This window comes from Gardnerella sp. DNF00753 (genome assembly GCF_049244275.1).
In the GTDB taxonomy this organism is placed as follows: Bacteria; Actinomycetota; Actinomycetes; order Actinomycetales; family Bifidobacteriaceae; genus Bifidobacterium; species Bifidobacterium greenwoodii.
The window spans coordinates 922,395-1,153,080 of the sequence record NZ_CP058393.1; the positions used below are offsets into that span (position 1 = coordinate 922,395).

At 44.0% G+C, this 230,686-nt stretch carries 158 protein-coding genes, 8 tRNA genes, 1 other RNA gene, 3 pseudogenes and 2 riboswitches (2 of these 172 only partly in view); of the genes and pseudogenes, 36 read left to right on the plus strand and 134 right to left on the minus strand.

Translation table 11 applies throughout. The annotated features are described in order from the left end of the window. The 11 genes and pseudogenes from era to HXT33_RS03950 form a co-directional block, all read right to left on the minus strand. Positions 1 to 513, minus strand: partial view of a GTPase Era gene (era, locus tag HXT33_RS03900; protein WP_421787596.1) — the 5' portion only. It extends 483 nt beyond the left edge of the window; only the first 513 of its 996 coding nucleotides appear in the window; its start codon is at positions 511 to 513; its stop codon lies off the left edge, out of view. A 124-nt stretch (positions 514 to 637) separates the two neighbouring features. Continuing rightward, positions 638 to 2,197 carry a hemolysin family protein gene (locus HXT33_RS03905; RefSeq protein WP_421786598.1) on the minus strand — a complete coding sequence of 520 codons (1,560 nt, stop codon included), beginning with the start codon at positions 2,195 to 2,197 and terminating at the stop codon, positions 638 to 640. 67 nt (positions 2,198 to 2,264) lie between these two features. Then, entirely contained in the window at positions 2,265 to 2,819 is a 555-nt protein-coding gene (gene ybeY / locus HXT33_RS03910; RefSeq protein WP_004135153.1) for an rRNA maturation RNase YbeY, read from the minus strand. Positions 2,820 to 2,955: 136 nt separating this feature from the next. Beyond that, complete coding sequence (locus HXT33_RS03915; RefSeq protein WP_004135154.1) at positions 2,956 to 3,333, minus strand: histidine triad nucleotide-binding protein; 378 nt, start codon at positions 3,331 to 3,333, stop codon at positions 2,956 to 2,958. 113 nt (positions 3,334 to 3,446) lie between these two features. Beyond that, on the minus strand, positions 3,447 to 4,244 hold the full coding sequence (locus HXT33_RS03920; RefSeq protein ID WP_421786601.1) for a 16S rRNA (uracil(1498)-N(3))-methyltransferase: 798 nt from the start codon (positions 4,242 to 4,244) through the stop codon (positions 3,447 to 3,449). A 52-nt stretch (positions 4,245 to 4,296) separates the two neighbouring features. Further along, the gene (locus tag HXT33_RS03925; RefSeq protein WP_421786602.1) at positions 4,297 to 5,340 is read right to left on the minus strand and encodes a succinate dehydrogenase/fumarate reductase iron-sulfur subunit; all 1,044 of its coding nucleotides are present in this window, start codon (positions 5,338 to 5,340) and stop codon (positions 4,297 to 4,299) included. Between the two features lie 73 nt (positions 5,341 to 5,413). Next, complete coding sequence (locus HXT33_RS03930) at positions 5,414 to 6,220, minus strand: TIGR00730 family Rossman fold protein (RefSeq protein ID WP_415700310.1); 807 nt, start codon at positions 6,218 to 6,220, stop codon at positions 5,414 to 5,416. Between the two features lie 99 nt (positions 6,221 to 6,319). After that, positions 6,320 to 7,558: pseudogene (locus HXT33_RS03935) on the minus strand (Na+/H+ antiporter NhaA); the annotation flags it as partial. 132 nt (positions 7,559 to 7,690) lie between these two features. Beyond that, positions 7,691 to 7,764: transfer RNA gene (locus HXT33_RS03940), tRNA-Arg, on the minus strand. Positions 7,765 to 7,883: 119 nt separating this feature from the next. Beyond that, positions 7,884 to 8,558, minus strand: coding sequence for an ATP-dependent Clp protease proteolytic subunit (locus tag HXT33_RS03945; protein ID WP_004135168.1), 675 nt, complete (start codon positions 8,556 to 8,558; stop codon positions 7,884 to 7,886). A 3-nt stretch (positions 8,559 to 8,561) separates the two neighbouring features. Then, complete coding sequence (locus HXT33_RS03950) at positions 8,562 to 9,173, minus strand: ATP-dependent Clp protease proteolytic subunit (RefSeq protein ID WP_119521228.1); 612 nt, start codon at positions 9,171 to 9,173, stop codon at positions 8,562 to 8,564. A gap of 206 nt (positions 9,174 to 9,379) precedes the next feature. On the opposite strand from HXT33_RS03950, the gene HXT33_RS03955 reads away from it, so the two are divergent. Next, complete coding sequence (locus tag HXT33_RS03955) at positions 9,380 to 10,270, plus strand: hypothetical protein (RefSeq protein ID WP_415700307.1); 891 nt, start codon at positions 9,380 to 9,382, stop codon at positions 10,268 to 10,270. A gap of 54 nt (positions 10,271 to 10,324) precedes the next feature. Here the strand turns inward: HXT33_RS03955 and HXT33_RS03960 are convergent, their stop codons facing one another. The 7 genes from HXT33_RS03960 to HXT33_RS03990 all read right to left on the minus strand — a co-directional run bounded on the left by HXT33_RS03960 (position 10,325) and on the right by HXT33_RS03990 (position 20,505). After that, positions 10,325 to 11,746: a chloride channel protein gene (locus HXT33_RS03960; protein ID WP_415700305.1), complete on the minus strand. Its 1,422-nt coding sequence runs from the start codon at positions 11,744 to 11,746 to the stop codon at positions 10,325 to 10,327. Positions 11,747 to 11,857: 111 nt separating this feature from the next. After that, the gene (gene tig, locus HXT33_RS03965) at positions 11,858 to 13,207 is read right to left on the minus strand and encodes a trigger factor (RefSeq protein WP_419389063.1); all 1,350 of its coding nucleotides are present in this window, start codon (positions 13,205 to 13,207) and stop codon (positions 11,858 to 11,860) included. A 51-nt stretch (positions 13,208 to 13,258) separates the two neighbouring features. Then, the gene (locus HXT33_RS03970; protein ID WP_421786606.1) at positions 13,259 to 14,596 is read right to left on the minus strand and encodes an HRDC domain-containing protein; all 1,338 of its coding nucleotides are present in this window, start codon (positions 14,594 to 14,596) and stop codon (positions 13,259 to 13,261) included. Between the two features lie 192 nt (positions 14,597 to 14,788). Beyond that, the gene (locus HXT33_RS03975; RefSeq protein WP_419389065.1) at positions 14,789 to 15,160 is read right to left on the minus strand and encodes a hypothetical protein; all 372 of its coding nucleotides are present in this window, start codon (positions 15,158 to 15,160) and stop codon (positions 14,789 to 14,791) included. 111 nt (positions 15,161 to 15,271) lie between these two features. Beyond that, positions 15,272 to 16,153 (minus strand): pyruvate formate-lyase-activating protein, encoded by an 882-nt coding sequence (gene pflA, locus HXT33_RS03980; RefSeq protein WP_016637030.1) that lies wholly within the window; start codon positions 16,151 to 16,153, stop codon positions 15,272 to 15,274. Positions 16,154 to 16,314: 161 nt separating this feature from the next. Beyond that, entirely contained in the window at positions 16,315 to 18,690 is a 2,376-nt protein-coding gene (gene pflB / locus HXT33_RS03985; RefSeq protein ID WP_004137380.1) for a formate C-acetyltransferase, read from the minus strand. A gap of 117 nt (positions 18,691 to 18,807) precedes the next feature. Next, on the minus strand, positions 18,808 to 20,505 hold the full coding sequence (locus HXT33_RS03990; RefSeq protein WP_421786609.1) for an NAD+ synthase: 1,698 nt from the start codon (positions 20,503 to 20,505) through the stop codon (positions 18,808 to 18,810). Between the two features lie 259 nt (positions 20,506 to 20,764). Between HXT33_RS03990 and HXT33_RS03995 the strand changes: the two genes are divergently transcribed. The 4 genes from HXT33_RS03995 to thiC all read left to right on the plus strand — a co-directional run bounded on the left by HXT33_RS03995 (position 20,765) and on the right by thiC (position 26,117). Then, on the plus strand, positions 20,765 to 21,598 hold the full coding sequence (locus HXT33_RS03995) for a MetQ/NlpA family ABC transporter substrate-binding protein (protein ID WP_004137384.1): 834 nt from the start codon (positions 20,765 to 20,767) through the stop codon (positions 21,596 to 21,598). A gap of 155 nt (positions 21,599 to 21,753) precedes the next feature. Then, positions 21,754 to 22,554 (plus strand): methionine ABC transporter ATP-binding protein, encoded by an 801-nt coding sequence (locus HXT33_RS04000; protein WP_410296122.1) that lies wholly within the window; start codon positions 21,754 to 21,756, stop codon positions 22,552 to 22,554. A 1-nt stretch (position 22,555) separates the two neighbouring features. Beyond that, positions 22,556 to 23,236, plus strand: a complete 681-nt coding sequence (locus tag HXT33_RS04005; RefSeq protein ID WP_308583147.1) for a methionine ABC transporter permease — start codon at positions 22,556 to 22,558, stop codon at positions 23,234 to 23,236. A 119-nt stretch (positions 23,237 to 23,355) separates the two neighbouring features. Then, positions 23,356 to 23,459, plus strand: a riboswitch (TPP riboswitch). Continuing rightward, positions 23,457 to 26,117 carry a phosphomethylpyrimidine synthase ThiC gene (gene thiC / locus HXT33_RS04010; RefSeq protein WP_421786612.1) on the plus strand — a complete coding sequence of 887 codons (2,661 nt, stop codon included), beginning with the start codon at positions 23,457 to 23,459 and terminating at the stop codon, positions 26,115 to 26,117. (Overlaps the previous riboswitch by 3 nt.) Before the next feature lie 224 nt (positions 26,118 to 26,341). Here thiC and HXT33_RS04015 read toward each other — a convergent pair whose 3' ends face one another. From HXT33_RS04015 to hrcA, 7 genes are all read right to left on the minus strand, one after another. Further along, positions 26,342 to 26,878 (minus strand): peptidylprolyl isomerase, encoded by a 537-nt coding sequence (locus tag HXT33_RS04015; RefSeq protein WP_419389068.1) that lies wholly within the window; start codon positions 26,876 to 26,878, stop codon positions 26,342 to 26,344. A 175-nt stretch (positions 26,879 to 27,053) separates the two neighbouring features. After that, positions 27,054 to 32,960 carry a sugar-binding protein gene (locus tag HXT33_RS04020; protein ID WP_421786615.1) on the minus strand — a complete coding sequence of 1,969 codons (5,907 nt, stop codon included), beginning with the start codon at positions 32,958 to 32,960 and terminating at the stop codon, positions 27,054 to 27,056. 365 nt (positions 32,961 to 33,325) lie between these two features. Continuing rightward, a complete protein-coding gene (locus tag HXT33_RS04025) occupies positions 33,326 to 34,156 on the minus strand; it encodes an inositol monophosphatase family protein (RefSeq protein WP_004137393.1) in 831 nt (276 codons plus the stop codon). Between the two features lie 342 nt (positions 34,157 to 34,498). Continuing rightward, positions 34,499 to 35,173, minus strand: coding sequence for a phosphoserine phosphatase SerB (serB, locus tag HXT33_RS04030; RefSeq protein WP_196218529.1), 675 nt, complete (start codon positions 35,171 to 35,173; stop codon positions 34,499 to 34,501). A gap of 17 nt (positions 35,174 to 35,190) precedes the next feature. Beyond that, positions 35,191 to 36,177: a methionyl-tRNA formyltransferase gene (gene fmt / locus HXT33_RS04035; RefSeq protein WP_421786617.1), complete on the minus strand. Its 987-nt coding sequence runs from the start codon at positions 36,175 to 36,177 to the stop codon at positions 35,191 to 35,193. Positions 36,178 to 36,224: 47 nt separating this feature from the next. After that, positions 36,225 to 37,376, minus strand: a complete 1,152-nt coding sequence (gene dnaJ / locus HXT33_RS04040) for a molecular chaperone DnaJ (RefSeq protein WP_421786619.1) — start codon at positions 37,374 to 37,376, stop codon at positions 36,225 to 36,227. Positions 37,377 to 37,445: 69 nt separating this feature from the next. Next, a complete protein-coding gene (hrcA, locus tag HXT33_RS04045; RefSeq protein WP_004137402.1) occupies positions 37,446 to 38,462 on the minus strand; it encodes a heat-inducible transcriptional repressor HrcA in 1,017 nt (338 codons plus the stop codon). Positions 38,463 to 38,773: 311 nt separating this feature from the next. Between hrcA and tkt the strand changes: the two genes are divergently transcribed. After that, positions 38,774 to 40,873: a transketolase gene (tkt, locus tag HXT33_RS04050; protein WP_308581758.1), complete on the plus strand. Its 2,100-nt coding sequence runs from the start codon at positions 38,774 to 38,776 to the stop codon at positions 40,871 to 40,873. A 220-nt stretch (positions 40,874 to 41,093) separates the two neighbouring features. After that, positions 41,094 to 42,197 (plus strand): transaldolase, encoded by a 1,104-nt coding sequence (tal, locus tag HXT33_RS04055; protein ID WP_119521255.1) that lies wholly within the window; start codon positions 41,094 to 41,096, stop codon positions 42,195 to 42,197. A 524-nt stretch (positions 42,198 to 42,721) separates the two neighbouring features. Here tal and HXT33_RS04060 read toward each other — a convergent pair. The 18 genes from HXT33_RS04060 to HXT33_RS04145 form a co-directional block, all read right to left on the minus strand. Next, positions 42,722 to 44,650 carry a PASTA domain-containing protein gene (locus HXT33_RS04060; RefSeq protein WP_421786622.1) on the minus strand — a complete coding sequence of 643 codons (1,929 nt, stop codon included), beginning with the start codon at positions 44,648 to 44,650 and terminating at the stop codon, positions 42,722 to 42,724. Positions 44,651 to 44,801: 151 nt separating this feature from the next. After that, positions 44,802 to 45,641 carry an HAD hydrolase family protein gene (locus HXT33_RS04065; RefSeq protein WP_421786624.1) on the minus strand — a complete coding sequence of 280 codons (840 nt, stop codon included), beginning with the start codon at positions 45,639 to 45,641 and terminating at the stop codon, positions 44,802 to 44,804. A gap of 94 nt (positions 45,642 to 45,735) precedes the next feature. After that, the gene (gene secG, locus HXT33_RS04070) at positions 45,736 to 45,984 is read right to left on the minus strand and encodes a preprotein translocase subunit SecG (protein WP_004127207.1); all 249 of its coding nucleotides are present in this window, start codon (positions 45,982 to 45,984) and stop codon (positions 45,736 to 45,738) included. A gap of 52 nt (positions 45,985 to 46,036) precedes the next feature. Continuing rightward, complete coding sequence (tpiA, locus tag HXT33_RS04075; RefSeq protein WP_004137410.1) at positions 46,037 to 46,834, minus strand: triose-phosphate isomerase; 798 nt, start codon at positions 46,832 to 46,834, stop codon at positions 46,037 to 46,039. A gap of 226 nt (positions 46,835 to 47,060) precedes the next feature. Further along, the gene (locus tag HXT33_RS04080) at positions 47,061 to 48,266 is read right to left on the minus strand and encodes a phosphoglycerate kinase (protein ID WP_421786627.1); all 1,206 of its coding nucleotides are present in this window, start codon (positions 48,264 to 48,266) and stop codon (positions 47,061 to 47,063) included. A gap of 524 nt (positions 48,267 to 48,790) precedes the next feature. Next, on the minus strand, positions 48,791 to 49,738 hold the full coding sequence (gene whiA / locus HXT33_RS04085) for a DNA-binding protein WhiA (RefSeq protein WP_032841772.1): 948 nt from the start codon (positions 49,736 to 49,738) through the stop codon (positions 48,791 to 48,793). A 264-nt stretch (positions 49,739 to 50,002) separates the two neighbouring features. Continuing rightward, positions 50,003 to 50,875 (minus strand): RNase adapter RapZ, encoded by an 873-nt coding sequence (gene rapZ, locus HXT33_RS04090; RefSeq protein WP_050543669.1) that lies wholly within the window; start codon positions 50,873 to 50,875, stop codon positions 50,003 to 50,005. A 134-nt stretch (positions 50,876 to 51,009) separates the two neighbouring features. Next, the gene (locus tag HXT33_RS04095; protein ID WP_421786629.1) at positions 51,010 to 52,182 is read right to left on the minus strand and encodes a shikimate dehydrogenase family protein; all 1,173 of its coding nucleotides are present in this window, start codon (positions 52,180 to 52,182) and stop codon (positions 51,010 to 51,012) included. A 9-nt stretch (positions 52,183 to 52,191) separates the two neighbouring features. Continuing rightward, positions 52,192 to 54,552, minus strand: coding sequence for a primosomal protein N' (locus tag HXT33_RS04100; protein ID WP_421786631.1), 2,361 nt, complete (start codon positions 54,550 to 54,552; stop codon positions 52,192 to 52,194). 65 nt (positions 54,553 to 54,617) lie between these two features. Then, on the minus strand, positions 54,618 to 55,838 hold the full coding sequence (metK, locus tag HXT33_RS04105; protein ID WP_004135226.1) for a methionine adenosyltransferase: 1,221 nt from the start codon (positions 55,836 to 55,838) through the stop codon (positions 54,618 to 54,620). Positions 55,839 to 55,983: 145 nt separating this feature from the next. Continuing rightward, on the minus strand, positions 55,984 to 56,268 hold the full coding sequence (gene rpoZ / locus HXT33_RS04110; protein ID WP_004127189.1) for a DNA-directed RNA polymerase subunit omega: 285 nt from the start codon (positions 56,266 to 56,268) through the stop codon (positions 55,984 to 55,986). A gap of 127 nt (positions 56,269 to 56,395) precedes the next feature. After that, positions 56,396 to 57,013, minus strand: coding sequence for a guanylate kinase (gene gmk, locus HXT33_RS04115; protein ID WP_421786633.1), 618 nt, complete (start codon positions 57,011 to 57,013; stop codon positions 56,396 to 56,398). A 16-nt stretch (positions 57,014 to 57,029) separates the two neighbouring features. Then, a complete protein-coding gene (gene pyrF, locus HXT33_RS04120) occupies positions 57,030 to 57,941 on the minus strand; it encodes an orotidine-5'-phosphate decarboxylase (RefSeq protein ID WP_019261091.1) in 912 nt (303 codons plus the stop codon). Positions 57,942 to 57,944: 3 nt separating this feature from the next. After that, complete coding sequence (gene carB / locus HXT33_RS04125; protein ID WP_421786636.1) at positions 57,945 to 61,340, minus strand: carbamoyl-phosphate synthase large subunit; 3,396 nt, start codon at positions 61,338 to 61,340, stop codon at positions 57,945 to 57,947. 51 nt (positions 61,341 to 61,391) lie between these two features. Beyond that, on the minus strand, positions 61,392 to 62,603 hold the full coding sequence (gene carA, locus HXT33_RS04130; protein ID WP_102694672.1) for a glutamine-hydrolyzing carbamoyl-phosphate synthase small subunit: 1,212 nt from the start codon (positions 62,601 to 62,603) through the stop codon (positions 61,392 to 61,394). Positions 62,604 to 62,878: 275 nt separating this feature from the next. Then, positions 62,879 to 63,361: a transcription antitermination factor NusB gene (gene nusB / locus HXT33_RS04135; protein WP_004135239.1), complete on the minus strand. Its 483-nt coding sequence runs from the start codon at positions 63,359 to 63,361 to the stop codon at positions 62,879 to 62,881. Positions 63,362 to 63,527: 166 nt separating this feature from the next. After that, positions 63,528 to 64,091, minus strand: coding sequence for an elongation factor P (efp, locus tag HXT33_RS04140; protein WP_004111770.1), 564 nt, complete (start codon positions 64,089 to 64,091; stop codon positions 63,528 to 63,530). Between the two features lie 127 nt (positions 64,092 to 64,218). Continuing rightward, positions 64,219 to 65,169, minus strand: coding sequence for a hypothetical protein (locus tag HXT33_RS04145; RefSeq protein WP_004135241.1), 951 nt, complete (start codon positions 65,167 to 65,169; stop codon positions 64,219 to 64,221). A 197-nt stretch (positions 65,170 to 65,366) separates the two neighbouring features. Here HXT33_RS04145 and HXT33_RS04150 point away from each other — a divergent pair, with 197 nt between their 5' ends. Then, the gene (locus HXT33_RS04150; protein WP_421786639.1) at positions 65,367 to 67,913 is read left to right on the plus strand and encodes a BspA family leucine-rich repeat surface protein; all 2,547 of its coding nucleotides are present in this window, start codon (positions 65,367 to 65,369) and stop codon (positions 67,911 to 67,913) included. A gap of 89 nt (positions 67,914 to 68,002) precedes the next feature. Here HXT33_RS04150 and pyrE read toward each other — a convergent pair whose 3' ends face one another. The 20 genes from pyrE to leuS form a co-directional block, all read right to left on the minus strand. Beyond that, positions 68,003 to 68,695: an orotate phosphoribosyltransferase gene (gene pyrE, locus HXT33_RS04155; protein ID WP_421786641.1), complete on the minus strand. Its 693-nt coding sequence runs from the start codon at positions 68,693 to 68,695 to the stop codon at positions 68,003 to 68,005. Between the two features lie 72 nt (positions 68,696 to 68,767). Next, on the minus strand, positions 68,768 to 69,787 hold the full coding sequence (locus tag HXT33_RS04160; protein WP_375169421.1) for a dihydroorotate dehydrogenase: 1,020 nt from the start codon (positions 69,785 to 69,787) through the stop codon (positions 68,768 to 68,770). A gap of 4 nt (positions 69,788 to 69,791) precedes the next feature. Then, positions 69,792 to 70,688 carry a dihydroorotate dehydrogenase electron transfer subunit gene (locus tag HXT33_RS04165; protein ID WP_421786644.1) on the minus strand — a complete coding sequence of 299 codons (897 nt, stop codon included), beginning with the start codon at positions 70,686 to 70,688 and terminating at the stop codon, positions 69,792 to 69,794. A 115-nt stretch (positions 70,689 to 70,803) separates the two neighbouring features. Beyond that, positions 70,804 to 71,847 carry an orotidine-5'-phosphate decarboxylase gene (gene pyrF / locus HXT33_RS04170; protein WP_421786646.1) on the minus strand — a complete coding sequence of 348 codons (1,044 nt, stop codon included), beginning with the start codon at positions 71,845 to 71,847 and terminating at the stop codon, positions 70,804 to 70,806. A gap of 34 nt (positions 71,848 to 71,881) precedes the next feature. Next, positions 71,882 to 73,294, minus strand: coding sequence for a dihydroorotase (locus HXT33_RS04175; protein WP_421787598.1), 1,413 nt, complete (start codon positions 73,292 to 73,294; stop codon positions 71,882 to 71,884). A 46-nt stretch (positions 73,295 to 73,340) separates the two neighbouring features. Then, the gene (gene pyrB, locus HXT33_RS04180) at positions 73,341 to 74,609 is read right to left on the minus strand and encodes an aspartate carbamoyltransferase (RefSeq protein ID WP_421786648.1); all 1,269 of its coding nucleotides are present in this window, start codon (positions 74,607 to 74,609) and stop codon (positions 73,341 to 73,343) included. Positions 74,610 to 74,737: 128 nt separating this feature from the next. Further along, positions 74,738 to 77,938 carry a bifunctional [glutamine synthetase] adenylyltransferase/[glutamine synthetase]-adenylyl-L-tyrosine phosphorylase gene (locus HXT33_RS04185; protein ID WP_421786650.1) on the minus strand — a complete coding sequence of 1,067 codons (3,201 nt, stop codon included), beginning with the start codon at positions 77,936 to 77,938 and terminating at the stop codon, positions 74,738 to 74,740. 272 nt (positions 77,939 to 78,210) lie between these two features. Beyond that, complete coding sequence (locus HXT33_RS04190) at positions 78,211 to 85,515, minus strand: peptidase (RefSeq protein ID WP_421786652.1); 7,305 nt, start codon at positions 85,513 to 85,515, stop codon at positions 78,211 to 78,213. 619 nt (positions 85,516 to 86,134) lie between these two features. Beyond that, positions 86,135 to 86,989 (minus strand): methylenetetrahydrofolate reductase [NAD(P)H], encoded by an 855-nt coding sequence (gene metF / locus HXT33_RS04195; RefSeq protein ID WP_421786653.1) that lies wholly within the window; start codon positions 86,987 to 86,989, stop codon positions 86,135 to 86,137. A 3-nt stretch (positions 86,990 to 86,992) separates the two neighbouring features. Continuing rightward, positions 86,993 to 89,335, minus strand: a complete 2,343-nt coding sequence (gene metE, locus HXT33_RS04200) for a 5-methyltetrahydropteroyltriglutamate--homocysteine S-methyltransferase (protein WP_421786655.1) — start codon at positions 89,333 to 89,335, stop codon at positions 86,993 to 86,995. 578 nt (positions 89,336 to 89,913) lie between these two features. Beyond that, a complete protein-coding gene (locus HXT33_RS04205; protein WP_421786657.1) occupies positions 89,914 to 90,471 on the minus strand; it encodes a SixA phosphatase family protein in 558 nt (185 codons plus the stop codon). Positions 90,472 to 90,480: 9 nt separating this feature from the next. Then, positions 90,481 to 91,617 (minus strand): tRNA (adenine-N1)-methyltransferase, encoded by a 1,137-nt coding sequence (locus tag HXT33_RS04210; protein ID WP_421786659.1) that lies wholly within the window; start codon positions 91,615 to 91,617, stop codon positions 90,481 to 90,483. Between the two features lie 96 nt (positions 91,618 to 91,713). Further along, complete coding sequence (gene tsaD, locus HXT33_RS04215) at positions 91,714 to 92,757, minus strand: tRNA (adenosine(37)-N6)-threonylcarbamoyltransferase complex transferase subunit TsaD (protein ID WP_004106430.1); 1,044 nt, start codon at positions 92,755 to 92,757, stop codon at positions 91,714 to 91,716. Position 92,758: 1 nt separating this feature from the next. Further along, positions 92,759 to 93,307: a ribosomal protein S18-alanine N-acetyltransferase gene (gene rimI, locus HXT33_RS04220; protein ID WP_421786661.1), complete on the minus strand. Its 549-nt coding sequence runs from the start codon at positions 93,305 to 93,307 to the stop codon at positions 92,759 to 92,761. A gap of 25 nt (positions 93,308 to 93,332) precedes the next feature. Next, positions 93,333 to 94,160, minus strand: a complete 828-nt coding sequence (gene tsaB, locus HXT33_RS04225) for a tRNA (adenosine(37)-N6)-threonylcarbamoyltransferase complex dimerization subunit type 1 TsaB (RefSeq protein ID WP_421786663.1) — start codon at positions 94,158 to 94,160, stop codon at positions 93,333 to 93,335. Between the two features lie 113 nt (positions 94,161 to 94,273). Continuing rightward, positions 94,274 to 94,846: a tRNA (adenosine(37)-N6)-threonylcarbamoyltransferase complex ATPase subunit type 1 TsaE gene (tsaE, locus tag HXT33_RS04230; protein WP_004127080.1), complete on the minus strand. Its 573-nt coding sequence runs from the start codon at positions 94,844 to 94,846 to the stop codon at positions 94,274 to 94,276. 84 nt (positions 94,847 to 94,930) lie between these two features. Then, positions 94,931 to 95,929, minus strand: a complete 999-nt coding sequence (gene holA, locus HXT33_RS04235; protein ID WP_004137454.1) for a DNA polymerase III subunit delta — start codon at positions 95,927 to 95,929, stop codon at positions 94,931 to 94,933. A 68-nt stretch (positions 95,930 to 95,997) separates the two neighbouring features. Further along, positions 95,998 to 97,680 (minus strand): ComEC/Rec2 family competence protein, encoded by a 1,683-nt coding sequence (locus HXT33_RS04240; protein WP_308582549.1) that lies wholly within the window; start codon positions 97,678 to 97,680, stop codon positions 95,998 to 96,000. Between the two features lie 7 nt (positions 97,681 to 97,687). Then, positions 97,688 to 98,512 carry a ComEA family DNA-binding protein gene (locus tag HXT33_RS04245; protein ID WP_421786666.1) on the minus strand — a complete coding sequence of 275 codons (825 nt, stop codon included), beginning with the start codon at positions 98,510 to 98,512 and terminating at the stop codon, positions 97,688 to 97,690. A gap of 167 nt (positions 98,513 to 98,679) precedes the next feature. Further along, a complete protein-coding gene (gene leuS / locus HXT33_RS04250; RefSeq protein ID WP_421786668.1) occupies positions 98,680 to 101,664 on the minus strand; it encodes a leucine--tRNA ligase in 2,985 nt (994 codons plus the stop codon). Positions 101,665 to 101,904: 240 nt separating this feature from the next. On the opposite strand from leuS, the gene HXT33_RS04255 reads away from it, so the two are divergent. The 3 genes from HXT33_RS04255 to HXT33_RS04265 all read left to right on the plus strand — a co-directional run bounded on the left by HXT33_RS04255 (position 101,905) and on the right by HXT33_RS04265 (position 105,148). Next, a complete protein-coding gene (locus tag HXT33_RS04255) occupies positions 101,905 to 102,360 on the plus strand; it encodes a hypothetical protein (protein ID WP_421786670.1) in 456 nt (151 codons plus the stop codon). Between the two features lie 104 nt (positions 102,361 to 102,464). Further along, positions 102,465 to 103,271 (plus strand): fructosamine kinase family protein, encoded by an 807-nt coding sequence (locus tag HXT33_RS04260; RefSeq protein WP_421786672.1) that lies wholly within the window; start codon positions 102,465 to 102,467, stop codon positions 103,269 to 103,271. Between the two features lie 65 nt (positions 103,272 to 103,336). Then, on the plus strand, positions 103,337 to 105,148 hold the full coding sequence (locus tag HXT33_RS04265) for a hypothetical protein (RefSeq protein WP_421786674.1): 1,812 nt from the start codon (positions 103,337 to 103,339) through the stop codon (positions 105,146 to 105,148). Between the two features lie 7 nt (positions 105,149 to 105,155). Here the strand turns inward: HXT33_RS04265 and HXT33_RS04270 are convergent, their stop codons facing one another. Beyond that, positions 105,156 to 106,967: an AMP-dependent synthetase/ligase gene (locus HXT33_RS04270; RefSeq protein ID WP_421786676.1), complete on the minus strand. Its 1,812-nt coding sequence runs from the start codon at positions 106,965 to 106,967 to the stop codon at positions 105,156 to 105,158. Between the two features lie 133 nt (positions 106,968 to 107,100). Beyond that, entirely contained in the window at positions 107,101 to 107,715 is a 615-nt protein-coding gene (locus HXT33_RS04275; protein ID WP_421786678.1) for a M23 family metallopeptidase, read from the minus strand. A 205-nt stretch (positions 107,716 to 107,920) separates the two neighbouring features. Here HXT33_RS04275 and HXT33_RS04280 point away from each other — a divergent pair. Next, a tRNA-Asn gene (locus tag HXT33_RS04280) sits at positions 107,921 to 107,996 on the plus strand. Between the two features lie 209 nt (positions 107,997 to 108,205). Further along, positions 108,206 to 109,129, plus strand: a complete 924-nt coding sequence (locus HXT33_RS04285; protein ID WP_421786680.1) for an ATPase — start codon at positions 108,206 to 108,208, stop codon at positions 109,127 to 109,129. Between the two features lie 69 nt (positions 109,130 to 109,198). Here HXT33_RS04285 and HXT33_RS04290 read toward each other — a convergent pair whose 3' ends face one another. The 4 genes from HXT33_RS04290 to HXT33_RS04305 form a co-directional block, all read right to left on the minus strand. Next, on the minus strand, positions 109,199 to 110,692 hold the full coding sequence (locus tag HXT33_RS04290; protein ID WP_421786682.1) for an amino acid permease: 1,494 nt from the start codon (positions 110,690 to 110,692) through the stop codon (positions 109,199 to 109,201). A gap of 47 nt (positions 110,693 to 110,739) precedes the next feature. Then, positions 110,740 to 110,927: riboswitch (Lysine riboswitch) on the minus strand. A 104-nt stretch (positions 110,928 to 111,031) separates the two neighbouring features. Then, a tRNA-Ala gene (locus HXT33_RS04295) sits at positions 111,032 to 111,104 on the minus strand. 110 nt (positions 111,105 to 111,214) lie between these two features. Next, positions 111,215 to 112,333 carry a hypothetical protein gene (locus tag HXT33_RS04300; protein WP_421786684.1) on the minus strand — a complete coding sequence of 373 codons (1,119 nt, stop codon included), beginning with the start codon at positions 112,331 to 112,333 and terminating at the stop codon, positions 111,215 to 111,217. A 126-nt stretch (positions 112,334 to 112,459) separates the two neighbouring features. Beyond that, the gene (locus HXT33_RS04305; RefSeq protein ID WP_421787600.1) at positions 112,460 to 113,365 is read right to left on the minus strand and encodes a DMT family transporter; all 906 of its coding nucleotides are present in this window, start codon (positions 113,363 to 113,365) and stop codon (positions 112,460 to 112,462) included. Between the two features lie 431 nt (positions 113,366 to 113,796). Here HXT33_RS04305 and HXT33_RS04310 point away from each other — a divergent pair, with 431 nt between their 5' ends. Further along, entirely contained in the window at positions 113,797 to 114,201 is a 405-nt protein-coding gene (locus HXT33_RS04310) for a pyridoxamine 5'-phosphate oxidase family protein (RefSeq protein WP_116794133.1), read from the plus strand. A 131-nt stretch (positions 114,202 to 114,332) separates the two neighbouring features. Here the strand turns inward: HXT33_RS04310 and HXT33_RS04315 are convergent, their stop codons facing one another. The 9 genes from HXT33_RS04315 to HXT33_RS04355 form a co-directional block, all read right to left on the minus strand. Continuing rightward, positions 114,333 to 114,782 (minus strand): DUF3021 family protein, encoded by a 450-nt coding sequence (locus tag HXT33_RS04315; RefSeq protein WP_421786686.1) that lies wholly within the window; start codon positions 114,780 to 114,782, stop codon positions 114,333 to 114,335. 71 nt (positions 114,783 to 114,853) lie between these two features. Beyond that, positions 114,854 to 115,375, minus strand: coding sequence for a LytTR family DNA-binding domain-containing protein (locus HXT33_RS04320; RefSeq protein ID WP_421786688.1), 522 nt, complete (start codon positions 115,373 to 115,375; stop codon positions 114,854 to 114,856). Positions 115,376 to 115,525: 150 nt separating this feature from the next. After that, complete coding sequence (locus HXT33_RS04325; protein WP_116794136.1) at positions 115,526 to 116,344, minus strand: histidine phosphatase family protein; 819 nt, start codon at positions 116,342 to 116,344, stop codon at positions 115,526 to 115,528. Between the two features lie 34 nt (positions 116,345 to 116,378). Continuing rightward, positions 116,379 to 117,788, minus strand: coding sequence for a bifunctional UDP-N-acetylglucosamine diphosphorylase/glucosamine-1-phosphate N-acetyltransferase GlmU (glmU, locus tag HXT33_RS04330; RefSeq protein WP_421786690.1), 1,410 nt, complete (start codon positions 117,786 to 117,788; stop codon positions 116,379 to 116,381). Between the two features lie 112 nt (positions 117,789 to 117,900). Continuing rightward, positions 117,901 to 117,971, minus strand: a tRNA-Gln gene (locus HXT33_RS04335). Between the two features lie 83 nt (positions 117,972 to 118,054). Continuing rightward, positions 118,055 to 119,077 (minus strand): ribose-phosphate diphosphokinase, encoded by a 1,023-nt coding sequence (locus HXT33_RS04340; RefSeq protein ID WP_032841780.1) that lies wholly within the window; start codon positions 119,075 to 119,077, stop codon positions 118,055 to 118,057. Between the two features lie 96 nt (positions 119,078 to 119,173). After that, complete coding sequence (gene nadD, locus HXT33_RS04345; RefSeq protein ID WP_004137491.1) at positions 119,174 to 119,983, minus strand: nicotinate-nucleotide adenylyltransferase; 810 nt, start codon at positions 119,981 to 119,983, stop codon at positions 119,174 to 119,176. After that, positions 119,973 to 120,503 carry a phosphoribosylglycinamide synthetase gene (locus tag HXT33_RS04350; protein ID WP_119521656.1) on the minus strand — a complete coding sequence of 177 codons (531 nt, stop codon included), beginning with the start codon at positions 120,501 to 120,503 and terminating at the stop codon, positions 119,973 to 119,975. Before HXT33_RS04350 ends, nadD begins: the two co-directional genes overlap by 11 nt. Positions 120,504 to 120,541: 38 nt before the next feature. Further along, positions 120,542 to 121,876 carry a glutamate-5-semialdehyde dehydrogenase gene (locus HXT33_RS04355; protein ID WP_421786693.1) on the minus strand — a complete coding sequence of 445 codons (1,335 nt, stop codon included), beginning with the start codon at positions 121,874 to 121,876 and terminating at the stop codon, positions 120,542 to 120,544. 113 nt (positions 121,877 to 121,989) lie between these two features. Between HXT33_RS04355 and thrC the strand changes: the two genes are divergently transcribed. Then, the gene (gene thrC / locus HXT33_RS04360) at positions 121,990 to 123,519 is read left to right on the plus strand and encodes a threonine synthase (protein ID WP_004137501.1); all 1,530 of its coding nucleotides are present in this window, start codon (positions 121,990 to 121,992) and stop codon (positions 123,517 to 123,519) included. Between the two features lie 93 nt (positions 123,520 to 123,612). Here thrC and HXT33_RS04365 read toward each other — a convergent pair whose 3' ends face one another. The 6 genes from HXT33_RS04365 to HXT33_RS04390 form a co-directional block, all read right to left on the minus strand. Then, entirely contained in the window at positions 123,613 to 124,317 is a 705-nt protein-coding gene (locus HXT33_RS04365; RefSeq protein ID WP_004137502.1) for a regulatory protein RecX, read from the minus strand. Between the two features lie 29 nt (positions 124,318 to 124,346). After that, positions 124,347 to 125,489 carry a recombinase RecA gene (gene recA, locus HXT33_RS04370; RefSeq protein ID WP_004137504.1) on the minus strand — a complete coding sequence of 381 codons (1,143 nt, stop codon included), beginning with the start codon at positions 125,487 to 125,489 and terminating at the stop codon, positions 124,347 to 124,349. Positions 125,490 to 125,712: 223 nt separating this feature from the next. Next, the gene (locus tag HXT33_RS04375; protein ID WP_004137505.1) at positions 125,713 to 126,369 is read right to left on the minus strand and encodes a CinA family protein; all 657 of its coding nucleotides are present in this window, start codon (positions 126,367 to 126,369) and stop codon (positions 125,713 to 125,715) included. Further along, positions 126,366 to 127,049 (minus strand): CDP-diacylglycerol--glycerol-3-phosphate 3-phosphatidyltransferase, encoded by a 684-nt coding sequence (pgsA, locus tag HXT33_RS04380; RefSeq protein WP_004137507.1) that lies wholly within the window; start codon positions 127,047 to 127,049, stop codon positions 126,366 to 126,368. The genes HXT33_RS04375 and pgsA overlap by 4 nt, the downstream gene beginning before the upstream one ends. A 79-nt stretch (positions 127,050 to 127,128) precedes the next feature. Next, a complete protein-coding gene (locus tag HXT33_RS04385; RefSeq protein WP_421786696.1) occupies positions 127,129 to 129,891 on the minus strand; it encodes a DNA translocase FtsK 4TM domain-containing protein in 2,763 nt (920 codons plus the stop codon). 394 nt (positions 129,892 to 130,285) lie between these two features. Next, positions 130,286 to 130,361 (minus strand) — tRNA-His (locus HXT33_RS04390). A gap of 158 nt (positions 130,362 to 130,519) precedes the next feature. Between HXT33_RS04390 and purT the strand changes: the two genes are divergently transcribed. From purT to purD, 6 genes are all read left to right on the plus strand, one after another. Continuing rightward, positions 130,520 to 131,812, plus strand: a complete 1,293-nt coding sequence (gene purT / locus HXT33_RS04395) for a formate-dependent phosphoribosylglycinamide formyltransferase (RefSeq protein WP_421786698.1) — start codon at positions 130,520 to 130,522, stop codon at positions 131,810 to 131,812. A gap of 165 nt (positions 131,813 to 131,977) precedes the next feature. Further along, positions 131,978 to 132,760, plus strand: coding sequence for a phosphoribosylaminoimidazolesuccinocarboxamide synthase (purC, locus tag HXT33_RS04400; protein WP_116794145.1), 783 nt, complete (start codon positions 131,978 to 131,980; stop codon positions 132,758 to 132,760). Between the two features lie 179 nt (positions 132,761 to 132,939). Then, positions 132,940 to 136,695, plus strand: coding sequence for a phosphoribosylformylglycinamidine synthase (locus HXT33_RS04405; protein ID WP_421786701.1), 3,756 nt, complete (start codon positions 132,940 to 132,942; stop codon positions 136,693 to 136,695). 99 nt (positions 136,696 to 136,794) lie between these two features. Continuing rightward, complete coding sequence (gene purF, locus HXT33_RS04410) at positions 136,795 to 138,282, plus strand: amidophosphoribosyltransferase (RefSeq protein WP_421786703.1); 1,488 nt, start codon at positions 136,795 to 136,797, stop codon at positions 138,280 to 138,282. Between the two features lie 79 nt (positions 138,283 to 138,361). Continuing rightward, positions 138,362 to 139,396, plus strand: coding sequence for a phosphoribosylformylglycinamidine cyclo-ligase (gene purM / locus HXT33_RS04415; protein ID WP_421786705.1), 1,035 nt, complete (start codon positions 138,362 to 138,364; stop codon positions 139,394 to 139,396). 18 nt (positions 139,397 to 139,414) lie between these two features. Continuing rightward, positions 139,415 to 140,686, plus strand: coding sequence for a phosphoribosylamine--glycine ligase (purD, locus tag HXT33_RS04420; protein WP_421786707.1), 1,272 nt, complete (start codon positions 139,415 to 139,417; stop codon positions 140,684 to 140,686). Here purD and HXT33_RS04425 read toward each other — a convergent pair. After that, positions 140,683 to 142,812, minus strand: coding sequence for an LTA synthase family protein (locus tag HXT33_RS04425; RefSeq protein WP_421786709.1), 2,130 nt, complete (start codon positions 142,810 to 142,812; stop codon positions 140,683 to 140,685). The two genes, purD and HXT33_RS04425, sit on opposite strands and share 4 nt — an antisense overlap. A 317-nt stretch (positions 142,813 to 143,129) precedes the next feature. Between HXT33_RS04425 and HXT33_RS04430 the strand changes: the two genes are divergently transcribed. The 5 genes from HXT33_RS04430 to HXT33_RS04450 all read left to right on the plus strand — a co-directional run bounded on the left by HXT33_RS04430 (position 143,130) and on the right by HXT33_RS04450 (position 149,433). Next, positions 143,130 to 144,518 (plus strand): alpha/beta hydrolase-fold protein, encoded by a 1,389-nt coding sequence (locus HXT33_RS04430; protein ID WP_032841783.1) that lies wholly within the window; start codon positions 143,130 to 143,132, stop codon positions 144,516 to 144,518. A 1-nt stretch (position 144,519) separates the two neighbouring features. Further along, positions 144,520 to 147,267, plus strand: a complete 2,748-nt coding sequence (locus tag HXT33_RS04435; RefSeq protein ID WP_421786711.1) for a bifunctional lysylphosphatidylglycerol flippase/synthetase MprF — start codon at positions 144,520 to 144,522, stop codon at positions 147,265 to 147,267. 114 nt (positions 147,268 to 147,381) lie between these two features. Continuing rightward, positions 147,382 to 147,846, plus strand: coding sequence for a 5-(carboxyamino)imidazole ribonucleotide mutase (gene purE / locus HXT33_RS04440; protein ID WP_373276886.1), 465 nt, complete (start codon positions 147,382 to 147,384; stop codon positions 147,844 to 147,846). Further along, positions 147,830 to 149,032, plus strand: a complete 1,203-nt coding sequence (gene purK, locus HXT33_RS04445; protein WP_421786713.1) for a 5-(carboxyamino)imidazole ribonucleotide synthase — start codon at positions 147,830 to 147,832, stop codon at positions 149,030 to 149,032. Before purE ends, purK begins: the two co-directional genes overlap by 17 nt. Continuing rightward, positions 149,029 to 149,433 (plus strand): Fur family transcriptional regulator, encoded by a 405-nt coding sequence (locus HXT33_RS04450; protein WP_004126956.1) that lies wholly within the window; start codon positions 149,029 to 149,031, stop codon positions 149,431 to 149,433. The genes purK and HXT33_RS04450 overlap by 4 nt, the downstream gene beginning before the upstream one ends. Here HXT33_RS04450 and HXT33_RS04455 read toward each other — a convergent pair. The 5 genes from HXT33_RS04455 to HXT33_RS04475 all read right to left on the minus strand — a co-directional run bounded on the left by HXT33_RS04455 (position 149,379) and on the right by HXT33_RS04475 (position 158,084). Beyond that, positions 149,379 to 150,452 carry a class C sortase gene (locus HXT33_RS04455; RefSeq protein WP_421786715.1) on the minus strand — a complete coding sequence of 358 codons (1,074 nt, stop codon included), beginning with the start codon at positions 150,450 to 150,452 and terminating at the stop codon, positions 149,379 to 149,381. The genes HXT33_RS04450 and HXT33_RS04455 overlap by 55 nt on opposite strands. Positions 150,453 to 151,063: 611 nt before the next feature. Further along, positions 151,064 to 152,878, minus strand: coding sequence for a SpaH/EbpB family LPXTG-anchored major pilin (locus HXT33_RS04460; protein ID WP_421786717.1), 1,815 nt, complete (start codon positions 152,876 to 152,878; stop codon positions 151,064 to 151,066). 219 nt (positions 152,879 to 153,097) lie between these two features. Next, positions 153,098 to 155,752 carry a hypothetical protein gene (locus HXT33_RS04465; protein ID WP_421786719.1) on the minus strand — a complete coding sequence of 885 codons (2,655 nt, stop codon included), beginning with the start codon at positions 155,750 to 155,752 and terminating at the stop codon, positions 153,098 to 153,100. An 888-nt stretch (positions 155,753 to 156,640) separates the two neighbouring features. Next, positions 156,641 to 156,713, minus strand: a tRNA-Arg gene (locus HXT33_RS04470). A 177-nt stretch (positions 156,714 to 156,890) separates the two neighbouring features. Further along, entirely contained in the window at positions 156,891 to 158,084 is a 1,194-nt protein-coding gene (locus HXT33_RS04475) for an SLC13 family permease (protein WP_421786721.1), read from the minus strand. A gap of 293 nt (positions 158,085 to 158,377) precedes the next feature. Here HXT33_RS04475 and HXT33_RS04480 point away from each other — a divergent pair, with 293 nt between their 5' ends. Next, positions 158,378 to 160,129 (plus strand): acetolactate synthase large subunit, encoded by a 1,752-nt coding sequence (locus HXT33_RS04480; protein ID WP_421786723.1) that lies wholly within the window; start codon positions 158,378 to 158,380, stop codon positions 160,127 to 160,129. 207 nt (positions 160,130 to 160,336) lie between these two features. Here the strand turns inward: HXT33_RS04480 and HXT33_RS04485 are convergent, their stop codons facing one another. The 3 genes from HXT33_RS04485 to HXT33_RS04495 form a co-directional block, all read right to left on the minus strand. Beyond that, positions 160,337 to 161,302 carry a nucleoside hydrolase gene (locus HXT33_RS04485; protein WP_421786725.1) on the minus strand — a complete coding sequence of 322 codons (966 nt, stop codon included), beginning with the start codon at positions 161,300 to 161,302 and terminating at the stop codon, positions 160,337 to 160,339. 66 nt (positions 161,303 to 161,368) lie between these two features. Then, positions 161,369 to 163,444 (minus strand): DNA primase, encoded by a 2,076-nt coding sequence (gene dnaG, locus HXT33_RS04490; protein WP_421786727.1) that lies wholly within the window; start codon positions 163,442 to 163,444, stop codon positions 161,369 to 161,371. A gap of 408 nt (positions 163,445 to 163,852) precedes the next feature. After that, positions 163,853 to 165,712 (minus strand): PASTA domain-containing protein, encoded by a 1,860-nt coding sequence (locus HXT33_RS04495; protein ID WP_421786729.1) that lies wholly within the window; start codon positions 165,710 to 165,712, stop codon positions 163,853 to 163,855. A gap of 356 nt (positions 165,713 to 166,068) precedes the next feature. On the opposite strand from HXT33_RS04495, the gene HXT33_RS04500 reads away from it, so the two are divergent. Next, positions 166,069 to 167,394 (plus strand): hypothetical protein, encoded by a 1,326-nt coding sequence (locus HXT33_RS04500; protein WP_421776051.1) that lies wholly within the window; start codon positions 166,069 to 166,071, stop codon positions 167,392 to 167,394. Positions 167,395 to 167,562: 168 nt separating this feature from the next. On the opposite strand, the gene HXT33_RS04505 is transcribed toward HXT33_RS04500, so the two are convergent. The 9 genes from HXT33_RS04505 to HXT33_RS04545 form a co-directional block, all read right to left on the minus strand. Further along, complete coding sequence (locus HXT33_RS04505; RefSeq protein WP_421786731.1) at positions 167,563 to 169,305, minus strand: PASTA domain-containing protein; 1,743 nt, start codon at positions 169,303 to 169,305, stop codon at positions 167,563 to 167,565. A gap of 81 nt (positions 169,306 to 169,386) precedes the next feature. Further along, positions 169,387 to 170,670 (minus strand): deoxyguanosinetriphosphate triphosphohydrolase, encoded by a 1,284-nt coding sequence (locus HXT33_RS04510; RefSeq protein ID WP_421786733.1) that lies wholly within the window; start codon positions 170,668 to 170,670, stop codon positions 169,387 to 169,389. A 67-nt stretch (positions 170,671 to 170,737) separates the two neighbouring features. After that, positions 170,738 to 172,117, minus strand: coding sequence for an alanine racemase (gene alr / locus HXT33_RS04515; RefSeq protein ID WP_421786735.1), 1,380 nt, complete (start codon positions 172,115 to 172,117; stop codon positions 170,738 to 170,740). An 85-nt stretch (positions 172,118 to 172,202) separates the two neighbouring features. Then, positions 172,203 to 172,742, minus strand: coding sequence for a histone acetyltransferase (locus HXT33_RS04520; protein ID WP_004137551.1), 540 nt, complete (start codon positions 172,740 to 172,742; stop codon positions 172,203 to 172,205). 53 nt (positions 172,743 to 172,795) lie between these two features. Next, positions 172,796 to 173,290: an S-ribosylhomocysteine lyase gene (locus HXT33_RS04525; protein WP_004106032.1), complete on the minus strand. Its 495-nt coding sequence runs from the start codon at positions 173,288 to 173,290 to the stop codon at positions 172,796 to 172,798. Positions 173,291 to 173,406: 116 nt separating this feature from the next. Then, the gene (locus HXT33_RS04530) at positions 173,407 to 175,056 is read right to left on the minus strand and encodes an ABC transporter ATP-binding protein (protein ID WP_421786737.1); all 1,650 of its coding nucleotides are present in this window, start codon (positions 175,054 to 175,056) and stop codon (positions 173,407 to 173,409) included. Beyond that, on the minus strand, positions 175,053 to 175,907 hold the full coding sequence (locus HXT33_RS04535) for an ABC transporter permease (protein WP_308582757.1): 855 nt from the start codon (positions 175,905 to 175,907) through the stop codon (positions 175,053 to 175,055). The genes HXT33_RS04530 and HXT33_RS04535 overlap by 4 nt, the downstream gene beginning before the upstream one ends. A 13-nt stretch (positions 175,908 to 175,920) precedes the next feature. Beyond that, complete coding sequence (locus tag HXT33_RS04540; RefSeq protein WP_004137557.1) at positions 175,921 to 176,874, minus strand: ABC transporter permease; 954 nt, start codon at positions 176,872 to 176,874, stop codon at positions 175,921 to 175,923. 69 nt (positions 176,875 to 176,943) lie between these two features. Further along, on the minus strand, positions 176,944 to 178,653 hold the full coding sequence (locus tag HXT33_RS04545; RefSeq protein ID WP_421786740.1) for an ABC transporter substrate-binding protein: 1,710 nt from the start codon (positions 178,651 to 178,653) through the stop codon (positions 176,944 to 176,946). 429 nt (positions 178,654 to 179,082) lie between these two features. Here HXT33_RS04545 and pdxS point away from each other — a divergent pair, with 429 nt between their 5' ends. Beyond that, positions 179,083 to 179,916, plus strand: coding sequence for a pyridoxal 5'-phosphate synthase lyase subunit PdxS (gene pdxS, locus HXT33_RS04550; protein ID WP_050543671.1), 834 nt, complete (start codon positions 179,083 to 179,085; stop codon positions 179,914 to 179,916). A 2-nt stretch (positions 179,917 to 179,918) separates the two neighbouring features. Further along, positions 179,919 to 180,512: a pyridoxal 5'-phosphate synthase glutaminase subunit PdxT gene (pdxT, locus tag HXT33_RS04555; protein ID WP_421786742.1), complete on the plus strand. Its 594-nt coding sequence runs from the start codon at positions 179,919 to 179,921 to the stop codon at positions 180,510 to 180,512. Between the two features lie 113 nt (positions 180,513 to 180,625). Here the strand turns inward: pdxT and pgi are convergent, their stop codons facing one another. After that, positions 180,626 to 182,320, minus strand: coding sequence for a glucose-6-phosphate isomerase (gene pgi / locus HXT33_RS04560; RefSeq protein WP_004137567.1), 1,695 nt, complete (start codon positions 182,318 to 182,320; stop codon positions 180,626 to 180,628). 520 nt (positions 182,321 to 182,840) lie between these two features. Here pgi and HXT33_RS04565 point away from each other — a divergent pair. The 3 genes from HXT33_RS04565 to HXT33_RS04575 all read left to right on the plus strand — a co-directional run bounded on the left by HXT33_RS04565 (position 182,841) and on the right by HXT33_RS04575 (position 183,946). Next, positions 182,841 to 182,913, plus strand: a tRNA-Thr gene (locus tag HXT33_RS04565). Between the two features lie 81 nt (positions 182,914 to 182,994). Further along, positions 182,995 to 183,075 (plus strand) — tRNA-Leu (locus HXT33_RS04570). A gap of 103 nt (positions 183,076 to 183,178) precedes the next feature. Then, positions 183,179 to 183,946, plus strand: coding sequence for a type III pantothenate kinase (locus tag HXT33_RS04575; RefSeq protein ID WP_308583316.1), 768 nt, complete (start codon positions 183,179 to 183,181; stop codon positions 183,944 to 183,946). A 22-nt stretch (positions 183,947 to 183,968) separates the two neighbouring features. Here HXT33_RS04575 and HXT33_RS04580 read toward each other — a convergent pair whose 3' ends face one another. From HXT33_RS04580 to map, 13 genes are all read right to left on the minus strand, one after another. Further along, a complete protein-coding gene (locus tag HXT33_RS04580; RefSeq protein WP_419388868.1) occupies positions 183,969 to 185,399 on the minus strand; it encodes an extracellular solute-binding protein in 1,431 nt (476 codons plus the stop codon). A 36-nt stretch (positions 185,400 to 185,435) separates the two neighbouring features. Next, positions 185,436 to 187,343 (minus strand): glutamine--fructose-6-phosphate transaminase (isomerizing), encoded by a 1,908-nt coding sequence (gene glmS, locus HXT33_RS04585; protein WP_421786744.1) that lies wholly within the window; start codon positions 187,341 to 187,343, stop codon positions 185,436 to 185,438. A 9-nt stretch (positions 187,344 to 187,352) separates the two neighbouring features. Next, positions 187,353 to 188,249, minus strand: coding sequence for an amino acid ABC transporter permease (locus HXT33_RS04590; protein ID WP_410313615.1), 897 nt, complete (start codon positions 188,247 to 188,249; stop codon positions 187,353 to 187,355). A 49-nt stretch (positions 188,250 to 188,298) separates the two neighbouring features. Next, positions 188,299 to 189,276 carry an ABC transporter substrate-binding protein gene (locus HXT33_RS04595; protein WP_004129448.1) on the minus strand — a complete coding sequence of 326 codons (978 nt, stop codon included), beginning with the start codon at positions 189,274 to 189,276 and terminating at the stop codon, positions 188,299 to 188,301. A gap of 171 nt (positions 189,277 to 189,447) precedes the next feature. After that, positions 189,448 to 190,242, minus strand: a complete 795-nt coding sequence (locus HXT33_RS04600) for an amino acid ABC transporter ATP-binding protein (RefSeq protein ID WP_421786746.1) — start codon at positions 190,240 to 190,242, stop codon at positions 189,448 to 189,450. Between the two features lie 78 nt (positions 190,243 to 190,320). Then, positions 190,321 to 191,349 carry an amino acid ABC transporter permease gene (locus tag HXT33_RS04605; protein WP_421786748.1) on the minus strand — a complete coding sequence of 343 codons (1,029 nt, stop codon included), beginning with the start codon at positions 191,347 to 191,349 and terminating at the stop codon, positions 190,321 to 190,323. Between the two features lie 139 nt (positions 191,350 to 191,488). Then, positions 191,489 to 192,400, minus strand: a complete 912-nt coding sequence (locus HXT33_RS04610) for an ABC transporter substrate-binding protein (RefSeq protein WP_421786750.1) — start codon at positions 192,398 to 192,400, stop codon at positions 191,489 to 191,491. Positions 192,401 to 192,603: 203 nt separating this feature from the next. After that, a complete protein-coding gene (gene smpB / locus HXT33_RS04615) occupies positions 192,604 to 193,092 on the minus strand; it encodes an SsrA-binding protein SmpB (protein ID WP_421786752.1) in 489 nt (162 codons plus the stop codon). Positions 193,093 to 193,220: 128 nt separating this feature from the next. Next, complete coding sequence (locus HXT33_RS04620) at positions 193,221 to 194,621, minus strand: CHAP domain-containing protein (RefSeq protein WP_415700118.1); 1,401 nt, start codon at positions 194,619 to 194,621, stop codon at positions 193,221 to 193,223. Between the two features lie 110 nt (positions 194,622 to 194,731). Further along, a complete protein-coding gene (gene ftsX, locus HXT33_RS04625; RefSeq protein ID WP_004129488.1) occupies positions 194,732 to 195,655 on the minus strand; it encodes a permease-like cell division protein FtsX in 924 nt (307 codons plus the stop codon). After that, the gene (gene ftsE, locus HXT33_RS04630; RefSeq protein ID WP_421786754.1) at positions 195,655 to 197,019 is read right to left on the minus strand and encodes a cell division ATP-binding protein FtsE; all 1,365 of its coding nucleotides are present in this window, start codon (positions 197,017 to 197,019) and stop codon (positions 195,655 to 195,657) included. The genes ftsX and ftsE overlap by 1 nt, the downstream gene beginning before the upstream one ends. Positions 197,020 to 197,088: 69 nt before the next feature. Further along, entirely contained in the window at positions 197,089 to 198,231 is a 1,143-nt protein-coding gene (prfB, locus tag HXT33_RS04635; protein ID WP_004136941.1) for a peptide chain release factor 2, read from the minus strand. An 80-nt stretch (positions 198,232 to 198,311) separates the two neighbouring features. Further along, positions 198,312 to 199,085: a type I methionyl aminopeptidase gene (map, locus tag HXT33_RS04640; protein WP_004108441.1), complete on the minus strand. Its 774-nt coding sequence runs from the start codon at positions 199,083 to 199,085 to the stop codon at positions 198,312 to 198,314. A 102-nt stretch (positions 199,086 to 199,187) separates the two neighbouring features. Here map and HXT33_RS04645 point away from each other — a divergent pair, with 102 nt between their 5' ends. After that, the gene (locus HXT33_RS04645) at positions 199,188 to 201,317 is read left to right on the plus strand and encodes a M13 family metallopeptidase (protein WP_421786757.1); all 2,130 of its coding nucleotides are present in this window, start codon (positions 199,188 to 199,190) and stop codon (positions 201,315 to 201,317) included. 80 nt (positions 201,318 to 201,397) lie between these two features. Here the strand turns inward: HXT33_RS04645 and HXT33_RS04650 are convergent, their stop codons facing one another. Continuing rightward, on the minus strand, positions 201,398 to 202,477 hold the full coding sequence (locus tag HXT33_RS04650) for a CAP domain-containing protein (RefSeq protein ID WP_421786759.1): 1,080 nt from the start codon (positions 202,475 to 202,477) through the stop codon (positions 201,398 to 201,400). A 316-nt stretch (positions 202,478 to 202,793) separates the two neighbouring features. On the opposite strand from HXT33_RS04650, the gene HXT33_RS04655 reads away from it, so the two are divergent. Then, positions 202,794 to 203,279, plus strand: coding sequence for a single-stranded DNA-binding protein (locus HXT33_RS04655; RefSeq protein WP_004136938.1), 486 nt, complete (start codon positions 202,794 to 202,796; stop codon positions 203,277 to 203,279). 116 nt (positions 203,280 to 203,395) lie between these two features. Here the strand turns inward: HXT33_RS04655 and HXT33_RS04660 are convergent, their stop codons facing one another. The 10 genes from HXT33_RS04660 to HXT33_RS04705 all read right to left on the minus strand — a co-directional run bounded on the left by HXT33_RS04660 (position 203,396) and on the right by HXT33_RS04705 (position 223,141). After that, positions 203,396 to 205,228: a proline--tRNA ligase gene (locus HXT33_RS04660; RefSeq protein ID WP_421786761.1), complete on the minus strand. Its 1,833-nt coding sequence runs from the start codon at positions 205,226 to 205,228 to the stop codon at positions 203,396 to 203,398. A gap of 78 nt (positions 205,229 to 205,306) precedes the next feature. Further along, entirely contained in the window at positions 205,307 to 206,755 is a 1,449-nt protein-coding gene (locus tag HXT33_RS04665; RefSeq protein ID WP_421786763.1) for a PIF1 family DEAD/DEAH box helicase, read from the minus strand. A gap of 30 nt (positions 206,756 to 206,785) precedes the next feature. Further along, positions 206,786 to 207,493 (minus strand): oligoribonuclease, encoded by a 708-nt coding sequence (gene orn / locus HXT33_RS04670; RefSeq protein ID WP_004117685.1) that lies wholly within the window; start codon positions 207,491 to 207,493, stop codon positions 206,786 to 206,788. Between the two features lie 183 nt (positions 207,494 to 207,676). After that, entirely contained in the window at positions 207,677 to 209,221 is a 1,545-nt protein-coding gene (gene guaB, locus HXT33_RS04675; RefSeq protein ID WP_004136917.1) for an IMP dehydrogenase, read from the minus strand. 52 nt (positions 209,222 to 209,273) lie between these two features. After that, a complete protein-coding gene (locus HXT33_RS04680) occupies positions 209,274 to 210,377 on the minus strand; it encodes an MraY family glycosyltransferase (protein WP_421786766.1) in 1,104 nt (367 codons plus the stop codon). A gap of 134 nt (positions 210,378 to 210,511) precedes the next feature. Continuing rightward, the gene (locus tag HXT33_RS04685) at positions 210,512 to 211,192 is read right to left on the minus strand and encodes an L-threonylcarbamoyladenylate synthase (RefSeq protein ID WP_421786768.1); all 681 of its coding nucleotides are present in this window, start codon (positions 211,190 to 211,192) and stop codon (positions 210,512 to 210,514) included. After that, the gene (gene prmC / locus HXT33_RS04690) at positions 211,185 to 212,114 is read right to left on the minus strand and encodes a peptide chain release factor N(5)-glutamine methyltransferase (RefSeq protein WP_410314452.1); all 930 of its coding nucleotides are present in this window, start codon (positions 212,112 to 212,114) and stop codon (positions 211,185 to 211,187) included. Before prmC ends, HXT33_RS04685 begins: the two co-directional genes overlap by 8 nt. Positions 212,115 to 212,165: 51 nt before the next feature. Continuing rightward, positions 212,166 to 213,263 (minus strand): peptide chain release factor 1, encoded by a 1,098-nt coding sequence (gene prfA / locus HXT33_RS04695; protein ID WP_119487372.1) that lies wholly within the window; start codon positions 213,261 to 213,263, stop codon positions 212,166 to 212,168. A 93-nt stretch (positions 213,264 to 213,356) separates the two neighbouring features. Further along, a complete protein-coding gene (rpmE, locus tag HXT33_RS04700; protein WP_004113085.1) occupies positions 213,357 to 213,569 on the minus strand; it encodes a 50S ribosomal protein L31 in 213 nt (70 codons plus the stop codon). 98 nt (positions 213,570 to 213,667) lie between these two features. Next, positions 213,668 to 223,141 carry an InlB B-repeat-containing protein gene (locus tag HXT33_RS04705; RefSeq protein ID WP_421786770.1) on the minus strand — a complete coding sequence of 3,158 codons (9,474 nt, stop codon included), beginning with the start codon at positions 223,139 to 223,141 and terminating at the stop codon, positions 213,668 to 213,670. Between the two features lie 368 nt (positions 223,142 to 223,509). Between HXT33_RS04705 and ssrA the strand changes: the two genes are divergently transcribed. After that, positions 223,510 to 223,906: a transfer-messenger RNA gene (gene ssrA, locus HXT33_RS04710) on the plus strand. A gap of 115 nt (positions 223,907 to 224,021) precedes the next feature. On the opposite strand, the gene HXT33_RS04715 is transcribed toward ssrA, so the two are convergent. From HXT33_RS04715 to HXT33_RS04745, 7 genes and pseudogenes are all read right to left on the minus strand, one after another. Beyond that, a complete protein-coding gene (locus HXT33_RS04715; RefSeq protein WP_421776037.1) occupies positions 224,022 to 224,744 on the minus strand; it encodes an HNH endonuclease family protein in 723 nt (240 codons plus the stop codon). A gap of 1 nt (position 224,745) precedes the next feature. Next, on the minus strand, positions 224,746 to 227,334 hold the full coding sequence (locus tag HXT33_RS04720; RefSeq protein ID WP_421786772.1) for an ABC transporter: 2,589 nt from the start codon (positions 227,332 to 227,334) through the stop codon (positions 224,746 to 224,748). Between the two features lie 208 nt (positions 227,335 to 227,542). Continuing rightward, positions 227,543 to 228,247 (minus strand): ribonuclease HII, encoded by a 705-nt coding sequence (locus HXT33_RS04725; protein ID WP_421786774.1) that lies wholly within the window; start codon positions 228,245 to 228,247, stop codon positions 227,543 to 227,545. A gap of 82 nt (positions 228,248 to 228,329) precedes the next feature. After that, positions 228,330 to 229,148, minus strand: coding sequence for a signal peptidase I (lepB, locus tag HXT33_RS04730; protein ID WP_421786776.1), 819 nt, complete (start codon positions 229,146 to 229,148; stop codon positions 228,330 to 228,332). A 27-nt stretch (positions 229,149 to 229,175) separates the two neighbouring features. Further along, positions 229,176 to 229,544 carry a 50S ribosomal protein L19 gene (rplS, locus tag HXT33_RS04735; RefSeq protein ID WP_004127473.1) on the minus strand — a complete coding sequence of 123 codons (369 nt, stop codon included), beginning with the start codon at positions 229,542 to 229,544 and terminating at the stop codon, positions 229,176 to 229,178. Between the two features lie 287 nt (positions 229,545 to 229,831). After that, a pseudogene (locus HXT33_RS04740) lies at positions 229,832 to 230,458 on the minus strand (AAA-associated domain-containing protein); the annotation flags it as partial. A gap of 62 nt (positions 230,459 to 230,520) precedes the next feature. Next, positions 230,521 to 230,686: pseudogene (locus tag HXT33_RS04745) on the minus strand (ABC transporter ATP-binding protein); its annotated part runs 660 nt beyond the window's last position; the annotation flags it as partial.

Genomic DNA, 230,686 nt, shown 5'->3' on the forward strand with positions numbered 1-230,686 from the left:
AAACTGTTGAATTTGAAGCAAATGCTCAACTAATTCACTACGGCTAAGCGTATCAATTTTCGTAACAATACCAATAAGCGGAACCTTCCAAGTCCAGTTGCCTTGCTCATCTTTTTTAGCAAAATCGGAGCGAAGACGGCTTAGTATTCGCCTATCTCCAGGTCCTATCTCCTGGTCCGCTGGAAGCAAAAATGCAATCGCGTCAACATCTGAAAGCGACTCGTCAACAATATCGTTCAAACGCTGACCAAGAAGCGTACGCGGACGGTGAATGCCTGGAGTATCAACCAAAACCATTTGCGCATTATCAGTAGTAACAATCCCTCGAATAGCTTTACGCGTAGTTTCCGGACGAGACGACGCAATAGCAATTTGCGTACCAATAAGGGCGTTCATAAGCGTAGATTTGCCAACGTTCGGCCTACCAACTACAGCTACGAATCCGGAACGGTAGCCATGAAAATCCGGAGTCGGAATCGTGGCTCTGGTTGAGGAGTCGAGATTTGCAAACATCTCGTCGTCAAAGTCATAAGTGTCGTCGAAATCATCAGTGTCGTCGAAATCATCGATATCATCGAAGTCATCAGTATCGTCAAAGTTGTTAATATTATTCACGTTATTCTTACCGTCCAGTTCTTTATTTCAGCATATTCGTTTGCTTCATATTACTTGCTTGCTTAAGCGTGTTAGTTTGCTTACTTTCCAGCGTTTGTGTGGAAATTTTTTCCGAAAGTTTTTCCGAAATCTTTTCAGATATTTTTTCCGAAAGTTTTGCCGCGCTGCTATTTTCAGACTGCTCGTCTTTAGGCTCTTCTAAGCCTTTAACATCGCGCTCAACCAAAATAGTTGAGACTTTCTTTCGTCTACCAGCAGAATCCACAGCAGTTAATTTTAAGCCTCTTGTAACCGCACTAGAACCCACAATCGGCACGTTACCAAGCAGCTTTGTAAGCAAACCAAACACGGTGTCCACATCATCTTCGTCAATATGAACTTCAAAAATATCCTCCAAATCCGCAATCGGCGTTCTAGCAGGCATCTTCCACACGCCATCGCTTACTTCTTCCGGATCCGCATGCTGCGTGCGATCATGCTCATCTTCCAGCTCGCCCACAATCTGCTCAATAGCATCCTCAATAGTAACCAAGCCTGCAATACCGCCATATTCGTCAACAACTACAGCAACATGTTGACGGATTCGCTGCATTTCGTGGAATAAATCGTCAACCGGCTTGGACTCCGGCACAAGCATAGGGTCTCGGCTAATAGTGTCAACAGCTCTAGAAGAAGCTGCAGGATTAAACACGGTAGCTCTTACTGCATCCTTCAAATAAGCAACGCCAACTAAATCGTCAACCGAATCTCCAATAACAGGAACTCTAGAAAATCCGGATCTTGAGCATAATTTCAGGAAATTTTCCAGCGTTTCGTCGCTTTTTACGCAAATCATATCGGTTCGAGGAACCATGATTTCGCGAGTCAAAGTGTCTGAAAGCGTAAGCACATTGCGCATCATTTCAGAAACTTCAGGGTCAAAATCATTCGCTTCAACAAGGCGATCAATACTCGCCTTCGCTTGGTCGAGCTGAATATCTTCCAAAGCCTCATCGTCTGAAAGATCAACATTCTTTTTTCTAGAAGTTACGTCCACATCGCTAGCAATATGCACCAGAGGATTAATCGCCATAGCAATAGAAACAATGCGAGAAAGTCTCATCAACTTTGCCACAGGCTGAGCAGCTCCCACAGAACGCGGGCGAACAAGCATAGAAATAACAGCAACAATCACCGAAACCACAACGCCAACAACCAAAGTAAGCCACATTGGAGCGCCGAAAAACGCTGAAACCGCAGCAATAATAACGCCGTCAAACACATTGCACAGAACGCGCACAAAAGCGCATGCGCTAGAAGTTGCATAACGGTCTGAAATAAGCTTTTTTACACGATGAATTCTTGCAATTCTACGCATACGCACTATTGCGCTTGTGTCATCATCGTGAGTTTGCGCTTCAATCATAAGATTGTTTAAGCTAGCTCGCGTAACCCTAGGCACTGCCCCTTCTGCAGCTGCCATTGCAAGAGACAGCCACACAAGAAGAATTGCAAGCAAAAGCAAAACGGCTAATCCTAGCCACACGTGCAACGGAAGTTCCGGTAACGATATATTTGTAAAAAATGCTTTAATATCTTCCATAATTATGCTCTTACATTTTACGACTGCTTGTTTATGCTTGTTTGTGCTTACTTCTGCTTATTTATGCTTACTTGCTTTTGTTATTTTTGCTGCCTTTTGAATCATGCTCAGCATCGTAACGTTCAAGCTCGTTCACAGCTCCTTCCGGAAGAGTCGCGTCATACAATTCCCCAGAACGTGCAGCGAAGAAAGTAAGCAAAAGCTGACGCTGCAAACCAAACATTTGCTTTTCTTCTTCCGGATTTGTGTGATCGTAACCAAGCAAATGCAGTATGCCGTGAATGGTTAAAAGCATCATCTCTTCCATTGTGCTATGCCCCGCCGCGAGCGCCTGCTGCTGAGCCACCCAAGGGCAAATCACCAAGTCTCCAAGCATGCCTTCGGAAACTTTTTCATCGCTTCCAGGAGTAAGCTCGTCCATTGGAAAACTCATAACATCTGTTGGACCTTCAAGGTTCATCCAGCGCTCGTGAAGGCAGGCAATTGGCTCAGGATCAACGAAAGTAATTGATAAATCTGACTGCGTGCTGACTTTCATCTGCTGCAACACCCACATGCCAAGATCGGAGAAGATTTTAGCGTCGATTCGCCACACGGTTTCGTTCATGACTTCAATGCTCATGATTATTTGTTATTCCTCTCGAAGTTTATTTTTTCAGGTGTTACTAGTTTAGATTTTGCACTAGCGCGCAATTTCGTAGAAGCAAGCTACTTTGTAAAAGCACGCGACTTTGTAAGATTGCGCTATTTTGTAAGCTTTACAAGCTGCCTTCCACAAGCTTTTCGCCAGTAAGCACATGTGCATGAACATGGAATACTGTTTGACCAGCTGCAAGACCAGTGTTAAAAACAAGCCTGTAGTCTCCATTAAACGCGTCGTTAGCAATATTTTGCGCAACACCAGCAATATGAGCTAAAGTTTCGGGAGCTTTACTAGCAAGCTCAGCAACATTCTTATAGTGATTGCGCGGCACAATCAGCACATGCACTTTTGCCTGCGGATTAATATCCTTAAAAGCGACTACCGAATCATCTTCATAAACGCGCGTGCTTGGAATTTCGCCTGCAATAATCTTGCAAAAAATGCAGTCTGGATCAGTATGGCTCGCAGCACCGTTCATAGTTGCATCGCTCATGGTTTCTCCCCTATTTTTTATTACGAAATAAAATTCATGCCAAAAGCCAAAAGCAATCGGCATACCACATACTATTTTACACAAACTTGCGCATTTTATTTATGATTTTTTCACTATTCGTAGCGGCCTAAAGCGCGCGAAAAAAGCGAAAGTGCCACAGGGCCTGCAGTAGATGCGCGCAAAATATTGCTACCCAAAACGCAGCTTTTAGCTCCAGCGTCAACAAACATCGAAACCTCGTCGTCACTAATTCCGCCTTCTGGACCAACAAGCACGTAAACAGTGCGCTCCTTGCCATCATCCAGGCAGCGCTCAGTAAGAGTGTTTACAGCTTGCTCGATTTGACTCCAGCAGTCGGTTGCATCCTGATGCAATACCACTACTAGGTTTCCGTAAACGCACGCACGCCTACATATTGCAACAATTTGCTTACTAGACACGCATTCTTGAAGCTCCGGCATAAAAGCTCTTCGAGACTGTTCGGTAGCAGATTGCAACACCTGATTCCAACGCTTATCAGTGCGACCAGGCTTCCACTTTGCGATTGAGCGGTCAGCGCACCAAGGAATAACTTCATCTACGCCAATTTGCGTAGCCATGTCGATTGCTTGCTCATCGTGGCCAGTTTTTGCTAAAGCCTGCACAAGCGCAAGACGCGTAGTGCGACGCGCTTCTCGAGTGAACGCATCGACGCGAACTAAACCATTTTCCGCATCCGTAACAGTTGCGTGAATTCGCAAGCCTTTGCCGTCAGAAAGTTGCAAAGAGTCACCCTCTAACAAGCGCATAGCGGATATTGCGTGGCGTTTTACGCTGGAAGGAAGCGTAAGAGTCCATCCTTCCTCAATCCCATCTGCAAGCACAGGAGCATTATCGTGGTCAGTATCTAGCAAAAATAAAGCGTCAGTCATAATCTAAAGCCTAACGTGAGGAGCAAGACAAACTTCAAAAACAATAATCAAGCTACAAGTTTTTGCGCTCGTTCACGAGTGCGGTAAGCTGCCAAATCTCTTCTCCAATGTCAATTCCGCGCGGACACTGCCTTGAGCACGCTCTAACCGACTGGCACGCACTAATTCCATCACTTCCGTCAATCAAATCTAGTCGACGCTCTGTTACATTGTCCCTAGAATCGTAAATAAAACGAGCCGCGTTAATCAAAGCAGCAGGCCCAATAAAAGCCTCGCCGCCGGCGTAGATTGGGCATATTCCTTCGCACGCACCGCACATAATGCAGTTACTTAAAAGCTCAAATTTTTGTAGCTCTTCAGGATGCTGCAAAAACTCAATAAGCTTAAGTTTCCCTTCGGCATTTCGCACAGAAACGTCTGATGCTTGCAAATATGGCTCTAAACGTTTTATTTGCGAAATCATAGGCGAAAGGTCACAAATAAGATCGCGCTGAACTGCAAATCCTGCTAACGGCGCAAGCTCAATAATGCCAAAACTTCCATTATTTTGAGCTGCAGTCTCTTTAGATTCTTTTTGTAGAATTGGCGATTTTGCTGAACTTTCGCCACTACTTGCAGCTCCAGTTTTTCTAAATCCGCGAGATTGCACGTTATTGGTTATTTCTGGACGAGCATTCGCGCCTATTGTTGCACTGCAAAGTAAAGTCGGCATGCCGTTTACGTTTACAGCATCCGACCCACAAACTCCGTGGCCGCAAGAGTAGCGAAAAGCCAAAGTTGGATCGATTGTACGCTTAATAGTTAACAGACAGTCAAGAATAGTATCCGTTGAATGAGCGCGCAAAACGTAATCTTGAACCCAATGCTTGCCTTGAATTCGTTTTATTGTTGTTGATAAAGATTCATCAGCATTATCATTTTCTGCAGAATCTACTTTTGCAAAAGGATTGCTACGCTTTTTTCGAGCAAAAGGACTTTCGTGACGTTTTCGCACGAGTTTAGTAGCGTCTTGCGGATTTTGCGTTTCTTCGCACGGCACAAAACGGGATATACGCAAAGTAACAAGCGCAGTGTTATCACCAAGCTCATTACTCATTGCAACCTCCAGTACGTACTGTTCTAGTTTGCCACAATACTTGCACAGAATTGGAAGCAGTTTAGTAATGTATTTACTTAGATGATCCAGATGCAATGCGCACGGCTTCTAGCGGATCGTCCGTAACAGCAAACAAATGCGGGTCAAGAGACGAAATTAATCCACGAGAAGTAACAGTTGACTGCAGCCAGTTAATCAAGCCCTTCCAATACTCAGTTCCAAACAGCACAACCGGCACGCGCGCAACCTTATGCGTTTGCACAAGAGTTAGAGCTTCAAACATCTCGTCCATTGTGCCAAATCCGCCAGGACACACAATAATTCCGGAAGAATACTTCATAAACATTGTTTTTCTAACGAAGAAGTATCTAAACTGCATTCCGAGATTAATCCACTTATTCAAACCCTGCTCGTGCGGAAGCTCAATACCCAAACCAACCGAAGTGCCACCAGCTTCTGCAGCACCGCGATTAGCAGCCTCCATAATGCCAGGGCCGCCGCCTGTAATAACAGCAAAACCGCGTTTTACAAGCTCCTTGCCCATAGTTAGCGCAGCCACATATTCCGGCTCGCCCTCTTTTATGCGCGCAGAGCCAAAAACGCTAACAGCAGGCCCTAATCCGGCAAGAGCGTCAAAACCGTCAACAAATTCGGCCTGAATTCGAAGCGCGCGCCAAGGGTCCGCACTTCGCCAATCCCACTTGTTATCTCGGTCTGCACCAACGCCTGCTGCAATCTGCTGACTTCTATCTTTACGAAGAAGTGTTTCGGTTGTGCTTTCTTTAGGAATCATAGATCCGCGCATAAGCACAGAACCGCGATGATACGTATTAGACCAAGGTGGAACTTCTGAAGAATAATCTTCCTGACTATTATTCATAACTACTCCCAAAAATAATCCTAAAAAATAATCCTAAAAAATAATCACAAAAGCTAATACTAAAGCTAATACTAAAAGTTAATCTTCAATATCGTCCAATTCTTCTTCCATATGCTTTGATTGCATAGAAAGCAAGAATCCCGAAACACCAGCCGCAACAATAGAAGCAACAAGAACACCAAAACGTGCCTCTGCAGACAAATCTGCGTCCGAATATGCAAGAGAAGCAATAAGTAGCGAAACTGTGAAACCAATACCGCACGCACAAGCAGTCGGAAGCAAATCAACTACACGCAAAGAGTCCGGAACTTTTAAGCCAAGTAAGCGCTTTGAAATCCAAGCAGTTACCATAATTCCCAAAGGTTTTCCAACAACCAGAGCAATAGTAATAGCAATAAGAATTGGAGACAAGAACAGCTCCCAAGTTAGCGTTTCAAAATGCACGCCGGTTGCAAAAAGCGCAAAAATAGGTAACGCTACTAAAGCAGATACAGGCTGAATTTTTTCGCGATAACGCTCAGCTCGCAAAGTTTTTTCTCCGTGAACTAGATGCGCAGGAGTGAGCAATCCTACCATTACGCCAGCTAAAGTTGGGTGCACTCCAGCTTCATACATCATTACCCATGCCACAACACCAACTAGCGCTACAAGAGGCCACGGAACATGTTTAAGACGCACTAAAGTAGTCCAAATAAGACCACACACAACAACGCCAACAAACCAGTACCACGCGTTTAGCGAAGAGAAGAACACTGCAATAAGCGCAATTCCAAGCAAATCGTCAACAGTTGCGAGAGTCATCAAAAATGCGCGCAAAGCATGAGGCAAAGTTTTAGCAAATAAGGCTAATACTGCAAGAGAAAAAGCAATATCGGTTGCAGTTGGAATAGCCCAACCGGCACGAACCATGTCTAACGAAGGTAAAGCGCCGGATGTAAGACGCATAATCTCCTGACCGGCGTGAAGCTCCGAAAATACGGTTACTGTTGCCACAAAAAGCAAAGGCGGAGCAACCATGCCACCAACTGCGCAAATCATTGGCATTGCGGCAGCACGAGGATCAGAAAGAGAACCAGCAATAAGCTCGTGCTTTAAATCTAAGCCAACAGAAAGGAAGAAAATAGTAAGCACGCCGTCTTGAACCCAATGGCTAATCGACATGTGAATATTAGTAAACGGAATACCAATATGAGTATGCGAAACAGCTTCAAATACTGGCGCGGTTAAAGGAATGTTTGCAAGCAATAAGCCAGTAAGAGCAAAACCAAGCATAATTAAGCCAGAAATTCGCTCATTATTTGCTATATTGCGTACTATTATCCAGCTGCGTCGTATCATGTTGTAAATATTTCCTCCCAAAGTCGTGCAAAACACATTAATTTTGCAGCACTTTTTAGTATAGCGGAAAGGGATAAACCAAGTAGCTGAGATAAAAAAAAAACGCGAGGCAAATGCTTCGCGTTTTGTTCGTGCGCCAGACAGGATTCGAACCTGCAACCTTCTGATCCGTAGTCAGATGCTCTAATCCGTTGGGCTACTGGCGCATGTTTTCCGTCCACAAGAACAACGCTCTCGTTTTCGGCAACTTGACTAATATACAACCATCACAAACAAAACACAAACCCCGGCGTGTCGACCGGGGTTTGCTTATCTTCTACAAAAACTACTCGCGATGCTCAAGAACTTTATCTACAAGACCGTAAGATTTAGCTTCTGGAGCAGTTAAGATTGTATCCACCTCAATATCTTTGCGAATACGCTCAACATCTTGACCGGTATGCTTAGCAAGAGTATTTTCTAACCATTCTCGCAATCGAAGCATTTCCTTAGCCTGAATCTCAATTTCAGTAGCCTTACCAAAATCTTGACCCATTGCAGGCTGATGAATAAGCACGCGCGCATTCGGCAAAATCATGCGCTTGCCATGAGCTCCAGCAGCAAGCAAAATTGCAGCAGCAGATGCAGCCTGACCCAAGCATACGGTTTGAACATCCGGGCCAATATACTGCATTGTGTCGTAAATAGCAGTCATTGCAGTCATAGAGCCGCCAGGAGAATTGATATACATCATAATGTCGCGTTCGCTATTCATGCTTTCCAACACCAGAAGCTGAGCCATAATATCGTCAGCAGAAGTGTCGTCAACCTGAACGCCCATAAAAATAATGCGATCTTCAAAAAGCTTCGTGTACGGATCATGCGTTTTTAAGCCGTACGGGGTTTGCTCACCAAACTGTGGCAAAACGTAGCGGTTAGTAATTCGCTGTGCTGAAGAAACGCCGCCAAAACCAGCCAAACGCTCAGCACGCGCAACAAACTTTGCTTCTTCACTTGCCATAAGTTACTCCTCACCTCGCATTGAAGCAGGAGTTGTTACGATTTTATCTACAAAACCATACTCCAACGCCTGTTTAGCAGTGAACCAGTGATCATATTCGTTATCTCGGTAGATTTCTTCTACGGTATGACCAGTCTGCTTAGCTGTTAATTCAGAAAGTGTTTTCTTCATATCCATAATCAGCTCAGCATTAATACGCACATCCGTAGCAGTACCACCAACGCCGCCAGAAGGCTGATGCATAAGCACGCGCGCATGAGACGTAATATAACGCTTACCAGGCGTTCCAGAACTAAGCAGGAACTGACCCATTGAAGCTGCCATGCCGACTGCAATAGTTGCAACATCTGGTTCGATTAGCTGCATAGTGTCGTAAATTGCCATACCCGCAGTAATAGAACCACCAGGCGAATTAATATACAACCAAATATCCTTCTTAGGATCTTGCGCCGCAAGCATCAGCATCTGAGCGCAGATAATATTAGCATTCTCGTCTTTTACTTCAGATCCCAACCAAATAATGCGATCTTTTAGCAACCGATTAAAAATAGAATCGGTTTGCGAAGACGCTTCCGCCTGTTCCATAACAGGAGAAGCTGTAAAAAGCTCAGTCACCTTATCTCCTTACCATAAACTTAAGTATTCCTAGATTATCGTGTGCGCGTGACCGTATAGAAAACATAGTATGCAGCGAATCAGCGAAATATTCTAGACTGAATTTTTACGAATCAATTCAGATAATTATTCAACTATTATACAGATTGATATAAAATGTTTAGTATATTTTTTATTAATGCAAATTCGCTCAAAGAGGAGAAGTCATGGATTCTAACAACTTGCCAAGCAACAATTACCCTCCGAATGCAGAAGCAAATAATAACAATCAGAGCAACGATTACCAAAATAATTGGAATCCAACAGACACTTACCCAAATAATGCTAATCAAACGGGCAGCTATCAAAACAACGAATATCAGAACAACACTTATCAAAACGACGGCTACCAAAATGACGGCTACCAAAATGGGTATCAGAACAATTCATACGTGAACAACGATTACCAAAATAATTGGAATCAAGAAAACACTTACCAAAACAACGACTATCAAAATAACGAATACCAAAATAACGGCTATCAAAATGATTGGTATCAAAACGACTACCAAAACGGATACCAAAACGGGTACCAAAACGGGTATGCAAATAGTTATATAAATAACGATAAATTATTAAAAACGTATAAAGATTTCCAGCAGCGAGCAATAAGCTTCGTAAATACGACACTAGCAGATGAGCATAAGAAAAGAATTGCTGTCATTGTTGCTGTTGTACTAGCAGTAATAGTTTTCGGCAGCTTAATTACGGGCACTTTTGGCAAACATTACAATTGTTCTGCAGAAAAAAGCGTCAATATTGAAGAATACGCAAATTGCCATCCATCAGACTTTGAAGAAAGAGGCGATAATGACGTATCCGCAACGTTTGACGCTAAGGGAGATAACCTCAATATAACTGTTAAATTCACAGATCGCGTACCTGACGATGCAATTCCAAAGGCCACTGCTACTTTTTCCGACAGACTCTTCCTTTCAAATCTGTTCCCAGTACTTGAAGAAGCTAAAAATAAGGTCAGCTCTCCAATACACTTGTATTACACTATTTTAAATGACGACGGCAGTGTTATTTATAAAGATGACTTCATCGATAACTAAACAATATTACAATATGCGCTTTTGCTACTAATTGAATTAGCAAAGGCGCATATTTTATTTGCGTCTAAAAATTCTTGGCAGCAGCGTTACACTTCGTGCAGCAGCGCAGGAAACAATCATCGGAACGATCATAATAAGCGGAACATTCACTAGTTGCGCCACAAGTAAAAGCGCAAACCATAATGATTTTCGGCTTGCAGCCAATAGACTTGCTGCGCCAAAAATAGCAGACAATATCAATACATTGGGCTGGTTTATAAGAACGCTTCCAATAGGAAGTTTCATACTTACAGCGCACACAACAAGCCCAATGCAAGCACCCGATGAAATACTAGGCTGCAGCACGCCGCCGGAAGCACCGTAGCGCAAAACAAGCAAAGTAGCAAGCATTTTAATCATTGCAAGAATCAGCAAAACAATCGTAATATTCGCACTAGCTGCCACATGCGGAAAGCTTGATACAGAAAAAGCAAGTTGAGCAAGCGACCTACCATTGCCCATAATATGCGGAAAACGGCAAGCTATAACACCAATAAGTAAGCCGGCTATTGGCATAAAACACAGCATTTTTACGCCGCGCAAAGCATGAGTGCGACACCAAATAATACCCAAGCGAAAAACACAACCAAATAAGCCACACACTACGCCAACAGCAACAGCTAAAACAAAAATTTGCCAAGAAATCGTGCAAGAAAATTGCGAAATATTGTAGTATTTGGAATGATGCAGTAAAAATCCTGCAACAAACGTGGCAACATAATTCATAACAAGAGCAAAAGGCAAGCAATACATGCGCTCCGATTGCGCAATATTTTTAACTACATTAACCGCTACAGGACCATTTTCGCGATTTAACCACGCGTAAAAACCAAGACCTTGAGTTTTACTAAGCAAACCTAATGCAAGCACAGTGCCAGCTAAAGGCGCGTGATACACTGCCGCCAATCCAGCTCCAGCAGCAGAAGCAATAAGTACGCGCTGAGTTTTGTAAGACACATGAAAAATGCGGCTGTAACGCTGAGCAATCATTGCAGCCAATTCTCGCGGAGCTACTTCCCTGCCTATTGAAATTCCAGAACCAACAATTCCGATTTGCAGCAAAACATGTGCAATAGTAGAAAAAATTGGCATAATGCTTCCGAAAACAGCTTGCGGAATAGTGACGATTCGAGGAGGATTCTCTCTTTTGCGCAAAAAATACCAAGCTATGCCGGCAATAGTCATTGAAATGGTTGTAGATAGCACGTAGCGATACCAAGGAAGCGCTGAAAATACAGTGTTTTCAGCAGATTCAATTGAGCCAAAAGCAAGGTATTGTACTGCGTAAAGAATAAGCGTAAGAACTGTTGCACCTAAGCCGGCAAGAATGCCTAGAACAACAGAAGCTGCTGCAAATCGCGCTACTCGAATTGCGAGATTAAGTAAACTGCCAAATCTTGAGCAAGATTCAGACTTAGTTTCAGAACTACTATCCATAACTTCTCGCAATTCTTAATAAAGTTAAGACCCGGCAGAAAAATAATTCCGCCAGGTCTTAGTTAAAGCCTTTACAAAGTAACTTAGAATTTAGTTAATTCTACTCTACTTCTACTTAGAAAGCTCGTCAGCAACAGCAGCAGCCTTAGTTGCGGCTTCTACGCTTTCGCTTTCTTCATCTTCCTCAGACAAGAATGCGCTCAAATCAAGAGCCTCGCCTTCAGAAACAAACTTTACAGCACGCATACCAGCAAGTAAGCCCTTAGAACGAGCAACTTCCTGAATAGCGGAACCAAGCTGACCGTTGTTCACGATTGCATTGATGAACTGGTTTGGATCCATGCCGTACTGCTGAGCAACAGAAATCAAGAAGTTAGTGACATCTGCCTGAGAAACGGATACATCCATCTGCTCAGCCAAAGCATCGAGAACCATCTGGTCGCGAATTTCCTTTTCTGCAGCCTTCTGAGCCTCATCCTTCTGCTTCTTAGTAGCCTTTTCAGGATCTGGGGTCATGCCCTTCAAATGCTCAGCAACAGCCTTGTCCAAAACACCCTTTGGCACAGGAATTTCAACTTCTTCCTGAAGCTTAACGAGGAATGCGTCACGAGCGTTGGTGGCCTGACGACCTTCAGCAGCCTGTTCGCAAGACTTGCGAATTTCTGCCTTCAATTCCTTCAAAGTGTCAAACTCGGAAGCTTCCTGAGCGAAGTCATCATCAAGCTTTGGCAATTCCTGAGTCTTTACGGAATTAACCTTAACCTTAATCTGAGCCTTTTCGCCCTTATGCTTGCCGGACTCAAGCTTGCCTTCAAAAGTGGTTTCTTCACCGGCAGAAAGGCTATCCAAAGCCTCATCCAAGCCGTCAAGCAAAACGCCGGAACCGATTTCGTAGCTAACGCCTTCCTGAGCGTCAACAACTTCATCGTTAATGCGAGCTTCCAAATCAATATTGGTGTAATCACCCTTAGTAGCTGGACGATCAACGCCAACCAAAGTTGCGAAACGCTGACGAAGAGCTTCCAAACGAGCCTTAACATCCTTGTCGGAAACCTTTGGCTTCTCAACTTCAATCTCAACGCCCTTGAACTTGTTCAGCTTGAACTCTGGACGACGCTCAACGGTCGCAACAAACTTAAGAGTTGCATCAGCTTCAGTAGACGTTGGAACTTCCTGAACGTCAAACTCTGGCTGATCCATTGGGTGAATCTTCTTTTCTTCCAAAGCATTGGAATAAAGCTCTGGTACAGCGGAATTAACGGCTTCACCAGCAACGGCTGCAAAACCGACACGCTGATCTACAATCTTGCCTGGCACATGACCCTTACGGAAACCTGGCACGTTAATTTGCTTTGCAATCTCCTTACGAGCCTCATCCAAGAATGGCTTGAAGTCTTCGAGATCTGCGGTGATAGTGAGCTTAACCTTAGTTGGCTCAAGATTCCTGACGCTGATTTTCACGCTTGCGCTCCTGAAATTACGTTTTCTACCTTCTGCCGTATGGCACAACCGTTACATGATAGCGCGAGTTACGGACTCAGCAATAAGTGCAACTTGCCATGGCCTAGCGCCTTGTTCCAAAAAGAAGGAATAAACGTCAACATCCGTAATATTTTCGCACCAACATAAGTTACGAATAATTTGCGGTTTAATAATGACTTCTACTGGAGTATGCGTGTCTTGCGAAATACTTGTAAGAACTGCTCTAATTCGTTGCAAACGCTCATATCTAGCGGGATGATGCTCTTTCCAATAGCGCATTGAGCGAGGAGCAGATTGCGCGTCTTGAGACTGCTGCAAACTTTTAGAATCTTTAAAATCGTCAGAATCATTATGCGCAATTTCCGAAAAATCATCCATGGCTGTTTCGCCAGATTTTGCACGATTAAGCGCTTTTTCAATAATATTCTTCCAAAGAGATGGCTTAATTTTGCGCTGAATTGGCGCGTAACGTTCAAACATTTTGTCTTGTTCGCTGCCTGTGTGAATGCGCACACGCTCGTTTAGTGAACGAATAGAACGAAAATCGCGAGCATTACGCGGCTTACGCTTTCCGGCTTCAATAATTGCCGAGTCAGAAAGCAAAAGATTAGGCGCAATATCGTATTTTTGAGCTAAAGCATCACGCTCTTGCCACAAGTCTTTTGCAATTATTAAGCCAACACGATCGTGCATAAGAACATTTATATGCGAAATTTTAAGCCACGGACGAGGATGAGGCGCTTTCTTTTGCGCACCCTTTATAAGCAAGTGCTTAAATTCTTCTTTAGCCCAATCCAATTTTCCTTGCTTTTTAAGTTCGCCGCGCATCACTTCTTCTAGTTCGATTAACAACTCAACGTCTAAAGCCGCGTAATTTCGCCAATCTCTAGGAAGAGGGCGGTAAGACCAGTCCGCTGCAGAATGTTCTTTTGCAAGAGTCAAACCCAAATAATATTCGGTTACAGAACTTAAACCAAAACGCTTTCTGCCAAGTAATTTAGCCGCGATTTCCGTATCAAATAAGTCACGCGGACGCAAACCAATGTCGAAAAATCCTGGCAAATCTTGCATAGAGTCGTGAATAATCCAAGGCGAATCCCATATTGCCTCGTTAAACTCATGCCAATCAACACCGAGATTTTTAAGAGCCACAGGATCAAGCAAACCAATTCCTGCACCCTTGCGTTTAAATTGAATCAACCAATCTTCATGATTGTAGCGAAAACCGGAAGCTCGCTCAGCGTCCGCAGCCAAAGGGCCAGAGCCCGCTGCCAATAAACTGCAATATTCTTTATATGCTTCAAGCGTATCAATGACTTCTGGAACACCGTCTCTAGGCTCTTTTAAGAGCTTTGGTTCCTCGTTCAAGTACGCCTCCCGATTGTACGCTTTACACAAATTCTTACACTTTTTGCAAAATATTCTGTACTTTTTGCAAAATATCCGTAAAAAATATTTAAGCCGTGTTATAGATTATGCATCTTTTAACACGGCTTCAACTTTCGCACACAACTACGACTATTCAAAAATAAAAAATCAAATAAATAACCAATCAAATAATCAATCTGTTTTATTGTTTGCTATTTCGTCAGTTATGCGCTTAACAAGTTTAGTTTTAAGGAATCTAGTAAGAGTAAACGCAACCACCGAAACCAAAATCGTTGGGATAACGTAGAGGGTATGTAAACCTAAATCTCTTATTGGGAAAGTGGCAAGTTCTGTAGCAATGGTTATAGCAATAGATATTATTGGCACTTCAATAAGAAGTTTCTCATCGAAAGCTGCAACGATATTGGTCGGCAGCAAGATTATAGGCAAAACAATTAAAATAATAATTGCTGTGCCAAAGCCAAACTGATCGTTACACCGCACAAAAATAGCTAACGCTAATGTAAAAGCTAATGCAATCCAACAACCTATTCTGCGCTTCATTGCGTATCCTTTCTCTAAAAAAGGTTATTTGCATATATTATACAAAATCCTTTAAAAAAAAAAAAAACAATACAATACGCAAAAATTGCCTAAAACGCATCGAGGTTCAGTCTAGTACACAACAAAACCGTGGTCTTTGAACTGGTTTACAACGCGCTCTTTAAGTGCTCTAGAAGGCCCTTTTTGATTCTCAAGAGGGTACGGAATCCTAAGCTCATGCCACTTTGGTCGGCCTAGTTGATGGAAGCCAAGCACGTCAATATGCTCAACAGCATCCCCAAACGAATCGCAAATCTCAGCAACTTTTTCAACGTTTTCTTCGCTGTCGGTCAAACCTGGAACTAGCACAAAACGCACCCAAATCTTCTTACCAGCCTTCGCCAATCGCTGACCAAAGTCAATAGTTGGCTGAAGCAAGCCGCCAGTTACTTTTTTATACGTTTCTTCAGTTCCGGATTTAACGTCAAGAAGGCAAAGATCAATGTCGTCAATCATTTCATCCGTATAATTGCGATTCAAAAAGCCCGAAGTATCTAAGCAAGTATGCACGCCCATTTCTTTTGCAGCACGAAAAACTCTAGATACAAAAGCTGGTTGCATCATGGACTCGCCGCCAGAAAAAGTGATTCCGCCGCCTGTTGCCTTAAAAAGACTTTGATAACGGTCAACTTTTTTAATCATCGCATCTAAGTAGACTGGCTTTCCGTCGCGCATTTTCCAAGTATCAGGATTCTGGCAATACTGGCAGCGAAGCGGGCAACCACTCATAAACACTGTCATACGAGTTCCCGGGCCATCAACAGAAGTGTTAATATCCCACGAATGCACAAACCCAATATCGCCTGTTTTAAGAGCAACAAGGCGATCTTTACGATCTAGCCCAATTGGAGATTCAAAGCCGGAAAGTCCACCCATTAAAGTTTGACGAGCATACTCTTTTGACTCTTTGAGCATATGCTGAGTAGTAGTACGAAACGCTGTATTTTCAACCACTTTTCTGCCCTCCAAACTTATTTAACTGTGTGTAACTATTGCAATGTGTAACTATTGCAATGTGTAACTGTTGCAACAGTAAACTTGCGTCTAACCGTTATGCAAATAAGTAAACCGGGAGCGAAGCTAAGCTCGCTCCCGGCGCTCATAGATTAGATGAGTCAGTCAGAGACTGATCCTTGATGGAACGTACGAGAAATAACGTCGAGCTGCTGTTCCTTAGTGAGCTTCACGAAGTTCACCGCGTAGCCAGAAACTCGCACCGTCAAATGCGGGTACTTTTCTGGATGTTCAACTGCGTCCTCGAGCTGTTCCTTACGCAACACGTTAATGTTTGCGTGGTACAGTCCGTGACCGTTGCCAGCATCCAGAATGCCGACCAAGTTATCAATCCTCTCACTTTCATCTCGACCTAAACCATCAGGAGTAATGGTATTGGTCAGTGAGATGCCATCGAGGGCATCGTCATAATCAATCTTACCAACAGAAAACATAGATGGAAGCATTCCGTGAGAATCCATTCCATTTTCTGGGTTTGCGCCTGGTGCGTACGGCGTGCCTTTTTTGTGTCCAGACGGGAAAGAACCGGTGTTTTTGCCGTATTCAACGTTAGAGGTAATTGTCAAAATTGATTGTGTCGGCACGGCGTTTCTATACACAGGCAAACGCTTCACCTGGCCCATAACTGTGCTTACAACCCACTTTGCCAAGTCGTCGGCGCGATCATCGTCGTTACCGTAGATTGGGAATTCACCAACCGTCTTGTAGCCGACCACCAAATCGTCGTCTGCGCCTTCGATGTACTCGTACTCGTGGCCTTCAGTATTCTTAGCATCCTTGTTGTAGATTGGGTAAACCTTTGCATACTTCAAGGCAGCCAAAGAATCCGCTGCAATAGACAAGCCGGACATACCGCAACCAAGCGTACGGTAGACTTCCCTATCGTGCAAAGCCATTTCAATGGACTCGTAAGCGTACTTATCGTGCATGTAGTGGATTATGTTCAAAGCCTCAATATAAGTCTCGGAAAGCCATTCCAAAGCCTTCTCGTAGTTGGCCTTAACTTTCTCATAGTCGAGAGTACCGTCGGCTTCTGGGCGAATTGGTTCAATAACGCCCTTGTCAATAACCTGCATGCCGGTCATTTCGTCGCGACCACCGTTAATAGCGTAAAGCAAAGCCTTAGCGGAGTTCACGCGTGCAGCGAAGAACTGCATTTGCTTACCAACACGCATTGGTGAAACGCAGCAAGCAATAGCAGCATCGTCACCCCAGTGCTCACGAATGTCTTTATCTGACTCGTACTGAATTGCAGAAGTGTCAATAGAGATTCGTGCGCAGAAACGCTTGTAGGCTTCTGGAAGCTTTGGATCCCAGAAAATAGTGATGTTTGGCTCAGGACCCGGTCCCAAATGCTCAAGAGTCAAAGTGTTGAGCAGACGGAACGAAGTCTTGGTCACGAAAGTGCGACCATCCTCGCTAAAGCCTGCATCGGACCAAGTTGCCCAGTAAGGATCTCCCGAGAAGATTGCGTCGTAATCCTTAGTACGCAAGAAGCGCACAATACGAAGCTTCATAACAAGAGCATCAATAATTTCCTGAGCGTCGGTTTCGTTAATTAAACCAGCCTTCAAATCGCGCTCAAAGTAGCAATCAAAGAATGCAGAAACGCGGCCGAAGCTCATTGCAGCGCCATCCTGGCTCTTAACAGAAGCAAGGTAGCCCATGTAAGTCCACTGAACAGCTTCCTTAGCAGTCTGTGCTGGACGAGTCAAATCCAAACCGTACTCGTTACCCAAGTTAATAAGCTGCTTCAAAGCCTTAATCTGCTCATCATGCTCTTCGCGGAAGCGAATCCAATGCTCAATCTCGGTCTCGGTAAAATCGTTGCGGTATGGAATCGAATCCTTGTCACGCTTCTTGAACTCAATAAGCATGTTCACACCGTACAAAGCAACGCGACGATAATCGCCAATAATACGACCACGGCCGTAAGCATCTGGCAAACCGGTTAAAATCTTGTTGTGGCGAGCAATCTTAATATTCTTGGTGTAAACACCAAACACGCCATCGTTATGCGTCTTGCGGTAAACGGTAAAAATCTTCTTAATTTGAGGATCTACTTCCTTACCAGCTTCCTTAATAGCCTGCTCAACCATACGCCAACCGCCGTTTGGCATCATAGCGCGCTTGCAAGGCTCATCAGTTTGAAGACCTACGATTACGTTATCTACTTCTGGGCTTTCAATATAACCTGCTGGCATGGCGTCAATACCTGCAGGAATATGAGTTTCAACATCGTATACGCGACGCTCACGCTCAACAGCCAAGTAGTTGTCGTCAAGATACTTCCACATGTGCTTCGTTTTTTCTGTGGCATTAGCCAAGAAGCTTTCGTCGCCTTCATATGGCGTATAGTTCTTCAAAATGAAGTCACGAACGTCAATATCTTTCTGCCAGTTGCCACTTTCAAAACCGTCCCAAGCTTTGGTGCGAAGATCCTCTTCGTTGAGAACGGAAGCATCAACCGATGTCATTTTTAAGCTCCTTTTGTAATGCAGCGCACCTTCACGCTGTCTTAATAACAATATTAAGGCATACGTAGAAAAGTGCGCGAGGAGTTTTGCAAGAAATCTAGTGAGATATGTCACATTTTATTCTCGAAAAGCGGTTGTAACAGGCATTCTTCGATCCCTACCAAAAGCAATAGCGCTTACTTTTGGACCCAACGGATACTGCCTGCGCTTCCACTCGGCGCGATCTACCAAACGCATAACCGTATCTACCGTATGAGAGTCAAAACCGTCGGCAAGCAAATCAGCCCTTCCGTGAGCATGCTCAATATGAGCTTGTAAGACACGGTCAAGAAGCTCATATTCAGGCAAAGAATCGGAATCTTTTTGCCCCGGACGAAGCTCCGCGCTAGGCGGTTTAACAATAGAGTTTACTGGAATCAATATGCCGTCTTTAGGAGCTTGCGTCTTTTTAGCATCCTCAAAACCAACAATTTTTAACATTCCAACGCCTACTCCGGCTTTAGCTGCACGATTGCGCCAGCGAGAAAGCGCCCAAACACGCGTTTTTAGCAAATCTTTAATAGGAGCATACCCTCCTACCGCATCTCCATAAATTGTTGAATATCCGCAAGCAAGCTCTGATTTATTACCAGTTGCGAGCGCCAACACTCCTAGAGAATTTGAGTAAGCCATTACGATTACTCCACGAACGCGAGCCTGCAAGTTTTCTGCAGAAACACCTTGCAAATCAAGCTGAGACTGAAAAGCCTTAAAAATAGGCTCAATCGGCTGCACATCGTAGTGAGCACCAATGCGATTTGCTAAATCGCACGCATCATCCTTAGAGCCGTCAGAAGAATACATGCTCGGCATGGAAATTCCGTGAACATTTTCGCCGCCACACGCGTCCGCAGCCATAGTTGCAACTAAAGCTGAATCAATACCGCCAGAAAGACCTAAGCACACGCCTTTAAAACCGTTTTTACGCATGTAGTCGCGAAGACCCAGAACGCAAGCGCTGTAAACTTCTTCGTCCGAATCCAGTTTTGGAGCAATACTAGAAGTTTTTTGAGAAGAAAGCGAAGTGTCAAAATCAATAAAAGACAAGTCTTCAGCAAACATTGGCGAGCGCTCAAGCAAAGTTCCGTCAACATCAACAACAAAACTTCCGCCGTCAAAAACTAAATCGTCTTGGCCACCAACCTGATTCACGTACACAACTGGAGCATGAACTTCCTCAGCACGCTTTTTAGCCAAATTCAAGCGCACATGAGTTTTACCTTCCTCGTAAGGAGAGCCGTTCATTGTTATAAGAGCATCAATACCAAGTTCTGCTAAGCGCGCAACAGGTCCGCCATCTTGCCAAATGTCTTCACAAATAGCAAAGCCAAGACGCATATTATTAATCTGCAAAATTTCGCACTTATTTCCGGAAGAGAAAATACGAAACTCGTCAAAAACGCCGTAATTTGGCAAAAAATGCTTATCGTACTGAAGCACTGATTCGCCTTTGTGAAGAACAAGTAGACGGTTACGAGGCTTTCCTGCAGATTCGTCGAAACCAACAGTGCCAACTACTACGTAAAGCTCACCCAAGCCTTCTTCCGAAAGTTTTTTAGCAAGAGACTCTGCAGCTTTTTGCGCGACCGCACGGAAAGTTCCTCTTAAAGCAAGATCTTCAATCGGATATCCGGTTAATGTCATTTCTGGAAACACAACCATATTCGCACCATTATTTGCGGCGCAAGTTGCGTATTTCACCACTTTTTCAACATTGCTATCAATATTTCCAACGCAGGTATCTATCTGCGCTAATGCCAATCGCAAAAAACTCATATTTACTAGTTTAATAGCATGCGTTACGCAATTAAGCGACGTGTTGAAAAACTTATTTTTCCCCAGCCATGCCGTAAGCATGCGGATTAGTAACACGTCATAAATATTACTAATAAGCAAATTGTAGAATTCTTGATTTTTCTGGCCTATATTGAGAACTCGTTACTCGCGAAGGGGAGAAACGTAAAAACAAAATAAAAAAAAAAACAAACAACAAACACAACAAACAAACAGGTAAACAAACCAAGGAGAAGAAAATATGCGCAGGATTAAAGTTATTGCATCACTCACAGCACTCGCAGCGCTCGCAACTTTTGCTTTAAGCGGATGCGGAAGCACTAAAGGCGCAAACGGCGATGATAAGACAATTACCATAGCAGCAACGCCAACCCCACATGCGGAAATTCTTAACAATGTTGTGAAACCAGTTTTGAAAAAAGAAGGTTACAAGCTTGTTGTTAAGGAATTCACCGACTACGTTCAGCCAAATGCTGCAACCGAAGAAGGTGAAGTTGACGCAAACTACTACCAGCATCTTCCATACTTGGACAACTACAATAAGGAAAAGGGCTCGCACCTGATTTCAATTGCAGGAATACATTTTGAGCCATTTGGACTTTACCCGGGAAAGACAAAAACCATTAAGGATTTGGCTAACGGCGCTACTATTGCAGTTCCAAACGATCCTTCTAATGAAGCTCGCGCACTTCTTCTTCTTCAGGATGCCGGTTTGATTAAGTTGAAGAATCCAAAGGATGTAAAATCAACAGTTAACGACATTACGAGCAATCCTAAGAATTTGAAGTTCAAGGAGCTTGACCCGTCTGCAGTTCCAACAGCTATTAAGGATGTTGATCTTGCTGCAATGAACGGAAACTACGCTATTCAGGCTGGTTTTAACCCAACTAAGGATCCTCTTACTTCCGAAAAAGTTGGTGGCGTTGCCGCTAAAACTTACGAAAACATTATTGTTGTAAAGAAGGGTTCAGAAAAGCTGGCTAAGATTAAAGCCTTGATTAAAGCTTTGAAAACAAGTGCAGTTCGCGATTATATTAATAAGAACTATAAGGGCGCTGTGCTTCCAGTTTTCTAAAGAATAAAAAGTAGCCACATACTGCCACAAGGCGTGTGCTTTGCGGCAGTATTTTTAGTATTTTTTAGTTTGTAATATACGTAGTGTAGATATTTTAGTTAAGTATTGAACTTACCTAAAGTATCCTAAGAATAATAAGCTGTTAGGGAATAAGCATGATTCAGATTGAACATCTTCATAAAAGCTACGGAAAAGGTAGCGAAGCGCATGAAGCATTGCACGATATTAATCTCACCATTGAATCTGGCGAAGTATTCGGAATACTTGGCTCTTCTGGTGCCGGTAAATCTTCATTAGTGCGCTGCATGAATCTGCTTGAGAGGCCAACTTCCGGAAAAGTTATAATTGACGGCAACGATATTAGCGAAGTAAAAGATAAAGAGCTTGCTAAAGTTCGCGCGAATATTGGAATGATTTTCCAAAACTTTAGTCTTTTCCAGCAGCGCACAGTATTGCGAAACGTAACTTTTCCGCTTGAACTAAATCACACTCCAAAAAAAGAACGTGAAGAGCGCGCACACTATTTGCTTGACTTGGTTGGATTGCAGGATTTTGCTAACCGCTACCCTAGCCAGCTTTCCGGCGGACAACAGCAGCGCGTAGCAATCGCTCGAGCCTTGGCAAATAATCCTTCGATTATGCTTTGCGACGAAGCTACAAGCGCACTCGACTCCACTACAACAGCTCAAATACTTGACTTATTGCGCAGAATTAACCGCGAGCTTAACGTGACGCTCGTTATTATTACGCACTCGTTGGCAGTTGCTAGAAATATTTGCGACCGTGTGGCAATGATTGACGGCGGAAATATTGTGGAATTAGGAGATACTGCAGAGCTTTTCGCAAATCCACAAAGCGATATTTTGCGCACGCTTATTGCAGACGACAAAGTAGAAAATCATAGAAATAAGAAGAGTTTTACCGAAAACTACACACTTGCAGGCGAGGTGAAGTAAAATGCTAGAAACTGCTACACAATTTATTGATAACTATGGCGATTTACTAATTGAAGGCGTGCAAGATACTTTAGTAATGACTTCTGTGGCAACACTTTTAGCTTATGCAATTGGCCTTCCAATTGGTGTGCTGCTTATTATTTCGGGCAAAAAGGGCATTTGCCCAAACGCAACTTTAAGCGCTGTTATTGGCTGGATTGTTAATATTGTGCGCTCAGTGCCGTTTATTATTCTTCTTGTTGCTTTAATTCCGTTCACTCGCCTACTTGTTGGCACATCTCTTGGAGTTCCAGGAGCTATTGTGCCGCTTGTTATTACAGCAGCTCCGTTTGTGGCGCGAATTGTTGAACAGTCCTTGGCAGAAGTTGACGGAAGCTTAATTGAAGCTGCACAAAGCTTTGGAGCAAGCAAACTTCAAATTGTGTGCAAAGTGCTGCTTTGGGAAGCTTTGCCTTCGCTTATTCGCGGCGCTGCTCTTACATTCATAACGCTTTTTGGTTTTAGTGCAATGGCTGGAACAGTTGGAGCTGGCGGACTTGGAGATATTGCAATACGTTACGGCTACCAGCGCTACCAGTACGATGTTATGACGGTTGCCGTGGTGCTCTGCATTATTCTTGTGCAAATTGTGCAAAGCTTGGGAGATTTTATTTCACGCACTATAAATCACCACGAGCGCTAAAACTTACAAACTCTAACTTTGTAAAACTAAGGCATGTTGTGAAAACTTTACAAAAACAAAGTCTTCGCAACATGCCTTTAATAAAAAGTGCATGTAATCGTGTAAAATGGCTGATAATTCGACATTTGCAGGGGTGCTTTCTTTTAGAAGGCTGAGATAGGCAAAGCCTAACCCTTCGAACCTGTTTAGTTAATACAACGTAGGGAGCAACGATTTTAGTATGACCTCGAATTATCCATACGCATCAATGCGTGATCAGTTCAATCTCACCGCCTGCTTTATTGCAGACCCAAAAGCTTGTAATAATCGTCCGCTTACCGATATTGTTGATGATGCTTTGCGCGCAGGAGCAACGTTGATTCGTTTGCACGCAAATGATGAGAGCGCAAAAGAAATCACAACTATTGCTCGAGATATTGCACAAATTATTGAAGACAATAACAAGTGTGATTCAGTAACTTTTGTTATTGACGAGCGAGTTGATGTTGCTTGGCAGGCTAGAAATCAAAGCATTAAAGTTGACGGCGTTCACTTAGCTCAAAGCGACATGGAACCTAGAGAAGCGCGCGCTTTGCTTGGCGAGGATGCTGTTATTGGTTTAACAGTTGAAACAGAAAGCTTAGTTAAGGTTATTAACGAGCTTCCAGATGGTTGCATTGACTACATTTGCGTAACAGCAATGCGAAACCCAGAAGAAGGGCAAGAAAACACTACTGCCTCTTACGAATTGGAAGCGAATCACACAACGCTGGACGAAGCAAAAATTAATACGATTTGCTCCGCAAGCGATTTCCCAGTTTTAGTTGGCGGAAAAACTCAGCTTGAAGACGTATCTATGATTGCTCGCACAAAAGCTGCAGGCTTCTTCGTTACAGAACCGATTTATGCTTCGCAAACTCCAGAATCAACAATGCATGATTTTGTTGAAAGCTGGAAGTCAGTGCGCCAAGAAAGCAAGCACGGCTACGCTAAGCGCGTAGTTGTTGACGAAAAAGCTTCAAACTCAGAATCTAAAGAAACTGCAGAAAAGAAACCAACTTTTATTAACGCTAAAGAAGCAAAAGAAGCAGCAAAGTTAGCTAAGCAGCAGCGCGTAGATATTGCATCACGCGGATGCACTCAGCGAGACAAGGCTCATATTCGCAAAACTACTCCAGTTCATTTTGAATACGAGTACGGTTCTTACGATTTGGAAGTTCCATACACTGAGATTAAGCTTTCGGACACTCCTGGCGTTGGCCCTAACCCGCCTTTTAAGGACTACAATACTGAAGGTCCAAAGTGCGATCCTAAGGAAGGCTTGGCTCCGCTTCGACTTGACTGGATTCGCGACCGTGGTGACGTTGTGGAATATGAGGGTCGCAGGCGCAATCTTCAAGACGACGGAAAGCGCGCAATTAAACGCGGTAAGGCTTCTAAAGAATGGCGTGGTCGCACGCATAAGCCAATGAAGGGCGCGGATCATCCGATTACGCAAATGTGGTACGCTCGCCACGGAATCGTAACCCCAGAAATGCAGTATGTTGCTACTCGCGAAAATTGCGACGTAGAGCTTGTTCGCTCCGAACTTGCAGCCGGACGTGCTGTAATTCCTTGCAATATTAACCACCCTGAGGCAGAGCCTATGATTATTGGTTCTCGCTTCTTAACTAAGCTCAACGCAAACATGGGCAATTCTGCCGTAACTTCTTCTATTGACGAAGAAGTTGAAAAACTTACGTGGGCAACGAAGTGGGGTGCGGATACCGTTATGGATCTTTCCACCGGTAACGATATTCACACCACGCGCGAATGGATTTTGCGCAACTCCCCTGTGCCGATCGGCACTGTGCCAATGTACCAGGCTTTGGAAAAGGTTGAGGATGACGCTTCTAAGCTAAGCTGGGAACTTTTCCGCGACACTGTTATTGAGCAGTGCGAGCAGGGCGTTGACTACATGACTATTCACGCTGGCGTGCTTCTTCGCTACGTGCCGCTTACTGCAAACCGCGTAACCGGCATTGTTTCTCGAGGCGGCTCGATTATGGCTGAATGGTGCTTGCAGCATCATCAGGAAAGCTTCTTGTACACGCACTTTGAAGAATTGTGCGAGATTTTTGCAAAGTACGATGTTGCATTCTCTTTGGGTGACGGCTTGCGCCCAGGTAGCTTGGCTGATGCAAACGATGCTGCTCAGCTTTCTGAGCTTATGACGCTTGGCGAGCTTACTAAGATTGCTTGGCAGCATGATGTGCAAGTTATGATTGAAGGCCCTGGCCACGTGCCATTCGACACTGTGCGCATGAATATTGAAATGGAGAAGGCGATTTGCCAGAATGCTCCATTCTATACGCTTGGTCCTTTGACTACCGACACTGCCCCAGGCTACGATCACATTACTTCCGCAATTGGCGGCGTAGAAATTGCGCGCTACGGCACGGCAATGCTTTGCTACGTAACACCTAAGGAACATTTGGGATTGCCTAACAAGGACGACGTGAAGCAGGGCGTAATTGCGTACAAGATCGCTTGCCACGCGGCAGATCTTGCTAAGCATCATCCACATGCTATGGATCGCGACAACGCTATTAGTAAGGCTCGTTTTGAGTTCCGCTGGTTGGATCAGTTCAACTTAAGCTACGATCCAGATACTGCAATCGCCTTCCACGACGATACTCTTCCTGCAGAACCGGCAAAAATGGCGCATTTCTGCTCGATGTGCGGACCAAAGTTCTGCTCGATGGCTATTTCGCAAAACATTCGTAAGCGCTTTGGTGGAGCAGCTCAGCAGGAACAGCTTGTTGAAGAAGCTCGAAACCAGGCTATTGCTGACGGCATGAAAGAGATGAGCAAGAAGTTCCAGGAATCTGGCTCGTCGCTTTACCAAAGCGTTAAAGAATAAGCTATAGTAAGCGCGAACTTAAGCGCTGTAGGCAAGCTTATGTGAGCTTACAGCGCACGAATTACTTTTTAAAGTAATGAATAAAATACTTACAATGGATAATGCATAACAGAAGAAGGTTGAACAACCGAAGCGAGTTTTATAGCTAGGTTTTGCAAGGAATCTTGCAGGGCTTAACTATAAAGCTCGCTTTTTTATTGCTGATTTATTTACCAGCTTAAACTTCACAAAACTTCAATAGAAATAATGCCAACAGGCTCAAGAGGAGCATCAGAGCGATCGGTTGCAACCGACTCGAGCTTATCTACAACAGCCTTCGATTCATCGTCAGCGACTTCGCCGAAAATTGTATGATGACCGTCAAGCCATGGAGTTGGAACGGTTGTGATGAAGAACTGCGAGCCGTTAGTGCCATGCAAACGACCGTCACGACCGCGACGCTTTCCAGCATTTGCCATAGCGAGCAAATAAGGCTTGTTGAACTTCAAGGATGTGTCAATTTCATCGTCAAACTCGTAGCCAGGACCGCCAGTTCCGTTACCAAGTGGGCATCCACCCTGAATCATAAATTCCTTAATAATGCGGTGGAAAGTTAAACCATCGTAAAATGGCTCATGCGAAGGTTCTCCACTGAATGGGTCGATCCACTCGCGTTCACCGGTAGCTAAGCCAACGAAATTTTTGACGGTTTCAGGCGCTTTGGTATCAAACAGGTTGATTTTAATATCGCCTTCAGAAGTATGCATAATAACTGTAGTCATGTGGTAATTCTCCCATATTTTCGTGACTGTTTCAATTCGTGTTAAATAAAAATATTCGCATACGAAAATGCCCCACTTCGCGGAGTGAAGAAAGATGCGAAGTGGGGCAAGTATTTATTTATTGTCTGGCAAAGCAGCAGGCTTTGCAGGCTATTCAGGCTTTGCAGCCTCTCGCCTAGTTGTTGCTGTGGCGGGAGATTCCGCGGCGCTTACTCACGAAGAACGCAGCACCAGCCGCAGCAACAGTAGCAAGCAAGCCAATCACAGACACGTTGCTACCAGTCTTACTAAGCTGAGACACACCACTCTTCAACACCTGAGAGCGCACAGAAGCACGCACCTGAGCCGCATGAGCCTTAGCAGACGCCAAAGCCTTACGAGCAGCAGAAAGCTTCTGAGCTGCAGCATCCACCTGAGCCTGAGTTGCATTAGGATCAGCAGCAACCTTCTTAGCCTCAGCCAAAGCAGAGTCCAAAGCCGCCTGAGCCTTAGCAACTTGAGCATCAGCCTGCTTCACAGCCGGCGAATTTTCAACCGCAGCATTCACAGCAGCAGAATTTGCAGCATTAGCAGCATTGTTGTTGGCGTTAGCAGCGTTGGCGTTTGCGTTACCAGCATTGTTGTTACCAGCGTTGTTGTTGCCAGCTCCAGCATTGCCAGGCTGAGAGTCAGCTTCAGCACTATCAATCTGAATGTTCAACTCGCCCTTATCCACAGTAGTAGGCGCATTATCATTCACACCAAAGCCAGCGCCACCAGGAACAGGAGAAGGAAGCGGGCTTGGAGTTGGCTTCAAATCATTCTCAGCCTTCTTCAAATCCTCAGCAGCCTGATTCACCTGATCCTGAGTTGCATTTGGATCATTGTTCACTTCGTTAGCATGATCCAAAGCGTGATCGTAAGCCTGCTTCTTATCCGAAGGAGCATTATTATAATCATCCGACTTATGAACATCGCTACCATTGTCAATGCCCTGCTGCAAGTGAGACTTATCAACAGAAGGCGTTGGGGTTGGAGTTGGGGTTGGCTCGACTGGTTTCTTACCGTCAAGAGCAGCAGCGGCATCTTTAAGAGTCTGGAGAGCCTTATCAACAAGAGCTTGCTTCTCTTTTTGAGACTTGCCTGCGTATTGTTTACCTGTGCCTTCAAGATCACCTAATTGAGAAATAAGGTCTTGTGCATCTTTAAGTGCTTTATCAAATGCATCCGTCTTAGACTTATCAGCATACTTATACTTATCTGAGTTCGTAACGTTGCTATCCTTACCAATCTCATCTTGCAACGGCTTGGTATCAACACCATCAAGCTCTTCGCGCGCTTTCTGAAGATTTTTAAGCGCTTCATCCACTGCTTTTTGAGCTGCAGCTTCCTGCTCAGGAGTGCGCGGAGTAGTGCCCGGCTTCGCTTGATTTGCGTTATCGTCATTAGCCGTCTTCAGGGCAGTTTCTGCATCGGATAGTGCCTTGTCAAATGCCTCTTTCTTCTCCTTGGAAGCGGTCGTGTACAGAGAATCGCCAGGTGTACCCGGCTTAGTGGAATCGTTAGGATCAGCTTGCGTTGGCTTAAGCTTAGAATCCTTATCTACTTCAGCCTGAAGTGCATCAGTACTTACGCCCGCACCCTTAACTTTGTCATCAATCGCCTGCATTGCATTAAGAAGATCCTTGTACAGATCATTAACCTGATCAGCATTCTTGGCGTCGCCCTTAGCTTTGTCTAGCACGGCACCAGCTGCAGTAGAGGCATCATCAAATGCTTTCTTTTGCTCATTGCCTTCTTGCAGACCCTTATACTTGTCGCCCTTAGCAAACTTATCAGCGATCTCTTTCAGCTTCTCAAGACGAGCCATAGCATTATCGGTGTTTGCAGCGTTGGCAAGCGCATCGTCAATGTCGTCAGAAGTTGTTCCGTCAGCGTTCTTGTGATCAGAAGCATCAGTATCTTCAATAATCCTCTTGAAAGCTTCCTTCTGAGCATTGTTCAAATGCTCGGAGTTGTCAATAGCTTTAAGAGCAGCTTCAATCTTCTTGTGCTTCTTAGCCTGATTTACAATTGCTTCAGGATCGCCCTTATGAGTAGAATCATTAATCTGATCCTTATACTTCTGCTTTTCTGCAGGAGTCAAATCGGTAATACCGTCAATCTCCTTCTTGGCTTTATCCTTCTCAGATTGGAAAGTAGTAGCATCAGGATCGTTGGTATTCTGCTTCTTGTTTTCCTTCTGAGCATTGTTAACTGCATCATTGACCTTACCATCAGCGTCCTTGAACTTAGTTTCAACATTGGTAAGCTGAGTCAACATTTCAGAAGGCTTGGTAGCTTTCTTTACAGACTCCTTAGCGGTTGTTATAGCAGACTTTGCAGTCGCTATATCAGTAGTAGCTTTGGTCTTATCTTCAGCTTTGATTGTTGTGTTATCGTTAAGAACCTTTTCAGCAGCTTCAAGCTTATTCTCAAACTCAGCAATCTTGGCGTTAGCAGCCTGCCTTGCAGCTTGCTCGTTAATGCCGTTCTTGCGAGTTGCAGCATCGAGAGCAGCACGGATGGTGCTAGTTTGAGCATTGGAAATGTCCTTAATGGCATTTTCCAAATCGGTAAGCGTGCTATCCTTCTTAGCTGGATCAGAACCGATTAACTCCTTAAGAGCCTTATCGTCGTTACTATCAGACTTGCCGTGGCTTAAGAATGGAAGCGCGCCTTCCTTCAAAGCACCTCGAGCGTCGTTAATCGCCTTGGCCTTTTCGAGAATATTCTTAACTTCCTCAGGAGTTTGAGCATTATCAATTTCATCTGATAACTTCTTCTTATCGCCAGAATCTCCATCAGTAGTCAGATTGCTCAGAGAATTGAGAGCTTCCTTGGCTTTGGTTTTATCTTCAGCAAGCTTATTTTGCTGTTCTTTTTCGCGCTTCTCCTTCTCGCGCTTTTCCTTTTCTTCGTTCTCTTTCTTCTTGATGTCGCCAGGCTTTACATTATTATTACCAGCCTGCTCATTGGCCTTCTTGAGGATATCCTGGATTTTCTCTTTGGTATCAGCATTATCAATCTGATTCTTGAAATCTTCCTTCTGCTCCTCAGTAAGCTTTGGATTGCGGTCGATAAGCTCCTTCGCCTGCTTCTTGAGCTTCTTGAGGTCTTCAGCGGATGGAGCTGGCTTAGACTCGGCCTTCTTCTTGTAGAGCTTATCTTTAGATACCGTGAACAGAACAGTATCGCCATTCTTAAAGTCAGCACTCGCGCTGTCATCATTATTCATGCTCACAGTAGTAATGCCATACGTTGCAGAATCTGACTTAAGCTCCAAGCAGGAAGTACCTGCCTTTGGAGTCCAACCCTTACCTGTTAGAGTTGCAGTGTTTGGAGCAAAGAAGGTAAGCTTATCAATCTTATTAGCTTCAGTTGCTTTACTATCGTCGTAATTGGCTTTCAAGAATTGCTTAACTGCAGCTTGGAAATCATCGTCAGTCGGTGATGCCGTTGGATTATCAACCCCGTACGGATTTGTATTGTACTTATACTCCGCCTTTGTGGCATTAGTAAGCTTGGCAATAAGATCACGAAGCTGCTTCTCATTCATGCCATTGATGGTACCGTCATTCAAGTTTGAAGGGTTATCAATACCAGCTTTAGCAAAATCAGAGTCTTTAAGACCCTCACCTTTGCGCTTTGTCAAAAGATCCTTAGCTTGCTTCTTTAGATTGTCAAGCGTATTATCCTGCTGATGTGCACCGCTCTTTTTGACATATAATTCATCTGGCTTGATGGTAAACAGGTCCATGTCCATAGAAGAATTCCAATCGGGACCATTGTCAGCATCAGGATCCCAAGGGTGACCATGCACCTTAATGCCAAAGTCATTGCCTGCTATACTAAACGACATCATTGGTCCATAATTACTACCTGAAGCGTCATACGAACCCATATTGTGAGTACCAGTTTTTGGAATCCAAGTCGCTTTAACAGTAACACTATCAGTAATAGAAGATAGATCAGCTTCAGATACATTATCGTAATTGTCTGTTACAAATTGCTTTAACGCCTTTGTAGCGTCTTGGGCGGTTGGTTTTTCTCCGTCATATTCTATTTTTGTAACATTATATGTAAATGTATTTTTCTGATCTTCAGTATCAGTGTGCGTTTTACTTTCAGTAGTAGGCTTGGAAGCTGGACTTTGAGGACTATTCTTAAAGAAAATACCCATAGGATAAGTCTTAGAAGTATAACCCTGCTTACTGAACGTAACTTGACCAACTCCATTTTTATCAACACTGTATGTAACTGTAACACCATCTACTTTTTGTTTAGTAGCAGAGTCTTTCACATACTTGGCAAGTGTAGTTTTCAAACTATCAAGCTGAGTTTTAGCATTTCCTGCATTTATTTCTTCGCTCGTTGTTTTGAATGGGTCAAACTTCACAACAGTTTGAGTTGGTGGAACGTCAACAATAAATGTTTTTTCTTCAGCAACAGGCGTTGAAGGTTCTGGAGCAGGTGCAGTCTTTTCCTTTTCCTTCAAGAATTGCCAAGAAGCAATTTCTGTTGTAGAACCGTCTTCCCACTTGATTGTGGCATTGCCGGTCCTTTTATCAATTGTTAAGTAACCAGTAGAGTCCTTAGTCTTCGCATTCGTGTAGACATCCAAGCCACTATTGGCATCGTCGAATGCTTTCTTAATGGTAGTTACCTCAGTATCGGTAATATTCGTGAGGTTATCAACCGTAATCATATCCGGCACAGAATATGGCGCCCAATCGGCGATTTTTGGTCCTTGATACACCAAAGAAGAATAAGGAACTGTGATTGTAGATCCATCAGTATAAGTAATAGTAAGCTCCTGTTTAGCGTTATCAAACTTATACACGTCTGAATCGGTAGTAGAAACTTTTTTCAGGAAGTCTTTGTCTTTATTAGCTTTCTTAAAGCCATCAATAATCGCCTTCTGATCATCAGCGCTTAGCTTCTGCGGATCCACAACGCCCATAGGAGCTGGGTAGACGGGTGGGAACTTAACGTTGTCTTTTTTCTCTTCAACTACAAGCAACTTTCCAGGCATTTTAATTGTTGTCTTGTCATGGAAAGTAAGAGTTGCAGTACCATCTTTAGCAACTTCAATCTTTTCAAGAAGATCATTGAAATGCTTAACGTCTTTATTAGCTTTCTTAATAGCATTCTCAACTGAGGTCTTTTCAGTATCATTAAGATCATCAGCTTTAGCAACAGGCGTCAAAGCTGGATACTGAACCTTCAAACTGTCTGCAATCTTTGGAGCGCGATGAATCTGACCAGTAGCAATATGCCAATTACCAGCAAAACGGTAAACGCCAGCAGCAAAACGAAGAGGATGCTCGTCACGGTTCTTCCATGCATCATCCTTCAACTCTGCAACGTAATCCATCTCATAGAAGCGCTTACCTGCAGATTCCCAGTCGATAAACATTCCTTGCATGCCCTTTGTGGCATCGTAGAATTCTGACCAATTGCCTGCAGTAGTGCCGTTAGAATCGTAACCATTGTTTTTACCACCATCGACACCAAGTAGCATAGCCAAGCCGTTCATAGACTTAAGCTTGCTTGGATCTTCAACGTAGAATCTGGAAATACTCTTCCAGTCCTTTGCGTCTTTGTAGTGCTTAGTTACGTTATCACTATCTTTTCTAATACCTGGATTAGAAGAACCTGGAGCAGAAGTAGCTGCAGGAGTACCGTAATCAGTATAGTTCTCAAAACGGCTGTAGTTAATATTGTGTACGTTAGTTAAACCAGCTGGAACACCGTACCACCACATTGGGCGGAATGCCCATCTATCAAATTCTTGTTTATCGTTAAGATTTGCAGTGTATTTTACATGTACGAACTTACCGAGAGGATCTTGATTAGCAATCGTATCATTTGCAGCATCAGCTTCGTTGCGGTAATAATGAACTTCAATTTTAATACGCTGTTTACTGTAGTTTGCATCTGACTTAAAACCGTAGTAAATGTTTCCGTCAGGACTCACATAACCGTCAGCATACGCAGGCGCAGGAGAAACGAATACCCCCCCCCCCCGAGCACCATTGCACCAGCAAGCATTGCAGCGCACACACTCTTGGATAGTGGCGCATAAGACGTACTCTTAGCAGACTTAAGTAAATCAGCGAAACTATTTGCGTTAATATTATTCTTCTTCATCATTTCTTTTACTCCGTTTATTCGACCGAGAGATTTTGCGTATTAAATCAAACTCGGCAAATTAGCGTTTTCCCTATCAATTAGTAATATCATACTGCTAAATCACCGTGCCAACGTTTTAATATGCGTTAAGCGCAGCAAATTTTAGCAATCTGAAACCAACACAAGGGGTATTTTACTCAAAAATTCATACATTTCAAGCATTTTTATATGTGATTTTTGCTACTTTTAGAGCAAAACTAACATTGCGTTATTCGTGCGAAAATTAGTTTACGCTTACTTAAGATACGGCTTTAACTCGTTAATAAGCAAACCGTTAGAAGCAACTACGTCATTTTCGCGTCGCCAATGAACGGGGCTTCCATCCCACTGGCAAACCTGACCCTGCGCCTCTAGCACAACCACAGCTCCAGCAGAAACGGCTGGAATATCCCACTGGTGCAAATGAGGCTCAAAGTAAGCGTCGTAAGTGCCGTCTGCCACCTTGCACAAGTCAAGCGAAGCCGGCCCAATGCGCTTAATATCCGCAGGGCAGCCTTCTTCAACAGAAGCAACTACGTCAAGCGCGCGCTTAGACTCGCCCGGTATATAAGACATTCCGTAGCACACAACAGATCCTTGCAAAGTAGAAGTTGTGGAAGGAGTAATCTTCTCGCGCTTTTCTCCCTGCGGAGTTCTACGAATGCGAATAGCACCCTGGCCCTTTGCAGCCAAATAAGTTAATCCCAATGCAGGAGCGTGCACAACGCCAAGCACAGGGCGAGCGGAACCTTCATCGTTAAACTCAAAAAGCGAAACTGTAAGAGTCCACTCTGCCATGTCTCGGTTGAAATTAATAGCGCCGTCAACGTTTCCAACGCACCAAAAACGATCTCCCGGATTGCAATGCTCCGGCCTAGTGCGCCAAAAACCTTGGAAAGGATTCACGTACGTTAAACGGTTTTGAATAAAGCGCACGAGCTTATCGCCAAAACCAGACTCCGACTGCATAGGATCTCCCAATGCAATCGACGTCATATCTTGAGGACTTAATTGATCCTGATACGCGTGCTTACCAACGTCTTCCAAAATACGCGCAACTTCAAGCGCAACTTCTCTTAAATTCAACTTACACTCCCTACCTTCGTGCGCGAATTTCAACTTAAATTCCCGAATCTTCTGCGTTCACGCACACTTTTCTCTCAAAAACTAACTGTTATTTTACTCATCAATAGAAAGATTTACCAACACATTTATGCTCTGTGGATAAAAGCTACAGAACTTTCACAAAAATAATCATTAATCATTAATCATTAATCATTGCTTCATTATTTTACATTGATTATGTACATTCATCAACTTTTCGCTCTATAAATGCAAAAATTCCCCACGTTTGGAGCGATACACCAGCCCAAACCATCCAAACGCGAGACAGATTCCCCACGTTTGGAGCGCAACACTAAAAACGTATTAATTCACAGTCAAGAAACGCAATACAGCGCTTAAATCGCGAGTAAGAATACGATAAGGAGTAGCTGCTTGAACCGCTGGTTTTGCGCAAAAAGCCACGCCTAATCCAGCGAATTTAATCATTGAAATATCGTTCGCCCCATCCCCCACGGCAACAGTTTGCTCGCGCTCAACACCAAGATCACTCTCCCAAGCTCGAAGCGCTTCCACTTTTGCGTTAGCGTTAACAATATTTCCTAGCACGTTGCCAGTAAGCTTGCCGTCAATCGCCTCTAAATGGTGAGCCACACAAAAATCAATATTCAAACTCGGCAGCAATTCGTCCAAAATTTCGTGAAAACCGCCAGAAACTGCCCCAACTTTCCAACCGTGTGCATGAAGCTCGTCAATTAAAACATTCGCGCCTTTAGTTACGTGAATTTTGGGAATAATATGCTTTTTGCACTCGTCAACATTTAAATTCCGAAGCATCTTCACGCGCAAACGCAACGAGTCGTCAAAAGTGATTTCGCCACGCATTGCGCGCGCTGTAATCGCAGAAAGCTCATCGCCGCATCCAGCTTCCTCGCCAAGCAAATCAATAACTTCTTCCTCAATAAGCGTTGCGTCAACATCCATAACCAAAAGCCCCGGCTTGGCTAAAGTTGGCAACAGAGAAGAAAAGTTCATGCTCATAATTTTATGCACAATAATTATGCGCAGTAAGCTTCGGCAGAAAGCCTTGCTCCGCGCGCCCAATCTGCCGCTTTCATAGCTTTCTTACCTTGCGCTTTTACTTCCAAAAGCTCAAGCGCGCCGCTTAAAGTACCAACCCAAACTTGCTTTTTGCCGGCAAGCAATTTTCCAGGATCAAGCTTCATCAATTCTTCAGAATGCGGATCGTTAGCGTCTGCCGGCTTTGCGCGCAAAACATGCAAAGTAATCGGTTCCGCATTATTCTCGTCGTCCGCATGAAGCTCGCACCACGCGCCCGGATTTGGCGTGCATGCGCGAATTTGACGGTCAACCGCAAAATCCGGCGCATGAAAATCAATGTGAGCATCTTCAACCGTGATTTTTTGCGCAACTTCTTGAGGAGTCTGATCCTGCTCAACCGGCACGATTTCGCCAGTTTCCATGCCGCGAAGAGATGCTGCAAGAAGAGGAGCGCCGTCGATTGCAAGCCTAGAAAGAAGATCGCCGGAATTTTCGTGAGGCTCAATTTTCGTAGTAAACTGCGCCAAAATAGGGCCGCAATCCATGCCGCGCGTAATGCGAAAAACAGTAGCGCCCGTAATATCATCCCCAGCCCAAATTGCGCGCTGAACAGGAGCTGCGCCTCGCCATTGCGGGAGAAGCGAAAAGTGAAGATTATACCAGCCGAGCGGCAACGCGTCTAAAACGTTCTGTCGCAAAATCTTGCCGTATGCCACAACAGCCGCAGCTTTAGCCCCAGTTTCAGCAAGCTTATTAAGGAAGTTAGCTTCGTCTTTACTAGGATCAATTTCGATTACTGGCAAGCCTAGCTCAAGAGCAGCTTGTTTTACCGGGCTTGGAACGAGCTTTCGGCCGCGACCGGTTGGAGCGTCCGGGCGAGTAATAACAGCGCGAACGTCAAAATGCTCACTATCTTTGGCTAGCTCACGAAGAGACGGAACAGCAACTTCCGGAGTGCCTGCAAACAAAATTGGTAATGCCATATTTCCTCTACTATTTTAAATCAAAGCAGTAAATTAAAGACGTAAAATCAGCCTGCAAAAGCTTCCTTTAATTTACTAAAGAAGCCTTTCCGCTCACCCGACTGCTCATCAAGCGAATTTTGCTTAACATGCTTTACGTCACTGTCATGCAAATTAGCAAACTTACTAATAAGCGAACGCTCTTCTGCACTAAGTTTCGTTGGAATCTGAACCAAAACATGAACAATAATATTGCCGCGATCTTTAGAACGAAGCTTCGTAACTCCAAGATTTTCAAGAGTTACAGTGTCGTCGCTCTGACATCCAGCAGGAATTTCAAACTTTTGAAGGCCATCAAAAGTTTCGATTTCAACATCGTGACCAAGCACAGCCCAGCTCATAGGAACAGTAATCCAGCAATGCAAATCGTCGCCGTTTCGCGTAAACTGCTTGTCGGCGCGAATGTGAATATCAACATACAAGTCGCCAGCAGGGCCGCCGCACTCGCCAACACTACCCTGAGAAGCAAGACGCAAACGGCTTCCATCTCGAATACCTGCAGGAACGTTCACACCAACTTCGCGAAGCGCGCGCACTCGTCCGCGACCACGGCAATTTTGGCACGGATTTTTAATAATTGTGCCGTGACCTTCGCACTTGTCGCAAGGCATTGAAGAAACCATTTGGCCGAGCATTGTGCGCACAACCTTCTGGCAGAAGCCAGAACCGTGGCATTGATCACACTGTTCAGGAGCAGCATTGTCGGCAGAACCGGAACCGCTGCAATCCTGGCACACTCCAAAAGCAGTTATGCGAACACTCACATTTCCGCCAAAAATAGCCGTTTTCAAATCAATCTTAGCTTCAGCTAAAGAGTCCTCACCAGGCTGAACTCTAGAAATTGGGCCTTGAGAAGTTCCAAAAGAGCCACCGAAGAACTGGCTAAAAATATCACCCATGCCCATGTCTGCAAAACCAGCGCCTGAAGCTCCGGCACTTCCAGCAGAAGGATCGTTAGGATCGACTCCCATATCTACCATTCGACGCTTTTCTGGATTAGAAAGCACGTCGTAAGCTGCGTTTACTTCCTTAAACTTTTCTTCAAACTCAGCGCCTGCAATATCCGGATGATACTTGCGGCTCATCTTACGGTAGGCTTTGCGAATTTCGTCGTCGCTAGCGTTGTGGTCGACGCCTAAAATCTTGTAGTAATCAGTCAATTAATTCCCCTTTTACCTTTTCATAAATCATTTTTACATAAGGCACAGCCAGCTATAAGCCAGCTAATTTTAAGAATTTTCGGATATAAACGAATTAAGATAGCGCGCAACAGCCTTAACAGCTGTCATAGTTGCAGCATAATCCATGTGAGTAGGGCCGATTGAGCCAATAAACGCGGAATCAGAATCAGCATTGTAGCCGTAAGCGCTTGTTACAACAGAAGCATTAAGCAAGCCCGGAGTGTGCGTTTCTGAGCCGATTGCAACACTAACGCCGCTTTCGCAATCGCTTGCTTCCTCGCTTAGCGAAGTCATAAGTCGCATAATAACAGCCTGTTCTTCAAGAGCGTCAAAAAGGGAAGCAAAATCGCCAATACTTTGCCTATGCGCAAGTTGGGAAGCTCCAGCCATATACAAGTCGTGAGTGTGCTCACCGTCGTGCATGTCTTCTAAAGCATTAGCAAGTTGACTAATAATTTGCAACGCTGACGCTAAATCCTTACGATTTGCAAGCAAATAAACGCGCTTAGAAGCATCTAAAAGAGAGGCTCCAACGCAATTCTCATTAACCATATTAACTAAATGCAATAAGTCGTCTGGATTTATGTTAGAGGCTTGAATCATGTGCTGTGCTACGCCTCCAGCGTCTGTAATTACAACAACCAGAAGCATAGAAGATGATACTTGAACAATCTCAATTCTTTTTACTTTTGACTTAGACAATGCTGGAGATGCGACGAGCGCGACTTGACCGGTAATACTTGCAAGAAGACGTGCAGAACGTTGCAAAGTATCTTGCAAACTAACAGATCCGCTTAAAAAGTTACGTATAGCACGACGTTGAGGCTCAGAAAGCGGAATAACTGCAGCCAAGCCGTCAACAAAATAGCGATACCCCTTTTGGGTAGGAATGCGTCCGGCAGAAGTGTGCGGCTGAACAAGGTAGCCTTCTTCTTCCAAGGCAGACATATCGTTACGAATAGTCGCAGAACTTACCCCAAGCTGATGATGCTTTGCAAGAGCCGCAGAACCAACAGGCTCTTGAGAACGAATATAATCCTCCACAACTGCGCGCAAAATCATCATGCGTCGTGACTGCATTACCGCTCCTTATAAATAACAAATACGTCTAAATACTATATTTCTAATATTTCTAATATTCTTAGTATTCCTAATATTCTTATAATAGTCTATTTCTTAGCACTCAACAGAACATAAAAGCAAACTATTAGCAGAACTCAAAAGCAAACTCGCAACAGAACATAAAAGCAAACTTTTGACACACTTTGTAACATATTCGTCGCGCGCGAAAGATAGGATTGAAGGGCAATGAGAGGGTAAAAAGCCAGCGTAAGCTGTGCCTAAAAACCCGGATTATTGGAAGGAAAGTAGATCACATGACCGATTTCAACTGGTCTGCATTAGACGAGCGCGCCGTAAAGATGGCGAAGGTTCTCTCGGCTGATGCTGTTGAGCGAGCAGGACACGGACATCCTGGCTCCCCTGTTTCATTGGCACCAATTGCGTACACCCTGTACCAGCATTTCATTAAGCACGATCCTGCTGACCCAAAGTGGGCTGGCCGCGATCGTTTTATTCTTTCTGGCGGTCACGCTTCGCTTACGCAATACGTGCAGTTGTTCTTCTCTGGTTACGGCTTGACTCTTGACGATCTCAAGTATTTCCGTGGCGGCGCTGACACGCGTACTCCAGGCCACCCAGAGTATGGCTTAACCCCAGGCATCGAAATGACCACCGGCCCACTCGGCCAGGGTCTTGCCTCTGCTGTTGGCTTTGCTTACGGCCAGCGTTTTGAGCGCGGTCTTCTTGACCCAGAAGCTCCAGCCGGCACTTCCCCATTCGATCATAAGGTTTGGGTTATCTGCGGCGAAGGCGACGTTGAGGAAGGTGTTTCTTCTGAAGCTGCTTCCTTGGCTGGAAACCAGAAGCTCGGCAATTTGACCGTAATCTTCGATGCAAACCACATTCAGATTGAAGGCGATACTAAGCTCACCTTCTCTGAAGATATTCTTGCTCGTTACCGTGCATACGGTTGGTACACCGATGAAGTTAGCTTCGTTCAGCCAGACGGCTCCTACAAGGAAGACGTTCAGGCTTTGGCTGCAGCTATTGAAAAGGCTCAGGAAGTTACCGACAAGCCTCACTTCATTAAGGTTAATACTTTGATTGCTTGGCCAACCCCAGGCAAGACCGACAACGAAGCTTCCCACGGCTCCAAGCTTGGCGAAGAAGCTGTTAAGGGCTTGAAGGAACTTTGCGGTTTCGACCCAGAAGTTTCGTTCCCAATCGACGAAGAAGCTTTGGCTCACGCTCGCAAGGTTGCAGAGCGCGGCTTGGCTGCTCACAAGGCTTGGGATGAAGCTCTTGCAAAGTGGGCTGCTGCCAACCCAGATAAGGCTGCTCTTTACGAGCGTCTTAAGGCCGGCAAGCTTCCTGAAGGCTTCGACAAGGCTATTGACGACTTGGTTGCTGGCTTCGAAGTTGGCTCTAAGGTTGCTACTCGTAAGGCTTCCGGCGCAGTTCTTAACGCAATTGCTGCTGTTATGCCAGAACTTTGGGGCGGTTCCGCTGATTTGGGCGGCTCCAACAACACCAACATTAAGGGCGCTGACTCCTTCGGTCCATCCGAAGACGCAACCCGCACTTGGCCAAACGTTTCCGAGCACGGCCGCCAGCTTCACTTCGGTGTGCGCGAGTTCGCAATGGGTGCTATTACCAACGGTATTTTGCTTGGTTCTGACACTCGCCCATTCAACGGCACCTTCTTCCAGTTCTCTGACTACGAGCGCCCAGCAGTTCGCTTGGCTGCTTTGATGGAGATTCCAAACCTCTACGTTTGGACCCACGATTCCGTAGCTTTGGGCGAAGATGGTCCAACTCACCAGCCAATCGAACACTTGGCTGCATTCCGCGCTATTCCTCAGCTTGAGGTTGTGCGCCCTGCAGACGAGTACGAGACTGCTGAAGCTTACCGCTACTTCTTCGAGAAGAAGAACAGCTACCCAACTGCCATGATTTTGACTCGCCAGGGCGTTCCAACCCTCGCTGAGACTGCTGAAAAGGCTCGCGAAGGCGTGAAGCACGGCGCTTACGTTTTGGTTGATTGCGAAGGCACTCCAGACGTAATCATCATGGCAACCGGTTCCGAAGTTCAGTGGGCTGTTGCCGGCGCCAAGACCTTGGCTGCTGAAGGCATTAAGGCTCGCGTTCTTTCCATGCCATCTCTCGAGTGGTTCGAAGAGCAGGACGAAGAGTACAAGGAAGCAATCCTTCCAAAGTCCGTCAAGGCTCGCGTTTCCATCGAAGCTGGCTTGGCATTGCCTTGGTACAAGTATCTTGGCGATTGCGGCAAGGCTGTTTCTATCGAACAGTACGGCTTGCAGGGTGACGGCGGTCAGAACATGATCGACTTGGGCATTACTGCTGAGCACGTAGTAGAAGCTGCTAAGGCTTCTATCGAAGAAGCTCGCGCTTAAGATAACTTGGCAAAAAGCAAGTAAGCAAAATAAAGCTTGATGTATCAAAATAAAATTGATTCATCACAAAACTAGAAGTGCTAACGAAACACTTCACAAGAGACAGCGACGGCGTGTTGATGCCGAGCTACCGTTGGTTCGACATCAACCGCTGTTTCTTGTAAAAACGCCAAAATACCGACGTGCCCCAATTGGTGGAGCACAGTGTTAAGGAGATAACATGACTGAAGCAACGCAGCGCACTAGCGATTCCGGCGTTTCTATTTGGTTGGACGATTTGTCCCGCACCCGCATTGAGTCCGGCTCTTTGCAGGATTTGATTGCTAACAAGAATGTTGTTGGCGTTACCACCAACCCATCCATCTTCCAGAAGGCTTTGAGCCAGGTTGGCCCATACGATGCACAGCTTAAGGAACTCGGCAAGGTCGACGTTGAAACCGCTATCCGCGAGTTGACCACCACCGATGTTCGTAACGCAACCGATATCTTCCGCGAGATTGCTGAAAAGACCGATTTCGTTGACGGCCGCGTTTCCATCGAAGTTGATCCACGCTTGGCTCACGATACTGCTAACACCGAGAAGCAGGCTGAAGAGCTTTGGGCAAAGGTTGATCGTCCAAACGCTATGATCAAGATTCCTGCAACTTTGGAAGGTCTTCCAGCTATCACCGCTACCCTTGCTAAGGGTATTTCCGTGAACGTAACCTTGATTTTCTCCCTCGAGCGCTACGAGCAGGTTATCGACGCCTTCATCGAAGGTATCGCTCAGGCTGATGCTAACGGCCATGACTTGAAGCACATGGGTTCCGTAGCTTCCTTCTTCGTCTCCCGCGTTGATAGCGCTGTTGACAAGCTCCTCGAAGAGAACGGCTCCGAAGAAGCTAAGGCTCTTGAAGGCAAGGCTGCTGTTGCTAACGCTCGCTTGGCTTACGAACTCTTCGAGAAGAAGTTCGCAGCTGACCCACGTTGGGCTGCTCTTGAAGCTAAGGGCGCAAAGAAGCAGCGTCCACTTTGGGCTTCTACCGGCACCAAGAACGCAGCTTACTCCGACTGCAAGTACGTTGACGAGTTGGTTGCTGAGCATGTTGTGAACACCATGCCAGAAAAGACTTTGAACGCTCTTGCTGACCATGGCAACGGCGCTCCTTCCGTTAAGGGCACTTACGAAGAGAGCCACGCTGTTATGAACAAGCTTGCTGAGCTTGGCATTAACATCAAGGACGTTACCGACAAGCTTGAGGCCGACGGTGTTGCCGCCTTCATCAAGTCTTGGGATTCCGTGATCGCTGACGTGCAGTCCGGCATCGATCGCGTAAACGCCTGATTTTGCTAATCGTCTGATAGCTAAACTGCTAATCAGCGAAACCGCTAAATAACGAAACCGCACCTTGCGTATGTACTAATCTTACGCGGGTGCGGTTTTTGTTTTGCGTTTTTATCAATCGCAATAAAATAAGTTACCCAGTGTTACTAACTCAGCTAACAAACTGAGAAAGTAACGGTAATTGACACAACACCGTTACTAACTCAGCCAACAAACTGAGAAAGTAACGGTAATAAGCAAAACACCGTTACTAACTCAGTCAGCCAACTGAGAAAGTAACAGTAATCACCCAAACACCGTTACTAACTCAGTAAAGTATCTGAGAAAGTAACGGTAATTGGCACGACACCGTTACTAACTCAGTAAAGTATCTGAGAAAGTAACGGTAATTACTTGCCAGAAAGAGTTTGCCAGCGAGATTTGGTTAAAACATTACGATGGCGCACGCGAGTTTCGTAAGCGAGCGCTTAGAGCGCGAGCACCATCCCACGTTTGGAGGGCTACCCGAACAAACCGTAAATCTGTTACTTGAGCGAACTCCAATCAAACGGCTGCTCAACAAGATAGTACGCATTGCTGTCATCCGGAGCAGGCGCAAACGGCACAGGCTTATGCTTGCTAGTCGGCACAAACGGATTATCTGAGGTCGAATACTCGCCATCAAACGGCACAACAGTTTCTTTGTAAAGCTTAGGATCCCTACGCAAAATAAATGGACGATTAGGATCCGGCTGCGTTTTACCTTTGCCTTTAAAATATCCGCTACTTTCCAGCTCACTAAGTTTTGCATTCACCGGAATTGCAACAAAGAAATCGGTCATTCTATAGCTCATACCGGTCCACTTCTTATGATTGTGCAAATCCATAAATAGAGACAGAACATCGCCATCGTAATTCTTCAGATGACCAGCTTCACACACTTTTTGATCTAAAATAGGCAACAAATACAAATCATCACCGCAATAAGGTACACCAAGCGACTGATAAAATTCAATAGCGCCAGTATCTCCAGCTATAAGATGATTATGCATAAGATCCTTCATATGTGGATCAAGCTTTTCTCCACTCGTAACTGACACAGAAGAAATAACGTCTAGAATCATTTGCATTAAATTATCTGTTGACATTTCAAGCGTATTTGGAGTGTAGCTACGTAATGTTCGGTCAAATGACGAACTAAAATTATCACCCGGATACCCGTTTATAGTATAGATACGTGTTTCCTTCTGATATTCGTTAGGAGTATAAATAGTTGTTGCTCCCAAATTTATGCAGTCACCGGATTTAGTGCACCAAGTTCCAAGCAAAGGCTCCATAAATTCTATAAACTGTAGTTTTGTATTGCCCTTTTTATATTCTAAAGACTTACCTTTCATATCCGTTGCAATAGCAGTTCTTGCGCCAGACGCGTCAACGCCATAGAGAAGATCAATATGACCTCCAGTAAATTGCGATCCAAGCGAAGGATAAGTTCCCATAATTTTGCCTATCATTTTTTTAGACGCAAAATGAGGCTTTAAAGTAATATCGTTAAAACCAAGAGAGTTGAGCTTTTCCTTGGCTTTATCTTTATCCATGCCGAATATATTTACAGGAATACCCTTGTTTTTGCTTGCGACGGCAAGATTAATAACGCCCTTATTACCATTTATAACGGAATAGCCTGGCATAGGCTCGGAGCCAATCACTTCCCCAGTCGGCGTATTATCAACAACAACATTGTGGACTTTTACTTCCACGCCCATCTTTTTAAGAATCTTAGTAACTGAACCAACTTTTTTGCCAACTATGCCTTCAGATGGCACGCCCGGGCCTTTGGACTGAACAATCGTAACAGGATTAAATTTAAGCACTGAATTTCCAGGATTCGTACCGTCAAGTCTTAAGAAACTTCCGCGCTTGCGCTTGTTAAATTCGCCTTTAATTCTTACGCTTAAGCCCTGCTTTTCAAGCTTTTTAGTCATTTTTGTAATGCTTGTGCGCGCAAATTCGGAAGCATTAGGCAACTTAACTTTGTTAAGTTCGAAATAAAGAAATGTGCCAAGAGCAGCGGCAATAACGATTGAAGCAGCAACAACAACTGCGATTATTACCCTCATTTTATCTACTTTGTGTACTTCGCTATTTTCGCTATTTTCGCTATTTTCGCTATTTTCGCTATTTTCATTTTGGGAAGGATTTTGCTGAGGATTTTGCGAAGGATTGTACGGAAGCTGCGAGTCTGTAGGATAGCTGACAAACTGGGATTGCTGGTCTGCTGCAGGCTGATTGATTACCGAAGTCTGCTGTTCTTCCGGCTGATTGACAAACTGGGATTGCTGGTCTACTGCAGGCTGATTGTTAAACTGAGTCGTCTGCGAATCTGAAGGCCGACTATTTACCGGAGCACCGCAATTTTCGCAAAATGACCAGTTATCTTCAAGAGCGCTACCACACTGTATACAAAACGCCATAACACACCTTCTTTGCCGGCACCTTCTTTATTGGCGCCTCATATTGCTCTCTTTACAAAAACCAATATACTCCAACCGCCAAAAAATGCTGCGATCCACACGACAGCGTTATTAACGCAGAAAGCAAACTGCGCCAGTAACGAAAGGTGTGTTATTCGCAATCTATTAAGAGGTTTGAATTAAGCCAGTTAGCAACGCCGTCGTCGTTGTTGGAAGCGCAAACTTCGTCCGCAATCTCAAGCAAACGCTGGTTACTATTCGCAACCGCAACACCGTATCCTCCGGCGCGAAACATATCGATATCAATAATATCGTCGCCAAAAACAACTGTGCGGCTCGTCTTTACGCCCAAACGATCGCAAATAACGTTCAGCGCGTGTCCTTTGTTTGCAAGAGGATTCGTGAGCATCCACAACACATCTTCGCTAATATGCAATGAAAAATCGCTCGGAAGAATACGCTGAAGCTGCTCCTTCTCACTCTCTCGAGGAACAATAATAATCTTGTCTGCAATGCCACTTGGAACATTAGAAAAATCGGTAATAATAAAATCCTGCTCGTTCCAAAGCATACGAACATCAAAATTAGTGTAACGAACGTCGTTCATCACAATACCAAGACGGAGCGTAGGGATTTTATCAAGCAATCGCAAGCAAACATCACTAGCAAGCTTAGAATCAAAGCCAAAACGCGTAAGAGTATCAATACTTCGCTGCGAAGTAAGATCACTAATAGTACTATGCGCGCAATCAAAATCAATAAGAGCACCATTAAGATATGCGCAAACTTGAGCTTGCAAATCGTGGATAAAATCAAAAGCACTACCAACAGGGCGAGCCGTAATAATTGCAAGCGGAATCCCAGATTCATGCAAACGCTCAGCAGCGCTAACAGTTTCTTGGCTTAAATATCTGCCTTCAAAAGTTTGTGAATCATGAAGCATAGTGCCATCAAGATCGGCAATAATGAGCGATGGAGAAAAACGAAGCATACGTACCTCAATGTTTAATGCGCGCACAATCAACACAATGCGTTTTAATAAAATAAAAGCGCGCAATCTTTCGACTACGCGCTTAAAAGAATACTTAAATTAGTGAGAACTTAGTCATTAAGTTCAAAATAACAATTACCGCAACCCAAATCAGTGCAATAATCACTGTCCAACGGTTCAAATTCTTTTCTGCAACACCAGAGCTACCGGCGTTCTTCGTTAAACCGCCGCCGAACATGTCGGAAAGGCCGCCGCCCTTGCCCTTGTGCATCAAAATTAACAGTGTGAGCAAAATGCTAGTAAGCACAAGCAATACCTGCAAAACGATTTTCAGAGCGGACACAAGTAACCTCCTGTCTTAGAGTACCCGACTAATCTTAATAAGAACCGTTGACCTATAGACGCGATTGTGCTGCGGTGAGTCGCACAATATTCGACAACTCCTCTGCATCCAAAGAAGCTCCGCCAACCAAAAATCCGTCAACATCAGGCTCAGCAATAAGACTTGCAGCGTTGGAAGAAGTCACAGATCCGCCGTAAAGAATACGAACAGTATCCGCAACGTCACTTCCAAAAGTTGCGCGCAAATCTTCGCGAATAGCAGAAGCCGCTTCCTGCGCCGACTGAGCAGTAGCAACCATGCCCGTGCCGATTGCCCACACAGGTTCATAAGCAATAATCAAACGCTTAGCTTGTTTTGTGTCCAAATCGCGCGTTACGTCATGAACCTGACCAACAGCAAAATCAAGCTCAATACCCTGCTTGCGTTCCTCAAAACTTTCACCGACGCACAAAATTGGAGTCATTCCAGCCGCAAGAACCGCACGCACCTGGTCTACAATATTCGCATCGTCTTCCGGATGATATTTTCGGCGCTCAGAATGCCCAACAATAACCATTGAGCATCCAAGACTAGCAAGCATATCTGCAGAAACATCGCCTGTAAAAGCGCCTTGCGCAGTAACGGAAACTGCTTGCGCTCCGTACAATATTGGCAGACGATCAGACTCAACAAGAACCTGCACGCTTCGTATAGAAGTAAAAGAAGGCATAAGAGCCACTTCGCAATCGCGGTAGTCGTAGTGCGCGTCACGCAAAAGCCACGCAAATTTTTGTATAAAATGCGTTGCTTCGCGGTGATTGAAATTCATTTTCCAATTACCTGCGACTAGCGGCTTTCTTTTAACAACCATAATCACCCTTAAAAATTTAGGATTGAAGATTAATAGTATTACGCAAAATTTTACACGAAATATTACGTAGATTTTACGCAAGATTTTACGCAAGATTTTACGCGAATTAGTATTATGCCGACTCCGATTTACAAAAGATTCATAAAATCGAAAGCCGGCATAATTGAAAACATTTAGTTTACTTACGACTTGCGTAAAATTTATTTACGACTTGCGTAAAGCTTATTTACTCAAGCACGCTCAAGCCTGGAAGAGTCTTGCCTTCCAAGAACTCGAGGGAAGCGCCACCACCAGTGGAGATGTGCGAGAAGCCATCTTCCGCAAAGCCAAGATTACGCACTGCGGAAGCAGAATCGCCGCCGCCAACAATGGTGAAAGTACCGTTCTTAGTTGCGTCAACCAAGCCCTGAGCTACAGCACGAGTGCCAGCAGCAAACTCTGGAACTTCAAACACACCCATAGGACCGTTCCACACAACAGTCTTGGAATCGACAATCTTGTCGTGGAAAAGCTTCTGAGAGTCAGGACCAATATCCAAGCCCATCTTGTCTGCTGGAATAGCGTCAGCTGGAACAACTTCTGGAGCAACAGGAGTGTCCCCTGCTGGGAAGCCAGCGTTCACAACAATATCGGTTGGAAGAACAAGCTCAACGCCGTTCTTCTTAGCGGTTTCAATGTAGCCCTTAACTTTTTCGAGCTGATCTTCCTCAAGCAAGGAAGTACCAACTTCGTGACCCAAAGCCTTGAGGAAGGTGAACACCATACCGCCACCAATAACAAGACGATCAGCCTTAGAAAGCAAGTTTTCAATAACGCCAAGCTTGTCGGAAACCTTGGAGCCGCCGAGAACAACGGTCAAAGGACGTTCTGGATTTTCGGTTGCGCGAGAAAGTGCCTTAACTTCCTTTTCAACAAGCAAGCCGGCAGCTGCTGGAAGATCTGCAGCAACATCGTAGTTAGAGCCCTGAGCGCGGTGAACAACACCGAAGCCGTCGGAAACAAATACGTCACCAAGAGCCGCAATCTTCTTAGCATAAGCTGCACGCTCGGAAGCATCCTTGCTGGTCTCTTCTGCGTTAAAACGCACGTTTTCAAGCAAAACAACGTCACCGTTGTTCATTGCAGCAACCTTAGCTTGTGCATCCTCACCGTAGGTGTCTGCAGACAAAGCAACTTTCACACCGAGAAGCTCACCTAAACGAGCTGCAACTGGAGCCAAAGAAAGCTCTGGAACAACCTGACCCTTTGGACGACCAAGGTGAGCCATTAAAATCACCTTCGCACCCTGCTCGCGCAAAGCCTTAATTGTTGGCAAAGCAGCACGAATACGACCATCATCGGTAATCGTAGTACCCTTGAGAGGAACGTTAAAATCAGCGCGAACCAAAACGCGCTTGCCGCTCAAATCTCCCAAATCTTTAAGTGTCTTCATTGGTATCCTTTCCAAACCATATTGGCTTACCATATTTGACTTACATACTGGCTTACCGTGCCGGCTTACTTCGTTCAACAAGACGCAAAATCAGCCTAAAACATCAACACATTGCCGGGTGCAATTATACCGCACATCTGCAACAATCCCTATGAACAACGAAGCTTTGCATCAATGCTCTGCGGACGTTGCTTCAGTAGCTTTGCAGTAATGCTTTGCTAACGGTGAGTACTTATTGCTTAAAGAACACTAGCATTCATGCTGCTGCACAATCCACACCAGGCACTCCTACCACACCAAAAAATAACGGTGGGTGAATTTAAGCGTGAGAGGTGGGTGTTGCTTGGTCGAGCAATATAAAAGCGGAGCGATAGTAATAATCTTATTGATAAATACTATTTTTGCAGCAAAAGTAAGTAAAAAACTAAACTTAACTATGCAACCGCTAAGTCCAAATAAGGTATAAGAGCGGAGCGCTGCGAGACAAGTAACACCCACCTCTCACAGCCACATAAAAACCCGCACTAAAGCTGCTGCATACGAGACTTCTCAACCTTCGCCGAAAGCTGCAAAAGTCTACGAATTCGTCCTGCAATAGCATCCTTCGTAATTGGAGGATCCGCCAAATGTCCAAGCTCTTCCAAGCTTGCGTCGCTATGCTCCAAGCGAAGCTTTCCAGCCATCAACAGATTATCTGGAATATCGTCACCCAAAATGTCGAAGGCGTGACGAACTTTTTCGCAAGCTTCGGCAGCAGCTTTCGCACTGCGACGCATATTTGCGTCGTCAAAGTTTGCAAGACGATTAGCTTTTCCGCGTGCTTCACCATCTGAGCGCTTGCCTGTCCATTCGCGAGCAGAACGAGGAGCACCAATCAGATTCAGCATGCGTTCGATTGCGTCGGAATCGCGCAAAGTCACGCGCTCTGAACTGCGCACTTGGCGAGCTTTAGCTGTAATACCTAAACGAGCTGCCATAGTTTGCAAAGCGTTTGCAGCTTCGTGAGTTGGGCACACTACTTCCAAGTAGCTTGCTTTGCCAGGATCGGAAATTGCGCCGTGAGCTAGGAAGGCACCGCGCCATGCTGCTTTAATTTGGGCGATACTTCCGCCGATAATTTCTGGGGCTAGGCCTGCAACAATGCGCATGCGTCGGTCGAGTAAACCAGATTGTAATGCTAATGCTGCAGCACCGTGATCAACAACTACGTCGTAACGAAGAACAGTACCAGCTGGAGTCTGACGCGAAACCTGCGAAATGGTCGCCTCGCGCTGGAAGTGCGTCTTTAAGACCTCTACAAGCCACTGTGCGGAACGTTGAGAGTCAAACTGAGCGCGAACCACAGCTTGGTTATTTACTGGCCTTAAACCGCCAGCAAAGCGCATCATAGCTGCCGCTTGAGCCATAATGACCGTCGGGAGCTCATTGTTGTTGGAAACGAGTTCATTTTTGACGTCGTCAAGAAGAGCCAAGGGACAACCTCCTACTTTTGTTCTTCTTAAAATATGCGTGCTGTTGGATACTCGCATGATGCGTTTGAACACGACATGCCCGGCTTTCTGTGATACAGAATACGTTGGACATTTTAGCGTTATTTGCACACGTTTGCATATATTTTTAGCACAAAATTTTTGCGTTTGTTTTATTACTTACTTTATTACTTGCTTTATTACTTGCTTTATTACTTACTTTATTACTTGCTTTATTACTTGCTTTATTACTTACTTTATTACTTACTACCTGCGCTGCAATTCGCGTGCAGATACTGTAACCTGCAAACCGTGCAATCGCAAGCGTCTTGCAAGCTCAATACTTGTAGCAACTGAGCGATGCTGGCCGCCTGTGCAGCCTACTGCAATCGTAACGTAATGCTTATCTTCTTTAGCAAAACCGTCGATAGCAGTGAGCAGCGCCTTTTCGTAAGAGTCCAAAAAAGCGACCGCTGCAGGATTAGAAAGCACGTAATCACTTACAGCCTTGTCTTTTCCGGTTAAATCACGAAGAGCCGGAACCCAGAATGGGTTAGGCAAAAATCGCATATCAACCACAAAATCAGCGTCCATTGGCATACCGTACTTAAAGCCAAAGCTGAAAATATGCACGGCCACAGTGGAAGATCCTTTGCCAAGTAGTCCTTCGTAAAGCTTGGTTGAAAGTTGATGAATACTAAGAGTTGAAGTATCGATAATAATATCCGCGCAATCTTTCAAATGGCTGAGCAACTCTCGCTCTTCTAAAATGCCGTCAATAAGTCTTCCGCCGCGCTGCAAAGGATGAGGCCTTCTAACGGACTCGTAGCGTTTAATAAGCACGGAGTCTGAAGCGTCTAAGAACAAGATTCGCGTTTTTACGCCAAGCTCGTCAATATGCGCAAGAACCGCAAACAGGTCGTCGAAGTATCCTCTAGAGCGCACGTCAATAACAGCAGCAAGCTTATGCACTTTTGATCCGGATGACGTCATCATATCTACCAGCGGTATGAGCAGTTTTGGAGGGAGATTATCAATAACGTACCAACCCATGTCTTCCAACGCGTTAGCCGCGTGCGAGCGTCCGGCTCCGCTCATGCCGGTGATTAGCATAACTTCAAAACCGTCTGCTAATTGCATGTTGATTGCGCCGTGAGCATTTGCGTCTAATTCTTGATTCGCGCTATTTTGCGAGCTATTTTGCGCACAATCTTGCGAGATATTTTGCGCGCTATTTTGCATATCGCTTTTCGCATCAGCTTGATTTTCGGCGCTCATAATGCCTCCTGTAATGCTTTTCGCATGCAATCAATTAAATCTTTAGGATCTTTAGAATTATCGTAATCTTCGGTCTTGTCAGAATCATTATTAGAAATATTTTCCGCGATTACTTCAGATTTTACTTCAGCTTTTACTTCAGCTTCTTCTTTAGAATTTCTGTACTCAAACGTCATAAGCTTTACTTGCTCTAAAGCTTGATACAAAAGCATTTCTTCGCCGCCAATCCCCAATCCGTATTGCCTCCACGCGCTAAGAAGCATGCTTGGGTGAGGATCGTACACTACGTCAAGCAGTGTTCCTAGGCTTTTTACGCGCCTATTTTTGCAGTATGCTTTTAGTGCTATTGCCAAGCCGTCTGCAACGTGCGCAGGAACGGTGCTTATTACAATATCTGCTTCTGCAATTGCGCGAATTGCGTCTAAGGAACTTAAAGATTGCAAAATGAGAGATTCGTCACATTTTAATATTTCTTCGCTAATTTTTGGAAACTCAATCCCTATAACCGATTCGTAATTTGCGTCGGTTTCATTGCTTTTCTTTTCACTACTTTCATTTTCGCTACTTTCTAAGCACGGCTCTATGCTTCTGCTATTTGGAGAATCAGCGCAATACGCGCGCAGAAGATTATTAAAACGCTCTACACCTTTTACGCTACCGTCATTTTCAGTTCTAGCAATCACTTTAACCTGCTCAAGTTTTGAGGCTTGCGCGATTTCTATAAGTGCCGCCATTGCTGAAGATGCCGTGTTGCCGCTGCCAATAATAACAGCCTTTTTCACGCCGCTTATGCGCTCGTGCAAAGCCTGAATAAAAGCCATAATTATGCCGCTCACGTCCGTATTGCACAGTTCAATTTGTGAAGGCGAGGCGGCTGCTGGATTGCTTGTAAAAATCGCTGTGTTTGCAACGTTAAGAGTTCTTGACCAGTAGTCGCAAGGAGTGCCGAGTTTCATTACGGTTTTTTTAAGCGGCATTGTAAGGCTTAAGCCTTTCCAAGAATCGTCAAGATTAGATATAAAATCAGCTAGCTCAGCTTCGCTTACCTTTTCTTTGCTGTATTGCCAATTTGTAAGTCCTAAAGCTTTATAAGCAGCGTTGTGCAATACGGGAGATAGCGAGTGCGAAATAGGATCTCCTAAAACTGCACAACGATATATTTTTGACATAATCACTCCTCAGTACGCTAATAAATCTTTTGGATCAACGCAAAAACGCAACTCTCCTGCAGCACGCTTTGCCACGTGATGCGCTACTTCCTTGTGTAATCGGTTCACTAATTCTTGTCTTAAATAAAGCGGAACTCTTACTACAGCTTTTACACGGTCGTCAAAATCGTCAAAATGCTGGTATCTGTCTGTAACAGGCGGATGCATTGGAACAATGCCTAATAATGGAGAAATTGTTGAAAAATCATCATTTTGACTAATTTCGCACCCAAGATTTTCCTTCATTGCCCCAATATTTTCAAGCGCACGCATAACAGCATCGCGCTCTCCCCACACGCATGCTGCAGTTACAAATGGCGGCAAAACAGCCTGTTTGCGCTCCGAAAGCTCGTTTAACGAAAGTTGCGTTGTGTCCCACAAAGTAAGCGCTCTAGACAAAATTGTGTACGTTTCACCAATTAAAAGCACACTTCCGCCGCTAGTTCTAGGAGCGCACAAGCTTGCAGCTTTCATCCAAGCGGTAAGAGTGTCAATTCTGGAATCAAGCCCCGACGCATACAAGCTCACCCAAGTGTCGAGTATTGCCACAACGCCATACGAGCCGCTTTGCGCACCGTTTTGAGATTTAACGCGCGGCTCTGCGCCGGAAGTTGCCACAACAATTACAGGCTTTTTATCTATGCTATGAATAATTCCGTTCGGCTGATGCGGAGAAGAAAGCAAAATAGGCACGTTTCTAAACAATTTTGACACTTCTTGCGCAATACCTGCAGCACCGACGCGTATAGCACGCAGATTAGTGTTTCCGCAATTAGCACAAGACCAATTGACTGCGCTTGCTCCACACCATAAGCATCGAAGGGATTTAATCCCAGCACTAATATCCAAAGGTCCAGTGCAACGCCTGCAACGCGCTTGGTGAAGGCAAGAAGAGCACATTGCAGACTGAGTAACGCCATCTTGAGCAATAGAAAGCAGCACAGGATTTCCGTCTGCAAGAGCCTCGTTTATTGCTCTTACAGCGGTATGCGGTATTCTAGCGCCAATGCTTGGGTCAGCAAGTTTCGACAAAGTTTCTCGATTAAGCCAGCGAACCCACGGAACTATTTTTTCGCGCAATTCTTTGCGCACTGTTACAGGAACGCTACTTCCACTTATATCTTTTGCAACTTGCGTATTGGAAGAATACGAATCTACTTCGCTTTGACTTAACGCGCTTCTAGAATATGCCATTGCTACAAAAACGCCACCATGCTTTTTTGCGCGAAGTCTCATAACGCCACGAGCTTGAGCGTAAGGCATCATTCCGTCTGCATACTGGTATGCGGTATCTTCAACAATAGCGAATAAAGCATCCCCCTCAACCGGAGCATACATTGAAGCGCGCGTTCCAAGCACGCAAGGAACTATTCCGGAAGCTACTGCACGCCAAGCTCTATAACGGTCAGCCGGAGCATCCGCCGCGCAAAGACGCGCAACATCTCCATCGAAACCGCCTGCAGAAAAACCACGGTGATTTTCACTAACGCGCTTATACGGTTTTAATCCGTAAGCCATAAGCGCGCGCATAACGTCATTTACTTCCCTAAGCGTTGGCAAAACAGCAACAGCCTGCTTTCCTTGACTTACAGCCGTTACAATCATCCAAGCTAAATCTTGAGCCATTCTTAAAGAGCCTGCAGGTGCATCAACTACAAAAGATTTAGCATTATTATTTTCGATTTTTTCGCCGTCAAAATCCGCGTTACTAGCTTTTTTAACTAAAGCATCATGCAAAATATCCGCATTTTCGTAAGATTCAATCATTCTATCGAAAGTAGCGATAGAAGAATCAGTTTCATTAGCTTCATTAGATTTATAAGTTTTATTACTGCTTTCCAAAAGCTTTTTAAGATTTATGCACCAATCTTTTCTGCGATGCAAACGTATGCTATCAAAAACTTCCTCATGCTCAACTCTTGCAACTCTTTGAGGCACAGCAAGACGAAGAATATTAGCTATAGTTCCACCATAAGCTTTTGCAATAGCGTCAATATCTTCTCGCAAAGACTTAGAAATCAGCACATCTGAAGGAAACACACGCTCTAAAAATCGCAAAGCAGAAGAAGGAGTATCGCTATTAGAAGAACGAGACCAAATAACGCCTGTAAGCCTTTGCGCACCAAAACGTACGCGCACGAAAGCTCCCGGCTGAGCCGCATCATCTTGATCCTTGGATACTAAATAGTCAAAAGTACGACCTAAATGTGAAGCTTGAACATCTAACATTACGTGAGCAATAGCACAATCGTCTGCAGGAACGCGCGAAACAGCATTACGCTTGCGTTTAGTTTTACGCGCGAATCCGTCTAACGAAGGTTGCTCTGCCATTTTAGCTTCTACTTTTAGCTCGTACTTTTAGCTTTTAGATTCTAAATTAGATTCTACTTAAGATTCTACTTAAGATTTAATGCGGCTAGAAGCTGATCAGTTCTATTCGTTTCTTCCCAAGGGAACTTAACATCTGTGCGACCAAAGTGGCCATAAGCCGCGGTTTTAGCGTAAATTGGGCGAAGCAAATTAAGCTCGTCAATAATTGCAGCCGGGCGCAAATCGAATACTTCACGAACAGCGCGAGCAATATCAGCACGCGTAATACCGTCAGCTTCAGTACCAAAAGTCTCAACGTTTACGCTTACAGGATCCGCAATACCAATAGCGTAAGCAACCTGCACTTCTGCCCTATGAGCAAGACCAGCTGCAACAATATTCTTAGCAACCCAACGCGCTGCATAAGCTGCGGAACGATCAACTTTACTTGGATCTTTTCCAGAAAAAGCTCCGCCGCCATGATGCGCCGCACCACCGTAAGTGTCAACAATAATTTTTCGACCAGTCAAACCAGAATCTGCAGCAGGACCGCCCAAAACAAAAGAGCCAGTAGGATTCACAAGCATACGGTATGAATCGTGCGCAACTTTTTGAGCAAGAACTTCGTCCAACACAGGCTTAACAACATGCTCAACAAGCTGTAACTTAAGCCAATCGCTGGAAACTTCAGAATCGTGCTGCGTGGAAATTAAAACAGTATCCAAACGTTTAGGCGTACCTTTGGAATCGTACTCAATAGTAACCTGAGTTTTCCCATCTGGACGCAAATGCGCAACGATACCATCTTTTCGAACTTTAGAAAGCCTTTGTGCTAAACGGTGAGCAAGATAAATTGGAAGCGGCATTAAAGTGTCAGTTTCGTCACTTGCGTAGCCAAACATAACACCTTGATCTCCAGCACCTTGAGCAGCATAACGCTCCTCGCGAGAAGCAGCACTTTCGCTCTTTGCATCCAAACGAGTAACGCCTTGATTGATTTCATCACTCTGCTCGGTTAAAGAAACCATAACTCCGCAAGAATCAGCGTCAAGACCAATAGTGGAACTCGTATACCCAACATTACGAACCACAGAGCGCAAAATTCCTGGAATATCGCTATAAACTTCGCCTCTAACTTCACCAAACACAACAAATTGGCCTACAGAAGCGCAAACTTCTACGGCAACGTGAGCGTGAGGATCTTGACGAAGCATATCGTCCAAAATAGCGTCAGCAATCTGATCGCACAACTTATCCGGATGACCTTCAGTAACAGATTCTGCAGAAATTAACTTAATTTCTTCCACAATCCCCTCCAATACAAATACTCGTAAAGTGAAAAAACGCAGCCGCACATCCGAGTTTCAAGCACAGATGATACGACTGCGATTATGCGCATAAAAAGACGCTAAAGCAATAAGTCTAAGCTTTATCACTTAACTAATAAATAAATTAATTGCCTTCGCTTAAATCGTCTTCACCAAGCGTCTCTTCAAGCAAGCCTCTATTAATCTCACGGAAAGCAATAGACAAAGGTTTTTCTTGATTTTGATACTCAACTAATGGACCAACATTTTGAAGCAAACCTTCGTTAAGCTGCGTGAAATAAGAATTAATTTGACGTGCTCGTTTTGCAGCAAATAAGGCAAGCGCATACTTGGAATCCGCATGTTGCATAAGATCATCAATTGGTGGATTCGCAAGACCCGTAGGTGTTGGCTGAGTGCCTAATGCCATAATATTCTCCAAATTCTATGGTGCCACAATAGTTCCAAAACGCCTATTATAGGCTATAGATTGGATATTGCGCTAAGTTCTATTTATAACTTCTTTATGAACTATTTATAAGTTGTTTATAAACTATTTATAGCTCGTATTCGCGAGAAATAACGTTCCAAAGTTCGTCCGCCGCGCGCTCAGCATTGTCGTTCACAATAACAACATCAAACTCGCTGGCTGCAGCAATCTCCACCTTTGCGGTTTCCAAACGTTTTGCCTGCTGCTCAGGAGTTTCGGTGCCTCTGCCAATAAGACGACGCTTAAGCTCTTCAAAGCTTGGAGGCGCAATAAACACGTACACAACTTCCAAACCGAGCCTAGAAGCCTCTTGCTTTACTCGCCTAGCGCCTTGCAAATCAATTTCCAGCAAAGTTGGAATATCCTGCTCAAGATGCTCCAAAACAGGCTGCAGCAAAGTGCCGTAATGCGCCATTCCGTGAACAAGAGCAGTTTCTAAAAATTCGCCATTGCGTTTACGGCGCTCAAACTCTTCCTCATCCAAGAACCAGTATTGGATTCCGTTAAACTCACCAGGTCTAGGCGCGCGCGTAGTTGCAGAAACAGACAACCAAATATGAGGATGCTTCTCGCGAAGTATGCCTTCTACCGTACCTTTACCGGCTGCAGTAGGACCAGTTAATACGATTAGACGACGCTTAGTCTGTAAAGAGCTAGAAGCAGCCGAATCATCTTTGGTAGACATTTCCCTCACCTCTCAATTACGCACGTTCGTCTGAATCAATAAGAGCCTGACGAATATCCCACGCTATTCGCTCTGTTGCGGCAGACAGTTCGCCAATACTTGGACCATGAGACGCAATAGAGCGAGAAACAGTTACCAACACATTACCATGCGTACCGGCAAAAACACGCTTTAAGTCGTTAGCTTCAGCACCCTGCCAGCCGTAGCCTGGGGAAAGAATTGGTCCGGTAAAACTTGCAACGTCAATTCCGCCGCCGTTCATCCAGTCACCAATAGTAGCGCCAACAATTAAGCCAACAGAACCCATGCCCTTTGTATTGTTGTTAAAACTTTGAGCTGTTTGAGCAATTCCGTGAGCTACTGTAGTTCCGCGGTAAGTTCCACTTTGGCGGATTGCAGTTTGCAAGCTTGCGCCTTCGCGGTTAGAAGTTAGCGACGCAATAAAAACGCCGCGACCATTATTAAGCGCTTCGTTAATAAGCCCGCCCATAGATCCAGCGCCGTAATACGGAAGAAGCGTAATAGCGTCGGCGAGAAGAGGCGCGTCCGGCTTAAAATATGCGTCCGCAAGAGCAGAAATCGTAGTAGACAATCCGCCATGGCCGCTGTCAACAATCGTAATAACGTCCATTTGACGAGCCGCGTAAAGCACGCGTTCAAGCGCTGCGAAACCTTTAGAACCGTAGCGCTCAAACATGCTGGACTGGAATTTTACTGCCGCTGCCCTGCCGTTCATAGCTTGAAGCATGCGCATTGAAAACAGTTCAGCGCCGAGAGCATCCATGTTGTATCCCCAATTAAGCAACATTTTGCGATGAGGATCAATACCAACGCATAGAGGACCATACTTGGCCATAGCATTCTTCAAACGCAAGCCAAAATCGGATCGCTGCGCTTGTAATTCTTGATCACGTATGCTCTCGGTCATGTATTAAGCCCGACTTTCTTCGTTTTCTGCCTTTTCGATTGCAAACAGTTGCTTTGCATGCTCTTGTATGCTCATCACCTGATAATCGTTGTTCTTAACGGCCTCAATAGCCATCAATACTGGCGCAAATTCGGTAATAGTTGTGAATTGCGGAAGATCTGCTGCAACAGCTGCTGCGCGAATAGCGTAGCCGTCTGTGCGAGACCCTCTTGAATTCGGTGTATTAAGCACCATATCAATCTTACCATTCTCAATAAGCTCCACAACATTCTTGCCGATTCTTTCGTGAGCTTCCTGACCATTTGTTACATCTTTCGCCGTGTCGCCGCGACTAGAAAGCTTGTCTACAATCACAGAATCAATGCCGTAGCGTCGAAGAACAGAAGCTGTACCTTCAGTAGCCCAAATAGTAAAACCAAGTTCTACTAAGCGCACTGCAAGAAGCGGAAGCTGACGCTTATCTGCATCGCTTACAGACACAAACACGTTGCCGCTGGTTGGCAAACCGCCCTTGTATGCTGCAAGCTGACTCTTAGCAAAAGCGTGAGGGAAATCACGGTCGAAGCCCATAACTTCGCCAGTAGAACGCATCTCTGGGCCGAGCAAAATATCAACCGTGCGTCCAACAGGAGTGCGGAAACGCTTGAACGGCAGCACAGAAGCCTTAATAGCAACCTGCTGGCCTGGGTGAATGTCACCACCGTCGCCCTTTGGAAGAAGAAGTCCGCGCTTTCTCTGCTGGGCGATTGTTTCGCCAGCCATAATTCGAGCAGCAGCTTTAGCAAGAGCAACACCAGTAGCTTTAGAAGCAAACGGAACAGTACGAGAAGCTCGAGGATTTGCCTCGATTACGTACAAAGTGTTTGCCATAAAAGCATACTGAACGTTAATAAGGCCACGAACAGAGCAGCCACGAGCAATCGAAAGCGTACCCTCGCGAAGGCGACGAATCTGATCGTCCGAAAGAGTGCTTGGAGGAAGAGTGCAAGCAGCGTCACCGGAGTGAACGCCAGCCTCCTCAACATGCTCCATAATGCCGCCAATATAAAGCTCGTTGCCGTCGTAAAGCGCGTCAACATCGATTTCAATAGCGTCCTGAAGGAACTTATCAATCAAAAGCGGCGAAGGCAAGCGACCAGAAACAACAGTGTCTGCACGAGCCTCATCCAAAGCGCGCTCAACATATTTTGCAAGCTGAGCATCATCGTACACGATTTCCATTCCGCGTCCGCCAAGCACGTAGCTTGGGCGCACAAGAACCGGGTAGCCGATTGCGTGAGCTGCATCTTTTGCTTCCTCAAGGCTCAAAGCTGTGCCGTAGCGAGGAGCGTTCATGCCTTCTTGGCGAAGAACCTCGCCGAAAAGCTCACGGTTTTCCGCCAAATCAATAGCTTCAGGAGTTGTTCCCAAAATTGGAACTCCTGCAGCTTTAAGACGAGCAGCAAGCGAAAGTGGAGTTTGGCCACCAAGCTGCACAATCACGCCCTTAACAGGACCAAGCTTCTTTTCTGCCTCGTAAATTTCAAGCACGTCTTCGAAAGTAAGAGGCTCAAAGTAAAGGCGGTCAGACATGTCGTAATCTGTAGAAACTGTTTCAGGATTGCAATTAACCATAATGGTGTCGTAATCCTTGCCCAATTCCTGAACAGCGTGAACGCAAGTGTAATCAAACTCAATACCCTGGCCGATTCGGTTCGGACCAGAGCCAAGAATAATCACAGCTTCGCGATCGCGCTTCTTCAACTCGCTTTCATCAGCGTAGCAAGAATAGTAGTACGGAGTTGCTGCGTCGAACTCGGCTGCGCAAGTGTCAACAGTCTTGTAAACAGGACGCAAGCCGTAAGCCCAACGAAGCTCACGAACCATGTTTTCGCCTTCGTCGCCAAGATTACGCAAATGCGCAATTTGAACGTCTGAAAGGCCTGCAAGCTTAGCGCGCTTCAAAACTTTAGGAGTTAAAGTTTCAGCTTCACGAACCGCGAGCGCAGTTTCGTTAATTTGAGCCAGCTGCTCAACAAACCAAGGGTCGATTTTTGTTGCTGCAAAAATCTGCTCCGGCGTAGCACCACCCCAAAGCGCGCGCTGAATTTGCAAGTAGCGGTGCTCTGTTGGAGTGTGCATTTCTTCAAGAAGCTTGACTACTTCTTCCTTACTTGGACGCTCACCATCCCAGCTAAAGCACGCGTGACGCTTGTCGATTGAGCGCATTGCTTTTCCAAGGGATTCCTGGAAGTTTCCAGCCAAAGCCATTGCTTCACCAACAGACTTCATGGAAGTTGTAAGAGTGGTGTCTGCTCCTGGGAACTTTTCGAAAGCAAAGCGCGGAATCTTCGTTACAACATAGTCAATTGTTGGCTCGAAGCTTGCAGGAGTTGAACGCGTAATATCGTTTTGAATTTCGTCCAAAGTGTAGCCTAAAGCAAGTTTCGTTGCGATTTTTGCGATTGGGAAGCCGGTTGCTTTAGATGCGAGCGCGGAAGAACGAGACACACGCGGGTTCATTTCGATTACGATAATTCGGCCAGTTTGAGGGTTGATTGCGAACTGAATATTGCAACCACCGGTGTCAACGCCAACGCCTCGAATAATAGCGATACCAATATCGCGCATCTTCTGATACTCGCGGTCTGTAAGCGTAAAGCAAGGAGCTACTGTAATCGAGTCGCCAGTATGCACGCCTACAGGATCCACGTTTTCGATTGGGCAAACAACTACGACGTTATCTTTTGCGTCGCGCATAAGCTCAAGCTCAAACTCCTTCCAACCTTCAATGCCCTCTTCAATAAGCACTTCGTTGGTTGGAGAATAATGAATGCCTGCTCCCGCAATGCGGTGAAGTTCTTCTTCGTTATGAGCAATACCAGAGCCAAGGCCGCCCATAGTAAAGCTTGGGCGTACTACTACCGGGTATCCTAAAGTTTCAACAATTTTGTCTACTTCTTCGATTGAGTGAGCAATAAAAGATTTTGCAGACTCAGCACCGGCTTTTTCAACGACTTTTTTGAAAAGCTCACGATCTTCGCCGCGGTCGATTGCTTCCAAAGAAGCGCCAATAAGCTCAACATTGTATTTTTCGAGGATTCCCGCACGGCCCAAATCCATTGCCGCGTTAAGCGCAGTTTGGCCGCCGAGCGTTGGAAGAAGCGCATCCGGACGCTCCTTTGCAATAATTCTCTCCAAAATCGAAGTGTCAATTGGCTCAATATAAGTTGCGTCAGCAAGCTCCGGGTCGGTCATAATCGTAGCCGGGTTAGAGTTGACCAAAATTACGCGAATACCTTCTTCGCGGAGAACTCGGCAAGCCTGCGTTCCAGAATAATCAAATTCTGCAGCCTGACCAATAACAATCGGGCCGGAACCAATTACCATAACCGACTTAATATCAGTACGTTTTGGCATAGTAAATTTCTCTTTCCGTAAATTTTAAAATCTTACTTGCTTTTTCGAGTATTACTTGCTTTTTCGAGCGTTTTCGCGCATTAATTGCACAAAGCGGTCAAATAGGTAGGAAGCGTCGTGCGGGCCTGCTGCAGCTTCCGGATGATATTGCACCGAGAACGCTGGAATATCAAGGCATTGTAAGCCTTCTACAACGTTGTCGTTCAAGTCAATATGCGACACCATTACGCGACCAAAGTGGCCGTTTTCGTAAGGAGATTTAACAGGGCCGTCAAGAGGAGCGTCCACCGCGAAGCCGTGATTGTGAGCCGTAACTTCCACTTTTCCGGTTGTAACGTCTTTTACAGGCTGATTAATGCCACGGTGGCCAAACTTCAGCTTGTAAGTGCCAAAGCCAAGAGCGCGACCAAGCAGCTGGTTTCCAAAGCAGATTCCAAAGAACGGATAGCCTGCGTCCAAAACTTTGCGCAAAAGCTCAACTTCGCGATTTGCTTGGCCAGGGTCTCCAGGACCATTCGAGAAGAATACGCCGTCTGCGTTAAGCGCTTGCAGCGATTCAAAGCTGATTGAGGAGCTTACAACGTGCACGCGGCAGCCGCGCTCAGCCAAACGGTGAGGAGTCATAGATTTAATACCAAAGTCGACTGCTACAACCGTGTAAAGCGGATCTTTTCCTTCAAAATCTCCGCAAGGCTCAATCGTATACGTTTCTTTAGTACTGACTTCATCCGTTAAACGCAAGCCCTGCATTTGAGGAGTCTGCTTAATTTCGTCAACGAAGGAAGCGACGGTACGAAAAGCCCCGGTTGACGAATCAACCAGGGCCCTATTAGAAAAAATGCCGGCACGCATAACGCCTACCGAGCGTAAATGACGTACCAGCTTTCGAGTATCAATACCACTAATGCCAACGATACCTTGCTTTTGTAAATCGTCTTCCAAGGAACCTTCAGCGCGCCAATTGCTAACTACTGGGCTTGGCTCCTTAACCACGTAACCCGCAACCCAAATGCGATTAGATTCAGGATCTTCGTGATTCATTCCCGTATTACCTATGTGTGGGAATGTTTGAACTACGATTTGTTGATCATAACTTGGATCAGTTAACGTTTCTTGATAACCAGTCATGCCCGTGGAGAACACAATCTCGGCGCGCGTAGAACCTTGCGCACCAAAAGGCTTACCAACGTAAACCTGACCATCCTCCAACACCAATACTGCATCATCACTGCCGAATCCGGCGAAGGTGTCGTTGTAATCCACCTTAACCCCCTTATGGCTTTAGGATATTCGTGGCAAGTTTACTCAGGTTGGCGGACGGGCGACGCGCCGGCGCGGCGACCTGCTTGAGCGCTCCAAACGCGAGACAAGTTCCCCACGTTTGGAGCAAAACACAACCCAAAACCCTACAAACGCGAGAAACCTACCTCACATTTGGAGCAAAACACAACCCAAAACCCTCCAAACACGAGAAAAGTATCTCACATTTGGAGGGCTTGGTTTAACGTAATAGCTGCAGAGCACAACTGCAAAGCTTATTACTCAGCAGCAGTTTCTTCCGTAGACTCTTCCGTAGCAGCGTCTTCAGTAGAAGCTTCGCCATTAAACTTTGCCAAGCAAGCATCTTTATCTGCCATAATCGCGCTTAGAAGTCCGTGAATAAACGCAATAGCTTCCTCATCGCTATACATTTTTGCGAGCGCAATCGCCTCGTCAATCGCAACCTTGTCTGGAATTTCCTCGTTAAGAAGCATTTCCCACACCGCAATGCGCAAAATATTGCGGTCAATAACAGCCATTCTGCCAACTTTCCAGCCAGTCGAATAACGGTTAAGCGTCTTGTCGATTCTGTTGCGTCGCTCTCCTACGCCTCGAACAATCTCAATAGCGTACTCTGGAAGCGGAGTTTGAGCGCCAGGCTCTTTAACGCGCTCCTCTAGCAAAGAAAGAATAGGCTGATTCTTTTCATCCGCCTCATAAAGCGTATTCAAAGCCCTCTTACGAGCAGTGGAACGTGCCATAATAGCGCCCTTCTGTGTAACGTATAAAAATTACTTAATAAAGTTGTATTAAAAATTACGCGACCCAGTAACGAATAATCGCCACCGGGTCACACTATAAAAATTATTTAGAAATAAATAGCTAATTTAATTAGATAACTAATTTTTTAATTAGATAATTAATTCTTTAGTTTTCGCGACCAAGGTAAGAGCCGTCACGAGTGTCGACCTTCACCTTTTCGCCTTCACCCACGAAGAGTGGAACCTGGATTTCAGCACCGGTTTCCACGGTTGCAGGCTTAGTGCCAGCGTTAGAACGGTTGCCTTGCAAGCCTGGCTCAGTGTGCGTAATGGTCAAAATTACGGAAGCTGGAAGCTCAACGCTCAAAGGAGTGCCGTCATGGAAGCTTACGATGCAGTCGGTGCCTTCAAGCAAATACTTGCTCTGCTCACCAACCAAAACCTTAGGAATATAAACCTGGTCGTAAGTGGTCATGTCCATGAAAACGAAGTTGTCGCCATCTTCGTAGGAGTATTGCAAAGTACGATTATCAACGGTCTCGAACTCCATCTTCATGCCGGCATTAAAAGTCTTGTCGACAATCTTGCCCGAGAGCACGTTCTTAATGGTGGTACGCACAAAAGCAGGACCCTTGCCTGGCTTCACGTGCTGGAACTTAACGACGGTCCAAAGCTGACCGTCAAGGTTCAAAACCGATCCATTCTTAATATCATTGGTAGTCTGTGCCACGAGTTACCCGTTTCTTTCGCTAATAAAGCCGCAATTTTCGCGGCTTAAGAAATAAACCTTGCTTATTATGCCACAAAGCGTCAACTAATTAAAATAACAACTAAAATAACAACCGCATTTAACGCAATTATTTGTTACTCTGATCGTTTTGTTCCGAAGACTCTGAGTTTTGACTACGACCCATTGGAATATAGCCACCTTGATCATCCTTAGGATGTGGAGCATCAAAAGGATACCCATTGCCATCTCTACTTAAAAATCTATCGCTCACTTTTTTAATTCTATCTTCGTACTTGCTTATAACAGCTTTTATTTTTTGATAAGCTTGCTTTAACTCTTGATAATTATTGCTGCTTTTAGCAAGAGCATTGCCAGCATCATTAATAGCATTTTCTAGACTTTTAGAAGCAGCAGCTAAAATAGGCAAATTTTTCGCTTTTTCTACAAGTTCTCTAGCTTTTTTAACAAGATTTAATAATTGATCACCAAAAGCAGTTCTGCTAGTTTTTAGTAAATTCTTTGCATGCGTTTTAACAGAATTAGCATCTTTACGCAAAGCATCCAATGTGTCTGAAAGCTTATTTTCAACTGTTGTAGAATCGTAAGAATCCGCGCCAAGTGGGCATACTGGAATATCATCATTTAAGTCATCATTAGCGTAGCTTAGAGAAGACTCAAAATCATCTGCAGCGTCTTTAGTGGCATCAAAATCTTCATCAAAATCAGCAGCTTTTATATTAGAAGCATCTTTAACATCTTGACTTGATACAATTTTTTTAAGCTCTTCTTTAGCATCGATTACTTTTTTGCGCAATTGAATGCAAATTTTAGAAGGCTCACTTGCTTTTAGATTAGGCTTAGAGTTATTAGCAAATAATGCAAACCATAATCCAGCAACAACTCCGATTGATATAAGAGATACACAAACAATAACAGCAATAGCCTTTTTATCGCTTAACAAGGAGTTGTTTGAATCATCATTAGAAGATCCAAAAATATTTTCTTGCTCATACTGAGCAGGATTATTAAAAGAATCCAAATCGCTAGTATCTTGATATCGATTATCATTGCCTTCCATGTTATAGAGATTATTACAATCTTTTGATATTTTTCAATCACATATAAAAGCATCATTACAAAACATTAATTTATAATTATTTTTACAAAAAAAGAACATAAACTAACATAACTTCCTTTTTTGTTTACATGCGTCTATATAATGAACACGTTCGAACAAAAACGAACATACACATGATTTAACCCAGAAGGAAAACCATGAAGAAACATATATTCGCATCTTGCGCATGCGCAGCAATGATTTGCTCATTAATACCAGTTCATCAAGCCATTGCTAGCGAAGAATTAAACACAGGGTTAACGCAGCAAAAAGAATCTGTTGCGACTAATCCAGAAAACAAAGAAAACAAAGAAAACACACTAAACACTTGGCATGAAGCAAAATATCAGGGATTCTTTGACCCAACTCCTACTGGACTAAAGTGGAAGTTTAATGAATCCACTAACACTCTTGAAATATCAAAAATTAACGGAACAGATTTTGCATCCAACTCAATTGAAAAGATAATTTCATCTAATAAAAATAATCCAGATGTCGTAAATTTTGATACATCTAAAGTCAAAGTCATAAATATTGTTCAATCAGGCGATCAAACTGAAAATGCTGGAAAAATTCAACTCGGCAACGGTGCTAGCAATCTATTTTCAAACTTTGCAAATCTAGAGACAATAAACAATTTGGATTTATTCGACACTACTAATGTAGAAGATATGTCTGGAATGTTTTCTTCAACACCTAAGTTAAAAAACATTAATGGAACTAAAGACTGGGTTACAAGCCGAGTAACAGATATGAGCAGTCTATTTGAAGATAGTGGAATAAGTAGCATAAATCCAATATCTAATTGGGACGTTAGCAATGTTGAAAACATGCAACTAATGTTTAGAAACACAAAAAATTTGCACACAGTTCACGGATTAGACGAAAAGTGGAACACTAACAACGTTACCGACATGACTAGTATGTTCGAAGGTAGCGCAATCGAATCTGCAGACGGCATTAGAAACTTTAAAACGCGCAATGTTCATCATATGAACAACATGTTCTACCAAGCACATAACCTTTCAAACGTTAAGGGAATTACTTGGGACAACACCTACTGCGATGAAGCAACTGGAATGTTTGAAGAAAGTGGATTAACAACTACCGAAGGCCTAGAAGTGTTTACAAACAACAATCTTTCTTCAATGGGAAGAATGTTTATGAACGCCAACAAGCTAGAAGACATTAAAGCGCTTGAAAACTGGGATATTAGCAATACTAACGACATTGGCAGAATGTTTACTGGAACAACCGCGCTTAAAGAAGCTAATCTTGGAAAATGGAAAACTTCTTATGTTGGAAATATTGTTGGTCTTTTTGAAAACAGTGGCGTTAAAAAGATAACTGGCTTAGAAAATTGGGATACAAAAAACATTTGGAATATGGGAAAAGCATTTTCAAATACTCTTAATTTAATGCAAATACCGGGAATCGAAAAATGGAACACTTCTAGCGCAACAGATATGAACGATATGTTTGCAAACTCTTCTATAACTTCGCTAGATATTTCTAAGTGGGATTTAACGCAAGCTCTTAATATTCAAACTGGTTCATTAAACCAAGGTGTTAAAAACATGTTTGGCGGCAGCAAAATCGATGATATTACTATTCCATCTGGAGTTGACCTTAAGCAAACAAATCTTTCGGCACTTACTGACATTTGGAAAGAAGCAAGCGCACAAGGTGGAAATCTTCGTATTAAAAAAGGTGGATTCTCAAATAGTGCAGAAGAATTAATAAAAAATAACGCAAAATCAAGCGATAATAAGGCTCCTAGAAGATTCTTACGCGGATACTTTATGGCCGCAATAAAGCACGGTGATGCTAGTATTAGTTGCTTGGTTAATACAAATGGAAAGAATAATTTTGTTGATGCAATTGTTAATTGCCAAGATGCAGACAACAAAATAGTTGACTTCCATAATCTAGATACAAACGCAGCAAATACAACTTTAGCTGCAATGCTCGGATTAAAGGATGAAGTGATTACAGATTGGAATAATGGCAACTCTGTTTTTAACACAGATTTAAGCAATCTTGATTTCAGTAAAGATTTTAATTTGACTGTTAAAACAACTGTTAAAACTCAAAGTACTCAAACGGAAAATTCAAACGTTGTTGAGCCTAGTGCAGATGAATCTTTGGGCTCTGAGTTGGATTCTGACTCGAATTCTAATTCTGATTCTAATTCGGATTCTAATTCGGATTACAGTTTGCTCAAGTTATATAGACTATTAGCTGCGTTCAATCAAAATGATTATAATTATAGCCGTTATTATCAAGCTAGCGCTGCTGCAAAAGCATATTCTGCAGAACCATCTAAAATTGCGGAAGCTAAGACTGCAGAAACTAAGACTGCAGAATCAGCTCAATCGCAACAAGAAAATCAAGATACTTCTTACAAAGCAGAAATCACCAAAAAAACTGCAACAAATAAGAAGCATACCGAGCCAAGCAGCAACTCGAGCAGCAATAAGGCTGATTCCAAAGATTTGCAAAGCAATGATTCTAAAGAAAACAATTCTAAAGATGATGATTCAAGTAAAATCGTAAATAAAAAGAAGGGCGCACTAAAAAATAATAACTCTATCTCAAAATCAGCCTCTTCAAACAAGAATACGAATGTATTAGCTATTGCTATATTAGTTGTATTTGGTTCTACAATTGCTGGAATTGTGACCTTTGTTTTAAAGAAAAACTAAAACATTTGCAATAATCTTCCGCAAAATGTTGTTCTACACGACACGTTTTACAACATTTTGCGGAAAACTCTAAGATTTTTAGATATTTATTAAGCGCCATATTGAAGAAGATATTTAGCAGCGCGCGAAGCTAATTCCTCACTCATTACAGGATTTCCGTCGTCGCCTTTAATACGCTCAGCTGCGGCGAAAATTTCGCGCACGTTTGCAATCGGCAAAACTGGGAATCCAAATTCTTGCTCTACTGCTTTTACTGCTGAAAGCTCGCTGTCTTTTGTGCGCTCCATTCTGTCTACTGCCAAAATCAAACCAACAACTTCCACATTTGCTTCCGCTTTAAGCTTCGGCAAAGTTTCGCGAACTGCAGTTCCAGCAGTCATAACGTCGTCAACAAGTAGCACTTTCATGCCGTCTTTTAACGGTTTTCCAACCATAATTCCGCCGTCGCCGTGATCCTTGCGCTCTTTTCTGTCAAAAGTAAAGCCGACTGGCATATTGTGATTATTTGTTAAAGCCATAGCCGTAGAAACAGCCAGCGGAATGCCCTTATAAGCAGGGCCAAAAACGGTGTCAATATCTTGCGGAAGTTTGCCGTCTTCGATTGCTGCAACAACACGCTGAGCGTAGTATGCGCCCAAGCTAGCGATTTTCATGCCGTCGTCAAAAGCGCCCGCGTTAATAAAATAAGGCGATTTACGACCAGATTTTAGCGTAAAGTCACCGAATTTAAGCGCGCCTGAATCGAGCAAAAACTTTGTAAAACGCTCGTCTAATTCTGCCATAATTAGCTCTCTTTCTTAAAATATTTTTAAATACTTTCTAAATACTTTCTAAATACGCTTACTTTCTTAATTTCAGCGCCAAGTTTTGCCTTCAGCAAGCAAAGACGCAAGCTTTGGACGCGAATCAAGCAAATCGTCAAGCTCGCGAGCAATGCGAATCGGAGCAGTAGGGTCCACCAAAGCGGCAGCACCAACTTCTACAGCATTCGCTCCAGCATACAAGTATTCCAAAGCTTTTTCGCCAGAATCAATGCCACCAATGCCAATAATTGGAATATCTGGCATAGCTTGGCGAACTCGCCACACGAATCCAAGTCCAATTGGGAAAATAGCAGGACCGGAAACGCCGCCCGTGCGGTTTGCAATAATCGGCTCGCCGGTTCGAATATCAATTCGCAAACCAACAAGCGTATTGATCATGCTTAAAGCGTCCGCTCCAGCATCAACCGCAGCTTTACAAATCGACACAATATCCGTCACATTTGGCGTCATTTTTACAATCATCGGCTTATCTGTCATTGCGCGAAGACGCTTAATTAAGCGGTGCAATGCCACCGGATCCGTACCAACGCTCATTCCGCCGTGAGTCACGTTCGGGCAACTCACGTTAATTTCAAGCATGTCTGCCGCAGAATCAGCGAGCTTTTCAACAACTTGCGCATAATCGTCGTCACTGTGGCCAGCAACATTAGTAATAACAAGCGCTCCCATAGACTTTAATTTCGGCAGCTCGTCTACTAAATAATGGTCGACACCAGGATTTTGCAAGCCGACTGCGTTTACCATTCCAGAAGGAGATTCTGCAGTGCGCGGAGAAGGATTTCCTTCCCAAGGAACTGGAGAAACACCTTTAGTGCAGATTGCGCCGAGTTGACTCACGTCGTAAAAGCGCCTGCATGCTGCCAGCTGGAAGGTTCCGGAAGCTGTACCAACCATGTTCTTCCACTTAACGCCCGCAACTTGAGTTGGATGCTTCCACACATGGCTTGTGTCAAAGCCTAAAGTTTCAGCGGAATTTGTTGCAGAATTTGCGTTATTTTCAGAATTATTTTCGGCATTTACGCTATTTACAGAATTATTTACAGAACTCATGATTTTACTCCCAACCCAAACGATTCGCATCAAAAACAGGACCGTCGTTGCAAACTTTCAGCCTGCCTTCCAAAGTGTCAACCACGCAAGCAACGCAAGTTCCATAACCGCATCCCATACGCGCCTCAAGACTCAGCTGGCATTGCACATCGCGCTCATGAGCCCAGTGAGCCACAGCTTTCATCATTGGCAATGGTCCGCAAGACAAAATAACCGTTGGCAAATCGTCGTCGAAATCAAAATGCTTAACTTTTTCAAGCTCGTCAAGAAGCGTAATAACAGTTCCTTCAGAATTCGTAATACTGTGCACGTCTGAAATATATTCCTTCATTAAGTCGTCTGCAAAACGCTTACTACGGTAGCCAAGAACTGCCGTTACGCTAGAATCCTTGCGCTCACCCAAAGCCTGAGCTGCGAACATTAAAGGCGGCACACCCAATCCGCCACTAACTAGCACGTAATGCGCAGGAGAATCAATATTAAAGCCCAATCCCAAAGGACCTAATGCGTCAACTTTATCTCCAGAGCGAAGATGCGAAAAAACTTCCGTACCCTTACCAACAACCGCAAAAATAAGCGTAAAAGTATCTCCCTCAACGCTTGCAACTCCAAAAGGACGCGGAAGCATAGCAGTTGGGTCAGGGGAATACAAGTTCACAAACTGCGCAGGAGTAGCTTTCTTCGCAATCTCCGCATCTCGCAAAGTCAAACGGTACACGCCTTCGTCAAGCTGCTCGTTATTAAGCACTTCTACAGACCTGCGCCCCCAAAGACGCGAATATTTTGCGCTTTTACTTTCATCCTCACAAGTTGAGCCGGAAGAGTCAAAAGCGTCTTCACGTAACGTAACTATGGCGTTTCCATAGGCTTTTCGCGTTGGAATAAACATGCCATCACTCATGTGGTTTCCCCTACCCTTGTATGTGTTTTGTACCGTTGCGTTTTGGTTATTTTTCTATTTTTTATTTTTTAAGTTTTAATTATATTTTTAGTTATATTTATTTTAGTTATACATTCTAACGGTATACTGCATTGCGCAAGTCGTCTCGCATATTTTTAGCAGCAACAGCTGCAGATTCACACACAATATCAAGAATATTATCGAGAGACATATTTCCTTGATTTTTAGCGTAATCTTCAGACTTTTTCCACGCGCCAATAATACCGCGAGAAGAGTTTACAATAGCTCCATCACCATTTTGATCAAACATTCCAGCAACATCTTGAGCCGTGCCACCTTGAGCACCGTAGCCCGGAACTAGGAAGAAAGTGTGCGGCATAAGTTCGCGCAAACGCTTGCCCTCCTGCGGATGCGTAGCTCCCACAACAGCGCCAACCTTGGAATAACCGTGCTTGCCAATACTTGAAGCACCCCAGTTTTCAATCAAATCAGCCATATGCTCATACACTGGCTTTCCGTCTTGCAAAATAAGCTCCTGAAGCTCTTTGCTAGAAGGATTCGAAGTGCGAAGCAGCACAAAAATGCTTTTATTATGCTCTACTGCTTCATCAATAAAAGGCTTCACGCCATCCGAACCCATATAAGGGTTTACTGTAAGCGAATCTTCATGCCAAACGTCAAGATTTTTAGAGCTTTTTAAAAGATTTTTAATAGATTGAGGCAGTGCGTTACCAGTAGCATTTTCGTCTTCAAAATATGCAGAAAGGTTAGCAAAACCGCTTAAATGAGCCGCATATTGACCAGCTGTAGAGCCAATATCTCCGCGCTTAGCGTCTCCTATTACGATTAGTCCACGCGATTTTGCGTATTCGCAAGTCATTGCGTACGTATCCATTCCGGCAGAACCTAGTGCTTCGTACATTGCGATTTGCGGCTTTACAGCAGGCACAAAATCCGCAATCGCGTCAATAATCGCACGATTAAACTCAAAATAAGCCGTAGCTAAAAGCGTTGGCAGCGCTTCTTCGCCTTCTACTTCTTGTAAAACTTCGTCTGCAAGAGCGCTAATAACTTCCGCAGGCACAATACCCGGTTTAGGGTCCAAGCCCACGACGCTAGGATTTTGCTTGGCTGCAATCGCCTCAATAAGTTCGTCCATAATTTACTACCATTCCAAATTTATATTTAATCAATCACAGTCTTGAGAAAGCAATTTCCGAACCAATAATCGTCGCAACCGGCCTGCCTGTAAGCTGCCAGCCGTCAAAAGGAGTGTTTCGAGCTTTAGAATGGAAGGAATTTGCGTCAACCACCCACTTTTCTCGCATATTAATCAGCACTAAATCAACGTTTTCAGGATGCTCAGTAACATTTAAACGCAACGTACGCTTGCTTGCGCAGCGCGAAGAAACGTTAAGCAAAGCCGCAATATCCGTAGGTCTTCTGCTCATCAATTGCATTGGATTTATAGACATTAATTCGATTAAATGCTTGTCATCCGTGTATCCTGCATCAACCAAAACTTTGCGGCACACGCCGTACGCGCACTCAAGCCCAATAATTCCGTTAGGAGTTTTTGCAAAATCTCCCGACTTTTCTTCCGCAGTGTGAGGCGCGTGATCTGTTGCAATCATGTCAATTGTGCCATCTGCAATAGCGGCAAGCGTCGCCTGACGATCCGCTTTAGAACGAAGCGGCGGATTCATTTTTGCCATCGAACCGTACTTCAGCACATCCTCGTCACACAAAGCCAAGTAGTGAGGAGCCGTTTCGCAAGTAATTGGCAAGCCCGCTTTTTTCGCTTTACGAATCGCTTCAAAAGCTGCCGCCGTGCTCACATGCTGAAAATGCACGTGCACCCCAGTTTCTTTAGCAGCGTCAATATCTCTTTGTACGATTGCAAGCTCTGTTGAAGCTGGGATTCCGCCAACGCCAAGCATTTTTGCAACCGGCCCATCGTTTACTGCTCCCGTAGTATGATGCTCGCAATGCTCAACAAAAGGCAAACCAGTTTTCTTCGCCATAGCTAAAACATCTCGCAAAATCGGCTCAGGAACTGCAGCACCGTCGTCGCTTATGGCGGTAATTGGATGCTTTTTCATAGGAGAAGTTTTTTCGGCGTCCGCAATTCCTGCAACATACTTTTTCCAAAGCTCAATATTGCTTGGTTTTAAGCCCTCGCGCCCCAATGATGCACATACGCTTAAATCGTAGCGAACCGGCAATTTTACGCCGTAAATGCAGCCGTAACGCTGCAAATAGTCAACTACGTTTTCTACATCAAATGGAGCATCTTCCCAAGGTTCGCCGTCAAGAGCAGGAATCGTATTCGGCATAATCAAAACTTGCGTATAGCCGCCTGACGCCGCAGAATCTGCGCCGGTCATCATGGTTTCTTTTTCGGTTTGACCCGGATCCCTAAAATGCACGTGCGGATCAGCAAAACCAGGAGCAACAACCAAGTCGCTTGCATCAATATCGCCAGAAATGCGCGCATTGCCTTCTATAAGCGCATCCTGACGAACGCCATCAACAATAAGATCAATTCGCTCGCCAGTATCCCACACGGAGATATTGCGCAAAGTTAATGTGCCAGCTTCGTTCATATCACTCCCGTTTTGCGTAAGTTTTGCGTAAGTTTTGCTTAAAATTTTACTTACTTTCTGCCTCTTCATCACAATACATGCAACGATACTCGTGCCTTACGGAATCAGCCTTGTAGAACTTGCGTTTAAGAGTTAGTTCACTGTTTGTTATGCAGCGCGGATTCGGGCAAGTAAGATTTTCAGGCGCATCCACGTCTGTTACATGCACGCGAGGATCCGCCAAGGAAATTCCATGCGCGTCAACCGATTGCAGCTCGTCTTCTGGAACGTTCACAAAATCAGTTGGCTCGTAGCCGCAAAGCTCGTCGCCAAGAACAGAACTTTCCAAAGCCATGCGCATAAGCATACCGTTTTTAACCTGCTCAAAGTATGCTGCGCGCGGATCGTCGTCAACATCAACAGCAATCTCATTAATTCGCGGAAGCGGATGTAGCACAGGCATATGCGACTTAGCTTTCTGCAACTTTTCTTCCGTCAAAATATACGTGTCGCGAAGTCGCAAGTATTGCTCGCGATCCGTAAAACGCTCTTCTTGCACGCGAGTCATGTAAAGCACGTCCAAGCTGCCAATTACTTCCATCAAGTCGCGAGTTTCTTCGTAAGTGCAAGAAGGAGTGTCGTTAATGCGGTCGATTACGTACTGCGGAGTTTTAAGCTCATCCGGGCTAATTAGCACAAAATGAACGTTTCCGAAGCGGCATAAAGTTTCAATAAGCGAGTGAACTGTGCGACCATACGTTAAGTCGCCGCACAAGCCAACAGTCAAATTATTAAGGCGACCGAATCGCGCAAGAATAGTAGCCAAGTCTGCAAGAGTTTGCGTAGGATGCATATGACCGCCGTCGCCAGCGTTAATAATAGGCGTGCTCACAGCTTGCGTTGCAACAAAAGCAGCACCCTCCTTTGGGTGACGCATTGCAACAACATCAACATAATTCGACACGACTTTCAAAGTATCGTTTACAGTTTCACCCTTGCTTGCGCTAGAAAGTTGTGCGCCTGCAAAACCGATTACTTTTCCGCCCAAACGCAGCATTGCTGTTTCAAAACTTAAGCGAGTGCGCGTGCTCGGCTCATAAAAAAGAGTGGCCAACACTCTGCCATCGCAAGTGTGAACCACTTCTTTACGGTGCGAATCAATGTATCGCGCTTTGTCTAAAAGCATTCGTATTTGCGCAGTTGAAATATCATCTAATGTAACAACACTTTTGCCTGCTAGAGAATTTGCAATTGTGCTTAGAGAAAAAGTTTGATGCAAAGAATTAGAAGAACTAGATGAATTAGAAGAACTAGAAGCGTTCATTGCGTTCGTCATAAATATCGCTTACCTTTCGTCAGTTGGCAAGACGGCCGCAATCACACGCGACCTACACAATTTTACTGATTAGCGTTGACGAACCCCCCACCCGGAGTGGCGGCATACTAGCATTAACTACAGCAGAATTAGCGGCCGTAGAAAAGACGAGACATGATTTCTCGGCACTGACGCATAGTTGCTAGAAGATCGTTTTCAAAAACGCGGCCCTGGTTCGGCTCGTAGCCAAGATAAGTTGCGATTCCGCCGAGCGAATACGAGTCGGTTGGAATCACATCCGCGCGAGACATTGACCCGGACCACAAGAAGTTCGCGTTTCGCACAGCAGAACACATATGCCAGCAGCGCTCCAAAATTTGCGCATCGTCGTCCTCAATTAAATGCTCAGATTGCAAAGCTTTCAACGCTTGCATTGTGCCAACAACGCGCAAAGACTCGTAAGTGCCAGCGTATTGTAATTGCAAAAGCTGAACAGTCCACTCAACGTCGCTTAAACCGCCGCGACCAAGCTTCAAATGCCTGTCTCTACTAACTCCCCTAGGCAAACGCTCCGCTTCCATACGCGCTTTAAGCTTGCGAATTTCGGAAAGCTGAGATTCACTAAGAGGATTTGCAGCGTAACGCAAGTCGTTCACAACGCCATAAAGTAGAGCATTCGCCAAATCTTTAGAACCTGCAGCAAAACGAGCACGAAGCAAAGCCTGATGCTCCCAAGTACTCGCCCATTGACGATAATACTTTTCGCAAGACTCTAAGCTGCGCACAAGCGGGCCGTCTTTTCCTTCCGGACGCAAATCCAAATCAACCATAATTTTTGGCTCAAGAGTAAGAGGACCTTGCAAAATATTGCGCAAAATCTCCACAGTTGTTTGAGCAAAACGGTGAGCTGCGTCCAAATCGCAATCTTCACCAACCGGCTTATAAACTACCATAATGTCCGCGTCCGAGCAGAAGTTTACTTCCCTACCGCCGTAGCGGCCGAGCGCAATAATCGCAATTTCGGCTTGAGGGTTACTAAAATTCATTCGCAAAACAGCCTCGCGCATAGACCAGCACAAAGCCGCGTCTAAAACAGCGTCAAAAACGTCACTCATAGCGCGCATAGAAGTATCGTCGTCAATAAGACCGCACATCCAAGCTAAAGCAACGCGCTCAATTTCCTGCCGACGAAGCGCGCGCAAAGACTGCGCAAAATCCGCAATATTACTAGCATAACGAGCAACCATTGCGCTAGTTTGCATATCGAGACTTGCTCTATCTCGCGCAGATAGCGCCTCATCGTCACCAAGCCAAGTAATAGACTGCATCGACTGCATCATAGCGTCGCCCAAGTAGCGCGAATCCGCCAAAACGTGGCAAAGACGCTGAGCCGCGGAAGGAGAATCACGCAAAAAACCAAGATACGTATTCTTACCGCCAAAACGCTCCGCAAGACGCCGCCACGCAAGCAAACCCATATCCGGATTCTGGCCGTCACCAAGCCACTTCAACACCGCTGGAAGAAGAATCCTGTGAATTTTAGCAGCCCTAGAAAGCCCCTCCGTAAGCGCTTCAACATGCAACTGCGCGGCGGCAGCATCCGCAAAACCAATAGAAGCAAAACGCGCGCGAGCAGCCTCCGGCGAAAGCACAATAGGATCCGCATCCGTTTGAGCATTAATTGGAAGCATAGGACGGTAGTAAATATCCTTATGCAAATTGCGAATCTCACGGCGAGCTTTATCAAAACGCTCAACCAACTCTTCCGGGCGCAGCCGCACAGCACGCGCAAGACGACGAATCTGATCATTATTATTAAGCTGCTCAGTAGAAATTGTGCGCGCACGATCCAAACCGCCGTTACCCTGCGCACCCAAATCAGGGAACAAATGCGTGCGATGCATGTTCCACATTTGCTGACGATGCTCAAGAACACGCTCAAAACGGTAGTGTTCCGCCAAAAGCGCCGCCTGAGACCTAGAAACATAGCCGCCCTGAGCCAAAGCCTGCAAAGCAGAAATAGTATCCCTCACTCGAAGCGACTCATCCTCACTTCCGTGCACAAGCTGCAGCATTTGCACAGTAAACTCAACGTCGCGCAAACCGCCGCGGCCAAGCTTCATATCCAAATCGCGCTGCGAAGCCGGAATAAGCGACTCCACGCGCTGACGCATATGCTGGCAGTCCGCCACAAAATGCTCACGGCCAGAAGCCTTCCAAATAAGCGGCTCAACCATAGCACGGTAAGCTTTTCCAAGATCCGCATCCCCAGCCGCAGGACGAGACTTCAAAAGCGCCTGAAACTCCCAGCTACTCGCCCACTTATCATAATATTCGCGGTGAGATTCAAGGCTTCTAACAAGAGGCCCATCCTTTCCTTCCGGCCTAAGCGCAGTATCAATCTGCCAAAGAGGAGTCTCCAAAGAGCCAGCAACCGTTGACTGACACACTTTTTGCAAAACCATCGCAATAGACGCACCAACTCGCAAAGAAGCATCCTGATTCTGCTTATTTCCAGAATCCGCAGGCTCAACAACATAAATCAAATCAATATCGGAAACATAGTTAATTTCTTGCGCACCAAGCTTACCCATAGCAATAATCGCAAACCTGCACGCAGAAGAACCAGTAACCTGACCGCGAGCAACCGCTAAAGCAGCCTCCAAAACAGCATCCGCCGCATCAGAAAGCTTACGGCTAATATCCGGCTGCACTTCAACAGGGTCAGCGCTCGCTAAATCAGCCGCCATAATCGCAGCAACATGCTCACGATAACGCGCACGAAGAGCAGAAACAGCTTGAGCAAAGCCAAGAGAAGTTAAGTAAATCGTGTTAGAAGCGTTATTTTCCGAAGAAACCACCGTAGCCTTGTAAGCCTGAATTGCGCAAAGCAAATCAGCACAACGCTCATCACGCGTCATAGAAAAAAGATGATCCGGGTCACTTGCCGCAGCCATAATAAGATTCGGATGCGTGCGCATAAACATTCCCATAGCGCTAGAAGCACCAAGCACTTGCATAAGCGAAGCAAGCGGACAATTCATAGACGATATTGTAGACATTGAAGCAATATCAGCAATGGTTTGCGGCTGCGCCTGAATAATATTTTGAAGCGCAACTAAAGAAGAATCCGGGTCTGCGCAGCGGCTTACATAATCAAGAAATTGCTGCGGACTAACAGCATGATTCATGCAATTTTCGCAAATATTTACAATAGCTTCGCGCGCAAAATCCGGACGAGCAAAGCCGGCTTTAATAAGACTTCTGGAAGTGAGTGCGCAAGAGGTTGTGCTGCTTTCGTTGCAGTTGGTTTCAGCAGTTGCAATATCTGTTTTATTAGCGCTTTCCATACCGCAACTTTACACTGTGGTGATGTACAAGGCGAATTGTGTATGAGATGTGTGCAGCAGCGAGCACGTTAACCGCGCGAGTAACATACCTCACGTTTGGAGGGTTTAGAGTTGCGCGGCGCTCCAAACGCGAGAAACCTACCTCACATTTGGAGCGTTCGAAGATAAGTTTCGCTCCAAACGCGGGGAATATACCTCACGTTTGGAGCGATTAGTTTAGTGCAGTGCTCCAAACGCGAGAAACCTACCTCACATTTGGAGCGCGCTAGAGCTTACTCTTTAGAGTGCTTGCGACGGCGAGAAGCAACTCCCGCAGCACCAAGACCAGCGAAGATTACAGCAAATCCTGCAAACAAGCCAGTTGCAGCACCAGTCTTAGCAATCTTATGGCCAGATGCGCCACTCAAACTATTAAGCAACGCAGCCTTAGCCTCTGCAAGCTTCTTCAAAGCCGCATCAACCTGAGCCTGCGTAGCATTAGGATCGTTAAGCACGCTCTTAGCCTCAGCCAAAGCCTGCCTGTAAGCCACAGCCTGAGCAGTATTAGCATTAGCGTCCACAGCATTGTTAACTTCGATTTGCAAAGCAGACTTATCTACCAAAGCACCATAAGACTCATGGCCGTTTACAAAACCGTAGCCATTCCAATCTCCAGTACCATTGCCAGAGCCGCCGAAGTGACTCAAGAAGTCAAGAATACGCTTCTTAGCATCTTCAAGCTTCTTCAAAGCCGCATCAACCTGAGCCTGAGTTGCGTTAGGATCTGCAAGCACGCTACGAGCCTCAGCCAAAGCATTCTCATACGCTTCAATATCAGCCTTATTGCCAATAATGAAGTACGGCGACTTACGGAAGTTAGCATCATCATCAGCCTCATCCTGAAGCTTAGACTTATCCGTGCTATTTCCAGCCTTAAGCTTAGCCTTAGCATCCTGAAGACGCTTCAAAGCCGCATCAACCTCAGCCTGAGTTGCGTTAGGATCTGCAAGCACAGAATTAGCTTCGTCGAGCGCGTTCTTGTACTCGTCAAGAGCCTGCTTAGACTCGTCATCACCCTTAGCTTGAGCATTCTGATACTCAGGAGACTTAGTGAAGTCATCACCAGCCTCTTGGCGCAAATCATACTTGACCGTGCTGTAGTCGTCAGTAATCTTCTTCTTAGCGGCTTGCAAGGCATCTAGAGCATCGTAAAGCTCTTTCTGGGTTGGGACGTCAGTTGCGCCATCCTTTGGCTTGCCAGTAGTGCGGTCGAACTTCTCAAGAATCTTCTTAGCAGCAGCAAGCTTCTCGTTGTATTCCTTAAGAGCTTGCTTAGACGCGTCATCACCCTTAGCAGTCGCGTTCTTGAACGCAGGAGTGTTCTCGAACACGTCATCACGCTTGTCTTTATCTCCGTCCTTAGACTTATCAACTTCTTGCTGAAGCTCAGTAGAACTGGTCTTGTAGTCAGCAAGAATCTTATCCTTGATTTCCTTAAGCTTCTGAAGAGCCTCGTCAACTTCCTTCTGAGTTGGGATGTTCTTAGCATCAGACTTTGGTTTATTGTCATCACCAAACTTTTCAAGCAAAGTCCTAGCCTTCTTCAACGCTTCCTTATAAGCAGCGACGTCAGCATTTTCCTTGCCGTCTTTACCCTTCTTAGAATCAGCGTTCTTGAACTCGGGAGTATTCTCAAAGTCATCTTTACCAACGGTAGTTACACCGTCAGCAGTAGACTTCGCAGACTCATCCTTCAAATCCTTAGCATCGGTCGTAAAGGCATCATCGATAGCTTTCTTTGCCTTTTGCAAAGCATCAAGAGCTTCATCAACCTGTTTCTGCGTTGGACGATCTTCTGGCTTTGCATTCGGATCTGGGTTCTTCACCTGATCGATAATCTTCTTCGCTGCTTCAAACTTATCGTTATAATCTTGAAGCTTCTTGGTGGCAGAGGTATCAGCCGTTGCATCATTACCAGTTTCGGACTGCTTCTTATACAGAGCATTCTTGTATGGAATCGACTCCTCAAATGGAGGTATTACAGGCTTGTCGTCTTTATCCTTGTCGCCAACCTCCTTTTCAAGAGGCTTTGTGTCGGTCTTGTAGTCGCTGGTAACTTTGTCCATCGCCTTTTGCAAAGCCTCAAGCGCATCATCGACTTCCTTCTGAGTAAGCTTGCTAGCATTCTGCAACTTGGCAGTTATTTTATCAACAAGCTTGGTGAGACCTGGATTATCATTAGTACCCTCCAAATCCTTACCAGCTTGTTCATGCTTTGCGTTGGTATTGTCATCCTTTATTGCAGTAGCATTCTTATACTCAGGAGTCTTCTTGAAATCACCATTTGCATACTTCTTAGCTTCTTCAAGCTTCGAAGTATCCGTCTTGTAGTTGTCTTCAATCTGCTTCTTTGCCTTCTTCAAGGCATCAAGCGCTTCGTCAACCTGCTTCTGAGTTGGGCGTTCGCTGAGATTAGTAGCGTCTTTCTTAGAAAGTAAATCACGCGCAGCCTTCAAAGCCTTCTTATAGGCATCGACTTCGTCATTGTCTACCTTATTGCCGCTATCGTCATCCTTCTTCTTGGCGTCGGCATTCTTGAACTCTGGCGTAGCTTCAAAGTCTGCATCGGCTACTGTAGCACCGTCTGCAGTAGACTTCTTCGCTTCCTCGTCAAGCTTAGAAGTATCGGTCTTGTAGGCATCAAGAGCTTTACGCTTCTTATTTAGCTCTGTCAAAGCATCGTCAATCTGCTTCTGAGTTGGCTTAGCGTCGAGAGGCGTGTCCTTGTTATCGTGCTTTGAGAGCAACTCCTGAGCCTCGGACAACGCCTTGTCGTATGCCTTCTTAGCTTCCTTAGCAGCGTTATTCCTCTCGGCATCTTCAACCAACTTAGTTGGATCAGCTGTATCTGGCTTCATGAAGTGAGGATCAGATGCGTTACGGTATGCGTCGGAAGTAACAGTACCTTCGGTAGCTTTCTCAGTACCACTGGCCTCTTTACCGTGCTTGTTAGCGCTTTCTTGAAGCTTAGATACATCAGTCTTATAGGTTTCAAGAGCCTTGCGAGCATCGTCAAGCTTCTTAAGAGCCTCGTCCACTTTGGCCTGGGTAGCGGTTGGATCCGTCAAGAGCTTCTTAGCCTCAGTAAGCGCATCGTCGTAGTCTTTAGCCTTCTGCTTGACGGTCTCATATCCAGAAGTATCTTCCTGGCCGTTATCACCCAGCTTGTGCGGATCCTTGGTGTTCTTATACGCCGGATCTTTCTGAGTATCAGTATCCTTATTAATGGATTCCTGCAGCTTATCTGTCTTAGTCGCAAACTTGTTCAAATCTTCCACAGCTTTGTTAAGATCTGCAAGGAGCTTTGGCACATCCCTATTCAAAGGCTGACCCTTAGCATGTGACTGGATGTTCTTAAGATAGTCAGGACTACTAGTGTCTCCATCCTTTGCAGGAATATTATCTGTTGAGATTGCAGCACTACCAGGCTTGCCATCGACCGTATCTTGAGGCATCTCATCATTAAATGCCTTTTTCAGCTTCTCGAGCGCATCATCGTACGCTTGCTTTGCCTTAGCTTCGTCAGAACCTGCAGCACCAGCGGACGCGTTTAGATACGCTGGGCTTTTAGTTATAGCCAAGCTGTGAAGCAGCGCCGCCGAAATCTTGCTGGTATCGGTTGCGTACTTATCGATTGCCTTACGGGCTTCAACAAGCTTATCTTTAACCTTATTAGCCTGATCTTGCGTTACTGTGCTATTTGGCTTCCTAATCTCCGTAAGCAAGTCTTTTGCAGCGTGATAAGCGTCGTTGTAGGCTTTGAAGTCTTTTGCGGCTTGAGAATCTTTGCCCTTAGCTTGCGCTTCATCAAAGGCATTGAAGTACGCTGGCATCAAATAACCGCTGAAGTTGTCCGCAATAGCTTCCGCTAAATCAGTTGCCTTTGTCTGATACTTATCAGCATGAAGTGCTGCTTCAGCATCTTCAAGCGCTTTCTTAGCCTTTTTTACATCGTCATTTGTAGCGTTCTTGTCACCAAGCACTCTCTTAGCTTCTGCGAATGCGTTATCGTAGTCCTCGACAGCCTTTTTAGCATCAGGGTCGGTGTCTTTCTTTGCGGCGGCGTTCTTATAGAACACGCTCTGCTTCGACTTATCGTCTGGCTTCGGATTATCGAAGCTCTTTTGAACGGCAGCATCAAGAGGAGCCTTGTCGGTTGCGTTCTTGTCAAGCGCATCCTTAGCTTTCTTAAGATCCTCAATAGCTTTGTTCACATCCTTTTGGGAAGCGTTTGGATCAGCTGACAAACGAATTGCGTCCTCTAGCGCATTATCATATGCTTCACGCTCATTTTCAGTTGAATTTTTATATGTTGGGTCAGCTTTCTCCAATTTCTGATCAACAGTAAGAGTATTCAGAGTATCGTTCGTATACTCATACACATGACCATGCTCAGCAATAGCAGCGTTAAGCTTATCCTTGTTAGTGCTGTACTTATCAAGCTCTTTACGTGCAGCATCAAGCTTAGCCTTTGCGTCGTCAACAGCCTTTTGCGTAGCATTGGCATCCTTGTTTACTTTCTCAGCTTCTTCGAGAGCTTTGTCGTAAGCATCCTTAGCAGCAGTTGCCTTATTGTTCCTGTCAGTATCATCAGAACCATCAGCCTTCTTAAAGTCAGGCTCAGTAACATTCTTATACTTATCAGTAGTTACCGTACCAGGAGTTGCAGCAGTACTACCATCAGCAGCTTTACCATTAGCATTAATCGACTTCTTCAGCTCTTCCTTCTTAGTATCATCACCATCAAGAGCATCATGAGCCTTATTCAGCTTAATCGTTGCGTTATCAACCTCAGCCTTAAGGTCTTCACTTAAATCAGCATCAGCTGTAGTTCCAACTTTCTTAAGCGTTTCTTTGGCAGCAGCAAGTGCCTTGTCGTACGCATCTTTCTTATCAGCAGACGCGTTGTAGTACTTCGACTGTGTTGGAACGTCCTTGCCATCAACATTTTCGGTCTTGTGATCCTCAATCGAATCCTTCAAATTACTTGTCTTATGATTCGTCTGCGGCACAAAGATAACGTTAATTGCCTTTGCAGTATTTCCTGGGTTGCGGCCTTGTTCCAGATATACATCCTTATAGTATGTCATTGCATACGGCTGAACAAACAAGCGCGCCTTGTAAATCTTATCCTTCTTACCAGCTACTGTTACAGAGCCAGCTTCGGGATCCCACGAATACGATCCAGAAATCGACTGATTGTCACCGAGTTTTTCGTCGGAATGGCTCACCTTTTGGTTACCTATCCAGTATGCACCGCTCATATTGCCCAGCGAAAGCTCGCCAGTTGGCTCGTCATCTTTAAGGGCGTATTTCATGTGCGACTTGCGAGGCTTACCGTTTGTGTCTTCGTGATCAAGCGCCTCACCGCCAGTAAGATCTCGCAAGCCAGCCTGCTGATCTTTCGGCGTAGCTTTCAAAAGCTTAATAATATCGTCAGTTTTAAGCTCTTTAGCAGCCGTTGGGTCGTAGCGATAAATAATAGTGGTATGACTATCGTTGCTCCACGATAAACCTTCGTCAGAGTCGCGACCGTCAAGCTTATTTTTACCCTTGTCCCACGAGACGTTGTAGTCTTTACGAATATCCACCAAACGCGTGAGCTTGCCAGCCTTTACGTCAGAAGTAAACTCAGCATAGGCTTTATCGGTCTTAATCTTAACGGTAATCGTGTTTTCCGCCATACCGTTCGAGATTCCCTGATTTTTGTGTCCAGCAGTCACCGTATCGCCTTCAATGTACGAAAGCGTGATTTGATCCGTGCTGGTAAGACCAAGATCTTTGTTATCTTTGTTTGCGGCGAGAATCGACTGCTTAATGCGTTCAAGCTCGGCTTTTGAGTAGCCAAGTGGGTTGTAAACAACGGTTGCTTTATCGGCTGCAGGAACAGAAATATCCTTTTCTTCAAGCTTTTTCAAAACGAGGTCGCGCAAAGCAATCTTTGGCGCGTCCTTTGGATCCACGCCGTCGAAGTTGATTACAGCATTACCAGCACTGTCAAACGTGATTTTGTCTTCAGAAACGTGATTAAGACGTGCAAGCTTCTTTTTAATCTCGGTTTTTACATCTTCCGAAACGTTGGTTGGGTCTTCAACAATCGGCTTGTCAATGCGATCATCGTAGCGCGCAACCGTAAGCGGAATAGCCCCAGACTTAAAGCCCAAATCCGTAACCATATAAGTATTAAGAGTCTTCGCTCCAACTACGTAAGTCTTATCATCGCCAGCTTTTTTAGCATTAATGGCATCGAACGTAGTCTTGTCGTAAGCATCCTTTGATTTTACGTTGATCTTACCATCAGTGGTATCGGCAACTTGCACCGCTTTACCATTCTCCCTGGTAAACACGCCCTTCGATGTGCTTGCTGCAGTAAGCTGATCACTTACCGACTTTTTATCTTTTCGCTCGGTAGGAAGATTAGTAGCTGCTTGAAGAGCCGCATGAATAGCTTCATCTGTGAGAGGCTGATTGTACTTAAGTACCACAGAGCCAGAAGTTTTTGGCGGAACAAGCGTTGCCGCACGAAATGCATTTGTTTTATAAACAGTTGTAGTACCATCTTTAGTTACATACACAAAAATAGAACGGTTTGCAGCATACGCCTCAGCGCCGCCATTAAGGTTACCATCTCTAAAAAGATCGCTCATCGTAAGAGTAGCAGAGCCATCATCATTCGGCTTAAACGTATAGTTGCCAGAGAAGCTCTGGTGCATTTTAGCATCGCCAGAATAGTATTCAGCACCCCTCTTGCTCTTATCGTTATTCAAACCATTATTTTGAGCAGGGAAAATAGCGATATTAGTGATTGCTCCACCATCTTTTGGCTTTGCAAAATTGAAAGTAACTGTGTGTGTTTCACCATTTACGCTATACGTGTTATCTGAGCTTCCCCAGCCATACACGTTCGGCATAGTTTCAGCGTTACTCTCGTTAATTTCAATCTTGGTATTAGTGGTATCCGTTGTATCAGGCTTAATCTGTGAAGGCTTAGCATCATTATTTGAAGCGCGATCCTGATTTTCAGTCGCAGCCTCGTCGGTTGGCTGAGCATCAGGCAACGAGCGCTTACCACGACTCTTTACAACAGTCGATTTATCTTCAGTACCATCAGTATTTACAGTATTCTCGGATTTCTTCTCAGCCTGCTTATTGGTATTCTCAGCCTTATCCCCAGCCTCTTTATTAGCTTCAGTCTGATCCTTCTTATCAGACTTACCAGTTTCTGCATCCTTACCCTTTTCGTCTACAGAAGCCTTCTCTTCAGCCTCAACCTTAACCTCAGAATCATCCTTCTTATTAGCCCCAGCATTCTCGCCAGCAGTCACAGCAGGAGCTTTAGCAGGCTCAGCCGCAGAAGTAGCATCCGCAGCCATCGCCGGAGTTGCTCCAAAAGCGAACGCCGCACCAGCCAGCACGCCTGCGGCTCCAACCGTAAACGCCGCCACCTTACGAGCGTCAACAGCCTTTTCAATTGCGTTATTTACTGCAGCATCCAAAGTTACCTTGCGTGCGTGCTTTCTAGAATTTGACTTAGTCATTGTGTATCTCCTTGAATACCAAATTCTCTCTGAACAAGTCTTTGTGAATTTATTAGCGAAGAGCTTGATGCAGTAATCAAAACGCTGATTGAACTACGGTCAAATACATATGAAACTTCTGCTCAGCTCCCTGAAGCGCAATCTCTTTTGTTGAGATTTATATTCAATAATACCGAATATACATATTTTTTTCAACATATTTGTTATGATGTATAGCCTACTAGACCCCCCCCCCGTGAGGCTTTATTCCAACGTTTTTGGCAGATTTTTACGGTCAAAATTAATATAACAAATGTAAGCTAGATTACATTTCTAATGGCGATTCTAAACAAATGTTTAGTATAAAACGCGATTATTTTATACATTTATACATTTTTGCGCATTTGTATACATTGCACACTCTATGTTAATTTCAATACTCACTACCACTCAGTCATGCGGATATCAGTGAGGTAGAGATTTGAGATTTTTCGCACTGAGCGAGGGACGCTCGCGCGAGTAACGCGCTTGCTACGAAACTCGCGTTGGAAGTCCACTGGACTTCCAACTTAAGCGAGTTTCCGCTCCGAGTTGCCTTCGCACGCTACGCTTTAAGCGCTCAGGCAGGTCGTCGCGCCACCTACCCAATCTTCGTAAAAAGCGGCTTCACATTCGCCCAAATCCTGCGCGCAATACCAGGATGATTCATGGTATACAAGTGAATGCCATCCACTCCTTCAGCAATTAAATCGTTAATCTGCTGGGATGCAAAAATACTACCAGCATCGCGCAAGCACTCAGCGTTACTACCCCAGCGATCCATCATTGCGGAAACTTGCGAAGTAATGCGCGAAGAGCAAAGACTTGTCATGCGCTGCACTTGCGAAGCATTCGCCACAGGCATCACGCCAGCCTCAATCGGCACGTTAATGCCTGCCGCACGAGCTAAATCACGGAAGCGCAAAAAATCCTCGTTGTCGTAAAAAAGTTGCGAAATTAAGTGAGTTACACCCGCGTCAACTTTGCGCTTAAGATTCTCAATATCCGCCTGCAAACTTTCCGCTTCCGGATGCTTCTCCGGGTAGCAAGCGCCAAGAATAGGCAAATCCGGGCGCTTTGAACGAATGTAAGAAACCAAATCACTAGCGTGCTCAAAAACGCCGGCCGCTTCCTGGCCCGCAATCACGTCTCCGCGCAAAGCTAAAACGCCGGAAACACCAGCATTGCTAAACATTTCCAAAGCTTCATCAACAGCATCATAATCAAGGTAGCGAGCTGTTAAATGAGCAACCGCGTCAATACCGTATTCGGAGCGAATAGTATTCGCAATACGCGCAGTAGCAGTACGATCCTGCAGCTTTCCAGTGCCGTAAGTAACCGAAATAAAATCCGGGTCAAGACCCTTCAAACCATCCAAAGTATCGTAAATCGTACCAATAGGAGATGTGCGCTTAGGCGGAAAAACTTCCAGCGAAAACTTTGGTTTATAAGTCACAACTCACCCCCTGCTCGGCTGATCGATTAGCTTGTTATCTTGCAATTCTTCCCTAACCTCACTAGCTGCAGCAACAAGATTCTCCAAGCTTGGCCAAGTTTCAGCGTCGCCACGAGTTTTAAGACCGCAATCCGGGTTAATCCAAAGCTTCTCGGCAGGCATCTTGCGCAAAATCTCGTGAATACGCTCTACAAGCTCCGCCTCGCCAGGCACGCGCGGAGAATGAATGTCGTAAACGCCAGGGCCAGCCTCAGTCTCAAAATGCGCGTCGTGAATAGCGTCAAGCACAACCAAGTCGCCGCGAGAAGCCTCAAAAGAAATCACATCCGCATCCATAGCGTCAATGTCACGAATAATGTCATTAAACTCCGAATAGCACATATGCGTGTGAATTTGCGTAGTCGCAGCCACTGCAGAATGAACCAGTCGGAAAGCAGAAATCGCCCAATCCAAATACTTCTTATGCCAATCAGAACGACGAAGCGGCAACTTTTCTCGCAAAGCAGCCTCATCAATCTGAATCACGCGAATACCAGCGCGCTCCAAATCCAACACTTCATCGCGAATAGCAAGAGCCAACTGCTGAGTCTGCTGCTCGTGAGTAATATCCTCGCGAGGCCAAGACCAGTTAAGAATCGTCACAGGGCCAGTAAGCATGCCCTTAACAATATGCTTAGTGCAGCTTTGAGCGTAAGCGCTCCATTCAACAGTAATAGCAGACTCGCGAGAAACATCCGACCACACGATTGGAGGCTTCACGCAGCGCGTACCATAAGACTGCACCCAAGCGTTCTTCGTAAACTTAAAGCCGCGCAAATGCTGGCCGAAATATTCAACCATGTCGTTGCGCTCAAACTCGCCGTGAACAAGCACATCCAAGCCAATCTGCTCCTGATGCTCAATGCACTTGGCAATGCGATCGCGCATAAACTCGTCGTAAGCTTCGCGCGAAATCTCACCCTTACGAAGAGCGGCACGAGCGTTACGAATATCTTTAGTTTGCGGGAAGGATCCAATAGTAGTAGTTGGCAAATCCGGCAAGCCAAGAGCTTCCTTTTGCAAACGCTGGCGCTCAGCCCTTTCCGGCAGTCGCACAAAATCAGAATCTTTAAGATTCGAAAGACGATTAGCAACAGAAGCATCCGCCTTCACGCGCGAACCGTCAAACAAAGCCTGATTCTTAGCCAAAACACTACTCGATTTGCGACTTTCGTCACTTTCTGCAGCAAGATTTGCAATATCGCGAATCTCCTGCAACTTTTCAACAGCAAAAGCAAAATGCTGCAAAACATCCGCACCCAAAGCATCCTCACCAACAGTGCTAAAAGGCACGTGAAGAAGCGAGCAAGCAGAAGAAACAGCCACGCGATCCGTAACATTCTCACGCAAAGCATCAATAAGCCCAAGGCTCACAGCATAATCGTTACGCCAAATATTGCGGCCGTTTACAACGCCTGCAAAAAGCGTAGTCTTATCATTCACACCATAGCGCTCAATGGCAGCAAGATTTTCATCCTTGCCTTCCGCCAAATCAACGCCAACACCGTCAAAACCAAGATTATTCACAGTCTCGTAAGCGTCAGCAATATTGCCAAAATACGTGTTAAGAAGAATCTTAACTTCCGCACTCCTAGCCTCAAGCAAAGGCTTATACAAAGCTTCAAAAAGCTCCAAATCGCCATCTTCTTTATCAAGCGCCAAATAAGGCTCATCAAACTGCAGCCAAGTTGCGTGAAGCTCGCCAAAACGCTTAACAATACTCGCATAAGCGTTAGCCAGAGCCGAAATCACAGACTCAGTTACTTCCAACTCCTGAGCTTCAGGAGTACGAGCCAACTTCAAGAATGTGTACGGACCAATCAACACGGGCTTCGTTTCCAAACCCTGCGCGCGAGCCTCCAAAAACTCGTCAAAAGGCTTAGTTCCAGACAAATGCAAGCCTTCCGGATTCTCAACTTCCGGCACAATATAATGGTAGTTCGTAGTAAACCACTTCTTCATTGGCAACGCCGTCACATCGCCGCGCTCACCCTGGTAGCCGCGCGCAATAGCAAAAAGCGTATCCTCAGCATGCTCAAAATTCAATTTACGATAACGCTCCGGCACAGCGCCCAACAAAATAGCCGTATCAAGCATTTGATCATAGTAGCTAAAATCGTTACTTGGGATTAAATCAATTCCAGCTTCCGCCTGCAAACGCCAATGCTTAGCGCGCAAAGATTGAGCAACCTCACGCACTTCATCCAAAGAAGCATCCTGCTTCCAATAACGTTCAATAATCTTCTTCAATTCACGATCAGCGCCAATTCGCGGAAAACCAGACACCGAAGTAAAAACCGTAGACATACGTCCTCCAAAAAATTTCTTTTCGACTCACATTTACATTTGTTTCTTTCGACTCGCTTTAGCCTAGCAAAGAAATGAGCGATTGTGGTCATTAAAGAACTTGGGGTGTCGTTATAAGCTTAATTTATATGCTTAATTTCGTGCGATTTTTTGATTAGTTTTATTTTTTCTTTAGATATTATTTAGTATCGTCTATGAGTTTTGTAACTGATTTAGTTTTTTGGTTTTGACGAGGCTGGAAAATTTGTGTTTGCGTGCGTCCCGTCCTTCGGGCGCTCTGGCTGCTAAAAGCGCTTATTGTGTTCGCCTATATTTAAAGAATGTAGCTTCTCAGTCCTCTTTTAGCACTGAACACAATTTTTCCAGCCTCTCAACACATTAAACACCAACACAAAACTCATAGAATCGCTAAGTTTGTTACGAAAGTGCGTGGTTTACTAAGTGCAACTAAAGTCACGAAATTAAGCTACGGGTAGGTGCGCGGTAGGTAGGAGTGCCTGGTGTAGTGTGTGCAGCAGCGCGAATGCTAGTGTTCGCCGATCAACAGGAATCAGCGTCTGCAGAGCAGTGGCGCAAAGCTACTCGAAGGATTTGGGGGTTAGGATTGCGAGGGCCGTGGCTCCGCGCAAGCCGCAAGTTGCAAACGGTCGATCGGAAGCAAGCACCACAATCGACGCATTAGCAAGCCCCAAACGCATCGCCCCAAGCACATCCGGATCCGAATCCGGCGAAGAAAGCCACTGCGCAGCCATAGACATCGTTGGCTCATGCCCAACAATCATCGTTGTATGAACATCGCCTCGAACCGCCTGCAACTCATCCATAACCGACTGCATACCACCATCGTAAAGACTTTTGCGAGACTCAACCACAGGAGAGTCACCAAAACGCTTCAACATTCGCTTCAAAGTTTGCTCAGTGCGATTCGCACTAGAACACACAATATAATCCGGCACAAGCTTCAAAGACTCCAAGCCTTTTGCCATAATTTTCGCCTGCTTCAAGCCCTTATCTGTAAGACCACGACCCCAATCGTCACCCATTTGAGGCGCCTCAGCCTTCGCATGACGCATCAGCAACAAAACATACTTACTATGATGTGCTTTTTTCATAAGCTTTTTCATTGATGATGCCATAATGATCTCCTACTTAGCTTGACTATGCTCTATTTCTTGCGATTGCACAGTTACTTGAGATTGTAAAGCTTGCGAATCTTGCGGCAATTGCGAAAGCTGCACGTCTAAATCGCGCAAAACTTTACGCAATTTACGATCCGAAATATCGCGCAAAGACAAGTCTTCCAACTGCTCCGCGCGCTCTTCTGCTGTCATATCGTCAATATCGCTCACAGTATCTTTAGTACCATGCTCGCGCTTCTTCAAAGCACTAAAACCTTCAGCCATTGCGCGAGAAACAATCAAAAATCCAGTGTGACCAATCATCGCGTGATCCGGACGAACAGCCAAACCTTGCGCTTTCCAAGTGCGCTCCAAGGTTTCCTGAATTTCCGGCTCGGTCCACACGCCGCTTTCTCGCAAAGCTTCAGCCATTCGAGACATTTGCGTCGTAGTCGTAACGTACGCAATAAGCACGCCTCCCGGCACAATAACGCGATGCGCTTGTTCAAGGCGATTCCAAGGATCAAGCATGTCTAGCATAATGCGATCCACGCTGTGAGCGTCCAAAGTTTTTGCAACCGAATCAAAATCGCCAGTAAGTAAATTCCACCATTCTGGGCGCTTACCGTAGTACAAAGTTGCGTTGGACTCGGCAATGCGCGCAAAATCCGGTCGAAGCTCAATAGTAGTAAGCTTTCCGCACTCCCCAACTGCGTCCAAAAGGCTTAAGCTCATAGCTCCAGAACCAGCGCCCGACTCCAAAACGCGCATTCCGGAGCGAATATCTCCTAAAGCAATCACTTGCGCAATATCTTTAGGATACATAATTTGCGCGCCCCTAGGCATAGAAAGCACGTAGTCAACCATGCGCGGTCGCATAGCAACATAATCCCAGCCGCCAATAGCACGAGCAGCTTTCCAAGGTTTGTTGGACGATTTAGACGGATCAACAATAGTTTGCTGAGATTCGCGCTTCGCACTAACAGTAGTAATTACAACGCCTTCGCTTTGGCCAATCACGTCGTCGTGACAAATAAGACCGTGCTCAGTTTGCGTAACACCGCCTGAAACAAGCTGTGCAGTAATTCGCTTACCTTTACGATCGGTGAATTGAATCTTTTCACCTACTCGCAACACTCCACTACGCGAATTAACTGACTGCACAAAACACCTCACTTATTTTAGAGCGACTTTTTATAGCAACTTTTTATAGCAACTTTTTATAGCAACTTTTTAGCGCAACTTTTATTATTTCTACTATTATAAGCTCACCGTTGTAAGCGGCATAGCAGAATCGATTGCAAAGTCAGGCGCAGAAGGACGAACCCCTGCTTCCACCAAATTCACTCCAAGCATTGCAACCATCGCACCGTTATCCGTACAAAGCTTCAATTCCGGCAAACGCACTTCAATTCCATGCTCCTTGCCGCAAGCCAGCAAATGCTCGCGAAGCTGCGAGTTAGCGGAGAATCCGCCGCCAATCATAAGCGTTTTAGAACCGTACTGCTCGCAACCCATCATAGCTTTGCGTGAAAGCACTTCCGCCACAGAATTAGCCAAAGAAGCACACACGTCGTCAACTGGAATTTCAAGCCCTTGAGCTTCACGTGCCTCCACCCAGCGCGCAACAGCAGTTTTTACGCCCGAGAAGCTGAAATCGTAAGGATGCTCCTTGCCAGAACGACCTTGCGTTAAACCTTGCGGCACTTTCAAAGTATCCGGGTTGCCAAGCCTTCCATGCCTATCAATATGAGGGCCACCCGGGTATGGGAATCCAAGAAGGCGCGCAACTTTGTCGAAGCACTCGCCTGCAGCATCGTCCAAAGTTGTTCCAACAACATCAATGCTTCTAGCAATATCGTTCACGTGAAGTAGCGAAGTGTGACCGCCGGAAACAATTAAAGCAAGCACATCTTCCGGCACGTCACCAAATTGCAACTGCGTTACTGCAATATGCCCGATTACGTGGTTAATACCATAAATTGGCTTATTTGCAGCCCAAGCCAAGGCTTTAGCTCCAGAAACTCCCACAGCTAAGCAGCCAGCTAAACCAGGGCCTGCGCTTACTGCAATCGCGTCAACATCGCTTAAATCCATGTTTGCGTCTGCTAAAGCTTTAGAAACAACCGGAACAAAAGCTTCAGCGTGAGCGCGAGAAGCAATTTCTGGAATCACACCACCGTAGCGCGCATGCTCTTGCATTGAAGATGCCACCACATTTGACACCAGCGTGCGTCCGCGCACAATAGCTGCGGCTGTTTCGTCGCAAGTTGATTCAATTCCTAATACGATTGCTTCGCTCATTTTATTCCTCTGTTACATTATTTTTTGTAGAAAGTTTGTTATTTTCGCTTAAATCAGCGCACATTGTGTACGCATCCACGCCTTCCGGCTGATAGTATCTTTTTCGCAAACCCATTTTCGTAAAACCAAAGCGATTATACAGCGCGAGCGCAGGAACATTGTCAACTCTAACTTCCAGCAGCATTCGTTTAGAACCAATTTGTTTTGCTGTTTTAATCATGGTTAATAAAAGCTTAGAGGCTACGCCTTTTCGTTGATATTGCTTGGCAACGCCAATTGTCATTATTTGCGCATCATCGCCGTCAAACCAGTAGCCAGCATACCCGCATAACATATGCGTATTTTCGTCAATTTCTGCATAATACGCACGCATAGGAGCTTGCAATTCTTGCAAAATCATGCTCTCGTTCCACGAGCCTTTGCCGAACAAGTCGGCTTCAATTGGCGCTATTCTTTGCGCTAACTCATCGCACGTAAAATCGCATTTCGACACTATATTGCAACCTTCGGCTACTGCTGGAAATTTAGAATGCGTTATATCGACAATCATAATTACTCAAATCGTTAAAACGCTTCTATTTTTCTTTTGCCTTATTCGCTTCGCCAGATCCCAGCACATGCTTAAGCGGATTTGGCACAGACACGTCCGGACGGCGCAAATAAAGCGGTTCAACAGCTTTTACGTGCTCGTCTTTATTTACACATTCCAAAGAGCACTGCTCGAAAATTTGCAAGCCTTGCACACCCAAATCAAGAGCGCAAACTTCGGCAATAACGCCAACATGCACAATATTTCGCCAATCTTCAACGTATTTTTTAGCACCATGCCCGAGCACATCAACGCAATAATTTTCGTTAGTTTCGCTTGCTAAATACTCGTTTACACGAGACACAACATTTTGCGGATAGTCAATATCCATATTGATTAAAGCATTTCCTTCATCGTCATACAAAGACATGTAAACTTGACGACGACGAGCATCGTTTAGCGAAAGTACGAAGTGGCGAATATTAGAATTGCAAGAATCAGCAGAATCCGGAATATTTAGCAGCAAATCCTTGCAAATAACGCCATTTTTGCGAGCTTCTTCAAACGCTCCAGAGCGCATCATCAAACTTTGAGGAAGAAGACTATCACACCCCAAAATTTGAGCATTGTTGGCAAACGCGATTGCTTTCGCAGCAACTAATCCTGCGCGAAGACCAGTAAAAGGAGCAGGACCTACTCCAACAACCACACGATCAATATCCGAAGCCTTAAGCCCCGCATTTTCCACAACTTTCGCAATATTTACTTGCAAACGCTCCACGTGAGTGCGAGAGTCGGTTTCAACAATCGGCTCATTGCCCACAATTCCAACAGTAGAACCAAATGATGTGTCAATAATCAGCGTATTACTCATGTTTATTCCTCGAAGTCATGTACCTGACTAGCTTACTCGCTTACCACAACTTGCTTTATTTATTGCGATATTTGCTGTAATATTTTCTGCTATATTTTCCGTGTATTTCTTAATTACAATTTTGCAAGTCGATTAAGCCAATCCTTGCCAACAGCTTTCAAAGTTACGATTCGCTCACCATCGCTAGTAAAGTCGTCAACTTGCGAAGAATCAATAGGCCTTGCAATATGAACTTCTAAGCGCTCACTTGCCAGCACTCCAGCCATTTGCTCACCCCACTCCATAAGCACAACAGTGCCATCTCCCGGCTCTTCTAAAGCTTCATCAAGACCCAAAGATTCAAGCTCGTCAAGCAAACGCGAAACAGTATCTTGACCCGGAGCGAAATTCTCACCACCCAAACGGTAAGCGTCAACGTGAATTAGCGTCGCCGGCTTACCATCCGCAAAAGTGCCGTGCAATTCGCGCGCAATCGTAAAAGTTGGAGACACAATCGGCTCACTAATTGAAAGACCCGCGCCAAAACCTTGAGCAAACGTTGTTTTACCAGCCCCAAGAGGACCAGAAAGCAGCAAAACGTCTCCTTCTTTAACCAGTTTTGCCACAGATTTACCAAGTTCGCGCATATTAGTATCCGTAGGCACAGTACGAACTTTTTGCTGTTCTAACACCGTTTCTTCTTTCATACTTAACACAATCTTTCACACAATATTTTTAATTTACGATTTTTAATTTAAGATTTCTAATTTACGCTTTTTAATTTACGCTTTTTAATTTCCTTTAGACGAAATTATCATAATGCACTTTTCAAGCGCATAATTAGCATCGCTAGATCCGCCTTTGCACTGCTCATCCGCCCAGGCTAAAGCTTGTAAACTTTTAGAAACTCCAGCACTACTCCAGCCTGCAAGCTGACGCATTGCCATTTTAAGCGCCCACGGATTTGCTTTCGCTTCCGCACTAGAAATCGTGCCGTTACGAACTGCCATTGCAAGCGCAATTAAACGAACTTTTGAAGCCAAAGCGCCGATTAACGCTATAGGGTCAACTCCTTGCGCAACTGCAGTTCTTGCAGAAAGCACCGCAGAGCCTAAGTGACCTGTAACAGCCTTGTCTGCAACGAAAAAGCCGGTAACTTGCGGATCTGCAATAAGATAGCGGTCAACAATATTAAGGGTTATTGGATTATCGTCATAGTCGAAGCATAATTGCGAGCACAATGCTGCAAGCTCGCCTGTTTTTCCACCCAAAACCGCCACAAGTCGTTGCGCAGCTTGCGGTTCAACGCTTCGATTGTGACGATCAAATATGCTCATAACAAAGTTGAGTTTTGCATCGTCTTTTTTAAGATCCGGCACTGTGATTGTTTGAGCACCAGCTTTTGTAAGACGCGTAACAATAGATTTTCCTTTAAGACCACCTTCATGGCGAGCAATAACCCAGCTTAAAGAAGATTCGTCAAAATTATTTTCGTTATTTTGCGCTTGTTGGCAGAATTTTTCAATCGCTTCTACTAAAGACTCATCCGCACTTTGCAAATCGTTAATAATAACAATTGTGCCATCGCCAAAAAGCGAAGGACCAACAGCTTCGTCAAACGCGTACTTATCTGCGGATGAAGCGTCAAGCTCAATAATTTCAGCATCCGGAGCATTCTTCTGTATTTTTTCTCGCAAAGTTCTAGCATTAAGATTGTTTAAGTAATCATCCCCGCCAACTACAAGAGTCACCGGCATAATACGTTGTGCGCGATTATTACTTGCTGCCATAATGCTCCTTAAACAAACTAACTTTAACCATCATAATATTCCTCTCGAATATGCGCGCGTACTTAGCACTACTCGAAGATTTGCGCGGCTTCACTTATGGTTCGCTTTGCAGAAGATGCCCATAATTGTCCGATTATGCTTATGCGCTGAACGCAAGCCCGATTGTGAAAACTGCGAAAAACAAGCATAAAAACAGCAAATATCGCAACTTCTGCACATGCCATCATCCACGCTCCAGCAGCACCCTTCATCCAAGGAAACACGCCAAAAGATACTTCATCACACCAATACGCACACTTTTCCATAAAACTTGTTCCAATTGATGAAACTCTCGCAAAAACAAGCGATGTCCCAGCATTAAAACTCGCGCAAGCAAGCGAAATTAAGCCGAATACTGTTGCCCAATCCATAAAAGGCGCAATTATTAGATTCGCCGGCACAGACATAAAAGAAACTTCCGGCTGCATAAGAATTTGCACTGGCATCGTCCACAATTGTGCAGCCAAAGTTATTGCGAGCGCCGAAGCGATAAAATGCGGCACATATTGCGAAAATGTTTTAGACATTGGCACTCCCATAACAACAATTCCCAAAGTTGCTGCAGAAGAAAGCGCAAAAGCATAGTCCCAAGCGTACGAAGGGTTTACTAGTAACACTCCAATAACAGTCCAACTTAGCGCGCTTGCCGACTGGTATGGTCGCTTGCAGCACCACGCAACCGCGGATATTATTCCCATAATCAGCGCCCTAAGTACAGATGCTGAAGGGTAAACTATTGCGGCTAAAGAAATCTGCAACGCAATTTGTATTGAAGAAGTAGCCCAACGCGGAAGTAGTAAATATGAGCAGCATCTGTAAATAATCATGCTAAGTAGCAAAAAGTGGCCTCCTGAAACAGCCATAACGTGCATAATTCCAGCATGCTGAAAATGCTGACGTGTCATAGTTGAATAAGTTGCGTCTATTGGATTTAGCGAATTTGTTGCTTCCGTTGGCACATACTCTTGCCCCAACATTCCAATAGTTACTCCCGGAACCAACATTCTTCCTTGAGTATCAAGGTTATTCGTTACTTCATAAAATGATTTCCACAAGCTACTAGCAGAGTTTTGCCAAAAGTTTGAGCCTTGTATAATCTGCACGTTTTGTTGCGTTTTTTGCACATGCAATTCAGGCTTATTGTCAAAACGCGAAGATTTTAAGCTAACAGGCACTCTAATACGCATACCGTAACTAATATTCCTACAAACTGGATTGTACGCGTAGAGCCTAGCATTAACGTAACTTTGAGTGTTTGCAAATTTGTAGACGCGCACATTAGCTTGACAATCTCCATTAAAACTTTTCGACGCTCTAAAAGGAGTCAACACTCTAACTTCCGCCTCTGCAATACGAGTATTCAAAGTAGATTTATAGTTAGAATAATGAATTTTAGTAAGGTTTTCTGCACGTATTTCTTGCATAATAACGTCTTTTGAAAGCACACATTGACCAAAGTATGAAATCATGCATGCTGCTAAAGAAACGTACGCTACTGTTTGAATAGTTCTGCTCCAATCATTGCATTTACGACGCAGAAAAAATGCTACTAGAAAAGCGAAGGAAAATCCTATTATTGCAACTATTCCTGCGTGGATTACTCGCATTTGGCTCAACCATTTTCCTATTAGGCATCCAGCCCAGTAAGCTGTAGCAACAGGAATCATTCTAAAATCTCGACTTCCAGAAACGTTTTCTACTTTTTCTCGCATAATTCACCTATTTAACTTCAACATTTCCGCGGAATTTATTCAAAGTTTTAGGACCAATGCCCTTTATTTGCAGCAAATCTTCCAAACTTTTAAAACCGCCAACTCGTTTTCTATGAGCAATAATGCGCGCAGCTGTTTTTGGGCCGATTCCTTTTAAGCTTTGCAGTTGATCCACTGTTGCAGTGTTAATATTTATGCGAAAAGTATCACTCTTATTAGAAGCAGATTTGCTTTTTCTACTTTTTCTGCTTTTTCCGCTTTGACTGTTTCGACCGTTTTCAGAGCTTTCACCACTTTCGATACTTTCGTCACTTTCACCACTTTCGATACTTTCGCCACTTTCACTACTTTCGATACCGTAGTCAGATTCACCATTTTTGTTATTTTTCTTAGAATTACTATCTTCTAAATCGTCAAAAGAACGCTTTGAATAATCCGCATTGTCTTCTATTTTTTGCAATGATTCAGACTTACTATTTTGCACACGCTGATACGTTAACGACTGCGAAATAAGCATGGTAAGACTCGCACACAATGCAACGACCAGCACGAACATAATGGCCAAAGTATGAACAGGTTTCATATGAAAGCGCGGAGAAGATTTTATGTTTCTAATAGTTTCGTCAAAAGAATCAAAAGAGTCAAAATAATTTTCGCGCTTACTTTCGCGCATACTTTCGCGCATATTTTCGCTAAAGCCGTCGTCAAAACTTCGTTTAGAAAATTCTTCTAAAGAAGATGCAATACGCCGACTAGGCAAGTCGGCACCAGGCCTATTAATAGGCAAATTATTCGAATAATGCTGACCAGAATTTTGCCCAAAGTCTTCCATTAAATCCCCCAAATCTTAAAGTTCTTAACTTAACTATTGGGAAACTTATAACACTTCGCAACAAAAATCATCCCCTGTGGTTAAAACCTATAACACCGAAAAAAAAATGCCGTGAAGCACGATTTTTCGCGCTTCACAGCATTCATTAAGCCGACTTTAACCTTTACTCAGCTCTCGTCAGGCACAATAGACACAATCTTCGGAGCCTTAACAATCACCTTGCGCGGAGCCTTACCACCCAAGCGATCAGCTACAGCTTCCAAAGCGAGCTTTTCAAGCTCAGAAGCGTCAATATTTGGATCAACTTCAAGCTTTGCTCGAACCTTGCCCTTAATTTGCACAACGGCAGTAACAGTATCCTCACCAACGTAGCGAGAATCCGCAACAGGCCAATCTGCGTGAGCAATAGACTTATCATGCCCAAGCTTGCTCCACATTTCTTCGCAAATATGCGGCGCAATTGGAGCCAGCATAAGAATTAGTGGCTCAACAGCTGCTCGTGGCACGTGAGGAAGCGAAGTCAAGTGGTTGTTCAACACAATCAGCTTAGCGATTGCAGTATTTGGACGCATTGCTTCCATTTCCACAGTCACTTCTGCAATTGTATTGTTAAGAAGCTTCAGCGTTTTATCGTCCAAAGCGTCGTCTGTTACAACACAAGCACCGGTTTCTTCGTTTACTACGTTACGCCACAAGCGCTGAAGGAAGCGCATTCCACCAACAACGTTACGCGTGTTCCAAGGGCGAGACTCAGAAAGCGGACCCATGCTCATTTCGTACAGGCGGAACGTATCTGCACCGTAGTTTTCGTACATGTAGTCCGGGGTCACAATATTCTTCAAGCTCTTGCCCATTTTACCGAACTCACGGTTCACATTTTCGCCGTGCCATGTAAACGTTGGTTCACCAGCGCCGTTTGAAGCGCCTTCTTCAACCTCGTCGGCAGGAACGTACTGTCCGCGCTCATCCGTGTATGCGTAAGCTTGAATCATACCCTGGTTAAACAGGCGGTGGAATGGTTCAGCAGAATCCACATAACCCAAGTCGTAAAGCGCTTTATGCCAGAACCTGGAGTAAAGCAAGTGCAAAACTGCGTGCTCTACGCCACCAACGTAAAGGTCAACGCCGCCAGAAACATGCTCTTTGCCTGGACGGTTCGTGCCCATCCAGTAGTCGTATTCGTCGCTGTCAACCATGTGCTCAGCGTCGTTTGGATCCAAGTAGCGCATGTAGTACCAGCAGGAACCAGCCCAGTTTGGCATGGTGTTGGTGTCGCGATAGTAGGTTTTTACGCCGTCACCAAGGTCGAGCTGAACTTTTACCCAATCCTCGTTTCGGCTCAAAGGTGCTTCAGGCTCAGAATTTGCGTCGTCTGGAGCGTAAGTTTTTGGCTGATAGTCTGGAACATCCGGCAATGCAATCGGAAGCTCGCTATCTGGAACCAGGTGTGCAACACCGTCCTCGTCGTAAACGATTGGGAAAGGCTCGCCCCAGTAGCGCTGGCGAGAAAACAGCCAGTCGCGAAGTCGGTAAGAAACCCTACCTTTTCCTACGCCAGCAGCTTCAAGCCAAGTCGTCACCTTTTTAATAGCTTCGTCAACGCGCAAACCGTTAATAGACAATTCGTCACCGAGCTTGTGCGTATGCTCTACAGAAGAGTTGATAACAATTCCGTCGTGTGAAACGAATGGAGCTTTACCTTCGTAATCTGCCAATTTTTCGCCAGACTCAGGCAAAGGCTCAACAGTGTAGATTACTGGCAAACCAAAGGCTTTTGCAAAATCGTAGTCTCGCTGATCGCCGCCTGGAACTGCCATAATTGCGCCCGTGCCGTAATCCATAAGCACGTAGTCTGCAGCAAAGAGTGGAAGTTTTGCTCCAGTTACAGGATTGATTGCGTAAAGACCAGTAAACAAGCCAGTTTTTGCTCCCGCGTCTTCAGTGCGATCTTTTGCGGTCTTCGCACGAGCTTGAGCTTGATACTCTGCCAAGCCTTCTTTAAGACTTGCGTAGCCGCCCTTCCAGCTTTCTGGAACGTCCGCACTCCACGCTTCTGGAACATGCTCAAGAATTGGGTGGTCTACGGAAACAACAGCAAAAGTAGTACCAAAAAGCGTGTCTGGACGAGTCGTGTACACTTCCAAATCGCGCGTTTCGCCGTCCGCACACGGCACTTCAAAGTGCACGGATGCACCGTGAGATTCGCCAATCCAGTTTCGCTGCATAAGCTTAACTTTTTCTGGCCAATCAATAGTGTTCAAATCTTCAACCAAACGGTGTCCATAAGCGGTAATTCGCATGGACCATTGGCGAAGGTTGCGCTGGAATACTGGGAAGTTTCCACGCTCAGATTTTCCTTCTGCAGTAACTTCCTCGTTTGCAAGCACAGTTCCCAAACCTGGGCACCAATTTACAGGAGACTTAGAAATATATGCAATACGGAAGTCGTTTAAAACATCCGCCTGCTCTACCTTGTTAAGCTCTTCCCACTTTTTGCCTGCAAATCCTGGGATTTCGCGCTTGCCACTCTTAAACTCATCAACAAGCTCAGCAATTGGTCGAGCAGAACCTTTTCCGCCGTCTTTGCGCACAAAATCAGGGTTGTACCAAGCGTCATAAAGCTTGGAGAAAATCCACTGCGTCCAACGCACATAATTCGTATCAATAGTTGCAAAAGACCTACGATCATCGAAGCTCAAGCCCATGCGGTGCAGCTGCCTGCGCATATTAGCAATATTCGCTTCGGTAGTAATGCGCGGGTGCTGACCAGTTTGCACAGCGTACTGTTCAGCCGGCAAACCAAAAGCGTCATAACCCATTGCGTGAAGAACGTTTTCGCCCTTCATGCGGTGGTAGCGGCTTACAACATCCGTTGCCAAGTATCCAAGAGGATGCCCAACGTGCAAGCCTTTACCGGAAGGATACGGGAACATGTCCATTGCAAAGAAAGAAGGACGACCGTCAGCATTCCTGCCTTCGCCATCCTTCAAATTGCCCTTAACATTAGCAGCCCAGAACGTGCCCTGCTCGTCCCAGGTTTTTTGCCAGCGCTGCTCAATATCTTGTGCGAGCTGCGCGTTGTAACGAAAAGCTGGCTCAGCAATAGTAGCTTTATTGTCAGCTGTTGCATACTGTTGATCGTTGTCGTTCATACCCTAGGACTATAGCGTCTTATGCAGTCATTATGCAACACTTTTTACAAGTTTTATTGATATTTTATTGAGAAAATATGTAGTTTTAACGTAAGTTTTCCTAATACGCGCACAAAATTAAGATTTTATGCTTATTTTGCAAAATAAATCATTACAATAGTAAATAAACTTTTTAAGCGAATAAAGATTAGAAAATTAGGTAAAATTCAATAAAACTATAAATATTAAAGAGGTTGTGAATTGAAAGTACAAAAAAATACGTTACTACTTATTGCTTGCTTAGTTTGGGGCGCTGCTGGTTTTAATATTCTTAAGATTGGCTTGTTGGCTTACCAGAATTATTTGCAACCGCTGAATTACGCTTTGTCTCTAGTTGTTTTTGCAATATTCCAATTCCTGATTTTTGGAAAACTCGTTAAAAAACATACTCAAAGAATCCTCGCATACAAAGAAAAACAATTTTTCCTCAAATTCTTTGACGTTAAATCTTTTATAATCATGGCTTTTATGATGACTTTTGGAATTGTTTTGCGCGCAACTAACATAGCTCCCGAACAGTTTATTGCAGTGTTTTACACCGGTTTGGGTTCTGCACTATTTTTAGCAGGATTGCTTTTTGGATATCAGTTTGCAAAAACATTCTGCCCTGCGCTTAAACACAGCTTGTCTGATTGTGCTAATACTTCAGTAAAATAGTGAGATTGGGAATAATTTAGTTTATTCGTAAAATATTTATTAAGTGTGTAACGATAAGCCGTATATGCATAAGCTGTATATGCTAGTACGTTAAGAAGGCTGCTATGGACAATAATGTGTATAAAAAGAGCAGATTATACGCACCTGAGCGTTTTTTTGAATGCGAAGGCAAGGGTTTGCAATGGTTGCAAGAAGCCCACAAGTTTGGCGGCCCTAGAGTTGCAAAAGTGTTTGATTGGGGAAACGATTACCTTAATATTGAGCAAATTGACACTGCTTCCCCAACTCCTTTAGCTGCTTTTGAGTTCGGTGCAGCTCTTGCACACATGCACGACTATGGTGCGAAATATTTTGGTCAAGCTCCTGCAGATTATGATGGAACATGCTATTTTGGACCTTTAAGCGACCCTGTTAATATGCCAACTGGCGAGTGGAATAACGTTATTGACTATCTTGCGGATGGGCGTTTGCGTCCTATGGTTGAGCTTGGGATTGCTCGCGGAGAGCTTACTAAAAGCGATTTGGCTCTTACGAACGAAGTTATTGATGCGCTGCCTGATTTATTAGGAAAGACTGCGGAAGATAAGCCTGCGCGCGTTCACGGCGACTTGTGGAGCGGAAACGTTTTGTGGACTAAAAGCGAGGATGGAGAGCATACTGAGGCTGTGCTGATTGATCCTGCAGCCCACGGCGGGCACCGCGAAGAAGATTTAGCTATGCTTCACCTGTTTGGAATCAGCTATTTTAAGCAGATTTTGGACGGATACCAGTCTGTGCATCCACTTAAGGCAGGTTTTGAGCAGCGCATGATTATTTGGCAGCTCTACCCTATTGCAGGCCACTGCGTATTCTTTGGCGGCGGATACGTAAGCGAATATCGAGAAATGTGCAGAAGATTATTAAATAGCTGATTTTCAGCAGTAAACAAATAAAACATTTAAAGACTTAATCGTAAAAATTACGAAAGGCCATTAGTATGATCCGTTTGCGCGTAAGCACTTGGAAAAGAATTATAGTTGTGCTAACAGCACTAGTTTCAACACTATTTGTTGTTAGTGCATGCGGCACTACTTCTAAAACTTCTTCCAGTCCTAAAAACGTGCAGCAAACGCATAGCGGAAATGTTGTTATTTTTACACCTTCAGACGGTTTAGCTTTAACAAGACACAAGCCGTTGAGCACATGGGATAATCTTGTTCCAGAAATAGTTAAAGACTTAAAAAATAAGGGTTTTAACGATAATTCTATTACTACAAAAACTTCTTCTAGTCTTTCGCAGCAGAGTCAAGACGTGCAGGATTATGTTGTGAATTTGCTAACACCATTGCATTCGGAAAATCATAACAAAAATAAGCAAAATACTGGCAATTCAAACGAAAAAATTAAGAAGAAGCTGAGTAAAACCACTATTGTTATTGCTCCATGGACTAATAAGAACGGCAATAATAATTATGGGGATTACGCAACTTTACCTACACCAAACAAAACAGAAGACACAAAAAATAAGCAGGGTCTTTTAGCAGGCAAAAACGATTCTGAAGACACAGACAAAAATATTCTTCTTTCTCAAAAGCGTTTAGCCTCATCTCTTCGACTTGCTCAAAAATCTGGAATACACGTAGTTATGCTTTCACGTTCAATTCCAGGATTTAAGCCAGATGTTCTTTTCCACCTTTCTGACGCTAGTAGCATTGGCGAAACTCAAGCAGAAACATTAGTTCAAAAACTTGCTCTCGACCGTGCTACTCGCGAAAATCCGCGCTATATTGAAGTTCTTTTGCCATGCCACAATCAGAAAAATATAAATTTGCACGCAAAAACTAATAGTGGCGCAAACGGTCAAAACTCAAACGATTCAAACGGTTCAAACGATTCTGACTCAAATAATGCAGATTCTAACAGTGAAAACCAAAATTCTTCCTCAAATAATAATCAAGAATCTCAAAATAGTGGCGAAAATAGTTCAAAAGATAATGCAGATACCAGCTCCTCAACACAGTTAGAAGACGAGTTTGCAAAAGAAGCTTTTGCGGGAATGTGGAAAGTACTTAGACCATATTTCGCTTCTGGCACTCTGCTTAGCACTTCCGGAAAATTGCATGCAAATAGTAGCGAAAAAGACTGGATTAACGTTGCTTTTGACGCAGATAATTCGGATGCTGTAAAAACTGAGTTGAAGAATCGTATTACTAAAAACGATAATCTTCTAACTCCTTCACCAATGCATGTTGACGGCATTATTGCTCTTGACGATCAAGTTGCTTTGCAAGCTTCGCAAACTTTAAGCGATTTAGGTTACGAAGGAAGCGCTGCAGACATAAATCCTTCGTTTACTTTGCCGAATGTTATTGGAAACTTCATTGGTAAAAGAAATCTTATTAAGCGACCTGTTCCTTCTCCTAAAAACAGCTCCAATAAGAACGCAAAAGACGCGCAAATTAGCAAGGAACAGTCCGAAGATGCTAACGATGCTGCTAACGCAAAAAAATGGCCTGCAATAACCGGCTACGGAGCATACAAGAATATTATGCCAAATATTGTAAGCGGTAAGCAGTGGATGACAACTATTGAGCATCAGGCACAGATTAGTAAAGATATTACAGAAATGTGCGATTCGTTAAATAGCACCGGAAATCTTTCTACAAAGATTGCAACAAAACAATCGACAATTGAGCCTGGAATTACGGTTCCAACTGTTTATGAACAGCTGATAGCAGTTAGTGCAACGAATTTGAAGGCTCGCCTAATAGACCCGGGCTACATTTCCCTAGCTGATGCAGGATTGTAAAGTTCACTTAGTGCTTTCGAGGAGCGTAAATAACGCGCTCAATAAGCTCGTGGTAACGCTCAACAACTGCCTGACGTTTAGCTTTTAAGCTTGGCGTAAGCAGACCGTTATCTTGCGTAAAAGCGTCCGGCACTATTTCAAACTTGCGAATAGACTCCGCTCTAGAAACAAGCAAATTAGCTTTAGTGACGGCACGCTCAACTTCTGCACGCACAATTCCGTTTACTGACGCTTCTTTAAGCGAGCGCACTTTGCACGCTCCTCTGGAAGCAAGCCAAGAATTTACTTCCGCCAAATCAAGCGCAATAAGCGCCGCAACAAATGGCTTTCTGTCTCCAATAACAACCGCTTGAGAAACAATTGGAGAAGACATTAACGAAGCTTCTAACGCGTTTGGAGATAAATTCTTTCCGCCAGCCGTAATAATAAGATCTTTCTTTCTGCCGGTAATCCGCACAAAACCGTCATCATCTAAAGAACCAAAGTCACCCGTATGCAGCCAGCCGTTTACAATTTGTTGACGAGTAAGCTCCGGATTATTATGATACCCTTTGCATACTGCTGGGCTTTTAATACACAGCTCACCATCATCCGCAATTGCAACAGACACGCCTTTTACCGGCAAACCAACAGTTCCAATACGGTATCCGGTTGTAGGATTCACCATAGCCGGAGCACAAGTTTCAGTCATTCCGTAACCTTCAAGCAAAGGCAAACCGATGCCGTTAAAGAAGTGCGCAATCGACATATCGAGAGGAGCGCCTCCGGAAATAGCGTACGAAACAGAACCGCCAAAGACTTGCAAAAGTGGCTTATAAACTAATTTTTTGCATAATGCGTGGCTTAAAGCAAGCATAGGCGGAACCATCGCTTTAGACTGCTGAGAATAAGACCATTGACGCGCAACTTTTGCCGCATAAGCAAAAACAAAACCTTTAACTCCCCTGCCGGCTTTTTGCGAAGCAGCGTTATAGATTTTTTCAAAAATACGAGGAACGCCAAGAATAAAAGTCGGCTTAAACGTTTGAAAATCAGACAAAACTGTTTTCAAATTGCTCGTTAAACCAAGAGTAACGTTTCCAGCAAAGCAGAAGAATTGCATAAATCTTGCGAACACGTGAGCAAGAGGCAAAAACAGCATTAAGCGAGGATTACCTTTTAAGGCAATATCTGGCATAGAAACAACGCCTGACTTTGCAATAAAAGCAAAATTACTATGCGTAAGCTCAATTCCTTTAGGCTCGCCTGTTGAACCGGAAGTGTAGACAATTGTTGCTAAATCATTTCCGCAAACCGCGTGAACTCGCTCGTAAAACTCCGAATCAGTTACAGTTTTACCGTACTCAATAAAAGCATCAAGCGCTCCACGGTTTATAACATAAACGTCGTGAAGAGTAGAGCAATCATCCTTAACAGCTTCTATTTTTGGAAGCATATCGGCAGACTCAACGAATATTGAGCAAACTTTAGAATCCTCAACGATATGCTGTATTTGAATAGATGAGCTAGTTTCATAAATTGGCACGGTTAAAGCGCCAATAGACATAATAGCCATGTCAAGAACCGTCCACTGCCATGAGGTATGCGCAATAATCGAAATAGAATCCCCCGGCATAACTCCGCGCGCAATAAAACCTTTAGCAACAGCAACTACCATATCTCGAAATTCTTTAGCAGAATAAGACTTCCACGAACCTAAAGAATCAACATACTCAATCAATGAATCATTCGCGCAGCGAGAAACTCGATCTTCTAGCAGAGAAAAAATATTAACATCTGTATCAATAGCTTCATCAAGTGGACGAGAATATTCTTGCATATGCGCTCCTGTGTTGCATAATCGATATTAATCTTTACTATACGCTGTTCACACCCTCACACTATGGCAATATCTACAAGATTGACGCAGATTTTGTTCAGTTTTCTACAAATATGAATATTAATTATGCTATTTAGTTGACTGGCTTAAGAACGATTTTTTTGCGAGCAGTCATACTTGCAGGGTTTACGTAAGTGCGATTCTTTCGTTTTAGACCCCATTGCACGCAGCGATTTGCGCAATGATCCGAACCGCCTTCAACATGAGCAAATTTTTGCCCCTGCTTTACAAACACTCCAACAGTAAGATTTGTTACTGCAGGTTCAAAAGTAGAAGTAAGCTCACCATGCCTAATTGTTACAACAGACTTTCGCGCAACTTTACCAACAAAACTAATAACACCATCTGCAGGAGCATAAAGAGGAGTTCCTTTTGAGGCTGCTAAATCCACACCGCGATGGCCAGCCATCCAAGGCTTAGGCGGCGGATTAAAAGCTTTTACAATGCGAGGAGGCTTTACCGGCCACTTCATAGTAGATTTGCACGTTTCTTCACTATAAGAACTTTTAGCAAGAGCGCACGTTTTACAGCATGCGCCTAAAGATTTAGAAGCGTAGTATTTAGCAGGGTTATTTTGCTGCATTTCATATTGCGAAAACAGCGCATCTAATAAAATAACTGAGATTATAAAAATCCCAAAGCAGGCAGCTATTCGGCAATACAATTCATAATTTTTGCGAATACACATATATCCCCCATCAATATTTTTATGAAACGGCTTTTATAAAAGTTTTGCAGCTAATTTGCCAAAATCATAAGCTTTTAAAGCATTGTGGATAAAACATATGCTTATAATCACTATTTCGACACGCCAAAACACGCCATATTTGCATCTTCAAAAATTCCGTGTAATATAAATGTCTTGTGCGCGGCAGTAAGCCTGCACAAAATATTCCTGCGTAGCTCAGTTGGCAGAGCGTTCGACTGTTAATCGAATGGTCGCTGGTTCAAGCCCAGCCGCAGGAGCCATCAAGCCACTGGAAGTCCAGTGGCTTTTTTGTTTTTAAGAACACGAGAATACGCCGCGAATTGCTAATTAGGCTTAAGGCAACACCCTCAAATATCAACAAGATATACGTCTAACAAAGTGGCTAACTTAAAAGCTTTGTCGTAAAATAGATACAAATGTGTCATCAGAAGATACGCATTGGGCAATCATTAACAAACAGAGGAAAACAATGATTCAACACACCTCCGAAAGTGCCGATAAAGGCAAAAAGAAGAAGCTAATCATACTTATTGTAGGTATTGTTGTACTTGCATTAGCTCTTAGCGCACTTGGCGCATTTTGGTATGTAAAACAAACTGAGCGCACAAAGGCTGCACGTAAACAGTGCGAAGTTAAAGTTGCCCAAGTTATGAAAGCTAAGAAAACGTGGGACGCTTTAGTTAAAAACAGAATTCTTATTAAGCTTTCGGAAGATAAGTCTGAAAATGGCAAGAAGCTTGCGAAAATAATAAAAGAGACAACTCCTGAAGTTGTAAGCTGCACAGCAAACTCTCCAGAAGAGCTTGGCAGCCAAAGCGCTGAGGCTTTGGCAGCTTCTGAATGGTATGCGGTTAAAGCAAAAGAAATTAGATCTTTAGCTGTTGAATTACTAAATAGCGCTGACACAAAAGCTGAAGACAAAGATAAGAAAGAAGAAAAGAAGGAAGAAAAGAAGGAAATACAGCGAACAACCAGCAATGTGATTAGGCGTGCGAACGTTATTCCTCAAAAGACGAAGCCAGCGCCTCAGAATAACAACAAGAAGGACCCTAAAAAGCCAGAATGCAAGGGCAAAGACTGCAAGAAGCCAGCTGACCCAAACGCAAAACCTGCTGATCCAAACGCAAAACCTGCTGATCCAAACGCAAAGCCAGCTGATCCAAACGCAAAGCCAGCTGATCCAAACGCAAAGCCAGCTGATCCAAACGCAAAGCCAGCTGATCCAAACGCAAAACCAGCTGATCCAAACGCAAAACCAGCTGACCCAAACGCAAAACCAGCTGACCCAAACGCAAAACCAGCTGACCCAAACGCAAAACCAGCTGACCCAAACGCAAAACCAGCTGATCCAAACGCAAAACCAGCTGACCCACCAGCAACCCCACATCAATAAAATAAAATAAACATAAAATAAAGCTCCCAACGGATTCGTTGGGAGCTTTATTTGTGCCTTAAATAGTTTTTAAGCTCTTGCCTGATTAGCAGCTTTAATACCAGCTAAATCAACTTCTTCAAGCGGAATAACCTTAGTATGATTCTTAATCTTGTATCCAACGTACAAAATCAAGAACAGTGGCACAGACATGTACGTAATGCCAATTGCCTGCCAGTTAAGAGTTGCAAATGAGTGCAAATCCTGGCCAACAATAACCAAAACGCACAAAAGGAACGCCACAATCGGACCAAAAGGATACCACTTTGCTCGGTACACTAAATCGTCCAAAGAATGCCCCTGAGCCACATACGCTTTTCTAAAGCGGTAATGCGCTAAAGCAATACCCGCCCAAGCAATAAAGCCTGTTAAACCACTTGCAGCAACCAAGAACATGTATATTTGCGAGCCAAAAATACTCATGAAGAACGTGAACAAAGCCACCACAAATGTTGCAATTAAAGCTGGAACTGGAATACCGCGGAGGCTTACTTTTCCGAAAAGTTTTGGAGCATTACCATCTTTTGCAAGAGCATAAAGCATTCTAGTAGAAGCGTACATTCCGGAATTTGCTGCAGAAATAACAGAAGTCAAAATAACAGCATTCATAACTGCTGCAGCAGCTGCAAGACCTGCACGCTGGAACACGAGCGTGAATGGGCTTATAGCAATATCAGTTACTTCGGATCCAAGCAAATTCTTGTCGGTGTAAGGAATAATGCACGCAATAACGAAAATCGCAAGAATGTAGAAAAGAAGAATACGCCAGAATACTTGCTTAACAGCCTTCGGAATACTCTTTTCTGGCGTTGCAGACTCTCCAGCAGTAATACCAATAAGCTCAGTTCCTTGGAAGGAGAAGCCAGCAATAGCAAACGCGCACAGCACTGCAGGAACACCACCAGCAAACGGAGCATCCTTATGCGTAAAGTTTTGCAAGAATGGAGCTTTGCCGCCAATAATTCCAACAATTGTAAGCATGCCAACAACGAGGAACACAATAACCGCAACAACTTTCACAATAGAAAGCCAGTATTCTGTTTCTCCGAAGCACTTAACTGTAAGAACGTTAATCAGCAAAATAAGCATAAGAACCGAAAGTGAGAAAATCCATATTGGCACTTTCGGGAACCAGTATTGCAAAACTATTGCTGCAGTACTAACGTCTACAGCCACCGTAATAGCCCAGTTAAACCAATAGTTCCAGCCCATTGCAAAACCTAAAGCAGGATCAACAAAGCGTCCGGAGTACGAAGCAAACGAGCCACTAATAGGCATAAACGTTGCCATTTCTCCAAGAGAAGTCATAAGGAAGTAAACCATTATGCCTATTGCGCCGTAAGCAAACAAAGCGCCGCCAGGACCAGCCATGTGAATTGTTGCACCACTGGCAACAAATAAACCGGTACCAATGCTGCCGCCTAAAGCAATCATGGAAATATGACGTGTTTTCAAAGCACGATGAACATCGTGATTCTGCTGAGAAGTTTGTTCAGCAGTAGATGGTAATGAACTATTACTCATTTTTCCTCCTTTTATGTCGTCTCAGAGGCAAAACAAGCAACAGCGTGCGTGTCGATAGCGCTCCGCAGCGAATGCCGAAATCGCTGCGACAGTACTTGGTTTATTAAACCAAGTCCCAGCTCACTACCTTTGGAAATCAGCAGTAAACTTCGGCGCTCTCCCCTTTTGTAAGTAATCAACGCTTTTCCGAGCTCATACTTACTACTCTTGTTGAGCGCAACCTCTGGTCGATGGTGTTCATTATTAGTACGACTTAGCGACAAACACACAGAATTGCGGCGTGGCGAAAAGAGAATAAAAAAAAATCTCGGCAAATTATCAACCTGCCGAGATAAATCGTGGAGCTAGGGGGATTCGAACCCCCGACCCCCTCCATGCCATGGAGATGCGCTACCAGCTGCGCCATAGCCCCGTTTTTAGTTATGCTGTTCAAGCGAACCTTTGATAGAATACAACAAATTAGCGCTCTATCCAAATGCGGCGTGTCGAATCAGCTCAAATATTACTAAAAAATATTGCTACTTAATTACCGCTTGAACTACCGGAATTTTCTGCATTTCCAGAAGTAGACGCTCCGCCTGAAGCTCCCCCTGAAGAAGATCCTGAACCACCGTTAGAAGAGCTACCTGAAGCACCACCAGGAGCAGTTGACAACGAGGAGGACTCCCCGCTTGAATTACTTCCCGAAGTTGATTCTCCAGAATGCGATCCGCCACTTGTTGAAGAATTATCACCACCAGGCTCACCATCTGTAGAATTTCCTAAATTAGAATCTGAGTCATCGCGGGAATGTAAACCTTTGTTTTCATCCTCGTTTTCTGAATCCTGATTTTCTGAATCACTATCAGACGGCTTCTTATGCTCAACGCCATTATTGCTATTTTGTTGAGGATTGACCTGATTTTTAGGCTTCTGCTGAATCTGCTGAGGCTGAATATTGTCCGTTCCCTTGCCTTGCGTAAAAAGCAAAACAATTCCTGCAGTGGCAACAACAGCAACTAAAGCACTTATTACAGCTATAGCAATAGTTGCAGCATAACTATTCTTACGTCGATCGAAATTACTTTCGTTAGCATAGTTAGGATCGCGAATAGCTTTAGATAGCGGCACAGGCTGGCTCAAATCGCCTTCCGACAATTCCATATCTTCTTCGCGCTGCTCGCGTAAAGCAGAAAGCTCTAAAAGTCGCGTATTTTCTAATTCTGGATCTTTAGCTTCAGAGCTTATAGTCCGCCCAGAATTAACTTCACCATTTTGCCTAGAATACGCCATACGAGCATCATCTCCCGCGACTTTATATCCAGCATTTCTTACTTCAACATTGTAGACAGGATGCATGTTAAGAGTTTGAACATCATCTTTATATTGCTTCGAATCATTAGCATAACCAGCAGCGTCAGAAGTACCAGCAAAATCAGAATTATTAAGATTCTTAGGATTTGCTTCAGCTAACTTGCGAGAAGAAGCGTGAATAACATTCTGATACAGCTGAGAAGCCACAGCCGACACAATCGAACCAATAGCCACACCAATAACCGAACCGGCAATACCAATTTTAGAAGCGAGCAAAAACGAGGTCACTGCTGCCAGCGAACCCGCTAAAACCTGCGTAAATGATATGCCTTTGAAGAAATTCTTCACGTGTTTACCTTAACTACCTAACAATGTATTGCGAAACATAAATGCAATATGTATAAACTTATTACAAATTACCACTCACAACGATGGTATCACTCAAGGCATGAGTTGGATAGCTATTTTAGGAATCTACTTAGTTCTTTCTTTGCTTCCATAATGTTCGCCCAAGCTTGCAATAATAATGGCTGCAAATATTAAAGCAAATCCCACAAATGCCATATTTGACACATACTCATGGTAAAGCAGCGTAGAAAATAGTAGAGTAAACAAGCTTTCAGTGCACATAATAACCGATGCGTTTGCCGTAGAAAGATTAACCAAACTATAGTTCTGCATAATTTGCGCAACAACAGTCACCACAACAGTTAAGTAGAACATGTTTGCAAAAATAGAAAGATTATCCGCGCCGTTGAAATTAGGCAAAGGCTCATAAATTAACGCTCCAGCTAAGAACAGCACTCCTGAAACAACAAATTGTCCAAAAGTTAAAGTTACAGGATTATATTTTCTTGAATAATACGCAAGGAACGTAAGATTAAAAGCGAAAACTGCAGCGCATACAAGAGTCAGAATATCGCCATAAGAAAGCGTAAGAGCGAACATTCCTGGCTTTAAAGCCACAAAACCAACGCCAGCAACACAAACTACAGCAGCAATCAAGCCTAGTATTGTAGGCTTTTTCTTAACAATTAGCCAAGCTGAAAATGGTGTAATAACGCAGTAGGCTGCAGTAAGAAAAGCACTACGACCCGGATCAATTGTTTGCAATCCTTCAGTTTGCAAAACTAAAGTCGCATAGTATGTAACACCAGTTATTAGCGAAGGAATAATCAATTTTTTTGTAAAAGTTTTACGAAGAGTGCCGAAAAAAATTACAAACATAATCGCGCACGCACCAATCATGCGCACTCCCATAAGCCATTGAACCGGAAAAACTTCGAGAGCATACTTTGAAGAAACGTAGCTGCCACCCCAAATAGCAGCGCAAACTAACAACATTAGTTGAGAAATATGAACACTGTTCCCTTTAGGCATGCCAGATTTATCAACTATTGATTTAGCTGCTTCACCATCAGCTTTCATAATGCCTCCCCTTCAACTATAAAAGTTAATCCACTAATAAAAGTTACTTCATTAAAGTATCTTCCTTAAAATTTTCTTTTATTTAATGAATTTAGTTTATAAAATACACAGATTAGCCATAAAATCGGGAAAAGTACAACTTTTCGGCGTTCCTCAGGAAAATTTCCGATACGCGCTTCATAAAACCGATATACTTAACTATTTTGCTTTATATCTTTCACATAAGTAATTTTTATAAAATTCGGTGATTTATATCACAACTGCGTAATTTTTTGCAGCACACACTCGTATACTCTTCTAAAGAAGCGTAATGTAAAAGTAATGACTTGTTTAATTGCACACCACAGACGCGCGCAATTTTACTAATAACGAAAGGAAATATTATGGCAACTCTTAATGCAGATATGAAAGAATTTATTGCTAATAATTTGGCTTGGATTGCAACAGTAAGCAAAGATGGCGAACTTGATTTAGGACCAAAAATGTCTATGTTCGTTCTTGACGATAACCACCTTGCCTACCACGAGCGCACTGCCGGCCAGCATTTTAAGAACTTGCAAGACGGCAGCCAGCTAGTAGTTGCTTTTGCTAATTTGGCAGAAAAGAAGGGTTATCGCTTCCGTGGAACCGTAACTCTTCACACGGATGACGCAATCTACGATGAGCAGGTTCGCGTGGCCGAAGAAAAAGGCACAAAGAAGCCAGCTGCAGTTCCAGTTATGGAAATTACTGAGATTCAGGATTTGACTTCTGGAGCCACTGCCGGCAAAACAATTGCAAAAGATTAATTCGTAGCTTGAGCAAAACGCCGAATTAGTACGTTTCAAGCAAGCGGAATACAATATCGAGTGGCGTTCGTCCTCAAAGGCGAAGATGAACACCACTCAATTCTTTATTTAATTATTTAGTTGTTTCTAATTTACTTATTTTCTTTACGCAATGCTTGCAACCTAACGTTCATTTCTTCCGCTTTCTTCTTCTCGAAGTAATAAATTATTGCAGCAATCGCAATCGGGAAAATAACAGTGAACGCAATCCATCCGCAAATCACAGCTGGCTCATCTTTAAATGAAATCCAACCAACAATCACAGACACAATAAATTGAATAGCAATTGGTGGAACTAGCGCAAAAACAAATTTTGCAAGATTTGACATGCGTTCATTCGACCAAAAAATAGCGAACACTCCATAGCCTATGCCTATAACAAGCGTTGCTACAGCATAAGATGCGATTCTGTTTCCAACCGCGCTATGCGCTAACAGGCTAGATACAAAACTGATTGCAGTAAAAATAGTGCACCCTATGCCAATGCCTTTAACAATGTTTTTTACCATTGTTTTGCCTAAAGTTGTAACTTGCTTTTCCATAATAATCGTTTCCTTTTTAAGTATTAAAAAATTAGTATTAAAAAAATTAGTATTAAAAAATACGCTTAAAACTACATTCCCAAGCGCTTTTTGAACGCGCTCAAGCATCTGCGACTAATCCACTCAACGCTTCCGTCGTCCATTTTTACGCTCATACTTCCGCCGAATCCTGGATCTACTCGAACAATGCGATTCAAGTTCACGATTGCGGATTTAGATATGCGCACAAACGACGCGAATTGCGGATTGTCAAAATCCATTAGGCGCTTGTAAGACACGCACTCACCTTTATCGCTGTGAATGATTACGCGCGAATTTTCTACGCAAATCATAATCACATCTGGCTCGTGCATAACAATAATCGAATCGTTAATATAACCGTATATGAATGAATTATTGTTGCTATTTGTCGCATTCGCAGTATTATTTTCGGCAATCTCAGTATTATTTTCAGCATTGTTTGATTTTGCATCTTTAGAATCAATGCTTTGCAAGCTGGATATAATGCGTTTAAGATTACCGTCAATATTGTGAACCGACAACTGAGCGTGCTGCTCTTCTTCTGGCGGCACAATAGCAATTGTTACTTTCATCAAGCCTCCCTTCCGTAGTTCTACCGTTAGCGTTTGCTAACCTTTTGTTTTGTAATTTTGACTATACGGCACTGTAAATAGTCTGTCTTTACAAAATCGCTAAACGGTAGTTTTAGGAATATAAGCGGTAAAAAGGAGAGATTATGCCAATTAAGCTGCACCCCAAATGCGAATAAGACGCTGGCTTGTAGGATCAGCTGCAGGGCCTTGATCGTAAGCATCCAAACGCCAATGAATCGAACCATCCGCATTAAGACTTGGGATTAAACGCGCCCAACGACCGTTTCCCATGCCGCCAATCGTCTTATAAGAAGGATCCACCTTGTCTAATCCAAGAAGCTTATGAACAGTTTGAGAAAGGCAAGATCCGTGAGAAAACACTAGCAAATCGCGGTCGGAACCGGTTTTGCGCGTCCACTGTTCAACAGTTGCAGCCGCACGCTCGCCAACTTCTTGCTTAGTTTCTGCACCGTGTCGAAGCTCTCCGCCTTCGCCTTTTACCCAAGCGTTAAAATCTTCCGGCCATTTTTCGCTAATCTGCTTGCGGTTCAAACCTTCCCACTCGCCAAAGAAGCGCTCGCGCACGCCATTTTCAACATGCACATGAAGCCCAAGCTTATCCGCAAAAGCATGAGCTGTTTGCTGCGCGCGAATAAGCGGAGAAACAATCGCCACAAAACTCGCGTCCGCTTCTTCCGGCGTAATGCGCACATGCTCCTGGCTATTCGGATCCTTTGGATCTTCCAAATCAGAAGCGCCAAAAAGCACGCGCAAAGCCTTACCAGAGCGAGTCACCTGATCCATTCCAGACTCGTCCAAAGCAATATCAATCATGCCTTGAAGTCGAAATTGAGCATTATAAGGCGTCTGGCCATGGCGAATAAGCATAACAGAGCGCGCAATACCTTCATGAGCACTATTAACGGAATTATTTACGTTACTCGCAACGTTTTCAACAAAATCAACCATAATCTACCGCCTTCTAAAGCCTTTTATAAATAATTTAGCGCTCCCAGCTAGGCTTCCAGCCTTCAATTACGTGCTGAGTATTTTCCGAATACACCATAGAATCAGCCGGAACATCGTGACGCACAACAGAGCCAGCACCCGTAGTTACACCATCAGACACATTTACTGGAGCAACAAAAAGATTACCTGCACCAACGTGAACACCAGAACCAATACTCGTATGATTCTTATGCACGCCATCATAGTTTGCAGTAATCGTGCCACCACCAATATTCGTATGCTCACCCAAGTTAGCATCGCCAATATAGCTTAAATGAGGAACCTTAGTGCCGTTACCAATATGCGCCTTCTTCATTTCCACGAAAGCGCCTGCCTTACTTTCTTCACCAAGCACATTTCCTGCGCGCAAATACGTCCACGGACCAATGTTAGCAGCCCTGCAAATATGCGATTCTTGCACACGCGAACGCTCAACTACAGCATCCTCGTCAACTTGCGCATCAATAAGAGTTGTGTAAGGACCAACAACAGCGCCGCTTAAAACATTAGTATGACCTTGAAGGAAGCAGCCAGGAAGAACCGTCACATCTTGAGCAAGAGTAACATCATCTTCAATCCAAGTAGTATCCGGATCAAGAATAGTTACGCCTTCAAGCATCCAATGCTCACACACGCGCTTATTATAAGCTTTTGCGAGCGCAGACAACTGCACGCGAGTATTAACACCCTCTACGCTAAGTGGGTCAGGAGCAGACATAGCTCCCACATGACCAAACTTTCTAGCATGTTCCAAAGCATCCGTTAAATAAAACTCGCCTTGAGCATTTTGAGAATTTAAGTTTGCAATTGCGTCACATAATACAGTCGCATCAAACACGTATACGGAAGTGTTTACTTCTTTAATTTCAAGCTCTCCAGCATTAGCATCCTTATGCTCTACGATTCGCAAAACATCGCCGTTTGCTTCGCGAACAATACGGCCGTAGCCAGTAGCATCGTCTAATACTGCTGTAAGAACAGTTGCAACATTGCCATGATTATTGTGAAAATCTACTAAAGATTGAAGAGTTTTAGTGTCCAAAAGAGGCATATCGCTTGCTGCAATTAACACAGCACCTTTTAACGTTTCGCCAGTTTCTTTTTTAGCGATTTCGTTAAGATCTTTAATAGCGCACTGAACTGCGCGGCCAGTTCCAGGAGTTTCGTCCTGATTTACAATATGCACATTTTCGTTATAGCTAACAGCGGCAGCGGTTACGCGTTCAGCCTGAGCATGCACAACTACAGCCATCTTATTTGGATTTACGCCAGCAATTGCGCTCATAACACGATTTAGGAATGTTTTTCCAGCAAAGTTATGAAGTACTTTCGGAGTTGCTGAACGCATACGCGTACCTTCACCCGCCGCTAAAATAATTGCCGCGGCCACATCATGCTTTTCCACGCATGCTCCTTATTTTGTATTAAATAATATTCTTACTTATTTAATTCTATTACGTCTTAACGCCTATCCAAAACAAAAACGCTACTTGCAAAACAAGTAGCGCCTGTATAAGCTCCCTCACCTGGATTCGAACCAAGACAAAGGGTTCCAAAGACCCGTGTGCTGCCATTACACCATGAGGGAACGGCGGAAAAACCGCCAAGTCACTATTATGCCACACGAATTGACTTCGTCAAATTTGGCGTGGCGAAAAGTAAAATCAGCGTTTACGCAAATAAGAAGCCTTGACCGTGATGCTCCGGGTAAGTGTCGAAAAGCTTCGCAACCGAACCATCTTCAAATACTGCTTTAATTGCGCTTGCAAGAAGAGGAGCAATAGAAAGAACAGTCAAACCATCCCAACGCTTTTCTTCCGGAATAGGCACAGTATCCGTCAACACAACTTCGCGAGCGCCACAAGCCTTCAAACGTTCAACCGCAGGGCCAGAAAGCACGCCGTGAGTTGCAACAACTGTAACAGACTTAGCTCCAGCTTCCTTCAACACGTTGCAAGCTCCAGCAATAGTGCCAGCAGTATCAATCAAGTCGTCAACCATAACGCAATCGCGACCAGCAACGTCACCAACAACGCGGTTTGCAACAGCCTTATTCGGGCATGTAATATCGCGAGTCTTATGCACAAAAGCCAAAGGACCGCCGCCTAAACGCTGCGCCCACTGTTCAGCCACGCGAATACGGCCAGCATCCGGAGACACAACAGTTACGTTTGCAAGATCTTCACGGAAACGATCACGCACATAATCAACCAAAACAGGCATAGCAATCAAGTGGTCAACCGGACCGTCGAAGAATCCCTGAGACTGAGCCGCGTGCAAATCGACGCTCATAATGCGGTCAGCGCCAGCAGTTTTAAGCAAATCAAACATCAAGCGGCAAGAAATAGGCTCACGACCGCGATGCTTCTTATCCTGACGAGAATAGCCAAGAAGTGGGCAAACTGCAGTAATCGAACGAGCAGAAGCGCGCTTCAAAGCGTCAATCATAATCAACTGTTCCATAATGGACTTGTTGACAGGGTCGCTGTGACTCTGCAATACGAACACATCCGTACCGCGCACCGACTGCGTGTAACGAACATACATTTCGCCATTAGCAAAATCGTATGCCGTTGTTTCCAATACATCAATGCCAAGCTGGTCTGCTACATCACGAGCAAGTTTCGGATGGGCGCGACCAGTAACGAGAACAAGGTTTTTATCTGGCTTTCCTTCAAGGACGATGCTCACCATATCTCCAAACGTTAGTTCGCTTTAGTTCGCGAAATGAACATATTCAATACTAACTTTTTGCGCAGACTTGCGGCGACAAGCCGAAAAAGTAAATAGTCACGACCTATACAAGCCGTGCTTAACAATGTACTGCACAACTCCATCTGGAACTAAATACCATACTGGTTCACCATGCTCAGCGCGACGGCGAACATCCGTAGAAGAAATCGACAATGCTGGAATCTCCAAAATATCAACCGGCAAATGTTCAGAATCACAGTGAACAATATCGTCATAATTTGCAACATTTCCAGCACTGTTCACATTCAGCTGCCTAGTAATAAAAGGCAAATTAGACTCCAACTTTTCCGGCCTAGAATACCCCGGGCGGGTAACAGCCACAAATCGCGCCAAATTCCACATTTCGCGCGCATTCTTCCACTGCATAATTTCCGCCACAGCGTCCGCTCCAGTAATGAAGAAAAGCTCCGCATCCGGATGCTGCGCGTGAATATCTTGCAAAGTATCAATAGTGTAAGTAACTCCTGGACGGTCAATATCAACCCTAGAAACAGTAAACTTAGGATTAGAAGCCGTTGCAATAACCGTCATTAAATAACGGTCCTCAGCATTCGTAACTTTTTTATCAAGCTTAAAAACAGGCCTACCAGTTGGCACGAAAATAACCTCGTCCAAATCATAAACCCACGCAACTTCAGAAGCCGCAACCAAGTGGCCGTTATGAATAGGATCAAAAGTTCCACCCATAATGCCAATACGCTGACGCTCATGAACGTTACCGCGTGCAGAAGTGCGCTTTCGCATAGAAGTTGCTACCGCAGGAGGAGCCGCTTCTTTTCCGGTAAACGAACCTTGAAACAGGTCAGACATTCGCCGCTGAGCATCTGTGTTATTTTCAGGACTCATTCGCTTCAGATTCCTTATCTTCAGCCTCAGTTTCACTAACTACACCAGAAGCATCATTCGCACTATCTGGGTTAATATTCCCCATCTCCTCATCCCACTCGTCCTTAACAACACGCTGAATTTCAGCAAAAGTTGGAAGAGGGAAATCAGGCTGATACGTGCCGCGAATTTTTGCCACAGATTCAGTGATTTTAACAAGCATCGATGTCATTGAATCAACATCATTATTGCGCTCTAAAGAACTAAATTCACGAATATTCTTTTCCATTCGACCCATTTGCTCAAGAACGCTAGAAAACGCATCATCTTCAGGAAGCGTTACGTCATTTGCATCAGCATCCGGCCATCCCATAAGCACAGCATCCGCATATTCAAGCGAGGAACGCTGTTGCGCGGAGGCAATACCATCCTCAATTTGCACCAAAAACACATAGCGCACAATCGACAAACGCTCAGCCGCAATATTAAGCGCTTCAGCCGGAGTTATATTCACATCATTCTTAGGCATATCATTAGGCATACTCTTACCTTACCGCCACGTAACTATCAAAACCAGTACTACTCGCGTATCTGACCGCTGCCGTAGCCAATCCACTTGGTTGTTGTCATCTCACGCAATCCCATAGGACCTCTTGCATGCAATTTTTGCGTCGATATTCCAAGCTCAGCTCCAAAACCAAACTCTCCACCATCTGTAAAGCGCGTTGAAGCATTCACCATCACCACTGCAGAATCAACATTCGCAATAAAACTTTGAATCGTTTCGTAATCTTCAGAAATAATTGTTTCCGTATGCCCTGTAGAATACTTCGCTATATGATTTGCAGCATCAAAAGCATCGTCCACAATTTTTACGCCCATATTTAGCGACAAATACTCGCGTTTCCAATCCTCGCAAGTTGCATGCTCAAGCTGTAAACCTGCAATATTAGCAGATTGCAAAATTTCGTAAGATTTATCGTCAGCATGCAAAATAACATTATGCTCAGCTAAAGCAGCGCCAACTTGCGGTAAAAATTCCTGCGCAATATTGCGATTTACCAATAATTTTTCTGCCGCATTACACACGCCTACGCGCTGAGTTTTTGCGTTAATAACAATCGGTATAGCTTTTTTAATATCAGCGCTTTTATCTACATAAATATGCACGTTTCCAGCACCAGTTTCAATAACCGGCACTGTAGACTCTTTAACAACAGTAGCAATAAGATTCGCACTACCGCGCGGAACTAGAACATCAATATGACCGTGCGCGTGCATCATGGCCGTGGCCCCCGACCTACCTAAATCGTCAACAGACTGAATTAAATCTGCACTAAAACCGGCTTTTTTAAGCACACTTCCAATAATCTCAATGCTTTTTTGATTCGTATTTTGAGCCGCACTTCCGCCTCGCAAAATTGCAGCATTACCAGACTTTAAGCACAAAGCTGCAACGTCAATAGTGACGTTTGGGCGAGCCTCATAAATCATTCCCATAACGCCAATTGGCACGCGAACTTGCGAAAGTTTAATACCATTAGGAAGAGTGTATCCGCGAACAACTTCTCCTACAGGATCTTGCAATTGCGCAATTTTTCTTACGCTTTGAGCAGAATTTTTCACACGCTTTTCGTCAAATTTAAGCCTGTCGAGCTTTCCAGCATCCATTCCTTTAGCTTCGGCTTCTTTAAGATCTTTTTCATTAGCGGCGGCAATATCTAAAGCTGCTAAATCCAAAGCGTCCGCCATTTTTTCAAGAAGCTCATTTTTTGTTCTAGTATCCGTTTTGGAAAAATCTCGCCAGGCAAGCCTTGCTAAATCCGCACGCCCATTAACTAAATCGTCAACGCTCAACGTTCCCCCTTGTAGATTATTGGCTTTATTTTCCTGTTTAGAATCAAGAGTTGTCATAAATATGAGATTAGCACACGCCCGTTCGCCCAGCGCTTCGGGTAGCATATTTTTATAAGACGATGCATAATTTGCACAAATATTCCATATGATTATTCGGTTACGGAGACATTATGGCAGAAGATACAGCTATTTTTCATAGCACGCGCGCAACTACTCCAACTTGCACTGCTAAACAGGCAATTCGTCAAGGTATTGCCGAAGACGGCGGATTATTTGTAGCCGACACTCTTGGCAGCACACGTTACGATATTTCTAAATTGCAAGGAAAATCCTACCAGGAAATAGCTAAAGATATTTTGCAAATCTTGCTTCCTGATTATTCTCAAGAAGAGATTTCTGATTGCGTAAAGCTTGCATACGCAGACCAATGGTCTAATTGCGACATTACTCCAATTCGTCAGCTTGGAAATACTCGCGATTTTGTTATGGAACTTTTCCACGGTCCTACTTGCGCTTTTAAGGACGTGGCTTTACAAATGCTTCCACAGCTTATGAGCCGCAGCCAAAACAAAACCGAAAAATCTGAATCAAACAATAATCAGAATGTTATGATTTTGACTGCAACTTCTGGAGATACTGGAAAAGCAGCTTTGGCTGGTTTTGCCGATGTTCCAGGCACTTCTATGGTTACTTTTTACCCAGAAGGAAAAGTTAGCCGTGTTCAAGAATTACAAATGACAACTCAAGCTGGTAAAAACGTGCAAGTTTGCGCAGTCCGAGGCAATTTTGACGATGCTCAAACTGGCGTAAAACAGATTTTCACGAATAGTGAGCTTAATAAAAATATTGAAGAATCTTCGAACACTGAATTATCTTCTGCTAATTCAATAAATGTTGGACGACTCGTGCCGCAAGTTGTTTATTATTTTGCGGCTTATAAGCAGCTTGTTGAGCGTAAAGCAATAGCTCTTGGCGACGAAGTTGAGTTTTGCGTACCAACCGGCAATTTTGGCGATATTCTTGCTGGATATTACGCAAAAATGCTTGGTCTTCCTGTAAAACATCTTATTGTTGCAAGCAATAGCAATAATGTTTTATTCGATTTTTTGGTAAGCGGAACTTATAACCGTCAGCGCCCATTCCATCACACTGTTGCTCCTTCTATGGATATTTTGGTTTCTTCTAATTTGGAACGCATGCTTTACTACATGTGCAATAAAGACACGCGTTTAATACAAATGCTTATGAATGATTTAGCCCAGTGGGGCGCTTTTGAGATTCCAGAAAACGTGCTTGCAAAAATACGAGCTATTTTTGGCTGCGGCTGGGCAAATGAGGATCAGATTCGCGAAGCTATTTCTGACTGCTGGAACAAGTACAAGTATGTTATTGACCCGCATACTGCTTGCGGATACTTTGTTATGCAGCATATTCCGCATGATGAAAGCGTGCCGCGAGTGCTTTTAAGCACTGCAAGCCCTTATAAGTTCCCGCGCGTAGTGTCTGAAGCTTTAGGACTTAAGAATGTGAAAGATATGGATGATTTCCAATGCATGGATGCTCTTAGTGAAGCAACAGGAACGAAAGCTCCAAGCATGCTTAGAGAACTTGAAAATAAGACGCCACGTTTTACTGATGTTATTGATATTTCACAAATGCCTAGCTATGTTCAAACGCAGGCGAATAATTTCGCTAAATGAACGTGATTTAGGTAAGGGAAAAGTAAAACAGTAAATAGTAAAATAGTAAAAACAATAAAAAGAGGCTGGATTATTAGAAACCAGCCTCTTTTATTATTCATTATCACTTATAAACAAAGCGGCATATACTTCGTTAATAACGCTTAAATCATGCCCTTTTCTAGCAGCAGCTGCAAAAAATCTGCGTCTTCTAACTAAAGGCTCAAGATTTTTAGTACGTTGAGCAGTTTTTCTGCCAAGCTCCCAAGCTGCTTCAGTAAATACTCCAGAGTTTTGAGCTAACTCCACGCATTTCGAAATAGCGTCAGGATCAACATTCTTACGATGCAATTCCATGCGTGTAGCTCTAGCACCAAGAAGCCGTGCTACGCAAGAGCGAATTACCATTTGAGCGTATTGATTGTCGTCAAGAAGATGCAGTTCAATTAAACGGTTAATAACCGAGTCAACAACAACTTCACAGTAGCCTTTTTCTTTAAGACGCTGACGCATATCTATTACAGAGCGAGGAGCATAGTCTAAAAGTCTTAAAGCTGCTTCCCTACAATCATCTTCATCACCTTCACAAGTCTTGCTACTCGCGCAAAGCTCGTCACTTGCGAAATTCTTATCGTTTAAATCACACTTGTTAGCGCCTTTTACATACGGCATGTTGTTTGTATTAGTTTTTGCGCTTAAACGTGATGATTTACGCGATGTGCGCTTACGAGTATTAAGAGTGATGTCATTACTTTCATCACCTTCTCTAGTAAGCGTTACTGGATGATTGCGAAGAAAACTCGCTACACTAATCACCATATCAATTCGCTTTATACGCTAATCTTCTATTACTTTTCTGCTGAAGATTTTGCAGTAGAACTTTTAGCATCAGAAGATTCATCTGCACGATCCAATTCTGGATCCTCAGCAAATTGATCATCTGGATGCATTAAACCTAATGCTGCCTTAATCTTTTCGCTAATTTCTTCAGTAATAGCTGGATTATCTTTTAGGAATTTACGAACGTTTTCGCGACCCTGACCGAGTTGCTCACCTTCGTAAGTAAACCACGAACCGGATTTCTTAATAACATCAGCCTGCAAGCCCATGTCAATAACAGAACCTTCTGTGGAAATACCTTCACCGTACAAAACATCAAACTCAGCAGTTTTAAATGGCGGAGCCATCTTATTTTTAACAATCTTAACTTTAGTGCGATTGCCAATAGCTTCTTCGCCCTCTTTAATAGTGGAAACTCTACGAATATCCATACGCACAGACGCGTAGAATTTCAAAGCCTTACCACCAGTAGTTGTTTCAGGATTACCGAAGAATACGCCAATTTTTTCACGAAGCTGATTAATAAAAATAGCGGTAGTTCCAGCTTGAGAAAGAGCGCCAGTCATTTTACGAAGAGCCTGGCTCATTAAGCGAGCTTGCAAACCAACGTGACTATCTCCCATATCTCCATCAATTTCAGCCTTAGGAACTAAAGCTGCCACAGAATCAACAACAATAACATCTAAAGCTCCAGAACGAATAAGCATATCCGCAATTTCCAACGCCTGCTCACCGTTGTCTGGCTGAGAAACAATAAGTGCATCAGTGTCTACACCGAGTTTTCTAGCGTACACAGGATCCAAAGCGTGCTCTGCATCAATAAACGCTGCTACTCCACCGTTTTTTTGAGCATTAGCAACAATATGCAGTGCAAGAGTTGTTTTACCAGATGATTCTGGACCGTAAACTTCAACAATACGTCCACGAGGAACACCACCAATACCCAAAGCAGTATCCAAAGCAATTGAACCTGTAGGAATCACTTCTACATCTTGCATAGGCCTATCGCCCAAGCGCATTGCAGAACCTTTTCCGTATTGTCTTTCAACATTAGCTAATGCAGTTTCCAGCGCGGCTTGACGACGAGGATCTGCCTTATCTGCATCAATAAGACGATCAACAGTGCTTTTACCTTTTGCTGTTTGCGCCATGTTTGCTACTCCTTTCGCATGCCGTTATGTATCGAACGACATTAGTTCGACACGCAATGCTGCTGCAAGCGCTTTTGAGCAATGTGGATAAAAGCTAAAGCTAAATATTCAGCATGACGCTTGAGCGCGCTGCAATCATCTCAACAATCTCAAGTATACTACAAATACGAACATTTGTTCGATACTGCGTGTCTTGCTTGTAAATCAGCCAAAAGTTCAAATATTACTCGAATACAGACAGTAAATAATCTAAAATTTTAAGCAAATTATGTACCGTAGATTTACGCACTTGCTCACGACTACCTTCTAAATTAAGTTCAAAAACAAGAACAACATCTTTTTTAGAAATGTAATCCCACATATTGCTAACACAATCCAGGTCAAGAAGCTCACTAGATTTTTGCAAAATCAAATCGCGCAAATTAAAAGATTCAGGAAGCAAAACGCCAACATAAACCAATCCAGCAGGTTTACTTCCGTCCGGTCCAGGCCCTGCAACTCCGGTTGTTGAAAGACCAATTATTGGAAAGCTAGAATCTGACGAAGACTCTGCCGAAGACTCATCTTCATACTCCCAACCAGCACCACGGTATATGCGAGACGCCCCTACTGCCATCTGCATAGCAACATCCTTAAAAACCGCACCTTCTGTCTGTAAAAGATGAGCGTCGACACCTAAAATTTTAGCTTTAGCGTGAATATCGTAAGTAACAGCAGAGCCACAAAATACGCGAGAAGCTCCAGGAACGCAAACAAAAGCGTCTGCAAGTAAACCGCCTGTTAAAGATTCGGCAGCAGCAATATGAAAACCTAGCTGAACGCTATTAGATAATATGCGCGCAGCTAGGTTTTTGAGAGACACAGGAGAAGAATTATTCATTGCAACGGAGGCAATGGAGCTTCATTAACTTGCTTATCTGCTTGAGAATCATCAACAGAATCCTTCTCAAAGAAAGCACTGTACACGTACAGCACTGCAGAGTAGAAAGCAAAGCCCAAAGAAATACCGAGCAAAGCAAAAGCTACAGAATAGTAAAGCGTAAGCCACCATGGAGGCGTAACTTGAGTATTAAAAATAACAGCCATAGGAGCAATAATCATTGCAAGACCAATAACCTGAGTTAAAGTCTTGTACTTTCCTGCAGAAGAAGCGGCAATAACCCTACCATTTCGGCCAATAACGCAGAAACGAACAATTGTTATGCTGATTTCACGGATTAAGAACAGGATTGTAATCCACCAAATAACTTCTTCAAAAATAGAAGCAATCACAAGAGCTGCCAAAATTAACACTTTGTCTGCAATTGGATCAAGCAACTTACCTAATTTAGTAACTTGATTATATTTACGAGCTAACCAACCATCAAGCTTATCTGTAACCGCCGCAATAAGGAACACAGCAAACGCCGCCCAACGCATTGGTACGGAGTTATGACCCCACTCGCCTGCAAGCAAATATAAAACAATAAAAACAATTGCCAACGCAATACGCACATAAGTTACGATATTTGGAGCACAATTCCAGCCTTCAAAAAACGAAGACTTAGCATTCTTCTTCATACGCATACCTTTATCTTATCGCAAACTAAAAACTTCTAGCGCGCCACCCAACATAGTTGTGCAACACAATAACACTATTTTACAACGAGTCAGACTCGCCACGAATAAATGCCAAAACTTTTGGTAAATCTTCCGGCTGAACCAAAACTTCGCGAGCTTTAGAACCCTCAGAAGGTCCAACAACGCCGCGAGATTCCAGCAAATCCATAAGTCGACCTGCCTTTGCAAAACCAACGCGCAACTTACGCTGAAGCATTGAAGTAGAGCCGAACTGCGAGCTAACAACAAGCTCAGCAGCCTGAAGCAACTCGTCCATATCATCACCAATATCGCTAGTTTTAAGCTTGCTTTGAGCTTGAGCATCAGCTTTTTGAGCCATCTGCTCAATATCTTCACGATACTTTGGCTTACGCTGAGTGCGCACGTATTCCACAGCTTTACGAATCTCCGACTCACTCACCCACGAGCCCTGCACACGCTGAGGTTTTGCAGCACCCATTGGAAGGAACAAAGCGTCACCTTGACCAATCAAGGTTTCTGCACCAACAGTATCGAGAATAACTCTGGAATCTGTTGCAGATGAAGTAGCAAAAGCCAAGCGGGAAGGAATATTCGCCTTAATCAAGCCGGTTACAACGTCAACAGACGGACGCTGAGTAGCAAGAACCAAATGCACGCCTGCAGCTCGAGCAAGCTGAGTAATACGCTGAATAGAACTTTCCACATCGTTCTTAGCAACCATCATCAAATCAGCCATCTCGTCCACAACCACAAGCAAATATGGGTATGGGGCAACTTTTCGCTCAGAGCCAGCCGGAGCATGAACTTTGCCTTCACGAACAGCCTTGTTGAAATCTTTAACATGACGGAAACCAAAGAATTGCAAATCATCGTAGCGAGCATCCATCTCTTTAACAACCCACTCAAGAGCTTGAGCCGCCTTCTTAGGATCCGTAATAATCGGCGTAAGCAAATGCGGAATACCAGCGTACGCAGAAAGCTCCACGCGCTTAGGATCAACCATAATCATTCGAACCTGCTCAGGAGTTGCACGCATAATAATCGAAGTAAGCATTGAGTTAATAAAACTAGACTTACCAGAACCAGTAGCGCCAGCAACAAGCAAATGCGGCATTTTATCGAGAGCAGCCGTTACGAAATGACCCTCAACATCTTTTCCGACGCCTGTAAGCATAGGATTAGGATCGTTAAGAGCTTTTTGCGAGCGCAGAACATCTCCCAAATGCACAATCTCGCGGTCTACGTTTGGAATTTCAATACCAATAGCAGATTTTCCTGGAATTGGAGACAAAATACGCACATCCGTACTAGCTACAGCGTATGCAATATTTTTTTGCAAATTCGTAACTTTTTCAACCTTAACACCAGGTCCAAGCTCAACCTCGTACTGCGTAACAGATGGGCCTCTAAGAAAACCGATTACCCGAGCATCGACGTCAAACTGTTCAAAAGTGGAAGTTAGCGCACGAATAACGTTATCGTTTGCTTGAGTTCTAGCAGCATGAGGTTTTCCATGAGCAAGAATGTTCAAATCAGGAAGCATGTACGGTTGCAAAGCAGAATCTTCAGAAGAGTTTAGATTATTTTTAGCGCTTTCGTCAGCTAAATTATCCTCGTTTTCTTGATCTTTTCTATATTGATCCATTTGCTCCGCTGGAATACTAGACCATGGATCTTTAGCAGAATCAACAGAACCGCTCATAGGAGCTTTAGGCAAGGTTTCTGCAGAAGTTAGTATTGGCGAAGAAGAAGCACTTCTAGGATTATTGCTTGATTCATCATTATTTGATTGCGAAGAATCTGAAGAATCTTTAGTATTTACAGGAATATAATTCTCACTGTAGCCTTCAACATTGCTTACTGTTCTAACGCGTTGAGGTTTAACACGCTCAAGATTTTCACTTGTTTCTGCATTAACGGCTGCAGCATGTGAAAATGCGTCATCTCCAGCATATTCGTCAAGCAAAGTATTGTCTTTTTCTTTATTTTTGCGATTAAATAGCGATTTCCACAATTTCAGCAAGTAAGCTGCGCCTAAATTAGCGCTTTCTTTTTTAGAAGATTTTCCGTCGTGCGTTGGCACACCTTCGGCAAATTCCAAAGGCTCATCTTCATACGAATCCTTAGCTTTACCTGATTTAATTGATTCATTCGCATCGTCTGATTCGTCTGATTCATCTGACTCGTCTAAAGAATCCCCATCCTGCGCATTTTTCTTGTTTTTCTTTGAGAAGATTGACGCAACACAGTTTGCAATATCACTTACATGAAGACGAGCAATCATTAAAACTGCAAAAATAGAGATGATTACGAAAATTATGAGAGCAAATACGCGAGAAAAACCCCAAGACAGTGGAGAACCTAAAGCAAAACCTAGCAATCCTCCCGCTTTTCTAACTGATTCAAAATCGAACGCGTGACTTTTAGACGCAAGCGAAATATCGAGAATAGAGCATATTGAGCACAGAAGAATAATAAAACCAAAAACAACTCGATGATTCCCGGATTTTGCTCCACTATTTCGCATTAAGCGAAAAGCAATAATACTTAGCCACACAGGGAGCACGACGCTCATAACGCCAAGAGCACCCGAAGCTAAAATATGCAAGCCAACGCCAATAAAACCGCTTACATGAAACCATTCAGAAGCGCAGAATAATACGGCAAGAATTAGCATAACAAAGCATAAGCCGTCTCTGCGGTAAGCTTCATCGTATTCACCTACCCCAAAAAGTGAGCGAACTGCTTTGCCTAAAAGTCTTGGCACAAACAGAAGCATTGTCTGCCACCATGGTTCCTTAGGCGCTGCCTTACCAGCCATACAATACTCCTTCTGCACCATGTGCTATTAGTACGAAAGTCGTCATCAACAACAACATATATGTGTAACCATACCAGTTTACTCCATAGGCTGAGGTTATTGAAATGAAGCTGTTGCCGCTCACCCCACTTATTCGTTGCTAACGCAGTCTACGTACTGCACCAGTAACATATGAATGTTACTTTCTCAGTTCGTTGACTGAGTTAGTAACGGTGTTTCGCCAATTACCGTTATTTTCTCAGTCGGATGACTGAGTTAGTAACGGTGTTTAGGCAATTACCGTTATTTTCTCAGTTCGTTGACTGAGTTTTTAACAGTGTTTGGGAGTAATCGTGGTTATAGGCAAAAAGTGCGTCTAAAACAAAAAACGGCAGGTACATACCAGCCGTTTAAGTGGGGTGGCTAACGCGGCTTGAACGCGCGACCTTCTGAACCACAATCAGATGCTCTACCGACTGAGCTATAGCCACCATGCGCATGAAACGAATAAACGAATAAACGAATCGAATCACACAACAGAGGAATACTATACACGATTTTCTAGATTTCCGCCAGAGCAACACACTTCGGCGCGTCGCATATTAAAACTAATCCCCAGCTAGACAATAGCAAATGCAACAATAGACGTATGAGTTTTTCTGAGCAAAATCAGCGCATATTTGGCGTAACTGAAAACAGTAGCAATCTGACAGCACTTCTTCTAGGTTCAGGCGAACTTGGCAAGGAAATTGCGATTGAGCTTATGCGATTAGGCGTGCGCGTTTGCGCGGCAGACAGTTATAAGAACGCTCCTGCTATGCAAATAGCTCACGAATACAGAGTGCTAGATATGTCAAATCCGCAAGAATTGCAAGAACTTATTTCAAACGTAAAACCTGACATTATTATTCCGGAAGTTGAAGCAATCGCAACTAAAGTTTTAAAGAATGCAGCGAATAATAAAATCCAGGTTGTTCCTAGTGCAGATATTGCAGCAATTGCAATGGATCGCGAGCACTTGCGTAGGATTGCTCACGAAGATTTAGGTTTGCCTACCACCCCATACCGTTTTGCGTCATCGTACGAGGAATTAGACGACGGCGCAAAAATCGTTGGCTACCCTTGCGTTGTTAAGCCTGTTATGAGTTCTTCCGGACACGGCCAGTCTATAGTTAAAAGCCCGGAAGCGCTTAAAGCTGCGTGGGACGAGGCTCAGCATGGAAGACGTGCGGCAGCCGGCCACAAAAACGAGTGTTCTCGCGTTATTGTTGAGGCTTTAGCTCCGCTTGACTACGAGCTTACAGTTCTTACAATAAGCTCTTGCGCAGGAATTACTACTTGCGAACCAATTGCTCAGCGTCAGCAAGATGGCGATTATAGAGAATCTTGGCAGCCTGCGAATATTCCGGAAAACATACGAAATAATGCGAAAAATATTGCACAACGCGCCGTAGAAGGTTTAACAAATATTGCTCACGATTCTAACGAAACCGGTTGGGGCGTTTATGGAGTCGAGTTATTTGTATTAAAAGATGGCTCACTGTTATTTAATGAGCTTTCACCTCGTCCACACGATACTGGCATGGTAACTATGATTTCGCAGCATTACAGCGAGTTTGCTCTTCATGTGCTCGCTATTTTAGGCGTGCCTGTTACAGCAAACTACACTTCTCTTTCGTTAAAAGATAACGAGGTTGCTGCAAGTCATGCGATTGTTGTTGAGGGCGAAGGAGAAGTTGGATTTACTAATATTCCCAAGGCTTTAAGCTCGGACGAAAATTATAGAAGCGGCTTGCGTATTTTTGCTAAGCCTGCAGTTCACGGCCACAGACGTATGGCCGTGGCTCTTGCTACAGGATCTGGTCAAGAGGAAGCAAGAAAAAATGCGACACGCATTATAAAAGCATTGCATACGGATAGTTCAAATGCTGAAATACTTTGAAAATAAAGGTATTAAACAATAATTTATATTGCACTTCAGCAATATTTGCCGGAAATTTTGTAGGTAACAATTGTTACGCTAATCGTGCTGGCCAAGGTCAGGTAAACCTACAAATACTGTTGGTTTGCGCCTACAACTATGAATGCACGTAAGAGAGGGCATATCATGGAAAAACTTAACAAGTTGTATGAAGGCAAAGCCAAAAAACTGTACGCTACCGATGACACCAATGTGCTCTGGGTTGAATATATGAACCAGGCAACCGCTGGTAACGGTCTGAAGAAAGCTCAGATCGCCGGTAAAGGCAGTTTAAACAACCGGATTACTTCTTTACTATTCCATTTACTTGAGGCGCGCGGCGTAAAAAGCCACTTCCTCGGACGTATTTCCGATACTGAACAACTCGTAAAGCGTATGCGCATGTTCCCTCTGGAAATTATTATGCGCAATACTGCCGCTGGTTCTTTCGCAAAACGTTACAACGTTAAAGAAGGAACCCCATTAAAGAAGCCATTGTTGGAGTTCTGCGTAAAGTCCGACGAACTTGGCGATCCATTTATTAACCCCGAAGGTGTTGTGGCTTTAGGTTTAGCCACAGACGAAGAGATGGCGGAAATTACTCGCCAAGCTCACGCTGTAAACAATGCTTTGCTTGATATTTTCTCCAAGATTGATGTTCAGCTTGTTGACTTCAAGATTGAAGAAGGTGTGGACGCGCAAGGTAATATTCTTCTTGCGGACGAAATTACGCCTGATACTTGCAGACTTTGGGATAAGCGCAATGCTGGTACGGATGGAGTAAGTCATTTGGATAAAGACTTATTCCGACGCGATTTGGGAGACATAATCCCAGCTTATGAAGAGATTCACAGCAGGCTGGAAAACTTAGCAAAAAGCGAAGGTTTAGACTTTTGCGTGCGCAAACCAGATGATTGTGTGAACCGATAAGATTTTGTTGTGGCTCGTGCCTTTAGGGGTGCGGGCCACACACATTCTTACATAATTTAACCAATAATTTAACCAATAATTTAAGCCACAACTTAACACATAACTTAACCCACAATTTATAACTTAAAAGCCCATAACAAACACTGCTCATACCGCACTTTCAACAAGGTAGGTTTCTCGTGGTATTTCGCGTATATGTGGAAAAACGCAATGGTTTTGACGTTCAAGCTCAGCAACTTTTACATGAGCTTAAGGAAATTCTTGGCATAAGCGCGATTACTTCCGCACGAATTATCAACAGATACGATTTAGAAGGTATTGACGAAGATTTGTTCAATACTGCTGTTCGAACTGTATTAAGCGAGCCACCGGTTGATAAAACCTACGACTATTTGCCTATTGAAACAAGCGAGCACGTGTTTGCTGTTGAATTTTTGCCTGGTCAGTTCGACCAGCGCGCACAATCCGCAAGCGAGTGCATTCAGCTTATTAGTCAAGGCGAGCGCCCAACTGTGCGCACTGCTAAAGTAATTGCGTTAAAAGGCAATCTTGACGAAGAAGCCATGGATGCTATTAAGCATTACGTTATTAACCCTGTTGAGGCGCGTGAAGCATCACTTGACGAAGTAAAAAGTTTGCAGCGAGAAACAGTAGTTCCTGCAGACGTTGAAGTAATTGATACTTTTAACAGTTTAGATGAAGCTGGATTGCAAAAGTTTATTGACGATCGCGGTTTGGCCATGGATTTGGCTGACGCAAAGTTCTGCCAGCAATACTTTAGGGAAGAAAATCGCAATCCTACTATTACCGAGATGCGCGTTATTGATACGTACTGGTCCGACCACTGCCGTCATACTACTTTTGGCACTGAGCTTACAAATATTACGATTGACGATAGCACAGTTCAAGAAGCGTTTAATCGTTATCTTGATTTGCGAAAAGAGTTAAATCGCGAAAATAAGCCTGTTTGCTTAATGGATATGGCAACTATTGGCGCTAAATATTTGAAGCATACTGGCGAGCTTAAAAATTTGGATGAGTCGGAAGAAATTAACGCTTGCACTGTAAAAGTTAAGGTTGATGTAAACGGCCACGATGAGGATTGGCTGTTCCTGTTTAAGAACGAAACGCATAATCATCCTACTGAAATTGAGCCTTTTGGTGGCGCTGCAACTTGCATTGGTGGCTGCATTCGAGACCCTCTTTCTGGACGTTCCTACGTTTACCAAGCTATGCGCGTAACCGGCGCTGCAGATCCGCGTACTCCTATTAGTGAAACTTTAAACGGTAAGCTTCCACAGCGAAAGATTGTAACTTCTGCTGCAGCAGGCTACTCTTCTTATGGAAATCAGATTGGTTTAGCTACCGGCGAAGTGCACGAGTTATACCACCCGGGCTATGTTGCAAAACGTATGGAAGTTGGTGCGGTTGTTGCCGCTACCCCAGCCGACCATGTGCGCAGGGAAACTCCTGCTCCAGGAGACGTGATTATTCTTCTTGGCGGACGAACTGGACGCGACGGAATTGGCGGAGCTACCGGCGCTTCTAAAGCGCAGGATGTTGAAAGTATTGAAGAATGTGGAGCAGAAGTTCAAAAAGGTAACGCTCCTATTGAACGCAAATTGCAGCGACTTTTCCGCCGCAAGGATGCTTGCCAGCTTATTAAGCGTTGTAATGATTTTGGTGCGGGCGGCGTTTCTGTTGCAACTGGCGAAATTGCGGACGGTTTAACTATTAATCTCGACAAGGTTTCTAAAAAGTATGAGGGTCTTGACGGCACTGAGCTTGCTATTTCTGAATCCCAGGAGCGCATGGCTGTTGATGTTGCTGCCAATGATGCTGAAGCATTTTTGAAGTATGCTCGTGAAGAAAATTTGGAAGCAGAAATCATTGCGACTGTTACCAAAGAAGCCCGTATGCGCATGACTTGGCGCGGAAAAACCATTGTGGACTTAAGCCGCGCATTCTTGGCTTCTAACGGTGCTCCAAAACAGCAGGTTCTTCATATTGAAAGTGGAAAATCTTATACGAACCCATGGCAGGATCAGTCTAATTTGACTCTCACTGAACGTATGCGCTTACTTGTTTCAAACATTAATATTGCTTCAAACAAGGGTTTGGCAGAACGCTTCGATTCTACAATTGGTGCAGCAACTGTGCTTATGCCTTTTGGCGGTCGTCGTCAGCTTACTCCAGCTCAAGCTATGGTTGCTAAATTCCCAGTATTTGGCGAAACAAACACTGCTTCCGCAATGGCTTGGGGCTTTAATCCGTATTTGATGGAAAATAATCAGTTTACTGGAGCTTATGTTGCGGTTGTTGAATCATTGGCAAAGCTAGCAGCAAGCGGTTTCACGCGCGAACGTGCTTACTTGAGTTTGCAAGAGTATTTTGGCAAGCCTCACGATGTTCCAGAACGTTGGGGAAAGCCAGCTGCAGCAGTTCTTGGCGCTTTAAGCGCTCAGCTTGATTTTGGTGTTGGCGCTATTGGCGGCAAAGATTCTATGAGCGGCAGTTTTGAGAATTTGGATGTTCCACCAACTTTAATTTCCTTTGCTGTTTCTACTGGAGACGCGCGTTTAACTGTTTCGCCAGAATTTAAGGGCGTAAATCATAAGGTTTTGCGAATTGCTCCACAATATAAATCCGACGGAATTACTCCAGAAAAGGAAAGTTTCCTTAAAACTCTTGAATTAATCGAAAATATTACGAAGAACAAGCAAGCTCTTGCTGTTGCAACTCCTGGCTACGGTGCGAGCGCGGAAATCTTATTCAAGATGACGCTTGGAAATCATATTGGTCTTAAATTATTCAATAATTTAAGCAACGATGATTTATTTAAGCCAGCATACGGAAGCTTCTACGTTGAGCTTAAAGAAAACGCTGAGGTTCCATCTTCAGATAACACAAACTTGGTTGACGTTGAGATTATTGGCGAAACGACTGAGAATTACGCAATTATTTCCGCAAATGGCGAAGAAGTTGATTTAAGCGATTTGCAAAAGATTTGGGAAAGCGAACTTTCCTCAATCTTCCCATATAAAAAGCCTGGTGAGATTGTAGAAACTATTAGTAACGAAAATAATGCTTCTACTACAAACCACGCGCACACAGGAAAGCTAAAGCCGCTTTCTCACCCGCGCGTTATTATTCCAGTCTTCCCTGGAAATAATTGCGAGTACGATACTCAAGCTGCTTTCGAGCGTGCAGGTGCCGACGCTCATACGCTTATTATTAACAACTTGAGCGCTAAAGATATTGCAGAGTCTGCAAAGAAACTTGTTGAGGAGATTAATAAGAGCCAGATTGTTATGATTCCTGGCGGCTTCTCCGGCGGCGACGAGCCGGACGGTTCAGCAAAGTTTATTGCATCCTTCTTTAGAAATCCGGAAGTGACTGACGCTGTGCGCGATTTGCTTAAGAATCGAGACGGACTTATGCTGGGCATTTGCAACGGCTTCCAAGCACTTATTAAGCTTGGTTTAGCGCCTTTTGGCGATATTGTTCCTATCGATTCTAACTGCCCAACGCTTACTTATAACACGATTGGCAGGCATCAAAGCAGAATTGTGCGTACTAGAGTCGCTTCAAACATGTCTCCATGGCTTAAAAATACTGAAGTTGGCGATATTCACACTGTTGCTATTTCTCACGGCGAAGGTCGTTTTATTGCAACGCCAGAAGTTATGGAAAAGCTTATTAACAACGGCCAAGTAGCTACGCAATACGTTGATAGTAATGGCGTTCCAAGCATGAGTTTGAATGTGAATCCAAACGGATCGATTATGTCCGTTGAAGGAATTACCAGCCCAGATGGTCGAGTTTTTGGAAAGATGGGTCATTGCGAACGAGCAGGCGAAGGCTTGTACGTGAACATTCCTGATTTCCACGAACAGCCACTGTTTGATGCTGGCGTTCAGTACTTCACGGCGTGAGTACGAGCAGCATGAAACGTAACATTAGCTTATTAGAAGCATGTGCAACAATGAGTATAGTTTCGCGAATTAAAGTAAGCGATTACAAGGGGGTTAAAGATGTCTGCAGAGCTTGAGGACATTCACGAAGAGTGCGGAGTGTTTGGTGTTTGGGGTCACAAAGATGCTTCCAGGCTCACTTATTTTGGCTTGCACGCGCTTCAGCATCGCGGCCAAGAGGGAGCTGGAATAGTATCTAACGATAACGGCACTCTTCACGGACATCGCGGACTAGGCCTACTTACGCAAGTTTTTAGCAACGAGCAGGTTATGGAACGTTTAACAGGAAATCATGCTATTGGCCATGTGCGTTACGCTACTGCAGGATCTGGAAGTGTTGATAACATTCAACCTTTCTTATTCCGCTTCCACGATGGAGATGCAGCTTTAGCTCATAACGGAAATTTGACGAATTGCACAAGCTTACGCAATTCTTTAGAAGACAATGGCGCTATTATCCACTCAAATTCCGACACTGAAATACTAATGCACTTAATTAGACGCTCTAATAAACCAACTTTTATGGAACGTCTTAAAGAAGCGTTACTAACTGTTCACGGCGGATTTGCTTACCTGCTTCTTACAGAAGATTCTTTAATTGGCGCTACGGATCCAAACGGATTCCGCCCGCTTGCTCTTGGTCGCATGCAAAACGGCGCCTACGTTCTTTCTTCTGAAACTTGCGCTTTTGATATTGTTCGCGCAGAATTTATTCGAGATATTGAGCCTGGAGAAATAATCGTTATTAACGACGAAGGCTACACGATTGAGCGCTACACGGATCATGTGCAACAAGCAGTGTGCTCAATGGAGTTTATTTACTTTGCTCGCCCAGATTCTAATATTTACGGAATTAACGTGCATGCTGCAAGAAAGCGCATGGGATCTCGTTTAGCTCAAGAATCCCCTGTTGAAGCAGACATGGTTATTGGAGTTCCTAACTCTTCTCTTTCTGCAGCCGCAGGATACGCAGAAGCAAGTGGCCTTCCTAACGAAATGGGATTAATAAAAAACCAGTATGTGGCTCGCACTTTTATTCAGCCAACTCAAGAATTGCGTGAGCAGGGTGTGCGCATGAAACTTTCTGCTGTGCGCAGTGTTGTTGAAGGAAAACGCGTTATTGTTATTGACGATTCAATCGTGCGCGGCACAACTTCTAAGCGCATTGTGCAATTGCTTCGAGAAGCTGGCGCTAAAGAAGTGCATATGCGTATTTCTTCCCCACCTCTTAAATATCCTTGCTTCTACGGTATTGATATTCAAACTACGAAGGAACTTATTGCAGCAAAACATTCAGTTGAAGAAATTCGCGAGTATATTGATGCTGATTCTCTTGCGTTCCTGTCTTTGGACGGTTTAGTTGACTCAATTGGGTTAAATAAGCCTGCTCCTTATGGCGGATTGTGTGTTGCATACTTTAATGGCGACTACCCTACTGCACTGGATGATTACGGCGAAGAATTCTTGGCTTCACTTACTCCTGAAGAACGCGAGCATTTGCAGGAAGTAAGGAAGCACAGTAAATATTCACACGAAAACCTTATATAACTTAATATTTTACTGATTTACGGCAATTTATTAACAAAATTTAAGAAAATACTTATAACAACTTAGGAAAGGAATCAACATGCCACACGCATATGATGAAGCTGGCGTAAGCGTAGAAGCAGGATACGAAGTAGTACGTCGTATTAAATCGCATGTAAATCGCACGAAACGTCCAGGCGTTGTGGGTGGCATCGGCGGATTCGGTGGATTATTCGACTTGGCGTCCCTTGGCTACAAAGAGCCAGTGCTTATTTCTGGAACGGATGGCGTTGGAACCAAGCTTATGGTTGCCAAAATGATGAATAAGCACGATACAATCGGCATTGATTGCGTTGCTATGTGCGTAAACGATATTGCAGCGCAAGGAGCCGAACCACTGTTCTTCCTTGACTACATTGCTTGCGGAAAGAATAATCCTGCACTACTTGAGCAGGTTGTTGCAGGAGTTGCAGACGGTTGCGTTCAATCAGAAGCAGGCTTAATTGGCGGAGAAACTGCTGAAATGCCTGGAATGTATGCACAGGACGAGTACGATCTTGCAGGTTTTGCAGTTGGCGTTGCAGAACGCTCAAATATTGTTGACGGCTCCACTATTACTTCTGGCGACGTTCTCATTGGTTTGCCTTCTTCTGGAGTTCACTCGAACGGTTTCTCGCTTGTGCGTAAAGCTTTGTTTGAAGAAGCAGGCTACGACGTAAACACCAAACTTGAAGAGCTAGATGGAAAAACTATTGGCGAAGTTTTGCTCGAACCTACGCGAATTTATGTAAAAGCTTTGAAACCGCTTTTTGCAAAGCATCTTATTAAGGGAGTGGCTCACATTACAGGCGGCGGATTTATTGAGAATATTCCACGCATGTACTCGGATGATTTGGCCGCAAAAATCGATACGTCAAGCTGGAATGTTCCGCCTATTTTTGACGTTATTGAAAAAGCTGGAAACGTTAATCATGCAGAAATGTTCAACGTTTTTAACATGGGAATCGGCATGGTTTTGGCGGTTGATGAAAACAAGGCCGAAGAAGCACTGAGCACACTAAGCGAAAATAATGAAACAGCTTATGTTATTGGCAAAATGATTGAACGCGAAAACGCTGCAGTTGAGTTGCAATAAAACTATAAAGGACAAAAAATGAAAGTTTTAGTTGTTGGTTCCGGCGCTAGAGAACACGCTATTGCACACGCACTTCTTAAAGGCAAAAGCGTTGAAGAAGTAACTGTTGCGCCTGGAAACCCGGGTATTGCAGCAGATGGAATTAAAACCGTAAACATAAGCCAATCGGATCACGAAGCTCTTATTAACTTCGTTAAAGAGCACAACTACGACTTTGCGTTTATTGGCCCAGAAGTGCCGCTTATGAACGGAATCGTGGACGATTTTGAAGCCAATAACATTCCAGCTTTTGGGCCAAACAAGGCTGCGGCTCAAATTGAAGGCTCTAAGGACTTTGCAAAAAAGCTTATGCATCGCCACAACGTTCCAACAGCAGCCTACCAAACTTTTGACGATTTGGAACCAGCACGCGCATACGTGCTTGAGCATGGTACTCCAATTGTTATTAAAGCAGACGGTTTAGCCGCAGGAAAAGGCGTAACTGTTGCTATGGATGAGCAGACTGCTCTCGATGCTTTGGAAGATATTTTCGTTGATCACCGTTTTGGATCTGCCGGAGCAAAAGTTGTTATTGAAGAATTTTTGCAAGGTCAAGAGTTTTCGCTTATGAGTTTTGTAAGCGGCACTGATTTTTGGGTTATGCCAATTTCACAAGATCATAAGCGCGCTTACGACGGAGATAAAGGACCAAACACAGGCGGAATGGGAGCATACAGCCCAGTTCCGCAAATCAGTAACGAAACAGTTGAGCGCGCTATTAACGAAATTGTGCGACCAACTGTTGAAGGCTTAGCTAAAGAAGGAACGCCTTTTACAGGCATACTTTATGCAGGTTTGATTGATACAGCAACAGGTCCTAAAGTTATTGAGTTTAACGCTCGCTTTGGAGACCCAGAAACTGAGGTTGTGCTTCCTCGCCTTACTTCAGATTTTGGGGATGCAATATGGAATATTTTGCAGCATAAAACACCAACTTTTACGTGGCAAAATACCGGTGTTACGCTCGGCGTAATAATTGCAAGCGAAGGCTACCCTGGAACTTTAGTTACTGGAACTCCACTTCCCCAAATTCCTGTTGACGAAAATCAAGGTCAACACGTGTATTATGCAGGAGTAAAAAGCCAGGAAGAAACCGGAAATCTTGTAACCTCTTCCGGACGCGTAGCTCTTGTACAAGTGCACGGAGAAGACGTAGAAGATGCGCAAAAGAACGTCTACGCAATATTGGACAATCTTAATCTTCCACACATGTTCTTTAGGCACGACATAGCTTCAAAAGCGCTTCTTTAAGGCATCTTAAAGAAGTTAGTGTTGCGAGTGTAGTTCTTTCCGGCTGTAACATCGTACTGTATAAGCTTATAGTCGTCCAAAAGCTGCTTAGTTTGCTCATCCATTGCTGAGTAAACCATTGGCTTACCGTCGTGATCAAGGTAAATTGGTTGACCCTCAGGGATTCTATCCCAGCCTTGAATGGTGTTAACAACAGGCGGCTCCATTGCACTAATATGCTTATGAAGCTTTGTGAGGAAAGCAACATACGGCGAAACCTTGGCGTCCATATGACGCGCAACCTGGGAAATAAAGAAGTTTGGAGAAGAATAAGATTCTGTTTTTGCGTGAATCTTCTTAGAAGATTTAAGATTTTCTTTAGCAGCCTTATTTGACCAAATAAAGTAATCTGTTAAATGCAAAATAAGAGAATTATTTTTATCCGCACTAGCTGTAGAGTATGCTCCAGGAAGATGATCACCATAGAACAACACGGTTACAGGCTTATTGAGTTTGTTCAGATTATTAAGGAACTTAGAAGTTGCTTTATCCGTATAATTTGCGCCTTTAGCGTATGTTTGAATAATAGAAGCCTCTTCCTCACCCAAAGGCTTGCTTGAATCAGTAGAAGACACCTTAAAATCATTATTCTTATACCAATCGTTATAAGGCATATGATTCTGCATTGTAACAAGCTGAATAAAATCAGGAGAAGACTTGCGCGAAATAGATTTTAAAACGCTGGAATATGCGGAATCATCCGACACGTACGGCGCTAAATCAATACGCTTCTGATACTTAATAACATCCGGCTTGCGCAAAGAATAGAACTTAGTAAAACCGAACTTCTTATAATTCTTAGCGCGCAAATACATGGAAGGCTCAAACGGGTGGAAAGCCAAAGAGCTTTTACCATCGTTCCAATAACGGTTTATTGTTGGAGTCCACGACTTTTTAGGAACTAGCTGCTGATACGGGCTTGTAAGCGAAGGATCAAAATTAACCATGCTTAAACCGGTCATAGTCATGTATTCAAGATTTGCCGTTCCTCCACCGTAGCCGGAAGAAAGCATAAGACCGCTATCCGTATTCTTTTTCACACTGTCAATAAAAGGAATAATCGCCTTATTAAAAGAAATTCCAGGAACGCGTGAAGGATCTGCAAAAGATTCAGAAAGAATAACAATGAGAGTACTGTTATTTATTTTATTCTTACGAGAAGCGTTAAGTTTTTTAGCTACTTTCTCGTAGCGAGCTACCACTTGTTTCATGGTTTCTTCGCTATAGTTTGCAGGCTTCGACATAATTTTTGGATTAACCTGCCTAGTAAAAGCAACTATTGGTCCGTTAAGTTGCGCATCGTAAGCAGAATCCCACATTGCAGGATGGTCGCCCATAAATTGGTTAAAAGAATTAGCAACAGAACCAACAGTGCCAACAGAAGCAACATACCAGGAGAAAGATGCGAAAATCAGCACAAAAATTCCAGCTCTAAAGCCGTAGCGCAAACGCTTGTCTTCAAACCAAACTACTTTTCCACGATTCTTATCTAATAAATGAATCGTCATAAAAACTACAACGAAAATAATCACGCAAATTATTGCGTATAAAGTAACGCGACCAGCATTAGGCGGCAAAAATGTTGAAATATTACCAGTATCGCTTTGCAAAAAATTCAGGTCAGCAGGAAGAATTGCCTCATTTCGCACAAAAATCTTCATGTACTCAATAATCGAAATAATTATGCAAAGAGACATCAAAACCATTGAAGTAAGCCAAAAGCGGTTAGTAAGAATAATAATTAATCCATAAATAACCGCAAAAATAAGCAAATTAAGCACAAATATGAAGTTTAAATTTTCCCAAATGTTGCTGAACATTCGCGTAATATTTTCAATCAGACCATTCAAAACCTGGCTGCGAGAGCCTGTTTGCACGCCCATCTGAAAAATAACCATCATTCCAACGCTATTTAGAACGAAAAATACTATATAAAGCCAGCGCGGAATAGCTATTTGATGCTTATTTAATATCTTTAGCAAAGATGAAAAGAAATTTTTGGAATTACTCTGCTCTTTAGAGTCTTCCCCCTTATAGTCACCCTCTTCCTTCTCGCTTTTTGAAGACTCCAGCGCAATTTCATCCATAATAATTCCAATCGTTGCTAGCTAAACGAATCCTTATACATGCACAATAATTGATTATTGTAGTTATTGCTATCGTCATACTTGCATATTTATTAGTACAAGTAGCTCGACATGCTGATATTTTTCATACTTCCGGTGGATTACAATATATGTTTCGGCAACTACGATTAGAACAGTAAAAACTATAAAAACTAAAGCAAATATTAAGAAAAAATTAAGATACATAAACTATATTTCAGTTGGGTGAAATATTGCGAGTATCGTTCACTTTAAAAGTTGTTTGCACGTAGTTAAGCAAGAAAGTGTAGGATTCAAGCATGCTGCAATTGGCAAAAATAAGTCTTTTGCAAGGCTGGTTACCAACAAGCTTATTTAGTTTAACCGGCTTAACTTTATTCGTGCTGATTTTCACTAAATCAAAACGTTCAAAACACTTATTTAGCATAATAAACCTGCTTATACAGCTAGGTGTTGCAAGCATATTTTTCATAGTTGGCGGATTGATTGCTTGGCTAATTTCAGACGTATTCCTTGTGTTCGGAGTAAGCCTCGGTTGGCTTGTTATTATTTGCGTTGCAATAGGATTTGCTCTTGTTGGCTTTGCCGGCACAGCATTCGTGTTCACTAAAGGTTGGAAACGACTAATTGCTGTTATTGCTATTGTTTTAACTCTTATTAGCACAGCTTTAAGAGTTGATATGGTTTACGGCGAATACACAACACTTGGATCAATTTTTGGAATGGGTAATTTCCCAAAGCTTGAAGTTAATAAAGAAAAATCCGCTACTGCAAGCATTGAAGAATGGTACAGTTTAGCAAAACAAAATAAGCTTCCAAAAATGCCTAAAAAAGGTATTCTTCGCTCAGCACACATTCCTAACACATACTCAAAGTTCAAAGCTCGCACAGCAAACGTTTATTTGCCTCCTGCAGCGCTTGTAAAGCATCCACCAAAGCTTCCAGTTATGGTTATGCTAGCAGGACAGCCCGGTAGCCCAAATCACTTCTTTGCAGCCAGCGACATTGCTGAAACTTTAGACGATTACGCAAAATCTCATAAAGGCTTAGCCCCTATTGTTGTAGCCCCAGATCAAAACGGCGAAGCGACACATAACTCACTTTGTGCAGATACTGGAGTTTACGGCAAAGCAGAAACGTATTTAATTCGCGACGTGCCTAACTGGATTCGCAAAAATCTTCCAGTAAGCAAAGACCCAAGCATGTGGCTTATGGGAGGCTTTTCTCAAGGCGGAACTTGCGCTACTCAATTAGTTCCAGCGCATCCGAATATTTTTAGAAGCATGTATTCTGCCGGCGGCGAACTAGAACCAACGTATCAAAACCGTCAAGAAACAATTAAACGCTACTTTAACGGAAATACTTCAGCATACGAGCGTCACGTTCCTAGTAAAATAATGCGAAAAAACGCTCCGCTAAAACAAAACTATTATGCTATTGCAGGCTATTGGGATCCTAAATCTCAAGCAAATCAGGCAACTATTGCTTTAAGCGCACACAGCGCAGGTATTAACGTTTTAACAATGCTCGCTAAAAATTCTGGACACGATTGGCATACCGTAAAAGCAGGATTGAAAGTAGTTCTTGATCTTTTCTGCAAGCAAACAGGCATTTCAAAAACTGTTCCAAATCTAAATACGTATCCGAATGTAAAAATTCTTGTTCATAAAAAAGTGAATCGAGACTAATATGGCACTGTCTTTTTTCAATAAGCATAAGCTCAGAAGCCAGGAAGATGGTCAACAAAAAAGCTTAGACCGTAGCAGCAATCAAACATCTAGCCATATTAGAGTTTTTCTGCACGACTTTATTTCCTGGCTTCGCCAGCGCGTTTTTGCTCTTACAATCACATGCATTTTTATTGTTATAAATTTCGCACATTGGTTTACAAGAACATTAATGCACATATACACTTACGGCACAAACGCAACTCTTGCACAACTTTTTATGCGACACCATCCCTCAAAAGGATCTAGCTTCCTCTTCGGCCACGCAAACATGTCGGAGCTGCTGCTAAAAATCTGCCACTCGCTTGTTTTCGTAAACAGCATGCCTTCACTTTTAGTCAACTGTTTCCTCGTTATTATTCTCATAGGTGTTGCGGAAACTCGCATAAGCAGACTTCATATTGTTTCTATTGCTGTATCTAGTACGCTAATTGGAATAGTTGTTGGTCTGACAATCATTGGCAATCTTTCTATACTTATTAGCAACATGCATTGGATTACTAGAATCCCTATAAGATTGTCACCATTTACGCTGTTTATTGGCGCGTTTATGGCATCTTCTGCCAACGAATCGATTTTGTGGCATAGGCGAATGCTTGTAATCGGCTACGCTGTTACTTCTGCAATGATGCTTTATAGTGGAAATCCTGGAGACTATTGCACTATTATTGCTGCTCTTACAGGCCATATTATTGGCAATATTGTGTGCAAGCCAAAAGGAATAAAGCATAGCGCAAACTGGTGGAAAGGCACAGATTACGAGATTCGAAAGCTTTTTGCATACGCTCAAGGAATTATTGCTCTCGGACCATTATTAGCATTATCTTCGCGCTCACACGCCGGCATTCTTACCACTCTTGGACTTTTTATGGCTCCACAAATGGGTTCAAAACCGTGGGTTACTCGTTGCATTAGTAATTACAGTGCAAATAGTTGCTTACTTCATTCTGGATTGCATCACGCGGCTATTGGCGGAGTGTGGATTCGTATTCTTCTTCCGATTGTAACTATGCTGATTATTGCATGGGGAATGTTACGCGGGCGTAAGCTTGCAGCGTGGACTTCCATTATTATTAACGCAATTACTGTGCTTTATGCTGGAATGTACTTTACAATTTTGCCGCTTATTGCAACAAATCAGCATATTTCATTACACCAGCATAATGCAGTAGCTGTTGCGTTTATGCTTACTGCTCTTCCACCTCTGCTTATGACTATTCTTCTTGCTATTAATCTTAAGCATTTTTCGATTACTACAAGCCGTTTTCAAGTTCGCGTAGGATTAGTCGCAATTATTGTAACGCTGTGGATTACAGCTGTAGGCTACGTAACTTTTGGCCTTATGATAGCAGACAACTTTAAGCCTATTGCAAACATTCATCATCTTTTGCGAGATTTACCTGGACGATGGATGCCTATGGGCTTTGGAAATCGTTCTAACGCAATGCTTCGCACGGAAACACCGCTATCTTCAGCATTAGCGCAATCTGTTGGCGTAATATTTTGGGCTGTTCTTTTTATAGTTTGCTTTACATGGTTTAGGAGCAAAATTTCAACCAACGAAAAAGATAGAGAAAAAGCAAGCTCACTTGTGGAACTTGGCGGAAACACTATGAGCTTTATGACAACTTGGCCAAATAACCATTATTGGTTCTCCCCAAGCGGAAAATCCGCAATAGCCTACCGCTTAAACTACGATATTGCACTTACTCTTACAGGACCTTTTGGAGATTCTAAAGAATACAAGCAAGATCTTCGTGGATTTATTAACTTATGCGAAAAAAACTCGTGGTCTCCAGCATTTTACGCAGTTCATGAGAATGTGCGTCAAGAGTTAGAAAAGCTTGGTTTTACGTCTATTAAAGTTGGAACAGATATGCTTGTAGACCCAAGTAAGTGGCAGACTCGCGGCAAAAAATGGCAAGATATTCGTACCGCTATTAATAAAGCAAAACGAGATGGAATAAGCGATATTTTAACAACCTATAAACAAGCTTCTTTTGACGTTCAGCAGCAGATTGTTGAAATTTCGGAAGAGTGGGCTGAGCTTAAATCCCTTCCGGAAATGAAATTTACTTTGGGTGGCTTGGATGAGCTTCAAGACGAGCGCGTAAAAATACTGTACGCAATCGACGAAAATGAGCGCGTACTGGGCGTAACAAGCTGGATGCCTACTTATAGAAATCATAAAATTATTGGATGGACGCTTGATTTTATGCGGCATCGCACAGATAGCCCAAACGGAATTATGGAATTGCTGATTGCAAGAATGGCAGAACGCTTGCGCGATGAGGGATTAGAAAATCCTGAATCTGCTGTTGAATTTATGAGCTTATCTGCAGCACCTTTGGCAGGAATCGGCGAAAACGCAGACAGTAAAAACACAGACAGTAAAAATGCAGAAAGCGAAAACAACGACGCTGAAAACGCAACAATAGCAGATTCTCAACAATCTTCAAATGTTATTAACCATGCTCTGGCAATGATGTCCGATATTTTGGAACCTGCTTACGGATTCAAATCGCTTTACTTCTTCAAAAAGAAGTTCCAGCCGGAAGCTAGCTCAGTTTACGTATGCTATTTGGATTCTGCAAAACTTGCACAAATATCTTTGGCTGTAACACACGCTTACTTACCTGAAGCTAGTGCAAAACAAATCTTGGAAATGGCTAAATCATTACGGCCAAAAACAAGTGAACTTAACAAATAATTTGTTAAGTTTTGCATAAAACTTCGGCGAGTTCTCCCTAGTGTTGCGTAAAGTAGCAATTGCACGTCAGGGAGGTTCATCGTGTTAGAAATAAAGCCAACCGTTGCTGTCGTCATGGGATCCTCAAGCGATTGGGAAACTATGCGTAACGCTTGTGAAATCCTAGATAAATTCCAAGTTCCTTACATGAAAAGAGTTATTTCTGCACATCGTACGCCAGAACTTATGGCAGACTTTGCGCACAATGCTCGTAAAGAAGGATTCCATATTATTATTGCCGGAGCAGGTGGAGCAGCTCACTTGCCTGGAATGATTGCAGCACAAACCACGCTTCCTGTTATAGGCGTGCCAGTAAAATCTCACGCACTTTCGGGCTGGGATTCTTTGCTTTCAATTGTGCAAATGCCAGGAGGTATTCCTGTTGCAACAACTGCAGTTGGAAATTCTGGAGCAACAAACGCAGGCTTGCTTGCAGTAAGTATTCTAAGCACAACCGACGAGCGTCTTGCAGAAGAGCTCGCAACATATCGCGAAGAACTCAAAGCGAAAGTTGAGGAATCCAATGCCAACCTTATCTGAAGTAACTAACGGCGCTGTTGAACGCTTAATGCCAGGCTCTACTATTGGAATTATTGGCGGCGGCCAGTTAGGGCGCATGATGGCTATTGCAGCTCGCCACATGGGCTTTAGAATTGGCGTTCTTGACCCAACTCTTGACTGCCCAGTGTTCCAAGTAGCAGATTTACAGGTTGAAGCTAATTACGACGACCCAGAAGGCTTGCGCGAACTTGCCGAACGTTGCGACGTACTAACATACGAGTTTGAAAACGTAAATGCGGATGCACTCGATAAAGTTCGTCATCTTACTGCTATTCCTCAAGGCACAGACTTGTTGCGAGTTACGCAAGATAGAGTAAGCGAAAAAACGTTTATTAATAGCCACGGAATCAAAACAGCTAAATGGCGCGAAGTAAATAATCTTGACGATTTAGATACTGCTATTGACGAAATAGGCTTGCCAGCAATTTTGAAAACTCGTCGAGGCGGCTACGACGGTCACGGTCAGGATGTTTTGCGCACAGAAGAAGACGTTGCAAATATTCACCACCGCGCAGATCGCGGCGGCAAATTCCCACCTTCAATTCTCGAAGGTTTCGTTGACTTTGCTTTTGAAGCTTCTATTCTTGTTTCCGGAAACGGCAAAGACTTTGTAACGTATCCTCTTGTAAAAAACGTGCATCACAATAGTATTTTGCACATGACCTTGGCTCCGGCAGTAGTTGATCCACAAGTTGAGCATGCGGCGCACGAATTAGCTTTAAGATTAGCTCGCGGATTTGAGCTCGCAGGAACGTTGGGAATTGAGCTTTTTATTACTAAAGATAATCAAGTAGTAGTAAACGAGCTTGCTCCACGTCCACACAATTCCGGGCATTATACGATTGAAGCTTGCGATATGAATCAGTTCGAAGCTCATATTCGCGGAATTGTTGGATGGCCTTTGAAGAAGCCTCGCCTACTTTCCCCTGCTGTTATGGTAAATGTGCTCGGACAGCATGTGGCTCCTGTACGCTCACTTATTTTAGAGCATCCAGAATGGCACGTGCACGACTACGGCAAAGCGGAAGTTAGAAAGAACCGCAAAATGGGTCATATTACAGTACTAAGCGACGACCCAGTTGAAGCCGCGGCAGCATTAGATTCAACAGGCTGCTGGGATGACGAACTTGAATACTGTGATGAACAACGAAAGGATTCGAGATGACTAGCGAACCTGTACGTCGTCACACTCGACAAAAAGAAATCGTACTCTCCTATTTGCGCGAATCTCGCAATTTTGTTTCTGCACAAGATTTGCACAGACTTTTGGCAAAAGACGGCGAGATCATTGGCTTGGCCACAGTCTATCGTCAGCTTAACGCACTAACTCAAAGCGGCGAAGTAGACACTGTGCGCTTTAACGGTCAGCAATTATTCCGCATTTGCGACGAAAACACACACCATCACCATTTAGTGTGCGAACGCTGCGGAAAAACAGTTGATATTGAACCACCCGATGACGAAGGGTGGATTCATAAAATAGCTGAATCTCACGGATACACGGTTGTTGATCACACGCTAGAAGTTTTTGGCTTGTGCGAAAACTGCCGCAATGAAGATAAGTAGCGCGCTAACAAACGCTCCGAATTAGACGCATTAGACGCATTAGACGCATTAGACGCATTAGGCAAATGCCTTCCGCGAATATTCCTCTTATTTTTGCGCGCGGAAATTGTTGCAACAATCATAGTAGTTAAAATCACAGCACAACCAACAAGCGCAATAACAAACAGCGTCATCCAAAGCGGCCACTGCAAATGATCGTCAGGCGGCTTAACAGGATCCGGCAGCACACGGTAGCCAGTCACAAGCAGCCTCTGCGAGTTCACACCGTACGGCGTGCAAGTAAGCAGCGTAGCCAAATCGCGCCCCTTCTCGCGCTGAATAAGCCTAATATCATTCGGATCAACAACGCTAATGCGAAACACCCTATATCTTAAGGTTTTACCTTGCACATCAAAATAGAAGAAATCGCCTTTTTTAAGGTAGATTAAGTCGTCAAACATAGTTGCATGCGGCAAACCCGTATGCGCCGTAATAACAGCATGCCTGTTTTTGCCACCAACTGGCAAATCCGTGCCATACAAATGACCCGCGCCATACGCTAAAACATCCTGCGAACTGCCGTGATAAATAGGCAGCTTTACACCGATTTTAGGGATTTTTACGATTCCCATAATGCCCATCGGCTCATCTAACTGCTTTTCATAATCCTTATACTCAGGCGTTTTCTTAAAATCTTCCGTGCCATTATAAGGGTCCGCCGTAAAAATCGCGCTACGATGCGCGTTATACTCACGCGCCTTATCTAAGCTAACTGCACGCGCATCTTTAGGCTGCTCGCGGCTAAGCTTGTCGTAAGCGGCAGAAAGCTGCTTAGATGCGTTGTTATTCCACAGCGTAGACGCCACTGGATACGTGAAGCATAATATTGCGGCGACTGCCAGCGCGATTGGTTCTAAAATGCGGCGCAAATGCGACTTAGGCTTTTTTGGTGCTGGTTGTGGTGATTGTTGTGGTGATTGTTGTGACGTGGGGTGCTTGAAGAAAGCATATACTTTCGTAACAGCGCTGTTTAATTTCATGCTTCCTCGGTTCGTTGGATTATTTGTTTTAGATTGGTTGAGTTATGTGGTTATGAGCGATAGATATGAAATGTGGCTGTGAGGGGTGGGTGTTACTTGTCTCGCAGCGCTACGCTCTTATACCTTACTTAGACTTAGCGGTTGCATAGTTAAGTTTAGTTTTTTACTTACTTTCTTTCAAAAATAGTTATTTATCAAAAAGATATTACTATCGCTCCGCTTTTATATTGCTCGACCAAGCAACACCTACCCCTCACTCGTTAATTAACCCACCGTTATTTTTTGGTGTGGTAGGAGTGCCTGGTGTGGAGTGTGCAGCAGCATGAATGCTAGTGCTCTCTAGGCAATAAACACTCAACTTCTGCAGAGCAATACTATTAAAGTTCACTAAGCAACAAATAGTCACTGTTCGCAGAAGCAATACTGCAAAGCTACACTAACAACGTTAGCAGAGCAATACTGCAAAGCTGCGTTAGTGTCTCTAGTCGGCTACTCGCTCTGTACGAAAAATATTAAAATCTCTACCTCACAAATATGAGTCTAGGATTTAGTTAAGTAAACCCTAGACTCACACTTGCCATTAGACTACAAGACCAGCTTTAGAAAGCAGATCAAGCGTTCTGCTGCTGTTCTTCTTCCTTGCGATTGCGCATGTAGAGGAACACACTTGCTGCAATCAAGCCCATGCCAGCAACAGCGAAAATAATCACGCCAGCAGCACCAGTTGCAGGAAGGTTGAACCAGGAATCAATGTCAAGATCACTAATCTTGGTATTAGGGAAGTCAACTGTTGTTGTTTTTCCTTCTTCAACAGTTACACCCCTAATCTCATCAGCTAAAACATAGCCAGTAGGAGCAGTAACCTCAACGAGGTAAACCATTCTGCCAGCTATAACCTTTTGATCAGTTGCAAATTTACCTTGATCGTTTGTAGTTCCAGTGAAGTTCTTGGAAGCATTGCTATCAGAGCACTCATCAGGAACATCAGTATTACCAGCAGCACGATTAAGCAAAGCAGTCTTGCAGGCTTCTGCCTTTGTTTCGGAGTTGAAGATCTTGAATACAGCGCCAGGAAGCTTGGTGGTAGGAGTTTTCTTGTCATACTTGTTTACCTGAAGTAAGCCAAGCTTAACAACCGAAGTACCACCTTTATCCTCATCGCCAGAAATAACTGGATCCGGATCCTTAGCGGCGTTATCATCATGAGACTTAAAGAAGCCAGACTTGTTCTTAATCTCGTTCTTGTTATCAGTAGTACCCTTATAGCTATCACTTAACTTGAACGAAACTGTAACGTGAACCTTAGGTTCGTCCTTCTTGTCTTTTTGAGCCTTATTCAAAGCACCTGCAATCTTACCTAAGCCATCTTTAGTGAACTTGACTAAGATACGGGTGCGACCACCTTCGAGACCCTTGTCGTCTGTATCAGTTGCAATAGCCGATGTAGTTTCGTTCTTCTTAACTTCAACAGTGTAATCCTTCGTCTTTTCAAGAGGATCATTAACTCCATCAACTTTCACAGACTCAACAGCAGCGTCCGTAATATTTGCAAACGCCTCAGTTGGAGCATCATCGAATACCATGTAGTCCTGAATACTGCTTGCGTCCAATTTGCCAGTAGGATGATTCACTTCCGAACTAATCTCGTACTTAAAATCATCATTAACCGAAACGGCGTTGCTGCCTTTTTCGGTGCTGAAAACCTTTGTGATTGCGCTAGAAAGATCCTTGTTCTTAATCTTTACAACAGGCTTGTATTCGTAAGTAGTGCTATAGGAATTTCCATCAGCAGACTTTGTTGGCTTAAGCATTGGCAAAGTCATGTAGAACACAGTCATGTCGTTTGCACCGTAGTTGCCAGTAGTAGGCATGTTGGTTTCTTCAACCTTGTAGAAGCCGAGTTGAACGTTCTCAAACTTCGCTTCGCCGTTGGTAACCTCTGCAGTCTTTATATTAGCTTGAGTCATATCAAGCTCAATCTTTGCTTCCTTCTCTTTGCCGCGATTCAAAGCATCAATTGTGGTAGCAATCTTGGACCAAGTGTCTGCATTCTTGAAATCATCAGCCTTAAGCTCAGTATCGCCAATCTTCTTGATTGGTGTAAGAGTGAACTTTGCACCATTAAGAGGCGCATGACCTTTATCACACTTAGAACTTCCTTCAGAGTCTTTCACTTCCTTTGCATCGCAATTTACGATGGTGATGCTACCAGTTGTTGTCTTATTTTGCGCATCCCACGGGGCTAAACCCTGCTGCCCACCAGTATCACCACCAGGCTGACTAGAAGGATTATGAGGGTTTTGGCGAATTGGAGGAACAGCCGCCCACGCGACGTCGGCCATGGTGACGGCGCCAGCAACGCACAGCGTGCCAGCCATCGCGAGCGACGCAATCGCCGCCACGCACTTGTTTGTTAGTTTATTCATCTTTTCTCCTTTACTCGATGCTCTTAAGAGCAGTTTGAATAAGTTGTTTTGTTTTTGTGTTTTATGTTTTGTTACTGTGTGTTTTGTTACTGTGTGTTTGCGTACCGATTGAGCCTTGTTTGTGCTTGCTAAGCACTTGTTTGTGCACCCATTCGGCACTTGTTTGTGCGTTTATTTTATGTTTTGTTTTGTTCTTCGATTACGTAGGCAGCTTTCACATTAGCATCGCCGCCTTTCGTAAAATAGTTTTCTGTATGAGTCACTTTGACTTGCCACAAATCCTGCGGCAAGCACGCTCACCATTACGGCAGCTATAGCACCCAGCTGCAAGTTCCAATTCCACTCGCCTGTGTGCGGCAACAAGTCAGATGTTTCTCGCACGTGAATGTTAATAGTCAACTTTGCAAGATTTTTGTTGGCTGTTAGCTTCGCGGCCGCAAAGGCAGCGGATATTTTCTCTGGCGTTACGTCGTTTTTAACTACTTCTGCATTGAACTTATCAAGCGCTTCAGGCTTAAGCGCATACACAACGCACTTGTAATCGCCAACCTTAGTCGGCTTTATGCTCACTTCCTTATCAGTTCGCGCAGCCACTTTTTTATTTGGATCAGCCGACGCACAAGTCGTCTCTCCTTCTTTATTAGAGTTGCACGTATTTTGCTCCGTATCCTCAGGCACACTCAACCCAAGCCATGCAGGATTGCTGCTCCAAGTAGCTTCCGCAGATTGCGACGATTCAGAAGGCTTATTAATTTGCGAACCAGTGCCAGTATTAGCACCAGTCGAGCCAGTACCGCTAGTATCGCCACTTGAGCCACTTCCAGCAGAGCCACTTCCAGCAGAGCCAGTACCTCCAGCCGAAGAACCACCACCAGCAGCATTCTTCTTCTCGCCTTTGCACAGCACGCGCAGCGTAATCTTATTCTTGCTATCCGCCGCAGAAGTAGCATCAACAAACGGCTTAAGCTCCATACCGAGCATTGCAGAAATCTTGTTATTCTTGTCAGACAACGCCGTCGGCAACGAACCATCGCCATTTCTAAACGGATACACTTTCAGCGTAAGATCATTATCCCCAACCACAAGCTGCTGCTTTTTATTCGACTTCACCTCAATCTTAATGGTCTTAACGTCCCAGACTTTCCCTCTTTTATATGTACCCGATTCAAAAATGCCATACGGGTTATAAGGCGGAGCGTCAGTGGAATCAGGTTGCGGAGCATACGCACTGAATATCTTTTCCACTTTTACTTTCTCATTAAAAAGATCCTGTTTAAGTGTACTTTTATTATCGTTAATTTTGCTATCAAATACTTGAACAAATGTGGGAGTATCGACTTTAATCGTACTTGATGATACTTTAATATCCTTAAGCGCAAGAACTTTGCATATAAAAGTTCCAGCCTCTTTAGGCGTGCCTGCAATCCAGCTTTGCGAGCGCTCGATAATATCATCACTTTCATATAAGTTGCCACTAGACTCGCTAAGTGTATCGTTAGCTGGGCGAACTCCTGGAACATGCTTCCACTGCTTTTGTGTAGTTTGACCAGTTGAACTAGCACTAGCACTAAGAGTTAAGCCATTAATTGAATTAAGGTAGTAACCACTATCTTTAGTTTCATCTCCGTCTTTATGGCAAACCATGCGATGATAAATAAGATTTGGCCTCTTAGAAGATGTAGTGTCAATAAAAATCGGAGTTATTGGGCTAAATCTTCCGTCTTCACCCGAAGTAAAAGTAACACCTTTCTTTTCATCAACTTCAGCACGATCTGTATCTTGTTCCTGGTGATTATAAACCTTTAACGATAAAACATCATTCGTAGGATTTTTGTATCTAATCTGTATACTAAAGCGTGAATATTTATTATATGAAGGACTACAGCTATTAGTGCACCATTGCGAACGAGTAAGAGTAGAATTGTCTTTATATTTTACCTTTACAAACACATAATAACTGCCATTATTCAACCATTTATTAGCATGTATTTTAATTTCGCCAGAAGTAGGATCTACTTTAACAAAATCATTATTTTCTACATTTGACTCAAGTGCAGTACTTTCAGTTGAAAGTCTCTCTAAAGAAAAACTTTCAATAAGGCCTTTAACACTACTAGATGCGTCTGTTTTGTCGTCTATTGCCGGAATACCCTTATTATTAATTTTCTTAACACGACGAAACACTGGCGTTATAGTATGAGATTCACCTATGTTGTTTATTGTAATAGATTTTTTATTTGTAACCTTATTTTTCTTTTTAATAGTATAAAAATACTCTGCTACATAGCATTTTGCGAGTTCTGTTATGCCAGCATCGCTGCACTCTTTCGGAAGCGGAGTACTGTCCGCGGCGGCGCGAGTGTTGCCCAGCTCACGCTTTTGCCGACGCAATTTATTTGCAGCATCATCTTTTTTAGCGCCTTTATCAGTGTCTTTAGCGACATCTTTGTCAGCAACTTTTTTATCGCCTTCTACAGCATTGTTTTGCTTCTGCGTTGAATCAACGTTTTGGGCGTGGTCTGCATTAGGGGCATCTGGATTGGTAGAAGGTTGCGGATTTTTAGGGTCTACAGTCTTAGAATCGCCAGCATCGCCCTTTGCAGCAGTTTCACCGCTTGCAGCGGATCCGTTTTTTGCAGGCGCTCCAGCAGTTTCCGCAGTCTTATTCTCAGGCTTTTCGTCTTGAGTTTGCGCCTGTTTAGGCTCGCCCTGCTGGCTAGCGCCCATAGAGGCGGATGGCATAATCATAAAAGTGGCAAGAATCGTAGCAACGGCAACAAAAAGAGCAACAATCGCGCGGCGAGCGCACGCTGTTTTACTGCAAATTGAGCGCAAGAATCGAAGGAAACAGCTATTGCGATGTAAATCACTCATCGACGCATCTCCTCCCTGCATACCGAGCCTTAAATACTATACCCCCCCCCCCAGGAAATTTTTGGCTCATAATCCAAATTTTTCAACTCGCACCAATACTTTTAGCAATTTAAAGCAATTAGACTACTAATAATAATTGTGTTTGTAACATGTTTTTATATTGAAAAATTATTAAAAACACATAATAATAAAATTTGTAAAATTAACCAAATTTGTATATGCTTATATGTACGACAAGCTCACTTCACTATAGGAAGTGTTGATTGCTGTTAGCAGGGGTCACCAGTTTTGCGTGACCCCCTAGCATATTCACTTTTCCAAAACAATGCACAGCTAAATTATAGATTTTTATAACACCTTTTATCCGGATTGTAGGCCAATCGTCGGAATGAAAACTCGCCAATTCGCAAGGAAAACAATGAAACATCGCACTTACGCTTGCTTATTAAACCCTTTAATAATAGCCATAGCGAAACATAGTAGCAATGAATTCGATTTCTTGATTGTTAATACGACCAACTTGAACTTGAAAACCACGAGACAAAAGCTCAATATAGATTCAATTACACTCTCGGTTATAGCTTTCGATTATAGTCGATAAATTTATCGTTTCTTACACTTGTTTCTGTTATAAACGAAATAAATTAAAAATTCACCTTTGAGGTTAAGGCCGTGGTGTTCTAACGATGTTGTGAGCGTTAATGCATCAGTTAACTGACTGAGTTTTTAACAGTGTTAGGCTTATCAGCGTTATTTTCTCAGTTCGTTGACTGAGTTTTTAACAGTATTTGGGTGATTACCGTTATTTTCTCAGTTGGTTGACTGAATTAGTAACGGTGTTTGGATTGCACTATGCCACAGCCCAAACACCGTTTCAAGATTTAATCGTGCCCCCGACGCGACTCGAACGCGCAACCAACGGATTAGAAGGCCGTTGCTCTATCCTTTGAGCTACAGAGGCAAACAAATGGCTATTATACCAAAACGGCACTATCAACGCGCCTTAAAAACAGAAAATAACAGAAATAGCCTATAAAAGTCACCTAAAAAGTCGCCTATAAAAGTCACATATAAAAGTCACATATAAAACTTGCAAAAATCCTATTTACAAAACGTCACTGCAAAAATTAAGCAAACACTACTCAATAATCCATGCAAGTGACATTAACACAGCAAGGAAGAAAACGTTCACAATCGTGTACGTAAGCAAATAACGTCCCCTATGCTCAGGATACTGATGTGTAATTCCCTTGTAAGAAATAAGCGAAGCCATAGAAGCAATAAGCGTACCCATTCCACCAAGATTCGTACCAATAATCAGCATCTTCCACTGATCACAGAATCCAGAAAGCAAAATCGTCGTCGGCACGTTGCTAATAAACTGGCTTGAAGCAATAGAAACTTCCATAGGATGCGACCCAACCCACATTTGTGCAAAATCACTAAAGCCCGGAACTCTTCGCATATTGCCAATAAAAATAAAGAACATAATAAAGGTAAGCGGCAAAGCCCAATCAAGAACACGGAACACATGACGGTCGCAAAGAAGGAAAGCCACCACCATAATCACAACCATAATCCAATCCGGAATCCAACCACTAACACCACACAAGCAAACCACAAAAAGCAGGCTGTAAACAATAACGCGCCAACGAGTAAAGCTCATGCCGTAGCCCATAACGCGAATCTCATCCGGCTGCGGACGACCATGCGAAGGAGCAAGTACACTCTGCTCAATATCATCACCGTGCAAGCCAGCAAACTGATCAACCTTACGAGACTTAAAGAACACAAAAGCAAACGCAACCATAAGCACCGCAGCCGTAACCGTATACGGTGACATAATCTTCAAAAAGTCTTTAGTAGACATATGCGTTAACGCTTTTAAGTACAAGTTATGTGCATTGCCAATAGGGGTTAGCATACTGCCAACATTCGCGCCAATAGTCATAAGCGTGATTACAAGAATCGAACGTTTTTCAGCATTCGCCATAACAAGCACAGAAAGCGCAAAAGGCACAAAAGTTACGAGAGCAACATCGTTCGTAATAAACATTGCCGAGAAAAACGTCAGAGACATGAGCACTAACACAAGCCCACGCTCAGTTCTAACATGCCTTAGCAAACGCGCACCAATCGCACGAAATACACCAATGCGCTGGAATCCACACACAACCATCATTAAGCAAATAAGCTGCGAAATAGTATTTACGTGAATATAACCCCAGTATTGAGAATCAGGAGGCACGAAAAAACATGAAATAATTGCCAAAATTGCCGCAACAATAAGAATGGTTTCACACTTGACCAGATTCAACAGCCAGCGCTTCATCATTCCTCCGTAAGGCAGTAAACACAATGCTTCCATTATACTAGAAACCCAATCCCACAAACAGGTTAAATTCCCGACAAAATCGTTGCAATAGCAATAAATTAGCAACTACTAATAGCATGATTTAGCCTAAAATAGCTAACACAAAATTCCGCCCTTTTTTGTGACACGCGCATCAGCAAAGCATGTCGCAAAAGACAGGAATAAGTATATTATGTAGAAAAGAATTTGTTGACTACACAACTACACAACTACACAACTACACAACTACATAGCTACATAAGAAGCGGAATATGGCAGAAATAAAAGAAACTGAAAGTAAGAAGATTGAACAAAAGCTCGCACGCCAAAAGCATCTTCGTGAAAACCATAAGCGCAACACTGCAGATTTAATTGTTGAATGCTTAGTAAATGAAGGCGTTGAAGTAGTTTTCGGCATTCCAGGTGAGGAAAATATTCCGCTTCTTGAGGCGATTGAGCGAGACGGTCGCATTCGTTTTGTGCTTACTCGCCACGAGCAGGGCGCTGGTTTTATGGCAGCAACATACGCTCATATTACTGGAAAACCGGGCGTATGCTTGGCAACTTTAGGCCCTGGCGCACTAAATCTTACTCTTCCTGTAGCTCAAGCAAACGCAAGCACTACGCCGCTTGTTGCTATTTGCGCACAAGGTAATGTTTCTAGGCTTTATAAGGAATCTCATCAGATTATTGATTTGGTTGCACTCTTCCAGCCGATTACGCAATGGTCTTCTATGATGCTTGCTCCAGAATCTGCGCCGGAAATGGTTCGAAAAGCTTTCTCTATTGCCGGCCGAAACCGTCCGGGAGCCACGTGCCTTGTTATTCCGGAAGATATTAGCGAAATGCAAGCGCCTGAAGACGCGAAGCCTCTTCCACTTCCACATCCGCTGCATATTATGCCAGCTCCGGACACTATTGAAGAAGCTGCGAAAATTATTAGTAAAGCAAAACAGCCTATTATTTTGGCTGGAAACGGTGTTGCGCGCTCTCACGCTGAGGATCAGCTTCTTGCTTTTGCCGAGCAGCTTAACGTGCCAGTTGCAACTACTTTTGAAGGAAAAGGCGTTTTCCCGGATAATCATCCGAATGCGCTTGGCGTCGTTGGATTTATGCATCGCGACTACGAAAACTTCGCTTTTGACACGGCTGATTTGATTATTGCCGTAGGTTTTTCAATTCAGCAGTTTGATCCTAAAAAAATCAACCCGAATATTGATAAAACCATTATTCACATCAATACTTTTGTGGAAGATACCGACGCGCACTACCCTACTGCGCTGAACATTATGGCAAATATTGGCCAAACGCTTAAAACTCTTACAGAAGTATTAAAGACACGCAACGTAACTTTCGACGTAAGCCACCCTCGTATTAGACAACTACTTACGGAAGAATTACATTCTTGCGAAAACGACGAAAGCATGCCAATGAAACCGCAGCGAGTAGTTTACGATATTCGCCGCGCTGTTCCTGAAGGCACGAAGGTGCTTGTAGATACGGGCGCTTTGAAAATGTGGATGGCACGCTTGTACCCAACTATGCACCCGAATACTTGCATAATAGACAACAGCCTTTCTACTATGGCTTGGACGCTTCCGGGTGCTGTTGGAGCTTCGTTTATTCGCGATATTGGCGGCAAAATGAACGCAAAACCAGTTTTGGCCGTAATGGGCGACGGAAGCTTTATGATGAACGTGCAGGAAATTGAAACAGCTGTGCGCGTTGGAAGCCGCATGGTTGTTCTTGTTTGGGAAGATAACGCGTACGGCTTAATCAAGTGGAAGATGGAGCTTCACGCAGGCGAGCACGAATACGTTGATTTCCATAATCCGGACGTGCCAAAATTGGCTGAAAGCTTTGGTGCGCGTGGACATGCTGTTAAAAAGCCAGAGGATTTGTACAATATGCTTCGCGCGGCTTTGGAGCAAGAAAGCGGCGTTGACGTGATTTCTTGCCCAGTTGATTACAGCGAGAATATGAAGCTTATTGAAAAACTCGGCGATATTGACTTTAGTAACTGACGATACGCTCCAAACGTGCGCAACTTGTCTCGCGTTTGGAGCGCTTTATTTAGCTAATCCCTCCAAACGTGCGCAACTTATCTCGCATTTGGAGCGCTTTATTTAGCTAATCCCTCCAAACGCGGGAAATCTATCTCGCATTTGGAGCGTAGCGTCAGCTACTAAAGTATATTTATATAGAAAGCATGTTGGTAAAAACAAATTTTGCTAATCTACAACATGCAAAGTACGATAAATGTAATTTTTATATTTTTCTGGATTAAGCCTACTACATATTTCAACATTAGGAGTTTTACCAGAGAAGAAATTAGCATCAACAAGAACTGAGCCATAACTTGGTCCAGGGGTTGCATCAACTTGGCAATAATATTTTGTGCACTCGCTTATACATTCAGGATATAACGCAGCGGCAACTGCAGATGGATCAGCCATATCTAAATAAGCATCCCCAAAACGGCTAACATTCATTTCCATTAATTCCCTATTACAATCAATAGCGAACTTACCGAGTTCTCCACTTTTGCGAATATTAGCAATTTCTTGCGGATTCAGCATACATTCTCCCAAGCATGCATCCCATCCAACAAACATAATATTTTTAAGACCAGAATCAACTAATATCTTTGCAGCTTCTGCATCTTGCCAAATATTAAATTCTGCTACAGGAGAAACATTTCCACGGCCTAAACCAGCAGATCCCATAACGACTATGCGACCAACTTTTTCCATCGCTTCATAATCAACCTTAATAGCTAGAGCAATATTAGTTAATGGCCCTAATGCAATAATGTCTATTTCACCATCTTCACTGTTTCTCAAAGTTTCAATCATTTTCAAAACAGCATTACCATTACTTTCTTTCAAACGATGAGGCACTAGACCAATATCACCCATTCCATCTCTACCATGAGTTTCATGAGCATAAGCCAAATCGCGCAACAGCATGCTTCTGCTTCCTTTATATACAGGTGGCTCATATGAACCAGCATGCTCGATAGTAGTAAGCGTATTGATAGTCGCTTGTTCCATGCACACGTTTCCCGATACAGTGCAAAACATTAATATCTCATATCTAGGATCATTCAAAGCCATGGCAATTGCCATAGCATCATCCGAACCACAATCTGTATCTATTATTATTTTCTTTTTAGAATAAATTCCTTGATTTTCCATAAATTCTAAATATCCCATCAACTAATAGAAACTGTAGTTTCAGATGTGATTACAATATTTACACTCTCACAGAATTTGCGACTGCAAATTTTTGCGGGCAGATTCCATTGAGGTGATTTTCCCTAGAAGCTCAAGCTTTTCCTGACCATCCTTAAGTTTTGCCATACGCGCTCGAGCTGCACCAATTCTACGCATAAAACCAACGTCTAAAAGTCGAATAAGCAGCTCGTTCGCATACTTGCTTTCTGCAACAGTAGCTTTTCGCAAAAAATCCGAAGGAGATCCGTTTGAAGATTGCTGATTCTGCCGATTGCCGGCATCTTCTAACGAGTCTGAAGCTGCAGGAAGCGGCAATGGCATTACCGAAAGCTCCGTAATAACAGACTCCAGCAAAGGTCCAGCCGCTTTAGTCATCATATGCAACCACAATCCTTGCGTAACGTTGTCAGTCGGCAATCCTCCCGCAGCAACAAACGCCTGGAAAAGCGTTCTAAAAACTGGAGTAATAAAATTATTCAAAGTAAGCTGCGCAAATAATTGTTCATTAAACGCAAGCGGAACTTGCAGCAACAAAGCCATAAACTGCTGCTCGCACATGAATACAGCATCATCAACGCGATAATAACGCTGATTTTGCGCAGCACTTCGAACAATAGCCATCCTAGAAGCTTTAGAATCTGCATCACGCTCAGCAACAGCCTGCGGCAAGCCAGCAGGAGTAGCGTTATACCTAGATGCGTAAGCATCGTCGTCACGAACTTGCAAACGGCGGCGAGAAGCCTCAACTTCCCTACGCATAGCAGCTAAATCAACACCAATTGCGCGCACAGCTTTGCGAGAATACAAGTCAAGAAGCGAACGGTCGCGAATTTGCGCAATAAGAGGCGCAACAGCTTTCACCGCACCCATTTGGCCAGTCGTAAACGAAGTATCAAAACGATTGATAACAGTATTGATAACAAAGTCATAAAGCGGACTTGCGTGCGAAACCAGCGAGCGCACAGCATCGTCACCGCGCTGAATACGCAAATCACAAGGATCAAGATTATTGTCTGCTACAGCAACAAAAGTTTGCGTCAAAAATGCGGAATCTAAGCCAAAAGCGTGAAGCGCAGCCTTTTGACCTGCAGCATCACCGTCAAAAGTAAAAACAATTCGCGAGCTTACAGACTGACCATCCACCTTTAGAGGGCCAACAAGCTGAATTGCACCCAAAGAATCATCAGCAATAAGACGTCGCACAATCTTCGCATGTTCAACTCCGAAAGCAGTTCCGCAAGTAGCAACGGCAGTATCAACACCAGCTAAATGGCATGCCATAACGTCCGTGTAGCCTTCAACAATTACAACTTGACGCTTTTTAACAATATTTGCTTTCGCTAAGTCGATTCCGTACAAAACTTGCGTTTTTCGATACAGTGCAGTGTCGGGAGTGTTAATATATTTTGCGCTAATAGAATCGTCGTCGTAAAGCTTTCTTGCACCAAAGCCAAGAGTTCTACCAGTCGAGTCGCGAATAGGCCAAGTTAAGCGACCGCGGAAGTAGTCGTATATTCCTCGCTGACCGAGTCTAGCTAAGCCAGCGTCAAGCAGCTCTTGACGCGTAAAACCTTTATTAGCTAAGTATCTGACTAAATTATCCCAACCTTTAGGCGCGTAGCCACAAGAAAAACGCGCACTTTGCTGAGGAGTAAAGTTTCGCCCGGCAAGTAATTCACGCGCGGCAGCAGCTTCCTCAGTATTAAGATTTGAAGCGAAAAACTTTTGAGCTTCTTCATTTGCTTCTAAAAGCCTGGCTCGCTTAGAACCGTGCGATTGAGAGTCGCCTTTTTCTGCCTGCTGGTAGTGCATTTCAATGTGGTAATGATCTGCCAAAAACTCAACAGCTTCGCGAAAATCAATGTTTTCTTTCTGCTCAACATACTTAAAAACGTCGCCGCCTGCACCGCATCCGAAGCAGTGCCACACACCCAAACTTGGACGCACGCTAAAACTCGGTGTTTTTTCATCGTGGAATGGGCAAAGACCTACAAAAGTGCCAGTTCCCGAAGGCTTAAGCGTAACAGTTGCAGACACAATATCATACAAATCTGCCACAGCGCGCACGCGCTCAATATCTTCTTTTGCGATCATTCCAACCATGGTATCTAGCTTATCGCAAACCGGCGGCGAGTGGTATTGGTGGTATGTGAAAACATTTGCCGTATATTTTCCCCGGCATTTTTCCGCTCTGGCGTTATATGGAAACATTTGCCGTATTATCAAGGACGCGCGGTTCCGTTCGCACCTGCCCCGGACGATTCGAACGCATACTATCTTGTGGAAGAGCCTTTCTACTGGAGTGCAAATCCTAGCGAATCGTTGTAAAGCGCACTAAAAACGTATCACTTGCGTACAAGTTGCATATGTCACTTGCGTAAATCACTTACGTACAGAGCTTACGTACAATACTTGCGTACAATGCTTACGTATGTCTCTTACGTACAGAACTTACGTGCAACACTTGCGTTAACCAGCAAACTTTATACAGATTCGTTCTTTTACTTGCGCTTACAATTCCCTATCTTGAATGAAACTAATCCAATCAAATGGCTTCTCAACTAGGTAGTAAACGTTAGAATCATCCGGAGCTGGAGCAAAAGGCACAGGCTTATTAAATTCAGTTGGAACAAACGGATTATGCGTCATATCTCCATTTTTTGCATTAACTATTTGCTCTGATTTACTGTAATATTTAGGATCTCTGCGCAAAATAAACGGACGATCCATATCCGGTTTAGTCTTGCCTTTGCCTTTAAAGAATCCGCTTGCTTCTAGTTCGTCGAGCTTTGCATTAACCGGAACAAGAACGAAATATGCGCGCATCCTATACGTTATACCCTTGTTACCTCCAGGTATTTTCTCGTAACTAGGTCCGTAACTTGAATAAAGAGGATTCTTATCTAAATCTTCATACGAAACAAATTTTCCGTTAATGCAAGATCCTGCAGGCAAAGTGTATATTTCATTACCACAGTAAGGATCACCGCCATCACGGAATATATCAACCATTCCCGTGTCGCCAAATAGTAACGTATTTTGCATAGGAAGTGAATTATGTTTCTCATTGTCGTAAACTTTGATTGCACTTCCTATGAGGTTCTGAGTAAACTGCCACATTCCAAAACTGTGATAATACTGTGTTTTATCGTCGTTAGCTATATCCTCAATAGCATGAGGTCCACGAAGAAGAAGATCCGTGTTTTCTTCCGGACCTTCCATTGTATGATGCCCTATTTCAAACTCTAAGCAATCTCCAGATTTAGTGCACCATTTTCCAACAAACGGTGTAAGCGTCGACACTTCAACTGTAGTTAAATATTCACTATAGTACTTTTTTGAAGTAAACATTTTCTTCGTTTCAGAAGCATCAGCGCCATAGTAAAGCGTTATGTCGGTATCTCCCCTATGTGATTGCCCTAATCCAAGATTAGACCCAACAATTTTGCCTAAGTGTTTTCGGGATGAATATTTTGGTACAAGTCTAACTTTGAATCCTTCATCAGACATCATTTTGTACGCTTCGTCTTTATCTTTATCGAATAATTCAACAGGAACAGACCTGCCGCTATCAGGATATTTATCTTCTTCTCCAACGCCTATGAAGATTTCTTTATTTTCATCTAAAGGCTCGCCTGGCATTGGGTTAGTTGCAGCAATTTTTCCAGGATGAACTGATGCTACTGTGTAAACTTTTACTGGAACTCCCATTGATTTTAATAGAGGCGCTGCTTCTTCAACAGTTTTTCCAATCACTCCCTTTTCCGGAATTCCAGGACCTTTGGATTCAACGACCGTTACAACGTGATTTCCGTGAATAACTTGCCCAGGTTTTACGTTTTGATACCGAGCAAAATTACCTGGTTTACTTCCTCCGAAATCTTTTACTAAGTGAGTTTCAACACCTTTTTCTTGCAGTTCGCGTACAACATCTTGCGCAGATTGTGAAGTTTTTGCTTTAGGTACTACTATGCGTTCAGATGGTGCTGCTTTACGAAAATGCGGAGAAGTAAAGAAGAAGACTGCCGCCGCAATAATTGCAACCGCTGCTATAACACATGCGCTGATGATAATTAGTTTGCGATTTTTGAGAAAATTGGTTTTGATTGGGCTTGTTGCTTTTGCGGGATTTGGTTGAGAGTATTGCGGATTATATTGCGACTGCTGCTGGTATTGCGTCTGCGGATTATATTGCGGCTGATATTGGGTTTGCTGTTGATTATAGTACGGTTGTTGCGGCTGCTGCGGCTGAGACTGCTGCGGCTGAGACTGCTGGTAGTCCGGCTGAGCTTCATTTTCAACAACAGCTCCACAAAAACCGCAAAACTTGGTACTTTCGTCAATCTTATTTCCGCAATTTGTACAAAACATCGTAGCCTTCTCTCGTGCGCGCAACAATCTCATCTACAGAAAAATCTGCTTTCTATACTACAGCTACTTGCGCAATTTTTTAATGCGACAACAAACGCCGTGAATATTCACGGCAAATGTTTCCGCATAACGCCGAAACGGCAACAAACGCCGGGAAAACAACACGGCAAATGTGGTCAAAAAACAGCCAATACGGAAACAAACGCCAGAGAAATAACACGGCAAATGTTTCCACATAACACCAGAACGGAAACAAACGCCAGAGAAAAAACACGGCAAATGTGGTCAAAACAGCTTTTAACCACAATCGTAAATTTAAGTTGTTTAATAGATAAAACGCAAATAGTATCAGCAACATGTTAAACAATCTAATGCATTCAATTTTAGAAGAAGAAAATGCCGGCAGATGCTTAATGGCATCAAAAACCAGCTCTCGCAAGAGTTTGAGACGACACTTGCAATCCGGTCATCTTGTCGAGCCATACTATGGCTTGTATACTCGAGCTGAGCATTGGAATAAACTTTTATACAAAGACAAAATTCTTCACATTGCACTATCTCTACAAGAGAAAATAAAAATCTTATCATGGAAGTTTACCGGAGAAACCGGAGCTGTAATGCTGAATTTGGACACAGCTAGCACTCCGAATGATTATGGAAAACCGACTAAAATCTACGTTTCGTGTCCTTACGAAGAAAAATACGTAACCTCAAAAAACTCGCAAGAAGAATATACTAGAGCTAGTCGTCAGCTTCAACGCGTACATTTGCCAGATATTGTAGACGACGAATTGGGAATCCGCATCGAAACATTCAATTTTGCGCAGAAAAAATCCAATAATAAACAACAAAATATTCCCACAACAAATTTTGGGCATTTAGAGACTCCAAAAGATAAAGCCATGCAACATGTTGCAAGTATATACAACATACTATTCGTGTGCGCGTGGACTCTTCCTTTTAGACGCGCTCTTCCTATTTTTGATTCTGCGGCAAAAAACAATGTAGATCTTGAAAAAGTTTATAAAGTGTGCGCAGAATTTTACGAAGAATTCCGATATCAATATGATGCACCATCGTTCCAAGATGTGCCATATTTAAAAGATAAGCATTCGATAATTAGTTACGTAAACGAATGCGACATTTTAGCTAGACTTCTCATACTGTGCAGACTTGCAAATGGTAAAAGCGAAAATAGTGGAGAATCACTGGCTAGAGCAACAATGATTGAACTTGGATTTAAAAACCCAGAGTTACAGCGAGAATTTTTTAATGAAAACAATCCAAAATGGCCGTATAGAGTAGATTTCGCATGGGAAATTAATAAAAAACTAATTGTCGGCGAACTTGACGGTACAGATAAATATTTAGCTGATAGTTGGGCAGATATAGATAGTATTGAAAGTAACGAAATCGATATAAATGGCAAGAATGCAATAGGAAACGTAAATAAATTAGCAAACAATAATTCAGAGAATGACAATAGCTTAACTGACTCTTTTGGGATTAATATTCTACATTATTACGACAGAGATGCAGTGCGGCGTGAGCATAAAAGGGAGCGTTTCCTGCTAAATTGTGGGGTAAATAATATAGTTCGTTTTGATTTTACTGATGTAATAAACCCTGAAAAACTTGAAAACTTATTACTCAATGCAGGAGTACCTAAGATTGATTATTAGTTAGTTAAAATCAGTTAGCGTAACCTCTTTACTCACGGCAAATGTGGTCAAATAACGCCAGAGTGGAAACAAATGCCGGGAAAATATACGGCAAATGTGGTCAAATAACGCCAATACGGAAACAAACGCCGGGAAAATATACGGCAAATGTGGTTAGACGCGGCCAAATCACAGTGATTCGCCAGGAATTGCACTCCAGTCGAAAGGTTCTTCCACAAGATAGTACGCGTTCGAATCATCCGGGGCAGGCGAAAACGGAACTGCTCGTCCTTTTTCAGAAGGAATAAACGGATTAACCCAATTGCCTCCTCCAGCCGGCAAATTCTTGCGTGTTTCTTTGTATAGCTTAGGATTCCTGCGCAAAATAAACGGACGCTTTAAATCCGGCTTGTCTGTAGGCTTTCCAACAAAATAGCCACTGTTTATAAGCTTATCGAATTTCGCACCAACAGGCACAACCACCATAAAATCTTGCATTGTGTAGTAGAGACCAACATCTTTACCTGGATCATGAGTAATTTCATCAAGCTTTTCAGAGTCTCCAATAAAATCAACATATTTTCCATTTACGCATGCGGATCCATATGAAGCAAGAAGAATATCATCGCTTCCACATTGTACAATTCCTCCGCCAGCGTACAATTCAATTGCGCCTGTGTCTCCAGAAATAAGATGATTTCTCATGTATTTTGTATTAGGAACGTTTTTATCAAACACAGCCCTATCTGCAGGGTCCTGGCCTGCTGACGTCAATGTGAGTACGCCCCTAAGATTTATCTTGTCTCTTTTATCTTTATCAGGTATTCTGCCGTTTTTATCTGCAATATCTGCCGGTATAAGTTCCTTAATGTCCTTCTCTTCCGTATCTAATTCGGAAACTCCACCCATAAGACGAGGAAGAAGATTTATGCAATTGCCGCTCTTCGTGCACCACTTGCCTATAAAAGAGCCAGCGTGATTTACAAGATATATTGTTTGATCGCCGTAATCCATCTGCTCAGTCACCACATCCTTAGCTTTGGACGCGTCAACACCGTAGTAAAGCGTTACGGCTTTAGGACTGCCTCTAGTGCCCAAAGCTGGGTAGGCGCCAACGATTTTGCCAAAATACTTTGCAGACGAGAACTTCGGTCGAAGATCTACGGCGAAAGGTTTAGAAGATAGCATGTCCTTGGCTTTGTCTTTATCTAAGCCAAACACGTCAACCGGCACGCCATCGCACTTTTCGCCAACCGCAATATTTATTACGCCGTCTTTACCAACAGCGTTTCCAGGCATAGGGCTAGACGCAACAATCTTACCGTCTGTAGCATCGGTAGAAGGAACGTGATGCAGTTTTACTGGAACGCCCATTGACTTCACGATTTTTTTGGCATTGTCTAAACTTGCGCCAACAACGCCTTTCGCAGGAACGCCCGGGCCTTTAGATCTTAGAATTTTCACAACTGTTTTAGTTGACACTTTAGAACCCGGCTTAACGTTTGCGTATCGAAGGAAGTTGCCCTGCTTTTCGCCGCCAAATTCGTCTATAATTTTCGTGCGGAAACCCTTATTTTCCAAGGACTTTACGACTCCATCCGTATCGTCTCCAGCTTTTGCTTTAGGAATTTTAGCGTAGGCTTTTGCACTAGTTAAGTTTGCGATTGAATTAGGATTTTTTACGCAATATAAAACAGTGCCTGTAATTACAAGCGCGATTGCAAGAATAATGCTCGTAATCATAATTATGAGTTGCTTGCGATTATGAAGAGGGTCAAATTTGAAGGAATTATGAGATTGCGACGAGCTTGATAAGTTGGACGAGTTTAATGAGCTGTATGAATCGGCTACATCGCTTTCAACAACAGCTCCACAAAAACTGCAGAACTTATCGTCAGCGTCAATCTTATTTCCGCAATTTATGCAAAACATCGCAACCTTCTTCGCACAATTTAGTCTTTACAACAAATCTACACTCACAGCTCACCCAGAACAAAGCACTTAGCAAAAGCACTAGCACAAGGCCGCGTGAAGAGTTGCGGCGGAACCGTCTGTTAAGCTTGCCACCTGGTCGATTGCAACACGAAGACGCTCATCATCATTCGTGCACTCGTTCCAATCTCCCACAAACACGGCTTCCATAGCATCGTGCGAACGCGGCGACTTGCTCATAAAGACTTCCACCAAATCCGTCAAAATCTTCTGTTCGCGCTTATAAACTTCACGCTCGCGAGGAGCGATTATAAAGTGCACTGCCAAACTTTTAAGTATTACAATCTCGTAGGAAGTATCTTCCGGAATTACAAGGTTTGCGCGGTAACGAACAAGAGGACCGTTGCCATAACGCTCACGCGTAGCGTGCTCAACAGAACTTGCGAAACGGCCAATAAGAGCGCTAGTAATATTTTTCAACTGCGCTAACGCTCGGCGTGAACCGTCGAAAGAATCCGGGAACATTGCGCGCTTCCTTAAACGCTGCAAAGCCGCCAAAAGTTTATCTACATCCCAACGATTTCCATACCAGGCATGGGTTTCTTCAACAACTTTATCTACGACTTTTGTATCCGCAACTAAAGCAGGATTGAAAGCGCCGGTTACAATAGCATCCTCAATATCGTGCACGCTGTAAGCAATATCGTCCGAAAGATCCATTATTTGACATTCCATCGGCTTGGTTTCGTGCGGCGCTCCAATTTTCAGCCATTCAAACACATCACGATCATCCGGATACACGCAGAATTTAAGATCGCGCTCACCTTTGTCGTGCGACTTAGCTTCTTCTAATCCCCACGGATACTTCACTGCAGCATCTAATGCTGCGCGCGTAAGATTTACTCCTGCACTCCTGCCGTTTTGCCGCAAAACTTTCGGTTCTAAGCGTGTAAGTAAGCGAAGAGTTTGCGCGTTTCCTTCAAAACCACCAATATTTTTCGCCAACTCTGCGAGCGCACGCTCACCGTTGTGACCAAAAGGCGGGTGACCCAAGTCGTGAGACAAGCAAGCGCAATCAACAACATCCGGATCACAGCCAAGCATTGCTGCAATCTGTCTACCAATTTGCGCAACTTCAAGAGTATGCGTTAAGCGAGTTCTGGCAAAATCATCCGATCCTGCAACTAAAACCTGGCTTTTTGCACCCAATCTACGAAGAGCAGACGAGTGTATGATTCGCGCGCGATCTCTTTCAAAAGGCGTTCTAGCGCGAGTGTGATGAGGCTCACTCGCCCAGCGCTCAGTGTCATGCAAATCGTATTCACCAACGACCTCATTATCTGATGCAATTACTTCGTCGCACATCTAGCACCTCTTTTTATTTGCAATTAAGACTATTTTTATTAACCGTCTTAAAACAAGCAGTAACAAGTTATATAAGACTTTTTGCGTCCAGTTTTGAAATATCGCTAGAAGATAGCACTTCGTAAGCGTTGCGGTAAAGCCGCGGCACTCGAGCGCCGATTCCAGTCATAATTTCGTAGCTGATTGTTCCTGCAGCTTTTGCCCAATCGTCTGCAGTAGGCTCAGCAAATTCCAAGCCTCTTCCAGGACCAAAAAGCGTTACAGTATCGCCTTCTCGAACGCCTAACTCTGCAGCATCGCCTTTTAAATCAACTATGAACTGATCCATGCAAACTCGCCCAGAAACGTTCACAATTCGAACACCATTATTTGTTTCTACTCTAACCGGACCGCCTGGCTTATTAACATGACGCGCACCTTGCATATCGAATCCGGAAGCAGAACGCAAAATGCCGTCAGCGTATCCAAGAGGAACAATAGCAGTACTCGTATTATTTGGAGTTAAATACGTGCGTCCGTAGGAAATTCCATGTCCTTCTTCTACAGTTTTTACAGTGCCAAGCTGGGCTTGAAGAGTCATAGCAGGCTGCAATCCGTAAGTTTGAGAAGTTCCCATTGCAGGATCCGGCTCGTAGCCGTACAAACCGATTCCTGGGCGAACAAGCTCAAAACGAATTTCTGGGCGGTTAAGCGTTGCAGCAGTATTTGCTAAATGACGGATTTTAGGCGCTAAACCAGCTTCTTTCATGCGTTTCGTAAACTCGTGGAATTGTTGAATTTGGCGGTCTGTTGCGTCTACAAATTCTGGAACGTCTGGAGAATCTGCCACAGCTAAGTGACTCCATTGGCCAATAACTTCAATCGCGCCTTCGCTAGAGTATTGCTGCAATCTTTTAAGAGCGTCACTAAAACCGGCTGGAGTAAAACCATTTCTGCCAAAACCTGTATCGACTTTTACGTGCACGCGCGCAGGCTTTCCCAAAGCGCGCGCAGAGCGAGCCACAGCGTCGAGAGAATCAATAGATCCAACAGAAATATCAATATCTTCTGAAATTAAATCCGCAAACCTGGTAGTTGGAGCGCTTGTAAGCCAAGTAAGAATATGGCAGCGGCTTGAATCAATACCAGCTGCACGCAAACGTAACGCTTCGTATGGTTGAGCTGTGCCAAGCCAAGTAGCTCCACCAGCTAAAGAAGCAAGAGCACTAGGAATTAAGCCATGTCCGTAACCGTCTGCTTTTACTACCCCCATAACTTCCGGCGCATTTTGACCAGGCTGCAAATTTTGACCAACTCGCGCAACCAAAGTGCGCATATTGTCTCGAAGCGCCTTCAAATCGACGATTACCTGACCCGGGTATGTACTTAAAGCGCGAGCATAGTTTGCTTCTAACATTGCCGCATTACGTGCACTATTACTTGCCGCATTACTTAAATCTGTACTCATAACTCACCTAACTGATTTAGTATGCTTTTAATGCTACATGCTCTTTTGTATACTCTCCATAAGCTTTTAAGAACACACGCGCATTTCATATGACATGATTAAGTGTTTGCATCCATTGATATGCAATACGTACTGCACTGTGTACACGATCTGGAATAACGACCAATCCACAACGACTAAACCCTGCACGCGTAATTACTTTTTGCATAATTACGTTATCTGGATGCGTGTCAATGCGTACATTATTATAGTTTTGCTGCACCCAATGCAAGCACGCTGTTGCCATTTTTGGTTTTATTCCCGAAGATGCTAAGCGGTGAATTGTTACATAGGGGGAAATATCATCAAGCCACGCACCGTCAATACTGGCATACACTTCATCAACACCTTCGCATAATGCGAATTGCGCTAGAATACGCTCGTTACATGATTCTGGGTCCTCGTCAACAATCAAATAGAAACGTTTTAAACGAATATCCTCAATAACACTTGAAACAAGTGGAAAACTATTCCCCCACTGATGAGGATTGCCTGTAACACGCATAAATTTGCGAGCATTTTCATAAATATGCTCAATATTTCGCAAGTCACCAAGAGTTGCTTTTCTCAATGTTACATCTTCCATGTCAACCTCTAAAAGAAAGCAAATAAAACTACGCAAAATTAGCTAATTATTACTTACACAAGTTTGCGCTCAAAAGGATCCGAACTAATTCCCTTCGCTAGAATATCCTTACACCATTGACTAGCACCAAATAAACTGTGGTCTCTATAGTTACCGCAAGATTCAATAGTTGTTGCAGGAACATCATCCCAAGTCGCCTTAAACGCAATAAACTCAAGAGATTCCTTTAAAGCGCGCGCCACATCTTCTGTGCTGTGTTCGCCCCAAGTTAGCAGATGAAAACCAGTTCTGCAACCAAAAGGCGAGCAATCAATATAGCCATCAATACGCTCGCGAAGTAACACTGCAATCATATGCTCAATTGTGTGCAAAGCTGCAGTAGGAATTGCTTCCTCATTAGGCTGCGTTAAACGAATATCATAGTTGGAAATAACATCCCCATTAGGACCTTTTTGCGTATTGATATAGCGCACATAAGGTGCTTTTACTTTAGTATGATCTAGTTCAAAACTTTCTGGTCTAGGTCTAGACGCATCCTGCTTATTCATAAGTATTCCCTTCGCTTAACTACACAATAAACAACGTACTCTTTATGTACTAAGTACTTCTATAGTAGACGGTAGTTGTCTAATTAGTTGAAAGATTTATTAGTTGAAAGATTTATTTACATGATTGCCGCGTTTACAAGAGCACGAGTGTAGTCATTTTGCGGACTATTTAGAACATCGCTTACTCTTCCAGATTCCACAATTTCCCCATCGTTAAGAACAATTACGCGTGTTGCTAAATGCTGAATCATACCTAAATCGTGGCTTACGAAAACACACGACATTGTTGGGCGCTCTTTTCGAATTGCCGCAAAAGCGTCGAGAATGCGAGTTCTTTCAGCAACGTCAATTGCACTCATTGGCTCGTCTGCAACCAAAACTCGAGGATTATTAATCAGTGCGCGCGCAATAGCAACACACTGAGCCTGACCTCCAGAAAGCTCATGAGGATAACGTTCCAAAAAATCTTTAGGATTTAATCCTACTAATTTCAGCATTTCACAAACACGCTGCTCAATAGTTGCATCGTCTAATTTAAGCGATTTTCGCCAAATATTAAGCGGCTCGGAAACGCTTTTTAGAACAGTCCAGCGCGGGTCTAAAGCCGCAAATGGATGCTGAAAAACAAGAGAAGTTTCTTTACGAAGCGCACTAGAATAGGAAATTTTTTTGTAATTTGTAGAAGAATTCACTATTTGTGAATCATAAGTAACAATTCCATCTGAAATTTTTTGAAGACCTAACATTGCGCGAATAAGAGTTGTTTTACCAGAGCCAGAACCGCCAATAATAGCAAGCGATTCTCCTTTGAAAAGCTCTAGATTAACACCCTTCAAAACTTCTGCGCGAGCTAAGGCACGACCCAAAGTAACGTGAATGTTTTTTGCTGTTAAAAGAGCAGAATTTTCGCGACTTACATTTTCTGTAGTTTCACTTTCGCGACTTACATTTTCTGTAGTTGCACTTTCACAACTTACATTTTGAGAATCTATTTTTTGCGCTCTTAAAGTCAACTTTTTAGCGGCATCAACCAATTGCTTAGTTGAAGTAACGCGTGGATTTTCAAGCAAATCTTGGACTTCTGCACTGTCAACCAATCGCCCAGAATCAAGAACATAACAACGCTTAGCAGCTTTTGAAAGCACAGAAAAATCGTGAGTTACAAAAAGCATAGAAGCGCCCATGTTGTCAACAAGCGAAGTCAACATGTTAACAACTTCTTTTTGAGTTACACTATCGAGAGCAGTAGTAGGCTCGTCAGCCAAAATAAGCCGCGGAGAAGTAATTAAAGCTGTTGCAATACCAACTCGCTGCAGCTGTCCGCCAGAAAGTTCAAAAGTGCGTTTAGAAATAATATTCTGCGGCAAACCAACCTTTTCAAGCATTACGCAAACTCTATTATGAACGTCATCTGCATCAAGTTGGTAGTGAATGCGCAAAGGAAGCGAAATCTGTTCCTCCACGCTTAGCATTGGATTAAGCGCGCGATTAGCCTGCTGAAATACCACGCCCACGTATTTTCCTCGAAGGCGAGCAAGATTCTCATCACTAGCGCCAACAGTTTGAACTCCCCCAAGCATGCAAGATCCAGAAATTTTAGTTTCAGACGGAAGCAAGCCGGTTGCAGCGCGAAGAAGCATAGATTTTCCAGAGCCAGAAGCCCCAACTAAGCCAACACGCTCACCATCTTCAACATGCAGCGAAACGTTGTTAAGAATAGTTTTTTTACCAAGATTTAACGTAAGATTTTGAATATTTAAGCTCATTTTGCGCCTACTTTATTCATACTTTTTGCGCAAGGATCCAATACTTTGCGCAACACGTCACCTAGCAGATTAAGAGCAACAACAACTATTGTTACGATCAATCCCGGCCATAGAACAGCCAAAGGATTGACGTGAATAAGCGTTACGGAAGTTGCCAAAACACGCCCCCAGCTAGGAACTCCCGACGGCACACCTACACCCAAGTAAGTTAATCCACTTTCTGCCAAAATCACCGTACCTGCAGAAAGAGAAAGCTGCACAAGCGCTACAGGCGTAATATTAGGGAGCACATGACGAAGTAGCACATATCTTCTTGAAGCGCCTTGAGAAATAGCTGAATTTACGTAATCTGATTGCAAAACAAGCTTTGCGCTTGGACGCACAATACGAGCCAGATTAAAACCGTATCCAAATCCACAAGCAATCACAATCACCAAAACGTTTGCGCCAAACGGAACCGCAAGCATAAGAGCAATCAGAACAGTTGGAACAGAAATAAGAGCGTCAACAGCCATAACGCTTGTTGCACGAATAATTTTATACTGCGAAATCATAATGCTAAGCAAAACCGTGCCAATTAAAGCAGAAATCATAACTGTGCAAACAACTATAACAAGCTCCACTCGAGAACCTGCCATAAGCCAGCTAAGCATGTCGGCGCCAGTTCCATCAGTACCAAGTAAGTGCGCAAAAGACGGCTTCTGCCACACTTCGTAGCCGTTTGTTTTTAGAAGAGAATAAGGAGTCCAAAACAGTGAGATTGCAGCAATAGCAAGCCAAAGAAAAAGCGTTACGCATACGAATTTACCAAATGAAGCACGCCATATACGTTTTAGAATAGTAAATTGCATCTTTTTCACAAAATCACCTTGACAACCTAGGGTCTAGCAGCCTGTGAGCAATATCAACCGCAAAACCAATTAGCAGAAAAAGAGCCGCAAGCATAAAAAGTTCACCCTGCACGGCAATTAAATCGCGCAAACCAACATCTCGAACCAAACCCATACCCATTCCAGGTAAAGAAAACAGGTTTTCAATAACCATCACACCCATAACCATGTGAGCGAAAGTCAAGCCAATAACAGAAACTAACTGAGCAAGAGCCAGACGCAAACCAACTCGCCAAACAACCTGCTTACGAGTCATTCCGCAAGCCATTGCTTCAGCAGCAATTTCACTATTAGCAATATTTTCAAGAATTGCTGCAGTGTAGCGCATAAAACTAGAGCCAACAATAATTCCAACCGTAATCGCCGGCAAAAGCAGAGACAAAAACGCTTCGGAAAAATCACTCCAGCCGTCAGTTGGAAAACCTTGAGTAGGAAGAAGACCCACTACGCCAACACCTTTGCCAAATAGCAAAATAAGAAGCATTCCACCCCAAAGAGCTGGCACAGATCCTGCAGAAATAGCAGTAAATCGAGAAACCACTTGAGATAGCTTCCCTTCATGAGTTACCTTAAAACAGCCAAGCGGAATACCAATTGCGAGCGCAATAGCAAGTCCCAAAAAAATCAGCGGAAAAGTTATAGTAGCGCGGCCTAAAATCATTGAAACCACTGGCCTGCCCGTTAGAACAGAGACGCCGAAATCTCCACGCATAACACCCAGAAGCCAATCGGCATATTGAGTAAAAAGCGGCTTATTTAAGCCAAGCTCAGCCCGCAGCTGCTCAACTTTGCCGTGAGGGGAGTTAAGACCTGCCATAACTTGCGCAACGTCGCCCGGAAGCACACGAAGCGCAAGAAAAACAGCCGCAGAAATGCAAAACAGAGCCGCAATAAAAAGCAGCAAACGTTGGCATATCATGCGAAACATTAATAACTCCCCTTTTTCACCAATTTTTAATTACTTAATTACTTGTTTAACTTTTGCGTAGATTTTTAGTTACTTAGTTAAACGCAAATTGTAAAGTGGCAAAATTTCTTGATTCATGTCAAAAGGCATTCCTTCAAGATTCTTCACCTTCGCAGTTACAACGCGGTAGTTAAACAGCCAATCTGCAGGCGCATCCTTGCTAATAATTCGCGCAGCTTTAGCAAGCAATTTAGCAGAATCATGCTCATTCGCACAAAGCATTGCCTTCGCATACAAGTCTTGAACCTGCTTACTATCGTAACCGTAGTAGTAGGTAGGATCCGCCCACTGGCCAAAATCGTGGCTTTCGTTGTGGTCAACCATCGACAAATCGTACTGCTTATTCTTGTACACGTCCTGAAGCCAAGTAGTAAACTCAACAACATTCACGCGCAAATCAATACCAACAGCTTCAAGCTGCGATCGCAATTGGTCACCAAGTTGAGTGCCGTAAATATTCGGGTAAGTAAGCGAAAGTTTAAGAGGATGCGACTTATCGAAACCTGCATCTTTCATAAGAGACTTCGCGCGATCAATATTATGAGGATAAAGCTTAGTTAGATCCTCATAACCTGGGTCAAGAGATGGGATTGGGCCACCAAGAGCCAAATCTGTACCGCCTCGAGACGCAATAATCTGCTTATGATCAATCGCGTAACGAATAGCTTTTCGCACGCGAGCATCCTTCGTACGCTCGCCATTCATGTTCATAGCAAGCACGAACTTGTCTGTTCCGTTTCCAGCTCGAACAACATAACGCTTAGAATCATCCTTAAATGGCTTAGCAAGCTGACCGGAAATAGGAGCAAGAGCTTTAACAGCGCCAGAAGAAAGCGCGTCTACAGCAGCGTTGTCATCAACAAAGTAGCGAACAACAACTTTTTCGGTTTTAGCAGGATGAATGCCCTTATATCGCGGATTTGCCTTTAACACAACACGATCTGAAGGCACGAACTTTTCAATTAAGTACGGTCCGGAGCCAACCGCCTGCGTTTTAGCATCGTATTTAGCTGTTTTATCAAACACTAAGCCCGCGCGAGAGCACAAGGCCCACAAAAGCTTCGCATTTGGCTCTTTAAGCGTAATCTCAAACGTGTAATCGTCCTTCGCTTTTGCAGACTCAACTTTTCCAACCATATTCGAGCCGCGATACTGCTTAGAAACAAGCTCATTAAACGACCATGCAGCATCTTTTGCCGTAAGCTTGTGGCCGTTAGAAAATACGGAATCCTTGCGCAAATGGAAAGTGTAGCGTAAGCCGTCTTTGCTTACTTCCCAGCTTTTTGCCAAAGAAGGCGAAACCTGGTTCTTTTCATTTCTCGTAACCAAACCCTCGTAAACGTTACCAATAAGAAGCTGATCTAGCGAAGAACCGGACTGGTTTCTAATATCGAGATTAGTAGGAGCTAGTTTTAAGCCGATTGTGATGGTTTTGTGCGACATTGTAGACGCAGCGTTTTGCGACTTGAACAAGCTTGGGTCAGTTACCGTTGCAAAAATCGCGCTTATTACAACAACCGCAACAATTACTATTGTAAATAGCCAAGGCTTGCTTAGCTTGCGATTTTTTGATGAAGTGTTTGATTTTGCAGCTGCATTAAGCGAGTCGTCTGTACTTGATTTAGACGCGCTATCTGCAGAAGCATTATCGCAAGAATTACTTGCGTAAGATTCACCAGAGAATATTTCGGTCGCGCCGTTTTCTTCGTGCACGCCTTCCTCAGGTTTTGCGTTACCCATACCATAAACCTTTCTAAATGGTACTAAGTTATTTAGTTGTTATTTATATTTAGTTGTTATTTATTTTTAATTGTTTTACGCTCGACGCTTGATTGCAAATTAAATAAATCAACCCCAAGTCGCCGGCAGTATCAATCGTAGCGCAAGCTAAAAGCAGGCTCACCGTGCAATCATCCAAAAAACTCGCGAAAAATTTGTATAAATACGATTTTAAGAACTCACAAGGTTGTACTATTTATAGGCATATATCCTACGAATGTGGTTAAATTCCAACAGAACGTAAACTTGCAAACGTGCGCAAACACATTTAATACAAAGCGAGGAATGATGACTGAGAACTTGAATACTACGGTAACTGTGAACGAATCCTCGGATCCGCAAAACCAAAGTGGTGAAGACCGTACAGCATTGAACCGCCAGCTGGCTCAAATGCTTAAAGGCGGCGTGATTATGGACGTCACCACCCCAGAGCAGGCAAAGATTGCTCAGGATTCTGGCGCGTGCGCAGTTATGGCTTTGGAGCGCATTCCTGCTGATATTCGCGCAGCCGGCGGCGTTTCTCGAATGAGCGACCCGGCTATGATTCACGGCATTCAGGAAGCTGTGTCTATTCCTGTTATGGCAAAATGCCGTATTGGCCACTTTGTTGAAGCACAAGTGCTTGAAGCTATTGAAATTGACTACATTGACGAAAGCGAAGTGCTTTCCCCAGCTGACGACGTGTACCACATTAATAAGCGCGATTTTGCCGTGCCTTTTGTTTGCGGCGCGAAAGATTTGGGTGAAGCTTTGCGCCGAATCAACGAAGGCGCTTCCATGATTCGCACTAAGGGTGAGCCAGGAACTGGCGACGTGATTCAGGCTGTGCGTCACATGCGCATGATGAATTCTGCTATTCGTAAGCTTACAAGCATGCGCGAGGATGAGCTTTTTGAGGAAGCTAAGAATTTGCGCGTGCCATTTGAACTCGTAAAGTATGTTGCACAGAACGGAAAGCTTCCTGTTGTTAACTTTGCTGCAGGCGGTGTTGCTACCCCTGCAGACGCTGCTTTGATGATGCAGCTTGGCGCTGAAGGCGTGTTCGTTGGCTCCGGCATCTTTAAGTCGGGCGACCCAGCAAAGCGCGCTGCAGCAATTGTTAAGGCTGTGACTAATTACAAAGACGCTAAGATGATTGCTAAGCTTTCCGAAAACTTGGGCGAAGCTATGGTTGGCATTAACGAGCAGGAAATTAAGCTTTTGATGGCTGAGCGAGGCGAGTAATTTTGTCAAACTCACCTATCAATACTGATAACTCCGCTCATACTGTAGCAGTTTTAGCAGTTCAGGGAGCTTTTCTTGAGCATCGCTTAATGCTTGAAAAATTAGGCGCGCGCGTAATAGAGCTTAGGCAGGCGCGCGATTTGGAGCAGTCTTTCGACAGATTAGTGTTGCCGGGCGGCGAAAGCACTGTGCAAGCTAAGCTTCTTCGCGAGCAAAATATGCTTGAGCCTTTGCGCGAGAGGATTTCTGGCGGCATGCCTGTTCTTGGCACTTGCGCAGGCTTGATTTTGCTTGCTAAGAACGTAGAAGGTAACGAAGTAAACGGTTTTGGAACGCTAGACGTGACTGTTAAGCGCAACGCTTACGGACGTCAACTCGGAAGCTTCCACTGCGATGCTAATTTTGGTAATCTTGGTGCAGTTCCAATGACGTTTATTCGAGCGCCTTATATTGCGGAAGTTGGCTCTAACGCCGAAACTCTTGCAACTGTAGGTGGCCACGTGGTAGCAGCGCGCCAAGGGAATCAAATTGGAACGTCCTTCCACCCGGAGCTTGACAGCGATACGCGAATTCACCAGCTTTTCTTGAATCTGTAGTTGAATCTGTATTTATTTATCTAAACAAAAACCTCTTGATGAATGACTAACACTCACCAAGAGGTTTTAAAATTATAGGCAAATAGACAAGCCTTATTTAATATGCTTGCAAACTACTTGCGATGCGCGCGGTAGAAGCGAATCAAGCTCTGCGTAGAAGCATCCTGAGCTGCCAAAGCGTCATCATCCTGAGAAATTGCAGGAGTAATCTGCTTTGCAAGCTGCTTGCCAAGCTCCACGCCCCACTGATCGTAAGAATCCAAGCCCCACACAGTGCCTTCAACGAAGGTGATGTGCTCGTAGAGAGCAATCAATTCACCCAAAGCGAATGGGGTCAAAGCTTCGCCGAAGATGGAAGTGGTTGGACGGTTGCCGCTGAATACGCGAGCTGGAACAATCTCTTCTGGAGTGCCTTCTGCGCGAACTTCGTCAGCAGTCTTACCGAATGCAAGAGCCTTGGTCTGTGCAAGATAGTTACCCAAGAAGAGCTCGTGAACGTCCTGATCGCCATCCTTAGTAGGATTTGGCGTGTTCACAAATGCAATGAAATCAGCTGGAATAAGCTGAGTGCCCTGGTGAATCAACTGGTAGAAAGCGTGCTGACCGTTGGTGCCTGGCTCGCCCCAGAAGATTTCGCCGGTTTCGCTGGTTACAGGAGTGCCGTCCCAGCGCACAGACTTACCATTGGATTCCATGGTGAGCTGCTGCAAATAAGCTGGGAAGCGGTGCAAATACTGATCGTATGGAAGCACAGCGTGGGAAGCAACCTTGTAGAAGTTGCGGTACCAAACGTTGAGCATACCAAGAAGAACCACAACATTCTTCTCGAATGGGGTTTCAGCAAAGTAAGTATCGATTGCGTGGAAGCCCTTCAAGAACTCCTCAAAGCGCTCTGGGCCGAGAACAACGGCCAAAGAAGTACCAACAGCGGAGTCCACGGAGTAACGACCGCCAACCCAGTTCCAGAAGCCAAAGGCGTTGGTTGGGTTAATGCCGAACTCTGCAACCTTTTCAAGGTTGGTGGAAACAGCTACGAAGTGCTTAGCAACAGCTTCAGCCTTCTTTGCGTCGCTGCCGTCAATAGCGCCGCACTCCTGAAGCTTATTAAGCAACCAGGTACGAGCGGTACGAGCGTTGGTCAAAGTCTCCAAAGTGGTGAAAGTCTTGGAAACAATGATAAACAAAGTGGTTTCTGGATCCAAATCCTTGGTCTTTTCGGCCATGTCGTTTGGATCAATGTTAGAAACGTAGCGAGCGCTAATACCAGCGTCAGCGTATGGCTTCAAAGCTTCGTAAACCATGACCGGACCCAAGTCGGAACCGCCGATACCAATGTTTACAACAGTCTTGATGTTCTTGCCGGTAACGCCCTTCCAAGCGCCGGAGCGAACTTCGTTAGCGAAATCGTAAATGCGACCCAAAACTTCACGAACATCTGCAACAGTATCCTGGCCGTCAACAATGAACTTGCCAGCATCCTCTGCAGGACGACGCAAAGCAGTATGCAAAACTGCACGATCTTCAGTATTGTTAATGTGCACGCCGGTGTACATCGCCTTAGTGCGCTCGTCAAGCTTTACAGCCTTTGCAAGGTCTGCGAAAAGCTTAAGAGTTTCAGGCTTAATTAAATTCTTAGAAAGATCGAAGTGGAGATCTCCAGCTTCGAAGCTCAACTTATCCACGCGATTTGCATCCTCTGCAAACCACTTCTTCAGGCAGACGCCTTCTGACTGCAACTCGTCGTAATGCTTCTGCAATGCAGCCCACTCTGGGGTTTTTACGGCGTCAACTGGCGGATTGATGGCCATTTCTAGGTCCTTTCATTTCTTTAACTGATGCGACAGCAATTGTCACTATCATCCACTTCACAAGATACTCACAAAAGCAGACAGAAACACGCGAAGCTTAACACAAAAATGAACACAATAACACTGATAATGTGCACAACCTACCTCACATTTGGAGCGTTATCCGCGGCTCAGCACTCCAAACGCGGGAAAACTACCCCACATTTGGAGCGTTTCAAAGGGCTAGGCGCTCCAAACGCGCGCAACCTACCCCGCATTTGGAGGGTTGCGGAGGGTTAAGAACTCCAAACGCGAGAAACCTACCCCGCATTTGGAGCGTTTCGAAGGGCTAGGCGCTCCAAACGCGAGAAACCTACCCCACATTTGGAGCGTTTCAAAGGGCTAGGCGCTCCAAACGCGCGCAACCTACCTCACATTTGGAGGGTTATCTGTTGCACGGCGCGCCAAATTAGACAAATCTAAAAAAATACGATAAAATACTTTTCTTGTGCGCGAGTCGCGAATGCGTCTCGGGCAACATGCCGCTTTAGCTCAGTCGGTAGAGCGTCTCCCTCGTAATGAGAAGGTCGACAGTTCGATTCTGTCAAGCGGCTCTCGACTCATTCGAGCGTGTTAATACTTACGATTCGTGTTACGACTTGTGTTTTCCACGCTCGATTATTTGTATGAGTTATGCGCGAGTGGCGGAATGGTAGACGCGCAGGATTTAGGTTCCTGTGTCTTACGACGTGTGGGTTCAAGTCCCATCTCGCGCACGTTAAATCTTAAATCTACAATTCACAAACTTTCGTTAATATCAACAAGTAATATCAATAAGTAGTATCAACCATAAATATCAACATCAGGAAGCGCGTATAAATGTTAGTAGCAGTAGACATTGGCAACACGAACATAGTGCTTGGCTTTTTAAAAAATAACAAAATCGTCGACACGTATCGCATGACTACAAAATCCAACCGTACTTGTGACGAATACGGCATTATACTTATGCAATTCCTGCATTTAAGCGGCTTCAAAGCAAGCGATGTTGACGATATAATAATTGCTTCTGTTGTTCCAAAAGTTATGCACTCATTTCGTTCTAGCATAATAAAATTCTTTAATATTGACCCAATGATTGTTGGCCCTGGTGTTAAAACTGGCATGAATATTCGCATTGACGAGCCTAAATCGCTTGGTGCAGATTGCTTGGCTGATTGCGTTGGCGCGTTCAACGAGTACGGTGGGCCTGTTCTTGTTATTGACTTCGGAACTGCTACAACATACAACTACGTTGATAAAAGTGGCGCTATTACGTGCGGTCTTATTTGTACTGGTATTAGAACTGCAGCCGCAGCTTTGTGGGATAATACAGCTCAGCTTCCAGAAGTTGAGATTTCTAGACCAAAGTCCGTTCTTGCAAAATCAACTCTTACTGCCATGCAAGCTGGCTTATACTACAGTTTCTTAGGTGGTATTGAGCGCACTATTGAACAGTTTAAGATCGAAATAAATGAGCCATTTAAGGTGATTGCCACAGGCGGATTGGGTAGTTTGTTTGAGCAGGATGTTAAATCAATCGACTATTACGATCCTAATTTGATTTTCAAAGGCATGGCAGAAATTTATAGAAGAAACTTACGCTAGTTTTAAAACTTGCGTTAGTTTTCTATCTAACAACAAAACCTTGATTATACCCGTATTCTTTTAAGTCTTTTTGCCACAAATCTAAACCATCTTTTATAGAAATACGAGGACCTGGATCGTCTGGAAGCCACAGCTGACTGCCGTCATCTTGAGTAATTCCAGCGTCAATCATAGACTGCACATTCAAGCGAGTACGCGACTTTCTACTCCAGTCATAAGCCTGCCCAACAGTTGTACGAAAATCATTTCTGGAATACACTTCAAACGGCAAATACTGGTATCTGGTATCGACTTGATTTGCAGCATCAGCAAATACGCGGTTAAATTTCTGACCACCAAAATAAGGTATGTCAATTCCGCGAGAATCACGTATTGTTGTTCGATTTAGAAAATTCGGGTCAGCAAGAGTTACAACATCCGCAGGAAACGCTCCACCGTTAACGCGCATTCTAATACCTTGCATTTCGTGACAAACAAAATTCACAAAACGCATAGCAGCTTCCGGCTTTCTACTTAATTTCAGCACAGATAGCGCAGATCCGCCCATTTCTGCATTGCGTTTTTCGCCGTGAAGCGTTGGCACATGCGCAACCTTCCACAATCCCGCTGTACCTGGCACATTCTCCAGAAGCAGAGAAGGCATCCAAGCTCCAGCAAAAACAGAAGCAATTTTGCCGGCTCCAATACCATTTTTCCAGCGTTGCGTCCAGGTTGTAGTTCGTGTGTCAATTAAGCCTTCGTCAATCATAGACTGCCAAAACTTAGTAAACTTTTGCGTGCCATTGTCGTAGCCCAGACGCACAGTAACTGTTTTTCCATCGTGCGAAGTAATAAAAGGACGTCCACCTGCAAGCCAAATCATAGCGTTATAAAAGCTGGCATCTCCCGAATCTGCAGCAATATAAACGCCAATATCCTTCAGTTTTCTAGCAGCGTGACGGTAATCTTCCCAAGTGCGTATTTTAGTTGCGTCAACACCAGCTTGCTTAAATACGTCATCGTTATAAAACCAAGCCATAGGTCCTGAATCCATTGGAAGGCCATAGATTCGCCCACCTAGTTGCACAGAAGACCAAGTACCAGGAGTGTAGAAAGTTCTAGTCCCCTGCACTCGATCAGTAATATCTAGCAGCTGCTCGCTTACAGCGTATTGCGGTAGTGCGAAATATTCCAGCTGAGCAACGTCTGGTATTCCGTAACCGTCTTGAATAGCGCTGTTTAGATTGCTGTAGCCGCTAGTGTCTTTTACAACAACACGAAGATCCGGATTAAGACGCTCAAACTCTTTTGCAATACGCTTCATGCTTGGCTCCCACGACCACACAGTGATTCGTGTTCTAGCATCCGCATTTCCGCATCCGGAAGATAGCAATAAAGACAAAACACACAATATTGAAAGCACTAATTGTTTCAAACTATTGCGCGATTGCAATATTTTTGCGAATGTAAGCATGAGTTGCCGCCTACTACTATTTTGTTACCATAAGTTTTATTCTACAGTTACAGATTTGGCAAGATTTCTAGGCTTATCAACATCGTAACCCTTTAATTTTGCCATATCCATTGCGAATAACTGCAACGCAACAACGTCAACAAGCGGGCTTAAAAGAGTCGGGCATTCAGGACGCCAGAAAACAATATCCGCGTATCTTGCAGCATCCGGATCGCCTTCTTCAGCAACCGCAATAGTAAACGCTCCACGCGCTTTAACTTCCTCAATTCCAGAAATTACTTTTGAGTGCAAAATGTCGCGTCCGCGAGAAGAAGGCACAATTACTACAACAGGCTCCCCCTCGTCAACAAGCGCGATTGGACCGTGTTTAAGCTCACCGGCTGCAAAACCTTCTGTGAAAGTATATGCGATTTCCTTAAGCTTAAGCGCTCCTTCTAACGCAACAGGATATCCTACGTGACGACCTAAGAATAGGAAAGACTTAGCTTCAAGCGTATGCTCTGCAGCTTTCATAATGGAATCTGACTGAGTGTCGAGAACATTCTGAATTTTACTTGGCATAGCTTTTAATTGCGCAACAATTTGCTGGATTTCGTCGCGATACATTGTGCCTTTTACTTGTGCCAAATAAAGACCGAGCATGTATGCTGCCACGATTTGTGCAACAAAAGCTTTAGTAGAAGCAACAGCGATTTCTGGACCAGCGTGAGTGTAGAGAACTGCGTCAGATTCGCGCGGAATGCTAGAACCTTGAGTATTGCATATTGCAAGCACACGACTTCCCTGCTCGCGCGCGTGACGCAAAGCCATAAGCGTATCCATTGTTTCGCCAGACTGCGATATTGCAACCACCAATGTTCGATGCGTCAAAATAGGGTCTCGGTAGCGAAACTCGTGAGCAAGCTCCACTTCAACCGGCACACGCACCCAGTGCTCAATCGCATATTTTGCAACCAAACCTGCGTAACTTGCCGTGCCGCAAGCAACAACAATAATTTTGTCAATCGCGCGCAACACGTCTTGGCCAATATGCACTTCGTCAAGAACAATATTTCCATGAGCGTCAAAACGCCCGCGCAAAGTGTCTGCAACAGCGTGTGGATCTTCATGAATTTCCTTATCCATAAAGGAATCCCAGCCGCCTTTTTCTACAGCAGACGCATCCCAGTCAACCGTAAAACACGTAGGATTTTCAACAACTTTGCCGTCAAAATCAGTAAGAAGCAAACCAGCTTTGCCGCTTTCGTCAATATTTCCAATGCAAACAGCTTGATCTTGGCCAACTTCTAAAACACGATCCGTATAAGCCACAAAAGCCGCAACATCAGAACCTAAGAAATACTCGCCGTCACCAAGACCCACAACAAGCGGAGAATCGTGACGAACAGCTGCAACAATACCAGGCTGACGAACATCCACTGCTAGAAGAGTAAAAGCACCCTTAAGCATTTTTGCAGTGCGGCGAAGAGCTGTAAACAAGTCTGCTTTACCGGTTTCTTCCACAATTTCGTTTGCGATTTTACCAAGCAGTTTTGCCGCAACTTCCGTGTCTGTTTGGGAAGAAAATTCGTATCCTTCTTCGTGAAGCTGTTCTTTTAGAACAACAGCGTTTTCAATAATTCCGTTATGAATAAGGGCGATTTTTCCGTCAACACTTGTGTGAGGATGCGCGTTTGCATCGCAAGGAGCACCGTTCGTAGCCCAGCGAGTATGACCTATTGCAGCACTCGCTTCCGGCATAGGATTCACACTAATATCATCTCGTAACACAGCTAGGCGTCCTGCTTTTTTGCGCACGGCAACCTTGCTCATTCCGGGTGCCACCAGTGCCACTCCTGAAGAGTCATATCCGCGATACTCTAAACGCTCTAATCCACCTAAACAAACTTCCAAAGGTTTTGCGCAAATCTTGCCAAAACCCGCATATCCCACAATTCCACACATAATCTTCTATTATACGTCAACCTCAAGGCTTGTGCAGTACTTTCTTCGCGTCAAATCTCGCGCTTCGAAGCCTTTGCCGAAATGCTTTTCTAACATAGACTGCAACACCATCAACACAGAAGTAATAACCAAATACCAAATACTAGCAACAAGAAGAAGCGGAATCGGCTTATAAATACGATTCGCAATAGCATTCGTAGCAAACTGAAGCTCAAGAGTAAAAGGCACAGCCAAAACCAAAGAAGTAGTCTTAAGCATACCAATAGTCTCATTACCCAAAGGCGGAACAATAATACGCATAGCCTGAGGAAGAATCACACGACGCATCATCAAAGAACGAGACATACCCAAAGCCTTAGAAGCCTCAACCTGACCAGCATCAACAGCCTCCAAACCAGCACGAACAATCTCAGACAAATACGCAGCCTCATTCAAAGACAAACCAACAACCGCAGCCGTAAGAGAAGTCATAACAACATTAGAATCAATAGAGAAAAACTCCACAGAAGTAAACGGAATACCCAAACTCAACTTAGGAACAAGAACCGCAAACATACCCCAAAAAACAAGCTGCGTATAAACAGGCGTACCACGGAAAAACCAAATAAAGAACCAAGCACACCCGCGCAAAACCGGGTTAACACTCTTACGCATCATAGCCAAACCAACAGCCAACACAATCGCAATAACCATAGCAAGCAAAGTCAGCCACAAAGTCCAGCCAATACCAGTAAGAACATTTTCGTCAATAATATATTTCGCTACTATATTCCACTCAAATCTACGATTAGTCGCTATAGAATACAGTAAAGAGCAGGCCACTAATGCAACAATTACCCCAGCAATAATAGGACCCGGCTTTTTAACTGGAAGAATACGCTCGTCGTTGTTCTTTTTAGAAAACATATTCACAATACTACTCTAAACTCAATCAAAATCAGAAGACACCAGAAAATCACACATTCGGATTTAATTCAGGATGCTTAACCATAATATCTTCCACACCCCAAGACTTCATGATTTTTTCATAATCTCCAGTTTGTATAAGTTTTTCAATACCAGCTTTAACAGCCTGAGCAAGCTGCTTATCACCTTTTTGCATAATAATGCCCATAAGCGCCTTGTCTTTGCTTGTTCCCAAGGCCTCAAGCTGATTATCGGTTTGCTCAATAGCAAAACTAGAAACAGGAGTGTCGGCGTACATAATATCCGCTCTACCAGCCACAACAGCAGTAGTTGCATCTGTTTGCTCTTTAAAAGCAAGAACATCTAAAGGACTATTTTTACTCGCTTTACAAAAGTCTCTAGCACTATACATTTGCGATTCGCTGGTAGTGCCTACTTGTACAGAAACTTTTCTGCCACACAAATTATTAAGACTTACCTTTGTTGGGTTTCCTTTACGAACAACAAACAGCAATCCAGCATTTGCGTACGTTACAAAATCGACGGCTTTTTCTCTTTCCTTACTTACTGTAAAACCAGAAACACCTATATCGAATTTGCTGCCAACAGAAGGCAAGATAGCATCAAAAGGAGCATTCACAATAGTAAGTTTTAAGCCCATTAATTTTGCTAAAGCTTTATTAAGATCAATTTCGTAACCGATTACAGTTCTACCATCTCTGGCGTAAAATCCTGCAGGAGCATAACCAATGTTTGTTCCCATAACAAGCTCGCCTTTTTCCAACAGTTTTTTAGGAAGAAGAGAGGCGATTTTTTCATCTTTTTTAATGCTATTAATGTTGTAACAGCGGTCAAGAAGAGGGTCACGGCCAACAGCATCGGTTGTTCCACAAGCTCCAGAAAATCCTATTAAAGTCGCAGAAACAAAAGCCGCAATAGAGCGCATCCACCTAGAAGATCCTAAGAATGTCCACTTATTCTTACGATGCACATCAAGTTTTTTAACATCGCAATTCGCTTGAATCATAGAATCCCTTAACAACTATATCTACTTGAACATGCACAACTGTACCACTAATCATAAAGCAATACGGTGCTATTCTTTTGAATTTTATAAAAGATTTACTGCGTCTTTACTGCGGCTTTACTGCAACTTTACTGCGGCTTTTAGGAGCTTCATAAAAGCTTCGTAAAAGTTTTAAAGCACGTGATGCAAGAAATCTTTGAAACGATTAGTTTGCGGATTGTCAATAATATCAGCAGTTCCGCACTCTACAACCATTCCATCATCCATAAATACTACTTGATCTGCAACTTCACGCGCAAAACCAATTTCGTGCGTTACAACAATCATTGTCATACCATCTTTTGCAAGATTTCGCATAACATTCAAAACTTCACCAACAAGCTCAGGATCAAGAGCAGAAGTCGGCTCATCAAACAGCATAATTTCCGGCTTCATAGCAAGAGCGCGCGCAATAGCCACACGCTGCTGCTGGCCGCCAGAAAGCTCAGCAGGATAATGATTCATTCGCTCAGCCATGCCTACTCGTTTAAGCTCTTCAATTGCTAAATCGTTAGCTTCCTGCTTACTCATTCCCAACACGTGAACAGGAGCTTCCATAACATTTTCCAATGCCGTCATATGAGGGAATAAGTTAAAACGCTGGAAAACCATTCCAAGCTTCGAACGCTGCTTAGAAATCTCTTTATCGCTAAGAGCTTGAAGACATTCCTCGCCTTTATGCGTTACCTTTTTTACACCAATGCGCTCGCCATAAATGCTAATACTTCCAGCACTAAGAGTTTCAAGCTGATTAATTAAGCGCAATAAGGTTGATTTACCCGATCCGGAAGGTCCTAAAATAACAGTTACCGTGCCAGGATTAACGGTTATATTAATATTTTTTAATACGCTAAGACTACCGAATGATTTCTGTACGTTGCTTAAGATTACTGCGGGAAGATTGCTTTCGTTATTTTTAATAGTCATATTCGCTCCCTCATTGTAATTTTCTAAAGTATTACTCATGTTATTCACCAAAATTTCGTATATGAAGCAATGCTACCACTAGGCGTTAAAGCCCAACATAGCCGCGTCGTTACGCCCTTTAACATTTTTCTGCTTAGCGTGCAAAGATTTGTCGCCGCGCTGATCCGCATCTGTGTCTAATTGCGCATGTTTTACAATATCTCGTGCTTCGAAGCCTTTGCCGAAATGCTTTTCTAACATAGACTGCAACACCATCAACACAGAAGTAATAACCAAATACCAAATACTAGCAACAAGAAGAAGCGGAATCGGCTTATAAATACGATTCGCAATAGCATTCGTAGCAAACTGAAGCTCAAGAGTAAAAGGCACAGCCAAAACCAAAGAAGTAGTCTTAAGCATACCAATAGTCTCATTACCCAAAGGCGGAACAATAATACGCATAGCCTGAGGAAGAATCACACGACGCATCATCAAAGAACGAGACATACCCAAAGCCTTAGAAGCCTCAACCTGACCAGCATCAACAGCCTCCAAACCAGCACGAACAATCTCAGACAAATACGCAGCCTCATTCAAAGACAAACCAACAACCGCAGCCGTAAGAGAAGTCATAACAACATTAGAATCAATAGAGAAAAACTCCACAGAAGTAAACGGAATACCCAAACTCAACTTAGGAACAAGAACCGCAAACATACCCCAAAAAACAAGCTGCGTATAAACAGGCGTACCACGGAAAAACCAAATAAAGAACCAAGCACACCCGCGCAAAACCGGGTTAACACTCTTACGCATCATAGCCAAACCAACAGCCAACACAATCGCAATAACCATAGCAAGCAAAGTCAAAAGAAGAGTCCAACCAATGCCATAAAAAACGTTATTGCTAATCAAATATATGCCTACAACATCCCACTCAAAGCGAGGATTTGTAACAATTCCATATAGTAGCGAGCATGCAATTACTGCTACGATTATGCCGGCAATAATAGGTCCAGGCTTTTTAACAGGCAAAATACGTTCAGCTTGAACTGCACTAGAGCTTGAGTCAGAAAAATTAGCGTCAGAAGAGTTCGCGGTTAAAGAGTTCAACATATTCTCCATAGTTTTCGTTTATATGAATATTTATAAATTATATAAAGTAATGCAAATTTACCATTTAATGTTATAAACGGTAAATTTGCATAGAAATAAGTGAGATTAAGATGCTACTAAAGCTTAGTTCAAAGCTTATCAAAGCTTATTAAAGCTTAGGATTAACTACAGCTTCCTTAATAGCAACGTTTTCAACGCCCCACTTCTTCAAAATATCCTTGTAAATTCCGGACTTCATAAGCTTATCAATGCCAGCCTTAACAGCCTTAAGCATTGCAGCATCGCCCTTCTTAACAGCAGCACCCATTGGCTCTGCATCCTTGCTGTTTTCAAGAATTTCAAGCTTTCCAGCGTTCTTAATAGCAGCGTAACCAGCTACTGGAGTATCTGCATACATAACGTCTGCACGACCAGAAAGAAGAGCGGTAGTTGCGTCAGTCTGCTCTTTGAAGCTCATGATTTCAAGAGGCTTATCGTTATTCGCAGCGCACTTCTTTTTAGCTTCTTCCATAATAGGCTCGCCAACTGTGCCGGTTTCCACAGTTACTTTTTTGCCGCAAAGATTCTTTGTGTCTACCTTAGTAGGATTTCCTTTACGCACTTCGAAAGACAAGCCAGCGTTTGCGTAAGTAACAAAGTCAACGGACTTCATACGTTCAGCATTAACAGTAAAACCGGAAATACCGACGTTATACTTGCTGCCGATTGCAGGAATAATGGAGTCGAATTGAGCGTGAACAATCTTAGCATTCAAGCCCATAACCTTTGCCAAAGCTTTAGAAAAATCAATTTCGTAACCGACTGGTGTTTTGCCGTCAGCAGCGAAGAATTCGGCAGGAGCATAGCTAACGTTTACACCAACAACAAGCTCGCCTGTTTTAGCTACTGCTTTTGGTACCAAAGCTGCTACTGCATCATCTTTTTGAACATTGCTTACGTCGTAGCTTCTGGCAACGTCTGGATCTGCATTCTGCTTGGAATCAGCAGGACCGCAGGCGGCAATAGTGCCAATCAAAACTAAAGAAGCAACGGCAGCAATAGGCTTAATTGATTTGAACATTTTCTTCTCCGTAAATCTAATAATTTTCAGTGATGCGTATAACTATACACGATAACCCTACTATTTTCACAACTATTTATGCAAAATAGTGTATATACTGAAATAAACATACTGCTTATTAGCAAAATAGTTGACTTCCTGAAAAAATATGACGCATATTATTCGCAATAATGTATAATATGTGGCGTGTCGCGTTGAGATGATTATTTAGCGCGCAAATTACGGTAACGCATAGCACGCAAAGCCTCGCGCTTATCTTGCTCCTCACGCAAGGCCTCGCGCTTATCAAATTCCTTCTTACCGCGCGCCAAAGCAATCTCAACTTTCACATAGCTTCCCTTAAAATACAGGCGCAACGGAACTACAGTATATCCTTTTGCTTCAGTCTGCCTAGAAAGTTTAGCTATTTGAGCCGCATGAAGAAGCAGCTTGCGTTTACGCTTTGGCGCATGATTATTCCAAGTACCGTTCAAATACTCAGGAATATTAGCCCCCTCAAGCCACATTTCACCGCGACGATCAATATTTACAAAAGATTCCGCTAAAGAGGCTCGACCTTCGCGCAAGGACTTAACTTCCGTTCCGGTAAGAGCAAGACCAGCTTCGTAGCAATCTTCAATAGCGTAGTCATGATGAGCCTTACGATTTTGAGCTACAGTGACCGTACCATCTTGAGCAGGTTTATTTGCCATAACTCCCCTCCAATACTAAGACCACAAACAAAACTTGCCATAAGACTTCTATCTTATGACAAGCGCACTTGAGTCTTCAAGCTTATTTTTAAGACACGCACAAACTACTTGTACGCGTCTTATGAACTTTAATAATGCACGTACTCGTAGTCGCCTGGATTGTAAATAGTTTCGTACGCTGGGAATGTTGAGAATCCGGTGCCGCCTTCAGAAATAAGCACTGAACCATCCGCATTAACACGCTCAACAACAGCAACGTGACCATACTGCCAGTCTGCAGTCCAGTTGCCAACGCGCTGGCCGCGAGCAAACACCATAACAGCACCAACGTGTGGAGTACGATTAACTAAATACCCTAATCGACGACCAGTATTCGCCCACTCGGCACCATTACCCATATACGATCCAACTGGCAAACCAAGCTGAGACCTACGCAAATAAGCCCACAATGTGCACTGACGAGCAGGATAAGCAGAACCGCCAACAGAATTGCCAGTATTATGACCGTAGCAGAACTTAGCTCCTTCAGGGCAATTGCCAGGAACAGTGTAATTCATGCCGTTAGCAGCACCATCGGAAAGCTGCATTGGAGGCAAAGAAGCATTAGTTCCAGCTCCCCTAACCTGCTGACGATTTCCAGCGTTAGGATCAGCGCGAGCAAATGACTTGTTTGCAAGAGCGCGAGCCTGAGCGTCAATAGCAGACTTCATTGCCACAATTTCTGCAGCTTCACGAGCAGACTGAGTAGTTAAACTACTTTTTTGACTTTCAAGCTGCTTACGAATATTTTCGCCCTGATCTCGCAAATCTTGCAACGACTTTCTGCGATCATTAGCAGCTTTAGCAGCAATCTGCGCGCTTTGAGCCTGAGTATCGGCCTGCTGCTTAAGTTTTGCGATTTCCGTTTCAATAGCAGCCAAACGCTGACGACGATTCATAGAAGTATTTAATTTAACTGCAGCATCATTTGCAGCGTTTGCCTCGCTACGAGCAACTGCAGCTTCAGACTGAAGTTTTCCAACAAACTGCTCAGTAGTTGTTGACTTCGTAACGATATTCATAACATCGGAGGCTTGAGAACCGTGGAAACTCTTACGAGCAAGTTGAGCTACAGCAGCTTTTGCATCGTCAAAATCGGCGCCAGTTTTCTTAATTTTTTCTTCCAAATCGCGCTTATCTTTTTGAGCAGACTCTAATCTTTGCTGAGTAGATTCTGCAAGACTACGCGCTTGAGCAGCCTGCTCTTCAGCCTGCTGAGCTGCACGAACCTGGCCTGGAATTTGACGCTCATTCAAATCATTAAGCTCAAGAATCTTCTTTGCCAGCTGCTTATTAACACCAGCAAGCTGACGCTTTAGATTCTCGTTCCTCTGCACTTTACGCCTGTATTCGTTCATATTAACAGCGCTAGCAGTATCAGCAGTTAATAACGAGCCAACAACGCCACTAAGCAGCATAGCAACGGAAACAACCAAGCTAACTATTATACGATTGTGCCTATTGTACACGCTACGTCGAGTTACGCTCATATTACTTCCCTTTCCACGTTACTAATGCGAATTATAGCGTTAAGTAAGGAATCACGCGAGTTTTTCTAAATTTTTTAGTTTTTTTGAATTTTTTACGCAAATAATTTAACTTACGCCTTTAAGTATCGTCTTAAAGCAATAGCAGAAGCTACTACAGAAAGCACAACAGCTCCAGCAACAAGCATTGGAACACACAACCACACAGTAGACTGCGTTATAAACGGCATCCAACGAACATTTTGCGCAAGCCAATCAGTTACAAACACTTTTACAACCAAGCTTAATGCCGCGCCCGCAAGCAAAGATCCAGCGAAGGAAGCGAAAGCACCTTCAAGAATAAACGGCATGCGAATAGTCCAGTTAGAAGCACCAACTAAGCGCATAATCTCAGTTTCTTGACGGCGGCTCGCTGCAGACATACGAATTGTAGTGCCTGTAAGCATAATGGCCACAACAACCATAACTGCAGCAAGAACAATCGTAACTACTGTAGCTCTATTAAGAACACTGAAAACAGGGTCGAAAATTTGTCGCTGATCAACAACCTCTTCCACACCATCTCGCCCAGAAAGAACTTCCGAAACAACCTGGTATTTCATAGGATTAGTAAGTTTTAAGCGAAGCGAATCCTGCATATCTGCGGCGGTAAGAGTTCTACCCTGATACATTCCGTTAGGATACTGCTTTAGGAAGGTATTTTTATAAAATTCGTTACGACTTACGTAGGTAATATTTGAAACGTCGTCGCCTAATTCTTGGTGAATAACATGCTCAAGTTTTACTATTTCAGCGTTTGTTGGAGCTTTTCCAGAAGCACAGGATGGAGATTGGCTAGTTCCATCTGGGCAAAGCCATGCAACAACCTCAACCTTGTCGTACCAGTCGCCCTTAGCTTTAGTGATTTGAGCCTGCATTAACACAGAAGCACCAATAAAAAGGAAGGAAATAAAAGTTACGAGCATAACGGAAAGAATCATTGAAACGTTACGGCGTAAACTAATGCATGTTTCGGAAAAAATGAATCTTAAACGCATTACTCTGCTCCTTCAGTTTTATTAGTGTCATTATTGCTATCGTCAACACTAATGTTCTCATTATTAGTATTTGCAGCCGCAACAGATGGCTTAGGTGGAGCTGGAGGCATAGGAGGGAGCTGAGACTTACTCTCAGATTCAGAATCAGATTGTGAATGATTTTCTGCTACAGATTGCGACTCCTCGCTAGTTTCAGATTGCGATTTTTCACTCACTTCAGAATTTTCAGTAGATTCATGAGTTTCATGAGATTCAGTGGATTCAACAGTTTCTGCAGATTCAGCGGATTCTTTATTATCTTCCGAAATCTCAACTTCTGAAACATCCTCTCCAACGTCTTCATAGTTTGTAGAAATCAACCCGCGTCCCCAAGTCATTGTTGTTTCCAAAGACTGGAACACTTCACCGTAACGGCCAGTCCTTCCAGAATGAACAGACTGAGCAAGGCGTGCAATACCATCATTTTCTGCCGTGTCACTTTGAAGAGATTGCGTAACAATATCAACAGTTTCACGAGCCTGCTCCGCACGTTGAGCTTTTTTAGAAAGTCGCTTATGACGTTCCGTATTTTCAGGCTGATTGCTTGAAGCTGAAATTTCAGCCTCTTCACTATTTTTTTCAACAGACTGCTGAGCTTTAGACTTTTGTTCAACATCTGAATCCGGGAAGTAAAGAGCAGAATCGTAAGAGCCTTCTCGCTCATCTCGAACAATCTTACCCTCGTGAAGCTCAACAACGCGCTTACGCATTGAGTTCACAATCTCCTCATTATGCGTAGCCATAACAATTGTTGTGCCAGTTCGGTTAATAGCATCCAAAACTTCCATAATTCCAAGAGAAGTAGTTGGATCCAAATTACCAGTAGGCTCATCTGCAAGAATAATTTGAGGATGATTTACATACGCGCGCGCAATAGCCACACGCTGAGCCTCACCACCAGAAAGCTCATGCGGATAGTTATTTTCCTTACCAGTTAAGCCAACAGTTTCTAGCACGCGAGGCACAAGCGAGCGAATAGTCGCTCTACTAGTGCCGATTACTTCCAAAGCAAAAGCAACATTTTGATAAACCGTTTTATTATTAAGCAGCTTATAATCTTGGAAAATAAATCCAAGAGATCTGCGATACTGCGGAACCTGACGGTTAGAAAGTCTGCGCAAATCGTTACCAGCAACGTGAATTTCCCCACCATTTGCTTCTTCTTCGCGAAGCAGCAAACTAAGCAATGTGGTTTTGCCAGAGCCAGAAGCACCAACAAGAAACACAAAATCTCCGCGATCAACATGCAAAGACACATCGCCTAGTGCAGGGCGCGTACCTCTCGGATATATTTTTGACACATGATCTAATGAAATCAGCGACATTGTTTCAATCCTTCCGAAGATTATGTGTAATTATTGGTTTTTAGTTCTAGATTTAGCTTTAGTTTAAGATTATTTTTCTGCTTCTTTTTCAGCTTCTTTTTGAGCCGCAACTCGCTGCTCGTGACGCCAACGAATGCCAGCTTCAATAAAACCGTCAATATCACCGTCAAAAACAGCTTGAGTTTGTGAAGTTTCGTAGCCAGTGCGCAAATCCTTCACCATTTGGTACGGGTGAAGAACGTAGGAGCGCATCTGGTCTCCCCAGCTTGCCTTAATATCTCCAGCAAGCTCCTTCTTTTTAGCAGCTTCCTCAGCGTGCTTAAGCACAAGCAAACGCGACTGCAAAACAGCCATTGCAGCTGCGCGGTTTTGAATCTGACTGCGCTCATCTTGCATAGAAACAACCAAGCCTGTTGGCAAATGCGTAATACGAACAGCAGAATACGTAGTGTTCACGCCCTGACCGCCAGGACCTGAAGCCTGGAAAGTATCCACGCGAATGTCGGAATCTGGAATATCAATATGATCCGTAGCTTCAACCAAAGGGATCACTTCCACTGCGCTAAAGCCGGTTTGACGACGTCCTTGATTGTCAAATGGCGAAATACGAACCATTCTGTGAGTGCCGCCCTCTACAGAAAGGCGACCATACGCGTACGGGGCATCCACTTGGAAAGTAGCAGATTTAATACCAGCTTCTTCCGCATAAGACGTGTCCATCATCTTAGTTTTATAGCCGTTTCGCTCAGCCCAACGCAAGTACATACGAAGAAGCATTTGAGCAAAATCAGCAGCATCCACACCGCCCGCACCAGAACGAATCGTAACAACCGCAGAACGAGCATCATATTCGCCGTCAAGAAGAGTCTGAACTTCCATATCGTCCAACTCGTGAGCAATAGAGCCAAGCTCATCTTGAGCCTCACTCATAGAATCAGCATCGCCTTCTTCTTGGCCAAGCTCAATTAAAGTCTTAGTATCCTCAATGCGCTGATCTACAGCTTGCAAACGCTTCAACTGAGACTGAGCTGCAGAAAGCTTACTCGTAACCTGCTGAGCATGCTCAGAATCATCCCAAAGCCCAGGCTCTGCAGCCTGCTTTTCTAAATCAGCAATCGTAACTTTCAACGAATCAACGTCTAAAGCCTTCACAATCGAAGCATACTTTGATTCAACATCGCGTAGCGCCTGTGCAAAATCAAATTCCGCCATTTACTTAAAGTACCTCTTTACATACCTGTTTTACGCAATTACTATTCGCAAAATACTTACAAAATCAACTATTTATAAGTCTAGCGTACGGTCAAAATCTCAGGACCATTCTCCGTAATTGCAATCGTATGCTCGCTGTGAGCGCCACGAGAACCATCAGCAGAACGAAGAGTCCAACCATCCTTAGGATCCTGGTAAATTTCGTCAGTAGTCTTTAAGAACCATGGCTCAATTGCAATTACAAGACCTGGGCGAAGCTTGTAGCCATGGTGAGCAGTGCCATCGTTAGGAACGTGCGGATCGCCGTGCATAATATGACCGACTCCGTGACCGCCAAACTCAAGGTTTACACTGTAACCATACTCGTGAGCAACACAACCAACAGCTGCAGAAATATCGCCAAGACGGTTTCCAGGCTGAGCCATGTTAATGCCTGCCTCCAGCGCTTCCTCAGTGCACTTAATCAATCGCAAATCCTCAGGATCTGCATGCTTTCCAACCACGAAACTAATAGCGGAATCTCCAACCCAACCGTCGACGTTAATTGCCAAATCAAGAGTTAGCAAATCGCCGTCTTTAAGATTGTAATCGTATGGAACTCCGTGAAGAACAGCATCATTTACAGAAGTGCAAATGTAGTGCGCAAAAGGACCAGTTCCAAAATCAGGAGCGTAATCAACATAGCAAGAAGACGCACCTTTGCGGCTCATAATGCGTTGACGAACGAAGTCATCAATTTCAAGAAGATTCGTGCCAACTTTGGTCATTGCTTTTAAGTCTTTAAGAATACTACCGACGAAGCGACCTGCAGGTTTCATCGCTTCAATTTCAGATGGAGTTTTCAGTTCAATCATGCTTCAAGACTAACGCGCAGGCACGAAAATAGCGCAAAATATGGCGAAAATATTGCGAAAATACTAGCTAATAGTGTCGCTTAATACTTGTAAGCTAAATTCATGCTTAATAACAATGAAAATAATAAAGAATCACAGAAGGAAATTTCTGCTGTAGATTTTGATCCAGCTTCCTTCTCGTCGGTTATTCGTCCACAAGACGACTTGTTCCGTTACGTAAACGGCCCTTGGATTGACACTTACACTCTTCCAGACGACCGCCCAATGTTTGGTGCTTTCCACAAGCTTGCAGAAGATGCAGAGACGCAAATTCGAGATATTTTAGAAAGCGAAGATTGCTCAGCTAAAAAGTCGCAAACTTTGTACCGCAACTATTTGGATACTGCAGCTATTGAAAAAGCTGGGATTACGCCAATTAAGGGCGATCTAGACGCTGTAGATAAAGCTTGCAGCAAGGAAGATTTGGTTCGCACTCTCGGCACGCTTAACCCTTACGGCGGACCGGACGCAATGTTCTATTTTGGCGTTTACGGAGATCCTAAGGATCCTAAGACGAATATTATGCATATTGAGCAGTCGGGATTAGGCTTGCCAGACGAAGCGTACTATCGCGAAGACAATTATGCTCCAATTCGCAATGAATACGTAAAAATGGTAGCTTCTTTGCTGCGCTTAGCAGGCTACGGAGACGCAACTACTACACAAGCGCAAGCCGAGCGTTTCTTGAATGTTGAAACGCAGATTGCAAGCAAGCATTGGGATAACGTAGCAACTCGCGATTCTCAAAAAACCTATAATCCTTACAATTATGCTGATTTAGCAAAAACGCTTGAAGCGCTCAATCTCGACGCTTTCTTAGACGCTACTCAAAAAGCGTACGATACTTGCGAAGAAGCAACAAATCAGCCAATCAACCTTCGTGAAGCTTTTAACAAAGTTGTAGTTCACGAGCCAAGCTTTATTGAAGGTTTAAATAAGATTTGGCAAGAAGCCGACTTAGAAGATTTAAAGCTTTGGGCGCGCGTGCACGTGATTTTGCGCTGGGCAAGCTTACTTAGTGAAGATTTTGCACAAGCGCGATTCGACTTCTACGGCAAAGTGCTTTCTGGTGCAACAAAGCAGCGCGACCGTTGGAAGCGCGCAGTGGGAGTTGTTGACGATTCTTGCGGCGAAGAAGTTGGCTTAGAATACGTGCGATTGCACTTCCCTGAGTCTTCTAAAAAGTATATGCAGGAATTAGTTAACAATCTTATTAACGCTTACCGCGAGTCGATTTCGCACAGCAGCTGGCTTGGCGAGGAGACTAAAGCGAAGGCTTTGGAAAAGCTTAGCAAGTTTGAGCCGAATATTGGTTACACGAATCATTGGGTTGACTATTCTGCGTTGAATATTAAGGAAGACGCTGGTTTAGTTGAAAATATGCGCGAAGTTTATCGATTTGGATTTGGTAAGAATACTGCGAAAGCTGGAAAGCCTGTGGATCGCGAAGAATGGCAGATGACTCCGCAAACTGTGAACGCTTACTACGATCCGTTGCTTAACGTAATCGTGTTCCCAGCTGCAATTTTGCAACCACCATTCTTTAACCCGAGCGCTCCAGACGCAGCAAATTATGGCGCTATTGGTGCAGTGATTGGCCACGAAATCGGCCACGGTTTTGACGACCAAGGTTGCGAATACGACGGCGACGGCATGCTTAACAATTGGTGGACTGAAGAAGACAAAGCCAACTTTGCTGAGCGCACTAAAAAGCTTATTGAGCAATACAATGCTTTTACGCCAACGCAACTTATTGTTAAATACTCTCACTTGAAGAGCAAAGAAGAGCGCAATGCGATGCCTCACGTAAACGGCGCTTTAACAATCGGCGAAAATATTGGCGATTTAAGCGGCGTAACTATTGCGCTTAAAGCTTACGCTTTTGCTTTGCAAAAGAGCGAAGGACGAGAGATTGACGGAAGCGACGACGCAATTCGCGAAACTTTGCGTAACGCTCCTAAGATTGATGGTTTCACTGCTTTGCAACGATTCTTCTTAAGCTACGCGTTGGTATGGCGTTCCAAAGCTCGTAACGAGATTGCTGAGCAGCTGCTTCAAATAGACCCGCACTCCCCAGCCGAATGCCGCACTAACGGAATTGCTCGAAACGTGGACTTGTTCTACGATGCTTTCAGCGTTAAAGAAGGCGACGAAATGTGGCTCGACCCTGTTGAGCGCGTGCACATTTGGTAAGTTGCGAATAAAAAGCAAATAAGTCAAAAAGTTAAAAAAACTAGAAGCCTGCAGACGCTTAATAAACGTTTGCAGGCTTATTATTTACTATTTTTAGAAATCATCCTTCGTTTTAAGAAAATCCAAGCCACCACTGCAATTGCGCACAAAACCAGCACGCTTAAAATCACAGAAATAATCACAATAAATTTATATGCTGAAGCATTTTTCTTCATAGCTTTCGCCAACTTTTTATGATGCTTATGCTTCAAATGCTTCTTTTTAGCCAAAGCTTTTTTCTTCTTAGCTTCCTCGTCTTTACGCTTCTGCTCTTCCTTCTTCTTTCGCTCCTCTTCAGCACGCTTTTTTTGCGCTTCGGGAGATTCTGGGCCAATCTTTCCATCCGGATAATCAACATCACCGTTATATTCCGACAGTGTCAACGCTCCAACAACACCATAAGGGCCGCCCGAAGATTCTCCGTAACCGAAAGAAATATTGCTAGGATTCAAAATCTGATACAAATGACCATTATCTTCGTTAAAACTTCCACCGGTTGCACGCAAAGCCGACTCTTCATCTTGAATCCACAATTGCATAGAACCAGCAAGATCCACACCCCAACTTAAATTTTCACCCCACGCCTTTCGGCCAGTGTAATCAGGCTCACTAACACCATCTGGACCAAAATGGCCAAACTGCCCATGCTGAGCGGTTTCTTGCGCGCGACGGAAAGCATCCTCTTCATTTTCAGAATCGTACTGAATATTATTAACATACGCTTCTTTAGTAAGACCTGAGCGGCTCACGTAATCTTGCAAAGGAACGCCATTAAAATACGTGCTGCGATCATCGTAAAGCCTAGATCTTGCGTTTCGAATAGAAGAAAGAACGTAACGCGCTACATTACTCGACTGAATAAAAGATGCAGAAGAAGCAAAATTAGTTGTTTGAATTATTGGATTCTGATGATATTCGTGATGATATTCGCGATTATACGCCTGATGATAAGCCTGATGATACGCCTGATGATACGACTTAGAATTTTCTAAAGTAAAATCAGCAAAATTTTGCGATATTGCGCACGCAGCTAGGCATACAGCCGAAATAACAAGGATACTAACCCAACTTATGCGCATATTAGATTTATGCTTCGCATATTGCTGATTACTTTCCACCATAAATATCTTCTTCACTGCATTCAATATTTTCAATACGTTCGCTCAATACTACCCTGCGACGAGGAATTATTACGCATGTGCAGATAATTGCGGAGCATTTACTAAATATTTTGTTGTAGTCAAGAGATTAATTACATTGTGGATAAAACCTAGGTTTTAACCACAATAGAAAAGTTTGCTGGCAAAGTTGTTGCGCAAAGTTCATAGTTGTTATTACTGCGGCATTTCCTCGTGGCTGCGAAGCTCAGAGGCAATGATGGCTCTGTATTTCGGGGCTGAAATGGCTGCAGTCCAATTTGTGAAAGGACTATGAAATATGGCACAACAACAGTCAACCGTGACTATTAGTGGATACGTAGGTTCTGAGCCTGTAAGCTTTGGGCGCAGTGAAAATTCTCCGGCTTGTTCGCTACGAATTGCGAGCACGCAATCATATTACCGTAACGACGAGCAACAATGGCATGAGCGTCCAACTACTTGGATGACTGTGAAAGCGTATAGAACTTTAGCTTCAAACGTGCTGAAAAGCGTGCATAAAGGCGATGCAATCGTTGTATATGGCAATTTGAGTACAGAAAGCTGGACGAAAGATGGAAACGATTATAATCGCGTAATTTTGGAAGCTTCTACTATTGGGCACGATCTGAATCGCGGAACTACTCAATTTACAAAAAGAAACGCTGAAACTGCTAAAAATGGGCAGACGAAAGACAGCAATCAGTCACAAAACGAAAAAATAGAACGTACTGACTCTCACTCAGACAGCACGGACGACGAATATGGAGGTGATGCTGATATCTAAAGAAAGTAAATAATACCTCGCGCACCACGATAAACAATAATGCCGCCAAGAATAGTAGTAGTAGTAGTAGTAGTAGTAGTAGTAGTATTCCTGGCGGCAAATTGTAAAACAGGCCGTTACTTAAGCAAAGCGTTTACACGCTCTACAATGCGGCTTGCAGCCTCATCAACTGGAACTGCTTCAACATTTGAGCCGTTGCGATCGCGGATTTCAATCGTGCCATTGTTCACGGTATCGCGACCCGCTACAGCAATCAGCGGCACGCCAACAAGCTCAGCATCCTTAAACTTTACGCCTGGAGAAACCTTTGGACGGTCGTCAAATATTACTTCGATTCCCTGCTTACTAAGCTCTTCAACAACCTTTTCTGCAGCGTCAAAAGCAACCTGATCCTTGCCTGTTGCAACAACATGAACTTGAGCTGGAGCAATCGCCATAGGCCATGCAAGACCAGCGTCATCGTGATGCGTTTCTGCCAAGCACGCAATCACGCGACTAACGCCAATACCGTAGCAGCCCATCCAAACTGGCACAGTCTTACCGTTTTCGTTAAGAACGCTTAAGCCCAAAGCCTTAGAATACTTTAAGCCAAGCTGGAACACTTGACCAATTTCCACACCGCGCTCGAAGCTCAACGGACCAGAACCATCTGGGCTCATATCGCCGTCGCGAACTTGGGCCGCTTCAACAACGCCATCCGCTTCAAAATCGAGGCCGTAAACAGCGTTGTAAACGTGCTTTCCTTCTTCGTCAGCTCCTGTAATCCAGGCGCTTCCCTTTGCAACGTGAGCATCCATCAAGTAGCGAACAGGATTTGCAATACCCCTACCCTCTTTGCGAGCTTGAGGACCTAATACGCTAAAGCCAATGTAGCCCTTAACAAACTCAGGATGAGACTTCAAATCATCCTCAGTTGCTTCTTCGATTTCCGCAGGAGCAAACTGAGCTTCAAGACGCTTCATATCTACCTGGCGATCTCCCGGAATACCAATAGCAACGATTTCGCGCCATGGCTCCTCATGCTCGCCGCCTTCAGCGTCTGCCGGATGCTTAACAGCAATAATAAGGTTCTTCAAAGTGTCGTCTGCTTGCCATTCGCGACCATCTTTACGCGGATGCAAGTCGTTAGAAACTTTAACCAAAGCTTCAATCGTCTTAGCGTCTGGAGTTTCGAGAGCTTCTGCTGCAGGAGTTGCCGAATAATCAACATCTTGCATTTCTGGAGTGGTAAGAGCCTCAACATTCCAAGCTTTTCCAGAAGGAGCGAGCGCAAAAGTATCTTCGCCAATTGGCATTGGAGCCAAGAATTCTTCGGAATCAGAACCGCCCATTGGACCGGAAACAGCGTGAACAATCACGTATTTAATACCCAGGCGGTCGAAAATTCGAGCGTAAGCAGCGCGCTCCTCAACGTAAGCAGATTTCAAACCATCTTCGTCAATCGAGAACGAATAAGCATCCTGCATAATAAACTCGCGGCCGCGAATAAGACCAGCGCGCGGACGGAACTCGTCGCGATACTTCGTTTGAATCTGATACAAAGTAACAGGCAAATCCTTGTACGAAGAATACATATCTTTTACAAGGAGTGTGAAAACTTCTTCGTGCGTTGGAGCAAGAAGATAGTCAGCCTCATGACGATCCTTAAGACGGAAGATATTGTCGCCATATTCTTCCCAACGGTTTGTAGCCTCGTAAGGCTCGCGTGGAAGAAGTGCCGGGAAGTGAACTTCCTGCGCACCAATACCGTTGATTTCGTCGCGAATAATCGCCTGAACCTTGTTCAAAACCTTAAGTCCAAGCGGAAGCCAAGTCCACACACCTGGAGCAGATTTACGAATATAGCCTGCGCGCTGCATAAGTTTTGCGGAAGTCACGTCCGCGTCTGCAGGATCCTCGCGCAGCGTACGAAGGAACAGCTGAGACATACGAAGTACATTGGAATTCATGCGTTCCAATCTATTTGTGCATGAGGACATAAACATTTGTTTACGCTACTAAACAAATTCACAATACGTAATTTTCAACTAAAACTCGTCATTGAATCCAAACTCATCGTTGCTAGTACTTGCAAAAATATCAAGTTCCTGCTGATTTGCGAAATCGTCTTCTATATTATTTGTTACGAAAGCAGCTGCCCCATCGCTAGCAAGCAGCTCACTCGCACGCTTTGAAGCATCGCGCAAAGATCCATCAAGCAGCACAGCATCCGCCGAAACGCTAAAAGCGCGTTCGTTAATACCCTTTAAATAAAGACCTTTCAGATTTTCAACGCGAGAAAGCGCCACATAACCCATTCCGGGAGCGAAAGTTCTACGCAAATCCATTACCGCAGCATCAAGCGTCATACCTTGCGACTTATGAATCGTAATTCCCCACGCACAACGAAGCGGCACTTGATTTACGCTAGCAAGCACAGTTTCGCCGTCGGTCATCTCCCAAGCAGCAGGCTTAAGAGTTACAATATTGCCATTTTCAAACTCAACAATCGGCCAGCCACCTTTAGATTCAGGCGCAAAACGCAACACGCGCCCAACAGAACCATTTACGTACTGCTTTTCCTGATCGTTTCGCAACGCCATCACAGCAGCTCCAGCCTTCAAAACTAAACGCTCCGGAGCGAGCATATTCTTCTTTAAGCGCTCAACAAGATTTTTAGGACCGGCTTCCGTTGCAACGAATTCGTGAGGCTCAGAATCAATTTCCGCAAGCTGCATATTATTTAATCCGTCTGCTTGCGCATTCGTTGGGAAAAGATGCACTGCAACTTCATCGTCTTCCGGATACTCACCAAGGCGACTAGCAAGCACTTGCTTGTCGTCGTCACTTACAAGACCGCCACGAATATCCGTTAAAACTTCAAGCAATTTGCCGTCATCCTGACGATGCTGCTCAGTTAAGTAGCACACAACAGGTTTCAAAGCATCCCATGCGAAAGATTCTGTAATATATCCTTCCGGATTTTTGCCGGCTGCAGCATACTTTTTGCGCGACTCAATAAATTCCTGGCTCGGCTCAAATACGTCGCGATTTCGCATAGAAGTGCTAACAGGCGGCAATTGGAAGAAGTCACCCGAAATAACTACTTGAAGCCCACCGAAAGGAGCGGGATTTTTACGCACCTTCCGGCAAACTTCATCAACCATGTCAAAAAGCCACGCGTGAATCATGGAAACTTCGTCCAACACGAGCACGTCCGTGGCTTTTATGCGCTTTCCTCGCCTAGCTCTAATGGTTTTAAGAAGCGTATCCGTAAGCGCGTTTGAAACACCAACTCCACTCCAAGAGTGAATTGTTTGACCGTTTAAGTGCGTTGCCGCAATACCGGTAGAGGCAGTTACGGCAACACTTAAACCGTTCTTTCGCATTTCGCGAATAGCCGCGTTTAATACGTAGGTTTTACCTGCACCCGGAGCGCCGGTAATGAACGCGCTCGCGCCAGCGTTGATTATGGTTAGGGCTTCGGATTGCTTCATTGGCAGTACCTTTTATTTGCGCTACTACGTTTAATAGTCGCGCTTTTCTGCGGAATTTACGTCCTCTAATGCTTCTCCGCGACGCTCGTAGTCACGAAGCAAGCTCGTGCTTTCAATATGCTGCGCGCCAGCTTTTGCCTGTGCTTCGCTTGGTCCTGGAGCTGGTACGAACATCATGTCACGGTAGTAACGAAGCTCGTCAATCGACTCAATAATATCCGCGAGCGCGCGGTGACCGCCGTGTTTTGCCGGCTTATTGCGGTAAACATCCGGGTAAAGTCTGCGTGAAATTTCCTTCAGTGTGCTTACGTCGATTACGCGATAGTGCAAATTTGCCATTAAATCTGGCATGTAACGGTCGAGGAATTTTTTGTCAGAACCAACTGAGTTTCCAGCAAGATGCGCTTTTCCGCGAGCAGGCAGGAAACGCTTTACGTACTCAACAACCTGCTTTTGCGCTTCTTCTAACGGCAAACCGTTCTTATTCCACTCGTCAACAAGCCCAGAAGAAGTGTGCATATTGCGTACAAAATCGTTCATGTGAGCCACAGCAGCATCGCTCGGCTTAATCACTAGATCAATGCCGTCGTCCAAAACTTTCAAATTAAAATCAGTTGGAACTACAGATACTTCGCATAACTCGTCGTGGAAAATATCGAGTCCAGTCATCTCGCAATCAATCCAAATTAAGCGCGATTCTTCCGGCGTAAAAGTAAGATCTTCCTTAGCTTCAGCCATTTTCGTTCCTTTCCTAATATTTTTTCGAACCCACAAGCCTACATCTTCGTAGAGACGAAGCGCGTATTAAAAACGACGAAAAGCAGGCAAGTTGTAGATAACTTGCTTAACTTTTCGCCGTTTAATGCAAAATTACTTGCGATTTATACGCAATTTATACGCGTAACTTGCGCAACTTGCGATTTAGTTGTGGAAACCGCTGTAGTTTGGCGCTTCTGCAGTCATCACAATATCGTGAGGATGCGATTCGCGAAGACCAGCATCAGTAATGCGAATAAAGCGGCCGCGCTCCTGCATTTCCTTAATATTGTGCGCACCAACGTAGAACATGGACTGGTGCAAACCGCCGAGAAGCTGGTAAAGCACAGCGTTAAGTGGACCGCGATATGGAACTTCGCCTTCAACGCCTTCTGGAACCACCTTGTCGGAGCTGGTAACGTCTGCCTGGAAGTAACGATCCTTCGAATAAGACTTCTTACCACGAGGAGCCATTGCGCCAAGCGAGCCCATGCCACGATAAAGCTTATACTGCTTGCCGTGAAGAAGAACCTTTTCGCCTGGAGCTTCCTCACAGCCAGCCAAAGTACCGCCGAGCATAACTGTGTCCGCGCCTGCAACCAAAGCCTTAGCAATATCGCCAGAATAGTGAATACCACCGTCTGCAATGCATGGAATTCCGGCAGCCTTGCAAGCCTGAGCAGCGTCGTAAACTGCAGTAAGCTGAGGCACACCAACGCCTGCAACAACACGCGTTGTGCAAATAGAGCCTGGGCCAACGCCAACCTTTACAGCGTCAACGCCAGCGTCAATCATAGCTTGTGCGCCTTGGCGAGTTGCAATATTTCCGCCAATAACCTGCACACCATCGAAAGCTTTATCTGCCTTAATGCGGCGAATCATGTCGAGAGCCAAACGAGCCTCGCCGTTTGCGGTATCAACCACAAGCACGTCAACTCCAGCTTCCATAAGAGCGCACGCACGCTGCCAAGCATCACCAAGAAAACCAATGCCGGCAGCCACGCGCAAGCGACCCTGATCATCCTTAGTAGCATCCGGATACTGTTCAGTCTTCACAAAGTCCTTAACAGTAATCAAGCCTGTAAGCTTACCTTCGGCATCAACCAAAGGTAACTTTTCAATCTTATTATCCGCAAGCAAGCGGTGAGCATCATCCTTAGAAATATCAGAAGGACCAGTGACGAGATTTTCACGCGTCATAACGTCCTTCACTTTCAAGCGATCGTAATCTTCGGAAGCAATGAAACGCATATCGCGGTTGGTAATAATACCAACTAAACGATTTTCGCTATCCACTACCGGCAAGCCTGAAATATGGAAACGCCCGCACAATTTATCTAAATCGGCGAGCGTAGCATCTGGGTGAACAGTAAGCGGATCGGTAATCATACCCGACTCGCTGCGCTTAACAATATCAACTTGCGCAGCCTGATCATCAATAGAAAGATTGCGGTGAAGTACGCCAATGCCACCATTACGCGCCATAGCAATAGCCATATCGGACTCGGTAACAGTATCCATAGCTGCCGAAATAGTCGGTACTTTCATGGTAATTTCGCGAGTCAGACGAGTGGAAGTGTCCACTTCGGACGGAATAACATCAGTTTCGTTTGGAAGCAAAAGGACGTCGTCATAAGCGAGACCGAGCTTCTCGAAAATTGGTGGAACAGGAGAATACACGGATTCCGTGTTAATATCAGTTGTAGCCATAGGCTTACTATACGTTTTTGCTATGACGTTTGTCGAAACGCACCACGAAACGCTACGAATTGCGAAGCTCGGGCAGGCGGCGACGCAAGTACGGAAGCATTGTTAGCACCGTAAGCAGCGCAGCAGCAATAATCATTCCAATCAAAACGTACACAGCTTTAAAGAACAGAATCATAATAGAGCCAAACGCAATCAGCGCCGCCCATCCCCACAAAATCAGCACAGCACCTTGCACAGAATGCCCGATGCGCAACATGCGATGATGCAAGTGCATGCGATCCGGATGCATTGGCGACTGACCTTTAGCAACACGCCGCGTAATCGCCAAACACATGTCGAGAACCGGCAGAAACAGCACTAAAATAGGCAGCAAAATCGGCATAAATACAGGCAAATAAATACTCGTGTGAACGGCAGAAGGATCCAAATGTCCGGTCATAATAATTGACGCGCAAGTAATTAAGTAGCCGATTAGCATGGAGCCGGAATCGCCCATAAAAAGTTTCGCAGGATGCCAGTTGTGCAAAATGAAGCCGACGCACATTCCCACCATTGCAACGTCAATAAGTGTTGCCATTGAAGCGTAGGATGGCGACGTGCGCGCAAGAATGTAGGAGTAGGTTGCGAAGGCAATTCCGCCGATTGCGACGATTCCGGAAGCCAAGCCGTCTAATCCGTCTACAAAATTTACTGCGTTAATTGAGGCTACAATAAGTATTGCAGTTATTGCGATTGATACGCTTGGCGATGCCGTTACGAGGGAGCCAAGAGGCAAAGTTACGATTTGCAGCCCTCCCCACGCAACGAACACGGCTATAAGCAGCTGACCGGCAAGTTTAAGCATCCAGTCTAAATCCCAAATGTCGTCGCATACCCCAAGCAGGCATATCATGACTGCTCCGGCGAGCACCACCCACGGCTGGTGAGTTCCAGCAAAAAGCCCGGAAATAAAGGGCATGGAACTTGCGAATGCCATGGCGACTGCGAAACCAAAAAGCATACCCACCCCGCCCATGCGAGGAGTCGGAATCGTGTGCACGTCGCGCGCGCGAACTTTACCGACGGCTCCCATGCGGATCGCAAGATGGCGCACAAGCGGCGTAATCAGCCACGTTGCTCCGCCTGCAATTGCTGCAATAAATAGGTAAACCCTCATCGGCTATGTCTTTCTGCTATTTTGATACTCGCGCACATCTTTTTCGCGCGTGCTTTCACGCTTTCTTATTTGATTGTAACGATTCGGCAGTATAGCAAAATTAGTAAATACTTTCGCTACTTTCGCAATTCTTGTTACTTTCGCAAAGCCTCGCGAATTTCACTCTCCGAAATCACACCTTCACGCAAAATCACAATACCGTCTTCGTCGTTTGAATCCGCGCCAACTACTGTGCTTGCTACGTGCGAGCGAGTTGGACCTGCGTTCAAATACAACGGAATTTCGTTGCCGAAAGCCGCAAACGCTTCTTCCACACTGTCTGCACTTTCGTTACCACTGCGATTCGCACTAGAAGCAGCCAAAGGGCCGGTAACTCGCAAAATTTGCATTAATTCCGGGCAATCCGGCACGCGCACGCCTTGAGTTGCTTCAGTTGCTTCAGCTTGCGCATTGTTTTGCGCATCAGTTTCATTCGTTTTGCACAACGTTGCAAGATTTGAAGCAACCGAGCCTTTCTTCGCGCGCGCAATCGGAGAATATCCGCCCGGAAGGAACTTTTTTCCTAAAATATCCAGCGGAGAAGGCAAATATAGACCAAGTTTTTCTAAATCTTCCACTCCGCTCATTAAAATTTGCAGCGCCTTCGTGCGCGGCCTGCGCTTAAGCTCGTAAATTTTGGCAACCGCGGCTTCATTGAACGGATCGCAAGCAACGCCGTACACGGTGTCAGTTGGCACTACGATTACGCCGCCTTCGTTAATGATTTGCGCTGCCATTTGCAGGGATTCTTCGTTGATATTGCAAATTTTACTCATTTTTAGCCTCTTTCTTGCATACTACAAATCTTGCTCTGTTTGTTAAGTCGTTTTTGACTTTTGCGCTGATAAATCCTATGTTTTTTGCATAATCTGCAAGCGCATCTCCTTGCGAAATATCGTGCTCCATCACCATCGCTCCCCCAGACTTAAGCAGCGCAAAAGCCGCGCGCATAATCTGCTCCGGAATAACTAAGCCGTCCGCAGAGCCGCCATACAGCGCAAGCGGAGGATCATATTCTCGCACTTCAATCTGTTCCGGCACTTTACTTTCTGGCACGTAAGGCGGATTTGTGATTACTAAATCCACTTTGCCGCAAATTGCGTGAAGTTCCGGCGTACAATCCGAAATATGCGCTTTGGTTGCGTCTGCAAGAACAGCATGATATCGACTGGAAATCTGCAGATTTTCGTGATTTTTTGCAGTTTCTTCAAAATTTTTTCGCAAATATTGGAAGGCTTCAGGAGATTTTTCTACAGCCCATACTTGCGCGTCTGCAACTTCAGTTACAACAGACAATCCGATTGCTCCCGAACCTGCGCATAAATCGACTACCGTGGGCTTGCTAATACCAGATTCTCTAAGCCAATCCAATCCAGCTTCAACAACAACTTCTGTTTCGGGCCGCGGCACAAAAACGCCTTTGCCAACTTGCAAATCTAAGTAGCGAAAAGGCGCGCGGCCAACAATATGCTGCAACGGCTCGCGAGAAGCACGCCTAGTTACAAAATCGCTATATTTTCTAGCATAATCTGGCGAAAAATCGGTTAAATCGCCAAGTATTAGCGCCTTGTTCAGCTCAGCTAAGCTTACGCCGCAAGCTTTAGACAGCAGCAAACGCGCGTCGTATTCCGCAGACTCCACGCCTGCAGACTCAAGCTTTTTAACAGCATCGCGCAAAACTTGCAAAAGTTCTTGCATTTTAAGAATTGTTTGGTTATTTCAGTAATTTTACTTAACTTACTCGGCTACTTACTTGGCTTGCGCTAAGCGGTCGGCTTCATCCGCCTGAATATCACTGTCGATAACAGGCTGCAAGTCGCCGTCAAGAACCTGGTCAAGATTGTAAGCCTTGTAATTCGTGCGATGATCCACAATACGATTTTCTGGGAAGTTGTAAGTGCGGATTCGCTCGGAACGGTCCAACGAACGCACCTGCGAGTGGCGCATATCTGCCGCTTCTGCCGCCTCCTGCTCGTGCTTCATGGCAAGCAAGCGCGACTTTAGCACGCGAAGGGCTGCCGCACGGTTTTGAATCTGCGACTTTTCGTCTTGCATGCTCACCACAATGCCGGTTGGAATATGCGTCATGCGAACCGCGGAATAAGTAGTGTTAACGGACTGTCCGCCAGGGCCGGAGCTCATGAAAATGTCGATCTTCAAATCTTTTGGATCGATTTCGATTTCGTCGTCATCTTCGTCTGCTTCTGGGAACACGATTACGCCGGCTGCAGAAGTTTGAATACGCCCCTGCGATTCCGTAACTGGGATTCGCTGCACGCGGTGCACGCCACCCTCGTACTTCATGCTGGCCCACACGCCATCTTCTGGAGCAGGCGTGCCTTTTGCGCGAATAGCAAGCTGAACGTCTTTTACGCCGCCAAGTTCCGTTGAATTTTCGCTTTGGATTACTGTAGTCCAGCCGCGCTTTTCTGCATAACGCATGTACATACGCAATAAATCGCCAGCAAACAGAGCCGCTTCTTCGCCGCCAGTGCCAGCTTTAATTTCCATAATCATATCGCGCGCATCATCCGGATCCCTAGGGATCAGTGCCGTGCGAAGCTTTTCTTTTGCTGCTGGAAGCTGCTCTTCTAAGCGCTTAGCCTCTTCAGCAAAATCTGGGTCGTCGCCTGCCATTTCGTTTGCGGCTTCAAAGTCGTCGCAAAGCTGCTTGTAGTTGAGGTAAGCGTTTACGATTGAACCGAGTTCTGCGTGCCTGCGGCCGAGTTTTCGAATAGCGTCCGGGTTTGACGCAACTTCCGGGCTTCCCATGCGACTTTCAATATCGCGATACTCTTCTAACGCGGTAACTGCTGCCGGGAATTGTTCATCTACTGACTCAGCCATCATATTCCTTAAGTTAAAAATATTTAATTTAGCACATAAAACGCCAGCCCCGATTCCGCGAGTTACACGAAAGCAGGGCTGGCGTCACAAAAGCTACTTAGTCTTCTTACCGTAGCGCTTCTCGAAGCGAGCCACGCGGCCGCCGGTGTCGAGAATCTTCTGCTTGCCGGTATAGAATGGGTGGCACTTTGAGCACACGTCAACCGTCATGTGATCGCCATCAGCGGTGGAACGAGTTACGAAAGTGTCTCCGCAAGAGCAGGTAACCTGCACTGCGTGATAGTCGGGATGAATACCCTGCTTCATAATGTCTCCTATGGAATTCGGGCGACCCGGGTCGCAAAGCCCCAATAGCTAAGCGTGAACCGGAACCTTCGTTATTCTAGTCACCACCCTCGACTCGATTAGTTATTCTTACCGTCTTCGCGCTTTCTCCTATGCTTTGCAGCGAGCCCAGCCAAACCAACAGACGCTAACAAGCTGGCAAGTATTGCAGATTGCGCAACATTACTACCAGTTTTAGCGAGCACAGGCTTTGACTCTGGCTCTGGTTGTGGCTCTTCTGGCTCAGGCTGCTCAACCTCAGGCTCTATAACTTGAGCTTCAGGAATCACAGAATGCGCAAAATCTGGCACAAACGGAATCTCAGGCGTTGGAACAGGCGCTGGAACTGGCTGCTCCGGCTGTGGCTCCGGAGTTGGCGTTGGATTAACATCATTCGATGCTGGAAGCACCTCAATATCAACCGTCACCTTAGCTTTGCGACCATACTTATCTACACTCGTGAAGGTAAGTTCAACAACCTTCTTACCATCAACAATCTTAGGCGTACCAGAAATTGTGCAAGTAGTGCCTTCGCAAGAATAAGAAATTCCAAGCTGTTTCAAACTACTACTACTAGACAACGCATTAACAGTAAACGGCTTACCATCCACCGAAACGGTTGCGTTTGTATCAGTTGTTCCATCATCTTTAAGAACTCCCTTAGTTAAGTTTGCAAGCGTAAACGTTGCAGGAACACCCTCAACCGCCTTGCCGCTAAACTTAAACTCCACAGGATCCATCTGCTCGAAGTTTGCAGTAATAGTGGTTTCGCGCGTTGGCTGTGGCTCTGGTAGCGAAATCTCTGGATTTACTCCAGCTTTGCGCAAAAGCTGCTTCAAAACTTCCAAGCTAGACTTCTTGGAGCTGCGAATTATCTTTGCAACAAATGGCTTATCTGCTTCATCAGCAAGCTCAGCGAGCACTTCTCGCTGTTCATCAAGAACATAACGATCAATTGCGTTCTCAAGATTAGCAAATGTTAAGTCTATTCCAGCTTCTTGCATCAAATTCTTCAAAGCTTCTATTGAAGAATGCTTAGAATCGGAAATTTGTTTAACGAGCCATTCCTTTCCAGCTTCTTTAGCAAGTTTTACAAGCAAAGCTTTTTCACGATTATGCTCAACGATTTCATCAACATCAATGCCACTCTGGACAAGCTTATCCTTAATATTTTGCAAGGAATCATGAGAATTGCGAATTTTTTGAGCTAGATCCGTCTTACCCTTACTTTCTGCAATCTTAGCTAATTCTTCACGCTTAGCATTGTAGACTTGCGCAGCATGTTGCTTTTGCGCTTCGTTCAGCAGATTTTGCAAAGCAGCAAGCGTAGATTTATCTGAGTTACGAATCAACTTTGCTACATATGGCATACCATCCATGATTGCCATTCGAGCCAAAGCTTCTCGTTCTTCTTCTGTGGCCTTGCGTTTATCTGCCGGAGCCGCTGGCTTTTCAGTCGTATTAGGCGACCAATTCTTGAACACGTAGCCATTATCTGCAAGCACGTCTGGAACCTGCATAAGCAAATTAGTAGCGTCATTTCGCACCCAATATACTGAAACTGGCTTGTCTCCAGCATGTTCAAGAGGCGATTTTTGCAAACTTCCGCCCTTACCGGCTACGTACGTCACCTTCGTGTAGTTCTTTTCTACAAACTTGGCTGCAGCAGTGCCCTCAGCTGGCAAATCGTTATCTGCAATAACTTTAGGCAAAACGTACACGCGTACAGGCAACTTAGTTGTAACAGTTTTTTGCTTTCCTGTAGTCTTATCTTTTTCATCAGTAGGCTTAGTTACATTCACCATAATTGTTGAAATTCCAGGCTTTGAAACATCAACCTTAGCATTCTCATCTACAGATACACTCACTCTAGGGTCAGTGTTATGTATGAGCTTATTAATGTTTGGAATACCCTCACCAACGCCAATAACTGTTTCTGGAATCTTCACATCGTCAACGCCATTTTGCTCAGCAACGAAGATGCGCGGCTTGCTAATATCCCAATTGTCATGTAATAATATATTCGACTTATCGCCGCTTGCATTATACATTTGCCACTTTGTAAAACCAGAAAGCGTTGCAGCAGTGTCGCTTGCAACCTTCTTAGCAAACTTAATGTTATCTTCTTTATCTTTTCCGTGACGAATATACAGCAGTTTTGGCTTATACGAACCGTCAGCCCACGTTCTGCCAAATCCTGGAAGGAATATGGTTGCAACGTAACCGTCTGGAATCTCGTCTTGCTGGGAAGCGTCAATTACGTTCTCTACGCGCTTATAAACCGCTTGATACGTAGTGTTAGCTTCATATTTATTTGTCGATATGCTTGAGCTTTGCAAAATTTCGCCTGTCTTAACTTCATCTATAGTAAGAGGCTTAGCATTATTACTATTTTCTGTAAAGTTATCAAGCTTCTTCCAACCAACGAACTCGTAATGGTAGCCATCAGCATCATAATCCTTGCCAATAGCCTGCGGAGCTTTTACGCCAGAAGTTTTGTTCGTATGCGCGTAGAACAAGGTTCGAGAACCACTAGCCATAGTTCCATAACTATTATTCGTAATGAAGTTAACCTTCTTATACTTATCAGTTATTTCCTTATGCTCATTTTTCTCATCGTCAGTTGGATTAGCGCCAAGATCCTTTACATTTTCACCGTAAATCAAGTCGTGCATTACTTTAAGCTTGCCAACAGTCTTATAGTCATAATAATTCTTATGAGTAGAAGGATCTTTAAAGTCGTTATACGTAACACGGACTATTAACGGAACAGTGTAAACGCCAGCTTTATCAACAGTTGGAGCAGTAGATGCATACTTAACTGTTACACTCTCTACATTTGGATTCTTTTCTGTATCAGTCAAAGAATCATAATTAGCAATATACTTTTCTGGACTTGGAAGAGTCTCTTTATCTCCACGAATTGCAAGCAAAGTATCGCTCTTAACATCTGGAGTAGCTAAAGGCTTCTGATCTGCCACGAACTCTTGGAAGGATTCATTAACAGTCCAATTTGTAACTGGTTCAATAGCTTTAACGTCAGATCCATCATTACGCATGCTGCTTCGAGACCAAGTTCCCTTAGCGCCAGTGAGATTGTTTTGAAGCATCTCAAGAACATTCACTGTCTTCCCACCAACAGTCTTCGTAATTTGGGAAATATCAGTGCCCTTCTTTACGTAGAACACCTTAGGGCCACTTGTTTTGTCATTCCACAATCTACCCGGAGCAGGCTTAAAGATTGCGACTACAGCATCCTTAGGAACTTCACCACCGTCAGACGAATTGGAGAAGTAGTCAATCTTCTTGTAAACAGCGTGGTAAGTTACACCGTTTTGCAAATTCGCATCCGTGTAGCGGTCGCTTGAATTTATGTCAAACTTCTGCTCTGGATTTGGATTCGCAGCAGTCGGCTTTACAACCTTAGTTGCCCAGCCCTTAAACACGTAGTGGTAATTATCTCTGCTGTGATCCCTACCGAAAGCTTGCGGCACGCGGATTCTAACATCCTTACCTTTGTAAACGTAAGCAGTTAGCGTAGTTGTTCCGCCAGTAGAAGGAGTAGTGCCAGTCGTATCATGACCAATAATAGTGCCTTCATCGTTCTTACCGGTAAAGGTAATTGGAACGTAGTCCTTAGCATTATTGATGCCGTAGTCGCTTTTGCTAAACTTATCCCAATCGCTTGCGTACACCAAATCTGGCAGCACGCGGTACAGCACTTCAGCTTCAGCAGTATTTCCATCAAGATGCACTTGCACTTTAATCTTGTGCAAGCCTGGAGTGTTGTCAAACTTTTCGTCTTTCGCAAAGCTGAACGTAGCACCAGTTGGATAATCAGTAGCATTGGTTATAAGCTTCTTAGCATCATTACTACTTCCGGTACTAATATTCTCCTTTGGCGTAAGCACTTGCGGAGCTGTAGCAACAGGTGCCTTCAGCTTGAAGTTAGCAATGTAAATTACTTCAGGGCTATTCTGCTCTTCGGAGCGAATCGGCAAACAATTTACGCCATCAGAATACTGAAGCTCCGTAGAACCAAGAGCAGACGAACCGATTTTAGAAGTCCAACCAGCAAACTCAAATCCATCCTTCGCTTTCACTGTCGGCAGCGGCATCTGGTAAGCCTTCGTGCCCTTAATCGCATCGTACACAAGAGCATAACCGTCAGCTACATTACTTCCTTGCCAGTCGACAACGCTACCCATAGAGCTTTGACCATCAGCCACTTCGAACACGTAGCGCCTGTAGTTGGTTGGGCGAGCTTGCTCATCGTCATTGGGATTAAGCATTCGATCGTCTTTGAACTTAAGCACGCGACCGTCCTTGCGCTTAAGCACGCGAACGTCTTTATACCTGAAGGTGATTTCAGGAATATTATTAACATCCTGCTTGCCATCTTTGTCAGTTTTATAAGTAAAACTTTTCTGCGTAGTTTCCGGCATAAAGCCTTCAATCGGCTTGTAGAATGCTACGTCATAGTTTCTATTTACAGAGCTGACTTCGCTTTCTGGAAGAAGATCCTTTTCTTTGCCATCCTCACCAACAGTTACGTAGCGAACCTTATACTTGCGCGTATTGTACGTTTGGTACACAAACTCGCCAGTATTCTGCTTCTCATTGCTCGAGGCTTCAAAGCTCGTGAAATGCTTATCTGGGAAGTGCGTTTCGTCACTATAGACTGCTTCCGCATTGTAGCGCAAATGCTCACGCAAGCCGGAAACCGTTTGCTCGGAAACATGATCTACAAGATCAGCTTCTGTATGATTATTTTTAGCCTCATTATACTGCTTAAACGTTACGCCAGGCTTTAAGAATATGTGCTTAAAAGTGCCATTGTAGCGAGTATCCTTAACCCACACTGCATCAAGCTTTATATCTTCGACTACTTTGTTGCCGAAAGCGTACGGAAGTTTTGTGCCATTCTTGTCAATTTCCCAGCCGTAGAAGTCGTAGCCTTTGCGAGTTGGAACCTTTATATCTTTATTTTCCTTAATAACATAGTAGTGATCGAACTGCTGTTTCGTAACTACGTTAGAGTCCTTTATTTCTTTGCCGTTTCCGTCAATTTCAGGCATATTGTAGTTAAGCGTTACAGTGTGCTTAATACCTTCTGGCTTACCCCACGCAGCGTAAAGCTTAATGCCGTTGACTGGCATTGTAATATCTTTGTCTTCGCCATTTATAAACCGAGTGCCAGCCTGATCAACAGCCCAGCCTTTAAACACGTAGTCTTTTGGCAAATTATCAGGGCGAACGATGGAGTAAGTTTTGACGTTAAGCTTGAATGTGTACTTGCCGTCGAATTGCTTAGACTTGTTATCGGCATCGTCTTTAGTTACAGAAGCATCGTAAGACTTAACTGCGCCATCGTTGTAGTACAAGGCTGCGTCGTCGCCGGTCAATTTAGCGTTGCCGCGCTTGGTCAAGCTATACTCAAATGGCAGTTTTTCTGTAGCAGCGCCACTGTCGTCCTTTATAGCATTGCCGTCCGCATTATAAAACTGCACGTCGTACGACTGGCGCTTGTACTTCATCTCAAGCCAAGCGTTTTTCTCATAATTATCGCTTGGAGCATCTGGCCCATAGGCTGCATCTGGATCTTCATCGCTGTCACTAGGTGCAGGACCTAAATAGTCACGAAACTTTATATGATACTTTTTCCTAAAGTTTAATAACCCTTTAGCCTGCGCTTCAGTAATTTCATCATCGTCTGTTAATTTATCCCACTCTTCGGAATCCTTTTTATACTCACTAGAAGCTTCATAAAGTGCCTCTGAGTCATCGTTAAAGTCATCTCTATCTTTCTGCTCAGCCTTAAGACCTGATGATACGCTGTCAAAACCAGCAATAGACGGAGCTGTAAAGGTATAACCAGTGTTATTAACATCATCTTTGCTATATGAATCAGTTGAAAGCACATACTTAATATCATCGCCAGTATCGCCATTTTTTGCAGACGCAATACTTTGCTTTTTAATAATAACCGTATATGGCATATCCTTATTAGCACCGGTTGTATCAGCTGTAAGCAGACGCTGATTATCTTTTAACTCGTGTGTAGTCTGAGGATTATGCTCAGGGTCATCGCTAATTTTAGGCGCTTGGTTCTTACCCATCGCACGCAAACTAGGGTCAGCAAATTCTTCTTTAGTAAAACGATACGGAGGAGTATCAAGATACTTTACATCCCCTGCATATCCAATACGCCACCCAAGAAAAGCCTTATCTTCATCACTAATATCATTACTAAGATCTATCTCTTCTACTCCTGGCCAAATATCAGTAAGCTTTTGACCGTAGCGAACATTTACGCGGTAACCTTTATGGTTAATCTCAGTGCCATTATCATCATCTTTACCATCATACTTCTCTGAGCACTTGCCGCCGCCAGCATAGCAGTAAATAGTTGTTTTGCCATGCTCGTCTTTTTTCTTTATAGCAGCATTGTTAGCAGCATCAGAATTAATAAATTCTAATCCAGCAGGCTTAGCAAAAATAAGCTCGTACTCTTTGCGATCGTAAACTAAGTTAAGAGTGTTGTTTAAGTCGTCCGCGCAAAGCTGCGATTTACTACGTTTGCCTAAATCTGGGCGACCTGGCACAAAATCATGTTGCTCACTGTTAAGTTCTTTAGTAAGCTTCTTATTCACGTGGAAGTAGCGCGTGAATAAATCCTTGCCTTTGTTTTTAGCGTCACCAGGATTCTCAGTATCATACCCATCTAAGTTTGTTACATGCGTATCGTTCATCCAGTTGAACTTTTCAATTAAGCCGTCTTTGTATTTATTCGCTTCTGTACCCTGCAGCTCTTCTCTAGTTAAGCCAAGCTCTGGGTTCTTTACATAATCATCTTTGCTTTTGCCATTAAGCTTACTAGCATCATCAACAACGCCAGCGTCATTCATCTTATCAAGCGCAACGTCGCTATCAGTTTGCACATTCTTGCGCTCAACAAGACCAACAAAGTCGTAGTTTGCAAGCGAATCCGGATGCTCTTTGTCAACCAAATCTGCCTTCTGCACCCACACGTTCACGCGGTAGCTAGTGGCAGCGTTAGCTGACCAAGCTGCGCGGAATTGCACATTGTGATCCGGCATCTTGTAGTTAGTACTAGTTCCTTTAATTAGTGGACCACTAGAACTACTATCTCCAGGTTTTACTACCTGCCATCCAAGGAACTTATGACCACGATACGTAGGTTCTGGAACCTCAGGCACTTTCTGGCCATAATACACTTTTTGAGCAGTAACATCCGTGCCGCCAGCAGAATCGTAAGTAACTTCATAGGCCTTACGGTAGTAGCGAAGGTTCAAAACAAGCTTGTCGCTTTCATCTTCAGAATCCGAAAGTGGCGAGCTAATAAGATTATGCTCCGGTTCGTAGCCTCGAATATACGTTGAAACAGCTGTTACATTCGAGCCAACTGTGCCAGTAATCTCCGTAACATGTATAACTTCTTTAGTTATTGTAATGTTGTTATTCTTGTCTTTAGTTTTATGTTCTACAACAATGGCTTTGCCGATATTAGGTGCTTCTTCAAACTCATCTTTATTGTCAAGCTTTTGCACAAGGTGACGCACATAGTACTTAGCTGTTTTAGGAGCATAGTTGATGTTCAACTCGCCGTAGTACTGAATGCCGTCGTCTGCTTTTGGCTGCGAAGACGATGAAGATTGCGGATTTGTAGACTGTGAGGTCTGCGGAGCTTGAGCGACGTTATTTCCCCCAACAGCCGGCCTTTCCTTTACAGCGTAATCAGTAATCAGCTTCTTGCTCAAACGCAAGTAGCGAACAGCATCCGCATCCGTGCCATCGTCAATAACGAACTTGCTTTTATCTCCCTCAACTTTTTTAACGTAGTACTGGTAATCCCCAGAATGATATACGGACGGGCGGTATCCAGCAGCTTTTGGAAGCTCAATGTATTCGTAACTATTAACATCGTCAAGCTTATTCAACTTTTCAACGTCAATCGTAAGCTCGTACGGCTGCACAAGCTGCTTATTCGCAGCGCCGCCAATCGTGTAGCGAATTTGCAAATTGTACGTGACTTCCGGCTTTTTGTCGGTTTGTACCTGACTGTTGGCTTCACTGGTGCTGCCTGCCGTTGGATGCTGCTCATTCGGCTTAATTACCTGGCTATTTGGATCAGTTGCTGTGTTATTAGTTGTTGCTGAGCCAGCATTCTGTGTGCCAGCGTTTGGAGTAGACGTTGAAGCAGGTGAAGGCGTTGGATTATTGTTCTGCGTAGACCGATTCTGTGGATCAGAGTTCGATGAATTAGTTGAAGGCGTAGCGTTTATATTTGCGCCTGAGCCGCTTGTATTTGCACCGTGTGTATTGGTTTGCGAACCTTGTGTAGAGCCTTGTGTACCTTGTGTAGAGCTTTCTGCACTTTGCTTTTGTCTATTGTATTGCGCAGTTGTATCTGCACTTGTGCTCGCCGTAGTTCCAGCACCAGCATTAGATTCTGCACTTGCAGGAGTTACAGGAGTAGACTGTGCAGGTGTATTACCTGCAGGAGCCGCAGCAGTAGATGCAGGCGCATTATTTGCAGAAGATGCAGCAGGAGATGCAGGCGCGCTTGTTGTTGTAGTAGGTACACTACTCCCGCTATTATCACCACCGTTATTCTCAGCAGACCTAGGCTTACGCACTTTTGGCGCATTTGCAGCACTTACTGTATTCGTATTTTCTGCGTGAGTGCTTGAAGGTTGTGCATTTGTATTCTGCTCGCTTGCAGGCTTCGAGCTTTCAGCATTTTCAGGCTGCTTATTTTCAGCCGGCTTAACTTCACCAGCATTCACTTCCTGTTGCTTTACTTCTGCCGTATTCTTTTCATCTTGTTTTGCAGTTGGCGCTGATTCTGGCTTTGTAGTCGGCTGCACAGGTTGATTCACTGCAGGAGTATCAACTGGCTTTACTTCTGACTGCTTAACTTTCGCAGGCTCAGAGGACTGAGCACTAGCTGGCGGATTAGCCGATTCAGTAGCACTTGCTGTATTTTCTGAAGAATTAACATTTGCCTTTGAGTCGGAAGTTGTATTTTTAATTTCAGACGTCTTTGTAGGCGTAGCAGACTTATCGCCATTAAAATCCTCAGAAGAAATTGCAGGCTGCGTATTCTGAACGTTCTCAACATTTTCACGCTGCTTTTGCGCTTCAATCGCACGTCGCGCAATTTCCACAAAAGCCTTAGTCTGCCTGCTTTCTCTTCTAGCTCCCACACCCCAACGAAGCATGTTAAGCTCTTGCGATCGCAAATTACCCTTGCCGGATTTACTAACAACATTTGCACTATCAACAATATTTTGCTGGTTGATTTGCAATGCAGAAGCGGCAGCGGACGGAAGCATCATGGCTAAAGTCGAAGCAACAGCAACGCCAGCAACACCGCGATTGAAACGAGCAGGCTTTACTGCCGTAGCCTTTAGCGACGTAGTCTTTTTGGCGTTCACAGCTTTTTTAGCATTAGGATTTTTATTAGCTTTCTCAGCCTTATGAAGCGCTTTTTTAACTGATACACCACGCAAATCCTTGCTAGCAGCCATTACTTCTCCTTAATCCAACCAATACAAATTTGTAAAATATTACGCACAAATCTCATATAAATTATAACTTATATACAATACACCTGTAGAGTATGCATTCACGAAATAAACAATTGCTTAATATGCTTAAAAGTAATAAATAAGCAAATCCACACAATTCATTAAATCTTCAAAATGTCATATCATATCTACATGCCATAGCATTATACCCCCCCCCCATCAAACTTTTATAATTATCCTTTTATGCAATCCGTATCATATATATATATAGAAACTCACTCATAGTAACTTACACATAGCAGCCGCACAGAATATGTTGTACTATAGTAAAGTCTGCTTTAACGCAGCGAATATTTGAAAATTCAAAAGGGGTCGATCGGTTTCGACGGCGATCTGTTCGCCGCGGGGAAGCGTGCCGAGAATGCGAAAGTCCACTCGTAAACGTCCTTTCGCAAAAGAATAAGTGCTAAATCTAATCGCACTGAGTTCGCTCTCGCTGCCTGAGCTTCGCGCCAGGATTAACCAGTGAGCAGCTGCTCCGTTCACCCACTCACGTCTTCGGGGTGGTGCTGAACGTCATTAGAAGACTTGCTTGAATTGCCGGGCTGCAGGGCAATTCAGGGACTTTTACTGTAGATATGCTCGCCATGAATTGTCTGCAATAACATGGGGGCAGAAAAACTGCCGCACGGCCAGCAGACTACGCACGTAGAAGACCGAGGGTACGATCACCGGACCGGGGTTCAATTCCCCGCGACTCCACAAACGCAAAAACGCCACTGCTCTACCATCGCTAACGCAACAGGTAAACAGTGGCGTTTTGTATTCGCGAGCGCTAAGGCGACATAAACTACTCACCACTGCGCTGTTTATGCCGCATTCACATTGGTAGCCCTTGCGCCCCGCAATTGTGCAATACAGCCAGCATGTTCTGCTTCTCGTCACGCGTTACAGTAAGCCCATACTTATATTTGACAGCAATTTGACGAGCCACATATTCGCATCTAAATGATTTGTTAGAAGGAAGCCAGTACGCTGCAGAAGCAGATCCTTTTTCTTGATTTGCCGCGCCTTGCACAGCAAGTAAATTAAGCATATCGTTGCCAAATTTTAACCTTTTTGAAGCATTCCAATTCCAAGCCCCAGATTCCCAAGCGTTTTGCAAAGCAACAACGTGATCTATTTGCACCAAAGCGCTGGTTTTACGGCCACGTACGAAATTAATATCCAATCCAGTGTACGGATCATGAAGAAGCCCTGAGCGCACTTTGCACGAGCCAGCGTACTTGTATTTCACGTTTCGCAAATCGCGAGCTAAAACATCTTCTCTAACATCGCAACCGTTGCCATCTTCATCCGTAGTGCGATACCCAAATACTTGACGCTCGTAGCCTTTGTGATACGGTTTCGCTACACGAAGCTTTTTAAGCGCTTTAGCTGCATCTCCACTCGCCTCATACTCACCAGTAATCTTGCCTACATTGTTACTAATCTTTGGCAAGAGCAAGCCAACAGCAACGCCAATTAGTACAGCAAGTATAATCATCCAAAAAATTGCAGCTAACTGTCTTTTTGAAAATTTACGCTGCTTGTGCCTATACATACTATTTACCAGATGCTCCAGCTGCTGCAGCTGCCCCACCAGCCGCTTTACCAGCTTTACCAGCTTTACCACTCGTTCTTACCATCGAAGGTATACGCTGCAAAACAACGTCAATAACTTGCTGAATCATAATCACAAGCAACACCATTGCCATAACAGCATATACTGTGCTCCATGCTGGAAGATTCGTTGGAACAGGATGAATAGTATTTGCCACAACCAGCGCCGCAGCAGCAATACTTGCCAACGCCAAAGCTAGTATAAACGACGAGATGCCGGCTATTTTACGTGCTAAACGCATGTCTTGTTGCGAAACTTTTTTCATTGAAGCAATCATTCTATTTACACAATGCTCACCTTGACGGAAAGCAAGAATCTCATCAATACCAAGCTCAATATCGTTCACTTCGCACTCAACATCATTCTTTTCATAACGAAGCTTATTTACAACATGTTTTGAACGAATAAGCAAGTATCTAGGCAGCACAAACACAATAATCAAGCATGCTGCAATCGCAATATAAGATAAGTTTTTGTTGAAATAGTAAAGCACAACAATTAGCGGAATAACAGCGCAAACCATTCCAACATTCATACTTATATGAGCCTTATGCCAACGCTCGTTATGAATGTCTAAACCTGCAAAAGAAATCACAAGAGTAAAAGCTCTAATAGCCATGCATAAAACAGCAACCATAACGCATTGTTGCATTACAAAACCAAAGATTGGTCTGCCAGCAACAGCAAACATTGCAGAAACAATAGTTACAGGAATACACACTGTTGCCGCAAAATTAAGTGCTGTAATAAACGTAGAAAGAATAGCAAAAATAGCGCGCTTAAACTTGGAAATGTTACGCTTGCTAGATTCGGAAATAATAGCAGAAATAGGTGCGATATTTTTTATTTGCACACTTGCTTGCGATTTTTGAATTTCGCCCGACTTATTATCCAAAATATGCCTATAAGATTCCACAGTAACTTTAGCATCCGCAGAAGTGCAACCCGCATCGTTAGGCATTAAAACTATTACAGTTGCAGAGCGCGCAACTCTACGCAAAATCTTAATAATTTTTTCGGCTTCTGATTCACTAATATCTTGCGCACAATAGTCGAAAATGTAAACAGGAGTGTGACGAAGTAAAGCGCGCGCAAGAATAATTCGACGAATAATATCTTCCGGATTGTATGCTGAATCAGGATTATTTAGCAAACGATCAATAGGAATATCTAATCCGTCATAATCTGCATAAACAACGCCATCTACTCTAGCAGCTCGCAAAGCATCCCACATAGCAGTAGTTGTTGCATTTGGAGCAGCAAGAAGTAAGTTTTCGCGCAAAGTCATGGAAAACAGGTGACTTTTTTCGCTAACAACAGTAACAATATCTGCAAGAGCACCATAAGTAGCATCATTTAGAGAAAGATACGAAGAATTGCCACCTTCCCCAAAAGTATCAAGCGAAACAAATGGAGAATCATCATCTTCCTGAACTTCGTAACGATCGCTATAAGACAGCAATACGTCGGCGTTTTTGTTAAACCCAGTTCCAGAAAGTATGTACGAGTGCACATCAGACTGATATTTGCTTGGAACTACTTGAAGCTCACCAGAGCGCGCAACTATAGATAAACGCTCAAATTCGTTATTATTACTACCATTGCGTTTAATATCGCAGCGCATGCGCAAAGCAATATTCGTAGAACCATCTGGCAAAGATAATGTTGAACCGTCATCACTAAAAGCTATTGGAGCGTTAGAATCTGTTACAGTACGCAATAAAGACTCAACGTGCTCCATTCCAAGCACAGCATCACGAATAACATGCATATACTTGCTAACAGCTCTAAACGGCTGGACACTAAGCATTAGCAAAGGCATTGTTAGCAACGCTGCAGCAAGACCAACGCCTTTTACGCTAGATAACCAAACTGTAGCAACAATCGCTATTGCAGCAATAACATAAGAGCACAACGCGCTAACGCAACGCCAAAATGCATAGCGCATAAGCAAAACTAGCACAAGAGACGCAATATTAAACATTGCAGATATAGCGCAAATGCCAGCAATAGCAGGATTTACCGTGCATAGCACAGCAGAAATAACTACTGGAATAGGAATAGCCGCAACGATTTGAGGCACAAGAACGGCAATAAAACGCTGAATTGCAGAAATATCGTCATTTACTGAAAAATTTACAAAATCTCCAGTTTCTTCAATATTTGCAGATCTTAAAGATAGCATTGCATGAAGCATTTTTGGACGCAAACGCATTGCAACACGCGACTCAATATCTGTTTGCATAGTCGAAGACCAGTGAAAAGCCGCGTATTTTATAAGAATAATAGCAACTAAAGCAATAATATACGAAGTAAATTCAACAGAACTCATTAAAGAAGTTCCAACTGAACGAACTGGGCGAAGAACTGGAGAGAGCATTCCAACACAAACGTAAGCAAATGCAATATTCATAAGATAAGAAATCGCTAGGCACGCCGACCTTAAAGCAACTAAATGCTTAATTCCTGGAACGAACGCAAAACAGCGATTTATCATCTCCTGATCCTTTTCTTCATTACGAATACTCATTGCAAATTTTTCCAAAAATAAGTTCCCCCACCGCTTTTAAGATTACGCTTCACACACACCATCAACACGCCGGCTACCGCTAAATTATGTTGATTTTAAGCCGTTCTGGAGCTTTGAAACATTCGCCAAAAAGAAGGCAATTTAACATTTGCGTAGATTTAGCAAGAACAATCTACACTTATTAAAACTTGTTTATAAATTCACTTGTTTATAAATTCCAAGACAGTCTGTGCAAATCGCTAGGCCCTACTTCTTTAATTGCGTTTCGATGAGATAACGAACCGTAGCCTTTATTATGCGCCCAATCGTAGGCTTCATATTGCGTTTTTTTAGATAACATCACCATAAGATTATCTCTTGTAACTTTTGCCAAAACTGCAGCAGCCGCAACACTTGCACATTGACGATCTGCCTTCACAAGAGTATGCACTTTTACAGGAATCGGCACAAATGGTGCGTCAAAAGTGTTGGCAACTTTATCAATGTAGTCGCATGGACCATCCAATATTGCTGCAATACGAGTGTTTTCTTTTTTACACATTTGCATATCTTCCTCGACTTTTGCAATTGCTTTCAAAGCCGCAACTCCAAGCGCGTAACTAATACCCCACTCATCTATTTCTTTATTAGTACAAGATCCAACAGCCCAAGAAGTACACCATTTTTGAAGAGGATTAAATAAGTCTTCTCGACGACGCTCAGTAAGTAGTTTAGAATCAGCTAAACCTTCAGGAATTGTTTGCGCTTCGATTTGATTTTTACAAATAGCTGCAGCTCCAACCATTACCGGACCTGCAAGAGATCCGCGGCCAACTTCATCTAGACCAATAATCCAATCATATCCTTCGCAAAGCAAGCTTTTTTCATTATCGAGAGATGGCGTAAGAGGTATTTTAGAAGATTCTTTCGGCATAATTAAGACTTTACTTGCATAAGTTTAATTTACAAGTTTAATTCGCGATTTAATTTCGGATTAGTTGTTGTTTAATTTCGGTTTAATTCGCAGATTTGCTTGGAACATCGTCAAAAGCATCATGATGCTCGTCCAAAACACCAATTCGATCCAAAGGCCACGTACGGAACACTGCAACGCCCTCGATTTTAGAAATCGGCACCAAACCATCGTCCCCATCGTTACGATGGTAGCGAGAATCTGCAGAATTAGCGCGATTATCTCCAAGAACAAAAACATGCCCAGCTTTAACCTTTACCTTAAAAGGAAAAGCACTTGGGTCAACACCAGGACGAATGTAAGCAGATTCGCGAACCGGAACACCATTAACCGTAACAGGCTCCCCCGCACCCTTACATTCCACAGTATCTCCAGGCAAACCAATAAGACGCTTAATCAAATCCTTGCCAACTAAACCATTAGAAGATTCTCCACTTAGCCAATGAGCAGGATCTTCAAAAACTACAATATCTCCTCGATGCAAAGGAAATACTCTAGGAGTTAGCTTTGATGTAACAACGTAATCACCAATGTGAATAGTGTCAAGCATAGAACCGGAAGGAATAGTGTACGCGCCGAGCAAAAACAGGCGAATAATTAACACTACAAAAACTGGAATACCAAACCAAACTAAAGCGTCTTTAAGAGAAAAATGATCTCCGCTTTTTTGATTACGAGCATGAGCAAAACGTTTGATATTTCGGCTCTCTCTACTGTTTTTTTTGTTTTTTCTATTTTTCCTAAAACCACCAAAACCGGAAGGCTCATAACCTTCCGGTTCAGGCGGAACCGGTGAAGGATCTACGCCATGACCCGCTACAGCAACGATGTGAGTATCGCTAATTTGCGTGCCATCAGACATAATTTAATCCTTCACTTTAAGGTTGATTTACTTAGCAGCGCTGTTATCACGACGCTCGGCAATACGAGCAGCCTTACCACGCAAAGCGCGCAAGTAGTAAAGCTTAGCGCGACGAACGCGACCGCTACGAACCAGCTTAATCGAATCGATAGCTGGGGAATGAAGTGGGAAACGACGCTCAACACCAGTACCGAAGCTCACCTTACGCACAACGAAAGTTTCACGCACGCCAGCACCCTTACGAGCAATCACCACACCGGTGAAGGTCTGAATACGAGTGTTGTTACCTTCCTGAATCTTAACGTTAACGTCAACAGTGTCACCAGGACGGAAAGCTGGGATTTCCTCAGCTGCCTTAAGATGCTTAGCATCAAATGCTTCTACAGCATTTACCATAATATTCCTCCATCGCCGCCGCATACCGACGCATAGTAAGCGTTAGCAGCAAATGCGCTACGCAATTTTCCCCAAAAAGTTCGCTTTTTAGGGGGCTTTCGATCCGCGCAATCTTAAATAAGAAGCGACTAGACCTAAAGATAAAAGAACTATGCGGCATCCTTTTATCGAAAGCATACAAGTATCAAATTTATGCACAATAATGGACATTATTAATGAGCAGTATTGCACACTATTTCAAGCTATTTCAAGCTATTTCAAGCTATTTCAAGCTATTTCAAGCTATTTTAGCGTGCAACACCGTCCAAAGGAGCAGTTTCAACAGTACGAGTCAACTCGTCATCGTCGGCATCGTAATCAAACAACTCACCATAACGACCCCAGCTAATCGCAATATCAAACTGCTGACGAGCAAGCGCATCCGTATGCTTACTGCGCAACAAATCCAAAATCAACTCGCCGCGAAGCTTACCGTTGCGGTTACGACTCAAAGCCTGATCAATTGCGTGAACAAGAGGCGCATGCTCAATAGCTAGTCGCGCAAAAACTTGCTTACTGTGCAAAATGTCGGCGTTATGCCATTCTTCACCAGCAGAAGTAATAGTAATATGGCCGTTTTCTGCGGTAAGAAGATTAAGCATTGTTCCAGCATCAACAAGCGGGAACAAATCGTCGATTTCAAACGACAAGTCTGCTGCCAAATCAGCCAAATCAATTCCGTCTGGATTTTCTGAAATAACGTCAAGCAAACCTGCCATACCGCCTGGGGTTGCGTTTGGAAGCAAACGAACCGACACAGGCTCTGCCTTCGCCTCTCCAGATTCAGCTTCATCTTCGCCTTGCTTGTCTTCATCCTCATCATCATGATGACGCTGAATAAGCATATCTGCAATTGCTGCAGCTTCGTTATCTTCAGCATCCTCAGTATCTGCAGCTTGAGTTTGGTTCTGCAAATCATTAGACTGTGAACTCTCCTGCTCAGAAGCACTTTCCGGAGCAGAACCGGTCAAAATAGCGTACAGATTATCTACCATCGCCTCAAATTCAGCACTGTGCTTATCTCGAGGACGAGGCAAATCAACCTGAACGTCTGCAATTAGATGACCTGGATGTGAACCTAAAACAACCACACGGTCAGCCAT

Excerpts from the sequence above, each read along its gene's own strand:
- HXT33_RS04190 (WP_421786652.1), bottom strand. The coding sequence starts at position 85,515 with ATGACTAAGTCAAATTCTAGAAAGCACGCACGCAAGGTAACTTTGGAT.
- prmC (WP_410314452.1), bottom strand. The coding sequence starts at position 212,114 with ATGCAAGAACTTTTGCAAGTTTTGCGCGATGCTGTTAAAAAGCTTGAG.
- HXT33_RS04145 (WP_004135241.1), bottom strand. The coding sequence starts at position 65,169 with ATGGAAGGCAATGATAATCGATATCAAGATACTAGCGATTTGGATTCT.
- orn (WP_004117685.1), bottom strand. The coding sequence starts at position 207,493 with ATGGCTGAAGCTAAGGAAGATCTTACTTTTACGCCGGAAGAATCGCGC.
- HXT33_RS04545 (WP_421786740.1), bottom strand. The coding sequence starts at position 178,653 with ATGGGTAACGCAAAACCTGAGGAAGGCGTGCACGAAGAAAACGGCGCG.
- HXT33_RS04450 (WP_004126956.1), top strand. The coding sequence starts at position 149,029 with ATGACTAGCGAACCTGTACGTCGTCACACTCGACAAAAAGAAATCGTA.
- HXT33_RS04620 (WP_415700118.1), bottom strand. The coding sequence starts at position 194,621 with ATGAGCGTAACTCGACGTAGCGTGTACAATAGGCACAATCGTATAATA.
- HXT33_RS04150 (WP_421786639.1), top strand. The coding sequence starts at position 65,367 with ATGAAGAAACATATATTCGCATCTTGCGCATGCGCAGCAATGATTTGC.
- HXT33_RS04275 (WP_421786678.1), bottom strand. The coding sequence starts at position 107,715 with ATGTGTATTCGCAAAAATTATGAATTGTATTGCCGAATAGCTGCCTGC.
- HXT33_RS04005 (WP_308583147.1), top strand. The coding sequence starts at position 22,556 with ATGCTAGAAACTGCTACACAATTTATTGATAACTATGGCGATTTACTA.
- HXT33_RS04480 (WP_421786723.1), top strand. The coding sequence starts at position 158,378 with ATGGCAGAAATAAAAGAAACTGAAAGTAAGAAGATTGAACAAAAGCTC.
- nadD (WP_004137491.1), bottom strand. The coding sequence starts at position 119,983 with ATGAGTCCTGAAAATAACACAGATGCTCAGCGGCGAATGTCTGACCTG.
- leuS (WP_421786668.1), bottom strand. The coding sequence starts at position 101,664 with ATGAACGACAACGATCAACAGTATGCAACAGCTGACAATAAAGCTACT.
- pflB (WP_004137380.1), bottom strand. The coding sequence starts at position 18,690 with ATGACATCGGTTGATGCTTCCGTTCTCAACGAAGAGGATCTTCGCACC.
- thiC (WP_421786612.1), top strand. The coding sequence starts at position 23,457 with ATGACCTCGAATTATCCATACGCATCAATGCGTGATCAGTTCAATCTC.
- ybeY (WP_004135153.1), bottom strand. The coding sequence starts at position 2,819 with ATGAGCATTGAAGTCATGAACGAAACCGTGTGGCGAATCGACGCTAAA.
- HXT33_RS04580 (WP_419388868.1), bottom strand. The coding sequence starts at position 185,399 with ATGCTTACATTCGCAAAAATATTGCAATCGCGCAATAGTTTGAAACAA.
- HXT33_RS04540 (WP_004137557.1), bottom strand. The coding sequence starts at position 176,874 with ATGTTTCGCATGATATGCCAACGTTTGCTGCTTTTTATTGCGGCTCTG.
- HXT33_RS04495 (WP_421786729.1), bottom strand. The coding sequence starts at position 165,712 with ATGTTTTGTACAAATTGCGGAAATAAGATTGACGAAAGTACCAAGTTT.
- HXT33_RS03975 (WP_419389065.1), bottom strand. The coding sequence starts at position 15,160 with ATGAAGCGCAGAATAGGTTGTTGGATTGCATTAGCTTTTACATTAGCG.
- thrC (WP_004137501.1), top strand. The coding sequence starts at position 121,990 with ATGGCAGAAGATACAGCTATTTTTCATAGCACGCGCGCAACTACTCCA.
- HXT33_RS03955 (WP_415700307.1), top strand. The coding sequence starts at position 9,380 with ATGGATTCTAACAACTTGCCAAGCAACAATTACCCTCCGAATGCAGAA.
- rimI (WP_421786661.1), bottom strand. The coding sequence starts at position 93,307 with ATGATTGTCGATATAACGCATTCTAAATTTCCAGCAGTAGCCGAAGGT.
- hrcA (WP_004137402.1), bottom strand. The coding sequence starts at position 38,462 with ATGATGATTTTGCGCGCAGTTGTGGAGGATTATATTCGTTCTCAAGAG.
- HXT33_RS04065 (WP_421786624.1), bottom strand. The coding sequence starts at position 45,641 with ATGCTTCGTTTTTCTCCATCGCTCATTATTGCCGATCTTGATGGCACT.
- tpiA (WP_004137410.1), bottom strand. The coding sequence starts at position 46,834 with ATGGTTGTTAAAAGAAAGCCGCTAGTCGCAGGTAATTGGAAAATGAAT.
- purF (WP_421786703.1), top strand. The coding sequence starts at position 136,795 with ATGTCTGCAGAGCTTGAGGACATTCACGAAGAGTGCGGAGTGTTTGGT.
- HXT33_RS04165 (WP_421786644.1), bottom strand. The coding sequence starts at position 70,688 with ATGAGTGATGGCATGTTTATTCCAACGCGAAAAGCCTATGGAAACGCC.
- HXT33_RS04505 (WP_421786731.1), bottom strand. The coding sequence starts at position 169,305 with ATGTTTTGCATAAATTGCGGAAATAAGATTGACGCTGACGATAAGTTC.
- HXT33_RS04475 (WP_421786721.1), bottom strand. The coding sequence starts at position 158,084 with ATGAAGCGCTGGCTGTTGAATCTGGTCAAGTGTGAAACCATTCTTATT.
- HXT33_RS04080 (WP_421786627.1), bottom strand. The coding sequence starts at position 48,266 with ATGAAGACACTTAAAGATTTGGGAGATTTGAGCGGCAAGCGCGTTTTG.
- HXT33_RS04290 (WP_421786682.1), bottom strand. The coding sequence starts at position 110,692 with ATGAGTAATAGTTCATTACCATCTACTGCTGAACAAACTTCTCAGCAG.
- HXT33_RS04435 (WP_421786711.1), top strand. The coding sequence starts at position 144,520 with ATGGCACTGTCTTTTTTCAATAAGCATAAGCTCAGAAGCCAGGAAGAT.
- HXT33_RS03905 (WP_421786598.1), bottom strand. The coding sequence starts at position 2,197 with ATGGAAGATATTAAAGCATTTTTTACAAATATATCGTTACCGGAACTT.
- HXT33_RS04315 (WP_421786686.1), bottom strand. The coding sequence starts at position 114,782 with ATGGAAAAGCAAGTTACAACTTTAGGCAAAACAATGGTAAAAAACATT.
- glmS (WP_421786744.1), bottom strand. The coding sequence starts at position 187,343 with ATGTGTGGAATTGTGGGATATGCGGGTTTTGGCAAGATTTGCGCAAAA.
- HXT33_RS04465 (WP_421786719.1), bottom strand. The coding sequence starts at position 155,752 with ATGAGTGATTTACATCGCAATAGCTGTTTCCTTCGATTCTTGCGCTCA.
- HXT33_RS04175 (WP_421787598.1), bottom strand. The coding sequence starts at position 73,294 with ATGAACGAAGCTGGCACATTAACTTTGCGCAATATCTCCGTGTGGGAT.
- HXT33_RS04590 (WP_410313615.1), bottom strand. The coding sequence starts at position 188,249 with ATGTTTTCTAAAAAGAACAACGACGAGCGTATTCTTCCAGTTAAAAAG.
- HXT33_RS04185 (WP_421786650.1), bottom strand. The coding sequence starts at position 77,938 with ATGGAAAGCGCTAATAAAACAGATATTGCAACTGCTGAAACCAACTGC.
- HXT33_RS04725 (WP_421786774.1), bottom strand. The coding sequence starts at position 228,247 with ATGCCGAAAGAATCTTCTAAAATACCTCTTACGCCATCTCTCGATAAT.
- prfB (WP_004136941.1), bottom strand. The coding sequence starts at position 198,231 with ATGGCGGAATTTGATTTTGCACAGGCGCTACGCGATGTTGAATCAAAG.
- purM (WP_421786705.1), top strand. The coding sequence starts at position 138,362 with ATGCCACACGCATATGATGAAGCTGGCGTAAGCGTAGAAGCAGGATAC.
- pyrF (WP_421786646.1), bottom strand. The coding sequence starts at position 71,847 with ATGGACGAACTTATTGAGGCGATTGCAGCCAAGCAAAATCCTAGCGTC.
- HXT33_RS04375 (WP_004137505.1), bottom strand. The coding sequence starts at position 126,369 with ATGAATAATTCTTCTCCTGTGTCTCTCAAAAACCTAGCTGCGCGCATA.
- gmk (WP_421786633.1), bottom strand. The coding sequence starts at position 57,013 with ATGTCTACCAAAGATGATTCGGCTGCTTCTAGCTCTTTACAGACTAAG.
- rapZ (WP_050543669.1), bottom strand. The coding sequence starts at position 50,875 with ATGCAATTAGCAGACGGTTTTGAAGTTATGCTAATCACCGGCATGAGC.
- HXT33_RS04610 (WP_421786750.1), bottom strand. The coding sequence starts at position 192,400 with ATGTTCAAATCAATTAAGCCTATTGCTGCCGTTGCTTCTTTAGTTTTG.
- HXT33_RS04205 (WP_421786657.1), bottom strand. The coding sequence starts at position 90,471 with ATGGCATCATCAATGAAAAAGCTTATGAAAAAAGCACATCATAGTAAG.
- HXT33_RS04305 (WP_421787600.1), bottom strand. The coding sequence starts at position 113,365 with ATGCCTAAAGGGAACAGTGTTCATATTTCTCAACTAATGTTGTTAGTT.
- guaB (WP_004136917.1), bottom strand. The coding sequence starts at position 209,221 with ATGGCTACAACTGATATTAACACGGAATCCGTGTATTCTCCTGTTCCA.
- HXT33_RS03930 (WP_415700310.1), bottom strand. The coding sequence starts at position 6,220 with ATGAATAATAGTCAGGAAGATTATTCTTCAGAAGTTCCACCTTGGTCT.
- HXT33_RS04385 (WP_421786696.1), bottom strand. The coding sequence starts at position 129,891 with ATGGCTGGTAAGGCAGCGCCTAAGGAACCATGGTGGCAGACAATGCTT.
- HXT33_RS04310 (WP_116794133.1), top strand. The coding sequence starts at position 113,797 with ATGGCAACTCTTAATGCAGATATGAAAGAATTTATTGCTAATAATTTG.
- HXT33_RS03945 (WP_004135168.1), bottom strand. The coding sequence starts at position 8,558 with ATGGCAAGTGAAGAAGCAAAGTTTGTTGCGCGTGCTGAGCGTTTGGCT.
- tkt (WP_308581758.1), top strand. The coding sequence starts at position 38,774 with ATGACCGATTTCAACTGGTCTGCATTAGACGAGCGCGCCGTAAAGATG.
- HXT33_RS04240 (WP_308582549.1), bottom strand. The coding sequence starts at position 97,680 with ATGCGAGAAAAAGTAGAAAACGTTTCTGGAAGTCGAGATTTTAGAATG.
- HXT33_RS04265 (WP_421786674.1), top strand. The coding sequence starts at position 103,337 with ATGATCCGTTTGCGCGTAAGCACTTGGAAAAGAATTATAGTTGTGCTA.
- HXT33_RS03925 (WP_421786602.1), bottom strand. The coding sequence starts at position 5,340 with ATGAGTAATGAGCTTGGTGATAACACTGCGCTTGTTACTTTGCGTATA.
- HXT33_RS04510 (WP_421786733.1), bottom strand. The coding sequence starts at position 170,670 with ATGTGCGACGAAGTAATTGCATCAGATAATGAGGTCGTTGGTGAATAC.
- HXT33_RS04600 (WP_421786746.1), bottom strand. The coding sequence starts at position 190,242 with ATGACTATTAAAAATAACGAAAGCAATCTTCCCGCAGTAATCTTAAGC.
- nusB (WP_004135239.1), bottom strand. The coding sequence starts at position 63,361 with ATGGCACGTTCCACTGCTCGTAAGAGGGCTTTGAATACGCTTTATGAG.
- pgi (WP_004137567.1), bottom strand. The coding sequence starts at position 182,320 with ATGGCCATCAATCCGCCAGTTGACGCCGTAAAAACCCCAGAGTGGGCT.
- HXT33_RS04340 (WP_032841780.1), bottom strand. The coding sequence starts at position 119,077 with ATGGTGAGCATCGTCCTTGAAGGAAAGCCAGATAAAAACCTTGTTCTC.
- HXT33_RS04285 (WP_421786680.1), top strand. The coding sequence starts at position 108,206 with ATGATTCAACACACCTCCGAAAGTGCCGATAAAGGCAAAAAGAAGAAG.
- HXT33_RS04535 (WP_308582757.1), bottom strand. The coding sequence starts at position 175,907 with ATGCAATTTACTATTCTAAAACGTATATGGCGTGCTTCATTTGGTAAA.
- HXT33_RS04355 (WP_421786693.1), bottom strand. The coding sequence starts at position 121,876 with ATGACAACTCTTGATTCTAAACAGGAAAATAAAGCCAATAATCTACAA.
- tal (WP_119521255.1), top strand. The coding sequence starts at position 41,094 with ATGACTGAAGCAACGCAGCGCACTAGCGATTCCGGCGTTTCTATTTGG.
- HXT33_RS04460 (WP_421786717.1), bottom strand. The coding sequence starts at position 152,878 with ATGAATAAACTAACAAACAAGTGCGTGGCGGCGATTGCGTCGCTCGCG.
- recA (WP_004137504.1), bottom strand. The coding sequence starts at position 125,489 with ATGGCGCAAACAGCAAAAGGTAAAAGCACTGTTGATCGTCTTATTGAT.
- metE (WP_421786655.1), bottom strand. The coding sequence starts at position 89,335 with ATGTCTACGGTTTTTACTTCGGTGTCTGGTTTTCCGCGAATTGGCGCT.
- HXT33_RS04270 (WP_421786676.1), bottom strand. The coding sequence starts at position 106,967 with ATGCAAGAATATTCTCGTCCACTTGATGAAGCTATTGATACAGATGTT.
- HXT33_RS03915 (WP_004135154.1), bottom strand. The coding sequence starts at position 3,333 with ATGAGCGATGCAACTATGAACGGTGCTGCGAGCCATACTGATCCAGAC.
- HXT33_RS04325 (WP_116794136.1), bottom strand. The coding sequence starts at position 116,344 with ATGGTTGATTTTGTTGAAAACGTTGCGAGTAACGTAAATAATTCCGTT.
- HXT33_RS04645 (WP_421786757.1), top strand. The coding sequence starts at position 199,188 with ATGCTTAATAACAATGAAAATAATAAAGAATCACAGAAGGAAATTTCT.
- pyrF (WP_019261091.1), bottom strand. The coding sequence starts at position 57,941 with ATGACCGAGAGCATACGTGATCAAGAATTACAAGCGCAGCGATCCGAT.
- HXT33_RS04680 (WP_421786766.1), bottom strand. The coding sequence starts at position 210,377 with ATGAGGGTTTACCTATTTATTGCAGCAATTGCAGGCGGAGCAACGTGG.
- rpmE (WP_004113085.1), bottom strand. The coding sequence starts at position 213,569 with ATGAAGCAGGGTATTCATCCCGACTATCACGCAGTGCAGGTTACCTGC.
- HXT33_RS04655 (WP_004136938.1), top strand. The coding sequence starts at position 202,794 with ATGGCACAACAACAGTCAACCGTGACTATTAGTGGATACGTAGGTTCT.
- tsaD (WP_004106430.1), bottom strand. The coding sequence starts at position 92,757 with ATGAGCGAAGCAATCGTATTAGGAATTGAATCAACTTGCGACGAAACA.
- pgsA (WP_004137507.1), bottom strand. The coding sequence starts at position 127,049 with ATGAAGAAGAATGCTAAGTCTTCGTTTTTTGAAGGCTGGAATTGTGCT.
- HXT33_RS04455 (WP_421786715.1), bottom strand. The coding sequence starts at position 150,452 with ATGAAATTAAACAGCGCTGTTACGAAAGTATATGCTTTCTTCAAGCAC.
- pyrB (WP_421786648.1), bottom strand. The coding sequence starts at position 74,609 with ATGACGAACGCAATGAACGCTTCTAGTTCTTCTAATTCATCTAGTTCT.
- purE (WP_373276886.1), top strand. The coding sequence starts at position 147,382 with ATGGGATCCTCAAGCGATTGGGAAACTATGCGTAACGCTTGTGAAATC.
- HXT33_RS04160 (WP_375169421.1), bottom strand. The coding sequence starts at position 69,787 with ATGAGTTCTGTAAATAATTCTGTAAATAGCGTAAATGCCGAAAATAAT.
- HXT33_RS04530 (WP_421786737.1), bottom strand. The coding sequence starts at position 175,056 with ATGAGCTTAAATATTCAAAATCTTACGTTAAATCTTGGTAAAAAAACT.
- HXT33_RS04660 (WP_421786761.1), bottom strand. The coding sequence starts at position 205,228 with ATGAATTCCAATGTACTTCGTATGTCTCAGCTGTTCCTTCGTACGCTG.
- HXT33_RS04000 (WP_410296122.1), top strand. The coding sequence starts at position 21,754 with ATGATTCAGATTGAACATCTTCATAAAAGCTACGGAAAAGGTAGCGAA.
- HXT33_RS04720 (WP_421786772.1), bottom strand. The coding sequence starts at position 227,334 with ATGAGTATTCGTAATGAAGAAAAGGATCAGGAGATGATAAATCGCTGT.
- dnaG (WP_421786727.1), bottom strand. The coding sequence starts at position 163,444 with ATGGTTGGAATGATCGCAAAAGAAGATATTGAGCGCGTGCGCGCTGTG.
- prfA (WP_119487372.1), bottom strand. The coding sequence starts at position 213,263 with ATGGCTGAGTCAGTAGATGAACAATTCCCGGCAGCAGTTACCGCGTTA.
- pdxS (WP_050543671.1), top strand. The coding sequence starts at position 179,083 with ATGCTTAAAGGCGGCGTGATTATGGACGTCACCACCCCAGAGCAGGCA.
- HXT33_RS04715 (WP_421776037.1), bottom strand. The coding sequence starts at position 224,744 with ATGTATAGGCACAAGCAGCGTAAATTTTCAAAAAGACAGTTAGCTGCA.
- HXT33_RS04100 (WP_421786631.1), bottom strand. The coding sequence starts at position 54,552 with ATGGCAGAGCAACCTTCGTTAGACGGATTCGCGCGTAAAACTAAACGC.
- HXT33_RS04525 (WP_004106032.1), bottom strand. The coding sequence starts at position 173,290 with ATGAATAAGCAGGATGCGTCTAGACCTAGACCAGAAAGTTTTGAACTA.
- tsaB (WP_421786663.1), bottom strand. The coding sequence starts at position 94,160 with ATGAGTAATACGCTGATTATTGACACATCATTTGGTTCTACTGTTGGA.
- pyrE (WP_421786641.1), bottom strand. The coding sequence starts at position 68,695 with ATGGCAGAATTAGACGAGCGTTTTACAAAGTTTTTGCTCGATTCAGGC.
- HXT33_RS04665 (WP_421786763.1), bottom strand. The coding sequence starts at position 206,755 with ATGAAGCAATCCGAAGCCCTAACCATAATCAACGCTGGCGCGAGCGCG.
- carB (WP_421786636.1), bottom strand. The coding sequence starts at position 61,340 with ATGCCAAAACGTACTGATATTAAGTCGGTTATGGTAATTGGTTCCGGC.
- HXT33_RS03990 (WP_421786609.1), bottom strand. The coding sequence starts at position 20,505 with ATGAGTTTTTTGCGATTGGCATTAGCGCAGATAGATACCTGCGTTGGA.
- HXT33_RS03960 (WP_415700305.1), bottom strand. The coding sequence starts at position 11,746 with ATGGATAGTAGTTCTGAAACTAAGTCTGAATCTTGCTCAAGATTTGGC.
- rpoZ (WP_004127189.1), bottom strand. The coding sequence starts at position 56,268 with ATGGCATTAGGCACTCAGCCAACACCTACGGGTCTTGCGAATCCACCA.
- HXT33_RS04500 (WP_421776051.1), top strand. The coding sequence starts at position 166,069 with ATGTTAAACAATCTAATGCATTCAATTTTAGAAGAAGAAAATGCCGGC.
- HXT33_RS04425 (WP_421786709.1), bottom strand. The coding sequence starts at position 142,812 with ATGGATGAAATTGCGCTGGAGTCTTCAAAAAGCGAGAAGGAAGAGGGT.
- HXT33_RS04260 (WP_421786672.1), top strand. The coding sequence starts at position 102,465 with ATGGACAATAATGTGTATAAAAAGAGCAGATTATACGCACCTGAGCGT.
- ftsX (WP_004129488.1), bottom strand. The coding sequence starts at position 195,655 with ATGCGTTTAAGATTCATTTTTTCCGAAACATGCATTAGTTTACGCCGT.
- HXT33_RS04060 (WP_421786622.1), bottom strand. The coding sequence starts at position 44,650 with ATGGCGTTTTGTATACAGTGTGGTAGCGCTCTTGAAGATAACTGGTCA.
- HXT33_RS04595 (WP_004129448.1), bottom strand. The coding sequence starts at position 189,276 with ATGATTCAAGCGAATTGCGATGTTAAAAAACTTGATGTGCATCGTAAG.
- lepB (WP_421786776.1), bottom strand. The coding sequence starts at position 229,148 with ATGTCTGATGGCACGCAAATTAGCGATACTCACATCGTTGCTGTAGCG.
- HXT33_RS04650 (WP_421786759.1), bottom strand. The coding sequence starts at position 202,477 with ATGGTGGAAAGTAATCAGCAATATGCGAAGCATAAATCTAATATGCGC.
- tsaE (WP_004127080.1), bottom strand. The coding sequence starts at position 94,846 with ATGAAAGAAGAAACGGTGTTAGAACAGCAAAAAGTTCGTACTGTGCCT.
- HXT33_RS04015 (WP_419389068.1), bottom strand. The coding sequence starts at position 26,878 with ATGACTACAGTTATTATGCATACTTCTGAAGGCGATATTAAAATCAAC.
- rplS (WP_004127473.1), bottom strand. The coding sequence starts at position 229,544 with ATGGTAAATGCTGTAGAAGCATTTGATGCTAAGCATCTTAAGGCAGCT.
- purT (WP_421786698.1), top strand. The coding sequence starts at position 130,520 with ATGAGTTTTTCTGAGCAAAATCAGCGCATATTTGGCGTAACTGAAAAC.
- HXT33_RS04095 (WP_421786629.1), bottom strand. The coding sequence starts at position 52,182 with ATGTCAAAAATATATCGTTGTGCAGTTTTAGGAGATCCTATTTCGCAC.
- map (WP_004108441.1), bottom strand. The coding sequence starts at position 199,085 with ATGATTGAACTGAAAACTCCATCTGAAATTGAAGCGATGAAACCTGCA.
- alr (WP_421786735.1), bottom strand. The coding sequence starts at position 172,117 with ATGAGTACAGATTTAAGTAATGCGGCAAGTAATAGTGCACGTAATGCG.
- fmt (WP_421786617.1), bottom strand. The coding sequence starts at position 36,177 with ATGGCATTACCAATTTTGTTTGCAGGCACTCCGGAAGTTGCTGTTCCG.
- HXT33_RS04485 (WP_421786725.1), bottom strand. The coding sequence starts at position 161,302 with ATGGAAAATCAAGGAATTTATTCTAAAAAGAAAATAATAATAGATACA.
- HXT33_RS04245 (WP_421786666.1), bottom strand. The coding sequence starts at position 98,512 with ATGGAAGACTTTGGGCAAAATTCTGGTCAGCATTATTCGAATAATTTG.
- purC (WP_116794145.1), top strand. The coding sequence starts at position 131,978 with ATGGAAAAACTTAACAAGTTGTATGAAGGCAAAGCCAAAAAACTGTAC.
- purK (WP_421786713.1), top strand. The coding sequence starts at position 147,830 with ATGCCAACCTTATCTGAAGTAACTAACGGCGCTGTTGAACGCTTAATG.
- purD (WP_421786707.1), top strand. The coding sequence starts at position 139,415 with ATGAAAGTTTTAGTTGTTGGTTCCGGCGCTAGAGAACACGCTATTGCA.
- HXT33_RS03995 (WP_004137384.1), top strand. The coding sequence starts at position 20,765 with ATGCGCAGGATTAAAGTTATTGCATCACTCACAGCACTCGCAGCGCTC.
- HXT33_RS04320 (WP_421786688.1), bottom strand. The coding sequence starts at position 115,375 with ATGAAAGTAACAATTGCTATTGTGCCGCCAGAAGAAGAGCAGCACGCT.
- HXT33_RS04605 (WP_421786748.1), bottom strand. The coding sequence starts at position 191,349 with ATGGAGAATATGTTGAACTCTTTAACCGCGAACTCTTCTGACGCTAAT.
- HXT33_RS04350 (WP_119521656.1), bottom strand. The coding sequence starts at position 120,503 with ATGCCTAATGATATGCCTAAGAATGATGTGAATATAACTCCGGCTGAA.
- holA (WP_004137454.1), bottom strand. The coding sequence starts at position 95,929 with ATGGCAGCAAGTAATAATCGCGCACAACGTATTATGCCGGTGACTCTT.
- HXT33_RS04520 (WP_004137551.1), bottom strand. The coding sequence starts at position 172,742 with ATGGAAGATGTAACATTGAGAAAAGCAACTCTTGGTGACTTGCGAAAT.
- HXT33_RS04430 (WP_032841783.1), top strand. The coding sequence starts at position 143,130 with ATGCTGCAATTGGCAAAAATAAGTCTTTTGCAAGGCTGGTTACCAACA.
- HXT33_RS04685 (WP_421786768.1), bottom strand. The coding sequence starts at position 211,192 with ATGAGTAAAATTTGCAATATCAACGAAGAATCCCTGCAAATGGCAGCG.
- serB (WP_196218529.1), bottom strand. The coding sequence starts at position 35,173 with ATGAGCATGAACTTTTCTTCTCTGTTGCCAACTTTAGCCAAGCCGGGG.
- HXT33_RS04575 (WP_308583316.1), top strand. The coding sequence starts at position 183,179 with ATGTTAGTAGCAGTAGACATTGGCAACACGAACATAGTGCTTGGCTTT.
- HXT33_RS04705 (WP_421786770.1), bottom strand. The coding sequence starts at position 223,141 with ATGGCTGCTAGCAAGGATTTGCGTGGTGTATCAGTTAAAAAAGCGCTT.
- HXT33_RS04365 (WP_004137502.1), bottom strand. The coding sequence starts at position 124,317 with ATGGTGATTAGTGTAGCGAGTTTTCTTCGCAATCATCCAGTAACGCTT.
- smpB (WP_421786752.1), bottom strand. The coding sequence starts at position 193,092 with ATGGCAAATAAACCTGCTCAAGATGGTACGGTCACTGTAGCTCAAAAT.
- ftsE (WP_421786754.1), bottom strand. The coding sequence starts at position 197,019 with ATGTCGCTGATTTCATTAGATCATGTGTCAAAAATATATCCGAGAGGT.
- HXT33_RS03920 (WP_421786601.1), bottom strand. The coding sequence starts at position 4,244 with ATGACTGACGCTTTATTTTTGCTAGATACTGACCACGATAATGCTCCT.